Source organism: Blastopirellula marina, assembly GCF_002967765.1.
Taxonomy (GTDB): Bacteria; Planctomycetota; Planctomycetia; order Pirellulales; family Pirellulaceae; genus Bremerella; species Bremerella marina_A.
In genome coordinates this window covers 634,388-865,073 of record NZ_PUHY01000010.1, presented here as the reverse complement: position 1 = coordinate 865,073, position 230,686 = coordinate 634,388, and the positions used below count along the sequence as shown (strand labels likewise).

Here is a 230,686-nt window from a genome sequence, read left to right as displayed (position 1 = left end):
AATTCAATCGGCGCTCGAAGCCGCCATTAAAAGTATCTGCGGCGAAACCGTCCACATTATCGGCAGTGGGCGAACTGATGCTGGCGTCCATGCCTGGGGACAAGTCGCCAGCTTTCATACGCACAGCAAGCTGCCGGCCGATGTCTTTCGTAAGGCGCTCAACGCCAATCTTCCTGAGGACATTGTCGTTCGCGATGCCTGCGACGTGGCGTCTTCCTTCCGTCCCATCAACGACGCCCTCTCGAAGCGTTATCGATATGTTTTACAGCCAGGGCGAATCAACGATCCTTTTGCTTTAAAGCATGCTTGGTTTGTTAAACGGATTCTCGATGTCGAGTCGATGCAAAAGGCCGCCGAGGCATTGATTGGTGAACATGATTTCGCCGCCTTTCAAGCGACCGGCTCGCCACGTCAATCGACCGTTCGCACCATGATTGATGCGGCGGTAACGCTACACGATGCCCAGGAGCGTCGTAAGATTTTTATCGAAGTCGAAGCGACTGGTTTTCTTTACAACATGGTCCGCATCATCGCGGGTACCTTGGTCGAGGTAGGGCAGGGGAAGCGCCCTGCGGAATCGATGGCCGCCATCATCGCCTCATGCGATCGATTACAAGCTGGCATGACCGCGCCTGCTCATGGGCTGTACTTGCTGCAAGTTCATTATCCGCCTCACGAATAGACCTCAAGCGAAAGACGATTTTCCAATGCGTGTCGCTCATGTGATTACCCGAATGATTATCGGCGGCGCGCAGGAGAACACACTCTACAACTGCCTCGATCTGATTCGTGATTACGGTGACGATGTGCTTTTGATCACCGGGCCAAGTCTTGGGCCGGAAGGGAACTTACTTGATCAAGCACATGCACAAGGGCTGCCGGTGAAAGAGTTGCCGCACTTGGTACGAAACATCAATCCGATCACCGATTGGAAAGGGTATCAGGAAGTCAAAGCAGCGATTCGCGAATTCCAGCCTGACGTGGTTCACACGCACAGTGCGAAGGGTGGCATGCTGGGGAGAAGGGGGGCGACGGCTCTTAACGTGCCGGCAGTTATTCACACCGTGCATGGGGCGCCGTTTCATCCATATCAATCTGCTATGGCTCGGAAGTTCTTTATCCATTGCGAACAATACGCTGCGCGGCAGTGCCACATGTTGGTCAGTGTTGCCGACGCAATGACCGATCTGCTGGTCGAAGCGAAGGTCGCACCGCGTGAAAAGTTTGTCACCGTTTACAGTGGAATGGAAGTCGAACCATTTTTGGAAAGTGGTTCGCTTCGCGATGCGACGCGGGCAGAACTTGGCATCGGAGCAGAGGACGTCGTGATCGGCAAGATCGCGCGGCTCTTTCATCTAAAGGGGCATGAGTACGTCATCGAAGCCGCAAAGGAGGTCGTCGCCAAATGTCCGCAAGCGAAGTTCCTTTTCGTCGGCGATGGCATTCTGCGAGAGAAGTACGAGAGCGACATTCGTGCAGCTGGCCTGCAGGACCATTTCATCTTGGTGGGGCTTGTTCCACCCAAAGAGATCCCGAAATACATCTCGGCAATGGATGTTTTGGTCCATACCAGCTTGCGAGAAGGGCTCGCTCGAGCGCTTCCTCAAGCACTGCTATCAGGAAAACCGGCGGTCAGTTTTGACATCGATGGGGCTCGTGAAGTGGTTTCAACAATGGAGACGGGCTTCTTGGTTCCGCCTGGAGATGTTTCGCAATTGACGTCCGCTTTGGTACAGCTTTGCCAGGACAGGGGACTACGCGAAAAACTAGGCGAGGAGGGACGAGCCCGTTGCCGACAGGTCTTTCCGCACCAGGTAATGACCCGCATATTGCGCGAAATCTATCAAGAAGTTCTTAGATCAAACGGTCGTGATATAGCGTAAATATGGAAAGATACAGCGGTTACGTCATTCTGGGCGATGGTTCGCTCTTTTGAAACTCGAACGATTAGAGTAAGATTAAGACGTCTGCCGGTTCGGCATGACAACGGAACAACAGGGGCTCTCCTCCGCACGGATACTCTTATCGGTGGCTACTGCAGGAAGAAATTTCATCGGTCCGTACCGCTTGGTGCGAATGCTGCGCGCGAGTCAAACTTGCCAGGTCTGGGAAGCAATTCACGACTTGGACAATCGGCGAGTAGCAATTAAAGCACTGCGCGACAATTACTTGAAAGACCGATCCGAGATCGCGGCACTAAAGCACGAACACACGGTCGCTGCCAAGTTCGATCATCCGTACGTCATTCATGTGTACGAATTCGATAGCTTTCGCGGCGTCTCTTATTTGTGCCTCGAGTTTTGTATCTCGCGAAACATGAAGATGGCAATTCGCGAAGGGGTAGAGGAACTTGCTTACTGGGCGCCGAAGATCGTGGAAGATGGAGCCAAGGGACTCGGTTACATGCACGAACAAGGTTGGGTCCATTGCGATGTGAAGCCAGACAACTTTCTGTTGGATACGGAAGGGAACGTCAAGCTCATCGACTTCTCGATCGCCCAGAAAAAGAAATCTGGCCTGGCCAAGTTGTTTGGTGGCGGATCGAAGGTGAAGGGTAATGTTCAGGGCACGCGTAGCTATATGTCGCCTGAACAGATCCGTGGTAAGGCGTTAGATGGCCGCGCGGATATGTATTGCTATGGCTGTACCGTCTTTGAATTGATCAGTGGTAAAGTTCCATACACCGCCACCAGCCCGGATCACTTGTTAGACAAGCATTTGCGGGCAGCCGTTCCGACACTGCAGGCAGCTAACAATAACGTCACGCCTGAGTTTTCGGCGTTGATCGAACGAACCATGGCGAAAGACCCGAACCAACGTCCCGATACCATGGACGAGTTCGTGCGACTATTGAAGAACACGAAAATGTACCGCATTCCGCCTCGCAAACCGGCATCGCTAAGTGAACGGGAAAAGCAAGAGGCGGCGACCGGTAGCGACAATTCATCCTCGGAGTCGGGTGAGGCTTAATCGCCACCGACTTGGCATTTTATTCATTGCCTGGAGCACTGATAGCTTTCATGAGCACTTCGATTTATCTCGACTTTGAACAGCCGATCGAAACACTTGAGAACAAACTGAAAGAGTTGGAATCGTCCAAGAGCGATTCTCCCGATCGACACGACGAGATCCGTAATGTTCGTAAGCAACTGACGGATACCATTCGCGAGATCTACAGCGATCTCTCGCCATGGCAAACGGTTGAAGTCGCTCGCCATCAGAAGCGACCGCAATCAGCTGACTATTTGAACCTCGTGTTCGATGAGTTTGTTGAACTGCATGGCGATCGCAAGTTTGGTGATGATCGCGCATTGCGAACCGGTTTTGCGAAGCTCGACAAACACAAGGTGATGTTCATTGGGCACTTCAAAGGACGTGACCTGAAAGAGCGTAGCGAGTGCTACTTTGGATGTGCTCATCCGGAAGGTTACCGGAAGGCAATCGAAAAGATGCAGCTGGCCGAGAAGTACAACCTGCCGGTGATTACATTCATCGATACGCCAGGTGCGTACCCAGGTGTTGGCGCCGAAGAGCGTGGTCAGGCGATGGCGATTGCAGATGCCATGTTCGTGATGGCACGCCTGAAGACGCCCATCATCTCGGTCGTCATTGGCGAAGGGGGTTCGGGTGGTGCCTTAGGTATCGGCGTCGCCGATCGGACGGCTATGTTGCAACACGCTTACTACTCGGTGATCAGTCCAGAAGGCTGTGCTGGCATTCTGTGGAAGAGCCACGAGTTCAAAGCCAAAGCGGCCGAGGCCCTGAAGTTCACCTCGAAGTATCTGCCCAAGTTTGGGATCGTTGACGATGTGATCGAAGAGCCACTCGGAGGTGCTCATCGTGATCATCACCAAATGGCTGGTCGGCTGAAGATGTACCTGACCAAAACGGTCAATGAGTTGCTCGCCAAACCGACCGACGAGCTGGTCGATGGACGATACGACAAGTTCCGCCAAATGGGTGTATTTTTGGAACGCGAAGTGGAAGCCACCGAAGGCGAACCAGCGAGCTAGCAGAAGCCATCTCTGGCAACGAAATTCATTTTCAAATTCGGCCGCCGCGGATTATCTTCGCGGCGGCTTTTTCGTTTCGAAATTCGTGTTCGAAATCACAACTCAGAACGGCGCTGCGTGAGCTCGGATGAGGACTGCCTCACAAAACATTTCGAACGCGTGAGAGCCGATTCTGAGAGCTTGATCTTGGCTCGCTGGCAATGAAGTTCATGAGAGAGTAGGGCCCAGAGGCAGATTGCCTGGCCTAGTTAGAACCCCCACTACAACGTCCGATAATGTTTGTTATGTGCGGTTCGAGCCCTGTTTTTGCCGGGAAATACTCATTTCCCGATTCTGGCCCCTTCTTCCCTGACGTAGGGAAGATGGAGCTTGGTTTCTCAGCTGGCCTTCGTTTATCGCTGTGGTTCGTACGGTCCTGGCTGTTGTGGCTGGCCATACTGTGGATAGAAACTTCCGCTCGGCTGTTGGTTCGACGGAACGTTCATTGGCGGCGGATAATAACCCTGAGGCTGCTGTTGATATTGGCCTGTGTACTGTTGCCAATTCGACTGAACGTTTTGTGGGTTCTCGATCGTCTGGTTCACGAAATTCTGAACCTGGCCGGCCTGGTTTTGGACCTCGCTTTGGACTCGGTTCTGAATCTGGTTTTGGACGTTCGATTTGAAGTTCTGGAACTCTTGCTGGAGATTGAAATTGGCTGGGTCGATGGTCGTGTTTTCTCCCCCGCTCGACCCGCTTCCGGTATCCGCAAACCAGTCTGGATTCTGTCCGTTGACACGTTGATCGTATCGTTCAATAAACGGTCCGACGACTTCATTTACTTCTGCTGGCATCACGCCGTGAAGCGTGTGGATGGTTTTCGTGATGTAGTAGCCCGACTTTGATTTCACGATCTGCTGGCGGCTTTCGTCTTTGGTCATGGCCACCGCGAACATGGTGACAATGATGCATAGAAGCACGCCCTTCGCGAAACCAATTCCGGCGCCGACCTGGCGATCCCAATCTTTCAGTGCCCAGTTGTCGAGCGTTTTCTTAATCAGCGAAAAGATGATCCAAATGACCATCGAAGTTCCGATGTAGATTCCCAGCATCGCGGCCAGGTTTCCCCAGGGTGGTTGCAGGCCGAGTGCCGTCGCAACTTGTTCGCGGAACTGCATCGAGACGAAATAGCTAACCACGAGCGAAGCGACCGAGGCGATTTGCCAGGCCATGCCTTTGTACAAACCCCACAAGACTGCGCCTGCGAGAATTGCCAACATGATGAAATCGTAGGTAACCATAATTCGCCGTTCCGTAGCTTCTGAAAACTTCGCCCATCGAAGTCGAGAAAGTATACGCGTCTAAATCGGAAAACCGAAGGTCAGTTTCCGTCACTGCTAGCGGATGCGGGGAAAGCTGCTCTGGAAATGATCACACACATTTCGGTACAAGAGGCGAACTCTTGTCGTGCAGGTACCCGTAACACCAATGGGCTCCCGAATCGTACGCACTGGCAGGGGGGCTAACCAAGAAAATTTTAAAGGCAGAGGATCGATGGCCGACTTCAACACACACATTGCAACAAGCACCGTGGTGGGCGTTGGGGTTGGTCTGGCCGGGTACACGCTGCTCGATACGCCAGAGCCCAATCGTGTGATCACATGCATGCTGGCAACAGGACTCTGCAGTTTGGCCGGAATTCTGCCTGACCTCGATTCTGGATCGGGGCGACCACTACGCGAAACAAGTTCGATCTTGGCCGCAGTGGTTCCGATGCTGATGGTCGATCGCTTTCAGCATATGGGATTGAACGCTGAGGCCATCGCGCTAGCCGGTGCGCTTGTTTACATTACGATTCGCTTTGGCGTGGTCGAGATTTTCAGGAAATACACGGTTCATCGCGGAATGTGGCACAGTATTCCTGCCGCGATTTCGTGTACTTTGCTGGCGTTTCTGGTCGTTTCAGGTGAGAACCTTGAGACACGAATTTTCAAAAGTGCGGCCGTCTTCATCGGCTTCATGGTGCACTTGATTCTCGACGAAATCTGGAGCGTCGAGTGGAAGGGAACGCACTTCCATTTTAAGAAGTCATTTGGTACCGCGATTAAGTTCTGGTATCCCAAGAGTATATGGTCGAATGTATCGACCTATGGCAAGCTCATTGCCTTAATATTCATTGCTGTGGGTGATCCGGTGATGATGGAACGCTATCACTTTCATCGTTCTCAGCATGAAATTCAGCAACAGCTTGCTACCGAACCCGAACAGCCGTCACCGCAGATCGCCACGGAACCGTTGCCGACATTCAATCGATAACCTCAAAGTAATTTGGTGCTATCGAGGATCATCGTGACAGGTCCGTCATTGATCAACTGGACTTTCATGTCGGCACGAAAGATTCCCGTTTCGACCGTGACACCTTGCTGACGAACGAGTCGCACATAGTCTTCGTACTTCGCGTTCGCTTCTTCCGGTTTGGCAGCTGTAATAAAACTCGGCCGACGACCTTTGCGACAATCGCCGAGAAGCGTGAATTGGCTGATCGCCAAGATACTGCCGCCAATATCAATCACGCTGCGGTTCATTTTTCCTTCGTCATCTTCGAAGATCCGCAGATTGATGGTCTTCTCAACCAAGTATTTCAAATCAGTTTCGGTATCACCTTCCGCTACACCCAGCAACACAACCAAGCCTTGTGCGATTTGACCGACGACCTGGCCATCGACTTTGACATGTGCTTCCAAGACTCGTTGAACGACCCCGCGCATCAGTAACGCCCCCCTGCCCCGGGCATGATTGCCATCCGATAGTTCTCGGTTTGATCTTTGGCATCTGGAACGATTGTCTTCGGTTGCAAAAGTTCCGGGTTATTGGAAACTTTGCCGACGACGCGAAGTAGATCGACTGTGACGATCGCTTTACGCTGCATGCCGTTAAAGTTTTCCCATTGCAAACGATGCGGAAAGCCGGTCGAGGCGTCTATTAAGATCGAGATGCCGCCTGCCTCGGAATTGAGAAACGGCAGGACTTCCATTTCATGCTGAACACTCTTCTTTTTCGTTCCTTGAACCAATAGGAATTGCCTATCGCCTTGGCGAATCTGGCGGATCTGATTCAGGTCGTAAGTGTTCTGAAGTCGCCAAATCAAGTGAGCGATACCGGCTCGCGGCATGTCGGAATCGACCGAGGTAATCTCGTTCAAGCGAATCATGGAGGCCGATTGCTCGATGCTGGTTCGCCACTGGGTCCAAAGTACCGGAGCGGACGCTAGCAAGGCTTGTTGAAGCTCGATGGAAGATGCGGAATCGTGGCCACGTAGTGCAAGGCCATGGCGTTGTGAACGTCCGTGGCCGATCTGCGTATATTCACCTGTACCGCTGATGGTTTGTCCAAACAGATCGATCTGCCAGGTAATGTCCGCAGAAAGCCCGTCTTGTTGCTGCCAACGATCAATAACATTGACCATCAATTGTTGGATATCGAGTTGATGGTCGCTCGCCATTTCGCGGTCCCCCCCTGCCCTGGAGCCTGGGTTCGTATCTTCGCGAAACCGCTGAGAAGCAGCTCCCAAACCGACGCCAACCGCTAGCAGTGCTATTGCGACGATGGCTGTTAATTTAAAGCGATTATCTTTCATTGCCGGGATTTGCCGGTTTTCCCAAAGAAACCTGTCCTGCTGCGCCGAACATTATTGGCAACAGGGATAGTCTTGCGCTCCGCAGGGTTTAGCACGGACGCTGAATCAACGCGGAGGATTGTAAGGGTTTCCCTGAGGCCGGGTCCACGTCATTCGTGAGGTTCCTTGGAACTAAACGTGGCGTAGTCCTAAACCGCTCGCAACCATTCGTCACGTATGAATACCTGAGAGGATCTCCGCTCTTGCCATGGAGCACGCCGCAAGGCGCGGCAGCAAGGGTTTAGTGAGGGGGAAATCATGAAACAAACTATGTGGATGTGGACCTTGATGCTCCTGACGGCTGTCGCCGGTGTTGGCTGTCAGGCCGTCGGGGGACATAACCTGCCTCCGGCGCAGCAACTTATGCAACCGGGCCCAGGTGTGGGTGGACCAGGACCAGGCGTCCTTGCACCTCCGCCGATTCAACCGGTCTCGGCAAACATGCCGATCGCTCCGGGGATGGTGCCTCCAATGCCAGCACCGAGCTGGACCAGCCAAGTGCGGTTCGTCTCGCCCGACGGCATGCAGGTTAGCTGGGACATTGGTGGAATTGGCATGTACGATTCCGAACCGAAGATCGTGCCGTTCTCCAAGAACTTCCCACAAGGCGGTATCTATCGTCTGAAGATCACCAACATCGAAGGCCAACCAGGTGTCGAACTTTACCCGACTCTGGAAGTTGGTTTCGCGACTCCGCGAACCGAAGCCTTCCTGGCTCACAACGCCATTCCGGTTCAGTTCACCGAAGACGACTTCGCTCAAGTGCGAAGTGGTACTTACGTGACCAAGGTTATTTACCTGCCGGATCCGAACTACCAAGAGCTGGCCCTGGCCAACGTCGAAACTTTGGTCTCGACTCGCTTGGATCCAGGCGTCGACCCGATTGTCGAAGCTGACCGTCGCGGTTCGATCATGGCCATTATTCGCCTTGGTAACAAAGACCTGGAAGTGCCCGGCGAAGACTTTGAAGGCATGATGGGCGGTGGAATGCCAATGGGTATTCCAGCTGTCGGTGCCCAAGGTGGTGGTTTCTGCGGTCCGATGGGTGCTGGTTCGCCTCCTCCTCCGGGAATGTCGGCTGCCACGCCAAATCCTTATGCAGTGCCTTACGTTGCAGGGGTGACCACGCCAACCTACGGTATGCCGATCACCGGTACGCCAATTGGACTGCCTGGCCCACCGCACATTCCGCTGGGTGGACCTGCTGGACTGCAGAAGCACGTGATCAAGAATCACACGCACATGCACATCCCAGGCCCGACCGACAAGGTTGCAATCCATGTTAAGCAGCGACCTGGTCAAAGCTACCCAGTTCCGCCTAACCGAGCTTGGATCACCGAAGAGAACATTCATCCTTCGCCAAACTTGAAGCAGCCGGTCTCGGACATGCACCAGTGGGTTCCACCACAAGGTAGCTACTAAGCAAAAGCGGTCAGTGGTGCCCTGCACCGATAAAGCTGACCTGACCAATCTCCATGGCAATGGAGCAGGGTCGCGGAGAACCATCCGCGACCCTACTTCCATGGAGCGGCAACCAGGCCTGGAAGGCGTTTAAGCTGGACATTCCAAGCCAACCTTATTTCATCCCCCGATCTCACGCAGACCTTCAGGGAAGAAGATCGCCGTGAAACAAAAAATACAACGAAGCATCTGGCTACTGGCCACCCTCATGGTGCTCGCCGCAACAAACGTCGGTCGAGCTCAATCTGGAGCGGTGCCTCTCTTTACGGAACGACTCGCACCTGGTGCGATCGGCCAACTCCAAAACATCAAAGGACGCGGCATTCCCGGTTACGTTCAGCCAGTCAAGCTCGTCTTGCCGGAAGGAACCAAGATTGCCCCGGTGATTGACGGCAACTTCACCGATGATATGCCGGCCCCGCAAACGTTTGGATGTTTGATTGGTGCCGTTTATCGCTTCCGGATCACCCAGATTCCTTTTCAGCCCGGTGCCGAGTTGTTTCCATCGGTCGAAGTGATCGATCGGACTTATCCGCCCGCTGGTTTGGAACTGCAATTCCCGATTCCGATTCAGATAACCCAGGAAGAACTTCAGTATGCCCTGGAAGGAAAGTTTGTGACGCGGGTCATCTATCTCGAGAATCCGCGAACGGCGATTCCTACGAAGTATGAACCGAGTTACCAGCCTTGGTTTGAGGTCGAAGCCGGACAAGATCCGATCGTCACGGCAGATGCCCTTGGTCGACCCGTTGCCATCCTCCGACTTGGATCTCGTCGTCCGACGGCCGACGACCTGCCGGGCGAGTTCACTTACCAATCGCCACCGATTCAGATTTTCGGCGATGTGCCTGCTCCGCCGGAAGGTGGTGTCGTGGTTCCCATGGGACCGCCCCCTGCTGCAGAAGTGCCGATGCAAGCCCAACGGCCAATGATGCCGCAATATGCCGTACCTCCGCAAGCCGCTCAGCCATATCCTTACGCGGCACCCTACGGAGCGCCACCAACGAACATGCCTCCGCAAGCCATGTACCCTTCGCAGCGATAGACGACGGAAGCCACGATCGATGAAAACAAACTTTGCTCTGCAAAAGATCGTTTCCTGCACCTTGTTGCTTACATGCAGCGCGGCGTTCTCGGCCTGTTCGCTCAATCGCCAAGCGAAGCAGAAAGAACAAGGTCCTGTTCAGCCTGAGCCGGGGATGACGTTCAATCAGCCCTACCCTGCTTACGAATATGATTCGGCCCCGGTCGTGGCGACAGGCCAAGCCGTACCCGACAGTGGACTGAATGGCCAAACGAGCTTCCAGCCGCGCTATCAAGGGCAAACGTTTCAGGCTCCTCAAACGCCGGTGAACACCGCTGGAGGAAGTCCTTATTACCCACCAACCGGTATTCAGCGAACGTCGGCCGAAATGCCGGTACAAACGCAACCGGCTGCGGCTCAGATGCAGGTTCCCACACAGCGAGTCAGCTACGCGTTTCCACGTGGTCAGATGATGCCGCCGTGTGGTCCTGGTTGCCAACACCCCAATTCGATCTGCATGCATGGCGACACGTTAGGTGGTTGCCAAGCATGTCGCGCTGCTGGTGTTCCTTTCCAGGCGGGACCTTGCTGGCCGGAAGACGAGTATCTATATGACGGTGGCGACCGAAATCTACGTGCCGAAATCGATGGTGATTTCGGTGTCCATGGTGTTGATATTGAAGACACGATCGGCCACTACGATACGCTCGACGGTAAGCGCATTGTCACCCCGAGTAACCGCGTCTGTGTGTACTCTCCCCGATTCGCTGCTGTGCGTAAAGTGACCGGCTTGAATCAAGATATCTTGGGACGTCAGCTTTCCGGACTTGATGCTGACTTGAAGTTGAATAATCAACAGCACAACGGAACACCCGCAGGTGTCGTTCAGCCGCTGGCGCTGCGTGGTCAAGTTGGTGGCAAAGCGGCCAATGCCTTGGAAGAAGACATCGCTGGTGTCTACCTCTACAACAACCAACGATTGGCTCGCTTCATCGAAGAATTCAAGCCATACGAAAACTTGGGCATCATTCGCTACGGCATCTTCGAGCAAGGCGAGAAAGCTCGCTTGGCCGCCAGCTTGCAAAACGCGGTTGTGTGGACAGAGAACCAACGCGTTCAAGTCACCATCGAGGGCAGCCGTGCTTCCGAAGTTGCCGAAGGTGTGAACCCACAAGAGTTTGTCTGGTCTGAAATCCCTGGCGAACCTCGCTTGCGGGTGATCAAGGTAGCCGACAAGGGAGCTGCTGAAAGTGGCGAGATTGTCGAGTTCACGTTGCGGTTCGACAACGTGGGTACTCAGCAGATGGGCAACGTGACGATCATCGACAACCTGACACCTCGTCTGGAATATGTCGAAGGCTCGGCTCAGTGCAGCATCGATGCTCAGTTCATGACCCAAGCGAACGAAGCAGGCAGCCAAGTGCTGCGGTGGGAAATCACCAACCCGCTGGACAAGGCCGAAGGTGGCGTGATTCGCTTCCAGTGCCGTGTTCGCTAAGCTTCCGCTTACAGATCTAATCGGCTGACATACACACAAGTAATTGTCAGCATCACGGCGATGAAGATCGCATTGTGGATGACCGGCTGAAAGATGTCGTCGGTTGATTGGACTTCGCGAAGATCTCCGAGACTTTCCAATCCGGCGAATGTGGCATTGTTCGATTCCTCGGTGAGTAGGTACTTCACCAGCTTGTTAAGTTCACCCGGCTTGGGGAACACATAGTAGATCGGGGCGATGATCCAATCGTAGGCTAGTCGCCAAGAATCGGCGATCGGGGTGTACGCTTGCTCGATCTTACCCGTCTCAAGATTCTCGATCCGGACATGCGTCTTGGCATTAGCAATTAAGATGCGATCCTTGTCGAACGCAACTGCTGAAGCGTCGGAATCGGTCCACCTCCCCTGCCCTGCCCCGGTATCGTATCGCCAAAGATCACCGCTGTGGAATAAGACCGCGAGCTTCTCGCCATCGAGGCTCGTTTCCACCGCTGCTGGCGAGAGATTGCCGGTTGGCCGAATGGTATTGAGCAATTCCAAGGTTTGGCCATCGCGAATTTCGAGGTCGCCTTCTTCGGTCGCCACGATTGCGACTTTGGGAGTAAGCCCAACGATTACCGATCCTTTCGCTTCACGTTCCGTCTCTTGTTGAACGACATATTTGCCATCTTCTTTTGGTCTCAGAAGGTAAAGCTTCCCTTGATTGGCGACCAGAATCTGATTCGAGGTCGGATCAATGGCTGCTGCAAAGGGAGATAAATAAGGGATACCGTCGTCTGGACCCAAACGAGTGAACGCATTCTTCCCGCCCAGCGGAATGTCGAACCCCAGGAAGTTGGCTTTCTTTTCCTCGCCGTTTCCCGCGTACCGATGCACGCCGGCCGAACCGACGACGAGCACATTCTCTTCGCTATCCTTCATGATCCACGAGGAATTGGTTGGCGGATTGGGAACGTTGGCCGCAACCCAGTTGCCTGTCCACTTGGCGGTCTTGAACTGACCGCCACTAGACCCCATTCGCCGCATGCGTCCTCGATTTGCTGGTTGCTCGAGGTACATCAGCGATTGTGACGGAGCGTCAAAGATCGGACCGACCAGGACCGATTGCATCACGATGGAAGCAGGTCCTCGCCGTTGTTCGGAAATCAATACATCATCCCAGGTACGTTGGGTTTCGTTCCACTGGACGAACTTACCATTCTGCGTGACACCCACCAGGGCATCATCCGTTGGCACCAAGCGAATCAAGCGGGTTGGATTAATCGCGGTCTCTTCCATAAAGACCTTCGTGGTTCCGACCGTAAAGCAAGCGAGAAAGAAGAGCACTGTCACCACGATTGAAACGATCGAGTTACGCCATACCACGCCGGCAAAGGTCGACACCGCGTAGTAGATGGCGAACTGGAACATGAAGATTGGTATGCATAACAGCAGCGGCTGGCTCCAGACATCGAACCGCCAGCCGACAATCAGCCACAGGCCGAAAATAAAGTAGGAGACCGTTAACAGGATAAACACGCACCCGCCGAAATACTTAGCGAGCACCAGCAACGAACGGGATACCGGCTTGCTTAATAGCAAGTCGATCGCTCCTGGTTCAAATGTTCGTGGGATGATCGGGGCCGTCACCAGGATTGCGACGAAGATAGCCAACATGCCCACGATGATATCGATGAATCCAGCAAGCGTCAGATTCACGGCCATTTCGAATAGGCTTTTGGAAATCGGCAGTGGCTCTGGGAATTGGAACAAGGCGTACTTGAGGTACAACTCTTCTTTCGGAATCGGGCCGAGTTGAACGAAGAACGCCTGATGCATGAGCATTCGGTTGAACTCGACCAGGTCTTGTGTAGGCAGATTCTCCGGCCCTTCTTCGATGGCATCTTGACATTGCTTATTCAAAGCAATCTTCTGCCAAGCTTCCGTGTCGTAGAGGTCTGTTCTAGTTAATAGATCGTTCAGCCCTTGCACGAATTCATCGACTTGTCGACCAGAGAGTCGTGACGGACCATCGTCCTCTTTCTCATCATCATGAACCAACCTCTGGAGTGGTTCGCCGGCGATTGTCATGATGTGCTTGCCTGGCGATGGACTTTCCGCAGCTTCTTGTTTGCGTAGCTCTTCCAGAAAGCCTGGAATGTCGCGAACACTCATTCGATGAAACAGTGCCGGCTTCAACTCGTCGTAACCGAACGGAGCAACCGCAAGTAGGACAAGCGTGAGGACTAAAAGCAAGATATAGAGAACACGTGAAACGAACGCTTCGTGGAACGAATCATAGATCACGGTCAGATAGGGTCGCATAGATCGAGTCGCCTGGGATCAAGCTGAAAGGAAATGAAAAGATAGCAAGCGAGCTACTCGGGATTGTCTTCGGAGACGATATGCAAGAAGGCATCTTCCAGCGAGGTCCGAAGACGCTTCATCTCAATTACGTCAATTTGCTTTTGTCGTAAGCGATCGAGGCAGCGATTGATGGTCTTTTGATCTTCGGCCGCAACAACGACGCGTGCGACATCGCCGAACTCGACTTCCCATGGTTCGGTTTCTTCGTCGGTCAGCGCGTACTGCATTTCGTCCAGCGAACCTCTTAGCGTGAACTCGATCCGGGCGTTGGGGTGTTGGGTGATTTCTTCAATCGTCCCGTGACGTTGCACACGGCCTTTGGCCAGGATCGCGGCTTGGTCGCAGACCAGTTCAATCTCTTGTAGTTGATGACTATTCAAAAAGATGGTTTTGCCTTCCGATTGCAAGTCTTTCAAAAGGCGGCGAACATCTGCTCGGCCGACAGGATCGACCCCATCGGTCGGCTCGTCCAGAATCAGCAGGTCAGGACTATGCAGTAAAGCCTGAGCGATTCCAAGTCGCTGCTGCATTCCTTTGGAGTATTTATGAACCGGCGTATTGCCCCACTTCGCCAGTCCAACTCGCTCCAGCAAATCAGGTCGTTTAGTAAGCACCTCGCGGCGGCTCATGCCACTCAAACCACCGTAATAAATCATCGCCGAGTTGCCGGTAAGGTGACGCGGAAAGCGGTGATGTTCGGGAAGGTACCCGACACGTCGGCGACCGTCGCGATCACCCAGCGGGCGATTCAACATCGTTCCCCCGCCCGAGGAGCGACGCACCAAGCCAAGCAGCACTTTGATGAGCGTGGTCTTGCCGGCACCATTGGGACCTAGCAATCCAAAGATGGAACCGCGCGGAACGGCTAAAGAAACGCCTCGCAGCGCATTGACTTGCTTGCGACCCAAGAGCCCTTCACGATAAGTCTTGTGAAGGTCTTGGACTTCGATGATAGAGTCTGGCATAAGATGGGAAACACCGGCCGAAATGCGACCAGGAAGATGGGGAGAAAGACATTGATGGTAACCGTTTCGCGAGAGGGATACCAATTGGAATTACGTTTAGCTTCAGAACTTACGACGAAATGGCAAGATTGATCGAAAACGTTTCGAGCTAAAGTGGCACGCTACTTGCTTTCTCTCGTTGGCAACAACAACGCTTGAACATCCGCGAGTTCTGCGGCAAAGCCGAACGGTGAACGACGCGGAAACAATTAAACTTGTCAGAGGAGAGACTCAGATGACACTTTGGATCATTTTGCTGATTGTTGTGATGCTGGTTGCTTTTAGTGGTGCCAGTTACGGTTACGCCTCGCGTCCGATGGATGGCCCCTATCCGGTATACATGGCACCGCTCGGCGGTTTGGCCAGCTTGCTTCTGATCGGACTCGTTGTCCTGTTCATCCTTGGTGCGATGAACGGAATGGAAGGTTTCTCGATTGACTTACCACGGATTACGGTGGACTAACCAGGGGCCCCTCCCCTGTTCTATATATTGGATCAGAGAAGAATGCACGAAAGCCTCGATCGACGCCTGTCGACCGAGGCTTTTTCGTTGATTCATGAGTTTGAAAGTCGCTAATTCTCGTCTTCCTTCCCAGTACTCGGGAAAACCGTCTGCCAGGTAATCTCTTCTCCCGACTGAAGCTCGCCTCGAACAACCCATCGTGCTGCATCGGCGACCAGCGGTGTATTGCCCAACCTCCAGTGAAACTCCGGGTGGGCACTGAATAGCACAAATCTTCCCTTGCCGTAGGTTCCCCCCAGGATGGCCGGCGTTCCTGGCATCACCCCTCCCTGGTCTTCTTTCTTTTTGATGTCGGTTTGAAAACTGCCAAGGGCTTTGGTCACTCCGAAACCAGGTTCCTGGGTGATCTGCCAAAGAGGTCCGTTGGCGTAGAACATCGTGACGGTTGGCCGGGCTTCCAGGCCGGTTGCAATTTCGAAGTTCCCTTTGCCACGGGCCCAGCGACCATTCTTATTGTCGATGATGATCGCATTCGCGATTTCGATGTAAGCCAATGCTTCGGAATGCCCACGAGCGAACGAATAACCGCCCGCACAACTGGCGAGGACTCCCCCGCCCTGCTCTACGAACTCTTCGACCAACGCCCCTCCATTTGCCCCCAGCGATTGGTTGAACTTCGTTCCACTTCCACCACCGATGATAAAGATATCGAAGTCAGCCAACGCACCCGCGCGCACCGCTTCGGCTGAGACCGCTTTGGCGTCCATGCCGGCTTTTCGCAAGATACGGATATAAAGACCTTGGCTGGTGTTCCTGCCCGGCTCAGCGGCGGAACTTAAAACGCCTACGCGGATCGGTTGTGACATGGGTACTTGCGGGGGCTCTGCCAGCGACGAACTAGCGAGTGTCAGCAACGTGATGCAAGTCACGAGGCGAGAACAGAACATAAAGCGATCCACTTAGTAATCAATTAATCGCAGTTAGCGGCCTCTATCATATCCGCCCGAAGGTTTCTAAACCGTTCGTGTGATATTTTGCGTGAATTGCCAATCGGCCTGCGCAAAAGAAAAGCCTTGCTCAAACAACCGTCGGGCAAGGCTTTGGTGTAAGTTCACGATCGAGCTGACTACCGTTGGTAGTTTCTTTCTTCGCGACTAGGCCGGTCTGCAATCGATTGCGGCGACGTCTTACCTTCCGGTGGTCCGAGCCAGTTTTCGATGGCTTGCAGTGGTGGGATGTCCTCCGATTCGTCGATGTCTTGGCTGGATCCAGTCGACCAGGCATCCGCCTCAGCCGTCAGTTGGTTCCAGGCTTGCTCGTAGGTTTTCATCTGCTCACTGCTAAGCTTCCAAGAAAGCGGCGGATCGTTGTGACCGTGGTACGGCACCGTGACAACTTTGAATTGAATGGGATAGAGTCCCGGGCCGGAACTCCTCCGTGGACGAATCGGTCCGCTTTGTTCGGCGATGGCGTGGTCAGGAACCGTTCGACTAACGGTAGTAGTTTCGTCACTTTCGTCCGCGTTGATACCCATCTGTTGAAGACGATTCATTGCTTTGCGACGTGCTTGCGAGTTGAACTGAAAGTCTTCTGAGCCAAGCGAAGCTTCGGCTCCGCTGTCCTGTAGACCGCGGTTTGCACGTCCACTCAGATGATGCAGGACCCACATCACTTCCTGCTCGGTCATCGTTCGATCTTCTAGGAAACTGACTTCGAGTTTACCTCGTTCCGCCTGCGATGCACCTCGCACGTTACTAAGACCAAGTAGTGGGCCGATCGTGGCATAGCTTAATGCTTCCAATTGACCACCTGATTCATCGAAAATGGCGTTCGTTGCCTCGGTGCCGTAGTTATCGATGTTGATCAACAAGATACGATCGAAGGGACGTTCTTCTGGCTTTTGGCGACTGAACTTGTCAATCAACTGGCTAATACTTTCCAGTGCTGTCATGATGCCATCGTTATCGGCATAGGCACCATCTCCCATTCGCACCGATGGCATCAACGGTCGGCCATCTTCGTCATTCGAAGGGCGGCTGATAGGCGTGACATAGGGAAAAGAGGCTGACAATCGAACCGCCGTGGCAACTTTCATGTCGAGATGATGTTCGCGCAGATCGAACGCGGCACACGCCTCTTGATGTTCATGAGCAACCTCGGACGAATGATCGCCATGTTCCCAATGGGCTGTAGAGCCAAGTAATACGCGGCGCCCTGATTTCACGTCGGTTGCGTTGAAGACGACGACCGGCAGTTCTCCTTTCGCTGCTTGGTGCCCCCAGGAACTCAGTTTTGGTGAGGGGCGTCCTGTCGATCGTAATGTGAAGTCCCAGAAATGTTCTGCCGCGGTTCCACGATCCAAAGGAGTGAGCGGCAAGACATCATGGAAAGTGGTCGCGAAGAAGATGGGTTCAAGCGTCGATTGTTGCGCCCGACGACGAACCTCTTCCAGCGGGACGCCCCCTTCCGGATCGCTGATTCCGTCAACGTAATACATCGTGCCGACACTACCGCCGGAAACCGCGCTAATCATGCCTAATGACTTACGAAACGTCTCGGGCCATCGCTGATCAAGTCGCGTTAGTACTTCTGCCGACCACGCCGCCGCGTGGATTCCTCCGCCTGGTGCAGTAACGACGATCAAGGTTCGCTGACTTGGTTGACGTGGATTGCGAGAATTCACCGCTGGGATCTTCTTCGCTTCCATGGCATCGACCAAGCTAGGCGCCGTTTCGATCACCTTCTCGACACGGAACTCGTAATCGCGGACGACAAACAAAGACAGACCAAAAATGGATGCCGCCAGCAATGTCGAAAAACGGAAACGGTCGAGCCAGAATGCGATCCCTGAGGCAATTGTGGTGAGAATCGCCACCATCAACGCGAAGTGACCAATCGTGGGAATCGCCTTGGTGATATTGCTGCCTGGGAAAAGAATGTGCTCGAAGATACCCAACACGAAAGTTGTTGAGAGCAACAAACCGAGTAGCAACGCCAATTCCAGGTGCCCCGCTAGTGGCCGTTCGGTGCCTGACGGATCGGTCATCGAGTAGCCAGGTCCGCGTACCAATCCAATCTTGGCCAGTAGTACGGCAAAGCCTCGTGGAAGCTTGGCAACCTCTTCCGGGTTATCCAGCAGATGGTCGTGATGATGATGCATCGATTCGAAGGGAAAGATGCCTCGCAATGGAATCACACCTGGCAAGAAGTATTTGCGAAGGAAGCTCAAGAGGATGAGCGACAAGGTCGCTAAAATTCCGCCCAAGACGAATCCACCGTACAGGCTTTCGACCGTGATGAAGCCATTGTTTACCCGCAGGTTCAGATCGGCCACCATCGACAGGGACGGCATCGGCAACAAAACCCAAGTCAAGTAAAGCCAGGCTGGCCAACCCATGCCGCGTCGCTGTGAATCTTCCATCAAGCCGGCAAGGTCGCGCGGTTTGCGGAGTTTGACCTCACCATTGAGCTCGGTCCAGCAACTGAACCGTTCGCCGCCGTGAACCCATGCGGCGCGAATCTGCAAGATCAACAAAGCGGCCGTCACGTACCACGAAAACGACGCGAGAATGGCTTGCGAGAAGTTGTCGATCAAGAGGCCGTTTTCCAGCAGCAGCGGCAGCGCGTAGCGGGAAATGGGGACGATGGTCACCATCAAGAACAGACCGAAGATCGAAAACCGACATGTGCCGGAAACGTTGAAGAACTCGCCCAGTTGCTTCCACCAGGGAAGCGGCTTTTTCGATTTAGGATCGTAGGGAATTAATTCACCACCGGTACTCATGCGTCGTTCCGTCCATGGCCGCAGCGAAATTTGGGGACGTCATCGATTGCTAGCCATAGACACCCCTGCCCTGGCGAGACAATCACGTATCTTCCTTATCGGCAAAGTGGTGAAAGTTTGACGATCACGTTCTCCTTTCCGAAAGCAATTTCTGCGTAATTCATCGCCGATTGTTGCGGGTTGCCCGGGCTATCAGCTGCCGGCATTGCTGTCATCGGCTCGCCAGCAACGATCGATTGCCCAGCGCACGAAAAAAGCCCTAGACGAAAACAGCTCGTCCAGGGCTTCGATGATTCGTGAACCGAGTCACTTACTTCGGTAGACGATCGGTTTCAATTTCAGGGAACTCGCCGGTACAAGCCTTCATGAAATTGACCAGGTCGGTCTTGTCTTGCTGTGTCAGGTTCAGCTTCTGGACCTTGTCGCTCAAGTAGGCATTGGGATGGCCACCCTTCACGTACCACTCGACCACCTCTTCCAATGTCTCTTGGCTCCCGTCATGCATGTACGGTGGCGTCTGAGCGATGTTTCGGATCGTTGGGGTCTTGAAAGCACCCTTGTCCTTTTCATCCTTGGTCACCATATAGCGACCCAAATCAGGCTCCTTGGCATCCATACCGACGCCGAGATTGTGGTAAAGCTCGTCGGTAAAGTTCGCGCCGGCGTGGCAAGCGGTGCACTTGCCCTTCTCGCTGAAGAAGATTTCTCGTCCGCGACGAGCGCTTTCCGACATGCCTTCCGCACCCTTCAAAGCATCTGCATACTTCTTGTAGAGCTCGGGATCATCTTCTTCCAAGTACTTCAGCTCTTCTGCTGGAAATTGTTGTTGGAAGCTACGGACCACTTCGTAGTAATCGTAAGGAGCCGGACCCGTAACGATGGCACGCTCGAAGGTGGCAATCGCTTTGCCGACATTCTCGATGTTCACGCCATCGCCGAAGATCTTGTCGAACTGGACTTTGTATCCAGGAATCTTCTTCAGTGTGTCGACCGCAACATCATGCGTATTGGCCATTTCAATTGGGTTTGCGATGGGACCGATCGCTTGTTCTTCCAGCGTGGCCGCGCGACCATCCCAGAATTGCTTGCCACTGAGAATTCGGTTGTAAGAAACCGGAGAGTTACGATTGCCTTCTTGACCATCAACACCAACGCCAAATTGCGTGTCGAAGGCCCATCCCTTTTCAGGATGGTGGCAACTAGCGCAACTGACCGTACTATCGGAGGAGAGACGAGTATCAAAATAGAGCTGTCGCCCGAGTTCGATCTTAGCGCGTGTCATCGGGTTTTCATCGAGTCCGGTGATTTGCCCTGCGGCGGCATCCAGCCCGAATGGAAGGGTGACCTTCAACTCTTCGTGGTTTGCTGGATCAGCCAGCCACTTATTGATCTCTTCGATGGTCAGCGGACCTTCGCCAGGGATTCCAGCGGTTAAAGAAGGATCGCCGAGGGTGACCGCGTTCGACGGTTCTGCCGCAGAGATACTGCTGGCAAGAGTAAGCGAAGCGGCGGCAATCGCCAGTGCCAGGCACGTCGATTTCATGTGTGGTTTTCTCCTAGATTCAACAGGAAGACTGCCAAGACGTTCGTGGTGACTTGAAGTGAGGTAAACTTGGCGTACCTGAAGAACCCTGCAGCATTGCAGGGTAAAGTGGGTGGGTCGTTGCTTGATGCCGACGTGTGGGAGGATCGGCTCAAATCACACTTTTATTATGGCAGAAGTTCCCGGCATCAAGAAATCGGTTTGGCAAATTTCCCACGAATTTCGGGGCCGCGCATCAAAAAAGCCCCCAGCATAGGCTAGGAGCTTTTCATATTGATCGCTTGCGATCGCTTAGCTGGAGTATTCCGCTTCGAAGAATTCCTTCGAGGCATCGGGCGAGGCCTTGATGCTGCGAGCGCCTTCTTTCCAGTTAGCCGGGCAAACTTCTCCGTTGGCTTCGAAGAACTGCAGAGCTTGAACCATGCGGAGGGCTTCTTCCACGCTACGACCCAGCGGCAGATCGTTGACGACCTGATGACGAACAACACCGTCCTTGTCGATCAGGAACAGGCCACGCAAAGCGATACCACCAGGAAGCAGCACGTCGTAATTCTTGGCAATGTTCTTGTCCAAGTCAGCAACGAGCGGATACTTGATTTCGCCGATACCGCCCTGACTGCGAGGCGTTTGACGCCAAGCCAAGTGCGAGAAGTGGCTGTCGATCGAGCAACCCAAAACTTGAACGTTTAATTGCTTGAAGCTTTCAATCGCTTCCGAGAAGGCGATAATCTCGGTTGGGCAGACGAAAGTGAAGTCCAGCGGATAGAAGAACAGAAGAACGTACTTGCCTTTGTAATCCGACAGGCTGATCTTCTTGAAAGAACCATCTTCCATCACGGCTTCGGCGGAAAAATCCGGAGCAGGCTGGGTAACTAAAACACTCATCAAACTCTCCCTGGTGTTGGGGTACTGCTGAAACTATGGTAGCTGGGGAACCGGATTTGGTTGGGACCAACAGTTATCGTGCCACGTTCCCCTAGCACTCGCAAGGGGCGGTTGGTTGTCGGTCAATCAACATCACGGTGTGGGAGATGGAGCCAGGGACAGCCCTTACGGCTGCCGCGACTTTCGGTGACTTGTTCACCATTATTGACATTCTTGTTCTATAGGCAATAGCGATGGACAAAAAATATTCGATAGTTTTGGCAATTGCTTTTTTGGCGATGGTAGGGGGCTGTTCCGCGACCGAAGACCACCTGCAAGGGAAATGGCAAGGAACGGTGAACATTTCTGGCAAGATCTCGTTGGAAGAACTTGTCCCAACGGCAGGGGAAACGGAGAGTGGCAACGCCACGGCTCCGCGAACGGAAGTGGCCGTCATGACGCTCGAATTTCTGTCGGGAGACCAGTTACGGCTGAAGACCGAGCCAATGCCAAGCAAAAGTCCCTTCGGCCCGGACGAGTTGAAAGTTGGTTACACCGTGCTGGAATCGTCGCCAGGGTTGTACCGTCTGCGTCTTGACCGGGAAGACAATGCGGCAACCCTGCACTTACGCTTCACCAGCCCTGAGAATATGACTCTCACCGAAGAAAGTGGATCGCCCCAACTGCTGCCGATCGTGATGACACGCATGGATGCGGCGTAATCAATTGAGCAGGCCGATTACTCATCGCCAGGACCATAAGCACGATTGCGATAGAGGGCCAAACCGTGCGCGGCGTGATACAGGGCGCCACACTCTAGAGAAACCTCTTCGGTCCGCTCAAAGACTTCGCATAAGTACGATGCTGCTCGACGGACCCATTCCTCTTGTAGCTGCTGGTCATCAAGCGAAATCGAGAGGAACTCGAGCGTATGTCCCGTGGTGCCGAGGTTTTCGGCTAAGTCAGGGGAACTGCCAGCTCGCGCGAAGTAGTTCACGCTGAGAGCACCGTTGGGGTTTTGGAATTTGCGGGCGTCTTCGATGCTTTGCTGAATCAACTGCTCCGCGGCTGCCCACGGACCATCAATCGGCAGGCCGGCTTGCTTCCGCCGATTTAGCGCCATTGATAAGCCAATCAGGCGATGTGTTCCACCGCATGCTCCATTGGCGAGACCCTGCTCGACTTCAATCTGAGCCAGATCCGCGATGCTCCAGGCTTTCCCAGTTGAGTCGGTCCAACTGTGATCGGTAGGAAAGTACTTCGTCAGTCCGATGAGCGTCCAACTGAATTCGCGAAGGTGATTGCGAGAGATGTCCAACTGAACTTGCTGGACAAAGTTGGTCATGGTGAATGTATCTGGGCCGACAACAAATGTTGCTTCCGGCGGAACGTCGCACTGCGACAGAATGGCTAGCCACTGATCGAAGTGTCCCTGCCCTGCCCTGGTGCCAGGTTCGGTAACGGCTCGCATGCCGTACTTGGGCTCTTCTCCTTCGCCAGATTGCAACTTGTTGCCACGTTCGATGGTCCAGCCGTTCATCTTGCCCCCTTGGCTGAGGTAATCCACAACCGAGATTTCCTCCCCTTCGTGAGTCACCGGGAACTTGCGACCGTAGGCCAAACTACCGTGCAAGATCTGCCATGCCGCGTGATCTTGTGTATTGAGATGACGATGCTGAAGTGTGAAGTCGAGCACATTGTCGATGCGCTCTTTTAGCTTGTCTGGATCGATGTGTTCCGAGGCTGAAATTGGAAGCGCCGTCTGAGAAAGCTCGGGCGGAACAGGCCGGCAACTTGCCAGCAAAACAATAACAAAAAGAAAAGCCAGTCGTTTCGAGAGATCCAACATGGAGAGCAATGGGTCAGATTAGGACGGATAAGGCAAATAACAGGAAATGTACGCGTGAACTCTCTAATTTAACTCACAACCCTCCCCTGGCGATGGGTATTTACCTGTTTTGAAGAAGATAGTTTCGTGTTTCCTAACGGAGTTCAACACGCCACAATGGCCCCCGAATGGACACAGCTTATAATTCCACATGGCCCGAATTTTGCAGACATCTTCTCGGCCATTTTCAACCTGTCAAAACTGCAGACGTTTGGTCTGCGTACCAATAAAACAACATCCGCTTCAGGAGAAATAAACGTGCCCTTCATCTTCGACTTTCGGTATTTGCTGTTCATTGCACCGGCATTAATACTGGGGATGATTGCTCAATTGTGGCTGCGTAGTGCCTATGCCAAGGCAATGAAGCAGGTCGCTCCCCTTTCTGGTGCGGCCGCTGCGCGACATATCTTGGATTCCGCTGGGCTACATAATGTCAGCATCGAACGTGTCCCAGGACAACTGTCCGACCACTACGACCCACGTGCGAAAGTGCTGCGTTTGAGCCAGGATGTCTATTCGGAACGAACAGCTGCCGCGGTGGGAATCGCTGCCCATGAAGCAGGCCATGCGATTCAAGATGCGCGTCATTACATGCCACTGATCATCCGTAACTTGGCCGTTCCAGCGGCCAGTTTCGGCTCAAACGCCGGGATTATTCTACTCATTCTGGGGATTGTCTTCCGGTTTGATATGCTTTTATACGCCGGTATCGCCCTGTTTAGCTGCGTGGTCTTCTTCCAGCTGATTAATTTGCCGGTTGAATTTGACGCCAGTAGCCGTGCGAAGGCGATCTTAGTCGACTTGAATATTGTGCCTCGCGAGGAAATGCCGGCCGTTCGCAATGTTTTAAGTGCTGCGGCATTAACGTATGTCGCGGCTACGCTTCAGTCGATCATGACGCTCCTTTACTACTTGATGATCGCCTCTAATCGGCGTGATTAGTATTTTCATCAAAGTAGTGCCAGATGCGATTTCTCGGGGCAGCGTTCGTTGCTGCCCCCCAATTAGAGCCTTGAGCGACGCAAGGCCTTGAAGCAGACTGGTTGCATGCCAGATGCCGACTACAACTCCGGCGAGCCACCTCCCTTGTGGCTCTACCTCGCCGGGTTCGTCCTTTTCATTATTCTGTTGTTCGCCTTGCGTAGTTGTTGACAATGCAAGGCATGCAAGGATTCTGCCGATGCATGTGCGTGGTCTATTTTCGCTTTGGGCCCTTCTCCTCTGCGCGGGATGGGCTATCGCGGACTACGGCGACAAAGATCCCTACGAATTGCAGTCTGCAATCGAGGTCTTAGAGCACAGCGGCGCCGAAGTGCATCGCAACGGGCAAGTCCAAATCGATATCGTCGTCCCTGGCCTTGGTCAGGCCGATCAAGTAACCACCGCGCGGCTGCCGTCGACCTACACGCTGAACGTCATGGGGATGGAATCTTCGCCCGAGAACCTGGATGCGATGCTGGTGCTTCCCGAGGTCGACAGCTTATACCTAGGGCCCGAGTTCGAACGAACCGAAACGGCGTGGAATACGTTGAACAAGTTTGGCGAATTAAAGAATCTCTACATCGTTGACAAGCTCACTAACGCCGATCTCCCGCAGGTCGCGCAGTTTCAGGAACTGAATCTTTTGGCGATCAGGTTGGGGAATTTTTCGCCTGATAACTTGTGGTACTTAGAGGCGATGCACGGACTTGAAACGTTGTCTCTTTCGGTCGATCAGCCACTGCCGCCGAACTATCTAAATAGCATGCCGGCGATTCCGAATCTCAAGCATCTGGAACTGGCTTTCCTCGCCGATCAAAAAGTTTCACTTGCCGGGATAGAGAGGCTGAATTCGGTGACCTCCATCGAACTTGACGCTCAAGAACATCCTGTGGGGAATTTGAGCACAATTGGCCAACTGTCAAACCTAGAGCGATTGAATCTTTCGAGCGTACAATTTGACGCTTCTGACATGCAGATGTTCGGTGAGTTATCACAGTTACAGCATCTAGCGTTGTTTCATTGCGATCTGCCTGCGAGCGGGGAACAGCACTTCGCTCGGATGCGAAACCTACGTCGAATCGATCTGAATCAAGTCGCTTTGACCGATGCGATGTTGGTGCAGCTTGCCAAGCTGCCGCAGCTTACACAATTGTACGTTCGTGGTGCGCCACTTACGGATGAAGCATTGCCGGCTATTGCTGCTTCGCCCAGTCTTAAGACAATTCGACTAAGTGGGACGAAGATCACCCCCGAGGGAGCCAAATGGCTTCGCGAACAGCGGCCTGAGTTGAATTTCGTCCTAACGCAGGGGCTATGACCAACCTGCCAATTGGTGGTTCTCGGCAAAGTAGAAATGCGGGCAGGCTACCAGAATAACTCGCATATCGACCGCCAATGGCGTACGATGAAGACTGCTTGGCACCAATCGGAATCTGGTCGCTCGCAGGATCTCTACCATGATTAAATCTTGGCTGCAGAGGAATTTCTCGCTTCGTTGCTTCTCGCTGGTTGTCGCGCTTTCGCTCGCTCTCAATGTGGAAGCAGACGAACGCAAGTACGAGTCGCCTGAGATCCGTCAGGCAATTCTTCATTTGCAAGGCAACGGAGCTCGCATCCATTTCAGCATGCCGCGTGTTGGTAACTTCCGTCTCGCGAATCCTCAGCCCGAGAAGCCAACTTCAATTCCCTACACGGTCAACTTGTACGCGATGAAAGCCACCGACGACAACTTGGCGGCTTTGTTGGTTTTACCGCAGGTCGAACGGCTTTACTTGGCAAACGAGTTTGATCGCAACGAAACAACCTGGGGGACGCTTTCCCAGTTCGGCGAGCTTCAGCACTTGTACATCATGGACAATCTGAAGAACGAGGACATGGAGCACATCGCTGAGTTCTCGAATCTGCAGTCCCTTGAAATTCGGATCGGAGACATCGAGGCCTCCTATCTATGGTACTTGGAAGAGCTGACCAGTCTGCAGCGACTTTCCATTCATGTCGATGGAGATGATGAAGCCTCGTTCGAGTCCCTGCCCAAGATGCCCAAACTGACGCAATTGGTCTTACACCTCCGTGGCAACAAGGCCGTGTCGGTGGATGGCATTGAAAACCTGAAAGAGCTTTTGACTTTGAATGTCAGCTCACGGGCTATAAAAGGTAGTGAGCTGCAAGGAATTGCGAAGATTCCGAAGCTACAGAATCTGACGATCTCGAATGCTGAGTTCACGGCGGATGAGTTGGAGATGTTCCATGAATTGGAAACGCTCGAGTATCTGAACTTCACGAACTGCAAGCTAGGCACCAATAATCTTTCGGCCCTGAAGGATCTCACCAATCTCCAACGAATTCAGATTTACAACACACCGATTAGCGACGATTCACTAACGGCACTCGAAGATTTGCCTGAGGTGAATTACTTATACATCCGTGGCTCAGACATTACCGACGACGGATTAAAGCATCTGGTGAAGATGCCTAAGTTGAATCGAGTTTATCTATACAACACGAAGGTTACGCCTGAGGGGGTGAAGTGGCTTAACGAGCAGCGGCCCGAAATGAAGGTGTCCGCTCCGGTTCAAAAGAAATGATCGGCTCTTCCGATTAATTCAGCGAGAATTCTCGCACGGGCGACATGAATTGCCTACGATAAAAGCACGTTAGCCGCGGCTTGTATCTGGGAACCCTTGCGAGGACCCGCCTGTGAAACGCCAAACCTTATTGATCCTTCGTGCTGCTGTGGCAGGATGTCTCCTCGCTATCAGCTTCCTCTGCTCTCCTGGCAACGCGGATGGTAAGCGATATGAGTCGCCCGAGATCGGTAAGGCGATCGAACATCTTCGACAGAATGGCGCGACGGTCAGTTTCTATCCCATGCAGTTCGCACAACTGGGAAACCCATTTCAGTCTCGTGACGAAGTCACGTATTACGTGAACGTCCATTCGATGGCGCCAACGGAAGAAAACTTGGCCGCGCTGTTGATTATTCCGAAGGTTGATCGTCTCACGATCGGTCCGAACTTTAAGCGTGATCAGGCCGCTTGGGACACGCTTGCACAGATGAGTGAGATTACGACGCTCTCGATTTCTGGGGATCTCCAAGAACTCGATCTGCCGAACATCGCTCGCTTCGCCAACCTCAACAGCTTGACGTTGATGCGAGCCAATAATTTGCACCCGGAAGATCTATGGTACTTTGAAGAACTCACCGGACTAAAGCGGTTGTCGTTTACTTTGAATGGTGATGGGATGCCGTACTTTGAATACTTGTCGCGGTTGCCTCAACTCGATGACCTTTCGATCTCACTCCCTTCTGGCAATCCCGTTTCGTTAGAAGGCATTCAGAAACTTGATCGCTTGGTATCACTGAGCGTCGACGCCCAAGATATCCAAGGTACCGATTTGCAGGCTGTGGGACAGCTGACGCAATTAAGCTCGCTCAATATCTTGAGGGCCTTCTTGCGACCGGAAGAAATGGACATCTTTAGTGGGCTGGACAAGGTGACTTACTTGAATCTCTATCGTTGTCATTTCAAGGGCAACCCTGTCGATGCGTTCGAGGGGATGACGGCGCTGGAACGCATTCAACTCTCGAACAACGACATGACCGACGAGGTTTTGAAGCCACTAGGCAAGCTTCCGCGGATTCGTTACATGTATGTTCGCGGATCGAAGGTCACTGACGCTGGGCTCGAGCACTTGCACAATACGCGGTCGCTTCGCATGATTCAGCTCAGCTCGACCGACATTACTCAGGCGGGCGTCGATGCTCTCGCAAAGTCGCGTCCGACGCTTCAGATCATTGCCCCCATCAAGAAGTAAGAATTCTTTAGTGAACCAACACGATGATGCGAGTCCTTTGCTCGACCATGGATGGCCGGAACTTTTACAGATTCTTCTCGACTCGTTTCAAAACCGGCTTGGCCGCGAACTGGTTCCTCGCAGTGGTAGACTTCACGAAGATGCCAAACGGGTTTACAAAGCACCGTTTGTGGTGGTTTCGCATAACAACGCGGCCGATCCAGTTTTGACATTCGGTAACCTAACGGCACTCCAGCTTTGGGAAATGACCGCCGATACATTTCGGCAAACTCCATCCCGTATGACTGCCGAGCCGATGCATCGAGACGAGCGTGCTCGATTGTTGGAACGCACCACTCGCGATGGCTACGTCGATGACTACCGAGGCATTCGCATCTCGTCGACGGGACGTCGCTTTCAAATCGAAGAAGCAATCGTCTGGAATCTACACGACAAAGCCGGCGAGTATGTCGGTCAAGCAGCCACTTTCGATCACTGGACGTTTCTTGAATCGTAACGCGGCAGCTATTTTCCGTCCGTGGCGGCGCGAGGACGATTCTCCGCCGAGCCGGCCAAGACTTTGCCCATAAACCACAGGAAGATCCCACCGAAGCCAAACAGAATGGCCGTGACGAAGATACCCATTCCCAAGAACGGCACGCATGTCAGCACGACGTAGAAGATCAGGCCGAAGCCAAGCATCAGGATCATCGGTCCTCGCGACGTAATGCGATGATCTGAGAAGACGACACGACCGAGCGTGATACAGGTAATCACTGCCGCCCCGAATACGAAATAAAACGCTAAGCTTCCCAGATACGTCACCGCCGCGAACGAAGCGATAAACGAGCCGGCGACTGCCAAACCATCGAAGTCCAACCAGCCGAATCCCATGGGGATGGCGACAATCAAGGCGATGACCAATACGGACATAACTACCGACAGCGGAACCGCGACGATGCCCGCTAGGAAACTAGCGATTGGCCGCTGAATGATTTGTTCGACCACACCTCCCGTGGTTTGCGGGCAGACGACAATCATCAACACTCCCATTGCCAAGATCGTCAGAAAACGCTTGATCTGCTGCCAGGCATAGTCCATCTTCTGTTGCGGTTCTTTACCAGGCGAAGCTGGCTCGATCCATTCAATGGGACCGGTGACCTTCGCCATGGCTGAGATGTCCGCTTCGCTCGGCGAGTTGTAAATCAGTTTGCTGCCAACCGTCGCACTGTCGTGAATGGTGAGTCCTGATGGAACGCGTGGAATCTTCACCAAGGGGGTCCCTGGCCAAAACTCATCGGTCATAAGCGGATCAGGGGCATGGCTGCCGGCCGTGGTGATGCTTAGTTCCCCTCCTACCCCGCCGAACAGCTCCGCGCGATTAACAGCAGCCCAGACGTTCCTAGCAATCTCACCGCGAAGCAATGTTTGAAAGCCAGCGTAGACCAAATCACCTGAAATTACCGCGTCTTGATTGACGGTCAAAGAGTATCCGGCGGCGACCAAATCACCATCGAGCTTCGCGCCTTCACCTACTTCAGCCACTTGACTGGCCAGTCGACATGTACGCCCGCAATCCCCTTCTAATAAGATTTGCTGACATGCGGCAAAAACACCACCCTCGATGGTCCCGGTGACATGAAGCTTCTGGGCGCAGACGACGAGGTCCCCCTTCACAGTTCCTGCGATGTTAACTGACTGAGCGGAGACGTAGACATCGCCATCCCAGGTTTCGTCCGCCGCGATCGTGACTTCCTGGCCACTGAGAAACTCAGCCGCGTTGGTTATCAACGGACACAACAGCGAGAAACTAAGATAAGTGACGAGCACAAGCAGCGTGCGCACAGGTCAACTCTCCGAAGAACAAAGGGGGAAAACACGGTGTGGAGCATTTGAGAGTTCGTTACTTAGCATCGTAGATCGACCTCCCCCAGATTGCAAAGCAATCTAAAGGGTCGGGCCAACCAACCAAGGGACGAACTCTTCGTCTCCGATGTTCTGTTGCTCGCTTTTGGTTTGCTTGCCACTCGCGACGGACAAGATCTCCTCGAAGATTCGTTCGCCTGCCGAAGTGATCGACTCCCCTTCCAGTACGCTGCCGGCGTTAACGTCCATGTCAGCGATCATACGATCGTACATGGGCGTGTTCGTCGCGATCTTGATCGAAGGGGTTGGTTTGCATCCGAAGCAGCTTCCTCGGCCCGTGGTAAAGCAAACCACATTCGCTCCTCCTGCCACCATGCCGGTAACGCTGGCTGGGTCGTAGCCGGGCGTATCCATGAAAACCAGCCCTTTGGCTTCTACTGGTTCCCCGTAGCCATATACGTCGACCAACGCCGTGCTGCCCGCTTTGGCGACGGCTCCGAGCGACTTCTCGGCGATTGTTGTCAAACCGCCTGCCTTGTTACCAGGCGACGGATTGTTGTCGAGTTGCGCTCCGAACAGTGAGACATAATGCTTCCACCACTCGATCCGTTCGGCCAGTTTATCGGCAACCTCTGGGGTGACCGCACGTCGGGTGAGCAGATGTTCGGCACCGTATACTTCGGAGGTTTCACTGAGAATTGCGGTTCCCCCGCAAGCGACAATTCGGTCGCTGGCAATTCCCAGCGCCGGATTCGCGGTTACGCCAGAGTTGCCGTCGCTACCTCCGCATTCCAAGCCAACGGACAAGTGACTCGCGGAAACCGTTTGTCGCTGGATGTCATTGACCTGGGGAAGCATCTTGGTGATTTGGGCAATGCCAGCTTCGACGGTCTTGAGGGTGCCGCCCATGTCTTGCATGGATAGAACGAGCGGTCCTGGGCGATCGGCGCCCCCTACCCCTTCGATTTGGACAAGGTTCTGCTCTTGAAGCAAATAACCCATCGCTCCAGTTTCGCATCCTAAGCCAACCAGCAAAAAGCCGCCAACGTTCGGATGTCGCGCGATGCCGGCCATCAATCGGTTCAACGTGTGGTGGGCATCTCCTTGATACTGCATCGCGCAGCCCGCTTCATGCTTGAAAGCAATCACGCCATCGATGTTCGGATACTTGGCCAGTTCCTCCGGAGGAAATCGCTGAGCGATAAACTTGGCGGCGCTTGCCGAACAGTTCACTGTGCTGATCACGGCCAAGTAGTTGCGCGTGCCCACTTTGCCGTTGTCCCGCACGTACCCTTGAAACGTTCGATCCGTAATCGGCGTCGGAGGATCCGGAATTTGAGAACAAGCCGCATAATCGGCATGGACGTCGACGATGGCAAGATTGTGGCTATGAACATGCTGGCCGGGCCGAATGTCGCTGGTTGCCTGGCCAATGATCTGTCCATACTTGGTTACCGCAGCACCTTGTTTTACGGGGCGAACTGCGATTTTATGGCCGGCTGGAACCGAATCAACGGCTTTAAACTTGTCGTCGAACCAAGTAAGCGGTGTGTCTGCGGCGATATTCGTACGGGCAACCGCCACGTTGTCCGACGTGTCCAGCATGACGAGTTGGGCAGAAATTTGCTCGTCTGCCATACCGTTTACCTTATAATTGAGGTCAACGATCAGCTGTGAATCCAGTCGATCGTGATTTTCGGAAATTGTTGTGATTTCAGCGATTAACGCTGACACCCGCATGGTATCGGATTCGCTGCCGCGCGGAAATCGGCCTCCCGCCATCTCTGAAGGAACCGTTGATGACCGCTCCTCAATTCACGCTTCGCTTGCTGATCGTTGGGGTGTTGTTGCTGTTGTCGGTGGGAAGCGTCCGCCAGGCTTGGGCTGACGATCGTGATTATGAGTCGCCGGAGATCCGTCGAGCCGTCCAGTTGTTGCAGAAGAACGGGGCTCACGTCGACTTCTACGAGAACTACGAAGAGCAGACTTCGTACTATGTGAATCTCTACGGCACGCGAGCCAACGAAGAGAATTTGCAAGCCCTTCTCGCCCTTCCGCGGGTGGAACGGCTTTGGCTGGGGGCGAATTTCGAGCTCAGTCCCCGAACTTGGAACGTCATCTCTCAGCTCAGCGAACTGCAGCATTTGCACGTTTTCGGCAAGGCGACCGATAACGATCTGATGCAAATCGCGCAGTTCTCGAATCTGGTTTCTTTGCAACTCGACGGTAATCAGTTCACGCCGGTCGGCTTATGGTACCTGGAAGAGCTCACCCAGCTTGAGCAACTGTCGGTCAAGGTCGATGGGAACGCTTCGGAGTATTTCAGCTACCTGTCCCGCTTGCCGAAGCTTTCGCAGCTCTCAATCTACGATGCCAATGCAAAGAGCGTTTCCTTGGATGGTATCGAGAACTTGCATGAGATCGAAACGTTGTCGATTAGCTTTGGTAACGTCCCTGGCCGGACGCTGCAGTCGTTGTCTGGACTGACCAAGCTGAAAACGCTGACCCTATCTAATGCGACGTTTCAATCGGCCGACATGGATGTGTTTCGTAAGCTCAACAATCTAGAGCACTTAAACCTGCATCACTGTGAATTCCCAGCTGATAACTTTGATGCTTTTGAGGGTCTGCAAAAGGTTCAGCACTTGGCCATTTCCCATTCGAACCTGATTGATGCGGCCATGCTCTCGCTGAGCAAATTGAAGTCACTCAACTACCTCTATCTGCACCTGACACCCATCACTGACAAAGGGTTGGAAAACTTGCGTGATGCCCATCGCTTGGAGACCTTGCATCTACGCAATACGGAAGTCACACAAGCTGGCGTTGACCAGCTGAGTGAGAAGCTGCCGAACCTGCGCGTGATTGCCCCGCTCAGCAACTAAGCGAATGATTACCCAATGGGTAATAGTTGCGGGGGTCCGACTTAGGGAAGCTTTTGCGAACCGGTTCGTGGAAATCTGCTCGATACCTGCCATCCGATATTGAACTTTCCCCGCTTGTGACGTTCAATGAATAACTCAATCAGGGGAATGTGCATGGACGGGCAGATCGGGAAGCGTTTCGACGCCCTTTCCCGATAAGTCAGGAGGGTATCCAATGTGGCGCGGTTGTCTCAATTTAATTGCATTTACAACACTTCTGAGCACGACTGGGCTGGCCTTCGCCCAGCCTCCTGGCATTCCGCCGATCCCCCCTGGGATTGGAGGAGCAATCGATCCTGAAGTGGAACGGATCGTCGCCCAGCTAGAGCAAAGCGGCTGTTTGTTTGGATACGGCGCTTCTCTCTCAGACGACATCGTTAATTGGCCCGAGTATGGGTGCATCCGCGTTGACGGTGCCAAAATGGAAGACTCTCACTGGGAGTTACTCCTCCAGCTTCCTTCTGTGAAGCTGTTAGCCTTGCACAATACCCCCTCTGCCGGCGAGGTCCGAAATTGTCTTCGCCAACTGTCTCAGTTGTCCGAATTACAGCTCGATAAAAGTTTGGACGACAGTGGCATGTCGACCGTCGCCGAAATTCCGAGCCTGCAGGCAATTCGCATTGCCGAAACAAAGGTCTCCGATCATGGAATTTGGTATCTCGAAGAGCTTCAGAACCTGAAGCACGTCGAACTTGAGACCTTGCCGGTCACTCACCAAAGTTTTCAGTACTTGAAGCGGCTTCCACGCCTTTCGACGCTGACGGTCTCTGACGCGGACTTGGCAGGACCATGGTACTTGCAGCAGGGAGATTTCCCATGTCTTGGCACATTGTCGCTGCAAGGCGAGAAAGTAAATGATGAGGTCGCTAACCAAGTCGCCCAGCTGACCGGCTTAGTAGAGATTCGTTTCGAGGCAACCAAACTGACGATGACTGGGTTGGCTCAATTGGCTTCGATGCCCAATGTCGAATCGATTTGCGTAGCCAAGTCTGCTTTGGCGGATGCGCCTTGCTCGATGCCTAGTCCTACGACCAAGTTAATGACCCTCGATCTGAGCGATACCGCGGCTGGTGATCAGTTTTTGACCTCGGTCAGCAACTTTCCGCAGCTTGAGTTTCTCGATCTCTCCAATGCCAAGGCGACCGATCAGGGGCTCTCGCAACTGAAGTCGCTCAACGAGTTACATATTCTGAAACTTACCAACACGGCAATCACCAACGATGGGATTGCCGAGCTTGGTTGTCTGCCAGCCCTTCGCGAGTTGCACTTGGGCGACACGCAACTGGACGGCGATGTCCTCGATCACCTGGCCAAGATCAAGACGCTTGAGTGGATCGATCTGAGCAATACCAAAGTCTCTGGCGAGAAGTTGGCGAAATTGGCCACGCTCCCGAATCTCCGCGGTGTCTCTCTGTTCAATACGCCGATCAGTTCCAGCGACCTTCCTTACCTGCGAAAGCTCGCAAGAGTGGACGAAGTTTACGTCGACGGCAGTCAGCTTTCTTTGGCCGAACAGCAGCAGCTTCGCGAATTCTACGCGACCGCGAAGACGTCTCCTTTGCATCGCTAGAGCACGAAGGAGCTAGGAAGGCTCATCTGGTCTACCCAATTGGCGGTAGACTTCTGCCTGGATTGGTGCTGACGGGGGGATTATCGTTTGGAACCCACGGATGACTTCGGCCGGAATCGTACCGATTATCTCGGAAAAAACTTCCGCCAAACTGGCTAGAGTTCGCAAATTGCTGCAAAACTACTGCCTTCCAGGAATCGTCTCTTATAATAGGTAGGTTCCTACTTTTCCTCATTGTGCGCGCATGTTTCCACGTGTCGCACTTCCCCGGCAATCGCCGAGAAGAATTCATGTCGACCGACGCACCAAGCACCATGACGCCGGCTGAATCGCGACCTGTGAGCAGTGCAGGCCAAGACTTCATTCGCCGGAAGATCAACAGTACCCGGCGAAGCGTGAAACTGGCCGAACTTGCGGCTGGCTTGCTACTGTTCGGGGCTGGTTCGTTGTTGTTTCTGCTGACACTCGCTGTCGTGGATCATTGGATTATTGGCCTCGATTTCTGGGCACGCCTGATCGCGTTCCTGGTTTATGTGGGCGCTGCGGTCGCGTTTCTATGGGTGTACGTTGTTCCTTTATTGGTCCACTCCATCAACCCGTTGTACGCGGCCAGGATGATCGAGCAAGGACAGCCAACATTAAAGAACAGCCTGCTTAATTTTCTGTTTCTAAGTCAGAATCAACAAGGAACGCGGAAGGCCGTTCTCGAGGCAATTGAGTCGCAAGCGGCGACCGATGTTTCCTCTCTTAAGCTCGAGCATCTCGTCGACTACACGAAAGCGATTCGGATTGGCTACGTGCTGGCTGCCCTGACCGTGTTGTTTGGGTTGTACAAGGTGCTCTCCCCGAAGGACCCGCTTCAAACGGCTGCCCGCGTGTTGCTTCCTTGGCAGGAAATCGCTCGTCCATCGCGTGTCAAAATCGAAGACGTCGAGCCAGGTTCCACTTCGATATATCAGGGAGAAAGTCTCCAGGTATCGGCCAAGATCTATGACATTTCGATTTCAGAAGAAATGAACGTCGTCTTCTCGACCAAGGATGGCCAACTGGTCGATCAGAAAATTCCTTTGGAAGTCGGTGACGATGGTTATTCGTTTCACGCGTTGCTGAAAACCTCTGAGACCGGCATCCAGCAAGATTTGACCTATCGCATCGAAGCTGGCGACGCGGTGACGCGTGACTACGATGTGATCACGCTGGAAGCTCCTTCCATCGATATCGCTTCCCTGCGATACGACTTCCCCTCTTACACACGCGAGGCGTCACGCGAACAAGAAGGAGATGGGCACATCCGTGCCCTCGAAGGCACGATGGTCACTCTTCGTGCGATCGCCAATCGTCCGATTCAAAAGGCCTACATCGAATTCGATCCAATTGAAGGTGGCCCCGTCGTCACGCTCAATACGATTCCGATGCGCGTCGACGCCGACTCGCCGAATAAAGCCAGTGTGCGATTTCCGCTTGCGTTAAATGAAGCTGGTACTTCGGGGAAATATCGCTCGTACCAAGTCCGATTCCGCACTGAAGATGGCGTGATGAATCCACATCCGGTGCTTTACCACATCGACGTGCAACGTGATCTGCCGCCGGAAATTCAGTGGATCGAGCCAACCGCTGCGGAAGTCGAAGTGCCCGAGAACGGTTCACTGCAGGCCAAGTTGAGAGCGATCGATCCTGACTTCGGAATTCGTCAGATTCGCGTTGTTGCGACCGAGAAAGAACAGCCGCTGATCGATCAATCGCTTCTGGCTGAACCTAGGTCTGGGCAAACCATCCAGTCATGGACCTTCGTCCCATCTAAGTATGGTTTGAAGAATGGTGACGTCGTCAAATTGATCGGTATCGCGGAAGACACCCGCACCGATTACGAAGGCCAACTTCGCCCCAATGTGACCGAGTCTCGCCCACGGATTGTCCGCATTGTCCCCGCGTTTGACAATCCGCAAGGTAACAAGCAAGATCCGAATCAGCCATCCGACGGAAGCAATTCCGAGGGTGAGCAAAATCAAGATCAACAAGCCGAGAATGCCGGCAAACAAGGTAAGCAAGACGAGTCTGGTGACCAGGGAGATATGTCTGACCAGGAACCGGGCTCCGAGGGAGATGAATCTTCGAAGGGTGAAGGCGAAGAAGGTTCCGAAGGTCAGTCCGGCCAGGAAGGTGTGAAGGGGCAAAACGATAAATCTCAAGAGGGGGAGAACGAGTCGCAAAGTCAGGAAGATTCCGGCAAAGGAAGCTCAGGATCCGCGGAATCGAAGGAAGGCGAACAGCAGCCTCAAGACCAACAGCAGCAACAGCAAGGGGAAGGCTCTGACTCGCAAGAAGGTGCCGAGTCGGGCGAGCCGCAAGATTCCCAATCGCAGATGGGCGAAGGTGGTGCCTCTGGATCTGAGGATCAGGAAGGAAGCCAAGACTCACAATCCCAAGCCTCTGGCGGACAAGGGGGAAAGCCTTCGTCCAAATCCGATCAGCAAAACCGATCGCAAAATCAATCGGATCAGGCTGGAAGTCCAAGTGGCAAAGGCAACGGCAAGCCCGGCGACCCGAACAGCCAAGGAGAACTTCAAAAAGGTGACTCCTCGACGGAGCCAAACGAGAATTCGACCGTCCAACGCAAGCCTGATCCGGTCGCGTCCGATGGTTCGCAAGATGGCGACGCATTCGAGCGATTGCAAGAATACCTGAACGAGAAGCAACAACAGCAGCAACAAGGGGAGGGACAAAAACCCTCGCCTGAGAATGCCGGCTCGCAGGATCAACCCCAGCAAAATGGTCCTCAATCTCAGGGTGGCACCTCGACTGGTGAGCAAAAACCTTCCGATCCATCGGAACAAGAGAACCCTGGTGAGGGATCCGCAGGCGAAAACAAGGGGCAGCCTGATCAAAAGAATCAGGGCTCAGGCAACATGGACAGCCAAGATGGCTCGTCTGGACAGCAAGAAGGTATGAAGCCGGAAGGAAGTGGCGTCGACAACGCAGCCAAGCCCGAGAAGTCGGCTGGCGGCGAAAACGCGACCGAACAAGAGAAACAAGACGGTCAGCCTGGCACCACCGACAACAACGAAGGAGAAGCTTCCGAGCGGAACACACAAAACAACGAACAAGGTGCTGGCCAAAACAAAGGGGGCGCGACTCAGAAAGAAACCGATGCCAACTCGACCAACGAGTCGGAACGTCCCGGCGATAAGGGAATGGGGGATAACACGGACTCGGGTGCCGGCAATGAAGGCAATGAAGACGACACCGGCAGCCCTGAGTCGAGTGCTGACCGCAGCAACAAGCAGCGCGAAAACGATACGCAAGCGGAAGACGGCAATAAGGGTGAGCAAGGTGAAACGCCTAAGTCCCCTTCCAACAGCGACAAGCAATCGCAAAGCAAGGGGGATCAGCAAGGGGACGAAAGTGGCGGTGGTGGAGCCGGTGGAGGCCAATCCGCTCAGCAGGCCGGCAACGATAGTGCTGGAAGCACAAGCGCTGCTGACGAAGGCGCCGGTGCCGCCAACCAGCAAGGAATGGGAGAAACCGGCGAAGATGGCGGCGATGGTCCTCAAGCCGACAAGCAGACGGGTTCCAGCGGGAACGAACAGGGCGAAGGATCACAGACGACACAATCTTCTTCCGGCGAGAAGCCCACTGAGAACGGTGCATCGTCCGAGAATGGCCCCCAAGATTCGCAGCAACAGAAAACCGATCCCACGCAAAGTGGTAAAGGTCCCGGGAACTCGCCGATCTCGCAGGGCGGCGGTCTTGAGTCAGGTAATTCCACGCCAAATTACGATGGCCCAATCGTAGAACCGGGTGAAGATGCAGCGAATCTGGAATACGCCAAGAAGGCAACTGACATGGTGCTCGACAAGCTAGAGCATCAAAAAGGAAGCCCTGACCAGGAGATGCTGGATGAACTTGGCTGGACCAAAGACGACTTCCAGCGGTTTATGAATCGCTGGCAGAAGATGAAACAGGCCGCCGACTCTACCGATACTGGTGCCAAACGAGAATTGAACGAAGCCCTGCGAAGCTTGGGACTTTCTCGCGGGCAAGATACCACGCGCCGAGTCGAGGCCCGCAATGCTACTTCGGGTGGATCTGGCGACGTCCAGCGAACCACACCTCCGCCGGCGTTTCTCGAGCAGTATCGGGCCTACCTCAAGGGGGCTTCTCAATAAAGCCTCGGTTAAGGAAAATAGCGAATTCCCCTGAGTTTCATCTAACCGGGCATACTATGCAGGGAAACGAGTCCAGCCCCTATCGCGATGTGGGCGGCCCCTTCCCTGCCATGCACGATGCAACCGTGTAAGGCGCATGGCACCTCACGTCCCCCGATACTTGGTCCCCTTCCATCCGAAGAGTGTCTCCCACTATTTCACCGACGTGCTGATCATCGGTGGAGGCATTGCCGGATTGAGGGCAGCCCTGGAAGTTGATCCCAATCTCTCGGCGCTGATTCTTTCCAAAGAGCAGATCCAGGAGTCGAACAGCAACTACGCCCAAGGCGGTATCGCCGGCGTGCTGGACGAAGAAGATCGCTTTGAAGATCACGTCGCCGATACCATCACCGCCGGTGGTAGTCTGTGCGACAAGGAAGTGGTCGATCTGGTCGTCAAAGAAGGTCCAGAATGCATTCGCGAGTTGATCCAATGGGGGACCGAGTTCGACCGCGTTGATGGCCGCTTGGCCCTCACACGCGAAGGTGGCCACGGCCGCGATCGGATTGTCCATGCGTTAGGGGATGCCACCGGTAAAGAGGTGATTCGGTCGGTTGTTGAGATGGTCCGCTCGCGACCCAACACGCAAATCTGGCAGAACGAATTTACCCAGGACCTGATCACCCACGATGGAGTTTGCCGCGGCGCTTTAGCTTCCGACGAGAAACATGGCCGAACGCTCATTTGGGCGAAGCAAACCATTCTGGCCTCAGGCGGAGTCGGACAAATCTACCGCGAGTCAACCAACCCTGGTGTGGCTACCGGTGACGGAATCGCGATGGCCCTGCGTGCCGGAGCGGAAACGCGTGACATGGAATTCATGCAGTTTCATCCTACGGTGCTCTATATCGCGGGTAGTAGCCGCAGCTTGATCACTGAAGCGGTTCGCGGAGAAGGTGGCTACCTAGTCGATCGCAATGGCCGCCGGTTCATGACCGATTACGATCCGCGGGGGGAATTGGCTCCGCGCGATATCGTCTCGCAGGCGATCGTTTCGCAGATGGAACTAACTCGACATCCCAACGTCTATTTGACGATGGAACACCTCGATCCAGAGTTTGTCAAACGGCGCTTCCCCGGCATTGATGCCAGTTGTCGCAAATTTGGCATCGACATCACGACCGATCGCATCCCAGTTCGGCCAGGGGCGCATTACATGATCGGGGGGATCACCGTCGATACCGATGGGCGGACTTCGATTCCCAATTTGTGGGCCGCTGGCGAGGTGACCAGCAGCGGTTTGCACGGAGCAAATCGTTTGGCATCGAACAGTTTGCTGGAAGGGCTCGTATACGGTAAGAGGACTGGTCGCAACGCGTCAGAGGGCGCGCTCGCGATGCCGGACCGTTTCGAAGCCATCAATTTGACTCATCCAGTCGCCGAGGCGAGCGAACCGCTCGATCTCGAGGACATTCGCAATTCGCTGAAAAGCCTCATGTGGCGTAATGTCGGCGTTCGCCGCGAAGCCCACGGCCTGGAAGACGCGATTGAGACGATCGAAGCCTGGTGCCGGTACGTCCTGCCGCAGCAGTTCGATCATCCACGCGGTTGGGAACTGCAAAACATGCTGGTTGTGGCCCGTGTCATGGCCCAGGCAGCCTTTCTACGGCAGGAATCTCGCGGGGTTCATTTGCGGATGGATTATCCGCAAATGGACGACAAACATTGGAATCGCCATCTGCCGTTGCAACTGTCCAGCGTCGTGTAGTCGAGTCGGTTGTCGCCAATCGACTTGTTTCGGCAAGTCTTAATCAGACCGGAGTTTATGTCTTCCGGGGCTTGCGTTACACTACGTGTTTTGACTTTGCCTAATATGGTCGGACTCTTGAATGAGAGTCCCCTGCCCTATTCTTTTCAGATAGCCCAGAAGAAGAACTGATATGGTTGATCAAAACGCCGATCTCCCCATGATCGAAGCGGACCGCCTTTCCAAGTTCTACGGAATCTTCGCTGCCTCGCGCGATGTGAGCTTTAAGATACATCGTGGTGAAGTGGTTGCTTTTCTCGGTCCCAACGGTGCCGGGAAAAGCACGACCATGAAACTGCTGACTGGCTACCTCTCGCCTAGCGAGGGGGTGGCTCGGATCGCCGGCTACAACATGGCGACACAGCGTTTGCAAGGTTCGTCGCTTTTAGGTTACTTGCCTGAAAACGGTCCTCTTTATCCCGACGCAACCCCGCATAGCTTGCTGTGGTTTATTGGCGAAGCTCGAGGCATGTCGCCGGAACGTCGCAACGAACGCATCGCGGCGGTTGTCGATTTGTGTAACCTACACACGGTGCTGCACAAGCCAATCGCGAAGCTCTCCAAGGGTTATAAGCAGCGTGTTGGCATGGCTCAGGCTATTTTGCACGAACCGGAAGTGCTGATTCTGGACGAACCGACCTCAGGCCTCGATCCGAACCAAATTCGTGGTGTGCGTGATATGATTCGTCGCCTTGGCCAAGAGAAAACAATCCTGCTTTCGACCCACATCTTCCAAGAGGTCGATGCCCTTGCGACCCGCGCTATTGTGATTAACGAAGGTCGCTTAATCTACGACGGAAGTATCGACGCGATGAAAGAGCCTGGCGAGTCGCTAGACGACGCCTTCTATCGCATGACCAAAGGGGTGAACGCTTTGACGAAGCCCGAAAGTGAAGAACCCGCCCCGGCCAATTAGTCACCGCCTAATTGGTCCCCTGCCCTGCTTGGACGATCGAATCCCCGACTCCTTACGAAGCCATACGGTCAAGTTTCATGTATACCTCGATGCCCGCCGAATTCTACTTCAAGCTTCTGACGCTGGTATTGTTTGATCTGCTATTCGCTTTGGCATTCTTCGTCATGCTGATTCCGCTTTCGATGGCCAAGAAGGCATCGTATGCGGTGATGAAGCGAAACTTCAAGTCCTACTTTAGCAATCCTACCGGGTATGTCTTTCTGGCGATCTTTGTGTTGTTGACTTCGATGGCCGCGTTTTGGCCGCACGAGTTCTTCAACGCGAACCTGGCTAATTTGAATGAACTAAACGGTCAGATAACGCTCATCATGTTGATCTTCATTCCAACGATCACCATGGGATTGTGGGCGGACGAAAAGCGTCTCGGAACCGACGAATTATTGCTCACGTTGCCGGCAACCGACTTCGATATCGTGATCGGTAAGTACCTTGCCGCCGTGTCGGTGTTCAGCGTGTCGCTGATCTTCTCGCAGGTCTGCAACTTTCTGGTGCTCGATAGCCTCTCGCTGGGCTCGATGGACGTTGGCCTCTTCATCACAACTTACATCGGTTACTGGTTCATCGGGCTGACGATGATCTCACTAGGTATGGTTGCCTCGTTTATGACGAACAACCTGACGCTCGGTTTCGTGCTCGGTATTTTGGTGAATGCCCCGTTCGTGCTGCTGCAATACTCGGATGCTTTCGTAACGCAGAACGAATGGGTCGGCTTCCTCAGCGAAGCAAGTATGGGTAAGCAGTTCGCGGACTTTGGACGTGGCGTGGTCTCGATCAGTTCGCTGGTTTACTTCCTGATGATGACCTTCGTCGGGATCTACCTTTCGATGGTGCTCATCGGTCGCCGGCATTGGCTCGGCGGTAAAGATGGCGAGTCGCTCTTGTTCCATTTCATCATTCGCGCGGTCTGTTTGCTGGTCGTCGCATTTGCCGGCACCCTGGCCTTCGTCATTCATGACGTGCGATGGGACTACACCGAGAATGGCACGAGCAGTCTTTTACCGGAAACCAAAGAACTTGTTCGCAATCTTTCCACCGAGCAGCCTATCCGCATCGAAGCATTCGTCAGTGGCAATGTCCCAAAGTCGCACGCCCAAACAAAGCTGGACGTCGTCAATTACCTGAATGAATTTCGTGCTTTAAACGGTTCTAACATCAACGTCGTCATCCATGATGGCCTCGAACCATTTAGCGAAACGGCCGATATCGCTCGTGAGACGTACGGAATCGAACCACGGCAATTGCTTTCGGAAGAGCGTGGCGCGCTTGCTCAGGAGGAGGTCATTCTCGGGGCGGTCGTACAAAGCGGTTTGGAAAAGGTGGTGATTCCCTTCTTCGATGCTGGGGTCCCCGTTGAGTATGAACTGGTCCGCTCGATTGGTACCGTGGCCGAAAAGAAGCGGAAGCGACTTGGGGTGTTAGCGACCGATGCTCAGTTGTTTGGCGGCATTCAGCAGTCGCAACTCGGAGGTTTCCAAAACATCCCGCCTCAGTTGATTATCAACGAATTGGAAAAACAGTTTGATGTGACTGAGGTCGATCCGAATTCACCGATTGATCCTTCCTCGTACGATGTTCTGTTGGCGGTTCAACCATCAAGCCTCACGCCGGTGGGCATGCAGAATTTCATCGACGTCATCAAGTCTGGCGTGCCGACGGCAATCTTCGACGACCCGGCACCCACACTGATGGGAATTGCTACCCCAATTGGTCAAGAGAAGCGAAGCCAGTTCCCCGGTCGTCGTCCAGCGGAACCGAAGGGCGACATTCGTCAGTTGTGGGATCTGCTTCACATTCAAATGCCAGGCAAGCAGTTGCCTACCGATCGCTACTATCAGCCATATGTTGTCTGGCAAGATTACAACCCTGAAGTTCGTCTTAGCAAGCTAGGCGTGATTACGAAAGAATACGTGTTTGCCGATCCATTTGTACCAGGGGCACCCGATTACACGGCTCTGAATAACACCGTCGACGTGACTTCTGGCCTGCGAGAAATGCTGCTTCTGTATCCCGGGGCAATTCAAAAACAGCCTGGCTTCCCGAAGTCGATGACCTTCACGCCGTTGGTCTCGACTGGAACGAAGATTGGTACGGTTTCTTACCAGGACCTGATGACCTACGCACAAGACAAGCGGCGACTGGATGCGAAACGTCAGATCGCTGTCGGGCCGACCGGAGGGATGCCAGATCCATTTGTCCTGGCCGCGCTAATTCAAGGAACGCCCACGTCGACCGCTGCCAATGCCGCCGCATTGCAACAGCCGGAAGAGAAGAAAGAGGACGACGCGGAAGAAGACGAAACCAAGGATGCGGAAAGCAAGTCCAGCGAACCGCAGTTGAATGTTGCAATGGTCGCCGATATCGACTTACTGCATAGTGCTTTCGTCCAGATGCGAGCGGTCAGTGGTGATCCTTCCGAAATGCAACTCGACAATACGGTCTTCCTGCTCAACTTGCTCGATAAATTGGCAGGCGAAGACGAGTACATTCCGATTCGCAGTCGTAATGAGCCAATCGCCCGTTTGGGATTGATGGAAGCATTGACCGAATCGGCCCGAACTGAGGGGGATGAAGCGCTGCGTGAAGCTTCGCTTCGTGCCCAGCAGCAACAGGATGAGCTTGAGAAAGAGCTTCAGCAGCCGATTGAAGAATTGAACAAGCGAATCCGCGACCTCAACGCCCGAGCGACTCAAGGGGGCGAGATTCGTGTTGAGGAAGTGAAAGAAGTTCAAGCGTTGCAGTCTGATCTCGCTCAGCGTGAAGCTGACGTCGAGAATAAGAAGAAGGCCGCGGTCGCTCGAATCGAAGCCAACCTCCAACGCGAACAGGAACGAATTCAGCGCGAGCTGAATCGTAAGGTTCTCGCCTACCAAAACCAAGTAAAGACGCTGGCCGTTGCCCTGCCGCCGATCCCGCCGATCGTGATTGGTATCGTGGTGTTCGTCCTCCGTCGACTCAAGGAACGAGAAGGCTTATCGAAAGATCGAATCATCAAGTAAGCCGCCGTTTCTCCTCCGTCCGAGTCCTCAACATAAAATCCTTCGCACTTATTCGCCGAGCGAATTGCTATGAGTGAAAAAGCTAAAACCGCGATCTTTATTCTCATCGCTGCCATTGTTGGTGGTTGGGCCTACGCTTCGCGCCCCGTCGCGATCAACGATGCTCCGGAAGAAGAGGTCAACAAGCCACTCTTCCCCGAGTTTAGCGATCCACTTCAAGCACAATCGATGCTGATCACCCGCTTCGACCCCGAGCGGGCCACGATTCGCAAGTTTGAAGTTGCCAACACGAAGAACGGCTGGCAAATCGTCACCAAGGGTGGTTATCCGGCGAATGCGACCGAGCATATGACAAAGGCCGCCGTCAGCTTGGTTGACCTTAAGGTCCTTCGGGTTATCGAAGCAACGCCGGGTCAGCAACCCGATTACGGCGTAGTCGAGCCTAATGCCAATTCGCTGACGGCTGCGGATGAAGGGGTGGGCCAGATGATCTCCATCAAAGATTCCGCTGACAAGATCTTGGCGAATCTGATCGTAGGCTACGCCGACAAAGAGAACGCCCAACTCCGCTACGTTCGCGTCCCAGGCCGAAATCGGATTTACCTGGTGAAGCTTGATCCGACGGTATTCTCGACTGAGTTCTCCGACTGGATCGACAAAGACCTGCTTGAGGTTAATCCGTTTGATGTATTAGCGATGCGATTCCGCAATTACACCCTTCAGCTAACCGCTCAAGGCACTGTTGGTTTCTCACCGCAAATGGACGCTCAGGTCGCATTCAACGAAGCCAGCAACGGCTGGAATCTGACCGAATTTCAAGCTCCTACCGCCGGCGATCCAGCTCACTTGCAGCCAGCTCAGATTCCGGAAGGGGAAGCTCTGAATACGGAACGCTTGAACGCGATTCGTGATGCCCTCAAGGATGTCACCATCGTCGACGTTGTGCCCAAACCACTCCAACTCGCCGATGCGCTAAAGAAGGACTTCGAGATTCAAAAGTTACAACAGGATGACTGGGGCACACTGATCGCAACCGGGTTCCTGCCTTATACGCTGCCGGGCGAAGACACCGCAAAGATTTGTGGCGTCAATGGGGAAGTTGTTTTCGAAACGAAAGATGCTGTCCGTTATCGCTTGCTGTTCGGAAATCAGCGACTGGGTGGCGAGAATAAAGATCAGCGACAGCAATACTTGTTTGTTCAAGCCGAGTTTGCCCAAGAGATGGTACCGATGCCGGAACTGCAAGAGGTTCCGGAGATTAAAGAAGGCGAAGGGCAAGATGTCGAGGCACAAGATAAGCTGCGTCGAGAAATCAAAGATGCGAACGGTCGGGCATTGGACGTCTACCATCAACGTCTAGCCGCTGCCAAGCTCAAGATTCTTGACCTGAATGACAAGTTCGCCGATTGGTACTACGTCGTTTCGAGTGAAGATATTGCCAAGATCCAACTGAAACGCGATCAAATCGCCGTAAACCCGAATCAGCCGGCCGATCAACAAGGTGGCCGTGGCATGTTGCTTCCGTCCGCTGGCGGCATGGGCGGACCTCCTACGAAGCCAGAGGTGATGCAGCCCGGGGCATTTCAACAGCCAATGACTCCAGCGGCTTCTTCCCCTGAGCCAAAAGAGCCGACCGAAGAAAAGCCAGCATCCGAAGAACCGATGAATAGTGGCGACGAAGAGAAGCCGGCAGAGCCGGAGACAGAAGAGTCCGCTACGATTCCAAAAGAAGAGGAAAAAGACGAACCGACGGAAACCGAAGAATCGGCGAACAAATCGGACGAATCGTCTGATGATTCCCAGGAGGACTCGAACGACTAGCTTCGTTTGATTGCTTCTCGGAATGTCAGTGTGCGATAATTCACGCAGCACCGCCGGTTGAGTTGGTGCTGCGTTTTTTTATGATCGCTTTGAGAGGAGTAAAAGGATGGGCTTTCTCGCTTATGCCGCCACCGAAGCTGGCAAAACGCTCGAATCCTATGAATACGATCCTGGACAACTCGGTCCGGATGAAGTCGAGATCGACGTCGACTACTGTGGGCTTTGCCACAGCGACCTCAGCATGGTCGACAACGATTGGGGGATGTCGAGCTATCCGTTTGTTCCCGGTCACGAGGTAGTTGGCCGTGTCGCGGCTATGGGAGACTTGGTCAAGCACTTAAAGGTAGGCCAGAAGGTCGGTCTGGGATGGAAGGCTCGATCCTGCATGGTTTGCGATCAATGTATGTCGGGCAATCATCATCGCTGCCCTAACGGTGTCGATACAATCGTCGGTCGCAATGGTGGCTTCGCCAACAAAGTGAGGTGTCAGGGAGCCTGGGCAATCCCAATTCCCGATGCAGTTGATTTTGCCAAAGCGGGGCCTTTGTTCTGTGGTGGGCTGACTGTTTTCAATCCCTTGTTCCTTAGCCAATTGAGCCCGACTGGGCATGTCGCCGTCGTCGGAATTGGTGGCTTAGGGCATATGGCCCTGAAATTTGTAAACGCCTGGGGATGCGAAGTCACAGCGTTCTCGACGTCGCCTGACAAAGAAGCCGAAGCGAAGGAGATGGGTGCCCATCACTTCCTGAACTCGCGTGATGAAGACGCATTGGCATCGGCGGCCGGAAAGTTTGATTTGGTCTTGGTGACGGTCAATGTGATGTTGAACTGGGATGCTTACGTCAATCTGCTGAAGCCCGGCGGGCGGCTACAAATTGTCGGTGCGATTCCGAAGTTCGAGGCGACTTGGTTCCCGATGCTGGCCGGAGAGCGAACCGTCGGTGGTAGTCCCATCGGCAGCCCTTCCCTGGCAACCAAGATGCTTGACTTCAGCGGTCGGCATGCCATCGCTCCGATGGTTGAGGAGATGCCGATGTCGAAGATTAACGACGCCTTGGAACATCTCAAGAGCGGCAAGGCCCGTTACCGAATTGTGCTGAAAAACGATTTCTAGGGCGAATCTGAATAGCCAGTTCTTAGGCGAGGATAAAATTCCCATGATTTTGGCCGGTTGGGCGATCCTTCCGGCCTGAATCGTGTCGCTTCTCAAGTAGCAAGCGGTTAACTTAACGCGGATCAGAGCAAAATTCCTGGCCGCAGCTCCCCAATTCCCTTGGCGACGGCCACGCATAGGCTAGAATCAAGGGAACTTGTGTCACCGCAAGCTTTTGCGCCCATAGCTCAGTTGGATAGAGCAGCGGTCTTCTAAACCGCAGGTCGGAGGTTCGAGCCCTCCTGGGCGTGCTTTTTTGATTGGCCGACCAGCGTTTCTCTTCTATTGGTCGCAGCTTCTACGAAAGCGGTCCAGGCAACGCGTCTCGTTCGTGCTTCCCTAAAGACGGTCTTCGCGACCATTTCTGGTATCCGCAATTTCACTGAAGCGTTCCCTCATATTACGGATATGGAATTCATAGCTTCCCAGCAATACGGAGTTGGGACACCGTTTCGCGACACTTGGCAGCAGAATGGACGTGAAGAACAAACGGAATTGGAAGCGATCGCGTTGGTCGAGAACGATCGGATTTGCCTGACCTCCGATGCTGGTGGATCGATCTGGCAAACGACGTTTTTCGTCAATTCTTCTGGCAGCGAAGTTGAGCTATCGCTGGTGATGGGGATCCATCCTTACACGTGGCTTGCCATGTTAGTGATGCCGCTGTATCGCGGCTTTGTAATAGAGGAAGTCTAACGTGACCTCGACTGTATGAAGCAGGTAGTATTGTGAGCAACTCGTTCGCAAAGACGATGTTGCCATCGGCAGGCCCCAACGCTTCAATCCAAACGTCGATACTTAACTTGAAACGCAAGACGTGATGGAAACTAATGGTAGATGCAAATCGAAAGTGGCCAATTTGCCGGTGCGTTTTGGGGCGAACACGGCATCCCAGAAACGTGGCTCGACCGCTTAGTTCGGAAAGAGATGATTGAGCACGCGTTGGCTGGAATTGTGTAGCCTACGCCACGCGTCGTTGTCCGCCTCCGGGTCGCCATCTAAAATGGTGTATGCGTTGTTTATCCATTTTCCCGAGCCTATTGTCCTGACTTGGTGTTCATGAACGCCCCCTCCCCTGCCAGCCAGCAATTGTTGGATTGGTTCAACAATTTAGAGTCTTGCCTCGTCGCATTTTCTGGGGGTGTCGATAGCAGTGTCGTGGCCAAAGCAGCGTCGCTTGCCTTGCAAGACCGAGCTATTGCCGTGACCGCGAAAAGTCCGAGCGTGGCTCAGCGTGATTTGGAAATTGCTCAGCAGGTCGCCGCGGCGATTGGCATTCGTCACGAAGTCGTTGAGACCTCCGAGCTCTCCCGCCCAGGTTATGTGGCCAACGCTTCCGATCGTTGTTTCCACTGCAAGTCGGAACTGTACGATCACCTGACAGCGATCCGTTCGCGGTACGCGACCGAAGTGATCGTCAACGGAGCAAATCTCGACGATCAAGGAGATCACCGGCCTGGCATGATCGCCGCTGCCAATGCGAACGTACGGTCTCCTTTGATCGAGTGTGCGATCGACAAGTCCACCCTTCGTAAGATCGCCAAAGAGTGGTCGTTACCGGTCTGGGATCGGCCGGCGTCGCCATGCTTGGCAAGCCGCATTGCCTACGGTGTCGAGGTCACTCCAGAGCGACTCAAGATGGTCGAACTGGCCGAAGCAGTTGTGCGAGACCTGGGGCTTCGCGACATGCGAGTTCGCTACCACGAAGGAGACTTGGCGAGAATCGAAGTCCCCGTTGATTCGATTGCCGTCCTTGCTGATGCGGATATTCGTCAGCGCGTTGAAGCAGAGTTACGAGAGATCGGCTTCAAGTTTGTCACGCTCGACTTGGGTGGTTTGAAGTCTGGCAGTCTGAATCAGCTAATTCAGGTTCAGCTGTAGCGTATGAAAGAGCTGCCCAAGGAATTTTGGACAGCTCTTTTGTTTCTTTTAATATGCTTCGCTTACTTAGCTGGCGAAGATACGATCCATACGATCGGCGATTTCAGTCAATCGCTCGCGAGGTCCGCCTGAGATTTCCGCAGTTGCCCAGCCTTCGTAGTTGATTTCGCGAAGGTTGGCCATCACCTTCGGCCAATCGACGTCCCCTTCCAGCAACTTGGCGCCGAAACCTTTGCCGTTGCCGTAATCCTTGATGTCGAGCTTCTTGATGCGGGCACCCAGGATAGGAATCCATTCGTGCGGAGGCGAGTACTTCACGGTGTTGCCGACATCGAAGTAGGCACCGACCATGTCGCTATCGAGTTCGTCGATAAAGCGAGCGGTTTCTTTCGGATCGGTTAGGAAGTTGTTCCAGACATTTTCCATGAGGATTTGAATGTTTTCTTCCTTGGCGACAGGCAGCGCTTTCTTGATCTGCTCGATCGAGCGTTCCCAGCACTGATCGTAGGTAACATCGTTGTTGACCACGCCAGGAACCAGCAGCACGCTTGTGCCACCGTAGGCCTTGCTGGCCTTGATGGCGGTGATCAGACCTTCCAGCCCTTTGGCTCGGACTTCTTCGTCAGGGTCGGAAAGTCGTGTATTCCAGTGAATCGAGTCGACGACGCCATGCACAGGCAAACCAGAGACTTCGATTGCCTTCTGGACTTCCGCCGGCTCAGGTCCGCCTGGGGAGTTGAGTTCTACACCGTCGAAGCCCAGTTCTTTCAAAACGGTCATCTTCTCGGCGAGCGTACCTTTGACGCCCACCATGCCAATTTTGACAGCCTTTTTGATTTTGGTCTGCTTGGATTTGGCATCCTGTTCGGCAGCCAGAAGGGATGCTGGGCCAGCCACAGCAAGCGAGCACGCAGCAGTTCCGGCAGCAGCAGAACAGTTGGTGAGGAACTCTCGGCGGGAGCGATTCATGAATAAGACCTCAGGCAAGAAGTAAAAAGAGGTTGGTACGAAAAGTCATCGTACCAACCTTCTGTGCGGGTTAAATGCTTTATCGCGGAATTATTATGAAGGAAATCTCCGCAATTTACTACTTGATATCCCGTGATTTCTGGGGATTTAGCAACTAGGTGCTATTCGCATCGCGCGGGTCGTGTGAAATCGGGTCCATGGTCTTGGTGTTCCGTTCGACGGCTAGAGCAATCGTCCGTTGTTCCAGCCCATCCTTCGAGCGGGCAACGATTGGAAAAATCTGTCGCTTGTCAGGGAAATCCATTTTTACCAAGAAGGTGCCGTCTTCCCGAACCTTGACCGGTTCGCCCGAGAGGGTGACGTACGATCCAGGTTTGGTGGAACCATAAACCATCATTTCGACTTCAATCTTGAGATCGAAGTCTTGGTTCGACTTGCCGTTGGTAAATTGATCGCCGACCAGACCCAAACGGGCGGCCATCGGCATGCCGACTGGGCGACGGAAGCGCTGTTCCAGCATTTCTCGCAGTTCGCCGTCCGCGTGCTCTTCGTCGGCACCGCCGCTGAGGGCATAAATCTTTTCCACGTTCTCAGCGACATCGTCCCAGTTGCCGTCGATTTCCTCGCACGAGCCAGGGCGTGGTGTGGTTACCACGTTGCTGCGGGCGATCGCATGGAATCGACCGTTCGTGGCGAGATAGCCAAGGTGGCAACGATAGCTTTTCGGTGGGTCAGCGACGTCGATGTACCAATTCTTGACGCCCCCATGAATCTCGATCTGCTTCACAAGGCGTTCGGAACCGCTTGTCATGATCTCGCCGTCGACTTGGGTGACCCGAAGCACGGGGATCGAAGTGTGCCAGTCTTGAGCCAAGGCAGCTTTGGCGCGATCGATTGATTTTCGCGAGACTTCCCAGCAGGCATGTAGCCAGTACGAATCACGCACCATCAATACCAAGCGATCTGCGCCGTTCGCTTCGTTGCCGCTCGTACCGATGTCCTTCGCCGCTTGACGCTGCTCGTGCATGCTGCGAATCGATTCGACCACTTTCGGGTCGGACTTTTTCTGGGGCTTCGGCTTTGAAATTCGCTTTTTGGCGGCTACTTCCGGTGGTTTCGCTTTGGCCGTGGGAGCCTTGCGGGACTTGGCGGTCGCTGGTGCTGGAGCTTTCGCCGCCGGTGCGGCAGGCTTCGCTTTCTTGGCCTTGGAGGATGATTTGCTCTTGGAGGTAGAACTGGTTGTCTTCGCAGCCTTGATGAGGGCTTTCACCAGTTCATCCTTGCGCATCGCGTGCCAACCGGTCACACCACGGCGCTTCGCCATTTGAGCTAAGTCCTTTGCTGTGTATTCCTTCAGAGAAGCGGCGGTGATCAAGACTAGTTCCTCCTGGCTCAAAGGATGTGAACGCTTACTTCGTCTGGGGGTGACGGAATGCCCCCAAGGCAAACTATTCAGGGGAGTCGTCCATAACGGTGTCGATCGACATTCGCCCCGCTCGGTCCCTGAGCAGAAGCTTCATCTGAAACGCAGATGAAAAACGGGATATATGCGTGATTGTCGCTGATAAGGCCAACCGAGTTACCGGGGAGGTAACAGGCTTTTCCTCGATTAGGTGGGTGCCGCGACGATTGAAATGGATCAAACGTCTAATTTGCTTAGGGTAAAGTTCTTCCCCGTTAAATGCCGTTGAAGGGATTTAGTGGAGAGATCTCAGGCACTCCCATAGAACCAAGCTGTGTGGCTCTGTAGGGTGGTATCCTGGGCAAGCAAACTCCTATCGATTGTAGCTGAACGTCGCTCAAATTGCAACGTACCAACCACTCGTGGTACGTTGCTTTGCCACCTCTGGTTTTAGCTTTTTCGGAAACTTATTCGTATTAGCGTCTCATTTCTGCGACCCAAAGAACTGGATTTTTTCAAGTATTTCAAATTTATTGCATCAGCTTCTGGTGGGTGGTATTTGCTTGGCTTGATCGAATGGTGTTGCGAAGCACTCGGCTCGACATTGTGAAAAATTCCACGAATTCCCTCGGTGCGGCGGTTTGGCCTGATTGACCGTGCCCAAGTCATGAAATAGATTGGCCCGCATGAGTTCGTGGTAGCACCCTCGATCTCGTGTGAACTGTGGCCTGAAGCCCCTTCCTAAATTTCAGAGGGCTTTTCCCTTGGCACCACCTTTTCAACCGGACCTCGATCCGATTGCGAGGGCCTACGTTTGGGTAGGACGGATCTTCACGATCTGTGGCGAGATGATTGTGCCCGGGGTATTAGGTTATGGGATCGACCATTTATTGGGGATCACTTTCCCAGTTTTCGCGATGATTGGTTTTGCCGCCGGGCTCATCCTGGGCATGACTCACTTGGTGATCATGGCCAATTCGCAAGAAACACGCGGACGTGTAGAGCACGACCCGGCCGAACGCGATGAAGAGCATCGCAGCTAAGTTGGCTCTGCAAACCCCAACGCCCCGCACACGAAGCGATGACAACCCCAAACGCCAACACATCTGAAGAAAGCGATGCACGTAAAGTAGTCGCGCACGACTTTTTGCCGTGCTTGTGGATGCTGCTGGGAATCTTGGGCGTCTTTCCGCTCTTCGCGGCGTACGGCTACACCCGCTATGAACTGGTTGGAGTGTTCTCAGCTGCCACTGCCGCAACGGTTGTGTTGATCGGCATGGAAGCAGCTTTGGTGCTCACGATCATGTTTCGCGACACCGACTTCAAAATTCCTTCGGTCCTGCTCGGAACGTTTTTCCGCACGGGAATTCCACTAGTTTTCGGAATGTTGATGCATACCGCTGGTGGCCCGCTTGCTGAGGCAGGATTGTTTGGCATGATATTGGTCTACTATCTTTTGACCCTCGGGGTCGAAACCGTATTGGCAGTCCAACTCGTATCGCAGACGTCCATATTTAAGAAAGCCGCTTAGCTAATGGCCGCCAACGAGGTCCTGCTCCATATCAAAGACAGTTTCTACTTCGAGGTTCCGAAGTGGTTGTGGCCTAAAAACCACGAAACTGTGCAAGACTTCCCGGATGTCTGGGTACGTCTCGACCCACAGTTTCAAGAGTGGCAGGCCGAGCAAGTCTTTCATGAGCTCAGCAGCGAAGAAGCCGAAGGTCTCCCTAGCGAGCATGACTTCCTGCACAACTACGAACACTGGAAGCACGAAGAAGGCAACCACGGCAAGCCTATTCAGCGTTACCTGGCGGAACTAGCCGCCCCGAAAGAAGAAGGTGGCGAAGGTTTGGCTTGGGCCAAGAGTGGCCAAGATATCGCTTCTGGCATCACCGCGGATCAGTATAAGTCATCCAAGGAAGCCAACTGGTCGCCTGAGAAGATTGACGGATACAACCACGCACTGAGTGGAAAAATCCTAATTCCTCAACCGCCAGGAACCAAGCTGCGAAACCTGTACGAAAAGGAATCGGGGTTTGGGGTGACGAAGTTCATGCTGATTGAAGTCTTCGTTGCAGTAATCATCGCAGTTGTCTTCATCGCTTACTCGCGTCGAATAGCCAACGGTAAGCTTCCGAAGGGAACCCTTTGGAATTTGTTGGATGTGTTCATCACGTTCATTCGCGATCAAGTCGCCAAAGCCAATATTCATCACGGTGCTGACAAGTTTGTCGCCACCTTGTGGTCCTTGTTCTTCTTCGTTCTCGGCTGCAACCTGTTTGGACTGTTGCCGTGGATGGGGTCCCCTACCGGCTCGATTAGTGTCACGATCACTTTGGCCGTCGCCGTCCTGTTTATCGGGATGATTGCAGGTGCTAAGGAGTTCGGCCCGGTCGGTGTCTGGAAGAACCTGGTTCCATCGATGGATTTGCCGTTTATCCTCGCAATCTTCATTATTCCGATGATGTTCGTGATCGAAGTCATGGGGATGTTGATCAAGCATGCTGTGTTGGGCGTTCGTTTGCTCGCTAACATGGTCGCTGGGCATGTCGTGCTTTTAGCAGTCATGGGTTTAGCAATCGCCGTTCAAGATCAAGGATATCTGCTCGCGTTGCCAGTGATGGTAATCGTTCTGGCAGGAAGTATCCTGTTGAGCTGCTTGGAACTTTTTGTTGCCTTCCTACAGGCATACGTCTTCGCTTTGCTCGCTGCACTGTTCATCAATGCAGAAACGCACAGCCACTAAGGTTGTGCTGGCTGAGTTGACGTCGCCATTGGATATAGAAACGTAGACCTTTTTTTCCCGAAACACACGTAAACGCATTTTCGTTACGGTTGAGGAGACCTGTTCCGTGATCAATTTCGTCAAATTGAGCATCATGAGTGTTTTCGCCCTGCTCGCTATGGCTGTCCCAGCGATGGCTCAAGAAGCTACCGCAAGCCTGCCTATCGCAACCAACTACCTCGGTATCGGCCTGGTCGTTATCGGTGCTGGTTACGGCATCGGCAAGTTAGCTGCTAGTGCCCTCGAAAGCATGGCTCGTCAGCCAGAAGTCGCTGGTAACATTCAAACCGCAATGATTATTGCTGCAGCTCTTATCGAAGGTTTTACCTTCTTCGCACTGCTGCTTTGCTGGATCGCCTAGTCGTATTCAGCTTGCCTGTTGGTGCCCAGCCGAGTTCACCTTTCAAGCATTTTCCGGGATTGTAAAGACGATGCGAAACGCATTACTTCGACCTACGCCATGGAGCACGTTCGCAGGGGTTCTTCTGATTGGTTTTCTGGTTGCCCCTGCCTGGGCTCAGGACGCCGAGAAGGAAGAGCCTGCCGCAGAAGCGCAGCCAATGGCGGCGGCAGAAGACGCTCGCCAGGAGAAGCAGGAAGACCGTCACGAGCGAGCTGAGAAGTTCAAGGAAATCGTCGCCGATGTCGCTGATGGCGACCTCGAAGAGGCGATTGCCGACGCTCATGACGAGGGTCACGCTGGTCATGGCAACCCGGACGATCTCTCCCATAACGATGCTTCGGCATCATTGGAAGATCCTTTGGCTTTTCAGCTTGAACTTTCGCTGTTCACATTGTTCGTCTTCCTTGGCTTGGTGACCGTCTTAGGTTACTTCGCCTGGGGACCGATCGTCGCTGCCCTGAAAGCTCGCGAAGAGTCGATGGAAGGCAAGATGAAGAAGGCGGAAGAGATGTATGAGCAAGCCAAAGCTAAGCTCGACGAGTACACTCGTAAGCTCTCGGAAGCCCAACAGGAAATCAAACAGACGCGGGATGACATGATCAAACTGGCCGACGATAAGGCCAAGCAGATCGAAGAAGCTGCCCAGAAGTCGGCTCAAGCGACCATGGAGCGAGCAACCCGCGAAATCGAGGCCGCCAAGGGGGCCGCGATCAACGAACTGGCCCAGGCTTCCGTCAACTTGGCAGTGGAACTTGCGGGCGAGATCACCCGCAAGGAACTGACGCCAGAAGACCACGCCAACCTGATTCAGGATTCGATTTCCAAGCTGCCTAGCACTAACTAGTACCGCTTGAAGATCGCTTTCCACGTACGCCCTAACCTTCGTCAGGATAATCCTTCCGACCATGGCTGGACCATCTTCCGACAATTCGACCTTTGACCTCGGCCGGCAACGCATCGGCACCGTATACGCCAAAGCTTTGCTTGGGGCGGCGGACGAAGCTGGCCAAACCGAGGCGGTTCTGGAAGAGTTCCAATCGTTGCTTCATGATGTGATCGCTCAGCGTGAAGATCTGCGGCACGCGATCGCAGGTTCGATCCTGACGGAAGAGCAACGGATCGATGTCCTGAACAAGGCCTTTGGCGAGAAAATGAATCCTGTGCTGCTCACCTTTTTGAAGGTGGTCACCCAGCACGGAAGGCAAGATTGTCTTCGCGAGATTTACGAAGCCGCGCGGAAGATCGATAACGATCGACGCGGACTGATCGAGGTTACGGCAACGACTGCTGCCGAACTTCCGGAACAACTTGCAGCGAGCCTGACGGAGCGTCTGAAAGAGAAGCTTGGTCGGGAGGTTGCGTTGAAGACGGAAGTCGATCCTGATCTCATTGGCGGACTGGTCCTGCATGTTGGGGACACGGTCTTTGATGGCAGCCTCGCCAATCGGCTGAAACAGCTTCGGCTCAAGGCTCTCGAAAAAACGGCTCAGGAGGCAAAAGCCTCGCTCGAGCGATTCACCAATTCAACGCAGAGTTAAAGCAGTAGACGGTAAGTTCCATGAAATTCAACGCGGACGAAATCGCTTCTGTCATCCAGCAGGAGATCCAACAGTTCGACACGCAAGTCGACGTGCGAGAAGTTGGACGTGTCCTGGAAGTAGGTGACGGTATCGCTCGGGTTTACGGCCTTTCCGGCATCATGGCCGGTGAAATGGTCGAGTTCCCCAACGGCACGATCGGCCTGGCCTTCAATCTGGAAGAGAACAGCGTCGGTGTGATCATTTTGGGTGACTACCTCACCATTAAAGAAGGTGACGAAGTCAAAGCCCTGGGTACGCTGCTGTCGGTGCCGGTTGGTGACGCCGTGCTCGGCCGTGTGGTCGACCCGCTGGGTAACCCACTCGACGGCATGGGACCGATTCAATCGAGCGAAACGCGCCCGGTCGAATTCCTTGCCCCTGGCGTGTCCGAGCGTAAGCCGGTTACCGAGCCGATGCAGACCGGTATCAAAGCGATCGACGCGATGACCCCGGTTGGTCGTGGTCAACGCGAACTGGTCATTGGTGACCGCAAAACGGGTAAGACGGCCATCGCGATCGACGCGATCCTAAATCAAAAGAACACCGGCGTTAAATGTTTTTACGTCGCCGTCGGTCAGAAAGACTCGTCGGTTGCCGGTGTGGTTGAAATCCTTCGCCGTAACGGTGCGATGGAATACACCACGGTCATCGTGGCTGGGGCGAGTGTCCCTGCCCCGCTGCAGTACGTGGCACCCTATGCCGGTACCGCCATGGCCGAGTACTTCATGTTCAACGGCCAGCACGCTTTGATCGTCTACGACGACTTGTCGAAGCAAGCCGCTGCCTACCGCGAGTTGTCGCTGCTGATGCGTCGTCCGCCAGGTCGTGAAGCTTACCCAGGTGACGTGTTCTACTGTCACAGCCGTCTGCTGGAACGATCGGCCAAACTGAGCGATGAGCTGGGTGCTGGTTCATTGACCTCGCTGCCGATCATTGAGACGCTCGAAGGTGAAGTGTCCGCGTACATTCCAACCAACGTGATTTCGATTACCGACGGCCAGATCTATCTGCAGCCTGACTTGTTCTTCGCAGGTATTCGCCCTGCTATGAATGTCGGTATTTCGGTTTCTCGCGTGGGTGGTAACGCTCAAATCAAAGCGATGAAGAAGGTTGCCGGTGGTCTTCGTTTAGACTTGGCAGCATTCCGTGAATTGGAAGCGTTCGCACAGCTCGGTACCGAACTGGACGAAGCAACTCAGCGTCGTCTCGACCGCGGTTACCGCATGGTCGAGCTGCTGAAGCAGGGCCAATACAAACCGCTCGACGTCTATGATCAGGTTCTCAGCATCTACGCTGGTACCCGTGGTCACTTGGACGAAGTGCCGGTCGTTGACGTTCTTCGGTGGGAAGCTGAATACCTCGAATTCGTCAAAGCGAAGTACGCCCAGATTCGCGAGAAACTGGAAGAGACCAAGGACCTGACTGACGAAGTTCGCGATCTGATGGAGACGGCGATTGCCGAATTCCAGAAGACCTTCGTCCCGTCGGAAACTGCCGAAGTTTAATCGCCCTCGCCGCGATCCTTTTAGCCACCGAAGAACATGGCCAATCCAAGAACCCTCGACAAACGCCGCAAGTCGGTTCGCAACATCAAGAAGATTACGCGAACGATGGAGCTCATCGCCACGGCCCGCTTCAAGCAGGCCATGGACCGAGCTTCTGCCGCTACGGCGTTCACGCAGCGGATCACGCAGTTTGTAAAGGACCTAACCGCGACCGAACTCGAATTCCAGCATCCCCTTTTGGAGAAGCGGGAATCGAAGAAGAAGGCCGTGTTGTTGGTGCTGACTTCCAATCGCGGTCTGTGCGGTGGTTACAACGGTAACATCTGCCGTGCCTCGTTCCCACGTCTTAAAGAGTTGCAGGAAGAATACGGCGAAGTCGAATTGTGGATCTCCGGCAAGAAGGGGATCTCAATCTTCCGTATCCAACGAAAGCTCAGTCCGAACAAATCGTTCTTCAACTTCGAGGACAAACCTCGTTACGAAGAAGTCGAAACGATCGCGGTCGACCTGCTCGACGCATTCCAGTCGAAGGAAATCGATCGTTTGGACGTGGCTTACATGAAGTTCGTGTCAACCTCGCGTCAAGAACCTTCCGTCGAGACTTTGCTCCCCTTGAGCGGTTTAGAAGGTGCTTCCGAAGAGGGTGCGAACGCTGAGAAGCCTTCGACAGGGTCGATGTACGAATTCATTCCTTCGGCCGAAAGTATCTTAGAAGAGGTCGTTCCGACCAGCTTCAAGGTGAAACTGTTTAAATGCTTCCTCGATGCCGCCGTTTGCGAGCAAATCGCCCGACGCGTCGCGATGAAGGCAGCAACCGAGAATGCAAACGATTTGATCAAGTTCCTGTCACGCGAATACAACCGCGCCCGACAGAGCCGGATCACCAACGAAATCATGGAAATCATCGGCGGCGTCGAAGCTCTCGCGAGCTCGTAGTTATCCGTCGTCCCCATACAAACCGTGGCTGAGAGGCGCCGAGGTATCTACTACCTTCCCTTTCAACACGATTAGAAACCGATTCCTATCGAGAATAGAAACATGGCGACTGCGACCGAACAGAAAATCGGAAAGATCACCCAGGTCATCGGTTCGACCTTCGATGCTGAGTTCAGCGACGGTGGTCTTCCTGAGATCTACAACGCTGTGAAGGTGAACGGCGACTACAAGGGTGTCACGATCAACCTGACCGGAGAGGTCCAGCAGCACTTGGGTGGCAACCGTGTTCGTTGTGTCGCCCTGGGTAGCACCGACGGTCTGATCCGTGGTTTGGATTGTGTCGACACCGGCAAGCCGATTTCGGTTCCTGTCGGTAAGGCAACACTCGGCCGCGTGTTCAATGTCACCGGCGATGCGATCGACGGTCGTGGTCCAGTCGAAACTGATACCTACCTCCCTATTCACCGCCCTGCCCCGGCCGTCGACGAGCTGTCGACCAGCACGGAAGTGTTTGAAACCGGTATTAAGGTGATCGACCTGCTGACCCCGTTCGTTCGTGGTGGTAAAGCTGGTCTGTTCGGTGGTGCTGGTCTGGGTAAGACGGTTATTCTCACTGAGCTGATCGCTCGTATCGCTTCGGCACACGGTGGTTTCTCCGTGTTCGCTGGCGTGGGTGAACGAACTCGTGAAGGGACCGACCTCTGGTTGGAAATGCAGGAAACGGAAATCGGTACCACCGGTCGTTACGTTATCGAACAAACCTGCATGGTGTTCGGTCAGATGAACGAGCCGCCTGGTGCCCGTCTTCGCGTCGCGATGAGCGCGTTGACCATGGCTGAGCATTTCCGCGATGCAACTGGTACCGACACGCTGCTATTTGTTGACAACATCTTCCGCTTCTCACAAGCGGGTTCTGAAGTGTCCGCACTTCTCGGTCGTATGCCTTCGGCGGTGGGTTACCAGCCAACGCTGGCTACAGAAATGGGTCAGCTTCAAGAACGTATTGCTTCCACCAAGAAGGGTGCTATCACCTCGGTGCAAGCTGTTTACGTTCCTGCGGACGACCCGACGGACCCGGCCCCGGCTACGGCGTTCGGCCAGCTCGACGCGTTCATCTACCTGGAACGATCGATTTCGGAAAAGGGTATTTATCCAGCCGTGGATCCGCTGGCATCGTCCAGTCGTATTCTCGATCCTCAATACGTCGGCGAACGCCACTATGCGATTGCTCGTCGCGTGCAGACTACCCTGCAGCGTTACCGCGAACTTCAAGATATCATTGCGATTCTCGGTATCGACGAATTGAGCGAATCGGACAAGATCATCGTTCATCGTGCTCGCCGAATCGAACGCTTCCTGTCGCAGCCGTTCCTTGTGGCGGAAAAGTTTATCGGCAAGCCGGGTGAGATTACCCCGTTGGCCGACACGATCCGCAGCTTTGAAGAAATCTGCGATGGTAAGTGGGATCACCTGCCCGAATCGGCGTTCATGTACGTTGGTTCGATCGAACAGGCTGAAGAACAAGCTCGTAAGATGGCTTCGGAGAAGCGTTAATCGTGCCTTCCATTCAATGCATCGTGGTCACTCCCGAGAAGACCGCTCTGGAAACAACGGCTGATTTCATCGCGCTCCCCTTAGCGGATGGCGAAATGGGGATTGGTGAAAACCACGCCCCGGTCATCGGTCGACTTGGTTTCGGCGAAATGAGATTGGTTTCTGGCGGACAAGCTCAGAAGCTATACATCGACGGCGGGTTCGTCCAAATTGCCAATAACGAGGTTACCATCCTCACCGGCAAGGCGATTCCGTGCGACGAAGTTAATCTTGAGCAAGCCGAGAAGCAACTCGCCGAGGCATCAAAAGCAGTCGCGCCGACTGCAGAATTAGCCGCGATCAAGACTCGCAACATCGAGCAGGCTCGGGCGCAGATCCGGACCGCTAAGCAAGCCGCCAAATAGGTCGGCCGGCATTCTTTTGCCATCGGCTGATAGCATCGCATCCATCAATGCGATGCTATCGCAAGTATTGCGTGATCCAGGCAATTCCGCTGCTTCAGGATTGTCTATCTTACCGAAACGCCACTGGCGGAAAGCTGCGTAGGAAAACCACGCCGATCCTGTCAAATCGTGGCGAAATCTCACCGCGTGTCTGTCGATCAATTCAAGCAGTAACGAGAACTTTCCCCCACGGGTTCTCAGCTTGTATCGTTGGTCAAGGTAAGTCGACATGGGTCGAGATTCATCGCAAAACGCAGCAACGCACGGTTCGGATTCTCGAAATCGGGGACGGGGCGCTGAACTGTTGATTAGTCGGGGACAGGCAAGTTTCCGTATTCGGCATATCGAGTCCTCCGTTTTCATGTTGGGTTCCAGTGACGAATGCGATCTTGTCTTGGGAGATGACCAGTTCCCTGAACTGTATGCGTACATCCTGCGTACCGACGGTGGTTATCAGCTTCGCTGCCTGGCAGCCGAGCCGGTGCTTACTGTAAACGCTGAGGATGCGTTGTTAAGCCATCTTGAGGATGGCGATCGTATCCGTTGTGGTCCGTATGAATTCCGTTTTCATCAAACCGCTGCTTCGCCTGATCGTCCTGCGGAAGCAGCGAAAATGGTGCCAACCCCGGCAACCAAAGCCGCGTGGGTAGCTACCGACGGCCAAGGCCAAGAAGGGGTCGCGGCCGTACGTCGACTGCTTCGTGATATTCAATCACGACTCAGCGACCCAATTCGACAAACGTCCCAACATCGCCGATCCGCCTGAATCGGCAGAATCCCTACATTCCGAAGAGATTGGTTTGATGCATCCGACTGCCCCCATCCTTGGCAACGAGCCGGTGTCGCTCATTCACTTTGACGATGTCGTTTTGACATCGCTCCGTGAAACGCGTTCTGTGATCGAATCTAATAGCGAGCCGACCATCGTCATCTCGGCTCGCTGCGACCTTTTGAAGGATGAACTGCGAGACCTATACGCTCAGTTGTTAGCCGCCAACTAAGCCTCACCGCGCATGCTGGTCGGATTAGTAGCCAAGAACATCCTTGGTTATTAGCATGGGGGAATGAACGGCCAGCCTCGTCCATCTTACGAATCTCCTTCCCCGCTTCACCGCGTCCGAACTTGGCTGGCGATTTGGCTGCCGTTTGTGGTTCTCGCCACAATCTTCTTCGGTGGTAGCTTTGTTCGCCAGGAACAGTTCGTCTTCCGCGACGCAGCGCATTTCTATTATCCGCTATTCCATGAAGTAACCCGGCAATGGAAAGCAGGCGAAATTCCCCTCTGGTCACCTTGGGATGGAATCGGTGTGCCGTTAGCTGCGGATGCCACGCCCAGCGTCTTTTATCCAGGCAAACTGCTACTAGTGACGCCGCTGGGCTTCGATTTCGGCCTTCGGTTGTATGTGCTGATCCATTACGCCATCGCGTACGCAGGTATCTATGTGGCGGCTCGCATATGGGGATGTTCGCGAACCGCTTCCGTCTTGGCGGCTGTTGCCTACGCGTTTGGTGGACCACTTCTCAGTTATCACTCAAACATCATTTTTTTGGTCGGATCGTCTTGGCTGCCGTGGGCGATGGTTTGCGGATGGAGACTGGCTCGCCGCCCTGCTTTGCTTCCGGGGATGGGATTGGGTAGTTGTTTGGCAATGATGATCCTCGGCGGCGACCCGCAGTTGGCTTTTCACACAATGATGCTTCTTTCGCTGGCGGCCGTTGTCTTTGTGCTGCCTTGGAAGACAGAAGCCACCTGGAGCGTTTGGTTGCGTTGGCGAACGTTCCGGATGGGGGCTCTAGGAACTGCGGCATTCATGGCCTTCAGCTTGTCGGCCATACAAATCTTACCGAGTAGTGAATGGGCCGCACGGAGTGTTCGCGCAACGAGTCACGAACCACGCAGCGTTTATGAACTTGCAGCAACTGCCATTCAAGGAAAAGAGATCGCCTGGGATACGTTGCTGGGAGATCCGCCTGACGGAAGCCACGCCCGCCACAGTTACGACTTCAGCATCGCCCCCTGGGTATTGCCGGAGATGTTTGTCGCGAACTTCCGCGGTAAGTTGTATCCCCGTAACGAGCGTTGGACGCGCGCGATTCCGGCTGATGGACGTATCTGGTTTCAATCGGTTTTCCTCGGATCACTGGTATGTCTGTTCGCTGCTGCCGCGTTCTTTCGAGGATCTGCTCGCCGAGTCGATCGCTGGTTGATCGGCGTCGCCGCGTTCGGCTTACTGGCAAGTTTGGGGTGGTATGGTCTTGGTTGGATCATCTTGGAGGTCGGTCATCTCGTGGGGTGGAACGGAACGGGGATGCCGGTGGGCTCGCCGTTTGGTGGGCTGTATTGGCTGATGAATCTCTTAGTTCCAAAGTTTTCCGGGTTTCGTTATCCAGCAAAGTGGTGGATTTTTGTCGCGTTTGCAGTACCGATCCTCGCTGGTCGCGGACTCGATCACTTCCATGTTTCTTGCCGTGGTTTCCGCTGGTCGATGATTGCCACCGTTGTTGGTGTGCTGATTGGTGGTTGCTTTCTGGTGGCCTCGCCTTGGTTCGCGGCTTCGCTGCCCGACGTTCCCAACGACGCTTTATTCGGTCCTTTGGATGCCGCAGCGGGACTTTCCCAAATGGCGATCGGGATGTTACAAGCCACTGCGGCAATCGCGCTGGGAATATCAGCGTTTTATTTTCTGCCACGACAGGTTGCCGTCTGTTTGATTGTCGTGCTGGTGGGGGCAGAACTGGGGATCAGTAATCGCTGGATTCTGGTCACGGCGCCACAAGCTTTATGGCACCAAGGTGGTTTTGAGAAAACGAATGTGCCACTAAACGATCGCCGAAGTTACTTCAGTTCCTACTACGATCGAAATGAAAACATCTATCCCGAGTCGTTTGCGAACACAGGCTCTGATGATCGGATGATCGAGGGAATGAAGATCGATCGCCGCGAGTCGTTCCCGCGTTACCAAATGCTCGAGCCCATGAGGAATTCGCCTGCGGTGGTGAGCATTCGACCACGTGACTATGAAACACTATGGAATTCGGCAACGTCACACGAGCAACGTGAACTCGTCAGGAAGATGTTCGGCTGCTATCCGGTCGGACTTGGTACTTTTCGAGAAGCATGGTGGCTTAACCAAGTTCAATGGCACGATCCAATAGAGGACGCTTCCTCCGCGGCGATGTGGCAAGGGACACGAGAAATTTTGGATACCATCCAGGCAGCCAACATGCCTCAGGTAGGCCCAGTTATTCCGCCAGACATCCCCTCTTCCCAGCACATGGCGTGGGACAAAGATTTCGGGTATCCGGCCGTACTGGAAGCCGAACAAGCCGATCGCTTGGATGCGCCTCCTGTGCCGGCCAGCTCGCTGGTGATCACGAATTATCGACGCGAGCGAGCCGGACAGATCATCATCGAGCTTGTCGATTGCCAGCCAGGTTGGATGGTGTTTCGCGAATACTTCGATCGCGGCTGGCAGTGCGAGATTGTCGGTCGTAATGGACAAGCCCGAACGGCCGTTCCCATTTATCGAGCCAATCGGGTGATGATGGCTGTGCCTGTCGAGGCGGGCGATACTCTGGTAACGCTCACGTATTTGCCCCGATCGTTTGTGATTGGGGCCATCATTTCCGCAATCAGTTGGGCCGTCCTGCTGATTACGCTGGTGGTGATTCCGCTGAAGCGATCTTGGCCCAGTGCGAGACAACGCTAGATCTGGAAGTTGACTTCTTCTTCAATCTCACCGACCGCTTCCGAACGTAGACGTAGACGCGGTTTTTCCAGCAGCACGGTCGTGTTGGGATCGACACTGCGCGTCAACCAAACACTCGATCCGATCACGCTGTGGTTTCCCACGGTGGTCCGGCCGCCGAGTACCGTAGCATTGGCATAGATCACCACATGATCCTCGATGGTCGGATGCCGCTTCATACCACGGACAATGTTTCCTTCGTTGTCGGTATCGAACGACAACGCACCGAGCGTCACGCCTTGGTATAGCTTCACATGGTCACCGATTTGGCATGTTTGTCCAATGACCACACCGGTGCCATGGTCGATGAAGAAATAGCTACCAATCGTCGCCCCTGGGTGAATATCGATGCCGGTTTGCTTGTGGGCCCACTCGGTCATCATCCGCGGAATGAACGGCACCCCTAAGCGGTACAAAGTATTCGCCACGCGGTAAACGGTGATCGCTTCTAAGCCGGGATAGCAGAAGATGACTTCATCCAGGTTGGTGCACGCCGGGTCGCCGTCGTAGGCTGCTTGGACATCGGTCGCCAAGACTTCGCGTAGTTCCGGCACGCGATTCAGAAACTCGATCGCCATGGCCTGGCCTTTGGCTTCAAAGTCGGTTTCTTCCATCGGATTGCAAGGATCTTGCTTTCCGTTGACCCGCTCGTCATGTCGCAGGGCTCGGGCAATTTGCGTCGTTAGTTTATCGTGTAGACCATCGATGATGTCACCCACATGGTAGGTGATGTTCCCCATGTGCAGGCCTTCACGCCGCTGGTAACCGGGGTAGATGATCTCTTTCAAGTCTTCCACAATCGAGATCACCACATCATAGTTCGGCAGTGGGCAGTGCCCCAAGTGGTTGATCTTGCCTATTTTCTGATAGGTGCTGACGATGCGATCGGTCAGCGTGGGAAGGTCTTCTTTCAAGCGTGCATCGGAAGCCATGGCATGTGTCCTAAGTATTTGAACCGACGAGAGAGGTGTGTCCTGTGCGAATCATGAACGTGTCCGCTGTGGGAAGCGGGCCGCGTTGTCGTTTAGTGACAACAACAGAGGCAGGTTCGACAGTAACAGGTCGCCAGAAGATGCATGTCTCGGTTCAAGATTGCCGGTTGCATGGACTTTTCCACGGGGTTATTGAGTTTTTGGATGCCCGGCCTGACAAAAGGTCACCAATGTTTTCGTCGTTATAGGCAACGAAAATGAACCCGAAAGGAACAATCAATAAAAATGCCCTCGCTTTCGTATTTTCGCAAACTTGAAAGCGAGGGCAAGGTACGCGGAAAGGTTTGATCACGCAAAATGCAAACTATGCGACTTCCTCCTCCTCTTGCATGCCATACTGATGCTTCTCTTGCAGGTGAGCCGGAAGCGGGGCGTAATGGGCGAAATGCAGACTATAGCTCCCCTGCCCTCCTGTAAGACTGGAAAGCGAGCGAGCATACGAAGAAATCTCAGATAGCGGGGTAACGCAAACGACCGTCTGCATGTTCGAGCCAGCGTCTTCTGTGCCGGAGATCTGACCACGACGTGTCGCCATGTCGCTGTAGATGTCCCCTACACAGTCGATCGGCACCGTCACGTGCATTTCGACCATCGGTTCCAACAACTGCGGCCCTGCCTTTTTGCAGACTTCACGCAGGGCAGCCGAAGCGGCGATCCGGAAGGCCGTTTCGCTGCTATCAACCGGGTGATGCTTACCGTAGTGAACCTCGACACAAAGGTCTTGCAGTGGATAACCAGCCAGCACGCCTTTCTGAACTCGCTCGACCAGTCCTTTTTCAACCGCCGGCATGAAGCTGCCAGGAATCGAAGCTCCGACAATCGAGTCGATCCACAGGAAATTCATCGAGTCGAAGTAGTGGACATGCTTGAGGTTGGGAAAGTTCGCTTTCGTGGCGAACGAAGCGATGTCGGTCCCACGGGGTAGCGGCTGCACACGGATATGGACTTCGCCGAATTGGCCACGCCCGCCCGATTGCTTTTTATGGCGATAGAAACCATCCGCCGGATAGGTGATCGATTCGCGATACGGAATCCGAGGTTCGTAGGTTTCGATTTCCAAATGATCACGACGGGCCAGGCGTTCCTGGATGAGGGACAAATGAAGTTCGCTCATGCCTCGTAGCACCAACTCGTGCGTTTCCTCATCATGATCAACACGGATTGTCGGATCTTCTTCGACCAGTTTATGGAGTGCCACGCTGAGCTTGGCTTCGTCGTTATGACTCTTGGGACGAATCGCCACACCGACCATCGGCTGTGGAAATTCGATTTCAGGAAGTTCGACTTCCCCTTCATTCGTTCCGGTATGAAGTTGCTCCATCTTTGCCACCGCAACGATATCGCCAGGCTTCGCCTCGTCGATCGGAGCTAAGTGGTTAGCTTGCACGTCGAGAAGCTGCCCAATTCGCAGGCCTTTCTTGCCGTTGGAACTTGGCAATGTCATGTCTTTACGGAGCGTGCCATTATAAACGCGGATGTAGCTCAGCTTTTGCACGAAGGGATCGATACGAGTTTGAAACACCTGAGCGACGAGCGGTCCATCAGGATTGCCATCGATCTCAACTTCACTTCCGTCATGCATCTTTGCTTTACGATGCACCATCGAAGGTGGCAACGAGCAAAGAGCCATCGCGTCCATCAGTTCCGAGATTCCAACTCCCTTCTTAATACTGCAGCAGACAATCGGAATGAGCGTGCCGGCGGCGACTGCCTTCGGAATCAGGACTTTCAAGTCATCGTTCGTGGGGACTTCGCCTTCGAAGTATTTCTCCATCCACGCTTCATCTGCTTCGATGGTCGCTTCGACGAGCGACTCTTTGTAGATGGCTGGGTCGATGGGGGCGTTCGCAGTGTTGGCCTTTTCATCCAAAAGTTCGACGACACCAACGATCGAGCCATTGTCAATTCGGGGGAAGTTGATCGGCACACACGCCTGACCGAAAGTCTCGCGGATCGATTGCATCAGCTCGGCGAAATCGACATGCTCGGCATCGATCTTATTGACCACAATCATGCGGCCGATGCCTGCTTTCTCGGCTTCTTGGAAGACGCGCCGCGTATTGACGGCGATTCCGGCGTGAGCGTCGATGACGATCATGGCCGTGTCTGCTCCTCGCATGCCAGAGATAGTTTGCCCGATGAAGTCGGGATAGCCGGGAGCGTCGATGACGTTAAAGCGGAGCCCTTGATGCTCGAAGTGGGCGAGAGTCGCCTCGATAGAAAGATGGTGAGCCTTTTCTTCGGGCTCGAAATCACAAACACTCGTTCCTTCATCCACGCTATGCGTGCCGTCCACTGCGTGGGTAATCTCAAGTAGGCGGTCAATCAGGCTCGTCTTTCCGGTCGAGCCATGACCGCATAACACAATATCGCGGACGGTCTCTGAAACACAGGTAGCCATTGCAAACTCCTTCCGTGCAAAAACACGAGAAAAGAAATTCCCGCGTGGGAAAGCCACGGGGAACCTCTTCTCCGTGGATTGACTGCTATTGGCTGTTCAGGCTTCGATTGGGAAGTCTAAGTAGCTGTTGAGTAAGGTTGATCTCGCTATTTGAAATGAATGAATTGCCTATTAATAACTTCGGTATATGTAGTATGCCGCGCAAAATCAAAACAGGAAAGTCGCTCTTTTGTCGCGGTTAAAGCCAGCGGATATTCTGGCTTAAGGAGCCGTTTTCGTAGGGGCGTTGGTTGCGGCATCCATGGGCCGGGCACGCACGAGAATGGCGTGGTATACGTCGTTGTCAATTGGGGCGATAAACAGCAAGTCTCCGGCAGGAATTTTGCCTTCGTAAAATAATTTTCCTTCCACCATTTTCGTCTTTGGAAAATGCTCTTCCGGGGTATTCGAGAAGTCCGGATACTGATGTCCCACTTGCAATTCGAGTCGGAATTGCAGGTGGAGTCCGGCCTTTCGGAACCCCCAAAAACCTCCGAGCTGTGTGCTCTCGATGCCTTGCGGAGGAGGATCCCCCCGAGGCACCTTGACGAAGCGACTATCGGTATAGCTATCGGCCTGATAAGGCCACATATGGACTTCACGTTCTTTCGCACGGAACGGTTGCTGGATCCGATCGTCTTCAGGAGCAAACGCCGTTAGATCGAAGTCTTTTACTTCGGCCCATCGATAAGGAGAATCCTTGATCGCACGGAACGTCAGCCCCAAAGCATCGAGCTTCTTTGCCGGGATGGTTTCAATTTGGTACGAGACAACTCCTCTCGCCGATCGGAAATAGCCCAGGTAACCAAAGATGGCGGCGAGGACGGCGATGCCGACCATCATCCAGCGGAGACTGAACCGACCTTGCAGTAGCCCCCGCGAACTCCCCGCGTGCGAAGTCGTCGACGGATCACTATCGTGCATAGAAGTGCTTTGCAAAAACGATGAGGGGTGACTCTTTTGACCCCTTCGATTCTACCGTGCGAGAGTAGCTACCGACGAGACTTTGTTTGCCTTGTTTATATGTTCAAAGGGGCGATCGCTTTCACTAAATTATTTTGCGGCGGCAACCGCTTCGCGAACGGTCAGGCGGTTCTCGTAGAGAGCCCGACCGACGATTGCTCCGTCCAGACCGGCTGCGGTCAAGTTCTTCACGTCTTCCACCGAAGTGACACCCCCTGATGCGACGACCGGCAATTTGACCGCTTCCTTCATTGCTTTCATCGCCGGGACATTGGGGCCAGCCAACATGCCGTCGGTCGCGATGTCGGTGTAGATCAACGCGGCGATGGGAAGGTGTTCGTAGGTTTTCGCCAAGTCGATCGCGGACGTGGTGCTTACCTCCAACCAGCCGTCAGTCGCGACCATGCCTTCTTTGGCATCGATGCCTAGGACCAGCTTGTTGGGAAAACGCTCGCACATCTTGGCAAACCATTCGGGCTCACGCAGGGCCTTGGTACCGATCACCAAACGGCTCAGTCCGAGGGCGAGAAGTTGCTCGATGGTTGCTTCGTCGCGAATTCCACCACCGACTTCACACGGAATGCTAACCGCGCTGATGATGGCCGAAATCGCGTCTCGGTTTTTTAGGCTACCATCTTTGGCACCATCAAGATCGACCAGATGCAAACAGTCGGCTCCCTCTTCGACCCAACGCTTGGCCATTTCGGCCGGGTCGTCACCGTAGACCGTTTCGCGGTTGTAGTCCCCTTGCTGTAGGCGAACACATTTCCCGCCGAGAAGATCGATAGCCGGCCAAATTTCCATCTTATGGATCCTTTCTGCACCAGCGGTCGAAAAGAGGACTCGACTGGCAATATCTCAAATAGATTGATATGCGGCAAGAAACTTAGACCGCGACTAAGTGTACGAGAGGTGGGATAGGCTTACGCGAGTTCCGCAAAGTTCTTTAGCACAGCCAGACCAGCATCCTGGCTCTTCTCTGGGTGAAACTGCGTGGCGTAAAGGTTGTTCTTCCAGATCGCAGCACAGAACGGTCCACCGTAGTCCGCTTCGATGGCCACGACGTCCTTATCCCTGGGAATCACATAGTAGGAGTGGACAAAGTAGAAGTGCGTCCCTTCGTCGATGCCTGTGAAGATTGGCGGCTTGTGAAGGAACTTGGCCTGGTTCCAGCCCATGTGAGGAACTTTGTAACCGTGCGGTAGGTTGAACTTGACCACTTCGCCGGGCAAAATGCCCAGACCTTCGTGTTCGCCACCTTCGTAGCTGACATCGAATAGCATCTGCAGTCCGAGGCAAATGCCCAGGAACGGTGTGCCCGATTCGATTTGATCTTTGATCGGACTCACCAAATTGCGGCGTCGAAGTTCGTCGACGGCATCACCGCAGGCCCCCACGCCAGGCAGGACCACTTTGGAAGCGGCGGCGATCTCTTTGGGGTCGCTGGTGATATGAGCTTCATGCCCGGTTCGCTCGAAGGCTTTCTGAACGCTTCGCAGGTTTCCCATCTGGTAGTCGACGATCGTGATCATCGGCGGAAGAATCTTTCTATAGGGCAACGTCGGGCAGAGAATGAGTTCCCACGGGGGGACACTTACTTGCGGGCGTAAGTTCGCCTGGGCACCTATTGTAGTTGCTTTTGCCGCGCCCTGGCAGGCAGGGACGAGTCGGAAGTTTTCAGCGATCTACAGCTAAGAAAACAAGATTGAAAGCTCGACAAGCGTAGCGTAACAGCTTTGCTTGTTGGAGGTTACGCTTGGCTAATCCACTGATTCGGGGTAGATCACCAGATCAACACGGCGATTTCGCTGCTGACCGGCGGGGGTCGCGTTCGAGACGACTGGGTGGTTCGAGCCATGCCCCACAACCACAACCCGGGCCGGAGCGATGCCGTATCGTCCACTTAACTGATCGAACACCGTTTGTGCCATGCTGGCCGAAAGCTGGTGATTCGAGGTAAACGGAGGTCGGGCTGGCTGATTGTCGGTGTGTCCTTCGACACCAATCTTGTTGGCCGGGAAATCGCGACTGATAACGCCGCTGACCTGAGCGAGGATGGTTTCGGAATTGGGGGTCAGCGAATTGGTGCCAGGCTGAAATAAGGCATCCGCTGAGATCTCCAAGCGAATCACGTCGCCATCTTGGCGAGCATTTACTCCGGGGATTTGAATTTGACTGAGATCAGCCGAAAGGCTGTTATTGGGCTTAATGACAGCTCCACCCCGGTACTGGGTCGATGCCATGAGTGTTTGTACCTTCTGTTCCCGCTCTTTGGCCAACTCTTGCGATTGAGCCAACTGCTTGGTGGTGTCACCTAGCTGTCGGCGAACGAGTGTTAGTTCGTCCTGCAAAATCTTTTGCTGCTGCTGGGCCTGGGCCAGTTGCGAATGAAGATCCTGGTTCGAGGCATCCAGCCCAGAGGCTCGGCGTTCGAACTCAGCGATTTGGGACTGCGTCTGTTGCTGCATTAGCGCTTGCTGCTGCCGCCAGGCGGCATTTTGATTGCAGCCCAAGCCAGCAAGTGCTAGCGAGATCAGCATCAGCGAGCAAAAACGGAACATGGCAGGCCGTGTCGGCAAGGGGCCGGGGAAACTTGAGGCAAAACGGAAATTTCACGGCGGATATTAGCAACCGACCTTTTCATCCACAAGGCCGATTCCGACGGCTTGCTGATCGAAACTTGGTTCGAGCGTTGGGGATTCGCTTAGAGGAAGCGTTTCACTGTGGAAATGTTGCGAGCCCGACTTCATCTGCGGAAGCCAGCGGTGCTGCGGGAACTCGCCGTAATATCGTTTAATGAAATGCCGTCCGGCAAGATTCTCACAGTGAGGTTCCCACCCCACTCGCTGCATTAGCCGCGTGCTGATCTTCTCGTTTGATAGCTCGCAAACGCTGGCATGAACTCCACGAATCTCAGCGATCCAGTCGAGCACTTCGGCACTTCGTCGTAAACTTTTCCAAGAGGTTTGTGCGGTCGATTCGACGTAAGCCAACGTCAGGAAGCCAGGCGATGTGATCGGAAAGTTGTAGAACAGTCGACAATCGTCTCCACCCCGAGCATGCTTCCAGCGGCCAAGCGTCACGATCTCAAATCGTGAGATCAGTTTGGGCCAGGGACGAAACGACAAACTGTGAAACTTGCCGCCACGAACGCGGATGATGCCATAACGCCGTCGGCGAACCAGATCCGCGGCGTCGTTCAAGTTGTGAAGCGTTTCGAGCCAAAGCATTCGGTGAATTCCTCTCTGGGAGAAAGGATAGCTCACCGTTTGACGCTTGGTCGTGCCGATTTTGCCGATTACCCTTCGTCTGGGTAGATGAAGCGGAACTTGAACCACACCCATGCCATCAACATCGCGCCTAGGACCATCGGCAGGGCCAGGAACAACGCTGGCAGTATCCAGCCTAGCGACAACAGTGGACCGTAGTGCTGCCAGAGCGGGCTCCAGAAGATCATCGTGAGGAGCGTTCCGATACAAAGGTAAGGACCATAGGCGAGATAGGCGTCGCCTGTCAGCAGGTAGTTGATCAGCGCGAAGACACAAGCGATGAACGGCGCCATGAAGAAGATTACCATCACCGGCTGCCAGCCGATGTAAACGCCGATCATGCACATCAACGTTACGTCGCCAAAGCCCATCGCTTCCTGACCCATCGCCGCACTGGCAAATATGCGGACCAGCCAGATCAGCATGCCAGCGAATGCCATCCCCAAGAGCCCGGTGAAGACGGCTCGCCACACGTCCGGACCGCCCAATGACCAAGCTACACCAACGAAGACCAGCAGCAAGACGAGCATTCCCAAGTACTGCCAGTTAAGCGAATAACGAGCGAAGCTGGCGAACAGGTAGCGAACGAACTTGGTCACGCCTCCTCGCCACCACACTAGCTTTGGACATAACGCGAACCACCAGCCAGCGACCAGGAACAAGGCAAATGCGAGGGCCCCTGCCCCGTTCCAAGATTCGGGCCAATCGGAAAGGATCGCCGCGTGCAGCGGAATCGCCTCCAATTGCGGCCTATCAGGCAGACCGAAAAAGTTGGGACCATCGGGAATGGGCAGGCCAACGAATGGGAGGAGCCAACATAAGACCAGGCCAATCAGGAAGCCAGGAACAGTGACGTAATCAGGGATCGTCCGCGAGTCAAAGTCGACAAAGGTCGCAATCGTCATGAAGACAATCAGGATCATATGCTGCAAGTAAATCGCATGCGATTGAGCGGCCGCTAAGGGGACGTTCACCGTCGGAGGAACGAGATTCTCGCCAATGACCCAGTGATAGTACCAGGCAAAAAAGAACGCACACCCTAATTCAATCAGCAAAGGTTGCACCCAGTACGCGGTGCCGTGTACTTTGCTCTCACGTGCTAAACCCAACCAACCGAAGATCGGAACCTTGTCGAATAAATTTCGTTTCGGCGCGTCGGGATGAGGTGGTGTCCACGGATCGTATTGCTTGGGATGCCATGTCCAACGGTAGACGGCTCGATTGATTTGTCCGCCGACCACTGCCCCGATGAAGAACAGCAAGATTAGGCGGAACTGCATCGGAATGCCGACCCACAGGGTTACGAGGTTATCCCACCAAGCCACGTCACGGTTCTTTCTGTGCAGATTGCCAGGGAAGCTCGGCCAAGATGGCATCTGCCACGGCTTCAGGCAACTTCCCCTCGGTTTCGATCGTTACGTCGGCACACTGTTTATAAAGTGCGAGCCGGGCGTTCAAGACCTCTTCGATCTCTTCGATGACCGACTTGCCGGTTAAACTGGGACGCCGAGCTTGCGTTGTCTCGTCGTGAGCAAGTCGCTGGGCGATCGCCGCCGGAGATGCGGTGAGCCAAACGGTATGGCAGTTCTGACGCAGCAACTCGCGATTCGCTTCCCGTAAGATCACTCCCCCACCCATGGCCAGGATCTGCCGTTTGTTGGCCGTCAGCGTTCGTACCGCTTCGGTTTCCAGGTCACGAAAGCCCGGCTCGCCGGAGGCTTGGAAGATCTCGGCAATCGACTTGCCGGCGTGCGATTCTACCCAGTCGTCGGCGTCGATGGCGTGCCAACCGAGTCGAGCTGCCAACAGCCGGGCAACATGCGATTTGCCGGTGCCTCGATATCCAATCAGTGCCAGGTTGGTTTTACTTGCTGGCTTGCCACTTGCTGAGCCGCTCAATTGGTCCGCACTGCTCCGGTAATCCGCTTAAGCGTGCTTCGCATCAGCTCGCGCGAAGTCTCGACTCCGGTGAAATGTTTGAACTGCAGTGCCGCCTGACGAACAAACATTTCGACGCCAGTCACCACACGAGCCCCAGTGGCGCGGGCCTCTTTCACAAGCAACGTTTGTTCCGGGTTGTAGACGGTATCGAAGACGACCATGCTGGGCTTGATCCAGCGTTTATCGAAAGGGGTTTCGTTAACGTTGGGATGCATGCCAACCGGTGTGCCGTTAATCAAGATGTCCGGCACGACCGAGCCACGATCATCCCAGTGGATTGATCGGCACTTGAAATGAACCGCAAGTTCTTCGGCGTTCTCTTTGGTGCGGCTGGTGATGATGACGTTTGCTTCGCGCTGTTTCAATGCCCAAACGATTCCGCGAGCCACGCCACCGCTGCCAAGAATCAAAACACGTTTCCCTTCCAACGAGCCACCCCGTAGTTCCGGAGGCAAGGCCGTATCGAGGCTCTCCATGGCCGAATCGCAATCGGTGTTGTAGCCGGAAGTCCCATTTTCGTCGAAGACGACGGTATTGGTTGCACCGACACCCTTTACGGCGTCGTCCGGATTCTTCACGAATTGAGCGGCCGCTTCCTTGTGAGGAATGGTCACGCTCAGCCCTTTCACGCCAAGTTGCGGGCAAACTTCATTGAAGAAGACAGACAGGTGCTCGCGTGGAACCCGGAACGGAAGGTAACGGCGATTCATTCCTTGTTCAGCGAACGCCGCATTGTGCAAATGTGGGCTAAGGCTATGTCCCACCGGATCGGCCACCACACCGTATAGTTCCGTTTCGTCGGTGATCTCTTCGTAGCGGTAAAGATCAACCATCTGGCGAAAACCGATTTGCCCCGGAGCCAACGTTCGTTCGTTGGAACTGGTGGCATAGGTGAACGGACAACCAAATCGACCACCCAGGATACGGGAGGGCATTCCCATGTCGCCCATGCAAAGCCCGATTGTGGGGATCTTGCTGTTGCGGGCTAGTTCCAAGATCCGCACATTGTCCTGGGGCGAGTTCGCCATGGTGGCGATCTTCACGATATCGGGATCGAGCTGTTGCATCCGGCGATGCAAACCTTCCAGGTCCGCTGGCGTTTCGCGAAAGTTGTGGTAGCTGATAATCCGCTTCGTCTTGCCGTAACGCGGCACATTGGCGGCAATGTCTTCTTCGAGATCGACGTAGTCAGCACCTTCTGCGATGGCGGTCCGCAGGATCATTTGCCGGTCTTGTTCGTCCCCTGAGTAGCGTCCCCCGTCACGTTCGCGACGGTAGGTGATCACAACCGGGCCAGGACGATTCTCCAGCAGACGACGGAGTTTGATGGTGCCGTTGATATAGTCGAGCCGTAATTCGCACAACGGTGCACCCTGTTCGACAAGGTGCTTGTGCTCGGCAATCACATGTTTGTGCCGGCCTCGGCCGATACTGACGCAGATCATGAATCTATCCCGAACTCATCTGGCGATGTGGGTCGCATAGGGGGTGAATCAATGTGTGGGGCACGTCCCCCAGCCAGACTAAACCTACTATCTTACGTGCGTTGGAATCGCCGGTCGAGTTCCTCTTTGGTAAAGACCAGCGAGGTTGGGCGGCCATGCGGGCAATGGTGGGCGTCCTGACAAAGGTGGCGTAAGTCGAGCAAGGCGTCAATTTCCTCACGAGAGAGACGATCTCCCGCCTTAATGGCGGCCTTGCACGACATCATATGGAGTAATTCGTCTAAGAGATCCCTTTTCTCCAGATTCTTCCCTTCCGTCAGAAGCTGATCGACGATTTCGCGCAAGATTTCGGCCGGTTTGCGGCGACCCAGGATGGCAGGGTAGCTGCGAATGAGGATCGTATCCCCCCCGAATGCCTCGACTTCGATTCCAATTTGAGCGAGCGTTTCCGACGCCGCGTCGACGGCTGCGAATTCCTGAGCCGATAGATTGAGCGTTTCCGGAACTAACAGCCGCTGCACTTCCAGCCGCCGAGCCAGTGCCTTTTCACGCAGTTCCTCGTACAAAATCCGTTCGTGCAGGGCATGCTGGTCGATGACCACCATCCCTTCGTCCGTTTCGGTAATGAGGTAGCGGTTGTGCAGTTGAATGGCTCGGTGGAGGGTTCCCGTTGACGAGGCTTGTGGCGAGTATGGCTCTGCGGAATCTTCTTCTGACAGTGAAGGTGGCTGTTGATCCTCGGGAAGTGGCTGACCTTGGGAGGTGCCTCGCGGCAAGCCACTAGGAATCGGCGGCAGCGGCAAGCTACCGGCACCCACGGCAGAGCGATTGATCGGGTTGAGCTGCAAGGGTGATCGTTGGTCTGAGCGAAAGTCCAAATCGAAATCGGTTTGCCGATTTTGACGTGACTCAGCTTCTGCGGAACTGCCTGGCACAGCGCCTTTGGCCCACGCGACAAGCTCTTCCCGCAAGGCATCGGTCGACTGAGGATCACCACCGGAACTGTTCCCATCGCCATCTTCCGCTGGACGGTAGGTCGACGTCAGGTCGGTGGCCAAGAACTTTTGCCGCAAGGTACCCAACAGCTGGCTGTAGATTCGTCCGCTATCTTGAAAACGCACCTCAAGCTTCGTCGGATGGACGTTGACATCCACCATTTCTGGTGGCATCTGCATCCGGAGGAAGGTGATTGGATACCGCCCATGCAGCAACAATCCGCGATAAGCTTCGCCCAACGCATGCTGCAAAGCACGATCTTTGATGTAGCGTCCATTTAAGAACAGATACTGCATTCGATTGTTGCTGCGACTGAAGCGAGGATTCCCAACGTATCCGCGAAGCGTGACTTGATCGTTGCTACTTTCGACGTCGATCAGTTGATCCGCGATCTCGGCTCCAAAGAACACGCGGATGCGTTCTCGCAGGTCGGCGCTGGGGGGCAAGTCGTGAACCAACCGCGACCCATGCTTGAGGGTAAAGTGCACCTCAGGGTGAGCCAGAGCAATCCGCGTGAACGCTTCGCTGATGTGCCCAAACTCGGTTTGCGTGGTCTTGAGGAACTTTTTGCGAACCGGAGTATTAAAGAACAGATTGCGGATCTCGATGATCGTCCCCGGCGGGCAGCCACATGGTTGGGCTTCCTGGACGTTCCCGCCGTGGACTAACATTTCGTTGCCGCAATCGGCATCGTGTGGTCGGCTGCGCAACAGGAATTGGCTGACCTCGGAGATCGAGGCCAACGCTTCTCCGCGGAATCCCAGCGTACGGACGTGAAACAGTTCTTCGGCCGAGCGGATCTTGCTCGTCGCGTGCGAAGCGATCGTCAGGGGCATATCTTCCGGGGCGATCCCGCAACCGTTATCCGCAATGCGAATCAGTTCGGTGCCGCCATGTTCGACGGTAACGTCAACGCGCGTTGAACCGGCGTCGAGCGAGTTCTCCATCAGCTCTTTGACGGCGCTCGCAGGGCGTTCGATCACTTCGCCGGCGGCGATCTTGTTCACGACACTCGGAGATAGCTGTTGAATCTTCGGCATCCGCTGCCTGCTCCCTTCAGTTCGGGCTTGGCGTTTAGTCGCCGCGAAGTCCGTACTCTTTAATTTTGCGATAGAGGGTTCGTTCACCGATTCCCAGTAACTTGGCCGCCTCTTCGCGGTTTTGGCCGGTTGACTTTAGCGTCTCGGCAATCAGCCACTTCTCGACTTCGCTGATGGGTTGGCCGACCATGCTGGTCAATTCGCCGTTCGCGGAAACAGTCGGTTTCGGCTCGGCGGGTGGCGTTAAATCGTCGCCATCTTGAATCAGTTCTGGCGGAAGATCGTCCAGCCCGATCGTCCCGTCCAAATCAAGCACGACCATGCTTTCAGCGAAGTTCCGCAGTTGCCGGACGTTGCCAGGCCAATCGTACTCCAGACAGCGCTGGTAAACGGTGCGATCAATCCCGCGGATCTTCTTGTCATGCTTCTTGGCAAACATCTTCAGGAAGTGATCGAACAGCGGCAGGATGTCGTCCGGGCGTTCCCGCAATGGCGGAAGCTGTACGGTGACAATTCGCAGCCGATGGTAAAGGTCGGAACGAAACGTTCCAGCCGTGATCGCATCTTCCAAGTTACAGTTCGTGGCGGAGATCAGACGCACGTTGATTTTGATCGGCTTGTTCTCACCAACCCGGGTGATCTCGCTCGACTCGAGCACGCGAAGAAGCTTTACCTGGGTGGCCATCGGCATATCGCCGATTTCATCGAGGAACAAAGTTCCGCCGTTGGCGTATTCCAGCCGGCCAATCCGCTCGCTGGCGGCGTCCGTGTAAGCCCCTTTGGCGTGGCCGAACAGCTCGCTTTCGAGCAAGTGCTCGCTTAGTTCGGCACAGTTCAGGGGCACGAACGGTTTCTTCTTGCGAGGACTGTTCTGGTGGATTGCCTGGGCGACGACTTCCTTCCCGGTACCGGTTTCGCCCAGGATCAACACACTGGCATCGGTCGGGGCAATTCGTTGCAGTCGCTGCACGACCTGACCCATCTTGCTGCTGGAGTAGATCAGCCCTTCAAAGCCAAACTTTTCGTCGAGGCGTCGCATCAGCTCCGAGTTTTGTCGCTTGAGCTGAATCGTCTCGGCCGCCTTGAGGGCAGCGGCCCGCAGTTTGTCAGGCGTGAGCGGTTTTTCCAGGAAGTTGAGCGCCGAGTGCTGCATCGCGGTGACCGCGGTCGAAACGGTCGCATGCCCGGTCACGACGATCACTTCGCAGTTGGGGCGATTCTCTTTCGCGAGCCGTAAGATCTCCATTCCGTCGATGTCATTCATCACCAGGTCGGTGACAACGATCTCAAACGGCTGCGACATGATCTGCTCGGCCCCTTCCGGTCCGCTGGTGGCTACCGTGCAGACAAACCCAATCCGCTCAAGACTTTCCGCCATCGTCATGGCATGGGCCTTGTCGTTGTCGACTACCAGCACCCGGAACTGGTCCGGCTGGACTTCGAGAGTATCGGATTGTGGTTCGGTTTGGGCTTCTTGCGTCATGCCCCCATCGTACCGAAGATGGGCCAAATGCTCTAGAACCGTCTCGTCGATCTGCGGAAGTGGTCGAGCGGGGTGACTTCGGCGGCAATCCTGGGGCTTTCGGGGGGAGCTAGACCGTTTGCGCCATCTTGGGACCGACATTCGCCGCAATGATCTGATCTACGACTCGGCAAAGCTTGATCGCTTGAGCGTCTTCAACTTAGTCTTCGCCTTTTCAGCCAACGGCGATGATCTTAGCCAGATTCGGGCAAGAGCACCGACTTCACCTGCTTAATGACCTCAAGTGCGTTGTCTCGGTCTTGCTTCGCCGACTCATATCTTTGCTTGACCTCAGCCGGTATGGCATCGATACTGCCGGCCAACTTGCGAGCCTCCCTGTATTGCTGTTTGATTTCCTCGAAATGCGAGAGCTTTTCCAACGCCTTCTTGTAACGAGGATCCGAGAAAAGCTTCAATTGATTATGGATTGATTTAATAACCGCCTGTTTGTGTTTCTCGACGATTTCATCGCGTCGCTCCTGCTCGGCCATTTCCTTGTATTTCCAGCCAGGTTCGTAGTCCTCGCTAAATTTTGGCGACCACTGCTCAAGTTTTTTCAAAACTTCTTTCGCGATCTGGGGGTCATTCCGGACACCTTCAAGGGATGGCTTGGATATCATCGAAATCAAGACCGAAACCGGCAATGTAAGGCTGTCGCCTCCTTTGCCGATAGGCGGGTACACTTCCCTGTCGATTTCCTTGCGAGCTGCGGCCATGAGCAAGAGACTAGCAGATCCAACCTTGTCCTCGATTCGCAAGGATCGAGTGGCAAGATGAAACAGCTGAAGAGAGTTGTCCTCGCGAAATGGCAATTCCTGCGCCGAAAGTTCATGGGAAACGTTAGTCATTGTCACCCAAAGGGCGACGAGCCACAGGGTGTTTCGTGGCGGGCTGGAAATGGGCGACATCGGACTTCTCCTCCAAAAAGCGAGTATAGAATCGAGTCACGTGCCGCATTGTGGCCGCTTACGCAGCGGTAGCCAGCGGAATGAGCCACAGATGAAACGAGCATCCATGCCAAAATGGAACTCGTACGTTACCGGCACGTTTTTTGGAGAGAGGGCGCGTTGACGCAAATTCTAGGATCGCCTGGGCCGCGGAGAAGGAAGAAACGGAATAACGCCCGTCGTGACTTGCGTTTTTCAAGCCTTACTCCACTTGTATTTCCCCTTTGGCTTGCTCCTGTTTCGAGCGGCCGATTCTTGGGGGCAGTGGGAACTCAAGCGTGAATTGAGTACCGCGGTCGAGCTCGCTTTGTACATCGATCGTGGCGTGGTGCGCTTCGATGATCTTTTTTGCCAAGGGCAAGCCGAGGCCCGAGCCTCCTTCTTTGGTCGAGTAAAAGGGATCGAACATGCGGAGTGCGGTCGTATCGCTCATTCCGCAGCCGGTATCAACAAGTCGTAGTAGGACGGCGTTACGGTATTCACGCGTCTGTACCATCAGCGAACCGCCGTCAGGCATCGCTTGAATGGCATTGACAACCAGATTTAACAAAGCCGAGTACAGCAATTCCGCGTCGAGATTGATGCTGGGGAGCTCGGAATCGAGATAACGAATGATGTCGATTCCCTGCTGGTTGGCTTGTGGCTCGACAAAGTTGAGAACCCGCTCGATCTGATCGTTGAGGTTGCCTGGCAAAAGGTTTAAGTCGCGAATCCGGGCAAACCGCAAGAAGTCGTCCAAAAGCCCCTGGAGCCGTTCGCACTGCTCCTGAACGGTGGCCACTTTCTGCTGAGCCCGACGCTGCTGCGGCGTCTGCGGATCTTGCATATCCTCGGCCAGCAGTTCCATGTTCATCCGAATGACCGAGAGCGGCGTCTTGATCTCGTGGGCCAGCGAACCAGCGAGCCGGGCGATCTCGTTGTACTGATCCATCAAGTACTGATCACGCGACTTTTCGCTGGTTGTGGAATGGGGGTGTTGCGAGGATGATTGCTGATCCATAACTTGCCCAATACGAAAACGCCCGGAGTGTTCGAACACTCCGGGCGAATTTAGTGTTAATCAGTCGAGTTGCCAATAAGGCAATCGCTTAGTCTTCGCGACGTGGGCGACGTGGGCGTCCGCCTCGGTCGCCGCCACGGCCACCGCGGTCTCCGCCGCCACGACGATCACCGCCGCGACCGCCACGGTCACCTCGATCGCCGCCACGCGAGCCGGCGGTTTCGAGTTCCTCGTCACCTTCGCCAGCTGGGGCATCGCCGCCAGGTAGCGTGGCTTTGTGGCTCAGCTTGACGCGGTCGTGTTCGTCGACCAGCAAGACCTTCACGGCCAGGATGTCGCCGACCTTGACCACCGAGTTGACGTCCGAAACGTATTCGTTGGACAGCTCGCTGATGTGGCACAAGCCGTCACGGCCAGGCAGGATTTCGACGAAGGCACCGAAGTCCTTCACGCTGGTGACGCGACCTTCATAGATCTTACCGACTTCAACTTCGCCGGTGATCGCTTGGACGCGAGCCATGGCAGCTTCGGCCCATTCCAGGTTGCCGCTGGCAACAATGACCGAACCGTCGTCGTCGACGTCGATCGTGGCACCGGTTTCTTCCTGGATGGCACGAATCGTCTTACCGCCAGGACCGATCAGTAGGCCGATCTTCTCGGGGTTGATCTTGGTTCGCAGCATGCGTGGCGCCCAAACCGAGGTGTCGTCCTTCGGTTGGCTGATGGTGGTCAGCATCTTGCGAAGGATTTCGATACGGGCTTCGCGGGCCTGAACGAGGGTCTTACGAATGATCTCTTCGTTGATTCCCTTGATCTTCAGGTCCAACTGGATGCCGGTGATACCGTTTTGGGTACCAGCGACCTTGAAGTCCATGTCCCCATGGTGATCTTCTTCACCTAGGATGTCGGTCAGCAAGACGAAGTCGTCCCCTTCCTTCACCAGACCGATCGAGATACCGGCGACTGGGTTAGTGATTGGCACACCAGCGGCCATCAAGCCGAGGGTAGCACCACAAACCGAAGCCATCGAGCTGGAACCGTTCGATTCCAGAATGTCCGAGATCACGCGGATGGTGTAAGGGAAGTCTTCTGGGTTCGGCAGAATTGGGTTCACACTTCGTTCCGCCAACGCACCGTGACCGATTTCGCGACGGCCAGGGCCACGAATTGGACGACACTCACCGACCGAGAAGGACGGGAAGTTGTAGTCCAACATGAATTTCTTCGAGTATTCGTCGATCAAGCCATCCACACGTTGTTCGTCACGCGGGGTACCCAAAGTCACGGTGATCAGCGACTGGGTTTCACCACGTTGGAACACGGCCGAGCCGTGAACGCGTGGCAGCACGTCGACCTTGCACAGGATCGGACGCAGCGTCTTGGTGTCACGACCATCGGTGCGGGTACCGCTGAGGATCAGGTCACGCACGACGCGTTCTTCGAGGTCATGCCAGACAGTGCCGAACAGGTTTTCGCAGATCGCGTCTTCGGCGGCTGGATCTGGAATCAGTTCTTCTTTGACCTTGGTCTTCAGTTCGCGAACTTTGTCGGCGCGATCTTGCTTACCGGTGGTCTGCTTGGCAGCCTTCAAGTCGGCGTAGTAGCCGTCCATCAAACGCTGGTACAAGCCACCATCGTTGGGCTCTTCGAATTCCATCTTTTGTGGGCCGACCTTTTCGATCAGCTCGAGCTGGAGATCGCACAGCGACTTGACGATTTCGTGGGCCTTCATGATTGCGTCGGCCATCTCGTCTTCGGGAATTTCCCGCGAGAAACCTTCGATCATCAAGACCGAGTCCTTGCTGCCCGAGATGATCAGGTCCAGATCGCTCTGTTCCAATTGATCAAAAGTCGGGAAAGGAACCAGTTCGCCGTCGACACGGCCAATGCGGACTGCGGATAGCGGGCCTTGGAACGGCAGGTGCGAAATGCACAGTGCCGCCGAAGCACCCAGCATGGCCAGCACGTCACCATCATGCTGGCGATCACTCGCCACGACGTTGGCTTGGATTTGGACTTCGTCGTAATATCCCTTCGGGAACATTGGACGGATCGGGCGATCCATCAAACGCGACGAGAGAATTTCTTTCGTGGTTGGGCGGCCTTCCCGTTTAATGAACCCGCCAGGGAATTTACCGGCGGCGGCCGTTCGCTCGCGATAATCGCAAGTCAAGGGAAAGAAGTCAGTTCCCGGCCGAGAAGGGCCAGAGACGGTGGCGACCAGAACAACCGTTTCGCCATATTGTACGAGCACTGCCCCGTGGGCTTGTTTGGCTAGAAAGCCAGTGGTGATCGATAAGGTTTCATTGCCAATCTGCTTCTCTACGCGAATTTCTTCCACTTTTTCCGTCCTACACAGCGCACCAGAAACTTTCCGTGTGGGCTTGCGCCAAGAAGGTATGGGCCTGGAGGAGAGAGGGGCCCGGCCATTTGGAACATCCAGTGCTTGGTTCAATATAAGGTTGAGGTACGCCGCGATTAATCTGATAGAGCGGGACCCCGTGAGGTTGCTTGCCGGCCATTGTTCTTCCACCACCGGCGAAGCGTGGTAAAGACGCGTCCAGCCCCTGATTGGGCGCGCGTCTTCTGGCTCAGTCCGTTTGCCTCTTAAAAATCGAGGCTCGCAGTTGCTTCCACGTGCGAGCCCCTTTCAAATGGCCAAATTGCGGTAATTAAGACCGCGGTAGCGATAATGCTACTTTCGAATGCCGAGTCGGGCCAGCATGTCCAGGTACTTCTGCGGATCGTGCCGCTTCAAGTAGTCCAGCAGGCGACGGCGACGGCTCACCATGGCCAAAAGACCGCGACGAGTCGCGTAGTCTTTTTTGTGCTTCTTCATGTGCTCCGTCAGATTGTTGATGCGACTGGTCAAAATCGCAATCTGAACTTCCGGGGAACCCGTGTCCTCGCCACCACGTTGGAAATCCTGGATGGCATCGTTTTTCTTCTCTTTGGTAATCGACATGGGCGACTTTACTTACGTCCGCAAGTAGGGTGACTTCTTCTTAACCACAATAACGACAAGGACTTGTGAAATCAGGAGGTCTCCCGCGACTACCAAGACCGCGGCCACCAACGCATCAAACTCATCCTCAATCTTTTGATAAGACCGTTAATTTAGCAGTGAAAGCTGAATTTGCAACGCCTAATAGGCTGGATGAGCACAGAATGGCATTCACTTTGCCGATAAAACCGCCCACGTCTCCTAATCTCTCAATTTTGGCGAGCCAGGAAGCAACGATTTAACCTGCGGCAGTTGACCGTCGGCAGTAAGGCGAATTTCGATGCGGCCGCCGGTGGCTGTATTCCGCCAGATTGGGCTCCCCTCCCCGATGGTTGGATTTTCAATATTAGGCGAGCCGCTGCTCACAACAATCCATTCTGGTTGGCACCACGCATAGAACTGCTCTGGGTTGCTCCGTTTGCTTCCGTGATGGGGTGCCATAACCACATCGCAGTCGATTGGCTGTTCCAGCACGACGGCCTCGGTCCCAGGTGATTCAAGATCGCCAGGAAGCAGAATCCGTCGACCTTGATACTCGATCAGCAGGACTAGACTATTCGCATTGTCCCGCCCAAGCACGCCCTTACGAGTCGGATGAAGCACTGTCAGGTGAACGTCCGGATGTGTTTTTAAGCGATTGCCGGCGGAAAGCGTTCGCACAGGAATCTTACGGGCCTCGAAATCTTCCATCAGCGTTGTCGCTAAATGGCCGGAAGTCTTCGTCATTAATTCCGAGCAATAGACCGTGCCAACGGAAAATCGTTCTAGGATGCCTGGCAAACCGTTGAAATGGTCGGCATCGTCATGCGAGATGATGACCGCTTCAAGATGTGAAATGCCTTTCTCCCACAGGACCGAGGACAAAGACTCGGTGGCACGACTTGGGGAACCGAGACGACCGCAGTCGTACAAGAGATTCTTTCCGTCAGGAAGTTCCAATAGCGCGCAGGTGCCGTGACCAACGCTGACGAACGTGCAGATCACTTCGTCACGCGTCGCCGATTGCTGAGTGATAACAATTGCCTGACCGAATCCGATGGCCAGCCAAATCGCGAGCGTCGTCATTCCCCAACGCAGTGGAAGCCCTCGACAGGCTATCAGTACTGCCAACATTCCCAGCAGAACGTAGAAGCCAATAACCCACCACATCGACGGTCCTGCCGTCCAGAACGTGAGTCGAGCATGCTCTTGGGTGAGCGTGACGATCTGTTCGAGCCCAGCCAGTGGCCACGATAGGGTTGGCGAGACAACGCTTGCGGCAAGTGGCGTGACGATTGTCACCCCGATTAGAAAGACAATGCCCAGCAGCGAGAGGGTCATGAAAACGCCGAGGATGGGCGAAAGGAGGATGGTCCAGGGAGAAGCCGTGTGAAAATGAACCAGCACGAGAGGTAGCGTCGTTAACCACACGGCCATAGATGCCACCACCGCCATCCCGATGATATTTCTTGCCCTTTTGAGTAGCTTGATCGGCATGGGTCGCGTTTCGGCGATCAACTTTTTCAGAGGGTCAACCGTGCGAAAGTGCCGCTGCACGCTGGCTAGCCATGCCAAAGTCGCCACGGCCACAAAGGATAACTGCGTGCCCGGCTGAAAGATTTCGGTCGGGTTCCAGCAGATCACTACGATCCAGGCCAGGCCCAGCGTGTTCCAGAAGGAATGTCGTCGATACAACATGGTTCCCAGGCAAACCGTGCCAACCAGGATCGCGGCCCGAACGATGGGTGGCCGAGCATCGACCAGCAGAACATAACCCACCGTCAACACCAACAACGCCAAACCAGGAAACCACACGGGAGCTGGAATCCAACGCAGCATCTGATAGGCAATCAACGCCAAGATTCCCAAGTGAAGGCCCGAGAGAGCCAGCAAATGTACCGTACCCGTTTGACGAAAGGCATCATCGGTCGCATCGTTGAGTCGTTCGCGTCGGCCCAGGAAGACGGTTTCCGCGAGCCCTTCTAGATGCGGCGGAACCGCGGCGGATAGCTTTTCGTCGATAAATTGTTGCCAAGCTTGGATCGGATTCCAAAACGAAAGCTGGCGAGGTTGTCCGGTCGGTTGCAGGCATTCCGGAAAATTGCAACGCAGCAAGATACCGCGGCGACGCCCACGCGACCACTTGGCAAAGTCGAACTCGCCAGGGTTGAGGGCGCCCCCGGGACGCGTGGCTTGGGCGAAGACGGTAATCGATTCTCCTGGCCTGAGTGACAACTCGTCGCCTGAGACATAAATCTCCGTTTCGCCGGTGGCCGTCTCCCAAGTCGTTCCATTACGGACTGTCGTGATCTGAAATGGAACTTTCCATTGGTTCGGTAATTCGAACTCGTAGGGGGAACGATCGAGCGGGGCTGGTAGAAATCGTGGGTAATCGGTCACCCTGCCGCGTAGAGCCATCGGTTGTTTTTGCGGTGTCAGTGACAGGCTGAGCTCGGTTGCGTGATAGATGTTCCAATAGACGTGATGCCATAGCCCGCCGAAACTGGCCACTGCCAATAGGAGGGCCACGCTCCCTGCGGCGTCTCGCCGAAAGAAAAAAGCTGCCAGCCAGCTTGCCATGAGTAGCCAAAGGGTGAACAGCCAACCACCCAATGGCATGTCTAAGAATGCATCGAGCACGACCCCCACCGTCAGCGCAGGAGCCAACAGCACAAGCGGCCGAGAAACGGTTCGCTCACGATTGGAGGTTCGGGCTGAGGCGGCAGAATCCAACTTGATTTCAAGGCGTTTGTCGACAAAGCTGATAGAAAGCAAGTTTCTAGTATCGCACCTGGGAAGTGCCGGCTCAATTTTTTCGTGCTGCCATGAAGCAGATTTGCTACCCTAGCGACTCTCTTATCCTATTTACTCCCCTCCCCTACCCTTCAAATTTGTTGCCCACCATGCGAAATCGAACCATTCTTTTTATGGCCATCGTGGCTGTCCTGTTCTCGTTGCGAATTGCTGAGACGCAAGCCGCTGAACGTCCGAACTTGATCTTTCTGCTCACCGATGACCAGCGATGGGACGCCCTGGGCTGCATGGGGAATCCCGTAATCAAGACTCCCAACATTGATAAGCTGGCCGAAGAAGGTGTCACGTTTGACAATGCGTTTGCGACCACTGCCATTTGCGCGACAAGCCGGGCATCGTTTCTCACTGGGCAGTATGCTCGACGGCACGGCGTGGTTGATTTCCGCACCGTGTTGACGCCAGAAGCTTTTCAGCAAACGTTCCCCGCCCTGCTTCGCGCGGCTGGCTACCGCACAGCGTTTATTGGCAAATGGGGCGTGGGCAACAACCTACCGGCCGATCAATACGACTACTGGAAAGGCTTCGCGGGCCAAGGTCAGTACTTTGTCGATGGCCAGCCGCACATGACGCAGCGGCTTGAGAATCAAACGCTTGAGTTCCTCGATACCTGTCAGGCCGATCAGCCGTTCTGTTTACAAGTCAGCTTCAAAGCGGCTCACTGCCAAGATGGCCCTGGTTGGCAGTTTCGCCATGCCCCGAAATACACGGAATACTACGCCGAAGACAAAATCACCCCGGCCGAAACCGTGAGTGAGGAAGCGTACGCAAAGCTTCCGAAGCAACTGCAAGGAGGCGAGTCTCGGGTTCGCTGGGAACGACGTTTCGACGGAGACGAAATGCTGCAGAAGAACGTCAAGGATTACTACCGTCTACTAACAGGTGTCGACGATTTTGTCGGAGCGATGGTTGGCAAGCTGAACGAGAAGAAACTGGCTGATAATACCGTGATCATTTACACCTCAGATCATGGTTTCTTTCTAGGTGAACATGGGCTGTCCGGTAAATGGTTGATGTACGAGCCGTCGATTAGGATTCCGATGATCGTCTACGACCCACGCTTACCCAAATCACTTCGTGGTCGTCACCTGGACGAGATGGTGCTGAACATCGATGTTGCTCCGACGCTGTTGGACTTTGCCGGTGTCAAGATTCCCGCAGTGATGCAAGGACAAAGCTTGAAGCCGTTGGTGGAAGACATACAATCCGAGCCATGGCGAACCGAGTTCTTGTACGAACACCTCTTCCCGCACGCGACCATTCCACAAAGCGAAGGCGTGCGATCGGAGGATTGGAAGTACGTTGACTACGAAAAGACGGAGCCGAAGTTGGAGCAGTTGTTCGATCTAAAAAACGATCCGCATGAGACAACCAACTTGGCGGGCGATCCAAAGTATGCTGACAAGCTGAACGAGTTTCGCGAAAAGCTGGCCCGCATGCGGACGGAACTGCAGTAACGAAACTGGACATGGCTAAGAGCGTACCGCATGCCAAGCGTGGATTAGGCCGGCCTGGTAAAAACAGGTCGGCTGATGGAAGCCTGCGGCGGCAATCGTTGTCGCGACTTCTGCTGGGGGAAGAACTGCCACATCATTCTTATAAGTGTCGCGCATCTTGTGCGTTGCTTCCTCTGGAATTCTTGCGGACTGAAGCGTACGCATCCAGATCTGTAGCAGACGCTCGTAGTCGACGGCATCCGTATCCGATGCCAAGTCGGAACTGACCAAGATACCGCCGGGGCGAAGTCGTTGGGCGATCTGGCGAAAGTAGTCGGTTCGGATATCGCGATCTAATAAGAACTGAGATACCAACAGCGAAGTAGCCGCGTCGAATGGTTCGGTGTTGAGATAGCTTTCCAGATACCCGACATGGAATTCACAACGATCTAAGACTCCGGCTTCTTGTGCCTTCGATTGGCAAACCTGCAACATATGGGACGACGGCTCGACGGCGACAAAGCGAAAGTCGGGAAACTGCTGCGCCAGGTAAAGCATCTCCGCCCCGGTACCTGCTCCGACAGAAAGGATTCGGGCTTGTTTCGGCAGATCGAGAAAGATTCCGCGGATTAGCAGGTGAATCGCATCTCGGAGCGCCGCCATCTCGGCCCACTGCTTGTCATAGCCGGTAGCACAAGCATGGTTGAATACGGCTTCGGGGTCGATCTGGGGCATGAAAATTCGTGGCTGTCTGGGTAAAAATGCTCGTCGTAGGGAACGAAACATTTTAGGTACAGCGTGTCGTTAGGTTTGTGCGGTGCGGTGCAAACCAAAGCGATAAAGGGTAAGAGAGCGACCTAGTTCAAAGATGCGTAGTCTTGATTGACCGGATCGGTCTTGATGGTTCTTGCCAACAGCAAGTCAGCACGCTGCTTCGGAGGTGTTTGCATGATCGCTTGAATCATGTCGCGATCGGCTTGCGAGGGAAGCCCCCAGTCGGCCCGTTGGTCGTAGATCTCCGTCGCTGGCTGAGATGGTTTGCCTGCGTTGAGCAATTCGAAGTGATCTAGGTTCACTAAAGCAGGATGCCAGACACCGCACGAATGACTTAGGTAGGTTAGGTCCTTTCGCAGTGTCACGATGTAATTCGCGGCGCGCACCCCTTTGGAGGTTGGATCAAGCCCTCGCTGTAGCCAAGCGTTTTGCGTGGCGACGCCGGCCGGGCAATGACCCGTGTGGCAGCGTTGGGCTTGAATGCAACCGATGGAAAGCATCGCTTCACGGGCGACGCTCACCATGTCGCACCCTAACGCAAGGGCGAAGAGTGTGCTTTCGGGAAAGCCGAGTCGACCTGAACCGTTGAAGATCACGTGCTCGTGCAGACCTTGTTCATAGAACTCTTTGTAGACGCGAGTAAAGCCAATCTTGAACGGTAACGCCACATGATCGGCGAAGACCAGCGGAGCTGCACCGGTCCCCCCTTCTCCACCATCGATTGTGATGAAGTCGACACCACGATTGGTCGTGGCCATCTGCGTGGCGAGTTCTTTCCAGAAACGGGTTTCCCCCACAGCCGACTTAATACCAACCGGCAAACCGGTCGCGTCGGCAATTCGTTCCACGAAGTCGAGCATTTCGTCGACGTTGCTGAACTCGCGATGCTTGCCTGGGCTGGCACAATCCTTACCTAGTGGAATGCCACGAATCGCCGCAATCTCCGGTGTGATCTTACTTGCTGGAAGCAAACCGCCGACGCCTGGCTTAGCACCTTGGCTGAGCTTCACTTCGAGCGCCTTGATGGGATAAGCGGCGCAAACGTCTTTCAGCTTTTCGAGATCGAAGCGTCCATTCGCATCGCGGCAACCAAAGTAGGCTGTACCGATCTGCATCATCAGATTGCCACCGGCAAGGTGATGCGGGCTAACGCCCCCTTCCCCTGTATTCTGCAGGCAGCCGGCCAGGGCGGCCCCGCGATTTAGTGCTTCGACCGCCGGACCACTGAGCGAACCGAAGCTCATGCCGGAGATGTTAACCACGCTGTTAGGACGAAACGCGTGGCGGCGATTGCGATGCGCACCCATCACCTTGGCACACGGTAGGTGATAGTCTGCATCGTACAGCGGATCGGTTGGCAAAGCCGAATCGACTGGAAACGCCGAATGCTTGACGATCAGGTGATTGGCCGTCGACTCCAGGTCGTTGTCGGTGCCAAAGCCAAAGTAGTTGTTCTCTCGCTTGGAGGAAGCATACACCCACCGGCGTTGGTCTCGGCTGAATGGGCGTTCTTCATTATCGCTGGTAACGATGTACTGCCGCAGTTCCGGTCCGATCGCTTCCAACCAATAACGGAAGTGACCGATGACCGGGAAGTTACGTAAGATCGCGTGACGCTTTTGAGTCAGGTCGTAGGTGACCATGCCAATCAAGATGACTGCCAGCGTTCCCAGTCCAATCCACAGTAGCGTCATCTTGGTGTTCCCTGAATCTTGGCTTCGTCGGTGTTAATGGCAGTTAGATGTATTTTAGGTCTATGTCAGTAGGGCGGATGGTGACATTGCGCCGAATTTTGCGGGTATCCGACCGATTCGTCAATACGTGCGACGAGATCAAGTTGCCATTATGGAGCCTCTGCTTCTATTTGGCGAGTTGTTGTGATCTCGCTACGATTAGCAGGTATTCGTATCGATTCTCTCTGTATGGGGCAGAATATGACCGACGACGGCTCGAACGTGACCGATACCTTACCCCGTTATTCGCTGTGGGCGTTGGCGATCGTGATGGCCGTGTGCGGATTAGTGTTCGGCATCCTGCGACTCTTAGGCCCCTTGGCTGCATGTTGGACGGTGTTAATGCTATTGGTCATCGGCGTCCATTTGTTGGCCTCGTACGTAGGGCACCGGATGGATCGAGATCGAAAGAAGAAAAGACACGATTGGCCATCCGTAGGAGGCTCGCTTCCAATTGCGCCAGTGGAAACTCACGAAAGAAAGAATCCGAATCTGGCGGAACGGACAGGACTGTCGGTTTGGCAGGTCTACAGCACGGCGCAGGCAACCGTTATGGGAGGTGCCTTAGGCGTCGTTAGTGGGCGTTGGATTCCGCCCCAAGAGTTTAACTGGGCCGTGCTGATCGTCTGTGTGATCAGCGGGGCGGCGCTATGCGGAATCTGGTGCTTTGTGATAGGCAACCTGACCGAGCACGTCGTCCGAAGCTGGATCGCCGCCCATCGTGGTGAAGTCTCGTGAGGCCGGAACGAGAAGGTTCGGTTCCGGCTGAGTTCGATGGCAGCTCTATTAACTATTCATGCGGCTTCTCAACGCGGTGAATCACCACGATGTATTCAGCCGACTGCATAATCCCGCCACCGGTGACGAACACAACGCGATCACCTTCTTCCAGGTAACCGTTGCCGAGGCCCCATTGATCGATAAAGCGGCGAAGCTGGATGCCGTTATGGACCGGAGCATTCGAGATTGGCGTCACGCCCCAATAGAGACACATACGCCGCAACGCCGCGTCCGAGTCCGACACACTGATCGTTGGGATCGCGTCACGCAACTTGGCTTTCGTCAGAGCCGTACCGCCGGTTCGCGTTGCCGTGACCAACAGTTTGGCATCGAGATGTTCGGCGGTAATCGAAGCACCAGAAACCACCGCTTGGGTAACCGGGTGCACTTGGGCGACGCGGTTGTCGATGCGGCTCGACTTACCACGTTGCTCTAACCACATCTTTTCCGTGGCCAGCATGATGCGATTCATCATCTTCACCACGGCAACCGGATGCACGCCCACGGCCGTTTCGCCAGAAAGCATGCAAGCATCAGCACCATCTAAAATGGCGTTTGCCACGTCGGTCGCTTCCGCCCGGGTTGGACGGTTGGAGGTGGTCATGCTATCGAGCATCTGGGTCGCAACGATCACTGGGCGGCCGATACGCGAACAGGTCGAGACAATCAACTTCTGAGAAGCAGCCACCTCGGCAACGTCGATTTCGACACCCAAGTCACCACGAGCGACCATCACGCCGTTCGATTCTCGGACGATTTCGTCCAGGTTATCCAATGCTTCGCGTTTCTCGATCTTAGCGATGATAAACGCCCGCGACTCGTGCTGCATCAGCAGATCACGCAACTGGCGAATGTCGTCTGGCGAGCGAACAAAGCTGAGACTAACGTAGTCGAGGTCGTTTTCCGCGGCCCACTTCACATGTTCGATATCTTGTTCAGTCAGCGCTGGTACGCTGAGCTTCGTGCCTGGCAGGTTAATACCTTGGCGGCTACGGATTGGTCCGGCTTGCACGACTTTGCAAATCGCCGAGTCGGCAGTCTTCTCGAGCACACTCATCATGACGGTACCGTCGGCCAACATGACGTCGTTGCCAACTTCCAGTTCGTCGATCAGGGGCTTGTAGTTACAAGTCAGTTGATTCGGTTCCGAGGTTTCTTCCCCGCGGACGAACGTGAAGATTTCGTCTTCGTGGCATTGGACGATTTCTTCCTGCAGGATGCCGAGACGAATCTTAGGTCCCGAAAGGTCGGCCAGAGCAGCGATCGGTCGATCGACTTTTGCACTGATCTCGCGGATATTCTTCACTACCTCAGAGTGATCTTTCAGATCACCGTGAGCCAGGTTCACGCGAAAGACGTCGACCCCAGCGAGGATCAATTCCTCGAGCATTTCGGGGGTGCGGCAAGCAGGTCCCACGGTGGCGACGATCTTCGTACGGGCACGGTTCGGGTAGATTCGAGCGGCAGACATATTTCGCAGCCAGGGGTAAAAACAACTCGGAAAACGAAAACAACACGCATAAATCTAGCCCATCCCTCGGGTCATGACGATGGGGTTTTGAGAAACCTTAACCATTCAGAATTCTCGATCTGCGTGATTTATTCCCACTTTCCCCTTTTTTCCAGACAGGTGATAGCCCGAGTAATTCGCTATCAAAGGACAAGCAATTCACGTAGTCCCTTGTTTACGGCGAGATATCCGACTCAAGCGAATCGTTGCGTTGTTTTGAGTTGATTTTCTGTAAACCGTTCTGTTTTTTCGAGTTTGCTGGTATCGGCTTGCCACAAAGGATATTATAAAGTCCTCGTTCCCGTTAACCCTTCTCTAAGTCCAGTCTGTGTTCCCTTGAATGACCCTGGGGAATGGTGGGAATGATGTTACGAACAATCGCTTTCTGCGATTCTTGCCAGTTATTCCGCCGCCGCAACCAACTAATCTTGTAGGGAGTCTCGCCTTGAGTCATCGAAAATCGGATCGACGCCAGTTTTTGAAAAATTCTGCCGCGACAGTCGCGGCCGCCGCTTCAACTCCTTACATATTCAGCGGTCAAAACGCGTTGGCCGCGGACGAACAAAAGGCAAAAGAGTCGAACGATCGCCCCATTGTTGGCTGTATCGGTACCGGAAGCCGCTGGAATGCGGTCGGCCCGAACGCGATGCGACTGGGTGATGTCGTCGCGGTTTGCGATGTCGATGCGAATCACGCCGCGGGCGCGAAGAAGAAGGTCACTGACATTCAATCGAAGAAAGGTGTCGATCGCCAAGTCGACGTTTACGAGGACTATCAGAAGATCCTCGACCGGAAGGACATTGAGATTGTCACCATCGTGACGACCGATCATTGGCACTCTAAGATCGCGATCGAAGCAATGAAAGCCGGCAAAGACGTTTACTGCGAAAAGCCGCTCACATTGACGATCGACGAAGGGAAGAAGATCTGCCAGGTCGCCAAGGAAACGGGACGCGTCTTCCAGGTCGGTACCCAGCAGCGAAGCGAAATGGGATTGCGTTTCCTGCAAGCGGTTGCCTTGGTACGTGACGGCCGCATTGGTGAGGTCGAGAATATTGCCGTCGCCATCGGTGGTGCGCCAGCTTGCAAATCGATTCCAGTCGTTGATGTTCCCAAGGGGCTGAACTGGGAAAAGTGGCTCGGACAAGCGCCGCTGGTCGATTATCGCTGGGGTAAAAGTGGGAACACGGTGAATACCCGCTGTCACTACGAATTCCGCTGGTGGTACGAATACTCAGGCGGCAAGCTGACCGACTGGGGCGCTCACCATGTCGATATCGCGCAGTGGGCGATCGGCCAGAGTGAAGATGGAATGGGCCCGACGTCGATCGAGCCGCTTTACGCGGAACATCCAGTCGACTTCAAAGATGGGATGCCAGTCCAAGACGACCGCTACAACACGGCGACCAAGTTCCATGTCAAAGCAACCTTCGGGGATGGCGTAGTCATGGACATTAAGAATTCGCACCAAGATGAACTTGGCTTCGACAACGGCATCATGTTCATGGGAACGGAAGGCCGATTCCTGGTAAACCGTGGCAAAATTGTTGGTGCCCCGGTCGATGCATTGAAGGACAATCCCCTGCCTGAGGATGCCATCGCTAAGATATACGGAGGCAGCATGCCAGCCAACGGCAATGCCCACATGACCAACTTCTTCGAATGTGTGAAGACGCGGAAGCAGCCGATTTCGGACGTGTTCACCCATCATCGAGCCTTGACGACCTGCCATTTGTCGAACATCGCAATCCGTTTGAATCGGTCGCTCAAATGGGACCCAAAGACCGAGCAGATTCTGGGCGACGATCAGGCCAACGCCATGCAGTCGCGCAATGCTCGCAAAGGGTATGAGGTCACCGTATAATACCAACTCCCATCATGCACCCTTCCCCCCTGGTTCGCTTTTCGCGGATCAGGGGTTTTTGTTGGACAACAGGATATGCCTCGTAGAGAAGTAGAACGACAACGGTGACGTACTGGCGGGATAAAGTGGCGGTGGTGACCGGGGCTTCGCAAGGCTTTGGTCGGACACTCGCCGAACAGTTAGTTGAACGTGGTTGTCACGTTGTGATGGCGGCGCGTGACGAAACAAAGCTGCAAGCAGCAGCCCAGCAGATCGACCCAAGTGGAACGAAGTCGACCATCGTTCCCACGGACGTGACCAGCGATGACTCGGTCATCAACTTGTTCAAGCACATTCAGGACAAACATGGCAAGCTGGATGCCTTGTTTAACATTGCCGGGGCGAGTGCTCGGGGACTATTGTGCGAGACGTCAATTGATGATTTTCTCATCTCGTTCGATCTGAACGTGCTATCGTCGATTCGCTGTGTTCAGGCTGCGGTCGAGATGTTGAAGGCCTCTCAAGGTCACGTCGTGAACATGGGGTCGCTCGCATCCAAGAGTGCCTCGAAATATATCGGTCCCTACGCAACGTCTAAGTTTGCTTTGGCTGGGATGAACCATCAATTACGCCTGGAATTGGCCGAGTCGGGCGTGCACGTCCTGTTAGTTTGCCCCGGTCCGATTGCTCGAGGCGATTCCGGACAGCGTTACGAGACCCAAACCACCGGACTTCCCGAGGCTGCCCGTAGTCCTGGAGCGGGCGTCAAAGTCAAGGCGATCGACCCGAAAGACCTCGCCCGACGGGTCCTTACAGGTTGTGAAAAACATCAAACCGAGATCGTTATTCCAGGCAAGGCGCGCCTCCTTTTTTCGATTGCTCAGTTGTCGGGAGCCTGGGGAGACTGGCTTTTAAAGCGATTCACGTCTTCGTAACTGCTTACGGTCCTAACGGAAAATTTCTCAGATTTGTGTAACGCCTCGTTGGTTGAATGATGCCAGTCGAGGCCTTATGATGACCTTCACACCTGCCTTTTCGCGCTTGTCGCTCTTCCGGAGATTTCATTTCATGCCAAAACTCCGCTCCTGCCTCCCTGCCCTCACGTTTTTGCTGGTCGTTATCGGTTCGTTTGGACTTCGGCCGGCTATTGCTAAAGAGACCGCTAAGAAATCGCCGCCGAACTTCGTCGTAATCTTCTGCGATGACCTTGGATACGGAGATCTGGGTTGCTTTGGGAATCCAACGATTCGGACGAAATACCTCGACCAAATGGCCGGCGAGGGAATGAAGTTCACGCAGTTCTATGTTGGTGCCCCGGTTTGTACGCCCAGTAGGGCTGCGTTGATGACAGGTCGGTTGCCCTGTCGAAACGGAATGTGCAGTAACAAGCGACGGGTGCTGTTTCCTAATTCCAAGGGAGGAATCCCGGCGGAAGAGATCACTCTGGCAGAAGCACTGCAAGATGGAGGGTACGCCACGGCCTGTATCGGCAAGTGGCACCTTGGGCATCACAAACAGTTTCTGCCGACGAGCAACGGTTTCGACTACTACTTTGGAATTCCTTATTCCAATGATATGGATCGAGCCCCATCCGCGCTGAAGGGACGTGAGGCATTCTGGAACCCAAAGAGTGAATACTTCAACGTTCCCTTGATGCGGGACGAAGAGATAATCGAACGTCCAGCCGATCAAACGACGATCACGCGACGTTACACCGAAGAGACGGTCAAGTTCATCGATGAACATCAGGATGAACCTTTCTTCGTCTACCTCGCCCACTCGATGCCCCACGTTCCGTTGTTTCGTTCGCCGGAATTTGAAGGCGTGAGCCGACGCGGTTACTTCGGCGATGTGATCGAAGAAATCGATTGGAGCGTTGGTCAAGTGCTGCAAAAGCTGCGCGACACGGGGCTGGATGAAAACACGCTTGTTGTCTTCTGTAGCGACAATGGTCCTTGGCTTCCTTACGGCGACCATGGTGGTTCGGCCGGTCCACTTCGCGGTGGGAAGGGAAGCACCTGGGACGGTGGCATGCGAGAGCCAACAATTTTTTGGTGGCCAGAGACCATTCCAGCGTCGTCCGTTGCCGCGGATATTGGCAGCACGATGGATTTGATGGCGACCTTCCATTCCCTGGCCGGTCTGAAGATGCCAACCGATCGAACGTTTGACAGCCACGATCTCACGCCGGTTTTCAAACAATCAGGTAAGAGTAGCCGCGAAACGTTCTTCTTCTACCGGGGCTACGACCTAATGGCGGTCCGCTATGGACCTTGGAAGATGCATCTCAAGACGCAATCAGGCTATGGTCAACCGAAGCCTGAAATCCACGAGCCACCCGTGCTTTACAACCTAGATCACGATCCAGGTGAGTCGCGTGATGTCGCGAAAGATAACCCAAAAATCATCGAACAAATTCAGGCAGAGATCAAACGACACCAGAGTGAAATGGTGTTCGCCGATTCCCAATTAGAACTCTAGGCGAAGCCTAGGCACCCATCTTCAACGCAAACCCATCACACCCCTTTTGGAAAGAGCCATGACCGCGTTCCCCAATGTTGGCAAAATTGAATACGAAGGCCCTGAGTCGCGTAATCCGCTCGCGTTTCGTTGGTACAACCCAGACGAAGTCGTCGAAGGAAAGACCATGAAGGAGCACTTCCGCTTCAGCGTGGTTTATTGGCACACCTTCCGGGGAACTGGCTCCGATCCGTTTGGTCCTGGCACGGCTGTTCGTCCTTGGGACGATGGGACCGATTCGCTCGATAATGCCATTAAACGTGTGAAGGTTGCCTTCGAATTCATCGAGAAGTTGGGCGCTCCTTACTACGCATTTCATGATCGTGACGTCGCACCAGAAGGCGCGAACTTGACCGAGACCTACAAGAACTTCGACGCCGTCGCTGCGGCTCTGCAAGAAGAGCAAGAACGCACCGGCATCAAGCTATTGTGGGGCACGGCCAACATGTTCAGCCACCCACGCTTCATGCATGGTGCTGCAACTAGCTGTAATGCGGATGCATTCGCTTACGCGGCATGCAGCGTGAAGAAGGCGTTGGAAATCACCAAGCAACTTGGTGGTGAAAACTATGTGTTCTGGGGTGGTCGCGAAGGTTACCAGAACCTATTGAATACCGACATGAAACGAGAGCTGGACCACTTGGCGAAGTTCTTCCACATGGCGGTCGACTACGCTAAGGAAATCGGTTTCGACGGTCAGTTCCTCATCGAACCTAAACCGAAAGAGCCGACCAAGCATCAGTACGATTTCGACACGGCCAACTGCTTGGCATTCTTGAAGTCGTACGACTTGGATAAGCATTTCAAGATGAACTTGGAAACCAACCATGCCACGCTGGCTGGGCATACCATGCAGCACGAGCTGGAATACGCCGGTCAAAGTGGCATGCTGGGTTCGATCGATGCCAACACCGGCGACCTGCTATTGGGATGGGATACCGACCAATTCCCAACCAATTACTACCTGACCACCGAGTGCATGCTTTCGATCTTGAAGTATGGTGGTCTGGGAACTGGGGGCGTCAACTTCGACGCGAAGGTCCGTCGCGAAAGCTTCGATCCAATCGACTTGTTCTATGCTCACGTTGGCGGGATGGATGCATTTGCCAAGGGACTGAAAGTTGCCGCCGCGATTCGTGCGGACGGTAAGCTTCAGCAGTTCGTCAAAGATCGCTACAAGAGCTGGGATGAAGGCGTCGGTGCCGATATTGAATCGGGCAAGCACAACTTCAAAACGCTCGAAGCTTACATGCTCGAAAAAGGGGAAGTCAGCCCCAACGAGAGTGGTCGCCAGGAACTGTTGGAGCACATCTTCAACATGTACCTGTAAGCGGATCGCCCTGGTTTTCCCCTCGTCAGATGGGAATGAACAGCTAGAATGGGTTGCTGGATGTTTCGATTCCAGCAACCCATTTTTTGTTGGACATCTCTTCTCCTTGCGTTGGAAGGCAGCGTTATCTTGGATCCCGACCAGAGAGACTCTTGCTATCGTGGCGAAACGGCGGAGACGCTGGCCTGGCGAGTTGCCGAACTCGAACAGGAGAACGCCCAGCTGAAGAAAGAAAATGCCTTCTTTCGATCCATCCTAGAATCGGTTCCCGTATTTGTATTTGTCGTGAACCGAGATTGCCAGGTCGAGTACCTCAATCACTTCCCTAAGGAGCATTATCCAGAAAAAGAGCGGATGTACGTCCGTGAGTTCGTTTCGCCAGAGGAAGGCGAGGTCTTGGAAGCGGCCATCACGAGGACCTTCGAAGAGCAACGCCAGCAGATTGCATGCATCCGCGGCAAGAGAACGGAACGCATCCTGCAAATCTGGTATTCACCTTTTCATCCGACACCAGATGTCGATTTGGTCGTGGGGGTGTCAGTTGATGTCACCGACGATCATGCCAAGATCGCCGAAATCGCCAAGAGCAAAGATGAGCTGGTCGAGGAACTAGCCGAAAGTGATCGCAGAATCGAAATTATGGTCGAGAACACGCCGGTTCCGGTGGTGATCTCCGATTTGGAAACAGGCGAAGTCCTTTATGGTAACCACGCCTTAGCCGAGTATTTTGCGATCCCGTATGAAACCTTACGCGAGCAGAAGACAGGCGACTTCTATCTCGATCCGATGCAGCGGCAATCGCTGCTCGACCGTATCAAGAATAACCAACCAATCCGCGGTGCGACCGTTAGGCTTAAGGATGGACAAGGCAACGTTCGCCATTCGGCTGTCTACGTCGATCAAATTCGGTTTGCCCAACGCCCAGCTCTGTGGGCATGCTTTCTCGATATCAGCGCCCATAAGCGGCGCGAAGAAGGAATCTTGCGCGATCGTATGGCGCTCCGGCGTATGCTCGATACGCACGAACGTGATCGTCGTTTAATTGCGTACGAAATTCATGATGGGGTAGTGCAGGACATGACCGGTGCCTTGATGTTCTTACAAACCGGTTCCAGTATCATTCCATCCGAGATTGATGGACAGAAAGAAGTGCAGCGCGGGACCCAGTTGCTGTCCAATGCCATTGGTGAGATTCGTCGCTTGCTGAACGGTTTGCGACCACTCAGTCTCGAAGAAGGTGGCGTTGTCGCGGCGATCGACGATTTGGTAACCCGCATGATCGAAGACGACTTCACGATCGAGTTTCGTCACCATCTCGAGTTCACGCGGTTGGCCCCTTCATTAGAAATGGCCATCTATCGAACGGTGCAAGAGGCAGTGAACAACGCGCGACGACATAGCCAATCCAATTCCGCGAGCATTGCGATTCTGCAAGATGAAAAGACGATCCAAATTACCGTTAGCGATGAAGGATGTGGCTTCGATCCCAGCAAGGTCGATCCAAGACGCTGTGGTCTTTCCGGCATTTACGAGCGAGCGAATTTACTGGGCGGTGAAGCTCAGATCTTAAGCTCCCCTGGGCAAGGCACCTTGGTTAAGGTCAACTTGCCGCTAGGTGACTACGCTGAAGTCGATTAGTAATCGAGCATTGACTTAACGATTTCGGGCACGCTGACAACCAACGCCAGACGACCACCGCCCATCTGAGCCACGCCGCCGATGCGGCGGCAATTCTCCAGCACATTTTGCATGTCGTTAACCACGACCTTGCGTTTGCCAATGACGCGATCGACGAGAAGACAGGCAGCTCCCTTTTTGTTCGCGACAAGCACCGCCGGATGTCGCTTCTTCTCTTGGTAGCTGGTTCCAGTGGCGAGTTCCATTTGCTCGGCCAGCGACAGAACCGAAACTGTTTGGCCACGAATGACCGTCATCGGCATGCCATGGCACGTCTTGATTTCGTCGATGTCGACCTCCAGAACTTCGCGAATGTTCTCGAAGGGAAGGACAAACTGTTCTTTTTCGGCTCCCACTAAAAGGCCATCGATCACGAGCACTGCCTGGCGAATGGGGATCTCAACGGTAAAAGTCGTTCCTTCGTTAACGACCGAGGCGACTTGCACATCGCCATCATGATCGCGAATTGTCGTACGGACCACGTCCATACCGACACCGCGACCTGAGACGTCTGTGATCTGATCGGCGGTCGAGAAGCCGGGATGGAAGATCAAGTCGATCACTTCCGCATCCGACATCGCATGAATCTGATCGGCCGGCAGAACTTGTTTGTCGAGGGCTTTCTGGCGAATGCGTGATGGATCGATACCTCGCCCATCGTCGCGAATCGTGAGGACGACATGAGTACGAGTCGTTTCGGCTTTGATCCATAAGTTGCCAGACTCGTTTACGCCGCGAGCGAGGCGGTCTTCTGGCTTTTCAATCGCGTGGTCGGCCACATTACGAATCATGTGCGTTAATGGCGAGTCGAGGTCTTCGATCAACGATTTGTCGACTTCAACGTCGTCCCCTTCAATGTGCACATCGATCTTCTTGCTCAAGTCGTTCGCCAGCTTGCGAGCCATGGGTGGGAACTTCGACAACAGCGAACCGATTGGAACTTTACGCAGCGAGACGACACTCTTCTGAAGTTCGTTCGCTTGCGTCGAGAAGGTGACATTTATTTGGCGTAGTTCTTCGACCAAATCAGCGATCGATTCTGCATCGGACATCCGACTTTGTACATCCTTGAGTCGTTCACAGGTAATGAACAAGCCAGAGACGTCGTCAAGGAATCGATCGAGATGGTTTTCATTCACGCGAATTGAGCGAGAACGTTTGGCTTGCGGTAGAGCGGCTTCTGGAGCAGATGTTTCCTTGGCGGCCTCTGCCTTCTGAGTTGGAGCTTCTTTGGCCGTTGGTGCGGCTTCGATCACGTGGAAGCGATCGAGCACGATGGCAACTTGATCCCAGATGACCGAAATCAGACCTTTGTCGACACCGATCGGGCTTTCGTACAAAGTTTTGAAATCTTTGATCGCCGATTCGATCTTTTTGTGGTCTCCTTCGCTACCTTTCACTCGGCACATCATTGACAGATCGGACAAGCGATCCAGCACTGTGCACGAATGGCTATCTTCCCATTTGCCCGAGGAGGGCCATTGGAACGCGCTAGCCACGATGTGAACAAACTGCGAGACATCTTCACCGTCGATTGTGAATGTCTGTTTGAGGATCTCTTCAGGAGTTGAGAGACTATCAGGCGAATTGCCCGCTTCGGCTTCCTCTTCCGAGTTGCAGCGGACGAGCTGGGCAATTTTCTCAGACCATCGCAGGGACTCGGGAAAACCAGCCGCACTCATCTCTTCGGCTAGTTCCCTCAATTCTTCCAAGAGGCGATCCTCTTCGGAGAAGCCACTGGAAGATTCGGCAGCAAGCTCACCGATTCGTTCCAGAAGTTGGATCTCATCGTCAGTCAGTTCGTCCTGATGTGTGCCAGCTTCGACCTGCTGTAATAAGGAGTTGAGCTTGTCAAATGCCTCGATCAGGACGCGATTGAGTTCTTCATTCAGGGTGAGCTTTTGATTGCGGATATCATCCAGTGTGTTCTCGACGGCATGCGCAAACTTTTTAATCGCCGAAAGACCGAAGAACCCAGCGTTCCCTTTGATAGAGTGAACGGTTCGAAACACACCATTGATCGAATCCGCGTTGGCTGGATTCTGGAGGAAAGCTGTGATTTGGTCGGCCAGACCATGAATCGAGTGGATCGACTCGTCGATAAAGGCCAACAATAGCTCGTCAGTATGATCGGTGGTGCTCATGATGATTCCGTCTTTGAAGCATTCACTTCCAGAGTTTTTAGAACTGGGACAGGGCCGTTTCGGCGCCACCGAGTTCTGATTGGCGGCGGTTCTTCAACTCGTATAAGCAGTGCCACCAGCGATCGGCTTTAACAAACGTCGCGTCCAACGCTTCCAACAGCGGTGTAAAATCTGGCATCGGCTTGAAGAAGCATGCCTCGGCTCCGCCCCGTAGCGATTCAAGGACGGTCATTTGCGATACCAACCCGGTAAGCATGATGACCTGGATACCACCGTCGTAGGACTTGATCTCCTGCAAGAGCTCCAGCCCGTTCACGCGTGGCATATCAATATCAAGAATGCAAACTCGGCAATGCGAGTTGAGCAAGTACTTCAGTGCATGCTCAGGCCGAGAAATGGATTCGACGCTGTAACCTTCATTCGACAAGCGATGCTTGGAAAGCTTCAAGAAGTTCTCGTCGTCATCGACGTGCAAAACCAATCGCTGCGAATCAGATGTATTTGATGACATGGATCTGCCCCAATTAGAAATCCCATCACATAAGGAACCTGGGGAAGATTAGGTCGGAATCGAAGCACTGCAAGCGATCTACCCGTGAAAGATAGAACCATCGGGTGGCAGGTCGCGCAATAACCACCACGTCTGGCCGGAATTGCTAGAGAGAAATTCCGCGTGAAGCCAAATCAAGCCTTAGTTGAGCCGGCGATTCGAACAAGACGGCGTCATAACCGGCACAAGCCGCGCCTTCGACATTCTCTTTGCGGTCGTCCACAAAGAAGATGTTTTCCGGGGCAAACCCGCATAATTGCGCCGCTTTTTGGTAAATCTCCTGGTCCGGCTTCATGTGCCCCAGACGAAAGCTCAGGGCATGAACTGGGAATAGCTCAACCAGGAAAGGAAACGGCTTGTCTAGGCAATATTCCCAGTGACAATCACACGTGTTCGACAAGATCCCCATCTGGTGCCCCGCAGCGTGAAGTTGGTGGGCAATCTCAATCGAATCGCTAATCGGATGAAAGATGCTAGAGGCGGCGTGGACGATATCTTCGAGTTTAGCTTCCACCTCATAGCGATCACAGAGCCAGTCATGCAGATCGAGCGTCGTGATCTCGCCTCGCTCGTACTTCCATTGCTCGCCCGAATGGAAGACATCTTGCCGAATGATTTCAGGCGTCGTCCCCAAAATCGTTGCCAATTGACGGCAAGCAATATCATGATCGAAGTCGAGCAGGACTTTGCCCAAGTCGAAGTAAAAGAACTTGATATGAGAACTCATCGATACCGCGACTTATAGTTTCTTGAGGCGGATATTACGGTACCAGGCTTCGCACTTCGGACCAGAGTGAATCTGAAGACCAATGACACCCGACTGCGGGATGTTCTCGTTCTTCTCGTGATAATCGACTGTTTTCACATCCCCCACCCAAATCTGGATGTGCTTTCCTTGGGCACGAATCTTTAACGGGATAAAGTCTTTCCCTTCAAGTACTTTCTTAACCTTATCGGCGTTGCCTTCGGCTAGGAAGGTGCGACGACGTGATTCATCGTACAGAGAACCCCAGATTGGTTTCTCCCCAGCCCAGCCCATATCGCATTGATAACCGATCACCTCGTGGTGATCGGGAATCCGCTTGCTACGGAACTGGATCCCAGCGTTCTTCCCAGCGCCCACCAACTTTGCCTCGAGCGATAACTCGAAATCGGCAAACTCCTGCTCAGTGCACAGGAACTCGTTGCGAGGGATCTCTTGGTCTAATCGACCAGCCACGACCGACCCGTTTTCGATTCGAAACCAGTCCAGGTTGCCTTCCCAACCGGCGAATGAGTTTTCGTCGAACAAAAGGTCGTCGTTATCCGCCACTCCAATCGAAGGCATGGCGAAAGCAATCAAGCAAGCAGTCAACAGAAGGCAGGTTTTCATGTTGGCGGTGGGCTCCCTAGCAGGGCGCGCGGACTGATCTACGGGGTTGGTCGTTTTCCCTATTTTACCTCAAGCTTTCCTGTCAGATTAGGGCAGAATTGCCGCTAATTTGTCGGATATGACGGTTTTTCTCCAATCTTACCGATCCTGGCAGCAATTGAGATGTCTGGCTAGAATAACGGATTCTGATTTATTTTCGCCCGCCCCTAATCTGACTAGCAGGAATCGACGCGTGTCCCAGCCCCTGAACAAGTACAGTTCGCGTATCACCCAACCGAAAAGCCAAGGTGCATCCCAGGCCATGTTGTATGGAACTGGGATGTCCGACGAGGACATGCAAAAGGCTCAGGTAGGTATCTGCAGCGTCTGGTACGAGGGCAACCCATGCAACATGCACCTGAACAAACTGGGCGACGAGGTCAAAAAAGGTGTGGTTGCAGCCGACATGGTCGGGATGCGTTTCAACACCATTGGGGTTAGTGACGGGATCTCGATGGGAACCGACGGGATGAGCTTTTCGCTCCAGTCTCGCGATCTGATCGCTGACTCGATTGAAACGATCATGGGTGGGCAATGGTACGATGGCCTGGTGGCGATCCCTGGCTGCGATAAGAACATGCCAGGCTGTTTGATCGCGATGGGACGTTTGAACCGCCCTGCTTTGATGGTTTATGGTGGCACGATCAAGCCAGGCTTTCGTAACGGCGAGAAACTGGACGTCGTTTCGGCATTCCAGTGCTATGGCCAGTTCCTGGCCGGTGCGATCACCGAAGACGAACGAAAGGAAATCGTTCGTAAGTCGTGTCCTGGGGCTGGTGCTTGCGGTGGTATGTATACCGCCAACACGATGGCTTCCGCGATTGAAGCCTTGGGAATGTCCCTCCCCTTCTCCGGCAGCATCCCAGCGGAAGATCCAGGCAAGATCGAAGAGTGTCATCGAGCCGGTGCGGCAATTCGTAACCTTCTGGAAAAAGACATCAAGCCGCGCGACATCATGACGCGCGAGGCCTTCGAGAACGCGATGGTCGTCGTGATGGCACTCGGGGGTTCGACCAACGCTGTGCTGCACTTGATCGCGATGGCTCGTAGCGTTGACATCGACCTCACGTTGCAAGACTTCCAAGCCGTCAGTGATCGCGTTCCGATGCTCGCGGACTTCAAGCCGAGCGGTAAGTACGTGCAAGAAGATCTGCACAAGATCGGTGGCACGCCGGGCGTGATGAAGTACCTGCTGAAGGAAGGCCTGATGAACGGCGACTGCTTGACTGTCACAGGCAAGACCTTGGCCGAGAACTGTGCCGAAGTTGCTGATCTGACCGAAGGCCAAGACATCGTTCACTCGCTGTCGAACCCGATCAAGAAGACCGGCCACTTACAAATGCTATTCGGCACGTTGGCTCCCGAAGGTTCCGTCGCCAAGATCACCGGCAAGGAAGGTTTGCAGTTCAGTGGCCCAGCTAAGGTCTTCGATTCAGAAGAAGACATGCTACACGCTTTGGAAGACAAGAAGATTGTCAAAGGGGACGTGGTCGTCATCCGTTACGAAGGTCCCAAGGGGGGGCCGGGGATGCCAGAAATGCTGACGCCGACCTCGGCCATCATGGGTGCCGGTTTGGGGCCACACGTCGCCTTGCTGACGGACGGTCGCTTCTCGGGTGGTTCGCACGGTTTCATCGTGGGGCATGTGACCCCAGAAGCTCAAGTGGGTGGTCCGATCGCCTTGGCTCAAGATGGCGATATCATTACGATCGACGCTGACAAGCGGGTTATCAATTTGGAAGTGCCCGAGGAAGAAATGGCTCGCCGCAAAGCGGCTTGGACGGCACCGCCTTACAAGGTTACCCGCGGAACGCTCTATAAGTACATCAAGAATGTAAAGAGCGCATCGCAAGGCTGCGTCACCGACGAGTAGAATCGCGTGACGCGTTGATGTAATTAAGTGAGTGATCGGTGAAATCAACTACCGGTCACTCGTATCGACTTTCGCCCAGAATGGGTGTAAGCGGTCTCCACGGGTTCGGCCGTCTTCGAGCATGACTTCCGTCGACGGCTCGACGCCTGTGCCATAGTTGCGACTCTTATAATTGATCGAGATCCGTTCGTCGAAGTTCACCATGTCTGGCGTTAGGTAAACGTTCGCTTTGCCAGTTCCCGTATCGACCAGCACCCCGTTGGTATCGAGGATCTTGCTGCGAATCGTAACGGGGGCTTTCTTCGGTTCGGGATAGTTCGACGGAAGCACAAGGCTGCGTTCTGGGAAGTCGCTGACTTCCAACCAGAAGAAGAAGTTATCCCACGGTCGCATCGAAACGACTTCGAACTCTTTGGGAAAAAAGTTGCGTTTGTGCAGGTCCATCCAGGTGAAGATGTCCTGGACTTCGTCTTGGAAGTGTTCGTGACCGCGCCCTCGATACTCCACGATCATCGTATCGAAGCCGTTTTTGGTTAGGTAGCGATCAAAGTCACGTGCATTCATTTCTCGTTTATTGCCATCGAGTTCACCACACACGAAGTACAACGGCACATGACGGGCATTCTCCCAATACCGAGCGACGTATTTATCTGCCTTGGCGACGAGCGGGATCACACCAGCCCACAAATCGGGATGAGCCAAGCCGATATCCCAAGCGGCGTCACCACCCATCGAATGCCCGCTAAGGAATACGCGATCGGTATCAACTGAGAAGTGACGCAGGGCGTGACGCAAGCTGAACAAGACCGAAGCATGTTCGACCGCGGAGTAGTTGTATTCGTACTGATGTTCTTCCGCCCATAACGGAGCGATGACGATATACCCATGTCGCGCGGCCTGGCCCATACGGATCTTCGCCTTCTCGCTATGAGAACCCGCCCACCAGTCGATCTGCTGTTCGGCAGTCGTTCCGGCCCCGTGCAGCGTGACCACCGTGGGATACTTGCGATACGGATCGTACCCTTGTGGAAGTTGCACGTAATAAAAGAAGTCAGAGTGGCCGGGCACACCTGGGACACGCATCAAGTAGTATCCGGGGATCTCGGATGCCGTTTCCGGCTCGGCATCCCACAGAGGTGGTTTCATGTACTGCATGATCTTGGCAACGTAAGCTGGGGCACCACCTTCCATGCCCTTCAGCTTCTCTAAGATCCCACGTCGATCGACGTCGATCCGGTTCGTTATATACTCGCTAACCAAGTCGCGCGATTCGAACACGCTTAACGCAACCGCCATGTTTTCCGTCGCGTCGTTAGGTCCCAAGATCCAGCCGCTTAGCGCGAGCGCCAGCTTTTCTTCATTGGTCAGTTTGGGATCGTCCGACAGACGCATATAAGGTCCGAGGCGATCCATGTTGTTGATGTTCAACTCCTTTTCGATCTCATCAACGGCGGCATCCACTTGTGGCTTTTTCGTTGGATCGGTGAACTCCGCACGATGCTGCTTCAGCAGAGCAAACATCTTGTCGCGACGTTCGTAGGCCGTTTGATACTCGGTAAGCATCGAACTGACCTTCAGAAGCGTGCTACTGGCGACGTTGTCACTCGGAAACTTGTTCAGCATTCCGTAAGCCAGGTTATGTTGGCCAGTGTCTTTGCGAAGCTCAACTTCGTCGATCAGCGTATTGGCGCTTAACTGCCATAACTCATCGAGTTGTTTGCGGAACTGCTTGAGTTCAGGAAAGTCACCCAACAACGATTGCAGTTCGACTGCCGCGTCGCGATAACGCTTTGCTTGCAAATAGAGACGGACAATTTGCAGTCGCTGCGAGGAATCGGTCGGATCGATGCGGCGCATCAAGATGGCACTCAGCTTGTCACGTGGGATCGTGCTGGTCTTGATGCGCATGTCCCAGACGTATTTATGCTCGGCCATGAGTCCTTGCACACGGGTCCAATCTGGTGTGATCTCCGTGATTCCCTGGATCACATCGATCGGCCCTTGGGCGGTTTGCATTGAGTAAATACGACGGCCAAATTCGTCGAATGGTGTGATTCGAATGCCTTCGCCCACAGCGTGCACGTTGCGGCCAGAATCGGCAACTCGCTGATCAATCTTAATGCGTTCCACCGGCGTCGGGGCAGCTTCCTGAACGTCTTGCACCTGGGAGGTCGGCACGAAGGTACGCTTCAACTCGTTATCGATCAGCACGATCAGCTGCAGATCGACGGCCCCGGCAGTTGGCGTCTTCAGCGGGTCGTCGCTCATGCTGGCGATTTTGCCGACGGAACCTTCGAGTCGCATTCCGTTTTTCATTTCGACAATCGTGGCCGAAGCGGTGCCTGAGCAACAAAACCAGGCGACAGCTAGGACCAAGATCGAGTAAGTCAAACGCTTCATCAGATTGTGCCGTGGACGAGATTACGAGTTGGGATGAGGGGAGGAACCGAAAATCGGGTACGACCCTCAGCAATCTAGATTAGGTCATACGTCTGATGCCCCCAAGACCGGGACGGACGCATCCTCTTCCATTATCGAGGAAGCCGCCAACAGGGCAACAAAATCGTTACAGATAGACCAAATCGTAGCGGTTCGGACGACGATTTTGGGGAGATTGCCCTCGAAACCGGTGCCTGGAAGAGCATGCGTGGGCCCGATTGCCTGGCAAGAAAAGCAAAATGCCGATGCGATCTGGCGAGAGTACGGAACTTACTCTCCCCCAAAACGCATCGGCATTTGCGAAACTCAGCGATTAAAACTCCGATACCACCTCGCGACCCCGGGTGGTAGCCAAGTATCGCCAAACGTCCAAGCGGATGGTTTCCGCGATGAATCTCGACGAACCATCACATAATGTCACCTGAACACCACCTGGGTGGCGACTACGTGCCGCAAACATAGTTGGTGCAGAAGAAGTCGATACGTCACATGGCAAGTTTAGCTGCGGCAGACTATTGCAGTAGCTGGAAGAGTAGATGCGATCTGGTTCCGATGCGTTCGGTGGTAAATAGGCTGTGAAGCTTGAAGCATCCCCCCACCAAGTGAATCCACGCAGGTCACGGCTTTGACCTTGCAAGACTTCGGCAGCCAACAGGGTGTTCGATGTACCGTCGACGATGTCTTTGAAACCGTAGTACTCGTTTGAGCCACCACTAACGTACTCGAACGGAGCACCACCGAAGACCTCACCGTTTAGGTTGGCTTGTTGGGCATAGCCCGTGTTGCCATAGTTAGCAGCGTAATTGTGCGACGTGATCGCAAGCGGAGCTGTTCCAAGTGGTGCGTTGGGCGTATCACTTGGGCACGTGAATGCTTCCAGGCGTTGGCTGGTCACGTCCAGATTCTCGGTGCTGCCGTAGCGAGGAGCACTGCCATACTTGTCGTCTACATTGTAGTTTTCGTACAGGTTGTTCTGCTCGACGTAAGGCAGGATCGATACTTGCCATGTTCCCCAGCAACAGCCGTAGGTTCCAGCGGGAAAGCTGTTGTAGGTGTCATGGTAGTTGTGCATTGCCAGACCAATCTGCTTGTGATTGTTCGAGCATTGCATGCGGCGGGCCGCTTCACGAGCCTGTTGAACGGCAGGCAGCAGCAAAGCGATCAACACACCAATGATGGCGATGACCACCAATAATTCGACGAGGGTAAAACCGTGACGGACTTCCTTGGTTGATTTCAAAACGAAGCTCCTGAGTGAATTAGGGAAGATAGCGAGAGGAAGAGTACATGCATTTCAATGGACGCTAGGCGTTGCCTATGGGATGGAGAGAACGAAATGGTTCTCGCCGCCATCCTCGACCGTGATGGTTTCCTCGCTTTTGGCATTCCAACTCGGAGGAATACGGTCTGGGGCCAGCTTGCGCGAATCACCGGGCATTCCCTCGGGTAGTACTGGGGCAGCAGACTCGTCCGCACTATTAACACGAACGGTGTAAGTTCCAGGAGGAAGTCCTTGCTCTTTCGCGATGGAAAAATTACCTTCTGCGATCGTCGCGCCTGCGGGGCGACCCGTTTCCATATCAACCGGGGTAAATGAAATCGAGCCGGTGTCTAACGCAACGTTCTTCAAGAGAACTTCGCCTGTGACGGCCTGACGATTCAATGGATCGGAGGGCCCGAAACATCCGGTGAAGCTGGTTGTTACCAACCCCAGAACGAGCATTCTCCAGCCCGAACTTTGTTTGACAGATGGCATAGAGATTTCCAACCTTATGCATGAGAGAAGGGAGAACAGAAAAGTCGTTTGTGACGGCAGTATCACGTGGCATCAACCACGCTAAAACGCTTTCACAACTGGCAACGCAAGCAAGGTGCCAATTAGAAAAAAATAAAACTGAATCCGAGATTTTGTCTCGTGCTCAGTTTGGGGCACCTGCGACTAATCCGCTGCCGGATAACTACAAAGAAACGCCGCACGAATCGACTAATCTGCAACCATGGATGCCATCAATTGGGATACTTCGGTAGGCACATTCGGCGTTGCCTTGGCATTTGCGACAAGAAATGTTCCCTAGCTAATGTTGGTGATCACCTAGTGTCCAGCACCCCCTCTTCATTCCACGACAGCAAGAAGCTCAAGTGATGATAGATCGTGACATCAAATATTGCGCGAGATGGTAATGCGGCTCCATTTGAGAACGATGAAAGATTGTCGGAAATGGGATAAGCATCCCTCCGACTTCATCTGAAACAATTGCCTCAGGCTTGGGCAGTCGTGCCCAATTATGTGACGATGCATCCGTTGGAGCGAAGCGAGTGATCAAGAAATGCCCATCTCAGACAGGCAGTTGATTCTAGGGAAGCTCTGCCGAAACTTCCTGTAGCAGCGATGGCAATTGACGCATCTCGTGGAACTCGATCACCTCGGGCAAGTCGTGGGGAAATCGGTAACGCAGTACTCGCATCCCGGCACCCAAGGCTGCGGCGACACCCACGTCGCTATCCTCGACGACGATGCATCGCTCTGGGGGAACGCGCATAGCCTGGGCTGTATGAAGGTAAATTGAAGGGTCAGGCTTCCAGGCATTGATGTCGTAACAGCTGAAGACCTTGTCCCCGAAGTGATGGTCGATGTCACAGACTTCCAGGGCCAAGCGAATCTTGGCAGGTGGTGCACTCGACGCGACCGCTAAGGGTTGCGAAAGTTGCCCGAGCATTTCCACGACACCGGGCATCGGTTTGAGGTGAGTTCTCAAGCGTGCTGACGCATGGTCGCGATAAGTGTGCTCGAACCCCTCAGGGAGTTCGCGATTCAGCCGGCGTTCAACGTCGGCCAGGATATCTGCCATTTTCTGACCGCGATAGTCATCGATCAATGTTTCGATTGGAATATCTAAGTCAGGCAGCAATTCTACCAGGGCTTCGGTGCCGATCGTTTCGCTGTCGACCAATGTGCCATCCAAATCAAAGATCACGCACAGGTTCGACATAATGATTCCTAAACTCGCGAGAGAGGGCTTAGCGGACAGAAATTAGTGTCGGCGACAAGACGGGCCTTCCAAAAAGAACTCGTCCCAACGCAGCCCAGCAGTATACGGGCTACCAGACGCGACGAGGAGAGCAAGCCGAAAGACGTTTCGAAGCCAAGCGTGGATGAGCCGATGAAGTTCCAAGCTTCACGCGACCTTCCGATTGCGCGGATGCTGTTAGATCACCCAGTAGGAAGCACAACTGATCGCCCGCGGTAGTCGTAACGACATCCATCATCCCGTGCGGCGAGCGTACCAGGTGCTGCTTTTCGACATCGACACTAAAGTAGGCCAGCAAATCTTGGCGATCCGACAGGTAAGTTACCTGATACGGATCACTCGCCGAGCCGTCTCCGGTTTCTAGCAGCCCTTGGAGGAGCGATTCCGTGACGAATCGCTCGAGTTCAGCGTCGTCCGCACATCCTGTTTGTTGGGCGGCGATTGAAGCATAGAGATGGGCTGAAGGACTTGCGATCCAGCCAAACGGCATCAATTCGGTCTGCTCGAACATCTGTTCGTAACAACCACGTTGGCACAGATCAGCTAACTGGTCGACGAAGCTACCCGCCGCACAGAAGTCGACGTCTGCTTGAACTTCCTCTTGTAACTTGAGGAAGCCATCACGTGTTGGTGCTTCGAGAAATGCCTGGTAGTGATCGATCATTCAAAGCCTTCAGAACGTTTTCGCCAGGGAGCAAATTCGCGTGTTCGATTTCATTCGCAGCGATCTGCTTTTGCGATTAGCAACACACACCAGTGTGCCACTCTTCTTTAGACTAACGACGACGTTTTAAAAACGCAATAACTTACGCCTTGTTTGTCGCGTGATTTTGTGCAAGCGAAGTTCGTTGCATCAACAACCAACACGCGCACCTCATGCATAACGAACCATAGCTTCTCCGCGACAAGAGGCAACTGACTATTGCTTCGACGCAACCAAACAATTGATGAATTGGTGAATGCGAACAAGAAACAGAAACGCCGCGAGTCGGCGTTCAACTCGCGGCGAGGTTTGTTTTCAAATGATTCGTTTAGGACTAACCACTCGTGTTGATCAGATTGCCAGTGCCTGGCGATTTACTGATGCGAGCGGCCGATTCAATCAGCTGCACGGCAGCATCACCTTGTTGCTTTTGTGCGTCGAGTGTTTTCTTCGCGACGGCAATGTCGACTTGATTCTGCGTTTGCGACTGCTGAATCGCCGATCCCGCAGCAGCAATGCCTTCTACGCTTGTCATGTTCTGCTCCCAAGGGTCACTATCTGAGTCTTCACGACGCCAATCGCCTCATTCAATGTTAGCGCGCCGTATCCATTTATTCGGCAATTTACGGCGTGGAGCTTGGCGAAAAGCACCTAGGGGCAAACTTGTGCTCGTTTTTCCGTTTGAAAGGCCTAGAATTGCCGCAAATAAGTTGGTGGCAGTCCAAAATGAATACCGACTTCCTGGAAAAAATTCGCGTCGACTCCATTCGATTGTCTCATTCTGATCCACCTAATAGTAAACGTTACGGTAAACCCCATGAATGAACTGGAAGGTCAAGTTACCGTTCGGCTCAATCAGATCACCGGATTGCTGCACGTAGTTCATATCTTCCGAAGGCACACCGACTATTCCATTCGTGAAATCCGTACAGCGGCACTTCACCAAGGAACGTTGACGATGGGAACGTTGTATGGCTCAGATCACCAAGAGGTTGTGAACCGCATCGAAGAGGTCCTCGAACTGCTCGATCGAGTTCATGTGCAATACGATCTGATCATCGAAGGAAACATCGAATCGCGCAGGTATCTCAATAATATCGTCGTGCGGTGGAGTCAGATAAACGAAGAAATCGAAATGCAAACCGATCTGATGTCCAGTAAACCGGACATTTCCACACTCGAGAAGCTGAAAGAACGCGTTTCAAGTAACGTTTTTAAAGCCATGCTGAGGCAGATCATTGCGAGCGATGGCTACGACGTCGACGAGCAGACGTATGTTTGGGCAGCTCAGAGCTGGGGTGAGATCGACGGCTCGTAGTCCCCTACCCCAGCACTTCTCGCTTCCGATTCACGTAATCCCAGATCACGTAACGGTCCAAGTCGTTGCCTGCGGTGAAGAAGACCCTGCCTTTGGTCGATTCTGCCAGACGATATGCAAAGCGGATGTCTTCTTCGCTTTGCGACCAGCTGGGAACCAGGAACATGTTGATCGTGATGCCTTGCTGCTGACAAAGCTTTCCTTCTAGCATCGTGGCCGCTTCAGTCCGTGGATCAGGCGGGTAGAGCAAGAAAAGTTCGGAACCCTCGAAGTGAGCGGTGGGTAGCCCATCGGTGATCAAAATAATCTGTCGATTCGGTGTGTCCTGCGTGCTGAGGAACAAGCGCGCTTGTTGCAGAGCATGCTGGATGTTGGTGAAGTGAGGTGGAATCCGGTACTCACTGACCTCAGGTTTGCTCATATCGGCCCGCAGACGCACAATCGGATCGTGAATGGTCACTGGCTTGGGAAGCAGTCCGATCACTTCTCCTGGGGCGACAGGCTTGGCGAACGAGTACATTTCGATCATCTGCAGGAAATCGCCTGGGAACTCGCTCCGGATGAGTCCCTGCATCGCTAAGGCCATCCGTTTGACGTTCGCGTACTGCGCGTCGTAGCGCATGCTACCGCTCATGTCCATGATGACGCAGGTCGCGCATTTAGGGTTGTTCTTTGTCTTATGGATGACAATGTCGTCGCTATGCATCCGCAGAGGTCGCTCGTCACCCTGACGCAGCATGGCGTTGATCAGCGTCTGCGGAATATCCATGTTGGTCAGCGAATCGCCGAACTCGTACTCTTTGGTCGACTGCAATTCGACGGCGCCTTCCCCCACGATGGGCCCTTGATGACGACCGGTGCGGGAGGCTTGGAGGTTGCTGAAGATTCGTTCGAGCAGTTTGCCTTGAAAGATCTTGTACGCTTGCGGCGTCAGATTGATGTGCCCCGACTGGTTAGTCAGGCCTTGCTGTTCGGCTTGTTCTCGCAGGTACTGCTCGACTTGCCGCTGCAACTCCATCAGCTGTTCGATCTCGCCAGGGTCGGCATACTCCGACAGCTGCTCCATATCGATGATGCCGATCTGAGCGTTCTCTTTCGCCTGCTTGAGTTGTTCTAACAGTTCGTCAATCTTTTCCAGTTCTTCCTTCACCGCGATCGCTTCGTCCACCGTCATGGGCGTACGACCGGTAAAGTGATAGTTGGCAGCTAACTGATCGACTTCGTACTTGCGACTCAAGTGTTCGACCAACTGAACCAATTGGCGACCAAACGGCGAACGTTCGTCTTCGAGGCTGTACCAGACCCGTTCCAGGTCGTAGAGCTGTTCCTGGTCGAACCCTAGCTTGAACCTTTCCCGCTGCGGCTTCGGCGGCTGCATTGGTTCGCCATGCTCGCGATAGGCTTTCTTGGCGGCATTTTGGGCGGCGTCGGTCTCGTACGTCTCCAGGATCTTCCGCTTACGTTCCTCCAGCATCTTGATCAACGAATCGATGCTAGGACCGAGACCGGAGATTTGGCTCGGATCGATCTTTACCGCGTTGGCCAATTGTTCTGGCGTCAGTTCGTACTGGTCGCCAAACATCAGCCAGTGCTCCATCGCCGGCGAAACCATGTCAGGAGGTGGCTGGCGGGGGCTGGGAAACTTGGCAGGATCGTACTTTTGGTACGTATGGATGATCCCGCCTGGCGTCTGCTTGCGTTTTGCCATGAGGCTCTCGCTTATTCGAATTCGTAAGTGATTTTGCCGTGGTGCTGAGCGCGGCTGATACGATCGAGTGCGTATAAGCCAGCCAACACAAACTCGACGCACGAAGCACGCATGGCCGGCACTTCCGAAGCGTTCATGTCGAACGCTCGATCCCAGACTGGCGGCACGCGTTGCAGGCGATCGCTGTAGTGCTCGGAAGGAAGCAGGTCACCCACTTCGATCTTCACACCCTTCTGGAAGATCTCGCCGATCTGTTCCAAGCCGTGCTCTTGAATGTACTCTTGGAAGACTGTGCCGACCGCTTCGGCGATCAACGCGTCAAGCACCTGGCGTTCCGACATCTGATGGCTGCCCATCATGTCGAGTTCGAGTTTGCCGAGACTCGAAGCGTAGATGTGTCCCAGATCGCTCAATCGCACAACCGACGGTTTCTCGTTCAACAAGATCCCGCGATGCCGAGCCGAGGCAATCACCGTAGCGTAGTTGGCAATACTGAACCGGGCACTGACGCCCGATTGTTGATCGACAAACTTGCTCCGGCGAGCCGCTTCGGTGATTTGCTCGAGGACTTCCTTGATAAAGTACGGCATCACCACGGGGAACGGCCCCTCCATGTTGACGTCGGCCTCTTGCTCCATAATCTGAATCCCAATATCGCGCTGTCGCGGATAATGGGTATGGATCACCGAGCCAATGCGGTCCTTCAGCTGCGGAATCACTTTGCCGCTGCGGTTGAAGGTCGAGGGGTTCGCCGAGAACAACAGCACCAAGTCGATGTCGAAGTTCACAGGGTAGCCGCGAATCTGCACATCGCGTTCTTCTAGCATATTGAATAGACCGACCTGAACCAGTTCGTCCAGTTCCGGCAGTTCGTTCATCGCAAATATGCCGCGATGCATGCGAGGAATCAATCCGAAGTGTAGCGCTTCCTCCGTGCTCATACTGACGCCGCCGGCAAGCTTGGCAGGATCGATTTCGCCAATCACGTCGGCGAACTTGGTGCCAGGGGCCAAACGCTCGGCATAGCGGTCTTCTCGCTTCCACCAGGCAATGGGAATCTCTTCGTCCGAGTGTTCGGCAACAAACTTCTTGCCGACCGAGGTGATTGGGTGATAGGGGTCTTCGTGAACCGGGCAGCCCGGAATGTTGAGGTAAGGAATCGCTTCGTCCAGAAAGCGAACCATCATCCGCATCATGCGGCTCTTCCCCTGCCCTTTCTCCCCCAGAAAGAGCATGTCGTGCCCAGCGATCAACGCCAGGTGAATTTCTGGCAAGACGGTATCTTCATAACCGATCATGCCCGGGAACGTTTCCTCCCCGTCGGCCAGCATCTGCATGAAGTTCTCTTGAATTTCCTGCTTCACGTTGCGTGATTGCCAACCGCTTTCCTTCAACTGCTTGAGATTCTCGGGTCGGGATGGGGCGTCGGTTAATTCGTTCGAGCTTGTCACTATCAGATCTTTCCCGCGGATTCTCGAAATTTAGAAACTCCCGGAATTATAGCGCAGTAAGCCTTATCGCCAAGCTTTCGCTATCATCAGGGGCTGATCATCCCAGGATAGGCCGATTGGAGAAGCTTAAAAAGCCAGGGTAAGCGGTTCGCTTTCCTGAACAAGGCCGCTTCAAGCCACGTGTCCCCTCCCCTTCTCTTACCGCCGGAAACCGAATCATGAAACCGATTTTGCTGCTCTTGGTCATGGCGTCGGCTGCCTGCGGAGCCGATTTCGATGCCCACCGAAACATCTATTACACCGATTCAGACACGGCTCGGCAGTCGCTCGATATCTACGCCCCCAAAGGAGCCAAGGACTTGCCGGTCGTGGTCTGGATACATGGCGGAGGCTGGCGAAGAGGCAGTAAGCTGCTTGTGCAAAGTAAGCCACAAGCGTTCGTGGATGAAGGATATGTCTTTGTTTCTATCAATTACCGCTTTGTGCCGACGGTCGAAATGGACGGGTTGGCCAGCGATGTCGCCTCCGCCATCAAATGGGTTCATGACCACATCACCGAGTATGGCGGTTCCCCTGATTTGATCTTTCTCAGTGGACATTCGGCCGGAGCGCATTTGACAGCCCTGGTAGGCACCGACGTGTCGTATTTAGAACATCAAGGTTTGAACCTGAGTGACCTGCAAGGTTGTATCCCGGTCGATACGGCCACTTACGATGCCGCGAAGCTAATTGATAGCGTCTCCGGCGCACGCGCCGAGCTATATACCAATGCGTTCGGTAAGGAGGCAGCGAGCCAGAAGAAATACTCGCCGATCACGCATGTGAAGGAAGGACAGCCTTATCCTCCGTTCCTTCTATTGCATGTCGCCGCTCGACTTGATGCTGCCAGTCAAAGCAAAGCGTTCGCCAAGGCCCTCGTCGATGTCGGTAGTCAGGCCGAAGTCGTCCCTGCTCGTGGCAAGACACACGCGACCATCAACAAAGAACTAGGCACAAAAGGGGACGAGCCAACCAAAGCGGTCTTCGCCTTTCTGAAACAGCGGGTCGTTGAGGTCCGCGGGCAAGATTCTTCGGCACGATCGGAATGACCCCTAATGGGGCCTTCACTTTGATGTACATCGCGGGAGAGGTCGGCTAGGCTAGAGGCATCTTCAAGCCCCTCTCCATGCTTAAACGCCGCATGTCCACCAAAACATCTACGGAAACCGAACTTCAATCGATCGACGAACGGCCACAACAGTTTGGTTTGTGGGGCGTATTCCTCTTTCTGTCCCTTGCGGCAATCCTTTGTGCGATCTTTGCACCTTTAGTCAGAACGTTGCCGACGGAGAGCTATCTGTCGGTTGGAACGCTCATTCTTGCTCAAATCGGGGCGATCGCGTTTTCTTGTCGGCGAGCGATCGGACAGCGACAAGCCTTGCTGGAACATGCCGGCCGCAGATTAGGATCTGGTTATAAGCATGGTCCCTTCGGGCCAGGCTGGGTCAAGGCTTTTGCCATTTGCAGTATCGTGGGATTCTTCGCGATTCAGTTAGCATTCCTCGGATTCTTCCTCTTCATGGCCATTCCCACATTCGATTGGCTAATGATCTGGAATGTCATCATGTTGGCAAACATGGGAGGCAACGTGCTGCTCAAAATGCGTCAAGCCCCGGCCATTGGTGCTACGGAGATCTTTGAGAACGGTCTGGCTTACGCAGGCTGCTCTTTCATGTCGTGGCAACTTCTTCGCGTCCGTCTGAGTAGGAAGCGGGAGCAGGCGCTCGACATCACCTTCCACCCACCTCCGCGATATGCCAGTGACACGATGGTCACACTTTATGTCTCAGACGAGCTACGGGAATATCTTCTGAAGCATCATTCCGAGCCGGAGGCTACCGAGTCATGACACGGGAACCACCTTCCGAAATCGAGTCGACAACGCTCCAAGTTCGTCCTCAGCAATTTGAACTTCGCGAAATTGTGTGGATGGCGACAGGTATTGCGATCGCGTGTGCCATCTTTGCACCTGTTTTACGTGACCTCTCGGCGGAACAATTATGGTTTTGGATGTGTGCCGTTGCGATTCAGTTTACCTCTTTTACGATTGCCGTTGGCTGGGCCATGATCCGGCGGCGGAATATGCTCATTCGGGCAGGGCGTTGCTTAGGGCAAGGACGAACCGCCGATTACGGTACGCTGGAAGGAATGGCATCGTGGATGTCCCGGCCGGTCGCAAGCGGAATGATTATGATGACGCAGGTTGTGCTGGGTTTTCTCTTGCTCACACTCACAGGGAAATATCTAATCTGGAACGATTATTTCGCCCACGCGCTAATCGGCTGGATCGGCGCAGCAACGTTGGTGAGCTTGCGTTTCGGCCGCCATTTAGGCGGAGTCGAGTTCTTTGAAAACGGCATCTCTCATATTCCCACGGCCTTTATTCCGTGGGAGCAAATTGAAGTGCATCCTGACAATGCTCGCCAAGATGTCATCTGGCTGTCCTATTATCGCTGGCGACAAAGCGTACCTGCATCGGTCTTCAAGGTCGTTGTTTCGGAAGGATTGAAACGCCTTGTTTTGATGGATCATGCCGATCCGGAGACCGCCGAGTCATGACGCTTGAGTCTCCTGCTTCGGATCAACGCGAGGTTGCCACGCATGAATCAGGCCAGTTTGGTCTCCGCGAGTTACTGCTGGGGATGGTGGTGGTTTCCATTGCGATTGCCGTGACTGCTCCTCAAGTTCGCGAGTTGCCGATTGAAGGTCGTCGCTACGTTTTGATTGCGATCGTCATTCAATTGGCCATGTTTCCAGTGGGAATCGGCAGTGTGATTTTTGGTCGTAATCGTATGCGTAGTCGGATGGGGCAATTGCTGGGGTATGCGAACGACCGTCTCTCGAACTCGCCTAAGGTGGCGAATCGAGGATTCATCTTTGTGATAGTCATCGCCTATCAGACCTTCATCGCACAAATGGCAATCATGCTTTCTGGAAGCGAGATGAGCTGGCTGTTTTACCAGCAAGCGGCTCTTTTCGGTTATTTGGGTGGTTCTCTTCTAATGTATTACCTATGGAGTGAACCGAAGGGACCAATCGAATTCTACGAAAAAGGAATCTTGACTTCGCCGATTCAGTTCGTCCGTTGGGAGCATTTAAAGGTTTGGCCCAGCCCAAAGTATTTGAAAGCGGTTCGACTCGCGGAGTATCGATATCTGGACCGCGAACCAATCGCAATTTCCGATGTGCAAGTTTCTGATGAATTGAAGTCCACCCTGCTCGATCGATTCGGTGAGCCAGGTTGGAGTCTGCCAAATTAAATCGCTGAAGAAGCGAAACCGAAAGTTTAGCTGCATGACGTCTGAGCCCGGCCCTGAGATCGAACTGGAAACGGTTGATGAGAAGCCGCACCAGTTTCGTCTGTTCGACTTGATGGTCGGCATGACGATCGTGGCGATTGTCTGCGCAGTCCTGGCTCCGCTATTTCGGATGATGATTGCCGAAAACCGATTGCCGGTATTGATCATCTTCCTCGTCCAGGCAGTGGTAATGGCAGGGACGATTTTTCATGCCTCGAGCCGACGCCAGCGAATGCTGCTTGGGGCCGGGAAACGGATTGGCTTGGGATACAACGGAAAACTCCCTGGTAAGTTCTTGCCACAAGCAATCAGCCTCGGGATGATGGTCGTCTTTTCCGTGATGCAGTTTGTTGTGACGCTGTTTCTGACCATGGACGATTTTCCTTGGTATCTGATGCTGCAACAGATTCAGCTTGGTATCTATGGCGGCACGATGTTGTCGCAATTTCGCTGGGGAAGGACGCCTGGGACGACCGAGTTCTTTGAGCAAGGTGTCGTGCCGGCCAGTTTTCACCTGGTCCCTTGGTCAAACGTCGTGCTCCGCCCCAGTCAAATGGCCGAGGATCGCCTGGTCATGGTGATGAAAGCTCAACCAAATTCGATTATGGGGACCACTTCGACAGTGCAAGTCGACGAAAAGCTGCGGGCCTATTTGTTGGCTCACCATGGGGAAGCGGCATGAACGCTTCGCCAGGCGATCCTTTCACACTGGAAGAGGACCAGCAGCTTGGCGAGCCGCGCAAAGCGGAGTTTGATCCGACTGGTTTTTACCTGAGTGATATGATCGGGCTCGTGGGATGGTTTGCGATTCTCTTCGCGATGGTTCGACCGATTTTGCCGCACATGCCCTGGTTCTTTCAGCTGGTCATGGCCGGAGGAATTGCCATCCAGATGGCCGTCTTTCTGATTTCCGTAGCCAATCAATCGCGTGCCCGACGCAATGCCATCAACCAAGGAAAGAAGTGGCTAGGTATTTCGATGGGGGGACGCGTTTGGTGGTTCTGGCCGCGCATTATTGTTGGCTTTGTCAGCATCTCGCTCATCATCGTCATTCAGTCATTTGCTGCCCTAATGGTGATTTCTTGCGCTCCGTTTGGCTTGTTGTTCTATTTGTTGACCATGTGGATGCCTTGGAATAGTGGAAGGAACTTCGCTAGGGTACGTTTCGGGCACATGGCGAAAGCGATCGAGTTTTTCGAGAACGGGATCATCGTCAACTCAATCCAGTTCGTCCCCTGGCAGCAAGTTCGGCTAAAGTGGTGGCCAAGTGTTTCACAAAGATTAACGGTCATCACCTACACACCGAAAGGATCGCCGCTCACACGAATCTACGAAGTCGAAATCTCCGAAAGTCTTCGCAGCCTTCTCGTTGAATACGTCGATTTGATGGACGAAAATCAGCGATTCGAGCCAATACCAAAACCGGATGAGTGGGACATCGAATGAGCGAGTCGGCAGAATCTGATCCGCTGTTTACCGACGACACGCTTGAGTCGCGTGATTCGCGCTACCAGTTTCAGTTGCTTCACTTGTTATGGGTGATGACCGCGATAGCGTTCTTCTGCGCGTTGGCAGCGCCGCTGATTCGGGCGATTGAACCTGGGCGGCACCTTGTCTTTCTGGGGATGTTCGTCATGCAAGTGGCGATCACGGGAGCCACAATCGGGTATTATTCCGTTCGCCGCGTACAGATCATCAAGTATCTCGGCAAACGGATCGGTATGGGTTACCCGGGAGCTATTCCTGGAAAACACTGGCCGAAGATCGTGAGCGGAACTACGTTGCTGGCCTTTGCTCTATTGCAGTTGACCGTGGCCGTATTAGTGACGTTTTCGATCAACGGAGAAGCCGCCCCGATTGCGATAACCCCGTTTTATGCGCAACTTGCGTTCTTTAGCGGATCGACGGTTACCCAACTGTTTTGGGGACGCAGCCTCGGGGCGACCGAGTTCTTTGAGAAAGGAATCGTTCGCGGCGCATTTCAAATGATTCATTGGGACGACATTACGATTCGCAAGAGCCAGTTCTCAGAGGACCGCATCGTCATGATGATCAAACCCCATACGATCCTGTCGAAAGGAAGCCCTCAAATAGTTGGCGCCTGGACCACGTCGCTCCAAGTACCTCACGAACTGCGAGAATTCCTGCTTGACCGTTTCCCAGAAGGGCCACGGCCGCAGCTAAATCAAGTTTCCACGGCGATTGGCTATTCCCCAGGAAGCGAGCGCGATGGTAGCCAGACGAACTCGTAGCCGCCTGCTTCGTTCATCACGTGGTCGAACGTGTACGTCAGCTCGCGCCAGCCAGAAGTGCCGAACCGCCCTTCCCCGTCGAACTCTTCCCAGGTTTCTGCATCAATTGCCAGGCGAAGTTGGGGGGACTCGAGCTTGATCGCATTGCGCGGAATTAAGTGCGTCGCTTTGAGTGCCAAGCGGCGGCCATACACAGCGCTCAATTTATGAATGAACTGAAGCCGTACCCAGCACTTGTCTGGCTGGTTGGCCGTTTCGATTTGTCGCTTGATTTCCTGCAAGCTGGCAGGCGTCAAGGCAATTTCAATCGTGATGCCAAACTGGTTGACCTTCTCGGCCATGACGGTCGCTGGTTCGTCTGATCGCGGCAACTGGTGGTTGCTACCGATAACTTGCCAGGCCACTGCGTCTGAGAGAAATAAATAGCGATGTTGCCCTTTTGCGTTGATCTCGTGACGCACCGGGAAGTTGAGATCCTTCAAACAACGGGCGAGATGTTCATTGTGCCCTGCCGGACAGGTTGGTGCCGCGGCACCAAGGGTCTGTTTGGCTGCATCCGTGCCGAGCCAAGAGAGCGCCATGTAAACGATCGGCTGCCTCCCTTCTTCGACGATCTCTTGCAGTGGCGGGAGGACGGCGTCGTTCCCGACACATCCTAGCCAGGCAACGGCAAAAGGATCGGCCGCGGGGCCACTCCAGTATGGCCGCAAACTCTCGTATTGATCAATCGGCGTTAACGCGATCAAGTTTCGTAGGTACACGGTGTCGTTCATGTCCCGATCGAAGGCAACGTCCTGTTGACGTTTCTTCCACAGTGTGTCGAGGCGGTTCACGGCTGCGAGGTCCGCTTCTCGCTCGGCAGTGGTGGGCAGACGTTGGCGATCGAACGGCCGGACCAGGTGAAGGTAGTCCGTTTCCATTTCCCACCAAGCGTCGTGATCCGACAGCTTGCCGACGTGAGACAGAAAGTTATCGACCGAGCGATAGGCGACGTGTTCCAGAATTCCGTCTTCGATGAAAGAAACTCTGCTGGCCAAAGGCCCCGTCAGGTGAACGAGAGCAAAGTTTCCGTCGGCATCCTCAAAAAACGGAACGCCTCCCAGCAAGTCGCGATCTTGGGAGAATTGTTTTTCGATACGGATGACATCTGCGGCGGACATTAAACGAAACGCCTCGACCTGATTATGCTCGCCGTCGCCAGCTTCGTATCGCGCTGCGAGGGCCGATGGAAGCGTCGCCCCAAAGTGGCTTTCAAGTTTCGTGATCCAAGAAGGTTGCATGTCAGATTACCGGATGAGAAAAGCCAGGGCGATTGCGGTAGATGCGTGGCCTTCAAGTTACCAGTTCTGAATCTGGCTTACACCAATTCGTACGAAAAAAGCCTCGGCGAACCGAGGCTTCTTCTGAGTTTTCAAATGCCGGCTGAGTTTCATTTCTTCAGCATCAAGCCAGAAACAAACCAGCCATCCTTTTCCGTCCGGGCGTACGAGCCGGATGGGCCGAGGTAGCCTTCCACTTGAGCGAAAGGAGGCAACTTGCTGGCATCGATTTCCTGTTCTCGCGTGACCGTTTCGTCTTCCTGGCCAAGGCTCCACAGTTGGTTGATCACCTTGCCCAAGGCCGATTCCGACTCTGGCATCTTGCCTTGTTGCATCAACTCGTACGTGACGCGGGCAGCTTCATCGGTACGGACAAAGTGACGGAAGCTATCGACCCCACTGCCAACTTCTGACAGAGCGGCATCAATCCGCTGATAATCAGGGGCATTCGCTAACAAGGTTGCGTTTGGACCAGCCAGGCGCGTTTCGATCGCCTTGCGAATGACTTCCTTGTTGTTGGCAAAGAACAACCAGTCGTCCATCACGGCGACCGAAGCATTCGGAACTTTCGGGCCAGCCTGCTGCGAAGCGAATTGGTGATTCACCACCATCGAATCAGGGAAGCCAGGACCACTGATGACCAGCGTGGGGATTTCCTCTTCTTCTTCATGGATTTCCCAGATGTCGTACTTGTCGCCGACGGGGTGATTCTCTGCGTTGGGATCTTGTTCCATGATCTGCGTGATCGCATCTTTGACTGGCTGAGCATTTAACAAATGCACGGCGACCAAGCGTTGTTCCGATTGCGGCGTGACCGGCTGCTTCACGTCCACCATCATGCAGACCTTCGTGTCCAAATGTTTGACAATCTGATTGACGACGTCGACTTTGGGACCAGCTGGGTCCGTCTTCAAGCTATCGATCAGTTCGTCGAAAATCTCGTCATCGGCGTATTCGTTGACAATTGTTTCACTGTACTGGAACGCCGCTTGGATGTCCCAACGGAAGTCGAGGAAGGTCGCCAACTTGCCAGGCACCCAGTCGTACGGAGCGAAGGCTTTGTCGTTAGGGAATTCCAAAACGCGAGCACCCAAACGGAAACGATCTCCCGCTTCGGCGTTCGGATCTTGGGGAGCGTAGATAAACGAGCTGTGGACCAGTTCGCCTTCAAGGTTGGGCTTCTTGACGATGAACGTGACATAACCTCCTAGGCCCTTCACGGCGTCGAAACCTTGGTTTCGCAGCAAGTGCAGCATGTCGGTACCACGCTTCTTCCGACCACCCTGTTGCGAGCGAACCACTTCCGCGTAGCCAAACGGTTCAACGAACCATTCGAAGTCGTAGCTATCGACAATGCGACCGGTGGCAGCACGTTTAAGCACCGCTTGGAACGATTCTAGCGAAGCTAGGTTGTCGTTTTTGGCTGCGGCGATCGCTTCCAGGATGTAGGTCAGCGTCGGCAGCGAATCCGTAGCAACCAACAGATCTTGCTGGACAACATAATAGGCTTCTTGCGGGCCGATTTCGCCTGGTTCTTTGGGCAGGTCAAACTTGGTGACCTGAACGCCGGCGATGTTGGTTTTCGATTCCTTGGCACCGTTGGCAATCTGGTTTTGGGTGATCTTGGCCAGCAAGGCATTGACCTGAGCTTGCTTTCCGGTGACGTCCACCGTCAGCACGACGCCATCCGACTTCTCGCCGTTAGGCTGATCGTTAGCGAAGCAGATTTCGCCAGCATAAACGTCCTTAAGATCTTCCAATGTGATGCCGAGCTTCACCCCACCAGCGATCAGCTTTTGCTTGATCTGGGCTTTCAGGTCATCGGTGAACGGCTTCATAACCGGATCGGCCATCAGCTTACCGATTTGAGTTTCGTCGAAATTTGCCGATGCCTGATCGTAGTCAGGGATCGAGACGTAACTCTTGGTGGTCTGCGGAAGGACGGTGGCTGCTTTGGGGGCAGCTTCAATTTGTTGCTGAGCAAGAGTCAACATACCCGCGGCGAGTAAGACGAATCGGGCCCAGCGTAATGTTACGATCACTATGAAAACTCCTCCGCCTGAAGTAATGCGGATTTCCCCAAAGGGTTGCCTGACGTACATTCGGGAAAATCCGAGGTGCTATTTCTATCGGCTAGTGGGGCTAAAATTCCAAACTCGGAACTACCCAGGTTCCGCACATTCACCAGCGAGACAGCTATAGATTTCCGTAGAATGTAACGGTTATACCAATTAACGAATTCCCTTGATTCTGCGAAACTAGCGAATCTGGTGCAAGCTCTGCTAGCCTCATTGGCCCGTTCAACCCAAAGGAGTAAGGGTGAATCTGGACAAATTTGCCGCTGAAAGTCTCTGTTACGACCCCATCCATGGATATGTTCCCTTTGTTTCGGAAGGTGATTCGCCCGATGAAGTGACCGAGCGGGATATTATCGACCACCCTTGGCTGCAACGAATGCGCCAAATCCATCAACTGCAGACTGCCTGGTGGGTCTATCCGACGGCCGAGCACACCCGCTTTCAGCACATCATGGGGGTGATGCATCTGGCCAGCCAAATGGTGACCCAGCTGTATCCCAGTCTGAAATCGGTTTGTCCTGATGCCCCTTCCCGTGGCTATGTCGAATCGCTCCTCCGCATGGCAGGCCTCTTGCACGATGTCGGCCATGGACCGTTCGGGCACTTCTTCGACAGTCACTACCTGCAAGGCTACGGCTTAACCCATGAATCGCTGGGCGCGCATATCATTCGCACCCAACTGGGCGAAATGTTGACCAAGCTGCGGCGAAACCCGTTTTCGCAAATGGAAGAAGCCGAGCACCTCGACCCGGAGCAAATCGCCTGGATGATCCAACGACCGCAAGCAGGCGATGCGGCGAACCGACCGCAGTGGTTAGTCTTTCTGCGGAGTCTCCTGTGTGGGATCTACACGATCGACAACATGGACTTCGTGCTCCGCGATGCCTACATGACTGGCTACAGCCAGCAGTCGTACGATTTAGAGCGTCTGATTCGTTACAGCTTTTTTACGGAAAAAGGTCTGACAATTCACGAGCGTGGGATGGCCGCGCTGATCCGGTTCATGAATGTTCGCGCTGAACTGTTTCAAACCGTCTACTTCCATCGTGAAGTCATTGCTATCGACAAAACCTTGGAAGACCTATTCGCTGCCAGCAAACCGTGGCTGCTGCCAGGCAACCCCATCGAGCACCTCGAAGCCTATCAAGGATTCACCGAGTTCAGCTTGCTGGTCGATGCCCCGCGCTGGCGTCATTCGAACGATCCAGAGCAAGCCGAAATCGGCCGAAAGTGGAACGAACTGCTCAGCCGAAACATTCCGTGGCGTTTCATCTGCGAACGTTCCCTCCGGTTCGACGAAGGTGACAGCCAAGAGACGACCATCTTCCGCAGCGAAAGCTTTGCCGTCGCCGCTATCCGCGATGTGTTGCCGGCCGAGCTAAAAGATATTCCGTTGAAGATCGCGCTGAACCGAACCGTCTTCCGCCCCAATACCCGTGGGCCAAGCGATCACCAAAACTTCCTTTATGATTCGGCCCAGAAGAAGATCAAGGAACTGACCACCGACAAGATCTTCCGCTCGCTACCGGTCAGCCGCTTGATCTGCCGGATCTACGCTCAGGATCCGTCCCTCGCCCCACAACTGGCCGCGGCGCTCGATCGCCTGGTGGGGAATCACGCGGTGGATGATTTGACGAACATGTAGGTGCTTGCGGTAAATTATCTCGGTTCCAATTCGGGTCGCGCCAGCGATCACGCAGGTTGCTGGCGTTCGGTTGGAAAACGGTTCGTAAGAAATACCACGCCAGACTGAATAGCACGAAAGCCATCGAAAGCATCATTCCGGAAATGGTCATCGCGGCAATCGGGTTCTCTTGAGGAAACAAATACCGGGCGAGCCCTAGCAAGGTGCCCAGCAAAGCGACTACGCCGAGCAGGTGACGGATTGAGAAACGTTTTCTGTGCAGTTTGAGAAGATCGCTCCAAGGAATCGAAACGACCAAAATCACGACCATCAACAAACATGTGGTCAAGAGAAAGGTGGGGATTCTACCTAACATCGGATCCTCTGAGACGACAACGCGGAGTCGATTATTTCTTATTCGTCTCTACCGTCGATTTCTTGTCCCGCGATCGCTCGTCAGGCCCTGCCGAAACGGTTGATCTTACGCTAAAATCAAGCGATTGTAACGCTAATTCGAGCCCCCACAGGGAATTGCCACGTGTCGCACGAACAATACGAAAACCCGTTGATCTCTCGGTATGCCTCGCGAGATATGAGCTTTCTGTGGAGTCCCCAGAAAAAGCATTCGACCTGGCGTCGTTTGTGGTTGGCCTTGGCCGAGGCGGAACAGGAACTCGGGCTGACGATCGGTGACGACCAGCTTGAAGCGATGCGAGCTCATCTGGACGATATCGATTTCGACCTGGCCGCAAAGCACGAAAAGAGCCGCCGGCACGATGTGATGGCACACGTCGAAACATTCGCCGAGGCTGCTCCCGTTGCCAAGCCGATCATCCACCTCGGGGCGACTAGCTGCTTCGTTACCGATAACACCGACTTGATTCTGTTGCGACAATCGTTGGAACTGGTTCGTGACCGGCTGGTTCGCACCATCGTGCTGCTTTCCGACTTCGCCAAGCAGTACCGCGACCTCCCCTGCCTCGGCTTCACGCACCTGCAATCGGCTCAGCCGACCACCATCGGCAAGCGTGCCACGCTGTGGTGTTATGACTTGGTGCTCGACCTGGAAGAAGTCGAACATCGCCTCGCTCTATTGCGGTTTCGCAGCACTAAGGGAACCACCGGTACCCAGGCCAGCTTCCTCGAACTGTTTCAAGGGGATCACGCCAAGGTTAAGCAGTTGGAAAAGCGTGTCGCCGAGAAGATGGGCTTCGATCAGTTGTATGCCGTCACGGGGCAAACTTACTCGCGTAAGGTCGATAGCCAGGTGCTCGATTGCTTGAGCGGGATTGCCCAGTCGGCCCACAAGATCGCCACCGACCTCCGCATACTGGCCCACCGCCGCGAAGTGGAAGAGCCGATCGAAGAGAATCAAATTGGCTCATCTGCGATGCCTTACAAGCGAAATCCCATGCGAAGCGAACGCATCTGCGGTTTGGCTCGCTATGTGATCAGCAATCAGGCCAACGGTGCGAACACATTAGCCACACAGTGGATGGAGCGAACGTTGGACGATAGCGCCAATCGCCGCTTGAGCTTGCCCCTTTCGTTCCTGGGGATCGACGCCATCCTGATCATTTTGGCGAACGTCTGCAAAGGGATGGTCGTCTACCCGGCGCTGATTCGCCGTCATCTGGCCGAAGAGTTGCCGTTCATGGCGACCGAAAACTTGATGATGGCAGCCGTTGCCGCGGGAGGTGATCGCCAAGATCTACACGAAAAGATCCGCGTTCATTCACGTAATGCCGGGGCACGGATCAAGAATGAAGGGCTCTCGAATGACCTACTCGACCGCCTGAAGCAAGATCCAGCCTTCCCGGAGTTCGACGCCGAAGCGGTCCTGGAACCACTGCAATACGTCGGTCGCGCCCCGGAACAAGTGGACGACTTCCTGGCCGACGTCATTCAACCAATCCGCGATCGCTACCCGAATCTCTCGCTGGAAAACGAAGAGCTGAAGGTTTAGAGCGTGGCGTGAGAAACGCCCTAAGTAGCGTACGAAATGCCCTATCTCTTGTCCCCTCTCCACCGCCTGCGTGGGAGAGGGTTAGGGTGAAGCGGGCGAAGTGTTAAACAAGCTACCAATTGAATTTGGTTGAAATTGCCAATTCGCAGTTCTTGCGGAATACTGCACACGACAAACGATCAATCATCAAATCAAATCGATCCGCCGCTTCTTCCGGCGTGACTTCTTCTGGCATTCGTCGCAGACGCCGTTGATGATGAAACGGTGTCCTGTCGCACGGAACTGGTGCAGGCGGGCAACCTGATCGCGGAGTTCTTTCAGCTCGGCACTTTGAAATTCGATCAGGTTCTGACACTGAGTGCAATAAAGATGATCGTGATCTGGGTAGCCGTAGTCGTGCTCGTAAACAGCTCGGCCGCCGATCTCCATCTTCCGCAGAAGGCCAGATTCCACCAATTCGTTCAGCGTGCGATAAACCGTCGGGCGGCTAACACGGTCAGAACCCTTACTTTGGTGGGAAAGTTCGTCGATCAAGGCATCGGCATCGAAATGCTCGTGATGGCTGAAGACATGTTCGATCAGAATACGGCGCGGCTGCGTGATCCGCTTTCCTTTACTCTTCAGATATTCTTCAAACCGTTCCATCGGGGATAACGCGACGTCAACGGCTTCCAACGCAAACGAATCAGACATACGGGTCTCAATAGGAACAATAAGGGCTTCCGCTTTATTGAGACTGAGTTGCTATTGCTATCTGGTTGCGGAGTAAAGGGATACGCAATAACCGTGGCTATCAGTCTCAATATGGAATTCTAGGCCAAAGTCGCCTGGGTACAACCCCCATCCGACAATTTGCCAGATTGGTTTCCCCCACGAAAAAACGGTCAGTTTCTCCCTGAGGAAAAAACTGACCGCGGCGTGGGTTCTCTATCTGAGCGTAAGCAGTTGCTACTTAACCGATTTCGTCGAGCAGACGCTCCAAAGCCAAGTCAAGCTTGTCATCGGTCAGGTAAGTCCCATCGGCGATTTGGGCCTTAATCTGAGCAACACGATCCGCGCGAATATCCGGAATGTCCTTCACCTGGCTGGCGAAGTCGGCTTCGTGCGAGATATCGAGTTCATCCACAGTATCAAACTGCGAACGTTGGTCGATCGCCGTAGCTTGTTGGCTGCGGTGAGGACCTTGGATGGGTTGGGCCGGGTGGACTGCGGTTGGGCCATTAATATGCATGGTAAATCCTACTCCCTTTGGACGTCTTGGTGCTCAAGCTGTGGGTTAATTGGGTCGGCTTTAAGCGGGCGTCCCGTAAATTCATGACCGGAATCGGAGGTCTGGGTTTTCCCGTCTCAACTGGCCTGATTCGCTCAGACTAGCATCGGGAGGCAGTTTCCCTACCTCGCAAATATAGTTCATTGGCGTCTTCCATGTAGCCGCATTCCGTGTCAGGTATAGCCCATCCGTGTGAAGCAAGTGACTCACGGCGAAGTGATTGTCAGGAAGTACCCTTCTTATCGACTTGCTAGCACTCAAGGATCAGCTAGTTCTGACTCGGTCTCATTATGCAGTCCCTGGCAACGTCACCGACCGGGAAAACTCGTCCTGCCAGGCAACTCGTTCCGGTTGATCCGGTTATGACTGGCGTTTCGAGGGTGCTCGGCGGTGAAATACTGCCTTGCGTTTGACACAATCGATACGACTGCTCTATGCAAATGGTTTGCCAAAAAACGTTGGCATGCATCGCCAGACGAAAAATTTTGATAATCCGCCAGGCAAACGAGCCCGAGAGTACGCGAATCGCAGATCTGGCTCAATCGCAATTGCGGCCCCGAGCCAACGAAACTTGAGAAAATATGAGGCGAACTCCGAACAATTCTCCAAAATATGGCATCTTTATAGGAAACCAAACCTTCGTTTACCACGTTAAAGAAGGTAGAGCTAATCGCTAATCAAGCGCGGAACCAAGATGCGGCCCACAGCCTACTCATAAATTCCCACCCACAGCGAATTGCTTAAAAGAGGCCGCGATAGCACCGCTAGAACGCATGATTTACCGGTTCGGGTTGTAATAATTACACCGAAAGCTCCGGGTCGTGTGAGTTTATCCCACGCTATCGCCGTTTTGCGACATGTTTTTTTGCATTAGTCGTATTGCAACGCAGGCCCTTTTTCACTTAACCTAGGCAAAGACGCGAACGGAGTACTCTCCAATTGCGTCTAAACGAACAGACTAAGAGCAGTGCAACGCAGGATACGTTGCCGTCAGCTACAGGGAATGTAGTGAACTTTCCCCCCGGGAGTTCGCTAATGAACGAATCGCTTTTCGATACCATGCAGATCAAGCTGGAGGACGCACGCGATCGGGATGGGGCCCACATCATGGTAGGCCTGGCTCCTTATATGGAGCTAGATACCTGGATGGACCAACAACTGGTCAAGCTGCGTCTGGAATTCCACGACTTCGAGACCAATAAATCTCAGCGTCTGAGTGATTGGGCCAAAGTCGCTCCGAGCCCCTAACCAGGTGGGTCGGCTCGTAAATCGCTGCGACGCGCCGCACTCAATTCCATTCCTATTACGTTTTGCGTCCGACCTCAACAATTCCATTGAAAATGACCTAAACTAAAGGTGCTCCTCAGACTGGGGGGCACCTTTTTTCGTTCTTGCCGGAAGGAAGCCATGTCAGAAGAACCATCGTCGCTGGAAGACATTAAGAAGCTGCTCCGCGAAGGTCAAAAGATCCAGGCCATCAAACTCCTTCGTGAAGAGTCTGGCTGTGGTTTGAAAGAAGCCAAAGATCAGGTCGATGCTATCCAAGCCAAAATGATTGCCGACGGCGAGCAACTGCCCAAGGCCACCGGTTGCATGGGTGCTGCGGTGATCCTCGTGGTTGGCCTCGGAATGCTAAGCTGGATCTGCTCGGGGTAAACGTTCCTCGGATCGAGGCAGAATCTTTCACGCCGTGAAGCAACTTCTCATGCCGCCTGGTCGTACGCGTCTGGGGGGCGGCGTAATCGTCAAAGACGAATCGTCGTTATCCCAAAACTTCTCTTGCATCTCGTTTCTCAAGAGGTGACGATGGGGCAAGTGGCAATCCTGGCCACCTTCCAAGCCTCGGATCAATTACACCGGTCCGATCCTCATCCGTCCCGCTTCCCACCTCCCTACCCTGCCCTGATTCGATTGGAACTTGCCATGCCCAATGGTCATGTGAGCCGTCGTCAATGGATGACCCACGTTTCTGCCGCCGCGTCTTCCGCGATGGTGTTTGGTGCGGTCACTTCTTCCACCGTTGCCGAGAAGCCGCGTGATGTCAACGCGCGGCTGGGCGTCGGGGCGATTGGCTTGCGGTATCAAGGTTCGGTCATCACCGAGAAGGCCACAGCGCACGGCGATATTGTGGCCTTGGCCGATGTCGATCGCGAGATCCTGGAGAAAGCCAACGGCGATTTTGGTGGCAAGTCAGCATTGATGGAAGATTACCAAGACCTGCTGGCACGCGATGATGTCGACGTGGTCATGATCGGAACGCCTGATCATTGGCATTCGAAGATGGTGATCGACGCCTGTCGTGCCGGTAAGGATGTTTACTGCGAGAAGCCACTGACGCTAACAATCGACGAAGGTAAGACGCTGCGCAAGGTCGTGAAAGAGACAGGCCGCGTCGTTCAAGTCGGTTCATGGCAGCGCAGCGATCATCGCTTCCGTACTGCGGTCGAGATGGTTCGCCAAGGCTGGGTTGGCAACCTGCAGAAGGTCGACATCGTGCTAGGCAAAAACAAGACCGGCGGGCCGTTCGAGGTAAAGCCCGTTCCCAAAACGTTCAACTGGAACTTGTGGCAAGGACAAACGCCCGACGTGGCTTACATCCCCGAACGATCGCACTACACATTCCGCTGGTGGTACGAATACAGCGGCGGGCAAATGACCGACTGGGGAGCTCACCACATCGATATTGGCCAATGGGGAGCTGGCGGTCTTCCGGTTGAAATTGAAGGTACCGCCAAGATGCCAAACGTCACTGATGGCTACAACGTCGCGATCGATTACCATGTTCGCTATAAGCTCGACAATGGCGTTGAAATGACGGTGGCGGACGAAGGTCGCAACGGCGTGATGTTCACCGGCGATAAGGGACGCTTGTTCGTGAACCGTGGCTCGCTGGAGGGTGCCCCGACCGAGAAACCGCTCCCTCGCGCGGACTTCCAGGTCTACAACAATGACAATCTCGATCGACCGGAACGAGCCGGCAAGCTCGATGCGATCATCAATCACATGGGCAACTTCTTCGATTGTGTCGCGAGTCGCAAGTTGCCGATCTCGGACATCGAGAGCCAACATCGTAGTGTCAGCACGTGCCATTTGGGGAATATCGCGATGAAGCTTGGCCGGAAACTGACCTGGGATCCGAAGAGCGAGCAGTTCGTCGGTGACAGCGAAGCCAACACCCATTTGGCTCGCGAACAACGTGCTGGTTTCGAAGTCGCGTAGTCTCAACTTTGTGGTGGTTCCATCATGCCAAACCCTGCCATCAATCGACGTACGTTTCATGCCTTGGCTGCTGGCGCAATCGGTGCTGGGCTCTGGTCAGCGGGCCACGCGGACGGCACCAAAAAATTTCAGTTGAACTACATGCTCCCTTCCTGCATGTACGGCTACCTGCCGCTGGCTGAGATCTTGCCTGAGGCAAAAAAGATCGGGGCGAAGACGATCGATGTTTGGCCGAAAGTGCACGGCGACCAGCGCGAGCAGATCGACGAGTTGGGTGCCGATCAGTTTGCCGCGATGCTGAAGGAAAACGACGTCACGCTGGGCTGCATCACGCAGTACAAGCTCGGACCGTTTGGCTTGCAGGACGAAATGCGTTTTGCCCAACGTTTTGGCTGTCAGTTGATGGTCACCGGCGGATCGGGTCCCAAAGACTTGCAAGGCAGCGATCTGAAGAAAGCGGTCGCCGATTTTCTCGAGAAGATGAAGCCGCACCTGGAAGTCGCCGAAGAAACCGGCGTGACAATTGCCATTGAGAATCACGCCAACAATCTGATCTTCGAACCGGACTCCTTGAAGTGGCTGCTCGAACTGCGACCGTCAAAGAACCTGGCGATTGCTCTGGCACCCTATCATTTACCGCAAGATCCGCAGCAGCTCGCGCAACTAATTCGTGATTTGCAAGAAGGGCTGATCATGTTTTACGCCTGGGAACATGGCAACGGATGCCACAAGCCAATGCCGACCGAACAGCAACTTCTGCAAATGCCTGGGCGCGGATCGCTCGATTTCCAACCGATGATCGAAGCCCTGGCCGAAATCAACTATCAAGGCTGGACCGAAGTCTTTATGCACCCAGTCCCCCGCGGTATCCCCATTCTGCCAACCGCCAAAGAGACGACCGATGAAATCAACCGTGGTCGTAGTTATCTTGACCAGTGTGTGGCCAAGGTGAACCAGATTTAAGCTCCGCCAAGGGCAACGTCTCTACTCTTTCTTCATGAAGTAGTCGTACACTGACTTTCCGATGTCGGCAGAAAGCACATCGCCTTCGTTTTCGTCGGTCCAGCTTTCGTCCTTGTTGTTCATCGTCAAAATGCAGAAGAGGATCGATCCCTTTCCTTCGGGCAGGTCGATGATGCCTGCGTCCGTTCTGGCTGCATTGACGGAACCTCCCTTGTGGGCCACTTTCACGCTGGCCGGCAAGTACCGGGCTGCTTTCATGCGGTCTTCGCAGTCGTAAAGATGCTTCATGATTTGATCCGACGTTGCCTTGTCGACAAACGAACGGTCGTGAAGTGCGGTTAACATCACCAGCATGTCGTTGGCCGAAGTGCTGCCGAGACCAAATGCTTTGCTGCGTTCCATGTCGTTCGAAGTATCACGGCGGAAGACCTTCGAATTCAAGCGTGTCTCGCCACATTCAAGCTTCTTCATCAATGCATTGGTCGTGTCGAGCCCCACTTCGTCGATCACCAGGTTGGTCGCCGTATTGTCAGAATAAGCGACCATCAGCTGAATCGCATCCCTCAGACTCAGCGTTAAACCTGGCGAGAAGTGTTTGGTCAGGATGCCTGAGCCGGGGACTTTGTCGGACTCTTCCAGAGTGATCATCGAATCGAGCGACGTATCACCGGCGTGCACTTTTTCGTAGGTGGCCATCAGCAGCGGCAGCTTGATTAAGCTGGCCGTCGACATTGGCTGATCCGCTTGGTAGGAAAACATCTCGCCGCTGGGGACATGCTTGATGACGACTCCGACGTCTCCTCGATGCTTCTCGATCAAAGGCATCAGCAGATTACGGAGCTCCGGCGAACTGGTCGTTTTCGTGCTTTCGACGTTAGGTTCCGCATGCAGCATCGATCGGGACTCCGAAACGAGTGAAACGCCAATCATTCCTAACAGGCCAAGCCATAATATTCGCCAAAGGGAAAGAGCCACAGAGTCACCTCGGATGTGGTTGGACGGAAGCGATACGCGGAGTGAGAAACTTCGATGATAGACGGTGCGTAATCGCATCCCAAGTCATTCTTGCGCAGAAGAGTCTCCGTACGGCGCAAAACTGGGGGGAACATACGTTTCTGTACATTAGCTGCCAGCCACATTACGCTAGGAAGATTCCCGCCTGATTCCCCTGCCCCGCCCTGAGATCGGAGATCCTACTTATGATCGGTCATCGCTTGTCTGCTAGTCGATTCGCCGTTGCCTTGATGTTGCTATTGGTAGGCACTCATTCCGTCCAGGCCGAAGAGGGGAAATCGGCGCCGGTCGAAAAGGACGAACGGCTTCATTCCGATGGCAAAGGTTGGGGATTGGATCGAGCGAAAGTGGTCGATCAAGATCGTCCTCGTGTGTTATTGGTTGGCGATTCAATTCTCAACGGCTACCGAAAGCAGGTCATCAACGACCTGAGCGGCGAAGCGTACGTCGATTGCTGGATTAATCCGCATCATCAATCAAAGCACCTCAACAAACTGTTGGAGGAGGTGCTTGAGCATGGACCGTACGATGTGGTCCACTTCAACATGGGCCTGCATGGTTGGCAAGAAGGCCGTATCAAAGAGGGAACGTTCAAACCACTCACACGCGAGTATGTCGAAGTTATTCGAGCCAAGTTCCCGGAAGCGAAACTGATCTGGGCTAGTAGCACGCCTGTGACGGTGAAAGGAAACCCTAAAGAGCTCGAACCGAAAATCGATCCTGTCATCGTCGAACACAATCGATTGGCCGCGGAGGTGATGGATGAACTGCATGTGCCGATCAACGACTTCTATGCCTTGCTGGTCGACAAACGCGAACTGGCCCGCGGCGATAGCTTTCATTGGAACAGCCCCGCTTACAAAATCTTGGCCGATCAAGCCGTCCGCTCGATTCGCGACGCCCTGAAAGCTGATCCGAAATAGCGTCGATCACGGTCTCTTGGGCGAGCCTCTTTCCATCTCCTGCCCCTTGGCAAAGGGGCAAGCTGATCACGCGGAATTCAGGAGCAAAACGGTACGTTTTTCCGATCCCCTGCGGGTACGCGCAGCGACCCTAAACGCACCAAGTGACCTTTCCATTTGTACCGATTAAGGCGCATGCGGACCTCCGCAAGGCTTCGCTGATACTAGCCGGTCGCGGGGCTAGAACTTTGAATCGACGTAGCGTTGGAGGTCGTTTTTCGATTCAAGGATTCCTAGGGGCAGGTCTGATGCGTTGGAATTTCACCATTGGTCGGCGGTTGTGGTTCTTGGTAGGTGCGGCCGTCGTACCGACGCTGATGCTCGCCTATTGCCAAATTAGCCATTGCTGGGAAGCTTACCAGGAAGCCAAACAAGGCCCGGCGATTGTTGCGGTGGCGACCTATCTCTCCGATCTCACCCACGAGTTGCAAAAAGAGCGTGGCCTGAGTGCTGGTTACATCGCCGGCGGAGGGACCGCATTTGTCGACCAATTGAAGAAGCAGCGTCAACTGACCGATGGTGTCTTCCAGCGACTTGATTCCGGTCTCGACGAAGGAGTTACTGCTGGGCTAGTCGAGGCGGACGATCTCCAAGAAATCCGCGACTGGCAAGCCAAGATCACCGCAGCCCGAACCAAGGTTGACGCATTGCATGAGGCGGGGCCAATCTTGAAGGATTATACCAACTTCATTCAAGACAATCTGAATCGCACGATTGCTTGTGCGCGAACCACGCACGATGGTCATCTGATCAAAACGCTGCTGGCGACTGAGATGTTGGCCTTGGCAAAGGAATACGCCGGACTCGAGCGGGCTCGCGTCTCCCAAGCATTGGCCGCCAAGCAAGCCGATACAGCACTCCGCCGCAAGATCGCCGATTTGCAGCGTGCCCAGGAAGAGCATCTCCTGCATTTCGAGTCGCTCGTTTCACCACCGGTCTTGGAAACCCTTCAAGCAAATCGAAAGGCACCACATGCGGTCCGCGCCGCCGAGATTGCTGACTCGGTTACATCCGCCAAGGATGACGATCGATTCGAGATCGATCCTACGGAGTGGTGGCAAGTTCAAACGTCTCGCCTTGGTGACTATCGCAAGATTCAACTAGACCTAGGTCAAGAAATCGAGAACCAGGCCAACGAAGCCGCTCAAACTCAGCTCTTTCGTTTGACCATGGCGATGATTGTATGTGGATTCGCAATCTTGCTTGTCGGTGGTATCGGTTATCACACGGCCCGCACCATTGCCAAACGTACGGCGGCGTTGGTTCGGGCGATCCGCAAAATTGCCACCGGCGAAGCCAGCTTGCACGACCGTTTGCCGGTCATGGAAGGAGAATTGGGAGAGATCGCAGACAGCTTCAACCAGGTTCTCACACGGCTGGACAGTGCGGGAGATCTCTGTTCGTCCAGTTCCAGCAGCCTGGCCTCGGCCGGGGAAGAGCTCTCACGCAACGCGGAATCGGTGAAAGAGGACATCACGCGATCGCAGAATCAAAGTAAAGAGATCACGCGCGATGTCGCGTCGATGTTCGAAGGCATTCGCGGAGCCTCCGGTTCGATCTCGATGGTATCCGAGTCACTCCAATCCGCCTCGAAATCGATTCAACGACTGGTCGATGACATGGCAAATGCCACGATGCAGGCCAATCAAGCATCGAAGACAACCCAGTCCGCTTCCGAGATTGTCTCGAATAACTCGAAGCAAATCGGTCGGTTGGAAACGGCGGCGACGGAAATCGGTGATGTGGTTGGACTGATTCGTGATATCGCCGATCAAACCCATCTGCTGAGCCTGAATGCCACGATCGAAGCAAGCCGGGCTGGTGAAGCGGGACGTGGATTCGCCGTGGTGGCCACTGAAGTGAAGCAGTTGGCTCAGCAAACCAGCAGTGCGATTGAAGGGATCGAGAATCGGATTGAGGCAATTCAAAGTGCCACGCGTGCGACTACCAAGTCGACAACACATGTCGTGGAGCTATTCCAGCAAATTCTCAGTGCGACCGATTTGCTCGCGGAAGTCACCCAAGAGCAAGGTCGGTCCGCGATGACGCTTAGCGAGGAAGTTCGGAACGTGGTCGCAAGCTCGAACAGTGCTCGCGGCAGCATGGATACCACGGTCGAGCAAACCCAAACGATCAATCAGCGGCTGAAGGCAATTGACGAACTGTTGCAGACGGCGGTCGTAGGCATGGGGCAGGCCTACGTCGCCAGTCACGATTTGGGAGAGCTCGCTCATACGATGAAGGAGCAGATGGACACCATGCTTTGTCGTCATGATTAGAAGCAACGGCCCTACACTGCCGTTGCCCCAATTCCTCGCGGAACCGGCGGTCCTGCCTAGAAGTCCCCAACACTACTTGGCAGCGCCGGTTCCCGTTGTTTCTTGCCGGTTGCTCGTCGCCGTGAAGGCGGCTTGGGCTTGCGTGGCTGCTTCACGCACGACGCGTCGTCGGTCTTCTTTAGCCTGGCGAAGGAGCGGCGCGATTCGTTCTTGCAACATGGGGTGAGTCTGGCCGATTCGCCCTAAGGCAATCACGGAAGCAGCTCGCACTTCGTAATCACGATCTGCCAGATGAGGCGAAATCGCATCGAGCGAAGATGCCTCGACAAGCTGACCCAAGGCGGCGACAACGCGTTTACGAACGCGTGCGTCGGAGTGATTGATTTTGGTAATCAATGCATCTTTCGCGCCATGTTGGACTAAGACCCGCGCGGCTCGGTCTCCCACCACACGCCCTTCACCGCCGTTACCGTAGAAGTCGCCGTTGACGATATAGTACTCGTTGTTTTCCAACAAGTTCGTGAGCAGTGGAACGGCTTCCGCCGGAACGGGCAGATCTTTGGTTAGTACCTCGATCACCTTGTAGGCTTCATTTTCGTTGGCCAGTTTATTCAGGCTATTCATCACCTGGTCTAAATCGACTCGCGCGAATAACAGGTAGGCAGTCGCTTGAAGACGTATGTGCGTTTGGTGCTGGATGCGTTCCCATTCAACTTGATCGTCGGACGGGGGCTCAGTGAAGTTCAGATATGAAGAGAAAGCTTGTTTAAGCGATGGATGACGTCGAATCAGCCCTGGCAGTGTTTGCGTTGCTTCGCGTCTCGCGTTGGCGTCGAATAGGGAATGCGCATTAACAATGACCTCGGCCAGACGCTGCGTTGCCTCAGGATGATCGGGAAGGAGTCGGTAAACGGCGAGGGAAAATTGCGGCCTGAAATGCTGTTGGGAGTGCACTAACAGTCGTTGACGGAAGTCGGAGTCGAAGGTTTTTCCCGATGAGGCGAGTTGTTCCAGGCCGAGAGCAGCCAAAAAGGTCGACTCCTCCTCGTCAAAGACCGCTTCCTCCAAGATCGATTGGATTTCGGCATTTGCTGGATCGACAAAAGCGAGCGCGCAAGCTGCGGCAACGCGTGACTTTGGCTGTTTCAGTAGTCGCTGTAGTGGTTCTTTGGTTGCCTCGCTCGCGTCGGGATACTCGCGCAGTGCACAGATAGCTGCGTACGAAATGCTCTCCGCATTCTGAAGACCTTCGACGAGCGGCGGGATGATTTGTTCTGCCGACGGATTGAGCTTTACCAACGTCTCCCAGGCCGCTTCGCTAGTGGAATGATTCTGCCCGATGCCCGATCCAGAGGAGAACGTCGTGATGTCGAGTTCGCTTAGTAGTAATCTCGCCAACTGCGGGGATGCCCCAACCGCGGCTGGTCCTAGCTTGCCGAGTGCCTTGATGGCTTTCAGCCGTACGTATGCGTTCTCGTCACTTAATCGTTCGCTTAGTGGGCCGACCGTTTGCGGCGCCGCAATCGGGATTTCGCCCAGCGCGCTCGTGGCCCAAGCTCGGATGGTTGGGTCCTTGTCTTTCAAGGCTTCGGTTAGGGAAGCGACCGCCGGCAAGCCAATTTGGCCGAGGCTTTTCGCCGCATTCTCTCCGACGCACCATGCTTGGTGTACGAACGGCATGCTGTGGTACTCCGTTTCCTGCATCGCAGCCGACAACGCGGGAATTGCCTCTCGGGCAGGCGAGCCTATACGCCCCAAGGCCGTGGCTGCTTCCAGTCGAACGGCCAGTACGTTCGACTTCAGTAGTTTGGCCAATATTGGAACGGCTGGTATCGCGTCGGCTTCCCATTCGCCGAGAACTTGAATCGCCGAACTGGGGACATAGTTCTCAGCCCAAACGTCTCGTTCGGCTTGCGGCGAAGCGGGAACTTCTTGCTTGGCAAGTTCGATGAGTACGGCAACGGCTTGATCGAGCCGAGCATCGACTTCTGCCAAGCTTGTTGCTGCTGCCAAACGAACCTGAGGAATTGGATCTTGCAGCGAGGCTGTCAGTTGCTTCTCGGTTTCAGCTCGGTAACTTGGGCCCAAGGAACCAAGGATTGATAAAGCGTACTGGCGGATGTCGTCCCGCGGATCACTTGTGAGTTGAAGCAATCGTTCGATCTCGGAACCCGCTTCCAGTCCGATCCAACGCAGCCGAGTGGCAATCGCATCGCGGAACCACGTATCGTCCTTGGGGTTTTTCGGATCGATTGTCTTGGCTTGCAACAGGTCAACCAGGACTGCGGATGCTTGCTTGGACCGTCCTCCAATTCGCCAAACGGCTTCGGCCGTGTATAAGCGAATCTCGGGTGATGGATTAGCCAAATGAGGTTCAATCGCTGGCAACGCGTCGATGGCGTCCGGACCAATCTCGGCTAGCAACTCGATGGCGGTGCGGAAATTCGACGCTTCTGGATTGCCGACCAATGGGATCAAGGCATCTTTGAACGGTCGTAGTCGTGTCGGTCCGATGAATTGGATTTTGTCGAGCGTCTGTCGGATCACTTCAGGATCGCGGTCGGCCAAGCCCGTAAGAATCTTCTGTTGGGCTGCATCATCTCTGTTGGGTTCAGCAGCGGTGGCGATCGAGGTAATCAGCCATATTACGGGCCAGAAGCTGTTAAGCCGTAGATTCGATAACATGGAAACTTTCCTGCGATAAATCAAACAAGTGAGATTGCGAATACCTCCACCGGATTATCGCTGAACAGCTAAGGGGATGGCAAACCACGATAGATTTTTAGCCACGAGAACATTCCTCGAGCGGAGTGAAACGTTGCATTAGCGAATCGAAAACAAAGGAGGGCTTGTGCCAGAAGGCGGCAGTCAGTAGCCTTTTTTTAGCCTTAATTCTCTTCACTTGGCCGGCAGCTTTCACTGATCCTTCATGAAGATTGAACCAGAACAAATTGAAATAGTCATAGCTCATCGCTCCGAGGAAATCCGGCAATGCGTGAGCGATCTTGTTGCGGAGATGGGATTTCGATTGCGGTCCATCTGTTCGTCTACGAAGCAATTGCTTGAGACCGGGACGCCGACGCCTCCGGATCTGATTATCTCGGGTATTGAACTCGACGACGGCGAGGCGATTCATGCGTTAATCGCGATAAGCCATCTTGATCCTACACCAGCGATTGTGATCACACCGAAGGAATCGTTGTTGGACGTCGAGAAGGCCTTGAAGGACCACGTTATGGCCTACCTGGTCGAGCCAATCGATACCGATCAGATCAAACCGACCATCTACCTGGTGCTGGAACGGTTTCAGCAGTTCGAGTCGCTCAAGGAAGAGAATCGCGATCTGAAACAGGCTCTTGAGGACCGTAAGACGATCGAAAAGGCCAAAGGGATTCTCATGGGGAAGATGGAGCTCAATGAAAGCGAAGCGTTCCGTGAGCTTCAGAAACAAGCCAGTGCCAAGCGGATCAAGCTGGTCAAGCATGCCGCGGAAATGATTGCGGAAGAGAACGCCTCGTAAGGTCGATGGACAATCCGTAAGCCAACGTAGATTGACGCGAACTTACTTCTGCTGTTTACGACTCTAACCGAAGTAATCCATCAGCAGCGTCTGCAACTGCTTGACGCTTACCGGTTTGACCAGCACCTGATTACAGCCTACCGATAGGCAGCGTTCGACATCGTTGCTTAAGGCAGCTGCCGTCAGGGCGATCACGGGGGTTTCGACTTCTCGTGCCTTTAGCAAGGCGGTTGCCTCGTAACCATCCATAACCGGCATCTGCATATCCATTACGATCAAGTCGTACGGGGAACTACGAGCAAACACGCTATCGCATGCTTCCCGGCCATCCTTGGCGAATTCCGGTTCGATACCGAATCGTGCGAAGACCTTCTTCAAGAGGTAACGGTTCGCGTCGACATCCTCCGCAATCAAAATCGAAAGCTTGTCCCAGTTGTCGCTAGACGGCTTTGCTTCGGTCTGGACATGGGCCGGGACAGTCTCCTGGCTGGAAGGTGCACATTCCGGTGCATCGATCTCGAGCAGAAACGTCGAGCCGTTCTCCGAGGTCTCCTCCAATCTTAAGAAGCCGCCCATCAAGTTGGCCAACTGGCGACTGATCGCCAATCCTAAACCGATGCCAAGCAACTTTTTCTCGCGAGTGGCTGGTCCCTGATCGAACGGCGTGAAGATTCGCTCGACCACGTCAGGCAAGATGCCTGGGCCTGTGTCGGTCACACGAATCCACAGTTTCTCGCGAGCATAGTTGTACTCGGACTGACAATGGATACTGCCGTGATCGGTGAACTTGATCGCGTTCGTTAGCAGATTGATCAGAATCTGTCGCACGCGAACAGGATCGATCATCAACTGCGGAGGGCAGTTTTGCGGCGTTTCCCAGCGGAATTGCAAGCCGCTCTCCGTTGCACGATACTTCAGCAGTTCGCACGCCGAGTCGATCAACCGGCAGACATCGGTCGGGGACGATTCCACTTCCAACTTACCCGCTTCGACCTTGGCAATGTCCAAAAGGTCGTTCAGCAGTTCTAGCAAATGCTCGCCACTGTTGGCGATCATGTCGAGCATCTTCGCAGCGTCCTCGGCATGGAGGTCTTGCTGCAAGATCTCAGCGAAGCCGATGATCGCGGTAAGCGGCGTTCGCAGTTCGTGGCTGAGCGATGTCAGAAACTGCGACTTCGAGCGATTGGCCTGATCGGCCATGATCATCGCCTGTTCCGCTTTCCGTTCGCTCTCAACAACCTTCAGTAGAAGCTTATGACGCTCGATTGCATTGATCGCGATCCGCGGCAAAATCTCGGCGGTGATTTGCGACTTGCCAAAGAAGTCTTGTACGCCCTTTTCGAGGAATGACTTGTCGAAGCGATCGGTCCCAATACTGCCGGTCACGAGCACGATCGGGACTGGTGGAATGGTCGAATCCCCCAGCAACAATTCAACGAAACGTCGCGCATCCATATCGGGCAAGCGATAGTCGAGGAAGACCAAATCGATTTCCGATCCGAGGGTGGCAATCTTCTCCAGGCCATCTGCACCGGTCGCCGCTTCAGTAAAGCGGTAGCGGACATCGATGTCTCGGCGTAAAGCCGAAACAACCACATTTCGATCCTCAGGAGAATCGTCGATGATTAGAAAATGATATTTCAACTTGGGCCTGACTTAACTGAGCGACGCCAAAACGCGGCGGACCGTCATCAAATATTCTTCGGGATCGGACGACTTAGTTTGGAAGTTGGAAACTCCCAACTCCATTGCCCGCGTGCGATCCTGCGGATTGGACGACGTCGTGAACACCACAATGCGACGCAATTGATCGGGAATCGACTTAGCGATGTGCTTGAGGATGCGAAAACCATCGCAACCTGGCAGATTCAAGTCGAGGAATGTCAGTTGCGGCGAATTGTCTTCGACGATCTTCATGCCTTCGTGGCAGCATTTCGCGCGAATGATCTTAGTTAGCGGGTTTTCGAGTTGTACGGCCATTTGACCTAACTCAAAATCCAAATCGCTGTCCTCGATGAAACACACGAGCATGGGAGACATGACTAATCTACCTGTTCAAGCGTAAATAGGATGGTGGAACCAGCACCCGGTTCCGAGTCTATCCAGATCTTGCCTCCATGCCTATTGACGATCTTCTTCGAGATGGTCAGGCCAGCACCAGAGCCTCCGCCATACTGCTCAGGAAGATGCAAACGACGGAATATCTGAAATACCTCTTGATGGGTTTCAGGAGCAATTCCTATGCCATTGTCCCGGACGTAAAACACATTGACGTCCGAATCGCTTAAGTCAGGGTCCTTGGAAATACCGACGGTTAAACGCTTTACATCACTCGTATTGTATTTCAATCCGTTCGAGATCAAGTTCGTGAATAGTTCTCGAACGCAAAGGTAGTCGGCCCACAGGACCGCATCTCCCTCAATGATCACCTCGATGTCCTGGGGAGTAGGTCGGCCGACGACCATTTCCACTGCTTCTTCTACCACCTCTCGCAAATTAACATTTTCGAATTCTAAGTTAGCTTGCCCAACTCGCGAAAGGCGTAGTAAGCCTTGGACGAGCTCGTCCATCCGCGACGCCAGCTTCGAGAGGGTACCCAGGCGGCCATTGAGGGTATCGTTGGAATTCGATCCTAATTCGTGCTTCAGCAGGAAGACAGTCTGTTTGATGCCCCTTAGGGGTTCCCGTAGGTCGTGCGAGGCGGCATAGGCGAACGCATCGAGATCGGCGTTGATTTTGGCGAGCTCTTCGTTAAGTCGATGAAGTTCGGCTGCCCGCAAGCTGAGAAGTTCCATCAAACCGCTATGAAGTTCCTCGGCCATTTCTCGATCAACCAGCGTCCAGCGGCGCGATTGGCGATGGACCGTCGTCTTCCACTGCTCGAACGACTTCCGTGGCGAGAGGCGAATACCGTCTTCGGAGGGAACGGCAGACTTTTCCGGATTGCCCGCCCAAGTAACTTCGCTGATGTATTCGTCCCGAAAGAACAGCAGCCAATTAACGTCTGGGGCAAACAGCCGAACCGCCAAGCAGCCACAAGCCGTCCCCAGTTCTTCCGGGGAAAGATCACCAATGGCTTCGGTAAGCGAATGCGTTTCCCAAGTCTTGGTTCCTTCTTCGGACTGCTGCTCGAGTTGTTCGACAATCGTCTTGATCGCTCTCGAGCTAGGAGTCGCGCCAATGACGGTTGTCTTGCGCTCGGCGACCACCGCCACGCCGTTGGCCTGAACGATCTCGCGGAGGTCGGGCCAAATCTCATCGACCGATTGCCAGACGTTCGTCAGGCGGGTGAACTGATCGAGCACGCGATGGTAATGCTTGCGACGACGAACCCGTTCGCTGTTGACGTCTGATTGCACACGGGCGGAAAGGTAGTTGCCGGCGACCAGGCCCATGATCTCGCATGCGGCTCGTTCTTCCAGGCGGAGCGGCTTGGCCGAATAATGGTGACAAGCAATCAGCCCCCACAGGCGATTATCGATGACGATCGAGATCGACATCGATGCTCGCACGCCCATGTTTTGCAGGTACTCGATGTGAATCGGCGAAACCGCTCGAAAGCAACTAAGGCTTAAATCGAGTGGTGTGTCGGTGTCCGCGTTGCAGCTAGGAATGATCGGCACCGGCGTCGCGTTCACGTCTCCAATCGAGCGAACCGTGTTCAGCACGTAGAGTCTTCGTGCTTGTTCAGGGATATCAGTCGCTGGGTAATGCAGTCCGAGAAAAGCCTCCTTCCCCTCAACGACCGACTCGCCGATCACTTCACCATGATTGTCTTCCGCAAAGCGGTATAGCATCACACGATCAAATCCGCTCATATCGCGAATCTCATCCGTGATAGCTTGATACAAGTCTGGCAGGTTCAGGCATTGCTGTAGCCGTTGATTCGCCTTGGTGAGCTGAAGCGGCAAGCTGAGTTCTTCCAGCAACTCGGCTGAGCCGTTCGTCGGTTGCGTTTCCTCAAGCTCGACAACCAGCATGCCCTTGTACACGTGGGCTGCGGCTGAGATCGATTGATCGGTCTCCCCTTCCCTCGCTCGAATCTTCAACGGGCGAACCACACCGCGCAAGCCAGTTGCGATACGGGTAAGAAGCGCGACCGAGTCATCGTCGAAGAGGGTATCGAGCGGCGTACCGACCACGGGCATCACGTCAAGCCACTGCAAGATATTGGCTGAAGCATGTCGCAGCGTGAGGTTACCCAATTGGAATGCCAGAAGTGCGCCGTGCGGTTGAACCGCCCCAGCCAAGTGAATTGGTTCTCGGTCGCAATTGGTGAGATCGACCGAGGAATTCCTTTCGTTCGGATCTGCGTTCGTCATTTTTCGCTACCCAACTGTTCCCCAAAAACAACAAACATCCTTTTGGCGGCTTCCACCGCCTTTGTCTGATCGTCTGCGGCTACCAGAATACGATCGAGCCAAGCCTTGACGACTTGCCAGTGGCGACCCGTTTGATCTCCGTATCCACTGAGGTATCTCAGTGGAACATGCGTGTCCGCTGGGAAGCCTGCTCGAACGAGGTGGCATAGCTGTTTACCCCCCATCGTCGAGCCTTCCAGGACGTACAATACCCCAGCGGCCGTCGGCGCATCGTCGACCCAAACAAACTGATCCGCGTGCGATGATCGATCGACGACGGTATCTATGTCGATCGCGTTGCGGTTATCTAGCTGTTGGAATGATTGCAGATCTCGGAGATCTGCAGCGGCCCACGATGCTCGTCGGCGATCGATAAACCAAGCGTCTGACGTTCCTAGGACTTCGTCGCAGCGTTGATCAACTTCAGGCAAAAAAGAAATCATGCGAAGCAGGAATTGTCCGTATTGCGGGACGGTTCCTAGCCAATGCGACCAATCGATGGATTGTTCCACCGTGGCATGCAAATCACTGGTCTCGGTTTTAAGGAGGTTGCTTGCACTCATGGGTTTGCCGGCGTCGTTGAGACATGGCGCTAGAAAGCTCTGGGGTCACCAGATGATGGAAACGGACTCAAGTTTTCGATACGCGACATCGCGCGTTCTCGTTTTTAAACCTAAGCCGGGCTGCCATAGGCCGGCACGGCAGATCAAGAAAAACCTACCACTTGACTAACATCATAGAGTGATACGGTTCTCCGTCAACGGGACGCCTTGCGGGACCCCGTATCCGCAAACTTCGTAGATCTCTTTTTATTATTCGTCGAAAGCCGTCGGATTATTGCTTGGCTTTTCTGCTTGAAAAAGCTTCCTACGGCCACTCTGGCTCCCGTTTCTCGACGAACGCGGCAAGCCCTTCTTTGGCCGAATCGGTGGTGCGACTGGTAGCACTTGCAGCGGCCCCGAGGGCAATATGCATTTCCAGTTGTTCACCGACGGTTTCGTTGAGTTGCTTCTTGGTGAGCTGGATGGCCTGAGGAGCCGACTGAGCGATCTGCTTCGTCAAATCCACACCCCGAGCCCACAAATTGTTGTTGGGCACGATCTCGCTGACCAAGCCAATTTGTAACGCACGATCGGCGTTGATCGATTCACCCGTTAGCAGTAAACGGGCCGTGTGACTGCCACCGATGCGGAAATGAAGCAGTGGCGTGCAAAGGCCGGAGACGATGCCCCGCTTAGGCTCGGGAAAGCCGAAACGGGCCTCCGGGCTGGCGATCACAATATCGGAAGCCAACGCTAAGCCGGCTCCGAAACCCATCGCCGGGCCGTTGACCGCGGCGATGATTGGCTTGGGAAACTGCAGCATCTGTTGAAGCAGTTCGGCCAAGCTGGTCGTATCTTGGTGCCACCGATCCTGGTTGTCGTCTTCCTGGACGATCTCGTGCATTTCTTCCAGGCAAAGTCCCGAGCAAAACGCACCGCCGCCACCGGTCAGCACAATGGCTCGTACCTTCTTTTCGCCATGCAAATCGCGAAACGCCTGGATCAAATCGAAGACCATGGCGCGAGTCAACGCATTGCGTTTCTCGTCGCGATGGATGGAGACGGTTCCCACGTTTTGGTGAACTTTGACCTTAATTTGCGGCTCGGACATCTTGATCACGATGAGGCAATCGGGGTTGAAGGAGATCGAATCGACAAGGTTTCTAATCGTAGCATGATCCTCCGGAAAAAAACTACCTGGGCATGGGGTACGACAACCCGCGGCGAATTCCTTCTATTTAGGGAGTACTCAATTGGAAGCGGGTAATTATTCTGAAAGGGACAGGCGACACTTATTTCCATCCATTGTTCTCCTATATAGGGCGCTCGCTGCCGTGATCGCCCCAGTGGCGATGATGCCAGGAAACGACACGACTCGGTTCACCCTTCCCGAGGAGTGCCTCAGATAGGTGAAAAGAACCGAGTTGGGCCAGAATTCCCTGGTTTATCACTTCGGTGGAACCAATTTCTGACGCTTCCCATCCAATCTTCTTAGGCAAGCGATCTAGGTTTGGCAGCGAATCTGGGTCAGGTGGTGGGATTTCGCAACCGATTTTTGGGGCGATTTGATGTGCTTCGGCATCATCGGCCATCTGACTTAGATCGACCTAGTTTGCTGCAAGTGTCTATCTGATAAATAGTTAGGGTGTTGTTTTGGCTCGAAACGAACCTTTCGGCACAGGGGCTGCAATTCATCGTGACGTCGCCCGATCGTGGTCACCACGGTCGTCAAAAAAATCAACGATGGAGAACGCACCCATGGCTCACTCGCACGAAGCTTTCCACGAAGAAGACGATTTCGATTCGGTCTCGATCAATAATCTTTCCATTGTCAGCGATTCGTCCGACGAAGACGAAGCGGTCGAAGAAGTCAGCCAGGTCGACGACCCCGTCCGAATGTACCTGATGCAGATGGGCGAAATTCCGATGCTGACGCGTGCCGAGGAAATCGCGGCCGCTACGCAAATCGACAAATGGCGAACTCGCTTTCGTCATGCGGTGATCGCCAACGACCTGATCTTGCGTCATGCGTTCGATCAGCTGACCAAGGTTCGTGACGGCCAGCTTCGCTTGGATCGCACCGTGGAAGTCTCGGTGACCAACGCCAAGGAAAAGAAGCTGATCATGAAGCGGATCGTGCCGAACCTGATCACGCTCAAGGCAATGCTCGAAGCCAATGCGGCTGACTGGCGAATCGCCATCTCGAAATCGGCCAACGCCGAAGATCGTCACAACGCCTGGAAGCGACTCGGCCGACGCCGTAGCAAGGGGGTTCAACTGGTTGAAGAGCTCAATCTGCGAACCAACAAGGTCACTCCTCAGCTCTCCAAGCTGCGAGAAATCTCGCACCGTATGGACACCTTGTCGGAGAACATCGAACTGGCTCGCGAATATGGCGGTCATCTTAATGGTCAGACTCTGGAAGACATGCAAAAGGAACTGCATGGCTTGATGCGAGTCACGCTCGAAAGCCCAGCCACGCTTCGTCGCCGAATCCAAAAGATCGCTGAATACCAGGAAGAATACGATGCCGCCAAGCGTCGCCTTTCGGCTGGTAACCTGCGTCTGGTGGTTTCGATCGCCAAGAAGTACCGTAACCGCGGCTTGAGCTTCCTCGATCTGATTCAGGAAGGGAACACGGGCCTGATGCGTGCGGTTGACAAGTTCGAGCACGAACGTGGCTACAAGTTCTCGACCTATGCCACTTGGTGGATCCGTCAGGCCATCACCCGAGCGATTGCCGATCAAAGCCGCACCATCCGCGTTCCTGTGCACATGATCGACACCATGGGCAAGGTACGAGCCGTCACCCGAGACCTGGTTCAGGAATTGGGCCGCGAACCTTCGCCGGAAGAAGTCGCCCAGCGGATGGACATCTCGGTCGACGACGCCAAGGTCATCGTCAAGATGAACCGCAATCCTCTCTCCCTCGATCAACCCGTTGGCGATCACGACGACAGCTTCTTTGGCGAATTCCTGGAAGATCACCGCAACGATGACCCGTTGTACGAAACCCACCAGGAAGCGTTGAAGCAACGTCTGGGCGAAGTGATGCAGCACCTGAACCACCGCGAACGCGAGATCATTCGTCTGCGATACGGCCTGACCGATGGTTATGCCTATACGCTGGAAGAGGTCGGTAAGATCTTCAGCGTGACCCGTGAACGCGTTCGTCAAATCGAATCGAAGGCGGTCCGCAAGCTGCAACAACCTTACCGCTCGCGTGGTTTGGCCAGCTTCCTGGAAGGTGCCGAAGACATCATTGCTGCTTCCGACACGGCTGAAACCGCGTAATGGGGTAAGCGTTCCCGAATTGTAAGTGCTCTCCTAATTTGGGTGTGTGAAAGGACGGATGGCCAGGCGACAAACGGCCTCCGTCCTTTCTCCGTTTCTTGAACGAACAATCTCCACTAGGCTTCCATGATGACGTCAACTTCGTTGCCGCTGGGAAGCATCCAGCCGTAGCCATCGGCGCTGACAATTCCGCCGAACGTTTCCACAAGCTTAGTGGCCGCGGCGATTGCAACCGGGGTTCCCATACCCTCCGCGTCGGAAAGTTTCAGCTCGAAACCAATTGTCTCGACCACGCCGGCCAGGAACTCGCGGACAGGTTCGGTTTCTAGGTGAGAATAATCTTCCAACTCTTCCAACGCTTCCTCGATCTCTTCCTGAGCCGCTTCCCCAGTGAAACGTTCGACTGGCAGAAACCAATCGGGGTCGTCCCGGTAGTAGATCTCCCAGTCTTTATCGCCGTCAGGCTGCACGCGAAGCCGCTCTAAGACATCTTCCGGCTCTTCCTCGGCCTCAGGGCTGAACAGAAATGTCAGCAAGGGAAGTCGCTGGGCAATTCCTTGCGATAACAGTTCTGCGACCTGAGTGCCGGAAGGCTGGTGAAGGTAAGCTCGAACCCAGATACTCATCGTGTCCTCGTTCTCTCCATGGGATGGACTGAGTGATAAATGGTTGTATCGTAACCGCGTGAACGATTGATTCTAGCCGCCCATTTCAATCCGCAATCGCTCGTTTTCTTCCGCCGCCTCTTGCAGAACGTTTAGCACGGGCAAGGCTTTCCACCACAGATACGGATTGCCTGAGTCCCAACGTTTCGGCCAAACCACGCAAACCGGGTTTGTGATATCGCTGGTGGCGCAGTCCCACAATGCATTCAAGTTGCGTCCGAAGTAGCTGGGGAAGTCGAGGCTTTCTTGCAGAAACGTGTAGATCTCGTCGAGTGAAGTGAGGCTAGAGGGGACCACCACGCGGCGTTCTTCAGGCATGTTCATTACTTCGTCTTTACCTGCTGAAACGAACGGTAGTGATTACGAGTGACGTAGATCAGGCCATCGCTCGAGTAAACCAAGCGTTCGGCGCCGCGATGGCCGCCGTTGTAGTTCAAGTCGGCCTCGTAGTATTTCCGGCCTGAAGCTTCGGGCAGTTCCCCTTCCCGGTTATAGAAGCGATCACCACCGATGCTTTTACCAGGAGCGACCTTCCGTAGGTTTCCTTCCGACGCATCCCACCCGAGCTTTTCAGCTTCACGCTTGGTGACAAAGCTGTCCGGCAGCGAGCCGTGGTCGATGATGTGCTGGACGATCGCGACTTCTTCCGGCCCGTGTAGCACGCCACGATTCAGCGCAACCAAGTCACTTGACTTGCTTGGGGGCGTGATCTCGGTAGAGGGCTTCGTTTCGCTGGTTGGTTTGGCGACGGTTGTGTCGGACGTCGGCTGCTCGAGGGAGACTTCGACCGGGTCGGTTGGCGTTTGCGGACGACGATCCGGCTCGGTTTGAAACATCGAGCTGATCAGTGAAACGACGGCAACAATGGCGATCAGGATCAGCCGAAGTTGTAAACGTGACATGAGCATGTCCTTGGGGCAAACGACAGACGTGGGTACGCACCTTATCAAACCATCCCGGCTGGTGCGGCTCAAGGTGTGTCTTATCGTTTATGACCCATCCGATGGATCCCCAGCGTCGCTCACTTGGCTGCTCTTTTTCGAGCTTCGTCCGGTCATCGCCCGTTCCAGCAGCGGAATCTCGAATCCCAACTGGGCGAGTGAGGCGAAAAGAATGCCCGAAAAGAAGACCTCGTCCAAATTGCCCACCACCGGTAAGTTGTCAGGGATCTCAATAAATCCTGCCGAAAGATTGGCCAGGTACAAAACAGAGACGATCAGGCCGATCACTGGCAGGCAACCGCTGTGGTCTTGCAAAGGTTTCTCTTGGGCGTCCGTGTTTTGCGCGTCGTCGTTCATGCCAAGTTATTCGCTGAAAAGCCTGAAATCTGACCTGCGAATCCCCGAATTCGCCCCCAGGAAGATTACCGCAACCAGGCAGCAGCGGCTAGCTGCGATTTCTGCGCTTCTAGCAACGTTATTCATGGGGGCCGCCAATCTTAACTCGAGTCAGGGGGCTGAAAATCAGGACAAGGAAAGCTACGCCGCACGAATTCCGTTTCCTGACGAAGTGAGCTGCCGATCTCGACAGGGCTTTTGATCTTACCCAGTTTGATGTCGAGAGGATGAGGATCGGCAGTTTCCGGAGTTGGATAGGGACGAATCGAACTAGGAGGGGCGGAATTGGTTGTTACGGACGGGGAGGATACGGCACTTGGTTGTTTCCACGCTTCCCGGTCGCGAGCTTCTTTTTCCCGAATCAGTTGATGGGCGTTGTTACCGTAGAAGTTCTCGTCTTCGCGAACCACAGGATCGACCGGTTCCGTAGCCAAGGCCAACAATCGCAGCTGCTCGCGTTGGTTCTCATCTTCCCACGCATTGATGAGCAACGTCTGAACCAGTTTCGCCGCGCGGAGCCGCTCTGAGGGTGTGTTGCTTGCGTCGAGTGCGATTTGTTTGGGAACTTCCATCGCCGCTTGCCAGTGTTCGTGCGTAATTTCGTAGCGCTTCGTCATGGGAAATCCTGAGAGAAAGTTGTTGTGCCAAGATCGAGAAATAGGTCCGCGGAACGAGATGCTTTTTTTAATTGCTGCGCACGTAACTCAAACATTGCTACGGGCCGACTTGTCACGAATCGAGGCTTCCGTTGGTCACCCCTGTTGGATGGGCGGCGCAGTCGTCAATAAGATGCTCGCTCGGTTCATCGTGCGATGTGTCTAGGTTTACTAGGGAAGCGCTTCAAACTTAAAGCGACCTGGCACCATTTTTCCTGTCCCACCTGCCCTAACCCAAGCCTGGTTACAGGCTTCCGACGAGTAAAAAAAGATTGCTTAAGTTTACATTCGCCCGATGGAGCTTAGGCGAGTGGCATTTTTCCATCCAAGGCGAGCTTTCGTTTATGATGGAAGGATCGATTTCCCTCCTTGCCGGATTTGATCGACGCGTCTTTTCTGGCACTTCCCTCCCCTTCTCTCTGGTTCGCAGCGATGGTCGACTTTGAATACCTATATCGTGGCATCTGCGGTTTAGCTCATGCTCATCCGGCCGGAACGATGGCCGGGCATCTGGGGGCCGCGGTCGCGGCGGGTTATTTCATTGGTGAAGTCCAATCGGAATTACCCGACGAGGTCTATCGCGGGATCGAAGGGGAACTTGATCGCGTAATGAAAGGTGAGGAAGCGATCTGGTTCAACGCGAAGAAGGCCGGCATCACCCCCGAGGAAATGTTTCAGCCGTTTCCTGAGCAGCGTGCGGCCGCCCAGCAGATACCGACGATCGCGGCGGCCTTGCAGAAGAATATCGGTCAGATGCGGCAATCGGGGCACAATGTGATCTTTGCGTCGATCGCGATCCGCGCGCTACACGATCACCCGGACTACGCCACGCCGCAAATCGTTGAGGGGATCGACAAACTGATCAATGGTTTCAATAACGCTTCGCCTGGCCGTGGTTACTATGGGAAAGAGAAAGGATGGCTCACCGGCAATCAAGTCGAACTGAAGCCAGATGCTGCGTTCCCGGCTTACAGCGGCATCTCGCAGATGGTCACCGTGACGATCGATGAAATGATCGCGACGTCCTCGATCAAGAAGCAAGGGTTCGGCGGACTGTGGCACATCATCAATCATGCCGCTGCGATCACCGAGCTCGATCGATTTGGTTATCAGAAACTCGCGGCCGAGGCGCTACCTGCCCATCATCGCCACATTCAGCTGTGGCGAAGTTTGCCCGATATGGAAAGCGAACTGGGGGCGGTCGAAAAGTCCGAGCACGACCCGCGACAACCCGAGTATTGGGCTGGCATGCTGAAGCGAGACGAGGCTCGACTAACGCATCGTATCAAAACCTTGTACGGCTACTACACGCTGAGGCGATATCTCGAAAACGATGCCAAACGGAAGCAAGCGGACGAAGCATTTCTGTACCTGATGGCATGAGTACCAGCCGCTTTAAGCGATATCGCTCAACACCAAGCTGGACGTATCGATCTCTTGCTGTTTCAGCCAATCACGTGCGTGGCGGGCCGTGCGTACGAGTTTGGTGACGATTGCTGGATCTTCCGTGTTGGGATCCTTTGCCCATACTTGCCACAGGATCGAGGGTGCTCGTCCACGCGAGGGAGCAACAAGGACAATGTGCCGACGCTGTCCCGATTCTTTCGCGAGTTCACGGTCTCGCTCTCCGAGGAACCTGGCCGTTTCCATCGAACTGGGGATCTCGTCGACCTTTCGCATGTCGATCAATTCGAACTGCAACTTGGCTGGATAATCGTGGCAGTTGATCTTGTGATTGACCGTAATCAGTTCGTCGTTGGTGACGAAGCCAAACAGTTTGATAACAACGCCATGGTTATAGAACTCTAATTCAAAGGGCATAAAAACAAAGGTGTATATGAGGGAGTGAGGTGTTTTACGTAACGCTTAAAAAATCGCTTTCACCGGCAGCAAATGCTCACGGAGAGACGGACAAGACGTGACGCGCATGATGATTGCTGGAGGCAATCGAAAGCAGCGGGAGGCTGTTACGGTTGCGATCGAATGTGGCGGAATCGAGAAAACGCAGGGGATACGTTTCGCAACCGGAAGTCGCTACTAACGTGCCGCACAGGTCCAGGGGCGTCAACAAGAGCCTGCGTAGAAAACGCAATAGACGCGGCTTTCCGCTGCCTGGCCCGTGATTACCTAAGCGTCACGCGGTAGTTGGGGAAGGCGGTGAGACGAGAACAGCAAGCAGGTCGCCGTGACGACTGAGCACGGCGACGATGCGATTTGAATGAAGGGTATTGCTGAAGTATTCGAGTAATCCGAATCTGGATTTAGCTAATCGTGCTTTGGAATTGCGGCGGCTTTACCGATTGACTAAGCCAATCGAAAGCGGCTTCGTCTTGGTCCGACACAATCCAGTTGTCCAGGTGCACCGCACATTGATTGCGACCACGTTGTTTGGCCTGGTACAGCGCTGTATCCGCACGTTCCATCACGGTAAGCACATTGTCGGACGACATGTAACCAGCAACGCCACCACTGACCGTTAAACGCGGTTGTTCGTCCGTCGCCTCTTGGAAGAGCAAGTCAATCGCGCGACGAATTCGTGAAGCAAGCGAGAACGCTTCGATCAATTCCGTTGTCGCAGCGACCACGGCGAATTCCTCCCCGCCGAAGCGAGTCACTAAATCGGTGCAGCGTGTTTGCCGCTGCAACGTCTTGGCTACATTCATCAGTGCCTGATCACCGACCAGATGCCCCCACTGATCGTTGATCGATTTAAACCGATCGATATCGAACAGCAGCAGACTGAACGGGACGTTGTGGCGAACGAAGTTAGCGATGCAGCGTTCGATCTCCGCATCGAACGCGCGGCGATTCGCGATTCCGGTGAGCGGATCGGTGTGCGCTTGTGCCTCGACGACGAGTTGTCTTTGCTGACGAATGAACGCATGGCGGACAACCGTCGAGATGCGACGACCGACGCGTTCCTGTTTCGCCACGTAAGCTTGAGCGCCGTATTGAATCGCCTGACAAGCGTCTTCGTCATCGTCGTGTGCCGTCATGACGACAATTGCCGAATGAGGCGAAGCGACCCGTAATGTTTGAATCGAGGATAACCCCTTGCTATCGGGCAATCCGAGGTCGAGGATGATTACGTCGATCGATTCGTCACATAACAGTTGACAGGCATCTTGAAGGGTGCGAACACGATACATCGTATAACGGCCGCTGCTTCCTGCCAGCAAATAGTCTTCCAGAACTTTTGCCGCCACGTTGTCATCTTCGATGATCACAATCTTTTGCAACTCGTGCACTCGAAATCTCCTGACGATGCCCCTACCGCCGCTGGGTTAATCTTTACAACATCCTTAACGGTTGACCGTGCTCAACCGCCAAAAGATAGACCAAGGTCCATGGCAATTATGGATTTCATGTTCCGCGCAGAAGAATCTGAGCCTGGATTGTCCCGCTTCTCACGACTGAGCGAAACAATCGCTGCGACTGTTCCTCCCATTGCAAGAGTAACAACCGGACGTTTGACGCTCGTGCGGGGAGGCATCGAAAGGCTAAGCAGCACCACGGCGAACGGAGGAGGCATCGACATCGTTTTCGTGTAGCCACTCGCGGGCTTCTTCGATCGAATGTACGATCTTCGTCAGAATGACCGGATCGTCCGTGTTGGTATCTTGAGCCCAGACCTGCCACAAGATCGACTGCCGGCGCCCCTGAGAAGGAGCGATCACTACGATATAACGGCGATGGCCTGCCTTCTGAGCCAACTCACGATCTTTTTCGCCCAGATAACGGAGTGTGTCCATCGAGCCTTGGAAGTCGGTGACTTCGTCCAGGTCGACCAGCTGAAATTGCATGCCTTCAGGATAGACGTGCGCGTAGATATCGTGATCAGACGAAAGCAACTCGTCATCGGTCACAACGCCGTGATGCTTCATTACGACTCCGTTCGCGTAAAACTCTAGATCAACTGGCATAGGATTTCAGCTTCTCGTAAGCGGATTGATCGAGGCATCCGAGTTCGGCACGATTCGTTCGTGCACGGTGGCAACTCGAATCTGGACTATGTCAGGTCGTTGGTATCGCGACGATTAGCTACGTAAAACGCGCGATCCTCACTATCAAACTGTCGTAGTAGCCCCTCTCCGTCAAGGAAATATTGCACAGAAGCCGAGTTCGGGGGGTAATCTTTTGCTCAAACGTCGGGTGCGTGTTCCCGGTGATGGCTCCAAGAGTATTCCTCTGCCTACTTCTTCGGTCGATTGTCGGGGGGCCAATCCAGTGCTTCCATGCTGATCAACGGTTTTCTTAGATCTTCCGGCAGGTCAAGCTGGGCAAGTTCCGGTTGAATGTCCGACAGATTCCGTATTGCTTCACTGTACTCGGCATCCCACGGCAACCCCTGCTGCGCATCGAATGCGGCCGCACACTCTGGTGAGAAGACGCGGACCAGTTCGAACAGGCCCTGTGCGTGCGGATTGATTAGGGCGGAGGTCTTCTCGTTGAAGAGGTAACCGCGAAACTGCTTCAGCATCTGCTGCATGCCATCGGAGAAGTTGGCCGGATGATTATTCGCGATGCCGACCAACGCAGCTTGCAGCCCCTTCAAATACGAACCGACCGACTTACGAAATTTGTCGGTCGCTGCGCTGAGTTCGGCTGGGTTGTTCTCGATCAAGGCCACGATTGCTTCCGTGATCGGAACTAGGGCTGGATTGTCGGGCTTGTCGGTCCACACTTTCCAATGGTCGACTAACCGCTGTGTGGCCAGGCGGTCGTGACTTGCCGACGCCAACATGAGCGGCCCCCATAAGGTCTCACGCTCGTAACGCCAATTGATCTTCGCCGCAATCCACTCGGCCCGAGCCGACAAGCTCATCAGTATCGCGTATTCCAGCGGTGAGTCGCCTGTTATCCGCCGATAGGCCGCTACTTCGTTCAACGCCAACAAATCAGGAAACTTGAACCTCACCAGACGCCACTGTGCTTCTGTGCATTCGGAATACAACCCTTGCCTAAGCAGCACGTCGATGTCGAACGGATCGCTCGGCATCTGTTCCGTTTCGGCCCACTGATGAAGAAGCAATGCCTGGGGATTCATCTTCAACCAAAGGGAATCGGACTGAGCGATCTCGTCGAGAACTTTTTGCAGTGGCTTACTAATCTTCATGCGGAACCTCGTTGGGGGCGGAGAAAATTAAGATCTCCCATATTCCTGATCTAGATCAAGCAGATAGTGCCCGAAAATTAGATCAGGATCGTGCTCAATAACGATTACCAGATACCGGTTGGGCTGACCGAAGTGAAGAAGGGCGTGAGTGTGCATCTTGTCGTTACTGAGATAGACATGGTGGACTTCGAGTTTATCTACGCTAGACGACAACTCCAGTTCCTCGATACATTCAGTCACGTAGTCTCTCAGCGATACCGGTCGATACGATTCGCCCTCTTCCAAACTCCGCATTGGTGGATCGAATGTTGCAAGGAATTCAGCTCGGGTGAGTTCGCGTATGGCCACTGATAATGCTTTCGGTGTGTCGATTCTACTAAGGAAATCGAAGCGTGTTCGCTTGAATCGACATGTCGATGACTTTGATGGCGATGTTTATTACTGCTTATTGTTAGCGGAGAGAATCATCCGTTCGATCAAACTGTGCAGCCTACTGGCGTCCGGTCGCAGGTTCCGATAAATAAGCTTAGTTGTCATCGGTAGCATGTGTTTCAGAGTTATCGGCAAAAGAGGCCCGCAGTGAAGTACTTGATTTCGTTCCCGAGTGCCGCGATGGTTGCGCCGGAAGATGAGATGGAGGCGGTCGGGCGGGACTCGCATGCGGTGATCCGCGAGGCGAAGGAAGCTGGCGTCTATGTGTTTGGCGGTGGCATAGATGAAGCGGTGCCGCCTGTTCTTGTTTCTGCCGATGGCTCGATCGCTGAGGGAGGCTACCCCTGGGCCCCGCCCCTCAATGGTGGATTCGCCGTGCTGGAGATTCCTACCCGAGAAGAAGCGGTCGCCTGGGCTGCCCGGCTGGCCAAAGCGTGTCGCTGCGATCAAGAGCTACGCGTGTTTGGTTTTGATCCGGAGTCTTAACGCTTAGCGCGTTAGAGTGCGTCTCCACGCAGTGCTTCATCAGAAGGTAGATACCTTTAAGTCATCAAAGGCATTGAGATCGTCGAACGATCCGATGCCAATTCGCCCAGCGCCGAATGTCTTGTCGGTGACGCTCATGTGCGGTGTGGTCATGTCGTCGAAGAAGACCTCGATCAGTCCGGTATCGATATTGCGACGTACCATGACGTTATGCCACTGATCGTCCCAAGGAGTCAGCTTCTCGTTCTTCGTAAGGGCTAACCGTGGTGCCTCTTTGACGATCATGATTTGGCCGCTGTGCGGGTCTGGCTTCGCGCCCAGGTGGCAGTAATAGAAATGCGATGCGTCTTGATAGCCGAAGAAAATACAGCAGTCGCGGTGGTTGCCGGTGTCTTTCGTGCTGCGAACACGGAAGCGAATCTCGCAGTTACCAACTTCCAAGTCCTTGACCAACGCAACGTGACCCGGGCTGCGCGTGGGAGGCGTGTACTCGCTACCACGCTCGGTGATTTCGATGACACCGCCAGCGTCTTCCGTTTTCTTCCAAGTCCACGTTTTCGGATCGAGGAATTCCCATCGCTGCAGGTCTTCGATCGACTGAACCGGTTTCGCATCGGAGCCATCAAAGTCGTCCGCAAACACGACTTTTCCTTGAGGGGCATCGTCGCTTCTGGCATCAGCGGTCGCCAGTAAGAAAACGGATGCCGCCAGGGCAGACTTCAGACAAACGCGCGCGAGAAACTTGGTACTAGTCACTGGACTCGAATCTCCTCAGTCAAAACGGCTTCCGCGAAAAAGATCGGCTGATCCAGCTCGCCTTGTTTCCTAAGTACTGTCATTGTGTCTGCTGGAAGCCGGGACTGCAATCGTTTGGCTGGCAGCGATCTACTAGCCATCGGCCCGTTTGGCGTGAGACGCGACTTTACCACGGAGATAGCAACGTATCCGATCTTAATCTGCGTCTGAACTGGTATCTTGCGACAAGAGTCTCTTGGCTTCCGACAGCACGAAATCGGGGTCCATAAACGGCTCGTAGCTGATGTCCTGCCAACGAATCTTCCCATCGCCATCAATGACGAAGGTTCCATGCAGAGGCTGGTTTTCAAAGTCGTCGTAAACCCGAAACTCTTTGAATACGTTCAGCGGTTCGTCCGAAACCAGGGGAATGGGGAGTGCGGCTTCACCATAATTGTCGATTGATTCTTTTAGTTTCTTCGGATCGTCGGTGCTGATCGCGATCATCTCAAGACCGGCTTCCTGGAAATCCGCCATGCGCGGGGCAAATGCTTGCAATTGCTCGGCGCAGTGCAGACATCCCGAACCAAGATAGAAAATGACGACGTGAGGCTTGCCCTTGAATTCGGCGGATGAATGGGGAATGCCTGCCGCATCAGTTAGCTGCCACTCGGGGGCGTCGGAAGGATGCCAGCGGAATGGGCCAAGCGAGTCAAGCGGCGGACGATCTCCGACGTCGTCTGCAGCAACGTATTGCACTCGCCAATCCTCCTCATAGCCGAGTTCCTTCGCAATGGGAGTCAGCCGAGCAAAGAGGGGAACATCGAGATCGCTCTGGGCGGAGATCTGACGCAGGTCTTCCAGCACCGTCTTGCATTCATCCTTTTTATCTGACAACCACAAGATTTCGGCGAGCACGGCAAGCGGCTGGACTTCGTTCTTATGCGAATTGATATTCTTCCGCAACGCTTTGATCGCCTCGTCCTGATGTCCGGCTTGCCATTGAACCTTGGCGAGGTAAATCGGATCGACGTCGCCGTCCCCCTTAATAAGTTCATACCCCTCCTCGAACGCTTGATTCGCGATCGCTTTGTGCCCTTTCAGAACGTTGATCGTCTTTTCCAGCTTTTCGATTTTTGATTGACGTTCCTTATGGGCTTTCGTTGCCGATTTCTTTGCTTCTTCGGATTCCGCTTCTTCGCTTGAACTTTCCGTTTCGGCTTCGGTCTTGAGCGTTTCTAAGCGACGCTCGAGTTCGGCGATTTGAGCGTTACCTGCTTCCTGGTTTCCTTTTTGAAAGTACGCCAAGCCGAGGTAACGCAGACGTTTGATCTGCTCGTTCTCGTCGTCCGTCGGTTCCAGGTAGGAGGAATCTGCCAGGTCAATCAAGTCCTCCCACAGTTCGTAGGTGCGCAGAACCTGGAACAAGCGACGTCGTCCGTGCGAAGTGCTTCCGTTCTTGGCAAGCGTGTTGTAGCGGGGATGGCGCGGAAGTTCGATCATGTTCTTGGCCAAATCGACCGCATCATGAACCCGGCCAACGTGAATCAGGTTGCGAATGAGCCACTCGTTGTTATGGGCAAAGTTATGAATCTCATCCGGCATCACTTGGTCGTGGATCATGTGGGCATGGTCGACCCGCGCCGAAGCTTCTTGCTGCCAAACGGCATCTTGATAGCGATGCAATCGGGAATAGATATGACCAGGCATGTGCCACATGTGCGCGATGCTAGGCGACGACTGACCGCAACGAGCCGCGGAGCCGAGGGCCATTTCCGGTTCTCGTCTGTCCCAGAGGTGGATGCGGAAGTGATGCGCGGAGTGCATCGGCTCGACTTCAAATATGTCCTGTAGCAAAGCGTTAGCGGCAATATAACTCGTGCTCGACGACTTCGATTCCCAGAGGTGCAATGCCAACAAGGCCTTCGCTTCCAGGTCGTCGGGATACTTCAACAGAATGTTTTCCAGCGATTTGGTAAACGCGTCGTTTCGCTTTTCCTTTTCTTTGCTATCGAATTTGACATAGGCGTCCAGGGCGTCGATGTACATCTTCTCTCGCTGGTCGGCGTTGTCGCGGCGCTCGACTGCTTCTTGGATGAAGCCTTTCGCACGATCGGTGTTTTGGCGGTTGGCCATCGCGGCTCCCCAGTAAGTCATGGCGCAGTCAGGATCGAGCGATGCCGCATGGCGAAAGGAGCGTTCCGCTTCGAGATACCAGAACCCATACAACTGGCCCAGGCCTTGGTCGAAGAACTTCTGCACGACAGGGTCTTTGGAACTAATCGGAAACCGGACCTGACCCGTTCCACCCATGAGATACGCCTTCTGGCGAGGTCCCTCGTTGAACACTTCCCCATGGGCCGAGTGCCCCTCCAGGATCTTATCGATTTCGCTCGCTGGCTCGTCTCCATCCCTGCCCGGATCCTCCGCTTGCTCCGCAGCCACAAGAGAAGCACAAAGAAGCAGCAAAGGCCAAACAAAAGCCTGATAGAAGCGAGAACGTAGCATAGATTCCACAGTCGCTGAGAACGGAAACAGACCTTCACCCGGCGGTGGAAGCCCGATCCGATTGAGGGAGGGATTGAAACGAGGCACAAGGACCTGATTTTAGCAAACGCGAAAGCGTAGTTTCAAGCTATGAAACTCGCCGCCAGCAGGACTTGTAGGGGCCGCCCGAATACGCTGTTAGCTCGGGGCGGTTGACTTCGGCTTGTCGTTGCGAACAAAAGCCACGCATCACTAGGATCAATCTGGGGGCTGACGGCTTGATCCAGAATGTTTAGCCTTTTACTCCTTGATCTCTTCCTCCCACCAGTCCCAGACTTCGCGATTAGATCGCTTTTGCTGGCGGATCTGGTAGATGATGATGACCAATGTCTCGACAAGCAGGAACACCATGATCGCCGGGAAGAGGAAGCCGAACTCCTGATAGCCCCAGTACGCGATGAAAGCCGTAACAGCGATGGCCAGGCCGACAAACAGAGCGATCAGAAGTCGGCCAGGCAGACTCTTGATGATTCGATCGGACCGTCTGCGCGATGTCATGGCATATTCATAAAGATCCGGTTTGCTCAAGATCTTCGCCATGTAATAGCGTTGGAACCATGTCACGATTAACCACAATGCGCTGACTCCCAGAAGGACGGCATTCAGGATGCTCCACCCATCGAAAAAGATGAGTGAGCAGGCCAAAAGTCCCAGAATGACTGGCAATCCGTAGGTTTCCTTCACAGGTCGAAAAACCGTCCGATCGAATGATTGGCGTACTGTACGCTCAAAATTCTCGATCATCGCTTCGTGGTCGATGGGCCTGACTTTCACATCGGCTACGTTCGTAAGCAGGTGTTTCATCTCCCGACACTCTTGGAGATAGGCCTGGCCATCTGTTGCTTTAGCGTAGTCGTCCACAACGGCCCGCTCAGCATCCGTCAGTGCTGCTCCATAAACGTACTTGAGGCACAGTTTCTTGATATCGTTGGTATCCATAATCAATCCTCAATTGTGTGGAATGCTTTTTTCAGTTCTTGCTTGGCCTTGTGCAACCGCGACCAGACCGTTCCTTCGGGCACATCAAAGATCTTGGCGATCTCCTGATGTTTCATCCCCTCGATACAGAACAGCGTTAGGATCAAGCGATGAGGCGGCGCCACTTGCTCTAAGGCCTGCCTGACTTTCTCTTGCATTTGAATTTCACGCGGGTCAGTCTCGGGGTGGGCTAACTCGATTTGATGTTCGAGTCGTTCGCCTTGAAAACGTTTGCGAGTTGTGAGATTCCTACGGCAGACATTGACGGCGATCCGAAATAGCCACGTTCGGACGCTTGCACGTCCCTCGAACGAGTCCCACGCGGTATAAGCTTTGAAGAACGTCTGCTGGGCGACTTCCTCAGCTTCGGTCTCGTCCGCAAACATCAGAATGCCGAGGCGAACAATGTCCGCCCAATGGGCACTTATCGCGTTTTCGAACTCATCATGCCTGTTCATACTTATTAGATCCGCGAGAAAACGAATCCTTCACGACCGGTCAGAAAATTTCCTAGAAATTGGCGTGGACGTATCGTAAGTCATTACTAGGAAAATGGTTAGAGAGGGGTGTTGTCCATGCAGGCGTAAAGAATCTCGGAAACCTGTGGCTTCTATCGCTCTGTGTTGGATTTGCCGTGCTGAAGATTTCTACCCGAGACGAAGCCGCCGATGACGCACTAACAAGCAATGACAATCGAGCAGTCAATGGCTAAACTTCTACGCGTGAGAGCCAGTTGCCTATGAAATTGGCCGCACATTTGCCGTTGATAGGAAAAACATCCGATCAACAAGTTTGGTCACTAGGGCCGTCCATGGAAATTCGCAACACCAAGCTACGTGAAGAGGTTCAAGAGGTCTATCAGTGGTCCTTGGCGCAGACTGCTCTTGGTCAACTCGAGCAAATCCCCAACTGGGATACCGCATCGACTTGGCACAATGCTTGGTTCCGTGATGCGGTCAGTCGAAAGCAATGGGTTGTCTACTTACCAGATCAGGCTTGGCCAGGAGAGGTCAGGCTCGTCACAACGTGATCGGCTCAACAAACCAGGTAACGCAGATCAGTTTGCTGAACATCTCGGATAATACGAACATCGCGAGAGCGCCGGATAACGATCGCATTCACCAGAGCGGCCGTGGCCCTCTGACCGCTCAATGAACTTCTACAAAACAAATGACTCAGAACGGAAGTGAAACATACCGCTGGATTCTCGACAACACGGAATACATGCTTGAAACGCCAGACGAAGCCTTCGACTGGGTTTTCATGCTTACAGACAATGATTGGCAACTGTTGGTTGCGCACTGGGACGAACGTGCGGTGCATGCCAAAGAAGCACTGGCCTACATTGTCTGCGAAGGCCCATCACGACAGTCCCGGGATATGCTTCTGCGGGCACTGCGTGACCAAGACCGCCATGTTGTGGCACAGGCTGCGGAATCCTTGAAGAGCCAACGAGAATTGGACGGCGAGGATTTTCTGCCATTGGACGTTCAATCAGACGAACTCATTCGCGCGTATCTGAAAGACGGAGAGTGGTCGTGATGACCGGATTTTGAAGTCTATCCCCCAAAGGCGGTCAGGGCCCGTTCTACCTTTTCTTCCACTACCGAAGTACGGTATAAAGGCGGCCATGAGCTTCTTCAATATCGCCGGCATCCTCGTGGCCCTCGCAGCGGCCTTCGCATTCATTAACCACAAACTGCTCAAGTTGCCGACGACGGTAGGCTTGATGCTGTTGGCGATGCTGCACGCGGTTGCCCTGCTGCTGATTGATTGGATCGTCCCTGAAGCGGGGGCACTCACCGCGGTCGAGACGCTCGTCGGCTCGATCGACTTCGACCAGACGTTGATGGAAGGCATGCTCGGCTACCTGCTCTTTGCTGGGGCGCTGCACGTCGACCTCAATGACCTCAAGAAACAATCTGCGGCCATCGCTCTGCTCGCGACCATCGGCGTCCTCACGACGACGTTCATCGTCGGCGGGCTCACCTACGTCATTACTGGCTGGCTTGGCATCGAGGTTCGCTTTATCTACTGCCTGATCTTCGGGGCGATCGTCGCGCCAACCGACCCGATCGCCGTCTTGGGGATCGTGAAGAGCCTCGGCGCACCGAAGCCGCTCGAGACCAAGATCGCGGGCGAGTCGCTGTTTAATGATGGTGTGGGCGTGGTTGTTTTTATCGCCCTCCTAGGGATCGCCGGATTAGGCGGGCATGGGGAAACGCATGAAGACCTAGAGAAGAAGGACGACTCGAATCACGTCGCTCAGTTGAGCGACGAAGATTTGGGCAACCCGTCCAACGTCGATGGCGATGCACCAGCCGATGTGCTTGATGCAGCCGAGGTACCGGCACCGCTCGAAAACGAGCCTTCGCACGATGTGGAAAAACACGGCGAGAAGGCAGAGACGACCGCAATGGATGTCGCCAAGCTCTTCGCCCTCGAAGCGGGCGGCGGGCTTGCACTGGGGTTCGTACTGGGGCTGATCGCATTCTATCTGTTGCGATCCATTGATCACTACGCAACCGAGATTTTGCTTTCGCTGGCCGTCGTGACAGGCGGGTATGCCCTGGCGATGACACTGCACTTGTCGGGGCCATTGGCGATGGTGGTCGCGGGGTTGATTTTGGGTAACCATGGCCGATCGTTGGCGATGTCTGACAAAACGCGCGAGCATTTGGACACGTTCTGGGAATTGGTGGACGAACTGCTGAACGCGGTGCTGTTTGTACTGATCGGTCTGGAGGTCTTGGTGCTTTCGTTCAAGGTGCCGTATCTGCTGGCCGGAGCCCTGGCGATCCCGGCGGCGCTGCTGGCGAGGTTCCTGTCGGTTGGCACCGTAGTGACCGCCTTAAAGAAGTTGACCAACCGAGAATTCACGCCACACGCGATCAAGGTGTTGACCTGGGGCGGCCTGCGCGGCGGGATCAGTGTGGCACTCGCGCTATCGCTTCAGGAAGAGATCCACGCCCAGCAATCGCAATACGACAACGTCGGCGAACTCATCCTAACAATGACCTACGTCGTCGTCGCCTTCTCGATCCTCGTCGGCGGACTCACCATGGGACCGATGCTGCGCCAGCTCGGACTCGCGGGACAAGGCAAAGCCGACGCCCATTAACTACGGCGGCAAGCTAGTCAAAGCTGAAGCCGGGGATCACGCCGCGGCAAACGGATCAGGCCAATAGCAACCGTTTCGCGACATTGCGCGGATCGGTTCCGGCTTCAATTGATAGACTCAAACAACGTAAGTGTTGCCCAATAGAAACGCCACTCATTCGATGTTAACTCGTTTCGCTTGGAAACGGCCTGCGTGCCATTGGGAGTTTGATTTTCGGGGCATTAGCATGTGACCCGACTTTACAGCTACATCACGGTTGGTTGCAGCATGTTAGTCCTCAGTAAGCCCATGCGTTGAGAGCAATTTGATCAACTTCATGTATTCCGTTTCGTTGATCCCCTCAAAGGTGAAGTCCAACGTGTGATACCACGGGTTGGGATGATCAGTAGAAAACGAGAAGCTGTATTTGGCATCTGCCTTGGATACTTGGCGGAGGCAACAGACCATGTCGTCACCAGCGTTATCATGGTTGTCCTTGCCGTAGCGTTGCTCGATGCGACGTAGTGGAATGCGTATGAACTGTTGACTTGAATCGTGTTGAAAAGGCATTGCTGGGCTATCCGATGTTTCGGATTCTGGCGGAGTTTGAAAGGGGCAAGCGGGACCGGATTCTGCCAATGGCACCTGAATTTGCGACACTACTTAGAAGAACGCCTGAGAATCGGCGATCTGGCAAGATCTTCCACTCGGCGAGGACTGATTCTCAGGGCCCACAATGACGTTCGTACTACGATGATTTATACTCATGTATTGAACCAGGGTGGCCGTAGCGTCCTCAGCCCGGCTGATTTCGACAAACTGGATTCCGAATAAACACTAGTTCTGTCACACAAGTCGGGTCATCAAATATTCGGGAACAACTGACGCGACTCGAAGCAGTCGCAGACACGATGAACCATCGATTGCAACCCAACGCAGGAATGGACCGGCCCCGCGCCAAGCGTTTTGGTAGATTGGAAGTCCGTCGGCGTGGTGCCGGCTATTTAACTCAGTCCGTTCGCTGACAGAGGGCGGTGTGCTAAACACGATCCGGTTTGAGTTGTGGCCAACTGTTGCTTACCCTCCTGATCAAGGCGTTGCGATTTGGATCGACGGTGAGAACTTGATGGGCACTATTTGTTGTCTCGAGGCTCAATGGTGGAACGTCATCGACTCGCCTCAGCCAGATGGACAATACGTCTGGGTTCCGGCTCGCACAGCATTACTCCCGAGCAGGCATCTGCTTGGCGAGCCGGCCGATGGTTGGTGTGGCGATTTCAGTCCGGTTCTAGTGTGCAACTGCGGGGAGTATGCGTGTCGGGCCTATGCACCACGCATTCAAGTGTCGGGAAAACAGGTGAGTTGGTCCTCATGGGCCGAGTTTCCTCAGGAAGAGTCTCGGTTGGGTAATTTGCTGCCATCTTTCGTGTTCGATCTCGCCGACTATCAGCATGAGTTGCAGCGGGTTTCGGAGGAGTATCAGCAGCGAACCAACGGATAAGGCTGCCAGGCTGGTTTCGCGCGGCATGAAGGTATTGCAGGTGGCCCCGGCAGCCTGTCCTGATCATTGTCTTGCCAAGTACTTGGCTGATCGTTGGGAGAACCGCCTTTCAAACTACGCAACGAGGGCGTGTCCTTTTTCTGAATGTAGATTCACCGTTTATGGGTGACATCTCAGGTGACAGCAAGTGCGAGGTGGTCGGCACGAAATGACGTAAGTCTAGCAAGAACAGCTAGTTAAAGAAAAGTACCAGAGGGGGGAATCGAACCCCCACTCCCTTGCGGGAACTGGATTTTGAATCCAGCGCGTCTGCCAATTCCGCCACTCTGGCACATTGGGGATGTCCGCTTAACGATCGCCAGTTGGGCGTTCTGCGGGGCATCCGGCGGCATGTTAAGGTTTGCCGCTGCTGTGGAAAGGTCGGATTTTAAACTGAATCGCCCTAGGGGGCAATGACCGGGGGGAAGATTCGCGAGCGAGCTTTTCCTGGCCCCTATCTTACGACACGCAAAAGCCGCGAAGGTTATCGCCTGGCCGCTGAGAAATGCTGGCTTTGCTGGCAATTTGCCATTCGGCGTTGACGAGGGAATCGTTCGCTTTCTATAAGCTGGCACCGTTATCTCGCGTCGATTCTCGCGGGAAAGAAGCTAACGGAATGGAAATGCGCGCAGCGAAAGAAACGACAGGCTCCATGGATAGGCACCTCTGGTCGAATAGTCGGCCAGTTCGGACGCAACTCGAAGTCCCAGGCACGGCGGTGACTACGGCCCACTGGCGGCGAACGGCTGCGCTGGGGCTGGTTCTTCTGTGGGTTAGCTTTGCGGCAGCTCAATCTCCTGACGCTGCCTATCCGCCCTCATATCGCTTCGATGGACCCCAGGTTGATCCTCCCTCGCGACTTCCGCCGTGGGGGCTGCAAGAAGAGATGATTCTGGAAGACGAGCTCGACGCGACCGCTTGGCAGTTGCCTCCGGTGAGCGAGCCCCCTGCTCTGCCCGAGCCGGCGGAGAAGCGACGCTCGCGTGGCAGCGGCATGGGAGGTGGTCCGTTTGGTGGTTCGGGCGGGCCAGGCTATGGAGCGATGTGGTTTCCGCCCCAGCCGGTCCGCGGCCAGGACGTCAACTTTCAACTGGTCCAGCAGAACGCCGCCGCGATGGGGCCAGTTTGGAAAGGGGATCATGGCATCGCGCTCTTGTCGCTGAAAGTAAGAAACTCGCACTACTTCACCGATGCCATTCTGCCGGACACGCAGCGTGCCTTTCCAAGCAACCTGTGGGATGTGGGGCTTGGACTGACCTACTTTCACAAGTTCGACGGCGGCTCGACCCTGGGGATCATCAGCGGCTTTGGCTCGGAAAGTGATCGACCGTTTCATTCGATCGACGAGATGAACGTATCGCTGGTGACGTTTCTCCGCAAGCCAACTCAGAACGGACGCGATGCGTGGATGTTCGGGGCGATGTACTCATCTTCCGGCACACTGAACTTTCCGATCCCGATCATCGCGTACGAATGGAATCCGAATGAGCGTTTCAAAATGAACATTGGCTTGCCGTTCTCGCTGGAATGGAAGCCGCGTGACGATTGGACGCTGAACGTTACCTACTTGCCGCTAACCAACGGCAACGTGCTGATCACCAAAGACCTGACCGAGCGATTGCATTTGTACGGCGGGTATCGCTCGGTTTCGGATGCTTACTTTCTGAGTGATCGGGTGAAGAAGGAGGAACGCTTCTTCTCGGTTGACCAGCGAGTTTTGCTGGGCCTCCGCTGGGATTTAGGAGAGCACTTTGTCGTCGATTTCAGCAGCGGCTACGTCTTCGATCGTCGCTATGGCGAAGGAGAGAATCAGGGAGCGACCTGGCATGACGAAGTATCAGTCGAGCCGGGTGCGTTTATCGGGCTCGACTGCCGTTTGCAGTTCTAGTCGCTGCTAGCTCCGCATCTTCTAGCGGGGGAAACGTTGACACGCTGCGGCGTAATCTCTATACGTTTGCCTTCAATTTGTTCGTTCATCTCGAAGGCGGGATGAAACCTCGGTTGGGTGACCTCGGTAGAAGCAGCAACGGATGGGAGGCCGTTTTGTTTGCGCGATACGAGGTGGCGGCAGGTGGGTCGTGCCATGATGCAAATACGAAATTGGTTGCCAGCATTTCTGTTGGTGGGAGTGCTGCTCTGCCCTGCCCCGGTGGCGGCCCAATTGGCATACGATTCGGAACCTGTGCGACTCCCTTCGATCGAGGTCGAGCACGATATCTGGACGTTCGCCCCACAGACGGCGACACCCGAGCCAACGGTATTGATGGACCCAGACGTGGTGTTGAACGAGCCGAAGTCTCCGCCGATTGATTTGGGGGGCCTGGGCGAAAGGGCCATGTTCGGCGGCCAGAACATTCCCGGTTATGGTGCGACTTGGTATCCCGGCAAGTTAGTCAAAGGACAGGACGTTGACTTCCAACTGGTTCGCGAGACCGCTTCGGCAGCGCTACCAATCTGGGGAAGCGATGATGCACTCTTGCTCTTCAGCGTGAACGTCCGCGATTCGCAGTTCTTTACCGACGCAGTACTGCCTGACACGCAGCGTCCCTTTCCCGAAGAGTTGTGGCGCGTCAATTTAGGACTGAACTACGTGCAGCAACTGGAGGATGGATCGAGCCTGGTGATGCTGGGTGGAATTGGCTCGGCCAGCGACAAGCCGTTTCATGATTGGAAAGAGATGAACGTCACGCTGGGAACATTTTGGCGGCGACCAGCACGGAATGACCGGGATGCGTGGATCTTAGGCGTGATGTATTCGCCAGCCGGCACGCTGAACTTTCCCATTCCACTTGTTGCTTACCAATGGAATCCTTCCGAGTCGTTTCAGATGAGCTTAGGGGTACCGCTCTCGGTTCGGTGGCATCCGTTTGGTTGGGAGAACTGGGTGGTTAACTTTTCCTACTTACCACTAACCAATGGCAGCTTGATGACGACACATGACTTCACGCCGACCATTCACTTGTATAGTGGCTATCAATCGATCTCGAACGCGTACTTCTTAAGCGATCGGCAGATAGCAGCCGACCGCTTTTATACGAGCGAACTACGCCTGGTCAAAGGTTTGCGGTGGGACATTGGCCCTAGCTCCGTACTGGATGTTTGCGTCGGATACGCATTCGATCGCAAGTATGGTGAAGGGGCCAATTTCGGAGCCTCGCTGCACGATGAGGTGGACGTGCAGCCGGGAGAGTTTTTAGAAGCTCGCTGGCAAGTTCGCTTCTAACGCGAGTTGACCGGATCGCCGTTACGCTTGCCGTCGAGGTGATCTTTCAACTGGGCCAAGATCTGCCCGGTCGCCTCGGCTTGATTCAAAACGTAGAAGTGGAAGCCAGGGACGGTGTTGTCGACCAGGTCGATCACTTGCTGGGCGGCATATTCGGTGCCGACTTGCGCTTGCCACTTGCTGTCGTCCGGTTTCTCGTTCAGCTTGTCGGATAATTCGGCCGGAACCAAGGCTCCGCACAAGTTAGCGATCTTCGAGATCTGCGCCAGGCTTTGCACGGGGAAGATCCCAGGAACGATCGGCACATTGATGCCTGCCTTGTCGCACCGTTCACGCCAGGCGTAAAAATCGGAGTTGCGGAAGAACAGCTGCGAGACAATCACCTGAGCACCGGCATCGACCTTGCGTTTCAGATTGTCGAGGTCGGACTGCGGGCTGATCGCTTCGCGATGGGTTTCCGGATAGCCGGCGACCAGCACGCCGAAGTTGTTGAATTCGGAATTGATCAGGTCGACCAACTCGTTCGCGTAACGAAGTCCATCGGGATTCGGTGTGAACGAGGTCTCGCCGTGAGGCGGGTCGCCGCGCAGGGCCACGATGTAATCGACACCACGCTCTTTAGCTTCGGTCAGAAACGAACGAAGGTCGTCCACGCTCGAACCGACCACCGTCAGGTGGGCGGCAACGGGGACCGCGAAGCTCGATTTGACCGACTCAACGATATCGAGCGTTCGGCCGCGGGTCGAACCACCGGCTCCGTACGTGCAGGTAATGTAGGCCGGATTGAACTTGATGAGCTGCTCGACTTGCAGCATCAGCGATTGCATTCCCTTGTCGGTCTTAGGGGGATACAGTTCAAACGAGACCGGCAGTTGACCAGGTTGGTAAAAGTCGGAAAGCATAAGGCAGTTCTAAAATACGAGGGGCTCACCCGTCAGTTGACGTTCTTCCTGGGTGAGAAGATACATATTGTGAATCAGTTGAATGTCGCATTCGGTCTGAGGAACATTTCGGCGAGCGAACATCCGCTGCTGAGTCGAAATCATCACGTCCGGCGGCAGCTCGGTAACCTGGCCGAATAGTCGGGCATAGTTTACGAAACTGGGGACATTGGTGGTGACGAAACCGTACAGCATGCTACAGACACCGATCGTCTTCCCCGTAAATATACCGGTATTGATCGCTGTCTTTGAGTAGTCCCCGAAAATCGAGCCGACGAATTGCATCTTCGTGGCGACGCGACCGGTGGGATACTCCATATTCACCGTGCCGTACGTGTTTTTCAAATCGCTGTTCGAGGTCCCCGCGCCCAGGTTAATCCAGCTTCCCAAGTAGCTGTGCCCGAGAAATCCGTGGTGCTGCTTATTGGAGTAAGGCTCGATGACGGTCGCTTCGACTTCGCCACCAATTTTCGTGGTGTGGCCCAGCGAAACGGCATCTTTAATCGCGGAATGCTCGATCACCTTCACATTTGGCCCCAGATAGGCAGGCCCACGAAGGAAGCAAAAGGGGCCAACCGAGGTACCCTCTTCGATCAAGATGGGCCCGCTGGTGGCATCGACGACCAGGTTTTCGCCCAGGCGTACTTCGCCACGGACGAACAGTCCGTCACGAACTTCCTGGTAGTTACCGGACTTGAGTCGGGCCTCGAGGTTCTGGTTGATGATTGCTTCGTTGTAATGGACCACATCGTGCGAATAGGTGAACAGGTCAAGCTTCAGCGCGTGCGCCGACAATTCATCCGACTGCAGAAGATTGTAGGCGAAGCTTACGAACTCGTCGTAGGTCGCCTTTTGCGAAGGGATGCGAGCCTCAGGGCTTAGCAGCGCGGCGACGAGGCGGTCTTCGTGAACAATCTTCCCCGGTTGTTTCTCTGCTGCCCAAGCGACGACTTGCTGAAGATTGGAAACGCTGGGAACCAGGCTGGCATTCAGGATCAACGTGGGCTGATCGGCGGCGAGCTGCGTTTCGTGGAGTTCTGGGAAGTATTGTCGCTGCAAGGCGGTAAGGTGGTGACGAACGATCCCCCGGCAGGCACCAAAATGGCGGACCGCCAACTCGGCGAGTCGATAACTACCGCACATGATCCCGTATGCCGGTCGTCCCAGGACGATCGGATAGAGTTGCGATACGGCTCGATCCTCGAAAATGATGCAGTTCATGCGATAAAATTGGGTTGGAACGTCGTCTGGGCGTGAATCGGTTGTCGCAATTAGGCTGGATATCGTGAATAACTAGGGGGAAGCTACGGGAATCCCGATGTGGTTTCACGAAGGCAAAAGGTGCTACCCTTCGGATTGGAACCGATATTTTTGTAATCCTTGCTTACAATTCACGCATCCATGGTTGTACCCGAAGAATTCAAGGAAGGATTCCCCCTTAACCACTGTTGCCCCCTCGCTTTGTTCAACCTGTAACCTAGGGTTTGTCAATGAAATTGCTCAAAACGGGCAATTCCTTAGGGGGCAAACGACCCAGCCGGCAAGGGCTGAGTCCATGAAACGCAACTTGACGAATTGAACAAAAACGATGGCTGAGCTTTTGACCTTCGTCCTCGGGGACGTCTTCGGAATCCTTACACTAATGGTTGGGATTGTGGTCGGCTTTTTTATAGGCCGAGCTTGGGCCTCGTTCACCTCACGCCGACAAGAATCCCAACTGGAATTAGAAGTTAAAGAAAACGAAGACGGTAAATCGACCGTTTATCGCGAACAGTTGGCTGGCATGATTCAGTTCACCAACCATTTCTCCGGCGACTTAACCAAGCATATCGAATTACTAGAAAGCTTGGGGCAGCAATTAAACCACCCGGCAGACGATTCGACTAAGGATGTCGAGGAGCAATCGACCAAAGCGGTGGAATTGGTCGCCGAGATTGCTGCGGCCAATCATCGTCTCAAGCGACGTTTAGAATCAGCGGAAGCAAACCTGAAAACACAAGCTCAAGAATTAGAAGAGTCCCTCTCTGAGGCACGCACCGATGTCTTGACCCGCTTGCTGAATCGTCGTGCGTTCGATGAAGAACAGAACCGCCGCTGGGCTCACTGGCAGCGCAAAGAGCAGCCATATAGCGTGATGATTCTCGATATCGATCACTTCAAGCAAGTCAACGATAAGTACGGTCATGACGCTGGCGACAAAGTGCTCAAGGAAACGGCGAGTCGTCTGATGAGCGTGATGCGCGAGACGGATTACCTGGCACGTATTGGTGGCGAGGAAATGGCAATTCTGCTTCCCGAAGGAGATTGGGATTCGATTGCCCCAGTGGCTTGCAAGGTGCTGGACGTTGTTCGCTGTTTGCCGATCATTTATGGTGAATGCGAAATCTATGTCACGGTGAGCTGTGGCCTGATGTCGGTCGAACATGCCAATTCGATTGCCTCGCTGATGAAAGGGGCTGACGAAGCCTTGTACGCCGCGAAGTCGAACGGACGAAACTGTGGTTACATCAACGATGGGGCCACGTTAATACCGATCAATGATCTTGCCGCACGGCGATCAGAAAAGCTCGAAGAAGTTCCGCGGGAGCAATCGAAGAAGCCCGCTTCTGATTCGCCAGAAACGAACACCAATCTACCGGCCAGTGGGATCGATCTGGTCGCCAACGAACTAAGAAATCGCCTGTTTCAGGTATCGCAAAAAACCTAAGCGTTTCGAGCTGACTGAAGGGATACAACCAGGATGGATGCCGGTCCCCATTCCAACTCACGTCCGAGTCGACGGAGCCGCACGTTTACGATCGCCGGGCAGTCGATCTCGCCAGGCAATCGCCTCCGTTTCGAGATCCCCGTCGCCAGACTTCCGACTGGTACCCACATCGCTCTGCCGATCGAAGTACTGCATGGACCGTTCGAAGGTCCGACCGTTTGGATTTCCGCCGCCGTCCATGGTGACGAGCTGAACGGGGTAGAGATCGCTCGACTGGTGCTCGACAAGCTGAAGCCAAATCGCTTATTTGGAACACTGATTGTCGTGCCAATGGTCAACGGGTTCGGCGTGATCAATCAAAGTCGCTATTTGCCGGACCGGCGAGATTTGAATCGGTGCTTTCCCGGATCGAAGTCGGGCTCATTGGCTTCTCGCTTAGCCAACTTGGTAATGAAGGAAGTCGTCTTACGCTGCCAGTATGGAATTGATCTTCATACGGGAGCCAACCACCGAACCAATCTGCCGCAGATTCGCGGAGACATGGACGATAGCGAAACATACGAGTGTGCGTTGGCGTTCAATAGCCCGGTTGTTGTTCATTCGGACGTGCGCGATGGTTCGTTGCGAGCAGCGGCCAATGCAAAAGGGATCAAAGTTCTGCTCTACGAAGCTGGCGAGCCAATGCGGTTCAACCCTGATGCCATCAAACTTGGCGTCTCCGGCGTGATGCGGGTGCTGACTTACTTGAACATGCTGAAAACCCCCTTCAAGATTCCCAACAAGAAGCCCGTACTCATTCGCGAGTCAACCTGGGTTCGCGCGAAGCGAAGCGGCATCGTACGCTTGCTGGTCGAGCTTGGCGATCGCGTCAACGCCGGGCAAAAAATTGGCCTAATCGCCGACGTGTTCGGCGACGATCCGTATACATTGAAAGCCCCGTATGAGGGGATTGTGATTGGGCACTCCAACAATCCCATCGCGCACCAAGGCGACGGAATTATCCACGTTGGGGCTTCCGTTTGAAGTTGGAATCGTGAAGACTTCAAACTAACCAAAAAAACGGCGGCTTCCTTTTGGGAAACCGCCGTCGTGGTTTGTTGTTTTCAATCGAAGCCGCGTTACACGGTTCCGAATTCGGGTTTACGACGTCCGAGCTGTGTTTGCAGACGTTGGACGATGCTGCTGTGCATCTGGCTGACTCGGCTTTCGCTCAGGTCGAGCGTAGCGCCGATTTCTTTCATGGTCAGCTCTTCATAATAGTAAAGAATAATGATCAGACGCTCGTTGCGATTGAGCCCCTTGGTCACCAGACGCATCAAGTCATTCTTTTGAATGCGACGCGTGGGGTCTTCCCCCTTCTTGTCTTCCAGAATATCGATCTCGCGGACGTCTTTGTAGCTGTCCGTTTCATACCACTTCTTGTTCAAGCTGATCAGGCCGACGGCGTTCGCGTCGGAGACCATCTTTTCAAGTTCTTTGAGTGGCATGTCCATGTGTACGGCCAGCTCGGCGTGCGATGGCTGGCGGCCGAACTTGGCTTCCAATTGCTTGGTCGCTTCGTTCAACTTGCTGGCCTTTGAGCGAACCAGGCGAGGCACCCAGTCCATAGTTCGCAGTTCGTCCAGCATTGCACCACGAATACGTGGGACACAATACGTTTCGAACTTCACTCCTCGGCTCATGTCGAACGCATCAATTGCGTCCATCAAACCGAAGACGCCAGCGGAGATCAGGTCGTCGAGTTCGACCCCTTCCGGCAGGCGAGCCCAGATCCGTTCACCGTTGTATTTCACCAACGGCAAATAGCGTTCTACGAGTCGGTTTCTTAATTCTTTCCGCGACGGGTCTTCCTTGTAGCTCGTCCACAATTCAGACACGTCATCCCTGGTCGCGGTCGTCGTTGCCATGCGTTCCTCCGTGAATCGCCTGTCTTAGGCTAACACGTCTTTTCTTATGAAATCGACGGACCTGAATCCTTCAGGTCACTTCCCCGTTGTTGGCAATGTGCCATCTTCGGAAAGGGAATCGATCAGGTTATCCAATTCGCGTAAGGGACTCGGAAACTCCCGGGGAGGAATTACGTTGTCGGCCTATGCCGCGTTTTTCGCGTTCTTGTTCATGAAGGAGGCAGTGGCGTCCCCACTTTGCTCCATCTTTTCCAATTCCGCGTTGATGCGCTGCCGCACCGATTCGTCCACAATTCGAGCAGCAGCATTTCCCAACAGCCAACCCAGGCCCGCGAACAGAAACAAAGCTCCGATCGCTACGAAGAGGATCGATTCCAGACCGCCAGACATGATCAGTCCCCGTGCAATCACGGTGATCATCGCTGTCGTTCCGAGAATACCCGCGTAGTCGCGTCCCATCGTTCCCAGGCTGATTGATTTTTATCGATCCGCAAACCTTTTCCGTCACGTGCGCACGTGACGTTATCTCGTTAAATCGACGCTCTAAAAACGAGAATTGAAGTAATTTTGCGGATGTCATTTGTTTTGCTTGAAAAACTTGTTGCCAGTTATGAAGTGATTGCAACGATAGCATCTTGATTTACGCCGCCCGTTTCGGTTGGGTTAACTGAGAAAGGGATGACGCTTCACGAACCAGGCGATCGGCAATCCGCTGAATCGACTTGCTGGCCACGTGATCGGGATAACGTTGCACAAAGGGCTCGGCAGCACGCGAGGCGGCTCCGATCTCCGAAGCGACTTCAACATGCCCAGACGCTTTGATCTCCAAGTGGAGAAACTTCTGAGCGGTGGAGTCCATTCCGGCAACTAGGTCGGCGTGCCCCGACGAACTCGAGGCACGATTCATCAAAACATGTGATTGGTATCTAGGGGCGTAGGCTTGCAGGGTACGGATCCGCTCGTAGCCTGACGTTATGACGTCGGCTGTCGGATGCAGCACTATGAGGAACAGGTGAGCCATCCGCCATAGTGCAGACGTGATAGGCGTGATCTCGCTGCCAGCATCAATCAGCACGATGTCGGCATGCCGGCCAAGCCCCATAAGTTGTTCGATAAGTCGATCCGCCGCAGCGGTTGGCCACTCCCCTACCCTCTCGCTGGCTTCGGTTGGCAGTAGTAGCGATGCTGCCAGACCAGGCACCAGGTATTCGTGCAGATCAAGCTTGCCAGAAAGCAGTTCTTCGATGCTGACTTGAGGTGTTCTTCCGGTTAAGTGAGCTAAGCCGAGGTTGAACGCATTCAAATCGACCGCAGCGACACGTTGTCCTGAAAGGGCCATCGCACAAGCCAGGTTATGGCAAAGCGTGGTCGTGCCGACCTGCTTGCTTCCACCAAACAGCACGAAGGTCTTGGCCTTCGCAAAGGCTGGTGTTCCGCCGATCATCGCGCGCTTGGCCAGCATTCGCAGCAGCGTAGCTTGATCGCGGGGAAAAGAAGGTTCAAACGACATAATTGGTACGAAACGCGGGGCTCGGTGAGTTGGGCAGGATTATAGGATACGGCTTACCAAGTCTTCCGCGTCGGCCGCGGCAATCGCTTGAGGCACATCTTGTCCGTTGGTTACGTAGGCCAGCGGTAGCTGGGGATCTTGTAGAAAGCTCAACGTATTGCCCAACGATCCAACCTCGTCAATCTTGGTAAGTACCCAACTCGTGGGCGCGACACCGGCGAACTTTTCCACCGCCTCGGCCAAGCTCCGCGAGCTGCTGGGGGCGGAAAGTACCAAATAGGTCTCATCAGGGGAAGCGGCTTTTATGAGAGATCGCAATTGTTGTACTTGCACTTCATCACGCGGGCTGCGGCCGGCCGTATCGACGAAAATCTGCTGGCAGTCCGAGAGCTCGTTGATAGCATTGCGAACTTCCATCGGCGTAGCGACGATCTTCATCGGCAGATCCATAATCTCGGCATAGGTCTGCAACTGATCAACTGCCGCGATGCGATAGGTATCGACCGTCACCAAGCCAACGCGACGCTTGTAATCGAACTTCGCCCGAGCCGCCAACTTGGCGATCGTGGTCGTTTTACCGACGCCGGTGGGACCAATCGCGGCAACCACACGGGGGTAAAGAAGCGTATCGTCGATATCACGACCAATCGGAATCGACTTCATGATCTCTTGGCGAATCGCCGCAACGAGCATGTCTTCTTGCTGCTGCGACTCTTCGGGATGCGCGTTCAGAACGCGTTCGCATAAACCGTCCGCGAGTATTCCCGGCACCTCGGCATCGATCAGTCGTTCGCGAATCCGCAGCAGTGCCGGCGGGTAAGCGGGGCCGTTGCCGAAGAAGGTTTGGTTGAACGACATCGCTTCCAGATCGATCCCTAGGTCGATTGGCCGCGGAGCTTCGTCTGACTCGGATGGTTGTTCGTGCTGTTCAACGACTGCTTCATCGGTCGGTTCCGGTTCTTCCTCCTCGGGCGGGACTTCGATATCGAAACGGCTCTTGAGGTTGGCATCTTTCGATGCGGCCAGCTCAATCTCTTTGCCGCCGAGCAAGCCTTTGAGGCCACGTTGCGGGACTTCTCGAGAATGTAATAACGCGGCGTCGGGGCCTAGCTCCTTACGAACTAGCTCCAAGGCTTCGTGCATCGATTTAGCGCGAAAAGATTTGATGTTCATACGGCTTCACTTACTGAGGCTGCGGGCCTTTGCCGGGAGGTGGATTGCCGGGCATTGCATCGCTGATGAGGCCCATCGATTCGATCATCGTGTCGCGGGTAATTTCGTTATGACTGAGTACGATCAGGTCGGGAATGAAGTTGCCGGTTAGCTGTTTCACGGCGGGGCGAATCTGCGGATTGACCAATACGATCGGCGGCTTACCAATTTCCCGAAGCTTCTCGACTCCAGTTGCAATCGACTTACAAGTCATTTCAATGGCCTGTGGGCTCATGCGAGCGAAGGCACCTCGTTCCATGTCGATGCCAGAGGCAATGCGATCTTGCATCGCGGGATCCATGGGAACGACATGAATGCGGTTTTCCCCGTCGCGGTATTTGGTACAGATCGAACGTGCCAGCTTGTGTCGAACGAATTCGGTCAGCCAAACAGGATCTTTGGTGCGGCTGATATTGTCGCCTAGTGTTTCCAATATGCGGGCCAGCTGACGGATCGAGACTTCTTCTCGTAGCAACAACTGCAGCACACCTTGGACGTCGCCAACCTTCATCGCGCCAGGGACTAGCTCGTCGACCACGGCGGGTGAGGTTTCTTTCAGTTCGTCCAACAGGTGCTTGGTTGCGTCGCGGGTAAGCAGTTCGTCCGCGTGCTTCTTCGCCACACGTTGCAAGTGAGTTGCCAGCACCGAGGTCGGTTCAACGATGGTGTAACCCATCATTTCTGCTTGTGGTCGCAGGCCCGGTTCGATCCAAACAGCAGGTTGGTTGAATGCTGGATCGCGTGTTTTCTGGCCTGGTAAATCTCCTTTGGCACCTGCCATGGCAATTGCCAGAAGGCCATCGGGGTAGACGACGTTTTCTGCGACCACGTTATTGCTGATCTTGATGCGATACTGGTTTTCGTTGAGCCGCATGTTGTCGCGGATACGGACCTTCGGCAGGATCACGCCGATTTCGCTGGCGACGTTTTGCCGGACACCGGTGATGCGTGGTAGCAGATCGCCACCCCGAGCCGGAGCAGCCAGGCGAACCAAGCCAACACCCAGTTCCATCTCCATCGGGTCGACGGTGAGGTAGTCCTCGATGCGGTCGTCCTTCTTTGCGGCTTCCTGCTCTTCCTTGGCCTTCTTTTCGGTTTCAGCGGCTTCGGATTTGTCCTGCTTTTCTTTTTGCCCTCGCTTCGTCATCACGGCGATGCTGACGCAGCCAGCACCGATCAGCACCAGAGGAAGCGTTGGCAATCCAGAGAAGACCAACAATCCGAGGAAGCAGCCCGCAACGCCCAGTGCTTCCGGACGGGAAAACAACTGGCGAATGAATTCGACCGGTAGATTCGTTTCTTCCGTGCTTCTTGTGACCAGCAAACCGGCGGCGAGCGAAATCAAAAACGCTGGAACTTGGCTTACCAGGCCGTCACCGATGGTTAGCTTGGTATAAACCTGAGCCGCTTCCAGCACGTCCATGCCGGAGGTGACACCAATGATCAGGCCACCCACGATATTGATCAACGTGATCACGATACCAGCGATCGCATCGCCACGTACGAACTTACTTGCACCGTCCATGGCCCCGAAGAAGTCGGCTTGCTGGGTAATTTCGGCACGACGCTGTTGCGCTTCGACTTCGTCGATGATTCCCGCGTTAAGGTCGGCATCGATTGCCATCTGGCGACCGGGCATCCCATCTAACGCGAAACGGGCAGCCACTTCACTGATACGCGTGGCACCCTTGGTGATCACCAAGAACTGAATGAGCACGATGATGATAAAGATGATGATCCCGACTTCGACGCGGTCGCCAGCGACGAATTCGCCAAAGCTTTGGATCACGCCACCAGCCGCGTCCATACCGTCTTCGGCTGCCCCGGTCAGAATCAATCGCGTTGTTGCGACATTCAAAACCAAGCGGGCAAGCGTCGTGGCCAGAAGCAGTGAGGGGAAAATATTGAACTCGAGAGGAGTTTTCACGTAGATGGTCGTGAGCAAAATGATCACGCCGGCCGTGATATTTGCTGTGAGAAGTAAGTTCATCAGCGGAGTCGGCAACGGCATCAGAATCACCAGAACGCTGGTGATGATACCAATCGGAAGGACCAGGTCCTTGATTCTGCTAACGCTGAAATTCACGATTTTCTACGATCTTTTTGGCTTTTGGCTCAAGTTTTTATCGGCTCGATCCGACACGAGCGTGGCGAAGAGTACAGAAAACCGATGTTTGCTGTCCAGATCGATCGATTTACTGGAAGTCGTTACGGTCAGACGGGTTATCGTAGGCCCGTTTTCTGGCCTCTTGACCATCGGAGAAGCGGCTAAGTAGCGTGAAGTGCTAGCGAGGTGCGGTTAAGCGATGTCGCTGGTGAAAAGGGGCGTTTTCGCATAAACTCCGTCTCTCAGTTGCCCCCCCATATTCTCTCCGTACCAGGAAATCGGTTTCGTTGAACGCATCATCCCCCGCTGCTGACAATTCCACCAAGCCGGCTGATAGCAAGCCTGCCAAGAAGCCGAAGGCTAACAGCTATCCGTGGTACACCCCCCGGGTATGGCACGGGATGCGAATGGGGACCTGGAGTAGTCTGTTAGCGAAGAATGGTTTCAAGGTTCACCCCACGAAGCTAGGTCTGGCGTTCACGGTCTCGGCCTTTTCGATCAATAACAGTATCTGTCACCAGCTGCAGCGATTGGCTTTTGGTAAGCAGATCGATAATGCCAAGATCGAGACACCGATCTTCATTTTGGGGCATTGGCGAAGCGGCACCACGCTGCTGCATGAGCTGATGTCGTCCGACGATCGCTACGCCACCCCGAATACCATTCAGTGCTTCGCGCCCAATATGTTTCTGATATACGGGCGATTGATCGAGAAGTACTTCAATATGTTCATGCCCCGCAATCGTCCGATGGACAACATGACGATGGGGTGGTCGAAGCCACAGGAGGATGAGTTCGGTGTACTGAGCTTGGGGGAGATGTCGCCTTATGTACGAATGGCTTTTCCTAACAATGCCAAGCCAGAGCCCGATTATCTCGACTTAGCTGCCGTTTCTGATGAAGATCGGGAGGCTTGGCTCGACACGCTGGATTTGTTTATGCGAATGGTGACTGTTCAGGAAAAGAAGCCGCTCATTCTCAAGTCGCCAACCCATACCGGCCGCATCGGTGAACTGGCCAAACGGTACCCTGATGCCCGCTTTATCCATATTGCCCGTGATCCGTACGATGTTTTCGCCTCAACCGTGCGGTTATGGCACACGATGGACGAAGTGCAATCATTTCAGGTTTCGAAGGATGATTACCGTGAGTATGTCTTCGATTGCTTTGAACGGATGTATGCGGCCTACGAACGAGGCCTAGCGGAAGTTCCAGCAGAACGAGTCAGCCATACTCGCTACGAAGATCTGGTTCAGGACCCGGTCGCAGAGCTGCGCCGCGTTTATGACTCGATCGGCCTGGATGGCTTCGATCGGATTGAGCCAGGCGTAAAAGAATATTCTGAACGAACGAAGGACTTTCGCCGCAATCGCCACACTATGGACGACGCCACGCGACAAGAGATTCAGCGTCGCTGGCGAGGTTACTTCGAGCGGCATGGCTATCCACTGGATGAAGCGTAGCTGGCAACGCTATCAAATCTGACTTGGGGAAAACGGCTGTTTTTCGCTAGAATGCCGTCGGTTCTTTAAATGACACCCCTCAAGGAAAGGTTCCGGGAGGCGATCTGGCTTTCCACGGGAAGGATGCCCGAATGCATTTGTTGTTTGATATTCTGTACGCCGCGCATGCGAATGGGACGCACCATAAGCTGGCGATGGATGCATTGAACCATTTGCACGGCGACGATGCTCCACGACGTCGCAATCTCTTTCTGAAGTATTACGAGCCTTATCTGCGTGGTTCGAAAGACCCGGATAAGAAGTTTAAAGACTTTCGCAATCATGTGCTGCACGTCTCGCAGGATTACTGGGGTGGCGCCGAGAAGGCCACGCGGAAATGGTACGACGCCCTCGTGGAATCTCTGAGGGATCAAAAATGGTCGGATGCCGCCTATCACGCGGGCGTGCTAAGTCATTATTACAGCGACCCGATCATGCCGTTTCATACGGCCCAGTCCGAGGCCGAGAACAATATCCATCGGGCAGTCGAGTGGAGTATCAGTTGCAGTTACGACCGTTTACGCGCCACCGCTGTGTTGCGGGGCCAGCTCGGCGTGCGCGTACCAACCGGCGAGGACTGGCTCGAGCAGATGGTCCGCGAAGGGGCCGAGAAATCGCATCAGCAATACCACGTGCTCATCGATCATTACAATTTCAAGCAAGGGAGACGGAACCCGCCTCGTGGGCTCGATGTTGTTTGCCGTGATACGGTTTCGGCTTTATTGGGGCATGCGATCGGCGGGTTTGCGAGGATTCTAGAGCACGCGTTCGATGAAGCTGCGGTCACCCCGCCTCGCGTGCTGCTGGTCGCTGAAACGGTTCTCGCAACGCTGGAGATGCCGATTCAGTGGGTGACCCACCGTATGGAAAACAAGCAGCAGGCGGAGCTTATTCGACAGATGTTCCGCGAATACCAGAAAACGGGCAAGGTTGAACGCAATTTGCCTGAAGATGTTCGTGCCGTTCGCGACGAACTGCTCGGCGGCCCAGTCGAAGATGGTGAGAAGCCCGCGGCGACCCCGCTGCACGCTGGTTACGATCTGCCGGAAGTTAACCTGGCCAGCCTGACACGGAGTCGTTTGGGACATGATTCCACCGTGAAGTCACCCAAGCCGAAACCTCCTAAGCCCATCGCCCAACCGCCCGCGGAGGTACCCCAGCCAGAGCCGGTTAAGTCGCTGCCCGTGAAAGCCGAACCGGCTCGTGTCGAAGCCAAGAAGGAAGAATCACCGAACGAGGACCCTGCCCTGCACCGTGAGCCAGACCTGTCCCGCGAAAGAGGGCTGCGATCTGTGCCGGAACCTGAACCGACGAAGCATGACGATCGCTTGGAATCCATCGAGGAGGCCACGTCGGAGTTCCAGCCATTGAAGGGCGTCAAGATTCGACCGAAGCTTCCGCCGAAGAAGAAGCTGGCGAGTAAAACGGATCAGCGCGACGTCGATCCGCCAATCGTGAAGTCTCCCAAGCCAGCAGATTTGAAAATCGCTCAGCCGGAGTCCATTGAGCAAGAATCGCCAGTGGCAAAATCAGGCGTGGAACAGGTCGAGACTAAGGCGGAAGAGAAACCAGCGATTAAAGAGAGGGCGATCGAAGAGAAGAAGCCCGTCGAAGGGAAGCCGCTAAAGTTCTACCTGGAAGCTAGTGATCCGGTAGTTGATGCTCCGTCTATTGGAAACAAGACGGCAAAGCGTCTCAACGGCGTCGGAATCCGGACGGTTGCTCAGTTGATTGCTGCCGATCCAGATGCTGTCGCTCCCAAGATCAAAGTTCACCATATCACGGCCGATGTTCTCGCCGAGTGGCAGGCTCAAGCAACGCTTGTATGCCGAATTCCGATGCTTCGTGGGCATGATGCTCAGCTGCTAACTGGTTGTGGCTACGAGAATCCTGAAGCGATCGCCAGAGCCGATGCCGACATGCTGCTGATCGAAGTGGAAGAATATGCCGAAACGGCGGCGGGAGATCGCATCTTGCGTGGTAGCTCACCACCCGACTTGGCGGAAGTGACCAATTGGATTGCATGGGCTCGGCAAGCTCGCAGGTTGCAAGCCGCGTAAATCAGGGCGTTTTTCGCCGTCACTTGCCGCTGAAACACTTCTGGGTAATACTGGCGGATCGGTTTTCGATCGCTCCCCCTTGCATAAACGTAGCTTCCCATGACCCATCCCTGGATCGCAGAACGAACGGCTTCCTTCGATAGCAGCGGCATTCGTAAGGTCTTTGACCTGGCCGCTAATATGACCGACCCGATCAATCTTTCAATCGGTCAGCCAGACTTTGATGTGCCGGATGAGGTTAAACAAGCCGCGATCGATGCGATTGAGGGTGGTCGCAATGGGTATGCCCTGACGCAAGGAATGCCCATTCTTCGTGATAAGCTGCAAACGCAAATCGACGACGAATATGGCCATAGCGACCGCAAAGTGTTCGTGTCGTCCGGAACAAGTGGTGGGCTTGTCTTGACGATGTTGGCGATGGTGAACCCCGGAGACGAGGTGATCATCTTCGATCCCTACTTCGTGATGTACGCCTCGCTGGTGAAGTTGGTCGGTGGAAAGCCGGTCATCTTGGGAACCTATCCGGATTTTAAGATCGACGTCGACAAAGTTGCCGATGCGATCACTGATAAGACCAAGCTGATCTTGTTGAACAGTCCCGCGAATCCGACGGGAATTGTTGCCAAAAAGGAAGAAGTCGCCGCCTTGGCCAAGTTGGCCGCGGAAAAGAATATTGCGATCGTCTCGGACGAGATTTATCGTCTGTTTACCTATGACGACAGCTTCGCGTCTCCGGCTTCGTACAACGAGAACACGATCGTGATCGATGGCTTCTCGAAGAGCTACGGCATGACAGGCTGGCGGCTCGGATTCGTCCATGGCCCAGCAGCTGTGATCGACACGATGATCAAGCTACAGCAGTACACATTTGTGTGTGCCCCCCAGCCGGTTCAATGGGCGGGTGCGGCGGCGATGGAAGTCGACATGACTGACCACGTGAACGCGTATCGTGTGAAGCGAGACAAGCTGATCGATGGTTTGTCCGACTTGTACGAGATTGCCAAGCCGGAAGGGGCATTCTATGTCTTTCCGAAGGCGCCTTGGGGAACGGGAAGCGAATTTGTCGCTAAGGCGATCGAGAACAACTTGCTGATCATCCCGGGCAACATCTTCAGTGGCCAGGATACCCATTTCCGGATTTCGTATGCCGCGTCCGATGCGACGATTGATCGCGGAATTGAAGTGCTTCGCAAGCTTGCCAAGCAAGGGGCCTAGTATATTGCCCGCTATTGATGCAAAGTGAACGGCATCGACGGTTTCTCCGACTCGATGCCGTTTAGCCGGGCGAGGATGTCTTGCAGGATGCGTTGCTCCAGCAGTACATCACGGCAAAGGGGAATCCAACCGTCGGTTTCTGGGCCGAGTTCTTTTTCTTCCAGGCCGCTACGTAGCGTGCCGTCGAAGCGAGCACCGTCGAGGGCCATGTCAACGTCCGTTGGTCCGGTGACGTCTTCCATCTCTTTGTATACTTCCACGCCGATGAAGAAGCCTTCTGGCTCGGGGGTAACACGGACAATGCAGCGGCGGCGGATGGTTTGCAGCGTACTTTCCAGCTTCTCGTACCCGCGTGTCGAATCGGTGTGCCATGGTTCGAGCATGGTGCTTCCGATGCGCGGGTAAGTTTCCAAGCGTCCGTCGGTCAGTTGGCCGGCGACAACCCGAACGCGCTGCTCGCGTCGAATCTTGAAGTGATCGTCGACAGCATCGACGATCTGCTCCCACATCAAATCATAATTGCGGATAGGGACGAAGTGTGGGTTCTCGACCGGCTCGCGCGGCGCACTGCCTGCGTGGTGTAACAACGGCACGAAGCTGCTGCAGCCAAGGCAGCAAACCATGAGCATTAAACCGAATTGAGGTAACCACCTCGCCAAAACATCAACTCCCGCTTACCAGAATTTTGGGTGGCGGAGTGTGACGTATCTAAGCATCGCCGACAAGGGCAATTCAGTTGGTGCTAGCAAACAAGTAGGCCGCTCCGGTGATGGAAGCGGCCTGAAATTGTTTTCTGGTGGATTAGCACACGACGGAGTTAGCCGTAGTTTTCGTCCATACCCAGTCGCATCCGAAGTTCATCGAGCTGCTGTTGGTATCGCTGGTGTGACGAGTGGACATGCTCCGCTTCCGTGATGAAACGCATCTCGGGCATCGGATAAATGTCGCGATCGATCATGACGTTCTCGAACGGCTTCAGGTCGTTGCCGTAGACGATGAGCAACTTATGCTCGTCGAACTGAACTTCCATCGGCAGATGGGGGTTCAGCACGGCAATGCCGGTGCAGCCGTCGTTCAACAGCATGTCTTCGTAGTCGTAAAGAATGCTCTTGAGAACTGGCAAGTCGATGTGTTCGCGATACATGTCGCTGTGCGAGGCGGACTGTTGGTAGTGACTCGATTCGAGCACCACGTCCACTTCGTTCCCCAGGGGATCCAGCAGTTCGATAAACGTATCGAACAAGTTGGACCGCGTCGCACTACCCATCAGGACAGGAACGCTGCTCCCGGTTTGCTCGTCACGATAGACTTCACGGCGGAAGCCTTGCGTGGGAATAACCTTCAAGTCGAAGGAAGGACGAACGGCCTCGGTCAATTCGAACCCGTTGTAACTACCAACGTCCAGGTGTGCTTCCAACTGCTCTTCCGAGAGGTGCTCGAAACTGTTGCCCATGCGGGCCAGTTCGTTCTCGTGGAAGACGCTTTTGAAAAATCTTTTAAGGAAGCCCATGAGTGACCTCTGCTTCTGTTTTCTTGACCTTGAACAGGAGAACTAGTGTCCCCTTCAAGTGGTTCTCTTTTTTCTCTTTCAATCCTAGGTTGGATAATTCGTCGTGCCGGTGTGTTTACCGCATTCCGAAGAGGAATGATCGGGTGCTGACTAGGCTTTAGCTGGGCGGCTAGAGCACGAGCCCTGATTCACGCGAATCTAACCAGAGCATAGCTCTCTAAAACGTGCCCGCTTTTGGTCTTACGGAACATTTTTTTCAAAACAAGTGATCCAAATTTCTTGACGCTTGGCGGTGTGTTTTCGCAACAAAAAGCGAGTCGCATCAGCTTGCCTAACCGGCGCGACCGGTAAATTTCTCTAGGTGTGTGGCGTTTATGAATCACCCTTTTGGTGAGGATGAATCGAGGAAGAAACGTCCGTCTCGTTTGGTATACTTTGGGGCATGGTATCGTTCCTCGAATCCAACCACTTGCCCCCAGGTGACCATGCCTTCTCTCCGCCGCCACTTCGCATGGGTTTTGCTGCTTGGAATTGTCGCGACCGGTCTTGCCGGTTGTGACGGCCCAAGACCTGCGACTCCGGCAAATTCGCAGAAAAAAGATTCTCAGCCCCCTTTCGCGATCAGCGAAGAGATCGAATTCGCAGATGAGGTGGCCAAGATCGATTCACCCAACGCAGAATGGGGAGCGATCGTCTACCAAGGGGAGAAAATCGGGTTCGTTCTATCCAACTATGAAAACATCCAAGGAGACGACGGCCCAGCGGTTCGGACCACGATGGTTGAACGAATGGCTCTACGGAGGGCCGGCCAGGTTCTCAACATCCGGATTGAAAACGTCTTTCTGGAAACTCCGAACGGCCATCTCAAGGAATTCAGCACGAAGATTGAGGAAGGTACCGCCGTTAAGCGGTTTACCGGCAAGGTCAGCGAAGATGGGAAGACGCTTAACATATTGAGCGAAAGTACCGCTGGAATTGCCCGCTCGACAGATAAGGTCCAGTGGCAGCCAGAATTTGGTGGGCTGTACGCGACGTACGGTCTAACGCGTAATCCCCCTCTCAAAGCGGGCGAGAAACGCGAGACGACCGCTTTGGTTCCTTCCTTGAACCAACCTGGGATGATGCGTGCCGAGGCGATGGAAGAAGAACTTGTCAAAATGCTGGATGGTTCGAGTGTTCGCTTACTGAAAGGACGCTCGATCACCCAGATTAGGGGCCAGCCGGTGCTGGAATCGACGATTTGGCTGGATGACGACGGGGATATTGTGAAGTCGACTTCACCTATTCAACAAATCGAAATCTACCGCTGCACCAAGGAGTTTGCGCTTAGCAAGAACAAACCCGTCTCGTTCGACCTGGTCACCGATACGATGGTTCCTGTGAAGGGCATGCCACGGGTCAATGTATCGCAGTTGCCAGAGTTAACGTATCGCTTGCAGTTGAAGGGAAGCAACCCAGCGGATGTTTTCCCTTCGCGAACGAACCAGACTTTGACTTCGGTCGATGATCACACGGCCGATTTGCAGGTTTGGCAGGTTCGCCCAGGGACGACACTGCCCGAATCGTTGCAGAATGGCGATAATCCGACGCCCGAAGATCTGGCCTCAAGTCCGCTGATTGAAGTCAACTCTCCGGCTGTTCAGGAGTTGGTGAAACAAGTTACGTTGCCTCCGGAAGGAGATTGGCAAAAGGCTTTGGCACTCGAGAAGTTTGTCCATCAGACCATTCAGCAGAAAGACTTCTCGCAAGGATTTCTTTCCGCGGCGGCTGTTGCCAAGCAAAAGGTTGGGGACTGTACGGAACACTCGGTACTGCTGATCGCCCTGCTGCGAGCCAACAAGATACCAGCTCGAGGTGCCGTTGGCTTGGTTTACGTCGACTTAGGAACCAAGCAAGGTTTTGCCTACCACATGTGGACTGAAGCCTGGATCAAGGATCGCTGGGTGCCTTTGGACGCCACGCGTGGGACAGGCGGAATCGGCGTTGATTATATAAAGGTTACCCAATCAAGCTTGAATGGATCGAGCGCATTTGCCTCGTTCCTTCCCGTGACTCAAGTCATCGGCCAGTTGAACGTTGATGTGCTCGAAGCGAATTAAGCGTCGCTTATACTTCGCTTACGTGGCCTGTCGCGTTAGTCGGCTGAACTTGCGGCCACGTGTTGTGCGACGGCAGCCAATAGCGGATTGATGGTTTGCTCTTGAATGTCGTGCGGCGGCTTCCAGGGGAACCACTTGGCATCGCCATGCTCCGTGAGATTCAGCTTGACGTCTCGTTCGAGTCGAGCGAGGAAGTAAACGACCGTCTTTAAGGCATCGCTACCGCCGAACTTCCTCTTGTAGTGCACTTCATACTGTAGTTGGTAGCGGAAAGCTGGATCGACCGTAATGTCATCGGCCGTGATGCCGGTTTCTTCTTCCAGTTCCCGGAGCGCACACTCCATGTCAGTTTCCCCGTCATCGACATGCCCCTTGGGAAGATCCCATCGCTTAGGGTGCTTCATCAACAAGAAAGACTCGATCGGGTTTCCTTTCACGATCAGAAAACCGCAGGCTCTGGTCTGCGGTAGCGAGGTATCGGACATGATGCGAACTATTTTCCTTCCGTGGCTTCATCTTCGGGAAAGGTGAAATCGGCGATGAAGAGTTGACTGCTATGGTCGTCGGTGCGGGTGCTGGTCCACATCAGCTTCTTCCCGTCGGGCGAGAATACTGGCAATACGTCAGCTGCTGGGCTGTCGGTGATACGCCACACTTGGCCTGGCTTGATTGTGTCGTCAGTTTCTTCGTACTTCATCAACCACAAATCGTAGTTAGGCCGACCTGGTTTCGAGTGGTCCGCCCCAGCCCAAATGATATAGGGCTTGGTCGGATGCCAATAGGGAGCCCAATTCACGCCAACGTTGTCGGTCAAGGCAATCTCTTTATCGCCATCGATTGAGACCACATAAATTTGGAGAAAACCTTCTTCCTTCCGGTCACTACGGAAGACAACCCATTTGCCGTTGGGAGAAATGAAAGGCCCTCCATCATACCCTTTGGCATTCGTCAGTTGCTTGACGTTCGATCCATCGGCATCCATCACGTAAAGATCTGGATCGCCGTCGCGGTCACTGCAAAACGCGATCTTCGTGCCGTCGTACGAGAAGGCTCCTTCGGCGTCGTAACCTTTTTCGGTCGTTAGCTGAGTCAGTTTGCCGGTCGACATGTCCTTCAAGAAAATATCGGTGTAGGGATCGAAATCCCACGAATAGCGACGACGTTGACCACTCTTGCGTTCCTCTTCCTGGCGAGCGATTTCGTCCTGCTCGGTCTTGGTCATCTGAGGATCGAGGTGACTACTGGCGAATAAGATGTCTTGTCCGTCGACCGTGAAGTAGGCACACGTCGTACGGCCGCGGCCGGTACTCACCAATTCCGGCTTACCCCCTTCCAGTGACTGGGTGTAGATCTGGTAGAAGGGATACTGAGGAGGAACCGCCTGGTAAACGATCTGTTTCCCATCGGGCGAGAAATAGCCTTCGCCAGCTTTCACCATGCCGGACGTCACTTGCCGAACGTTGCCCAAGTATTTTGATTCGATTGACTTCTCTGACGCGGCTTCTTGTCCCCAAGCGATCGGAGTGATACTGGAAAGCAAAACAAGGCAAGCAAGTCGATAAGCCAACGGCGAAGCAGAACGAACCAAGTGCGGCATGGCGTGAGCTCCCATGAATGGTTGTGGCAGGACGTCTAAGGGGCGTTTCGTTTCATTATAGGCAGGATTGGCCCTTTCGTCCGAGGACAACGATCGGGAAGGAAGCGAAAAAAGTTACTAGAACTGGAGTTATCCACTTTACGTGGAGCCTGCCTCCCCCTATTTTTTGTACTGACTTGTTGTCATTTCCGCATCAGGCAAAACGTTGAACCTGCTCTCCAGGCTCGGCGGCGGAACCAAGTCACACCCCAATGCGCGATGATTCAGGCAAATCATCAGGCGGCGCGCGACCTACCAAAATCGTTTGTTTTCTTTGTTTCGAGGTGGAGATTCATGCGCACGTTTTTTCTCCGCAGGCTGTTTGTCTGCGCGGTGATTGGCTTTATGGCCGGTCTGTTAGCGACCGCTTCCATGGCCCAAGACCCCGGTGAGGAACCTTCTGAAAACGCTCCGGTCGGAGACGTTCAGCCTGCCGAAAATGGCCTGCCGAACCTGTCGCAAGGGGAAACCCAGATCGAGGCGGAAGAGCCAGCGCAGCTTGATACGGGAGATAACGCTTGGATGATGGTTTCCAGTGCCCTGGTCTTGTTTATGACTGCTCCAGGATTGGCCATGTTCTATAGTGGCTTGGTTCGTAAGAAGAACGTGCTCGGCGTTATGATGCAGTGTTTGTTCTTAATGGGCCTGATGACGGTTGTCTGGGCGCTGTGGGGATATTCACTTTCCTTTGGTGGCGACAATCCCTACTTCGGCGACGGTGAGTTCCTGTTCATGAATAACGTTCAGGCGACTTTCAATGCCGAGACGCAGTCGGTCGAAATCCCAATGGCCGATACGATTCCGATGTACACCCACATGCTGTTTCAGGGCATGTTCTTCATTATCACCCCAGCGCTGATCTGTGGTGCATTTGCCGAACGGATGAAGTTCTCTGCGATGGCCGTTTTTTCGGTTCTGTGGGGGACACTCGTGTATTGTCCACTTTGCCACTGGGTTTGGGACGGTGGAATTTTGGCTCACGGAGGCGATGCGTCGCTGGCTGGCGGGGCACTTGATTTCGCTGGCGGGACCGTGGTGCACATCAGTTCCGGTATTTCGGCCTTGGTCTGCGCTATTTTTGTTGGTCGTCGTTTGGGTTACGGACACGACGACATGCGGCCTCACAACCTGACCTATACTACCCTTGGTGCTGCGATGCTTTGGGTCGGTTGGTTCGGTTTTAATGCCGGAAGTGCCTTGAAAGCAGACGGAATCGCCGCCAACGCTTTCGCGGTGACCCACTTCTCAGCGGCGGCCGGAGCGGTTGCTTGGGCTTTGATGGAGTGGATCCTCCGTGGCAAGCCGAGCGTGCTGGGATGTGCCTCGGGTGCGGTTGCTGGTTTGGTGTGTATTACGCCTGCGGCTGGCTTCGTGCTGCCGATGCCTGCCCTGGCAATGGGTGCTGCCGCTGGCATCGTGTGTTACTACACGTGTGCGGTGATGAAACAAAAGATGGGCTACGACGATTCGCTGGATGCATTCGGCGTGCATGGGGTCGGCGGAACGCTGGGTGCCGTGCTGACAGGGGTTTTCGCGACGCAAAACATCATGGGTGGCGAACCGATTGGTCTGTACGAAGGGGGCGGAGCGACGTTGTTAATCGGACAGGTTGTGGCCGTGTTGGTCACGATCGGTTTTTCGGTTGTCGCAACGTTGATCTTGTTGAAATTGATCGACATAGTGATTGGCCTGCGTGTCACCCAAGAGAGCGAAATCCGCGGTCTCGACATCTCTGAGCATGGGGAAGAAGGTTACATTTTTACCTAATTCCAGCTGGGAATTGACGATACCCATTGAATCCAACCGCCGAGCCTCGAAGCGAGAGAGGCTCGGCTTTTAATAGCAGAACCAACGCGTACAAGGAGATATTCAATGAAAAAAGTCGAGGCGATCATCCGCCACTTCAAACTGGATGACGTGAAGAACGCGCTGAGCGAACAAGGAGTGTTCGGGATGACCGTGATCGAGGTTTCCGGTTACGGTCGTCAGAAGGGACACACCGAAACGTATCGTGGAACGGAATACGCAGTCGATTTTGTTCCCAAGAAGAAGATCGAAGTCGTCTGCAGCGATGAGAATCTGCAAAAAGTGATCGATACCATCCTGCGAACGGCGCAGACGGGTCAGATTGGCGATGGCAAGATCTTCGTGACTAATCTGGAAGACAGCATTCGTATTCGCACCGGTGAGACGGGCGAAGACGCGATTTGACTGACTTGAAGTCAGTCACGAAATCAACCAAACCTCAAACGGCGCGTTCCTTGTAAGTCGGCGCCGTTTTTTTGAAAAGCGACGGTAGCAGCACTCATGGCAGCATTGCGACTCCGCGAATCAGTCCTCGAAGCAAAGCAGAAACTGGCCGCTGGGCGAGAAAAACTCCGGCGACAGCACGAGGCCGGTGTACCTGGCGTGCAGCTGTGCGCTCAGAATACGGATTGCTTCGACGGGATCGTGCTCGATCTGGTAACGGCTGCTGCGAATGATGTGCCTGGGTTTACTCCAGAACAGGTCCTGTCCAAGTTGGCCATTGTTCCGCATGGGGGCTACGGCCGACGCGATACAGCTCCCTACTCCGACGTCGACTTGATGATCCTGCACGAGGGAACTTTTCGCGAATCCGCGATTCACTTCACTAAGCGGCTGCAGCAGGATGTATTCGATGTTGGGCTGATACTGGGGCACAGTTTACGTACTCCCGGTCAGGCTGTCTCCGCCGCGATGGGAGATGCCACCATCTTCACTTCGTTAGCCGAAAACCGCTATTTGGCTGGCAGCGTCAGCTTGTTCCGTCAATTCGCCGATCCCTTTCGTCATCGCGCGAAACGCAATTTTCGCGGCCTTTACCATGCAATCATGAAATCGCGTGATGAAGAGCGAGCTCAGTACGGCGAAGTAGTGCACATGCTTGAGCCCAACATCAAACGCTCGAGTGGAACGTTGCGTGGCATCCAAATGGTGCGTTGGCTAGGCTTCGCGAAGTATGGTGAAGTGGAGCTCGACGCGCTGACGCGAATGGGCGTGATCACCGATAAGGATCGTAAGATTCTACGTGATGCACGCGATTACTTGCTTCGTTTGCGAAACGATCTGCAATTCCACGCCGGTAAGTCGGCCGATTTATTAGATCGAGCCGAGCAGATTCGCCTTGCCGAGAAGTATGGCTACGAAGGTACTGAGGGCCTCCTGCCGGTCGAGCAGTTCATGCAGACCTACTTCGAGCATACCAGTGGCGTGCGGGACGTTGCCCGCCACTTCATCGCTTCCATTCGACCGAAGTCGCTGTTCGTTTCCCTCTTCGGGCCGTTGATGACACGTCGTGTCGATCGTGATTTTCACGTTGGCCCTTATCAGATCAGCACTTCAAAGCGTTGGAAACAGCAACGTGCCGGACAATTAGACGAAGTGCTGGAGTTGATGATCGCGGCAAATCGATTTGAACGTCACATCGATCACCCAACCTGGGAAGTGATTCGTACTAAGTTCCAAGGCGTTGGTGAAATCGAATTGACGGAATCGACCCGGCGTTTATTCCTGGCACTACTTTCGGAACCAGGCCGTCTGGGCGAACTTTTGCGACGATTGCACGAACTGCGTTTGCTGGAAAAGATTGTGCCAGGGATGGCGCATGCCCGCTGTTTGTTGCAGTTCAATCAGTATCACAAGTACACGGTCGATGCCCACTGCATCAAAACGATCGAATGTGCCACCGAGTTTCTAAATCGTGATGACACTCTGGGAGCCGTTTATCGCTCGATCAAGAAGAAGTGGCTCCTTCACCTAGCCCTGTTGATTCATGACTTGGGGAAAGGATTCTCGGAAGATCACAGCATTGTCGGTGCTCGGATTGCGAACGATGTGGCCGATCAATTCTGGCTCTCTCCACAAGATAAAGAAACGCTGCATCACTTGGTGCTCTACCACCTAACGATGTCGCATCTGGCATTTCGACGCGATACATCAGACGAGCAGTTGGTGCTGCGATTTGCGATGGAGAACGGTCCGGCAGAGCGTCTGAAGATGCTATACGTGCTGACGTGTGCCGACTTTGCCGGCGTGGGGCCGAACACGCTGAACGACTGGAAGGTTCGCGTGCTGACCGATCTTTATCGTCGGTCGATGCACCTCTTGGGTGGAGACGATACCGTTGATACCATGGCACTGCGTCGTAAGAAGCTCGATGCATTGGCAATCAGTGTCCAAGGCCGCGATAAAGAAGCGTGGTTCCGTAGGGTAATCGATTCCTTGCCTGATGGATTCCTGCAAGAAACGCCGGTGGATCGCATTCTTAGCGATTTGGAACAATTAGCCGAGATGAAGGAAGATTCGCCGATGGTTGCATGCCAGTATCGCCCCGATCGTGGTGTGCTGGAGATCACGATCGGAACCAAGGAAGAGCTCATGCAGGGTGTCTTCCATCGTTTGACCGGAGCGGTGACGAGTCAACGCATGACGATTCTGGCCGCCGAGATCAATACATTGGCCGACGGGCTAGTCCTCGATCGCTACTTTGTGCAAGATCAAGACCATGACGGCGAGCCACCGGAAGAGCGGGTCGAAGATATTTGCCAACGGATTCACAAGTATCTAACCGATCCGAAGGATAAGGCACCGACGTTCACGTCCACTTGGACGTCACGTAACCAGCGAATGGCGGAAGAAGCGATCCCGATTCCAACCGAAATCAAGATCGATAACGAAACGGCCGAAAACTACACGATCGTTGAAGTCTTCACCCAAGATCGCCAGGGCTTGCTCTACCAGATTTCAAGGATGCTGTACGACATGGGACTGAGCGTGCACGTGGCGCGAATCACGACCCACTTGGATCAAGTCGTCGACGTGTTCTACGTAACCGACGAGCAGAACGAGAAAATCTGCGATACCGAGCGTCTGGAGCGAATCAAGCAGCAACTCGGCGAATCTCTCATCGAAAGCAAGTGATAAACGGGACTTGCCGGAAATGCTTACGGTCGTAACTGAAGCATGAAATCTACCCAGCTAGATTGCAGGCGAGAAACGGGCTCGCCAAAGGTCTCTTCGATGGAAGCTTCGGGAGTGCCGCGGCGATGAACGTAGCGTTCGAGCCGCTCGGACGTGAAGAGGTCTTTCTGAAATACCAAGTACCAAGCCAATCCCCACGCGACATCGTAGTCGAGCTGGCTGCGATGAAGATTCTCGAACAGTAGAAAGCTGCCCGCCTCGGTCTGAAGCATTCGCTGCAGGCATAATCCGTGGTCTCGTTCGATCCGTGCTTTGAGCTCATCCAATAGCTGCTTCGGAGGTTGATCGATTCGAAAGCTACCATTCTCGAATTGAGCATGCTCGAACAATTGGGCCAGGCCTTCATTTAGCCAGACCGGCACCTCGAACTGATCTTGAGGAAAGAGGAAGTTTTCGACGTATGCGTGAAACGACTCGTGACAAAGGTGCTGTGTCGTTTGCTCGACAAGTGCTTGGAGCATCGATTGATTGCGGCGATTGGTCGTTTGGATTTGGGCCTGTTTCTTTCGATAGTCACGTTGCCACGCCTCGCGTCGCGCCTGGACCTCTATCGTTATATCGTTGGATGACCAACCCATTTCCTTGAGCTGTTTGGCCAAGTGGTTGAGTGTCTTGGGAAGTTCCTTTTCTGCTGTTTGCCACTGCTGAAGGATCTTATCGTGCTGTTGGTCAATCAGCAGCAACCGTTTTTGAAACGCTCCGAGATCGGTGCCAATTAGGACCTGATTTGTATGCGGGACGTAGACCGCCGGGTTATTAATTTGAAGGCCGATGCGGCGGAGGTAAGCGGAGTAGTGATCGATCGAACCAAACAGAATGATTTGAATCGGACCTTCGGGTGTGCGTTCCGGCGGCATCCAATGCTCGAATGCTTGGAAGATTTGATCGATGCGGACTGCCAGCGTTCGTGTGAGATCCTCTTGAAGAGGGCTGGTAAGGACGAAGTGGTCACTGGTGTATTGCCAAACGTCATTCGATTCAAGAATGCCCGACTTCACTTGAACCAGTTTTACCGAATCCTTCTCGGCGGCACGAATTTGGGTGCGATTGCGAAGATGGTCGACTAGTACGCTCAATTGCTCGCGATCGGTACCGCTAATCTGCTCGACATTGGCGACGCGATCGGGCGAGACCGTGTGGATCACGGCAAACATCGGCTTGCCTGGCGGGCGATTGATTTCCAGGAACTCGACCTTTCGCTGCGATTGTTCCAGCAGCATGCCACTCCACTGCGATCCATCTTTCAGGTGCAGATGATCTGTCGCCAGGTCTTGTAATGGACCAGGCGGTTGAGCCCAAAGCGGCAAGGCCAAGCATAGCATTGCCGCCCAGGTGATGATTGAAAAGACCGAGACTTTCGTCACCGTCATAAACCTATCTGTTACGCGGTGTTCGTCGGAACGTCCGGCGAATCGGCAACATTGACCCAGCAGTGAACATGGGGATTGCCGCGGAAGTACCAAACAAAGCTGGGGCCTTCGAGACGCCAGTTATCGTACACTTTGTCCTTGCCGAGGTCGCCATCTTCGTAGAAGGCCAAGTGACAGGCATCGAGGCCGCCGTTTTTGTTCAGGCAAGCGACGACTTCGTCCTGATCGCTTTGACGATACGGTTCGATCAGAACTTTCAGCGTATCTTGCACGGCCGACTTCTGATCGCTCGATAGATCGCCCACTTTGATGCCAGAGAACTTTCCTTCAGGCCCCTGGAAGGCAACCTTTTGCTCTATCGGACTCTTCTTGACCAGAGCGATTTCTTGCTGTTTACCATCCAGGATCTCGTAGACCTTGTTGGCTGCTTTCGCTTGATGCCAGAAAACATTGCCTGGGTGGTTGGGCTTCTCGTTAAAGCTTTGTGCCGCGTGACCGTAGAAGATCGGTCCACCGAACGCGACATGTTCGGCTGAGTTGCCATCGCATCGCATCGTCATGTGACGTCCAGTAATTACCAGCTCAAACTTGCCTTCGCCCGGCTTGCCGAAGATAGCAATGTTCTGTTGCTTACCAAAGCCGCCAGCGTCGTCTTTTAATTGCTGATCGAACTTCTCGACCCAATCTGGATTGACGATTCCGACAAAGATCTGGCGAACCAGCTCCTTCTGATCGCTGGTGAAGTAGTTGCTATCGATTGTCTGATCGGTGATGTGCCAGTTGTTCTCAACATGGTTCCGAAGCTTACCCAACAGAGGGTCTTCGTAATCCCAATCGAAAGCGAGGTCTTTTTTCTGCTTGTCCGAAAGCGATTCATACAGCACTTTGACCAGGGATTCTGGCTGCGAAGTCTTGGCCACTTCATCGGCAGCGAACAGCGAGGAACCACCCAAGGCAAGTCCGGCCGTTGTGGCCGCGGCGGTGGTTAGGAATTCACGACGGGTAGGTGGGACGAAAGGAATACGATTCGTCATCGAGGGGCCTCCGGAAAGGGGCAATAGGTGAGAAGTGCACTGCCCTTTATTTAACCGAACGCCGACCGGGAAAACAATCGAAATGTTACTTTGCGCGCTACTTGCTCTTCTGGCAGCGAGGACAATGGAAAGTTGCTCGCTGAGCTTGCACCGTGCGAACAATTGTCGCCTTGCCGCATGACCTGCAAACTTCCCCTTCTTTAGCGTACACGCGATGATGATTCTGGTAGCTGCCAGATTGGTTCAGGGCGTTGCGATAGGTCCCGTCATTTAGCGTCGAGCCTTCGTACTGAATGGCCTCTAATAGAATCTCACGCATGCAAGCATGAATTCGATTCCAAGCTTGGGGCGAAAGTTCATTGCAGGGGCGGGCCGGATTGATTTTGGCGACATGTAAGATCTCGGAAGCGTATAGATTGCCGATTCCCGCCACTTTCTTTTGGTCGAGAAGAGCTACCTTGATCGGCTGTCGAGTGGCGGCGAACTTGGCTCGAAAGTCGGTCGCGGCGATATCTAATGCGTCCGGCCCAAGGCGGCCGAGATGGAACTCCTGCTCGAACTCCTTTTCCGAGAACCACCGAACCGATCCCAGCCCGCGACGGTCCCAGTAAAGAAGCTCGGTATGAGGAGCCCCACTAATGGTGAGGCGAACTCGCAGATGTTCGACACTCGGAGGGTCTGAAATCAGGACCAGGCCGGTCATTCGTGGCTCGAACATTAAGCGAGATTGATCGTCCAGGACCAGCAAAACCCGCTTACCTAGGCGATCGATCCGCTCGATCGTGCGGCCTGCTAGGGTGGTGCGAAGCTTACGGACACTTGGCGTGATGCCAATTGGACGGCGCTCGCAGGGCAGTTTTTCGAAAGTTTCGATCCGACCGCCGACCAGGCCCAACACGCCGCGGCGCATCGTTTCGACTTCAGGAAGTTCCGGCAATGAGGTGTCTCCATGGATGTTAACGCGGATCGCGTGACGCTCGCGTCCACTTGACCCCCTTAAGAGTTGCCCGGATACTCAAAGGTTTATCACGCAGGCACCTGCGTCGCATTAGGGGGACGATTCCTCTGGCGGCGCGACGTTTGAAAAATCGTGACACATGGAACCGCCGATGGAAAGTCTAGGTACCGCCAGTCATAACGTTCCCGATGCTGCTGGCCGTTTTGGTCCGTTCGGGGGGCGTTACGTTCCCGAGACGTTGACCCAAGCCCTCGATCAACTGACCGAAGAGTATGAAAAGGCGGTCAAAGATCCCAGCTTCTTCGCTGAGCTCAAGGATCTGCTGCGGGACTTTGTGGGCCGCCCTTCCCCGTTCTATCACGCTCGTCGTTTGACCGAGCAGTGTGGTGGTGCTCAGATCTGGCTGAAGCGGGAAGATACCAATCATACCGGCGCTCATAAAATCAACAACACGCTCGGTCAGGCTCTGCTGACGCTGCGGATGGGTAAGAAGCGTGTGATCGCCGAGACCGGCGCCGGACAGCATGGCGTGGCGACCGCGACCGCGTGTGCCCATTTCGGGATCCCCTGTGTCGTTTACATGGGTGAAGAAGATATCCGCCGCCAAGCACCTAACGTCTTTAGCATGAAACTGCTCGGAGCCGAAGTTCGCCCGGTGACCACCGGTTCGCGAACGTTGCGAGATGCGATCAACGAAGCAATGCGAGACTGGATGGCATCGGTCGAGGATACGCATTACATCTTGGGAAGTGTGGTTGGTCCTCATCCGTTCCCGCGCATCGTGCGTGATTTCCAAGCGGTAATTGGTGAGGAAGCTCGTGCCCAAAGTTTGGAACGCCTCGGCAAGCTGCCTAACAAGGTCGTTGCTTGTGTCGGTGGCGGAAGCAACGCGGCCGGAATGTTCTATCCATTTGTGGAAGACACAGACGTTGAACTCGTCGGTGTGGAAGCTGGTGGACGCGGTCCCAAGGCAGGCGATCACGCTTCGCCACTGACCTACGGCGAACCTGGCGTGCTGCACGGTAGCTATAGCTTTGTGATGCAAGACGAAGATGGACAGACTTGCGACGTCCATTCGATGTCGGCTGGTCTCGATTATCCAGGCGTCGGTCCAGAGCATAGCTACTGGAAGGCAACCGGTCGGGTTGAGTACACGTGCTGTGAAGATGCCGACGCGATGACGGGGTTCGATGCCCTGGCCGCGACCGAAGGTATTTTGCCGGCATTGGAATCATCTCACGCCGTTTCCAAGGCGATGGAACTGGCCGCAAAGATGCCGAAGGATCAAGTTGTGCTCGTTTGTCTTTCCGGACGTGGAGACAAAGACGCCGCGGAAATCGCTCGTCTTAAAGGCGTGAAGTATTAGTGGAATCGCCGAAGTATCGGCATCCTCCTTTCTGGTCCACTTTCTTCTGAGTGAGAGAGGTTTCGAAGTGGCACCCCAACAATCCAACCTGGAAGGCTAGTCGTCGATGTCCGCAGTTGATCGTGCGTTTGAAGCTTTGCGTCAGCAAAACAAGAAGGCTCTGGTACCATTTGTGACCGCCGGTGATCCTTCGCTCGAGATTACCGCTGCCGCACTTCAGGAATTGGGCAAACGTGGGGCGACGGTATGCGAAGTTGGGATACCCTACAGCGATCCAATCGCCGATGGCCCGGTGATTCAAGCTTCGTACACGCGGGCACTCGACAAGAAGATCAAGCTGAAAACGATCCTCGACACGATCGGCCAGGTCACGCCCAGCTTGCCCTGCCCAGTGGTCACGATGATCAGCTACGCGATCATTCATCGCCATGGACCTGAGAAGTACCTGGACATCGCCCAGGCCGCCGGCGTCAGCGGTGCGATCGTGCCTGACCTTCTGGTGGAAGAATCGGAGAAGTTCGCGGAGCTTTGCAAAGAGCGGGACTTCAGCCTGATTCAATTGATCACGCCGACCACGTCGAAAGAACGTGCCAAACGAATTCTCGAAACGTCGACTGGCTTCGTCTATTATGTATCAGTCGCCGGTATCACCGGAGAGCGAACCGAGTTGCCTCCGACGATCGTCGAGAATGTGAACTGGCTGAAGAGTCAGACCGACTTGCCAATCTGCATCGGCTTCGGGATCAACAAGCCAGAGCACATCCACATGCTTAAAGATGCCTGCGACGGTGTGATCGTTGGTTCGGCGATCGTTCGCCGCTTGTGCGAAGCAGAAAGTAAGCCGGTCGCCGAAGTCATTCAAGGTGTGGGCGATTATGCCGACACACTTCTGGATGCTTTGAACGGCTAACGCCTCACGTCGATGTATCGACCTCTGAATAAATCTCGTGCCAGCCGTTGAGCCAATTGATTGCCTTGTGGCGTTCCATGGCGATGCTGCTGCATAGCTGAACTTCTTCCGGAGGTGCTTTGGCAATCGGTTGCCCGTTGATCGCCAAGTCGTCTTCCTCAAAGGGAACCCCGCTTAGGTCGATGGGGCCAAACCAGGCAGTCTCCAGGAACTCGCGGAAGTTCATCGCTTCGGGGCGGATCGAAAAGTCACGCAACCGCCAGTGCAAAGAAAGTTGGACGGCGCAAAACTTCTCGAGTTCTTCTGACGGACGAAGTTGAAGTTGGTCAGCCTTCGCCAACGCATCGTCCGCCAAGAAGAAGATCGAATCGGTGGCTTCTTTCGGATGGGACATCTGATCGTGAGGAGGCAATTCGAATGCCCCTAATGCCCAGGCCAAGACAGCCAGTCCTTCGCTGCGCCAGGTGCCGTTAATGATGGCTTGCTCGGTGATGGTTCCGATGTCGCTTTCGATCAACCCCCATTCGTCTGGCTCGAACTCGTCTTGCAAATCGATGACATCGACCCAGTTCAAAATCCTCGACTGGCCAGTTGCAGCTTCGGAAAGGTCGTCGTACTTCTCCAGAAACGAGCGATAGATCACGCAACTAAGTGCCCAAGCCCGACGTCGCACTCGCTCAGCCGTTGGTGGGTCGTATTCGATATCTTCGTCTTCCAGGTCATCGTATTCATTCATGCGAAATGCCTTACAAGTCGGAGAGAAGAATGATTCGCGGACGTCATTTTAGGGAACGCGTGTCAGGCGATTCAACAAGTAAACAACGTGAGCCGCGAGCTCTTTCTTCGAGAGGCTGTAGCCTTGGTAGTGGGACGCGCGATTTAGGTGCGATGTGCGTGTATTCGCTGGCCAACGAAAAATCTTGGAGAGATTTCCACCTTTCAGGTGGCTAAAACGTATAATTGAGTAAGTAAACGTGCTGATCTTGACTCGAACTATTAGCCGTAATTAATGTAGCCATAGAGCGATTCCCGGGTTGGCCGTTTCCGACGTCGAGCTTGGTGAATTTGCCCCATCATGCGTGTGGACTCAACTTGACCAGCGGGCAACGATGATCTCTTGATCCTCGCGTCGTGTGGCAGGAGTGATCCTTTTGCCGGCTGGGTTTTGCTGACCGACTTCAAAGTACGGGAGGGGAACCTTCTTTATGCACGCCGACAATGATTCAACACCGATGCACCGCTTCTTCGCGGGCATTACCGAGCAGACGTTCCATAGCCAACTGGGTGTTCCAGATACTGATCTGATCGACTACCTGACCGGCCTACTGACCCGCTTTATTCGCAGTGATATGGTCTTCAAAGTGCGAAGCCTAACCGGCAAACCACTGACCGAAGTGGCCGATATGCTGATCGAGGCGGAAGCCAGAATCGGTGCCGCGAAGCGATCTGTCCACCAGCATGTAGGCGACTTTTTGCTGTTCTGGAGTGGCGTTTATCCAGAGAGCTTGGCCCGCATGCAGCGAAGTGATCGTAAGGATCACCTGCTCAATTACTGGGCCGAAGGCAAGCGAGCCTACTCGAAGGCCAGCGAACTTTCTGCCGAAGAGGAATCTGGCAGCGAAGCAGAACTGCTAAGCAAGCTGAGTCACGAGTTCGAGCTATGTGCTTATGGCCTGGGTGAAGTTCGCCGTGAGTGGGAACGACGTGACCAACAAGGTGACTCACGGCCGATTATTTTGATGTAGCCACGTCGTGAGGCGGCTAATCCTTGGAACCAGAATCTTCGTTTCGCCACGCCGTAAGAAGCTGGCGAATGATTCCTAAGAGAAACATTGACCAGAAAATCACCGACACAATAGCCACGACGGCAAGTGAAAACCATCCTAGCCAGTCGTCACGTCGTGCGAACGGTATGGCCAGACCTACGGCGATTCCTCCACCGAGAATTATCAGCATTGGTCCCATTGGGCGAGTCATCGGAGGTGTCATTAAGATCTCCTGGTTGTCGCATATCGATCGGCAATTAACCTAATCGCTTCTTTGGTCTTCCAGGATCTGGTCGATCACGATGCAGGCACAAAGGATCGTGACGTCGTCTTCTCCGTCGATCGTTTCGATCCCGTAGCTGTCGGTCCACGACCAGTACGCTTTCGAGACATTCGCAACAGTGCTGCCTTTACGAAGAAAATCGTAGTCGTGTTGCCAAAAGCTTCCGTCGATCGTGTAGTCGTTTGGGCCAGGCACATCGAGCGTGAATTTTTGATTGAACCAGGTAAACTCCTTGCGCATCTCGGCGAAGAGCTTGCCATGACGATAGATTTCGTAGCACGGCATCCACGAGAGTAGCCGCTGCTTTATATGCGCGAGCTCATTTCCCTCTAAGTCGCGGAATGAGAGTTGGTCGCCCCAGGAAAAGACTTTTCCAACGATTTCAAAAACGGGATCATGGTATTCGTTGTAAACGTAATACTGATCTCCCCAAGACCAAAAGCGTTCCTTGATGACGTAGCGCAAGAGACTTTCTGTGGTGCGTAGAGTTGTTTGAATTGAGAATGGCTTACGTTACCAAACCCTTGGTGACCATCATGAAAACGTCCTCCAAGGTTGGGTCTTTTTCCGCGAAGGTTCGCACATTCACTTGATTGTCGACCAACTTCTTCAACAAGGCTGCAATGCCTTGGTCGTCGGTTTGAAGTTCGCAGGTAACCTGACCACGGTCGACATCGACATCCACACACTCGGGCATGCTACGAATAATCGAGAGGCCAGCGTCCATACCGTCGACGAACTTGATGTTGATGATGCGGTTCTTGCGAATACGACGATAGACGTCTTCGATGCTACCACTCATTAGCAGTTCGCCTCGCTCGACGATTCCGATTGACGTACAGCAGTCCGCTAGTTCAGTCAGAATGTGGCTAGAAATCAGGATCGTTTTGCCCATCTTGCGAAGCTCTTTCAGCAAAGCTTTCACTTCCAAGCGGGCACGTGGATCAAGGCCACTCGCCGGTTCGTCCAAGATAAGGACCGGCGGATCATGCACCAGCGTCTTGGCCAAACAAAGCCGCTGCTTCATTCCGCGAGACAAGCCGTTCACAAAGTCGTTTCGTTTGTGCGTCAGGTCCAGCAGTTCCAGCACATCGGTGATCACCGCTTTGCGGCGATGACGCGGAATCTTGTAGGCAACGGCGAAGAAGTCGAGGAACTCCCACACCTTCATGCCGTCGTACACGCCGAAGTTGTCCGGCATGTATCCCACACTATGCCGGACATCCATCGGCTGCTGGGCAACGTTGAAGCCGTTGACGAACCCTTCACCACGCGAAGCTTTAAGTAATGTGGCCAGGAAGCGAATGCTGGTACTCTTACCGGCACCATTGGGGCCGATAAAGCCAAACATTTCGCCGGCTTCGATTTTCAAGTTCAAGCATTTGACCGCAGTGAAATCGCCGTAGTCTTTGCCGAAATCAATTAGTTCAATCATCGCGTGCACATCCTGAGGGCGGCGGAAATCGTGGTCGGTATACTCTAGTTAGTGGCTTCTTCTAACAGATCCAATTCATAGGCCTGCATCTGGGCTGGTTCCTGACCGCCGACACGCCGTGTGTTCAAGTCGGCCTGAGGTGTCGGGAATTCCGCATACGAAAGGTGACCGAGCACCATCGTACGAATCGTCCGCTGACTGGAAGCGGGCGAAATGGTCAACCCCGGCATGTCCTCATCGGTCCAACCAATCAGTCGCGTCTCACCGGGGCCAAGGTGTCGGGCGTCTTTGACTGTGTTGAGAAGGTGACGCAGGTTCACCTCACCGGTAGTGCGGTCCAAGCTGAGCACTGGGGAATCCAGCCACTCTTGGAACAGTTGCCACTCGTCGAATGGTTTGGTGAATTGGACGACTTGCTGAGAATCTGGTTCTAGATCGCCGAGCCATGCGACTTCGATCTTGGAAGTTTCAGCGTTGCGCCGAATGATCCCGACATCGTGCAAAGTTTGTGTCGAGCCGTACGTGAGCTGGTCTTTGCCTTCCTCGTTCAATTTCCACTGGAAAACCGGTTGGGAGGAAGAAGACATGAAGTACTCGCTGTGAACCATCGTCGATGAGTTTGAAGCTACCTGGAGGCCCGACAGTTGGATGTCGCCCCCTTCTTGATGGTAGTGCACTTCGCTGAACCCGCTGTTGAAACGGCGTGATTGATTGCTTTGGGCGTCCTGCGAACGACCAAACGGCAAGGCAACCGCCGTCGACTCGGTAAACGTCATGTCGTACGACGTACTCAGCGAGGTGTAGAGCGACGTATAGCGGGTCAAGTGTGCCCGATGGTAGTTCGGCTGAACTTCCATGAACGCAATTTCGGTTCGGCTGCGAGCGAATCCAATATCGAGCTCCGCGAGCTTGATCACAAACAACGCTCCGAAGATCGCGATGATCGGCGCCGCGATCCAGGCCCATTCCACGCGGCCGATCAGCCAGAACACAAACCAGTTAAGCGGAACCAAGACAAGTAAATAGCCAGCGGTGACTCGCAGCACGAAGTTACCATTGGGAATCGAAATACCGGCCGCATCTCGCAAACATTCACGAGCTGCCGCCGAGATTCCACTCTTATCGTTCCAGCCAGCCATGCCAGACTGGTCGTCGTAGCTGAAGCCAGAGTAGCGGTTATTTGAATCACTGACCTGCATCGCGTTTCGCAAGTCTCGTTCTTCTTGCAATTCATATTCGCGTTGTCGCCTCGTATCCTCGATGTCGTCCTCTTCAAGATCGACGACCGTTGGATTGAGAGTCGCCAAGAGCTTGGCGTCGCGCTGTTGATAGATCGATAGATTGTTGCCTAAGTCGCGGCTCATGAAGCGGAGCGACGTAACTCGGCGAGGGTCGTTAAACGCCTCGCGATCGGCCCACATCGTGACGATTTCCGCCGTGCCGTTGCTGTCCTTGAAGTCACGAGCTGGTCGACGAAGCAACACGGCATTGAAGAACGTGTCGAAGTTTTTCCAGTTGCGAGAGACATCGGGAGCACGCAGTTGAAAGGCCGTCACAGCAATCCGACCACGGCCCACATGACGCTCGGCCACTAAATCACCAGTCTTGGGGACATATTGCGCATCGGGATGCAATTTGAGATCAACGCCACGCAATGCACCACCTGGGAGTTCGATTTCGTATCGGTAGTTATTCAAGACGCCCTGTTCCCAGATTCTTTCTTCCTTCACAAACGCTTCGTTGATCTCCTTGAAGCGATCCGCTTCCAGTTCGATGCTGCCGGTATCCTCGGCGGGTAAGTAATCGGCCAGGAAGCTCAGCTTCAATTGGTTCAAGGAATCGGGCCCACTGATGATCAGTTGACCGCCATAGTGCAACCAGTCGACCATCGCTTGCTGCTGCTCCAAGGAGAGCAAGCTCGGATCGATGTCGTCCCAAATGACATAGGCGATAGAGGTCCAAGCCATCGAGTTTTCTGGCACCGAAACTCGATCGATCACCTTCGGTAAGATCAATCGATAATGCGGTGCCATCTCTTCGGCCGAGTTCAAATCGTGCAGCGGACGTATCACGTCGGTCGCTTCCAGAAACTGGTACGAATCGGCCGATGACGAAAGGGCGACCATGAAGTACTCTTGCTTGTGCATGCGAGTCGTCGCCAAACGTTCAACCAATACGGGACGGCCCCCGCCGGAAGGTCGCAGGTCGCAAGCAAACATCCGTGTTGCCGTTGTGTTTTGATTGAACAGCGGCGGATAGAAGAGCACGTCCGACCAGCGATCTTGCCCTTTAGGCAATGCAATTGGGCGTGTCGACGAGAAGTAGTAATCGGTATCGCGAATCGGTACCGGCACGTTTTGCGAAACGGTGTAGGCGTACAACTCGCCGCGGAAGTCAAAGTTGTTGGCCTTCATCTGGGTGCTGACGTTCGTCCAGTGACCTGGCTTTACGCGGTTAAGCCGCGTCTTGCGATCGTCGGAAGGAAGAACATTCAGCTTGGGGGGCTCGAAGTCTTCTTTGGTTTCTTCCTTCTCGAGTCGCTTCTGGCGTTCTTCAACGGTTTCCGCCCCTTCAAAACAACCCGAGCAGCCAGTTGTGGCCAACATGCCGAACAGGAGAAAGAAGGTGAGCCACTTGCTGCGCATAGGGGAAGCGAGCAACGGTGTGAATTCGTTTCGCGCCGAGTCGGTTTTCAGTGCCATGCTTGAGAGGTCTTCAGCCGCCGATATGAGGAGTCTGTTACGTCGAGCCAAATTCCGCTCGCGTCAGGCGTTATTTCATCCTCGTAGCGTAGGAAAGTTAAGGGTGCGAAGCAAGCAGAACGCCAAGTTCCTTTACGTTACCGTTCGTAACGCTCACGTAAATCCTGAAGTTCCTGTGGTGTATTGGCATCTTTGCCGAGCTCACTGACCGGAACTTCCTGAAGCAAATTTTGCCTAAAAAGGGACTTAATTCCTTCGTCGGAAGCGAGACGAAACACCCCCTCAGAAAGTTTCCAGGGAAAAAGAGCCGGGTGCCCCCGCTGGTCGCCACACACCGGCACCAAGATATTCTTGGGAAACTTTGCCTGCTGGGCCAAGATTGCGTCGATGGTCGTTGGTGATAGCGTCGGCATGTCAGCGGGGGCAACCAGCCAGAAGTCTTCCTGATTGGGCTGAAAGGTTTCAGCGATCTTGGCCAAGCCAAGCTGAACAGTGCCTTTCATGTCGGGGGGAACGCTTTCGGCCGGGACGATCTCGATTGACTTTTCAGCAAGAAGGTGTCGCAGGTCGGCTCGCTGAGCCGGAATAACTACTAAGATGTGATCGACCTGGGAGGCCAGCCAAGCTTCGATCACGGTTTCGAGAATGGTCGAGTTCTGCCATGGGAGCGTCAGCTTGTCGGTCCCCATTCGCCGGCTTTGGCCGCATGCTGGGACGATCGCAAAGCTGCGGCCTGCCCCATTCATGTCGTCGCTCGGCTGCGATGAGCAATCAATTGGGCGACAATGCTGATTGCGATTTCTTCGACCGTACGGGAACCAATATCAAGGCCGACCGGAGCGTGCACCTGATCGAGCTTCTCTTGCGGAATCCCTTTCTCCAGCAAGTCGTCATAAATCATCCGCACTTTTCGTTTGCTACCGATCATGCCGAGGTAGGCGAATTTTCGCTGAACCAAATGATAAAGGGCCATTTCGTCATGTTGATGCCCGCGTGTGACGACCAATCCGTATGCTTGCTCGCTGAGTTCAATCTGCGGAAGCACATTTAACATTGGGCCGGCAATGCGGCCGACGGCGTCAGGAAACCTTTCAAGGCTGACCGCTTCCTCTCGATCGTCGACCACGGTGACGTCGAAATCAACCTTCGCGGCGAGCCGCGCGACCGCTTTACCGACGTGACCGCCACCAATGATGAGAAGCTCGCAGCGCGGTAATATCGGTAGGAACAGGACGTTGTTCACTCGATAGCTAAGTGGGCGTTCCGCCAGAGAGCGTAGATGCTCGGCAGCCACTTCTGCGGCGGCCGCTCGAAGGCTCGCTTCGCCGCACTGGGCTAAAGACTTTCCGGCTGATGAGATCCAATGCATGCCGAAGCTTGGCCCCGACTCAGACTCTCTCGGCAGAGTGGCAATCACGAAGGTGCCACCCACATTGTTAGTGATGGCATCAAGAATCGCCTGGAAGAATCTCACATCACCACCAGCCGCCAGAGGTTGGATTAATACCTCCATTCGGCCACCACAGATTAGACCGTCGTCCCAGCCGTAATCGTGGTCAAGGACAAAACTGCTGACGGTCCCCTGCCCTGTTTCCAGGTGGGCAATCGCCAGGCGTTTGACTTCTGCTTCCACGCAGCCGCCACCCAGCGTCCCCACTTGCTGACCGCCAGCGTAAACCAACATCGCGGCGCCCGCCTTTTGGGGCGTGGAACCGCGGGTGTCGATCAATTGACAATAGGCGACCGATTTCCCGGTCGGTACGTCCGCAACCAGAGCTGTTAGGACGTCGCGCATGTCGCGTTAGGCTGGGCTGAGAACTTGGATCTTGGTATCCGTGACGATGTCCTTCACCTTTTCGCGATAGTCGTCCATGTGCGGTGCGGCCAAGTGAGCGTGTAATGCTTCGACCGATTCCCAAGCTTCGACCACTGTCACGACGTTATCACGAGGACCAATTTGGACGTCGAGTTTGGCGTCGACATCGATGGCTGGGCCGTAACTGATGCAGCCATCTTCTTCCAAAACCAAGGGAACCAGATTGTGGAAGTGTTCCAGGAATTTGTCGCGAGTACCTTCGGCGACTTCAATAGTGGCGATAACGTGAATCATGGTGCGCAATGGACTAAGCCCCGTTCATGGTAAAGGATCGTGGAACCTGTGTTCCGGTATCCATTCATTTTGGCACGTTGCCGCCAAGTGGAAAACCCGCCACCCGTCTTGCTACTTGCCCTTGGCAGCTGCAGCCGAACGCTTCTCGGTGATCTCGATCGCTTTGAGAATCCCTCGAGCCTTGTTGAGCGTTTCCTGGTATTCCATCTGCGGATCGCTATCGGCCACGATGCCGGCGCCCGCTTGCACGTAAGCCGTTCCGTCTTGAATGACGATCGTCCGTAACGCGATGCAGGTATCCATGTTGCCGCCGTAATCGATGTAGCCAACCGCCCCTGCGTAAGGACCGCGGCGATGTGGTTCGATCTCGTCGATGATTTCCATCGCCCGAACCTTGGGAGCCCCTGAAACCGTTCCTGCCGGTAAGCAGGCGGCGAGGGCGTCAAACGCATCTTTGTTCTCCGGAAGTTCTCCGGTGACATTCGAGGTGATATGCATCACGTGGCTGTAGCGTTCGATTGCCATCACATCGGAAAGCTGCACGCTGCGATACTTCGCGACGCGGCCCACATCGTTGCGGCCTAAATCAACGAGCATCACATGTTCAGCCCGTTCTTTGGGATCGGCCAGCAGTTCTTCGGCCAGCTTCAGGTCCTCGGCCTCGGTCAAGCCTCGCGGTCGCGTTCCGGCGAGTGGCCGTACCGTCACCACGCCGTCCATCACGCGGACCATGATCTCGGGCGAACTGCCAACCAGCGTCGTTTCAGGCGTGCGCAGGAAGAACATGAACGGACTTGGATTCACGATTCGCAGCGTTCGGTAAATCTCGAATGGATCACTTTCGATGTCAACCGCCAGACGCTGGCTGAACACCACTTGGAAGATGTCGCCTGCTTCAATGTACTCAACACACTTGCGGACGGCCGCCTCGAAGTCCTCTTGGGTGAAGTTCGAGCGATACCCAATCGTCGGCACGCCAGCCAGGTCGATATCGGTAGGCGTAAGGGTTGGATCGTGCTTGGTTAGCTGAGCCACGATCGCGTCGGCCTGACGACATGCGGCTTCGTAAATCGCCTTGTGATCGTTGTCTTGCCCTTCAGGACACTTGGCCATCACGATGACGTAAGCAATCTTGCTGACGTTATCAAAGACGATCAGATTGTTGTAGAAACCAAATGAAAGATCGGGGAGTTCCCGATCGTCCTCTGGGGCGTTGGGCAGATTCTCAACGTAGCGAACCACATCGTAGCCGGCATAGCCGATCGCCCCACCATTGAATGGAGGAAGTCCCTCAATGTGGGCCACTTTGCCAGTATCAAGCCGCTTTCGCAGTTCTTCCAGCGGGTTAGCACAAGTGAACGTTTCACTTCCCTCTGGACGGGAAACCGTGACCTGGTCGCGGGTCGCACTGAGATGATATTCGGGATGGATACCAATAAAGGAGTATCGACCGACCTTTTCCCCCCCGACGACACTTTCAAACAGGCAAGCCGGCTGGCCGTCGTCCAGTTTGTGAAAGGCGGAAACAGGAGTCATCGAATCGCTGATCAAGCGTCGATAAACGGGAATAATTTCAAACTTGCCTGCGAGCTTCTCGAACTCGGTGAATTCAGGGAGGTACGGCATAAATCAGGTGTCTGCCAGGGGAACCACGAAGCCAACATGTCGGAGGAGACGCGTGAGCACTCGTAAATGTTCACGACCACGAAATTTCAGTCTCAGGTAACATTGAACGGGATGACGTCTTATCTTGACACCCCCCTTAGCGTCGATAGAATCCAGAATAATCCTCGCGCAGTATCTCTAATTGCAATTTGGATTTACGTTGATCGGTTCCCACCTATTGGGTCGTGACTTGGTTCTGGGTGGTGAATTTGTGCTATTTGTCAGTTTGATGGAAGGAGGCGATTTTTCGTTATGAAGTGTCAACAGTGCGAAAAGCCAGCAACCTTTCACATTACGGAACTGACCGGGGAGAAGCCGCATGAGCTGCACCTGTGCGAGCAGTGCGCGCAGACCTACCTGACTCAGAATCCGTCGGGGGGGATGCCGATCCAACCGTCGTTGGCCGGCATGTTGCATCAGCAACTGAAAGTCGCCGACACGGCGAAAGAATTGGCCAAGCTTGACGAACAGGTCTGTCCGATTTGTGGGATCACTTTCTACGAATTCCGGAATCAAGGTCGCTTGGGCTGTCCACACGACTACACCTGCTTCGGCAGCGAGCTCGATCCGCTGATCGTCAATATTCATGGCGACAACCAGCATGCTGGAAAGCATCCCAAGCATCATCAGCAGTCGTCCCAGCAGCAAACGCAGCTCATCCAGCTTCACAACGACATGAAGGTGGCGATCGAGAAGGAAGATTACGAGCGTGCTTCCCAGATCCGGGACGAAATTCGTAAGATTGAAGAAGGTCAACAGTAACGTGGTAGTGCACAAGGAAGAGCCTTGTGCGGGAAATCGCCAAGTTTGGTGAGTGAAGGTTAGGAAATACGTGGAATTACGCGAATTGGCATGTCGATCGGGCGAATGGATGCGCGGCAGCGGACCCGAGTCTGACATCGTGATCAGTAGCCGAATCCGTCTGGCACGTAACTTGGCCGAATTCCCGTTTATTCGCCGCTGCTCGCCCCAAGATCGAAAATCGATCGAGAAGATGGTACATGACCGTCTGCAAGCGATTCCCGGCTTTAATACGCTTTATTATCTGCGTGTGGACGAACTAGCCCACGTCGATCGCCAGTTTCTCACCGAGCGTCAACTGATCAGCCGCGAACATGCCGAGGCCGAAGGTGCCCGCAGTGTAGCCATCGACAACGACGAACGCCTGAGCGTGATGATCAACGAAGAAGATCACTTGCGCATCCAGGTGATGAAAAGTGGTCTCGATTTGACCAGTGCTTGGAATCAGATCAACGAAGTTGACGACCAATTGGAAAGCAAGCTCAGCTACGCGTTTCACGAACGACTTGGCTATCTGACTGCTTGTCCCACCAATGTCGGTACCGGAATGCGTGTCAGCGTGATGTTGCATTTGCCGGCTCTGGTCATTACCAACCAGATCGAGAAGGTCTTCCGTAGCTTGCAGAAGATTAATCTGGCCGTCCGCGGTTTGTATGGCGAAGGTTCCCAGGCAATGGGTGACTTTTACCAGATCAGTAATCAAATTACGCTGGGCAAATCGGAAGAAGAATTGATCGGTCAGGTCAGCGGCGTGGTGCCGATGATCATCGAGTACGAACGTAAAGCTCGCGACTTCCTGATCACGCAAAACCGTGAGGATCTGCACGACAAGATCAGTCGGGCTTACGGTATTTTGTGCACAGCACAGACGATCAGTAGCGAAGAGACCATGCACCTGCTTTCAAGTGTTCGCATGGGCGTGAATCTGGGGCTGATCGACGATCTGGCGATTTCCGATATTAACAAGCTGTTCGTTGAGACCCAGCCGGCCCATTTACAAAAGCTGCGTGGCAACGAACTCGATACCGCCGGACGGAACATCGAGCGGGCCCTCTACTTGCGTCGCTATCTGCAAGATCGCGGAAAAGAGCATCGCGACGAGCGAAATTAAGCTCGCTCAGTCGATTTTTCCGCAAGGTTTTCTTAGACTCAACGAATAAGTATTCGAAAACACCATTCGCTGCGCTCTCGCGTGGCGACTTTTCGGCTCGTTCCTTTCTTTGCCGTCGTCCACGTGGATGATTGATGTTATGCCTTGGTTTGTGGCGGAAAATACGATTCTCACCGCCGCGAGCGGACTTGAGGGTTTGGGTTTCGTGATCCTCACCGGGATCTTTCTAGCCGGTCTCGCCTCCGAGCACCTTCAGGGCGGTCTCCGCAGCCTGACCACCATCAAGCTCGGCAGTATCAAGTCTCGCATCAGCCAGATGGAAAAGGCGCTGGAAGCGATTGAAGAGGCGGATCCTGATTTCGATCTGGAAGACTTCTGCGCGGCGGCGGCCAGTGCGTTTATCACCGTCGAGAAAGCGATCGACGAGGGAGAACTCGATCAAATCCGGGCCTTTGTTTCCGACGGAATCTATCAGCGATTTGCCTTCCGCTTGGATGAAGAAGCCAGCTTGGGGCGTTCACGAAAGACCGAGAAGCTCACACTTACGAAGATCGCCCCTGTCGAGATTACCTCAGCAAAGAACACTCACAACGCGTTCGAGGTGATCTCGGTACGCATCACCGGCCACGCGATGCGTGAGTATCGCATGACGGAAGGAACGGCGCAGATTACGGTCGAAGAGCCAGAGGAAATTGGTGAGGTTTGGACTTTCCTGCGTCGTCGTGGTGCCAAAACGAAGTCAAAGGACTTTGGTTCGGTGAATGGACAATGCCCGAATTGCGGAACCGATATTTCGGTGAATCAATGGGAAAAGTGCCCTGCTTGTGATAGTACCGTTCGCTCTGGTGAGCATGGCTGGGTGCTTTCCGAGATTTCCGATCTGTCGTCTTGGAAGGTGACCAAGCCGTTCAAGATGAGCAGCGCAACACGCTACTGGATCAAGCAAGATCAGGGATTCAGCTCGCACTATTTGGAAGACCGAGCCAGTGTGATCTTCTTTCGCAAGTTTCTGGCTGATCGACTCGGAGTGATCGACGCAATCGGTAAGGTTGCGACCGACCGGTTCTGCGAAGCGTACGAAAAGAAACTTGAGCCTGATCGATTTGGAAATCGCACAATCTATCTTGAGCCTCGTATTCTCGCCGCGGACGTTTCCGGGGTAATCTCCGAAGAACCGTACGATAAGGCGTTGATGCACATCCGTTGGACAGCTCGGCGAGGAATCGATCGCAGTGGACAGATCGTGTTGGAGAAGGAACCGGTACAGACGAGCACCATGATGGTCTTGGTTCGTAAGCACGGTACGAAGACCCGCATTGAGCGAACGATCACGAGTTCGCATTGTCCGAAGTGTGGCGCCCCCGAGTCGAACAACGCTTCGCACGCGTGTGAGTTCTGCCAGACGGTTCTCAACGATGGGGCACTCGAATGGACAATGGCCGATATGCTGCCGTTTACTTCGACCGAGGCATTGGCCCTGCGAAAGAAGGCGTACGAAGGCATCGAAACAAAAGTAGCCGTCGTACAGACTTACGACGCGGAAGATGTCCCATTAAAGCGAGTGGTGGCGATGGAGCAGACGATGCCCGAGTTCACCAAGAGCGAAATTGAGGGGGTGCAAATCGATGGGCACGCACCGAACGTGATGATTCGTGAAGACGACGTGACTTTGTGCCGCTTGTTGATTGAAGTCGCCCGCCAGATTCAAATTCCCAAGGCCAACTCCAACGAATTCATCCGTCAGGTTGCGAAGGCATTGAAGGTGCCCAACGCAGCGCTCCTAGCCGCGGCCAAAGATCGCAAGCCGTTGAATCGTGCCCCGCTGCGAAAGCTCAATTCGCAGGTTTTGAATTTCTGGTTGAAAACATTGGTGAACGTCGCGCTGATCGATGCCCAGATCGAGGCCTGGCAAAAGGTAATTGTGTTCGCGACCGCCAAAGAACTAGGGCTAAGCCGTTACGATGTCGACGCGGCAATTCGTGCCCGAATGCTGGAACTGGAAGAGTGGTCGGAAGGGATGCGCTCGGTCGATATGTTCACCTGGGTTGTCGTGATGGCGGCCGCTGATGGACGGTTCGATCCCAAGGAAGTTGAACTCCTCAAGCAAATGGCCGAGCATTACGGAATCAGTCGTCCGCAGCTGAAAGATATGTGTCAGGCCGCACTGAATAAACAGCTCGACGTGCAGATGCCAAGCGATCCAGATATTGGCCAGTTGTGGCTGGTGAAGATGATCGATATGGCGTTCGCCGATGGGACCGTCTGCCGAGCCGAACAGAAAGTGCTTTCCAAAATGGCCGATCGGATTGGGTTTACGCCGTACGATTTGAAACAACTCATGCGTCGTCGCCGGGCCGTTCTCTACAAACAAGCACGTGATGCCCTGCGTGGAAACCCAATCGCCGAAGAGGATGAACTCGTTCTAAAAGCAGATTGGAAGGACTAACGCGACTCGCTTTCCATTTAGTCCAACGAAGATTCAGCTAAGTCAGCTTTATCCTCTGGCGGAATTGCTGCAAAAAGCGATTCCAACCACTTGCGATCTCCCTCGGACAAAACCGCGGTACGCTGTTCTGTGTAGGAATTACTTTCCCATAACATTCCCGTGTAGTTGAAGCGTCTTAGTTCGTTATGACCATCGAGTAAAACAATCGTTCGTTCGCCAAGATGTCCTGGTAACGTATCTCGGTACGGTTTCCACGTGGCTTGTCTATAGATGCCTTCCAGCCGAGCGACGAGATTGGGATCGGCAATTATTTGCTGTCCTTGATTGGATGTAATCGCGATGCGGTTTGCGTTCTGGAAATCGGCTAACCACTGTGGATCTGGGGCGGAGGAAGCCAAGCGACAGCCAGCCGTGAGGGTTGCTGTAAAAAACAATGTCAGGGTTACCCAGTGCACGGCTAGGTCCATCGAAGTTACTTGCTTGTGGCGAACTTGGCCCGCAAATCAGGGATAATCGAGGCCGGGATGAACTTCTGCAGTTGTTCATCATTGGCAAGAGGCGTGATCTGTTTCAGCAGCGAACTGGAAACGTGGCCATACTCTTCGTCGGCCATCAGAAAGATGGTTTCGATCCCGGAATCGAGCTTGCGGTTGGCCATCATCATCGTGAATTCGCCGGCGATATCCGTCAGCGGACGAATACCGCGGATCATTACCCGTGCACCCACGTTTCGAACGAACTCGACGGCCAGGCCGTCGAAGGTTTGCGTCTCGACGTTCGGCATATCGGCTGTCACCTTTTGAACCAGGTCGATCCGCTCTTCCGGGCTGAACAGACCGGTTTTCTCGGCGTTCACGCCGATACCGACAATCAAGCGATCGACGAGCTTGCTGCTCCGCTCGATCAGATTGAGATGTCCCAAGGTGATTGGATCGAACGATCCAACGTATACGGCGATTCGGTTGTTGTCCGCCATCAACACTTCCAGAAAGCAAATCGTGAAAGGGAAAGGATTTCATGGCCGCCTCGATAGAAGCCGCCATGGGATTGACGATTGTCGGTGCCTGCTGAAAGCTTACTCGACGGCTGCCAGGGTTTCTACCAATCGATCGATATCGGCTTGGTTGTTGTAGGCATGCGGGCTGAGGCGTGCGAAGTCGCCCCGGACGCTGAAATTGACGCCCATCTTCTGACCTGCTGCTCGCAAGGCTTGCGGAACCTTACCAGGAACTTGAAACGATACGATCCCGGATCGCTCGTCCCCTTCTCGACTGGTGATCAGCTTGGCTCCTGCCTTAGTCAGTGATTCGCATGCCCAGTCGGTGACCTGAAGAACACGCTCGCCGATCGCAGATGTTTTCGGACCGGCTCCGTACTGCAGCAGCAAGTCCAAACTAGCGCCCAGCCCGATCAAGCCAGGCATGTTCTGTGATCCACCTTCGTACCGAGCCGCACTCGTTCGGAAGGTGAGATCGGTCTTATCAAAATTCTTGCGGTCGGCCACGCTGTTCCAGCCAACACCGATCGGGTAAAGCTCGTCGAGAAGTTCCCTCTTGCAATAGAACAACCCGGCCCCTTCCGGTCCCAGCATCCACTTATGCCCGTCCGCTGCCAGGAAGTCGATATCCGCTTCGTGCACATCTAACGGAAAAACACCCATCCCTTGGATCGCGTCGAGAAAGAACAGCGCACCGGCATCGTGGGCGATTTTGGCAAGTTTGGCGGGATCGATCCGCCAGCCTGTCTTGTAACTGACCCAGCTGATCGTCAGAATCCTCGTGTTCGCATCACAGGCCTCGGCAATCCGGTTCAGATCAGGTTCAACCCCTTCGACCGGAATAACCCGCACTTCGACCCCTTTGGTTTGCTGGTGAAGCCACGGATACAGATTCGACGGGAACTCGTTCCCCAAAACTACTAGATTGTCCCCCGGCTTCCACGAGATCCCTTCCGCAACGATGTTGATCCCTTGGGTCGTGTTGCTGACCAGCGCGATTTCGTCCGTATCAGCTCCAATGAGCTTGGCTCCGGATTGTCGTGTTTTTTCGATTAATTGTTCCCAGTCCAGCCAAACTGTGTCACCTTCGTGAGCTGCCTGTTGGCACCAGTTTGTGATCGCTTGGGCCGTAGATTGGGGTAAAGGGGCAACCGCTGCGTGGTCGAAATAGGCCCATTTTTGAGTCACGGGCATCGCTTCGCGGAAAGATTGCCACCGCGATTCGTCGGAAAACGTCATGAAAAGCTTCTTTTATGATCGACTGAAAGACTTGTTGGAAATATAGTTACGACTTAAATTAGGACGTTTTTGACCAGGGCTGGTACTGTATCACTGTAGAGACTTTTCCTTTTCCCCAACACCAGCCTGGTGCATCGTAACGACCATATCGCCTCCCTTTCGAGGCGACTTCCAACCGTCCAGGTGACATTGCCTTAGAACGAGGTATACTGGATGGACTGGATAAATTGGTCAAAATTTTCCTCTTCACTACCGTAGCGTATCGCTGATTTGCTCCAGGAGTTGCCAATGCCGAAAGCGCTAACGATTGTGGGAATGGTAATCGCCGTTCTCCTGCTCTTGATTTTCGCGCTCGACCTTGTGGCTGGAGTTCCATTCGGCGGGGTCAGCATGATTATGGACATTGCGTTCATCGTTTGTGCTGGCGTGCTCGGGTTTCTTGCGTACACCACGTTCGCCGAGCAGAAGTAGTCCTCCCCATCTCACTTGCCTTCAAACGGCCAGTGTTTGGGTGAAAATTCGATCGACTTCCCGCTTCTGCAGTCTGAATAAGCCAAAGTTTGCTAGACGGCGCGTGCGCCACCTGGAAAAATAAGGGAAAGCCATAGCGAACCACGGGAGGTAGCAAGTGCAGAGTTTGAATCGTCGACGGATGTTGGGAATGTTGGGCGGGCTTTCCGCGGCTGCGGTCGCTCCAGAGCTATTGGCCGCCCCACCTTCTGATTCTCAACGCCGCACCTGGGGAGCCTGTATTGAAAAAGGCTTAGGCTGGGTAGCTCGCACTCAATCGCGTTTGGGTCACTGGACCGCTGCTAATTATCCCACCGCGATGACCGCGCTCGCTGGGACGGCGCTGTGTGCCTCTGGGTCGACGACAATGCAAGGACCGTACGCGGAAAATCTTCGCCGAGCGGTTGAGTTTCTTGTATCGAAGGCCCGACCAAACGGATTGATCGGCGACCCGCTGACCGACAATCGGTATACGTACGGTCACGGTTTCTCAATGCTGTTTCTCTCGCAGGTCCTCGGAGAGGAAGAGGACGAGTTTCGGCGCCAAGATTTGATTAAGATCCTCAACAAGGCGGTCGAGTTCAGCGTGTCGGCTCAGACCAAGTCAGGCGGTTGGGGCTACGTTAGCGCGAAAGATGGGAACGACTTCGACGAAGGATCGACCACGATCACGCAGGTTCAAGGACTGCGAGGCTGTCGCAACGCTGGCATCCCAGTGCCGTCTGAGGTCGTCGATAACGCAAAGAAGTACATCTACGACTGCCAGAATCCTGACGGTGGTATCTCTTATAGCTCGAAGAATCGCGGTACTTCGCGACCGGCAATCACGGCCGCTTCGATTTGCTGTTTGCAAAACGCTGGCGAATCAAAGACGAACGTCGTGAAAGAGATGCTCGATTACTGCAAAAAGAATCTCTACCAGATTCAAACCCAGGCCCAGTCCTTCAGCCATTGGCACTACTCTTACCTGTACTATTCGCAGGTTGTCTATCGTGAAGGAACGGACGACAAGAGTCTGTGGGAAGTCTTCCGCAATCGTTTGTACGATCGGATCACGGCCGAGCAGAATGGCGAAGGTTATTGGGATGATTCGAGCGTGGGGCCGATCTACGTCACAGCATGCAACTTGATCATGATGCAGCTGGACCTGGGCTACCTGCCGATCTACCAGCGATAAGCATTCCGGCTAATTCGCGAGCTTTGTGACATAGTCCAAGATCGCTTCGACGATTCCGTCCATCGTGTAAACTTTCGCTTCCACGGTCGGCTCGTAGCCAAGTTCACGCAATGTGTCCGAGGTAATGGGGCTGATGCTTACGAGCTTGCTGCGTTTCATTGCCTCAGGTAGCAGGCTGGCCGTGGCGCGAGCGATGGCGCTGCTGGTCACGATAATCCAGTCAACGTCGCGAGCGCTTAAGCGACGCTCGACCTCTGCTGAAGGTTGGGTCACATCTTCACTTTCGTAGGCAACTACTTCGGTGACCTGTGCCCCCGCCTCGCTTAATCCGTTCGGCAGAACATCACGTCCGCGCGATGCCCGTATGAGTAAGACTTGATCTCCTCGGACACTGGCGGTGAGTGCATCGACGAGCGATTCCGCTCGATACTCTTCGGGCAGGATGTCAGTGTGGAACCCAAACGAACGAAGGTGATCGGCTGTGCCAGGTCCGATGGAGCCAAACTTCACGTGGCCAAGTTTCCGATAATCGAAGCCGAGTTGTTTTAGGCGTTGAATGAAAAACGTCACGCCATTTGCGCTCGAAAAAACGACCCATTGGTAGTTTTCAAGATGACGGATCGCTTCGTCGAGTGGCTGTGAGTCGTGGGGCGGACCGATATCGATCGCTGGCTGCAGAACCACTTCGGCGCCAAGCTCTGACAGTTCATGCTGGAGATCGATCGCTTGATGCTCGGGACGCGTTACCAGAAACGAATGCCCGAAGAGTGGTCGTTCTTCAAACCAGTTTGGAATACTCCGGTCGGCGGCGACCTCGCCAACTACGGTGATCACTGGCGGACGAATTTTCGAGCCAGAGTGAAGCAGGCTGGGCAATTCACCGAGCGTACAACGAAACGTTTCCTGGTCCGGCCAGCTGCATCGTCGTACGATCGCACACGGCGTATCGGCTGGCTTGCCGTGCTCGATCAGTTGTGCGCTCCACTGCGGAGCGGTGGTGACGCCCATGTAAAACACCAAGGTTCCGGGAAAACTGGCGAGTGCACCAAAATCGATGGACGAATCTTGTTTGCCCGGCTTCTCGTGGCCGGTCACAAACGCGACGGCCGAGGCATGTGCCGAGTGGGTCAGCGGGATGCCGGCATAGGCACTCGCGGCCAACGCCGCCGTGATACCGGGAACGATTTGAAACGGAATATCGTACTTGCGGAGAGCTTCAAACTCTTCGGCCGCCCTGGCGAACACGGTTGGATCGCCACACTTTAAACGAACGACCGTTTTGCCTTGCTGGGCATGGGCGACCATTTCGGCATTGATCTTCTCTTGTGTCCACAGCTTTCGCTCGGCATGGCTGCCCAGGCAGTGTCGCTGGGCGGTGGACGAGACGTAACTGAGAAGCTCGGGATTGCTCAGGTAATCGTAAAGGACGACATCCGCTTTCTTCAGACAACAAATGCCACGCCAGGTCAAAAGGCCGGGGTCACCCGGGCCACTGCCCACCAGGTAAACGGTTCCTGGTGGCGTCTGGCTTTGCTGCGGGGAAATAGATGTCACGGAAATCCCTCGTTTGGCGGATCGTGTGGGAAAATGTCGTCCTACATGAATTTAAGACGAATCGTCCTTGAAACGGAAGCGGTTGATACAATAGGAGTAACGGATTATGGTGCTTGGCAGGCACCTCCTTTTCTTACCCGTTTTCGATTCGATTTGGCCAAAGCTTATGTCCGACGGTGCAAGTTCCCCAACCTCTGAAGAATCTGACTACGAAGTTTCGCCGGCATTACGAAAGCGTCTGCAGCAATTATTCGAACATGCTTCGCAGATGATGAGCAAGCCGAAGTATGACTACGACTACGCGCACAGTTTGCTCGGCGAATGTTGTCGACGTGATCCTGCGAATTTGGTCTACGTCGAGAAGATGTTCGAGAACTTGGATCTCAAGTTTAAGGGAAAGAAGAAGGGTTCGGTTTTCTCCGCATTTGGCGGCAAAGGAAATGTGAAGAAAGCCCTGGCCGCCAAAAAGTGGCTGGAAGTGATCTCCGAGGGAATCGACCTGCTGAAAAATAATCCTTACGACAGCGTCACGCTGCGGGCGATGGTCGATGCGTGTGCCGCCCTGCGATTCAATGAAGTCGGCTTGCGTTACATGAAAAACGCCATGGACGGTTCGCCGGGCGATATGGAGGTTATGCGGCACTGTGCCCGATACCTCGGTAAAGTCGGCCAGTTTGACCAAGCGATCTCGCTGTGGCATTTCATCGAAGAAAAGAAACGTGGTGACGACGAAGCCAACAAGATGATCTCGCAATTGACGATCGATCGCGAGCGCCGTGCTCAGGGGCTGTCGACCGTTACCAACCGTCTCGATCCGGAAGAAGCCGCCAAGCTACGTCGTAAGCAACTGGCTGCTCAGGAGGAAAGTGGCGAAGCTCCCCCAGCTGCCCAAGGGCCGTTGACGGAGAAGCAAAAGCTAAAAAATCGGATCGAGAACAATCCCGACATCTCGTCCAACTACATGATGTTGATCGATCTTTGCTGCGAAGAAGGCAAATTCTTCGAGGCAGACGAGGTCTGGAACCAGGCCCAAGCTCATTTTGGCGACACGCTTGAGCTGATCGAGAAACGGGAGGAGTTGATGATGGTCAAGGCTCGTCATCGATTCCGTCTGGCCGAGAAACAAGCCGCCGCCACCCCAACTCCGGAACTGCTCGAGCTGGTCGAAACGGCTCGCAACGACCTGAATCGCATCGAATTGGAAGTCTTCTCGAAGCGAAATCAGCGAAAGCCGGGCGATATTGTCCTAAAATATGAACTCGCGGTGAGGCTCAAGCGGATGGGAAACTTTGAACAAGCCGAACAATTGTTCGATGAGGTCGCCGCAGCGGACGATAAACATTACGCAATTTGCCATCTCAACAAGGGCGAATGCCTCCAGTCCCGCAAACAGTACAAAGCGGCCCTGGCAGCGTATGAAGAAGGCCTAACTCGTGCAGAGAACATGAGTTCTGACGGATTGAAGCTGCTCCTTTATCGAGCTGGCGTGCTCGCGCAAGGGCTGAAGGACTGGGTTTCGGCCAGTAAAAACCTCAAGCGGCTCCACAAAATCGACGCTTCCTACAAAGATGTGAAGCTACGGCTAGACAAACTGCTGTAAATGCGGCATGATGAGTAGCTTAAATTAAGAGTCTGACAAAGGACTGTTCGTTTCCGATTACCCGGTTCAATCATGCCTAATACCAAGAGCGCCAAAAAACGTCTTCGCCAGAATGTGGTTCGCCGCGCACACAACCGTGCGGTTAAGTCGTCCCTCCGATCTTCGATCCGTAGCGTGCGTGAAGCCGTTGCCGCATCCGATTTCGAGAAGGCCGAAGAGCAATTTCGCGCCACGGTGAAGAAACTCGACAAAGCTGGCGCCAAGCGGGTTCTGCACCCAAAGACGACCTCGCGCCTGAAGTCGCGTTTGTCGCACCACATTAAGACCGCCAAGCAGAAGGCTTCCGCCTAGTTCTCGGGCGGTTCTTTCGCAGCACGCTCATGGGCTCATCGGCGAATCATAAGCTCGCCGATTGTGATCCCGCGTGATTGCTAGGCTTGTAAGTCCATTAAAACGCCTGTTGTGCATCAGCAGGCGTTTTGTCGTTGAGGATGGCTCTGCTTTAAGCTTGATCCCAAGCAATTTCACATGCGTCGAAGATTGGCCCTTCGACACATGTTCTTTTATAGTCCCAGCTTCCGTCCTCTTGGCGAACCGGTGCGACGCAGGTGAAGCAGATTCCGATGCCGCATGCCATGGGCGTTTCGAGCGAAACTTGGCACGGCACCGTGCGCTTTCCGGTAAGCTCGCTGACGGCTTCCATCATTTTCTCAGGGCCACAGCACAAAACGTGACACTGGCCGATTCCTTCGTCGATTGCCTGGTCCAATAAGGCGGTGACTAGTCCGTGGTAGCCTGCGCTGCCGTCCTCTGTGCAGATCTTCAGATCGAGACCAGTCGCTCGGAAATCATCTAGTCCGGCGAAATCGGTTGCGGTGCGAGCTCCGTAGCAAAGTGTCACCTTCTTGGGCTTCGAGGTCTCGGACTCCCCTGCCCCGTACTGCTGCAGTCCAAAGACTTGCTTGGCGACGGCCAGGAAGGGAGTTTGCCCGATGCCGCCGGCCACCAAGATCAGGTGATCGGTCTCAGGCAATGTAAAGCCGTTCCCCAGCGGCCCCCAGACTTCCAACTTCTGGCCGGGCTCCATATCCTTCAGCCGCGAAGTAAGCTTGCCGTGAACTTGGTAAACCACGTCGACGAACGTGGGTTTTCCGTTCTCGTTCGCGATGACGTCATACAAGGCAAATGCTCGGCCGAGTAGCGGATCGAAGCACTCGCTAATCCGAACCATGACGAACTGGCCCGGTTTGATCTTGGCCGCGATCTCAGGGGCCTCGAAGCGAACCCGATAGATGCGGGTTGCCAATTGGACGTTCTCGACAATCGAAGTGGCTTGGAACTGAAATTGCGACATCGGTTGCTAATCTTTCTAGTGGCTTACTTCTGGCGAGTCTGCTTCTTGCGAGATGCCTTTTTCTGCTTTACGATCCGTCCCTGGCCACGTCTAGCCTCGGAAACGAGTGGCGTTTTCTGGCCGCCAGTATTTCGTTTCTTCTTCTTTTTCCGGCCAGGACCGAATGGCTTCTTCTTGGCCGTTTTCTTGCCAGGAACAAAGTTGCTGGTGCCAGCGGTGCGGCGACCGGCGGATTTGCGTTTGGGGGCTCCCTTGGCCCTCTCTGCGTCAGAATAAGCTCGTAAGGCTTTGACTTCCGACGGGGTTAGCTCGCGGAAAGCGCCAGCTGGGACTTCGCCCAATTTCAGCGGGCCGATCGAGACCCGTTTCAGCTTCAGTACCTTATGGCCGACTTTGGCCAACATGCGGCGAATTTCGCGGTTTTTCCCTTCGCGAAGCACGATCTCGAGGATTGCACTCTTCTTTAGCTTTCGTTTCAGCTTGCAGCTTTCGGCCTGCACGAAGCCCTCGGCGAAGTAAACGCCGCTTTGGATCATCTTTAGTTCATCGGGCGATGGCATGCCGGCCACTTCGACGTGGTAGGTCTTCGCCACGCCGTAACGCGGATGGGCCAACTGGTTGGCGAGTTCGCCGTCGTTGGTGACGATGATTAACCCTTCGCTCTGACGATCAAGCCGACCGATCGTGAACAGGCGTTCGTCTTGTGGGACCAGGTCGACCACGCGGGTGCGGCCTTCCTGGTCGAAGTTGGTGCTGACGACGCCTACGGGCTTGTTGAGAATGAAGTATTGCTTTCGACGGGCCCGAATACGTTGGCCGTCGACAGTGATTTTCTGCTTTTCGGGATCGACGACGGTGCCCAGTTCGGTGACGAACTCGCCGTCGACTTCAACGCGGCCTTCCTGGATGATTTCCTCGCACTTGCGGCGGGATCCAATCCCGGCCTCGGCCAACACTTTGTGCAGACGTGCAGAGGAAGACGATGACGATGAACCAGGCATTGCAGGCCGATAGATGGGAAAGAGGAATTCAAACGAATTGCTCTATGATACGCCTGATACGGCCTGACGTCATGGGGTTCACCAGCCAACGCGACGTGGTGGAGCGGCGTAGAAATTAGGCCGCAACTTCACTGCCTCCGGAAGAGATTGCTGGAAATCACGCGGTCGAACGCCGAGCATTTCGGGCCCGGCATCGGTATCGGGGTATGGATCGTCAACGATCGCGCGCAGCTGTTGCTGTCGCATGGTGCCGGGGTTGGTCCAATTCGGTCCGACCATGCCAGCGCAGCCAATACTCGATAAAAGCAGCCCCATCAGACCTAGCCTGAAGGCTGTTGAGCATTGATTGTTTCGAATAGGGCCGGTCACCGGTTGGCTCCCTGGGGGTGGGGAAAGTGGGACAACGGCTCGAACGATACTGGGTTCCCCAATCTAGGGCAATGGAGATAAGGCCAAATTGGGAGTGGTTACAGTTGTCGTATTCTGGGAGTATGGTTCAACTGTAACCTGTTCTTGATCTCGTCAAACGGAAGGACAAATTACGGCAAATACATGTCCAGCAGAACCGTTGGCTGCACCGCGTTGATCTGTAGCGGGCCGCATTTAGCTGGGATGAGAAAGGTTGAACCCTTGCCGAGGGCCTGATCAAGCTGGGCGTGCGAGGTGCGGATCTTCCCTTCTAAAATGGCCACGATATGGAATCGGTCGGTCCCCCCGATCGATTTGCGACCTTCCAAGGTCCACCGATCCAGCACGAACTTTTCACAAGTCACGAGGCGACTCGCGTCTGGATCGGAGGTTGGTTGCGGAACCCGAGGCTCGACGGGGCCGCGTTCAAAGTCGATGGTCTCCAGTGACTGATCAATGTGCAGCGGACGCGGTTGGCCGTCGGCTCCGACTCGGTTCCAATCGAACAAGCGAAACGTAGTATTACTCGCTTGTTGGATCTCGGCCACGAGCAAACCTTTACCAAGGGCATGGACTGTTTTCGCCGGGATAAACAGGCAATCCCCCGCTTTGGGCTCGATCACGTGCATGCATTCGATTACGCGGTTGGCAGCAACTGCTGCGGCAAGATCGTCACGGGTGACTTCCTCTTTCAGTCCGACATAGACCTTGGCCCCGGGCTCGGCATCCAAGATGTACCACGCTTCGGTCTTGCCGAGATCAGGCGGATCGAGTGTTGCTCCCATCGTGTCGTCGGGGTGAACTTGGATCGAAAGATCGCGGTTCGCGTCGAGGAACTTGAACAGCAGCGGAAAGGTGGGCGTTGCTTTCTTGGTGCCGAACAGGTCCTGTGGGAATTCCTTGACCAACTGGCCCAGCGTTCTCCCTTTCATCGGGCCGTTTGCGACAACGCTTTGATCGTCGCCATGGTCGACCACTTCCCAGCTCTCGGCGAAGTCACCTTCCGCTGGAAGGGGTTTGTTCAATACGGTGGCCAAGCGGCGACCACCCCAAATGTAGTCACGAAACGTCGGTTCGAAGATCAAAGGATAGTTCAGCGGCACGGTGTTTCCCTTCGGTTGCGATCGTATCGATTATGCGGGATGGCAGTCATGGCAAGTGACGCTCGGATGGGGCATGTCGGTTATTGTAACATTTGCGACTCGTTGTTAGGATAAAACAGATGTCAGGTGGCAGGACCGGCCTAATATCTATGCCCCACTGCTGTCGCGCGTAGTGCTCTTTCGGGGTGCCGGCAAGTAACCACCGACATGGTAAGACAACCTGTTTGCTTCGATGGCGTGTAGCGATTGTCGGTCGATTCGGTGATCGTCGAACAGCCAGATCCACTCAGGAACAAGCTTACCGCTGCCCATTCTTCCCCACTGTGAAATAGAAATACGCGCTTCCTGTAGCGAGGCTCCAAGGAATGAACAGCAAGATCAACGATGATTTCTTTGAAGGCTCTTCGATGTCGTTCGGCGACCACCTCGAAGAGCTCCGCTCGTGTCTCTTTAAGGCGCTCATCTGGCTCGGCGTCGGTGTGGCAATCGGACTGTACTTCGGTTCCGATGTCGTCAAATTCATCGAGCAGCCGATTCAACAAGCCTTGGTGCGATACTACCAGAAGAAGTCGATTGCTCGTCTGGAAGAAAACCTTGGTATCGAACTTACGGATGCGCAAGAAACCAAGGTGCTTGAAGAGCTGCAAGATAAGGACTGGGCGCCGGTCGATATCTGGGTCGAGCCAGACGAGATCAAGCGTCTTGCGAATTACGAACCGCCGAAAGAAGGCGAACCAAGCGACGACGCGACGAAACTGCCCGAGGTCGACGACGAGCCAAAGAAGGAAGACGAATCTCCTTCCGGCGAAAAGGAAACCGATAAAGATCTCGACGTTCGTAAGGCGTTACAAGATGCGAAGGTCCTGCCAGAGACCGAACCAATTCGGATGCGAACTTGGCAGCGGATCGAACCTTCCACAGAAGCACTTCGCGTGGAAGAAGTGTTCATGATTTGGATGAAAGCTGGCATTGTGTTCGGGGCGATCTTGGCCAGCCCAGGCATTTTCTGGCACTTGTGGCAATTTGTCGCGGCTGGGCTTTATCCGCACGAGAAGAAGTACGTGTGGATCTTTATGCCGTTCAGCTTGACGCTGTTCTTCGGCGGTGCCTGTATCGCGTACTTCCTGGCGTTCACACCGGTGCTCGACTTTTTGTTCAGCTTCAACTTGATGACTGGGATCGATCCTCGTCCGCGAATTAGCGAGTGGATGGGTTTCGTGATCATGTTGCCACTCGGCTTCGGGATTAGTTTCCAGTTGCCGCTGGTGATGTTGTTGCTGAACCGGATCGGTTTGTTCAGCATCGAAGCCTACACGGCAAACTGGCGCGTGTCGGTGTTGGTGATCTTCTTCCTGTCGATGATTTTGACACCGTCTGATCCGATCAGCATGATGTTACTAGCGGTTCCGCTCAGCTTGCTTTACTTCATGGGCATCGGCTTGTGTAAGTGGATGCCATCGACCCGGACACCGTTCCCTGAGGCCAAATAAAACGCGACACGAAGGAACGTCCATTGGGTTACCTCGTCCTCGAAAACGGTACCGTTCACGATCCGACTAACGGCGTAGATGGCGAGGTTCAAACCCTCTGGCTGAAAGATAGCAAGGTGGTTGCTCCGCCGACGGAGAATCAGCCACCGATCGATCGGCGGATTGATTGTCGCGGCTACGTGGTGATGCCTGGCGGGGTAGATATGCACTGCCACATCGCCGGTCCGAAGGTAAATATCGGTCGCCAGATGACGCCCGAGTATCGCCGCGACGAAGGAATCCCACGTAGCGAAGGTCGCCGCAGTGCAAGTGGTGGCTTGCTTCCTAGCACGGTCGGTACCGGCTATATGTTTGCTGGTCTGGGTTACACGACGGCAATGGATGCGGCCATTCCTGGCTTACATGCTCGGCACGCGCATGAGGACCTGCTCGATACGCCGCTGCTGGACAAAGGTTTTTACCTTCTGTTTGGTAACAACCATTTCGTGATGGATCGGATTCGGGAAGAGCGGACCGATTGCCTAGATGCCTATTTGGCTTGGGCCCTTAGTTCGACAAGTGCCTATGCGGTGAAGGTTGTGAATCCTGGCGGTGTCGAAAACTGGAAGCACATCAGCCGCAAGACGGTTCAGCAGCTAGACGAGCCCGTGCCTGGCTTCGGTGTCTCGCCGCGACAGATTGTGCGAAACCTGGCCGCTTCGGTCGATCGATT

Annotated in this window: 196 protein-coding genes and 2 tRNA genes (2 of these 198 cut by a window edge); 95 read left to right on the top strand and 103 right to left on the bottom strand. The window is 54.2% G+C overall.

All coding sequences use genetic code 11. The features are described from left to right. From truA to C5Y83_RS14640, 4 genes are all read left to right on the top strand, one after another. Positions 1 to 682, top strand: the 3' portion of a protein-coding gene (gene truA / locus C5Y83_RS14655; protein ID WP_105330469.1) for a tRNA pseudouridine(38-40) synthase TruA. 113 nt of this gene lie to the left of the window's left edge; the window shows 682 of its 795 coding nt (coding positions 114–795); the start codon falls outside the window, past its left edge; the stop codon is at positions 680 to 682. Positions 683 to 707: 25 nt separating this feature from the next. Further along, positions 708 to 1,883 carry a glycosyltransferase family 4 protein gene (locus tag C5Y83_RS14650; protein WP_105330468.1) on the top strand — a complete coding sequence of 392 codons (1,176 nt, stop codon included), beginning with the start codon at positions 708 to 710 and terminating at the stop codon, positions 1,881 to 1,883. A gap of 145 nt (positions 1,884 to 2,028) precedes the next feature. Then, on the top strand, positions 2,029 to 2,970 hold the full coding sequence (locus C5Y83_RS14645) for a serine/threonine protein kinase (protein ID WP_158262367.1): 942 nt from the start codon (positions 2,029 to 2,031) through the stop codon (positions 2,968 to 2,970). Between the two features lie 50 nt (positions 2,971 to 3,020). Then, positions 3,021 to 4,013 carry an acetyl-CoA carboxylase carboxyltransferase subunit alpha gene (locus C5Y83_RS14640; RefSeq protein ID WP_105330466.1) on the top strand — a complete coding sequence of 331 codons (993 nt, stop codon included), beginning with the start codon at positions 3,021 to 3,023 and terminating at the stop codon, positions 4,011 to 4,013. 392 nt (positions 4,014 to 4,405) lie between these two features. Here the strand turns inward: C5Y83_RS14640 and C5Y83_RS14635 are convergent, their stop codons facing one another. Beyond that, positions 4,406 to 5,293: a CvpA family protein gene (locus C5Y83_RS14635; RefSeq protein ID WP_105330465.1), complete on the bottom strand. Its 888-nt coding sequence runs from the start codon at positions 5,291 to 5,293 to the stop codon at positions 4,406 to 4,408. 253 nt (positions 5,294 to 5,546) lie between these two features. On the opposite strand from C5Y83_RS14635, the gene C5Y83_RS14630 reads away from it, so the two are divergent. Next, a complete protein-coding gene (locus C5Y83_RS14630; RefSeq protein ID WP_105330464.1) occupies positions 5,547 to 6,308 on the top strand; it encodes a metal-dependent hydrolase in 762 nt (253 codons plus the stop codon). Positions 6,309 to 6,310: 2 nt separating this feature from the next. Here C5Y83_RS14630 and dtd read toward each other — a convergent pair whose 3' ends face one another. Both dtd and C5Y83_RS14620 read right to left on the bottom strand, forming a co-directional pair. Beyond that, the gene (gene dtd, locus C5Y83_RS14625) at positions 6,311 to 6,760 is read right to left on the bottom strand and encodes a D-aminoacyl-tRNA deacylase (protein ID WP_105330463.1); all 450 of its coding nucleotides are present in this window, start codon (positions 6,758 to 6,760) and stop codon (positions 6,311 to 6,313) included. Further along, positions 6,760 to 7,629 (bottom strand): hypothetical protein, encoded by an 870-nt coding sequence (locus C5Y83_RS14620; RefSeq protein WP_105330462.1) that lies wholly within the window; start codon positions 7,627 to 7,629, stop codon positions 6,760 to 6,762. Before C5Y83_RS14620 ends, dtd begins: the two co-directional genes overlap by 1 nt. Positions 7,630 to 7,926: 297 nt before the next feature. Between C5Y83_RS14620 and C5Y83_RS14615 the strand changes: the two genes are divergently transcribed. The 3 genes from C5Y83_RS14615 (at position 7,927) to C5Y83_RS14605 (ending at position 11,651) form a co-directional block, all read left to right on the top strand. Then, entirely contained in the window at positions 7,927 to 9,090 is a 1,164-nt protein-coding gene (locus C5Y83_RS14615) for a hypothetical protein (RefSeq protein ID WP_409994589.1), read from the top strand. Between the two features lie 202 nt (positions 9,091 to 9,292). Next, the gene (locus C5Y83_RS14610; protein WP_105330461.1) at positions 9,293 to 10,174 is read left to right on the top strand and encodes a hypothetical protein; all 882 of its coding nucleotides are present in this window, start codon (positions 9,293 to 9,295) and stop codon (positions 10,172 to 10,174) included. Between the two features lie 19 nt (positions 10,175 to 10,193). Beyond that, positions 10,194 to 11,651, top strand: a complete 1,458-nt coding sequence (locus C5Y83_RS14605; RefSeq protein WP_158262366.1) for a DUF11 domain-containing protein — start codon at positions 10,194 to 10,196, stop codon at positions 11,649 to 11,651. Between the two features lie 8 nt (positions 11,652 to 11,659). Here the strand turns inward: C5Y83_RS14605 and C5Y83_RS14600 are convergent, their stop codons facing one another. Together C5Y83_RS14600 and C5Y83_RS14595 are read right to left on the bottom strand one after the other, a co-directional pair. Further along, positions 11,660 to 13,954 (bottom strand): ABC transporter permease, encoded by a 2,295-nt coding sequence (locus C5Y83_RS14600; protein ID WP_105330459.1) that lies wholly within the window; start codon positions 13,952 to 13,954, stop codon positions 11,660 to 11,662. 53 nt (positions 13,955 to 14,007) lie between these two features. Next, positions 14,008 to 14,961 (bottom strand): ABC transporter ATP-binding protein, encoded by a 954-nt coding sequence (locus C5Y83_RS14595; RefSeq protein ID WP_105330458.1) that lies wholly within the window; start codon positions 14,959 to 14,961, stop codon positions 14,008 to 14,010. A 274-nt stretch (positions 14,962 to 15,235) separates the two neighbouring features. On the opposite strand from C5Y83_RS14595, the gene C5Y83_RS14590 reads away from it, so the two are divergent. Then, complete coding sequence (locus C5Y83_RS14590) at positions 15,236 to 15,463, top strand: hypothetical protein (RefSeq protein ID WP_105330457.1); 228 nt, start codon at positions 15,236 to 15,238, stop codon at positions 15,461 to 15,463. 110 nt (positions 15,464 to 15,573) lie between these two features. On the opposite strand, the gene C5Y83_RS14585 is transcribed toward C5Y83_RS14590, so the two are convergent. The 4 genes from C5Y83_RS14585 to C5Y83_RS14570 form a co-directional block, all read right to left on the bottom strand. Next, a complete protein-coding gene (locus C5Y83_RS14585; protein ID WP_146117781.1) occupies positions 15,574 to 16,410 on the bottom strand; it encodes a hypothetical protein in 837 nt (278 codons plus the stop codon). Positions 16,411 to 16,589: 179 nt separating this feature from the next. Next, the gene (locus C5Y83_RS14580; protein WP_105330455.1) at positions 16,590 to 19,247 is read right to left on the bottom strand and encodes a patatin-like phospholipase family protein; all 2,658 of its coding nucleotides are present in this window, start codon (positions 19,245 to 19,247) and stop codon (positions 16,590 to 16,592) included. Between the two features lie 310 nt (positions 19,248 to 19,557). Then, the gene (locus C5Y83_RS14575) at positions 19,558 to 20,790 is read right to left on the bottom strand and encodes a cytochrome-c peroxidase (protein ID WP_105330454.1); all 1,233 of its coding nucleotides are present in this window, start codon (positions 20,788 to 20,790) and stop codon (positions 19,558 to 19,560) included. 291 nt (positions 20,791 to 21,081) lie between these two features. Next, entirely contained in the window at positions 21,082 to 21,675 is a 594-nt protein-coding gene (locus C5Y83_RS14570) for a peroxiredoxin (RefSeq protein ID WP_105330453.1), read from the bottom strand. 233 nt (positions 21,676 to 21,908) lie between these two features. On the opposite strand from C5Y83_RS14570, the gene C5Y83_RS14565 reads away from it, so the two are divergent. Beyond that, positions 21,909 to 22,376: a hypothetical protein gene (locus C5Y83_RS14565; protein ID WP_105330452.1), complete on the top strand. Its 468-nt coding sequence runs from the start codon at positions 21,909 to 21,911 to the stop codon at positions 22,374 to 22,376. A 17-nt stretch (positions 22,377 to 22,393) separates the two neighbouring features. Here C5Y83_RS14565 and C5Y83_RS14560 read toward each other — a convergent pair whose 3' ends face one another. Beyond that, the gene (locus C5Y83_RS14560) at positions 22,394 to 23,503 is read right to left on the bottom strand and encodes an ADP-ribosylation factor-directed GTPase activating protein isoform b (RefSeq protein ID WP_105330451.1); all 1,110 of its coding nucleotides are present in this window, start codon (positions 23,501 to 23,503) and stop codon (positions 22,394 to 22,396) included. 297 nt (positions 23,504 to 23,800) lie between these two features. Between C5Y83_RS14560 and C5Y83_RS14555 the strand changes: the two genes are divergently transcribed. The 5 genes from C5Y83_RS14555 (at position 23,801) to C5Y83_RS14535 (ending at position 28,835) form a co-directional block, all read left to right on the top strand. Beyond that, positions 23,801 to 24,484: a zinc metallopeptidase gene (locus C5Y83_RS14555; protein WP_233207232.1), complete on the top strand. Its 684-nt coding sequence runs from the start codon at positions 23,801 to 23,803 to the stop codon at positions 24,482 to 24,484. A 238-nt stretch (positions 24,485 to 24,722) separates the two neighbouring features. Next, positions 24,723 to 25,841 (top strand): leucine-rich repeat domain-containing protein, encoded by a 1,119-nt coding sequence (locus tag C5Y83_RS14550; protein WP_105330449.1) that lies wholly within the window; start codon positions 24,723 to 24,725, stop codon positions 25,839 to 25,841. A 139-nt stretch (positions 25,842 to 25,980) separates the two neighbouring features. Beyond that, positions 25,981 to 27,108: a leucine-rich repeat domain-containing protein gene (locus C5Y83_RS14545; protein ID WP_105330448.1), complete on the top strand. Its 1,128-nt coding sequence runs from the start codon at positions 25,981 to 25,983 to the stop codon at positions 27,106 to 27,108. Between the two features lie 112 nt (positions 27,109 to 27,220). Continuing rightward, positions 27,221 to 28,339: a leucine-rich repeat domain-containing protein gene (locus tag C5Y83_RS14540; protein ID WP_105330447.1), complete on the top strand. Its 1,119-nt coding sequence runs from the start codon at positions 27,221 to 27,223 to the stop codon at positions 28,337 to 28,339. Positions 28,340 to 28,349: 10 nt separating this feature from the next. Next, positions 28,350 to 28,835 carry an MEKHLA domain-containing protein gene (locus C5Y83_RS14535; RefSeq protein WP_233207231.1) on the top strand — a complete coding sequence of 162 codons (486 nt, stop codon included), beginning with the start codon at positions 28,350 to 28,352 and terminating at the stop codon, positions 28,833 to 28,835. A gap of 8 nt (positions 28,836 to 28,843) precedes the next feature. On the opposite strand, the gene C5Y83_RS14530 is transcribed toward C5Y83_RS14535, so the two are convergent. Together C5Y83_RS14530 and C5Y83_RS14525 are read right to left on the bottom strand one after the other, a co-directional pair. Then, positions 28,844 to 30,163: a polymer-forming cytoskeletal protein gene (locus C5Y83_RS14530; protein WP_105330445.1), complete on the bottom strand. Its 1,320-nt coding sequence runs from the start codon at positions 30,161 to 30,163 to the stop codon at positions 28,844 to 28,846. A 102-nt stretch (positions 30,164 to 30,265) separates the two neighbouring features. Further along, positions 30,266 to 31,822, bottom strand: coding sequence for a UxaA family hydrolase (locus C5Y83_RS14525; RefSeq protein ID WP_105330799.1), 1,557 nt, complete (start codon positions 31,820 to 31,822; stop codon positions 30,266 to 30,268). Positions 31,823 to 31,983: 161 nt separating this feature from the next. Between C5Y83_RS14525 and C5Y83_RS14520 the strand changes: the two genes are divergently transcribed. The 12 genes from C5Y83_RS14520 (at position 31,984) to larE (ending at position 49,457) form a co-directional block, all read left to right on the top strand. After that, positions 31,984 to 33,069 carry a leucine-rich repeat domain-containing protein gene (locus C5Y83_RS14520; RefSeq protein ID WP_105330444.1) on the top strand — a complete coding sequence of 362 codons (1,086 nt, stop codon included), beginning with the start codon at positions 31,984 to 31,986 and terminating at the stop codon, positions 33,067 to 33,069. Between the two features lie 214 nt (positions 33,070 to 33,283). Next, on the top strand, positions 33,284 to 34,678 hold the full coding sequence (locus tag C5Y83_RS14515; RefSeq protein ID WP_105330443.1) for a hypothetical protein: 1,395 nt from the start codon (positions 33,284 to 33,286) through the stop codon (positions 34,676 to 34,678). Positions 34,679 to 34,968: 290 nt separating this feature from the next. Next, positions 34,969 to 38,844, top strand: coding sequence for a hypothetical protein (locus tag C5Y83_RS14510; RefSeq protein WP_105330442.1), 3,876 nt, complete (start codon positions 34,969 to 34,971; stop codon positions 38,842 to 38,844). Between the two features lie 136 nt (positions 38,845 to 38,980). Next, positions 38,981 to 40,591 (top strand): L-aspartate oxidase, encoded by a 1,611-nt coding sequence (nadB, locus tag C5Y83_RS14505; protein WP_105330441.1) that lies wholly within the window; start codon positions 38,981 to 38,983, stop codon positions 40,589 to 40,591. A gap of 172 nt (positions 40,592 to 40,763) precedes the next feature. Next, entirely contained in the window at positions 40,764 to 41,546 is a 783-nt protein-coding gene (locus C5Y83_RS14500) for an ABC transporter ATP-binding protein (protein WP_105330440.1), read from the top strand. Positions 41,547 to 41,623: 77 nt separating this feature from the next. Continuing rightward, entirely contained in the window at positions 41,624 to 44,602 is a 2,979-nt protein-coding gene (locus C5Y83_RS14495) for a Gldg family protein (RefSeq protein WP_105330439.1), read from the top strand. A gap of 69 nt (positions 44,603 to 44,671) precedes the next feature. Then, complete coding sequence (locus tag C5Y83_RS14490) at positions 44,672 to 46,423, top strand: DUF4340 domain-containing protein (protein ID WP_105330438.1); 1,752 nt, start codon at positions 44,672 to 44,674, stop codon at positions 46,421 to 46,423. 106 nt (positions 46,424 to 46,529) lie between these two features. After that, on the top strand, positions 46,530 to 47,537 hold the full coding sequence (locus tag C5Y83_RS14485; protein ID WP_105330437.1) for an NAD(P)-dependent alcohol dehydrogenase: 1,008 nt from the start codon (positions 46,530 to 46,532) through the stop codon (positions 47,535 to 47,537). Between the two features lie 216 nt (positions 47,538 to 47,753). Further along, positions 47,754 to 47,827 (top strand) — tRNA-Arg (locus tag C5Y83_RS14480). A 34-nt stretch (positions 47,828 to 47,861) separates the two neighbouring features. Continuing rightward, on the top strand, positions 47,862 to 48,272 hold the full coding sequence (locus C5Y83_RS14475) for a hypothetical protein (protein WP_105330436.1): 411 nt from the start codon (positions 47,862 to 47,864) through the stop codon (positions 48,270 to 48,272). A 141-nt stretch (positions 48,273 to 48,413) separates the two neighbouring features. Next, a complete protein-coding gene (locus C5Y83_RS29985; RefSeq protein WP_261341464.1) occupies positions 48,414 to 48,536 on the top strand; it encodes a hypothetical protein in 123 nt (40 codons plus the stop codon). A 99-nt stretch (positions 48,537 to 48,635) separates the two neighbouring features. After that, positions 48,636 to 49,457: an ATP-dependent sacrificial sulfur transferase LarE gene (gene larE / locus C5Y83_RS14470; RefSeq protein ID WP_105330435.1), complete on the top strand. Its 822-nt coding sequence runs from the start codon at positions 48,636 to 48,638 to the stop codon at positions 49,455 to 49,457. A 66-nt stretch (positions 49,458 to 49,523) separates the two neighbouring features. Here larE and C5Y83_RS14465 read toward each other — a convergent pair whose 3' ends face one another. Together C5Y83_RS14465 and C5Y83_RS14460 are read right to left on the bottom strand one after the other, a co-directional pair. Beyond that, entirely contained in the window at positions 49,524 to 50,426 is a 903-nt protein-coding gene (locus tag C5Y83_RS14465; RefSeq protein WP_105330434.1) for a sugar phosphate isomerase/epimerase family protein, read from the bottom strand. Positions 50,427 to 50,580: 154 nt separating this feature from the next. Continuing rightward, on the bottom strand, positions 50,581 to 51,801 hold the full coding sequence (locus tag C5Y83_RS14460) for a DUF4912 domain-containing protein (RefSeq protein WP_199195041.1): 1,221 nt from the start codon (positions 51,799 to 51,801) through the stop codon (positions 50,581 to 50,583). A gap of 791 nt (positions 51,802 to 52,592) precedes the next feature. Between C5Y83_RS14460 and C5Y83_RS14455 the strand changes: the two genes are divergently transcribed. The 13 genes from C5Y83_RS14455 to C5Y83_RS14395 all read left to right on the top strand — a co-directional run bounded on the left by C5Y83_RS14455 (position 52,593) and on the right by C5Y83_RS14395 (position 64,744). After that, a complete protein-coding gene (locus C5Y83_RS14455) occupies positions 52,593 to 52,871 on the top strand; it encodes an AtpZ/AtpI family protein (RefSeq protein WP_105330433.1) in 279 nt (92 codons plus the stop codon). Positions 52,872 to 52,909: 38 nt separating this feature from the next. After that, entirely contained in the window at positions 52,910 to 53,359 is a 450-nt protein-coding gene (locus C5Y83_RS14450) for a hypothetical protein (RefSeq protein ID WP_105330432.1), read from the top strand. A 3-nt stretch (positions 53,360 to 53,362) separates the two neighbouring features. After that, positions 53,363 to 54,574, top strand: a complete 1,212-nt coding sequence (gene atpB / locus C5Y83_RS14445; RefSeq protein ID WP_105330431.1) for a F0F1 ATP synthase subunit A — start codon at positions 53,363 to 53,365, stop codon at positions 54,572 to 54,574. Between the two features lie 172 nt (positions 54,575 to 54,746). Beyond that, positions 54,747 to 54,974 (top strand): ATP synthase F0 subunit C, encoded by a 228-nt coding sequence (atpE, locus tag C5Y83_RS14440; RefSeq protein WP_105330797.1) that lies wholly within the window; start codon positions 54,747 to 54,749, stop codon positions 54,972 to 54,974. A 70-nt stretch (positions 54,975 to 55,044) separates the two neighbouring features. After that, the gene (locus C5Y83_RS14435; protein WP_105330430.1) at positions 55,045 to 55,860 is read left to right on the top strand and encodes an ATP synthase F0 subunit B; all 816 of its coding nucleotides are present in this window, start codon (positions 55,045 to 55,047) and stop codon (positions 55,858 to 55,860) included. A 61-nt stretch (positions 55,861 to 55,921) separates the two neighbouring features. After that, a complete protein-coding gene (atpH, locus tag C5Y83_RS14430; RefSeq protein ID WP_105330429.1) occupies positions 55,922 to 56,554 on the top strand; it encodes an ATP synthase F1 subunit delta in 633 nt (210 codons plus the stop codon). 20 nt (positions 56,555 to 56,574) lie between these two features. Next, on the top strand, positions 56,575 to 58,101 hold the full coding sequence (gene atpA, locus C5Y83_RS14425; RefSeq protein ID WP_105330428.1) for a F0F1 ATP synthase subunit alpha: 1,527 nt from the start codon (positions 56,575 to 56,577) through the stop codon (positions 58,099 to 58,101). Positions 58,102 to 58,137: 36 nt separating this feature from the next. Then, positions 58,138 to 59,037, top strand: a complete 900-nt coding sequence (gene atpG, locus C5Y83_RS14420) for an ATP synthase F1 subunit gamma (RefSeq protein WP_105330427.1) — start codon at positions 58,138 to 58,140, stop codon at positions 59,035 to 59,037. A 102-nt stretch (positions 59,038 to 59,139) separates the two neighbouring features. Then, positions 59,140 to 60,591 (top strand): F0F1 ATP synthase subunit beta, encoded by a 1,452-nt coding sequence (gene atpD, locus C5Y83_RS14415; protein WP_105330426.1) that lies wholly within the window; start codon positions 59,140 to 59,142, stop codon positions 60,589 to 60,591. A gap of 2 nt (positions 60,592 to 60,593) precedes the next feature. After that, positions 60,594 to 60,995, top strand: a complete 402-nt coding sequence (gene atpC / locus C5Y83_RS14410) for an ATP synthase F1 subunit epsilon (RefSeq protein ID WP_105330425.1) — start codon at positions 60,594 to 60,596, stop codon at positions 60,993 to 60,995. 268 nt (positions 60,996 to 61,263) lie between these two features. Beyond that, entirely contained in the window at positions 61,264 to 61,800 is a 537-nt protein-coding gene (locus tag C5Y83_RS14405) for an FHA domain-containing protein (RefSeq protein WP_105330424.1), read from the top strand. A gap of 37 nt (positions 61,801 to 61,837) precedes the next feature. Continuing rightward, the gene (locus C5Y83_RS14400; protein ID WP_105330423.1) at positions 61,838 to 62,035 is read left to right on the top strand and encodes a hypothetical protein; all 198 of its coding nucleotides are present in this window, start codon (positions 61,838 to 61,840) and stop codon (positions 62,033 to 62,035) included. Between the two features lie 63 nt (positions 62,036 to 62,098). Further along, on the top strand, positions 62,099 to 64,744 hold the full coding sequence (locus C5Y83_RS14395; RefSeq protein ID WP_105330422.1) for a hypothetical protein: 2,646 nt from the start codon (positions 62,099 to 62,101) through the stop codon (positions 64,742 to 64,744). On the opposite strand, the gene epsC is transcribed toward C5Y83_RS14395, so the two are convergent. The 17 genes from epsC to C5Y83_RS14310 form a co-directional block, all read right to left on the bottom strand. After that, positions 64,741 to 65,715 (bottom strand): serine O-acetyltransferase EpsC, encoded by a 975-nt coding sequence (epsC, locus tag C5Y83_RS14390; protein ID WP_105330421.1) that lies wholly within the window; start codon positions 65,713 to 65,715, stop codon positions 64,741 to 64,743. The two genes, C5Y83_RS14395 and epsC, sit on opposite strands and share 4 nt — an antisense overlap. Before the next feature lie 364 nt (positions 65,716 to 66,079). Continuing rightward, positions 66,080 to 68,176, bottom strand: coding sequence for an elongation factor G (locus C5Y83_RS14385; protein ID WP_105330420.1), 2,097 nt, complete (start codon positions 68,174 to 68,176; stop codon positions 66,080 to 66,082). A 261-nt stretch (positions 68,177 to 68,437) separates the two neighbouring features. Next, on the bottom strand, positions 68,438 to 69,139 hold the full coding sequence (locus C5Y83_RS14380) for a hypothetical protein (RefSeq protein WP_105330419.1): 702 nt from the start codon (positions 69,137 to 69,139) through the stop codon (positions 68,438 to 68,440). Between the two features lie 129 nt (positions 69,140 to 69,268). Further along, positions 69,269 to 69,982: a 1-(5-phosphoribosyl)-5-[(5-phosphoribosylamino)methylideneamino]imidazole-4-carboxamide isomerase gene (hisA, locus tag C5Y83_RS14375; RefSeq protein WP_105330418.1), complete on the bottom strand. Its 714-nt coding sequence runs from the start codon at positions 69,980 to 69,982 to the stop codon at positions 69,269 to 69,271. 119 nt (positions 69,983 to 70,101) lie between these two features. Continuing rightward, the gene (gene hisH, locus C5Y83_RS14370; RefSeq protein WP_105330417.1) at positions 70,102 to 70,710 is read right to left on the bottom strand and encodes an imidazole glycerol phosphate synthase subunit HisH; all 609 of its coding nucleotides are present in this window, start codon (positions 70,708 to 70,710) and stop codon (positions 70,102 to 70,104) included. A gap of 228 nt (positions 70,711 to 70,938) precedes the next feature. Further along, the gene (locus C5Y83_RS14365; RefSeq protein ID WP_105330416.1) at positions 70,939 to 71,739 is read right to left on the bottom strand and encodes a flagellar motor protein MotB; all 801 of its coding nucleotides are present in this window, start codon (positions 71,737 to 71,739) and stop codon (positions 70,939 to 70,941) included. A gap of 63 nt (positions 71,740 to 71,802) precedes the next feature. Further along, positions 71,803 to 72,408: a hypothetical protein gene (locus tag C5Y83_RS14360; protein WP_105330415.1), complete on the bottom strand. Its 606-nt coding sequence runs from the start codon at positions 72,406 to 72,408 to the stop codon at positions 71,803 to 71,805. Between the two features lie 68 nt (positions 72,409 to 72,476). Further along, the gene (locus tag C5Y83_RS14355) at positions 72,477 to 73,772 is read right to left on the bottom strand and encodes a prepilin peptidase (RefSeq protein WP_158262365.1); all 1,296 of its coding nucleotides are present in this window, start codon (positions 73,770 to 73,772) and stop codon (positions 72,477 to 72,479) included. A 1-nt stretch (position 73,773) separates the two neighbouring features. Next, positions 73,774 to 74,346, bottom strand: coding sequence for a shikimate kinase (locus C5Y83_RS14350; protein WP_199195040.1), 573 nt, complete (start codon positions 74,344 to 74,346; stop codon positions 73,774 to 73,776). Further along, positions 74,343 to 75,833 carry a shikimate dehydrogenase gene (gene aroE, locus C5Y83_RS14345; RefSeq protein WP_105330413.1) on the bottom strand — a complete coding sequence of 497 codons (1,491 nt, stop codon included), beginning with the start codon at positions 75,831 to 75,833 and terminating at the stop codon, positions 74,343 to 74,345. The genes C5Y83_RS14350 and aroE overlap by 4 nt, the downstream gene beginning before the upstream one ends. 92 nt (positions 75,834 to 75,925) lie before the next feature. Continuing rightward, positions 75,926 to 77,869 carry a DNA mismatch repair endonuclease MutL gene (mutL, locus tag C5Y83_RS14340; RefSeq protein ID WP_105330412.1) on the bottom strand — a complete coding sequence of 648 codons (1,944 nt, stop codon included), beginning with the start codon at positions 77,867 to 77,869 and terminating at the stop codon, positions 75,926 to 75,928. Between the two features lie 34 nt (positions 77,870 to 77,903). Beyond that, entirely contained in the window at positions 77,904 to 79,352 is a 1,449-nt protein-coding gene (locus tag C5Y83_RS14335; RefSeq protein ID WP_105330411.1) for a sigma-54-dependent transcriptional regulator, read from the bottom strand. Positions 79,353 to 79,585: 233 nt separating this feature from the next. Beyond that, positions 79,586 to 80,299: a hypothetical protein gene (locus C5Y83_RS14330; RefSeq protein ID WP_105330410.1), complete on the bottom strand. Its 714-nt coding sequence runs from the start codon at positions 80,297 to 80,299 to the stop codon at positions 79,586 to 79,588. Between the two features lie 241 nt (positions 80,300 to 80,540). Further along, positions 80,541 to 81,338: a two-component system sensor histidine kinase NtrB gene (locus C5Y83_RS14325; RefSeq protein ID WP_105330409.1), complete on the bottom strand. Its 798-nt coding sequence runs from the start codon at positions 81,336 to 81,338 to the stop codon at positions 80,541 to 80,543. Positions 81,339 to 81,426: 88 nt separating this feature from the next. Further along, the gene (locus tag C5Y83_RS14320) at positions 81,427 to 83,679 is read right to left on the bottom strand and encodes a polyribonucleotide nucleotidyltransferase (protein WP_105330408.1); all 2,253 of its coding nucleotides are present in this window, start codon (positions 83,677 to 83,679) and stop codon (positions 81,427 to 81,429) included. 354 nt (positions 83,680 to 84,033) lie between these two features. Continuing rightward, positions 84,034 to 84,303 carry a 30S ribosomal protein S15 gene (gene rpsO, locus C5Y83_RS14315; RefSeq protein WP_105330407.1) on the bottom strand — a complete coding sequence of 90 codons (270 nt, stop codon included), beginning with the start codon at positions 84,301 to 84,303 and terminating at the stop codon, positions 84,034 to 84,036. 240 nt (positions 84,304 to 84,543) lie between these two features. Next, the gene (locus C5Y83_RS14310) at positions 84,544 to 87,096 is read right to left on the bottom strand and encodes a ComEC/Rec2 family competence protein (protein ID WP_105330406.1); all 2,553 of its coding nucleotides are present in this window, start codon (positions 87,094 to 87,096) and stop codon (positions 84,544 to 84,546) included. Between the two features lie 152 nt (positions 87,097 to 87,248). Between C5Y83_RS14310 and C5Y83_RS14305 the strand changes: the two genes are divergently transcribed. After that, complete coding sequence (locus C5Y83_RS14305) at positions 87,249 to 88,589, top strand: sulfatase (RefSeq protein ID WP_158262364.1); 1,341 nt, start codon at positions 87,249 to 87,251, stop codon at positions 88,587 to 88,589. A 15-nt stretch (positions 88,590 to 88,604) separates the two neighbouring features. On the opposite strand, the gene C5Y83_RS14300 is transcribed toward C5Y83_RS14305, so the two are convergent. Then, a complete protein-coding gene (locus C5Y83_RS14300; RefSeq protein ID WP_105330404.1) occupies positions 88,605 to 89,303 on the bottom strand; it encodes a class I SAM-dependent methyltransferase in 699 nt (232 codons plus the stop codon). Positions 89,304 to 89,425: 122 nt separating this feature from the next. Beyond that, positions 89,426 to 91,036 (bottom strand): FMN-binding glutamate synthase family protein, encoded by a 1,611-nt coding sequence (locus C5Y83_RS14295; RefSeq protein WP_105330403.1) that lies wholly within the window; start codon positions 91,034 to 91,036, stop codon positions 89,426 to 89,428. 183 nt (positions 91,037 to 91,219) lie between these two features. Between C5Y83_RS14295 and C5Y83_RS14290 the strand changes: the two genes are divergently transcribed. After that, positions 91,220 to 91,813 (top strand): hypothetical protein, encoded by a 594-nt coding sequence (locus C5Y83_RS14290; protein ID WP_146117780.1) that lies wholly within the window; start codon positions 91,220 to 91,222, stop codon positions 91,811 to 91,813. 52 nt (positions 91,814 to 91,865) lie between these two features. Here the strand turns inward: C5Y83_RS14290 and pyk are convergent, their stop codons facing one another. After that, positions 91,866 to 93,326 (bottom strand): pyruvate kinase, encoded by a 1,461-nt coding sequence (gene pyk, locus C5Y83_RS14285; protein ID WP_105330401.1) that lies wholly within the window; start codon positions 93,324 to 93,326, stop codon positions 91,866 to 91,868. 484 nt (positions 93,327 to 93,810) lie between these two features. On the opposite strand from pyk, the gene C5Y83_RS14280 reads away from it, so the two are divergent. The 5 genes from C5Y83_RS14280 (at position 93,811) to C5Y83_RS14260 (ending at position 100,696) form a co-directional block, all read left to right on the top strand. Then, a complete protein-coding gene (locus tag C5Y83_RS14280) occupies positions 93,811 to 95,229 on the top strand; it encodes a Gfo/Idh/MocA family protein (protein ID WP_233207228.1) in 1,419 nt (472 codons plus the stop codon). A gap of 104 nt (positions 95,230 to 95,333) precedes the next feature. Next, entirely contained in the window at positions 95,334 to 96,143 is an 810-nt protein-coding gene (locus C5Y83_RS14275) for an SDR family NAD(P)-dependent oxidoreductase (protein WP_105330399.1), read from the top strand. 133 nt (positions 96,144 to 96,276) lie between these two features. Further along, positions 96,277 to 97,689 carry a sulfatase gene (locus tag C5Y83_RS14270; protein ID WP_105330398.1) on the top strand — a complete coding sequence of 471 codons (1,413 nt, stop codon included), beginning with the start codon at positions 96,277 to 96,279 and terminating at the stop codon, positions 97,687 to 97,689. A 58-nt stretch (positions 97,690 to 97,747) separates the two neighbouring features. After that, positions 97,748 to 99,058 carry a xylose isomerase gene (xylA, locus tag C5Y83_RS14265; protein ID WP_105330397.1) on the top strand — a complete coding sequence of 437 codons (1,311 nt, stop codon included), beginning with the start codon at positions 97,748 to 97,750 and terminating at the stop codon, positions 99,056 to 99,058. Between the two features lie 129 nt (positions 99,059 to 99,187). Beyond that, the gene (locus tag C5Y83_RS14260) at positions 99,188 to 100,696 is read left to right on the top strand and encodes an ATP-binding protein (RefSeq protein WP_158262363.1); all 1,509 of its coding nucleotides are present in this window, start codon (positions 99,188 to 99,190) and stop codon (positions 100,694 to 100,696) included. Here the strand turns inward: C5Y83_RS14260 and C5Y83_RS14255 are convergent. The 4 genes from C5Y83_RS14255 to C5Y83_RS14240 form a co-directional block, all read right to left on the bottom strand. After that, positions 100,693 to 102,879 (bottom strand): chemotaxis protein CheA, encoded by a 2,187-nt coding sequence (locus tag C5Y83_RS14255; RefSeq protein ID WP_105330395.1) that lies wholly within the window; start codon positions 102,877 to 102,879, stop codon positions 100,693 to 100,695. The genes C5Y83_RS14260 and C5Y83_RS14255 overlap by 4 nt on opposite strands. A 37-nt stretch (positions 102,880 to 102,916) precedes the next feature. Continuing rightward, the gene (locus C5Y83_RS14250) at positions 102,917 to 103,390 is read right to left on the bottom strand and encodes a response regulator (RefSeq protein WP_105330394.1); all 474 of its coding nucleotides are present in this window, start codon (positions 103,388 to 103,390) and stop codon (positions 102,917 to 102,919) included. 145 nt (positions 103,391 to 103,535) lie between these two features. Then, positions 103,536 to 104,156 (bottom strand): HAD family hydrolase, encoded by a 621-nt coding sequence (locus C5Y83_RS14245; protein WP_105330393.1) that lies wholly within the window; start codon positions 104,154 to 104,156, stop codon positions 103,536 to 103,538. 12 nt (positions 104,157 to 104,168) lie between these two features. After that, positions 104,169 to 104,801 carry a DUF1080 domain-containing protein gene (locus C5Y83_RS14240; protein WP_233207227.1) on the bottom strand — a complete coding sequence of 211 codons (633 nt, stop codon included), beginning with the start codon at positions 104,799 to 104,801 and terminating at the stop codon, positions 104,169 to 104,171. 232 nt (positions 104,802 to 105,033) lie between these two features. Here C5Y83_RS14240 and ilvD point away from each other — a divergent pair, with 232 nt between their 5' ends. Next, the gene (gene ilvD / locus C5Y83_RS14235) at positions 105,034 to 106,713 is read left to right on the top strand and encodes a dihydroxy-acid dehydratase (protein ID WP_233207226.1); all 1,680 of its coding nucleotides are present in this window, start codon (positions 105,034 to 105,036) and stop codon (positions 106,711 to 106,713) included. 48 nt (positions 106,714 to 106,761) lie between these two features. Here the strand turns inward: ilvD and C5Y83_RS14230 are convergent, their stop codons facing one another. The 6 genes from C5Y83_RS14230 to C5Y83_RS14205 all read right to left on the bottom strand — a co-directional run bounded on the left by C5Y83_RS14230 (position 106,762) and on the right by C5Y83_RS14205 (position 113,419). Further along, on the bottom strand, positions 106,762 to 109,113 hold the full coding sequence (locus C5Y83_RS14230) for an alpha/beta hydrolase-fold protein (RefSeq protein ID WP_114304680.1): 2,352 nt from the start codon (positions 109,111 to 109,113) through the stop codon (positions 106,762 to 106,764). A 352-nt stretch (positions 109,114 to 109,465) separates the two neighbouring features. Further along, entirely contained in the window at positions 109,466 to 110,392 is a 927-nt protein-coding gene (locus C5Y83_RS14225) for a DUF1559 domain-containing protein (RefSeq protein WP_105330391.1), read from the bottom strand. Positions 110,393 to 110,467: 75 nt separating this feature from the next. Then, positions 110,468 to 110,908 (bottom strand): hypothetical protein, encoded by a 441-nt coding sequence (locus C5Y83_RS14220; RefSeq protein ID WP_105330390.1) that lies wholly within the window; start codon positions 110,906 to 110,908, stop codon positions 110,468 to 110,470. 598 nt (positions 110,909 to 111,506) lie between these two features. Further along, on the bottom strand, positions 111,507 to 112,142 hold the full coding sequence (locus tag C5Y83_RS14215; RefSeq protein ID WP_105330389.1) for an HAD family hydrolase: 636 nt from the start codon (positions 112,140 to 112,142) through the stop codon (positions 111,507 to 111,509). Between the two features lie 109 nt (positions 112,143 to 112,251). Further along, complete coding sequence (locus C5Y83_RS14210; protein WP_105330388.1) at positions 112,252 to 112,845, bottom strand: hypothetical protein; 594 nt, start codon at positions 112,843 to 112,845, stop codon at positions 112,252 to 112,254. A 373-nt stretch (positions 112,846 to 113,218) separates the two neighbouring features. Then, positions 113,219 to 113,419, bottom strand: coding sequence for a YjfB family protein (locus tag C5Y83_RS14205; protein ID WP_105330387.1), 201 nt, complete (start codon positions 113,417 to 113,419; stop codon positions 113,219 to 113,221). Positions 113,420 to 113,701: 282 nt separating this feature from the next. Between C5Y83_RS14205 and C5Y83_RS14200 the strand changes: the two genes are divergently transcribed. Continuing rightward, a complete protein-coding gene (locus tag C5Y83_RS14200; protein WP_105330386.1) occupies positions 113,702 to 114,202 on the top strand; it encodes a hypothetical protein in 501 nt (166 codons plus the stop codon). A gap of 4 nt (positions 114,203 to 114,206) precedes the next feature. On the opposite strand, the gene C5Y83_RS14195 is transcribed toward C5Y83_RS14200, so the two are convergent. After that, complete coding sequence (locus tag C5Y83_RS14195; RefSeq protein WP_105330385.1) at positions 114,207 to 115,910, bottom strand: VWA domain-containing protein; 1,704 nt, start codon at positions 115,908 to 115,910, stop codon at positions 114,207 to 114,209. Positions 115,911 to 115,921: 11 nt separating this feature from the next. After that, entirely contained in the window at positions 115,922 to 117,361 is a 1,440-nt protein-coding gene (locus tag C5Y83_RS14190; protein ID WP_105330384.1) for a magnesium chelatase, read from the bottom strand. Between the two features lie 218 nt (positions 117,362 to 117,579). Between C5Y83_RS14190 and C5Y83_RS14185 the strand changes: the two genes are divergently transcribed. The 7 genes from C5Y83_RS14185 to C5Y83_RS14155 all read left to right on the top strand — a co-directional run bounded on the left by C5Y83_RS14185 (position 117,580) and on the right by C5Y83_RS14155 (position 122,951). Then, positions 117,580 to 118,449 (top strand): alpha/beta hydrolase, encoded by an 870-nt coding sequence (locus tag C5Y83_RS14185; protein WP_105330383.1) that lies wholly within the window; start codon positions 117,580 to 117,582, stop codon positions 118,447 to 118,449. 92 nt (positions 118,450 to 118,541) lie between these two features. Beyond that, a complete protein-coding gene (locus C5Y83_RS14180; RefSeq protein WP_105330382.1) occupies positions 118,542 to 119,249 on the top strand; it encodes a hypothetical protein in 708 nt (235 codons plus the stop codon). Next, complete coding sequence (locus C5Y83_RS14175) at positions 119,246 to 119,959, top strand: hypothetical protein (RefSeq protein ID WP_105330381.1); 714 nt, start codon at positions 119,246 to 119,248, stop codon at positions 119,957 to 119,959. The genes C5Y83_RS14180 and C5Y83_RS14175 overlap by 4 nt, the downstream gene beginning before the upstream one ends. Continuing rightward, on the top strand, positions 119,956 to 120,660 hold the full coding sequence (locus C5Y83_RS14170; RefSeq protein ID WP_105330380.1) for a hypothetical protein: 705 nt from the start codon (positions 119,956 to 119,958) through the stop codon (positions 120,658 to 120,660). Before C5Y83_RS14175 ends, C5Y83_RS14170 begins: the two co-directional genes overlap by 4 nt. A 34-nt stretch (positions 120,661 to 120,694) precedes the next feature. Beyond that, the gene (locus C5Y83_RS14165) at positions 120,695 to 121,381 is read left to right on the top strand and encodes a hypothetical protein (RefSeq protein WP_105330379.1); all 687 of its coding nucleotides are present in this window, start codon (positions 120,695 to 120,697) and stop codon (positions 121,379 to 121,381) included. Then, positions 121,378 to 122,145, top strand: coding sequence for a hypothetical protein (locus C5Y83_RS14160; RefSeq protein WP_105330378.1), 768 nt, complete (start codon positions 121,378 to 121,380; stop codon positions 122,143 to 122,145). Before C5Y83_RS14165 ends, C5Y83_RS14160 begins: the two co-directional genes overlap by 4 nt. Then, the gene (locus tag C5Y83_RS14155) at positions 122,142 to 122,951 is read left to right on the top strand and encodes a hypothetical protein (protein WP_105330377.1); all 810 of its coding nucleotides are present in this window, start codon (positions 122,142 to 122,144) and stop codon (positions 122,949 to 122,951) included. Before C5Y83_RS14160 ends, C5Y83_RS14155 begins: the two co-directional genes overlap by 4 nt. On the opposite strand, the gene C5Y83_RS14150 is transcribed toward C5Y83_RS14155, so the two are convergent. Together C5Y83_RS14150 and C5Y83_RS14145 are read right to left on the bottom strand one after the other, a co-directional pair. Next, complete coding sequence (locus C5Y83_RS14150; protein WP_105330376.1) at positions 122,906 to 124,231, bottom strand: hypothetical protein; 1,326 nt, start codon at positions 124,229 to 124,231, stop codon at positions 122,906 to 122,908. The two genes, C5Y83_RS14155 and C5Y83_RS14150, sit on opposite strands and share 46 nt — an antisense overlap. 149 nt (positions 124,232 to 124,380) lie before the next feature. Next, entirely contained in the window at positions 124,381 to 126,312 is a 1,932-nt protein-coding gene (locus tag C5Y83_RS14145; protein WP_105330375.1) for a hypothetical protein, read from the bottom strand. 277 nt (positions 126,313 to 126,589) lie between these two features. On the opposite strand from C5Y83_RS14145, the gene C5Y83_RS14140 reads away from it, so the two are divergent. Both C5Y83_RS14140 and purB read left to right on the top strand, forming a co-directional pair. Continuing rightward, positions 126,590 to 127,993, top strand: coding sequence for an HD domain-containing protein (locus tag C5Y83_RS14140; protein ID WP_233207225.1), 1,404 nt, complete (start codon positions 126,590 to 126,592; stop codon positions 127,991 to 127,993). 517 nt (positions 127,994 to 128,510) lie between these two features. After that, on the top strand, positions 128,511 to 129,938 hold the full coding sequence (purB, locus tag C5Y83_RS14135) for an adenylosuccinate lyase (protein WP_105330374.1): 1,428 nt from the start codon (positions 128,511 to 128,513) through the stop codon (positions 129,936 to 129,938). A 186-nt stretch (positions 129,939 to 130,124) separates the two neighbouring features. On the opposite strand, the gene C5Y83_RS14130 is transcribed toward purB, so the two are convergent. Beyond that, on the bottom strand, positions 130,125 to 130,631 hold the full coding sequence (locus tag C5Y83_RS14130; RefSeq protein ID WP_105330373.1) for a Fur family transcriptional regulator: 507 nt from the start codon (positions 130,629 to 130,631) through the stop codon (positions 130,125 to 130,127). A 259-nt stretch (positions 130,632 to 130,890) separates the two neighbouring features. Next, positions 130,891 to 131,169: a flagellar biosynthesis anti-sigma factor FlgM gene (locus C5Y83_RS14125; protein WP_105330372.1), complete on the bottom strand. Its 279-nt coding sequence runs from the start codon at positions 131,167 to 131,169 to the stop codon at positions 130,891 to 130,893. Between the two features lie 1,074 nt (positions 131,170 to 132,243). On the opposite strand from C5Y83_RS14125, the gene C5Y83_RS14120 reads away from it, so the two are divergent. From C5Y83_RS14120 to C5Y83_RS14105, 4 genes are all read left to right on the top strand, one after another. Then, complete coding sequence (locus tag C5Y83_RS14120; RefSeq protein WP_105330371.1) at positions 132,244 to 132,456, top strand: hypothetical protein; 213 nt, start codon at positions 132,244 to 132,246, stop codon at positions 132,454 to 132,456. 159 nt (positions 132,457 to 132,615) lie between these two features. Then, positions 132,616 to 132,864: a ribosomal protein L7/L12 gene (locus C5Y83_RS14115; RefSeq protein ID WP_105330370.1), complete on the top strand. Its 249-nt coding sequence runs from the start codon at positions 132,616 to 132,618 to the stop codon at positions 132,862 to 132,864. Positions 132,865 to 133,014: 150 nt separating this feature from the next. After that, the gene (locus tag C5Y83_RS14110; RefSeq protein WP_233207224.1) at positions 133,015 to 134,427 is read left to right on the top strand and encodes a Gfo/Idh/MocA family protein; all 1,413 of its coding nucleotides are present in this window, start codon (positions 133,015 to 133,017) and stop codon (positions 134,425 to 134,427) included. Positions 134,428 to 134,451: 24 nt separating this feature from the next. Then, a complete protein-coding gene (locus C5Y83_RS14105; protein ID WP_105330369.1) occupies positions 134,452 to 135,390 on the top strand; it encodes a sugar phosphate isomerase/epimerase family protein in 939 nt (312 codons plus the stop codon). 21 nt (positions 135,391 to 135,411) lie between these two features. Here C5Y83_RS14105 and C5Y83_RS14100 read toward each other — a convergent pair whose 3' ends face one another. Next, the gene (locus C5Y83_RS14100; RefSeq protein ID WP_105330368.1) at positions 135,412 to 136,443 is read right to left on the bottom strand and encodes a serine hydrolase; all 1,032 of its coding nucleotides are present in this window, start codon (positions 136,441 to 136,443) and stop codon (positions 135,412 to 135,414) included. A 146-nt stretch (positions 136,444 to 136,589) separates the two neighbouring features. Here C5Y83_RS14100 and C5Y83_RS14095 point away from each other — a divergent pair, with 146 nt between their 5' ends. Both C5Y83_RS14095 and C5Y83_RS14090 read left to right on the top strand, forming a co-directional pair. Beyond that, a complete protein-coding gene (locus C5Y83_RS14095) occupies positions 136,590 to 137,327 on the top strand; it encodes an SGNH/GDSL hydrolase family protein (protein WP_105330367.1) in 738 nt (245 codons plus the stop codon). Positions 137,328 to 137,614: 287 nt separating this feature from the next. Continuing rightward, complete coding sequence (locus tag C5Y83_RS14090; RefSeq protein ID WP_105330366.1) at positions 137,615 to 139,645, top strand: methyl-accepting chemotaxis protein; 2,031 nt, start codon at positions 137,615 to 137,617, stop codon at positions 139,643 to 139,645. A gap of 72 nt (positions 139,646 to 139,717) precedes the next feature. Here the strand turns inward: C5Y83_RS14090 and C5Y83_RS14085 are convergent, their stop codons facing one another. Beyond that, positions 139,718 to 142,330, bottom strand: a complete 2,613-nt coding sequence (locus C5Y83_RS14085) for a HEAT repeat domain-containing protein (protein ID WP_105330365.1) — start codon at positions 142,328 to 142,330, stop codon at positions 139,718 to 139,720. A 244-nt stretch (positions 142,331 to 142,574) separates the two neighbouring features. Here C5Y83_RS14085 and C5Y83_RS14080 point away from each other — a divergent pair, with 244 nt between their 5' ends. Next, positions 142,575 to 143,165, top strand: coding sequence for an ANTAR domain-containing response regulator (locus tag C5Y83_RS14080; RefSeq protein WP_105330364.1), 591 nt, complete (start codon positions 142,575 to 142,577; stop codon positions 143,163 to 143,165). Positions 143,166 to 143,228: 63 nt separating this feature from the next. Here C5Y83_RS14080 and C5Y83_RS14075 read toward each other — a convergent pair whose 3' ends face one another. The 5 genes from C5Y83_RS14075 to C5Y83_RS14055 form a co-directional block, all read right to left on the bottom strand. Then, positions 143,229 to 144,809 (bottom strand): hybrid sensor histidine kinase/response regulator, encoded by a 1,581-nt coding sequence (locus tag C5Y83_RS14075; RefSeq protein ID WP_105330363.1) that lies wholly within the window; start codon positions 144,807 to 144,809, stop codon positions 143,229 to 143,231. A gap of 12 nt (positions 144,810 to 144,821) precedes the next feature. Continuing rightward, the gene (locus C5Y83_RS14070) at positions 144,822 to 145,205 is read right to left on the bottom strand and encodes a response regulator (RefSeq protein ID WP_105330362.1); all 384 of its coding nucleotides are present in this window, start codon (positions 145,203 to 145,205) and stop codon (positions 144,822 to 144,824) included. A 2-nt stretch (positions 145,206 to 145,207) separates the two neighbouring features. Further along, a complete protein-coding gene (locus C5Y83_RS14065) occupies positions 145,208 to 147,487 on the bottom strand; it encodes an ATP-binding protein (protein ID WP_105330361.1) in 2,280 nt (759 codons plus the stop codon). After that, positions 147,484 to 148,089 (bottom strand): biliverdin-producing heme oxygenase, encoded by a 606-nt coding sequence (locus tag C5Y83_RS14060; RefSeq protein ID WP_105330360.1) that lies wholly within the window; start codon positions 148,087 to 148,089, stop codon positions 147,484 to 147,486. The genes C5Y83_RS14065 and C5Y83_RS14060 overlap by 4 nt, the downstream gene beginning before the upstream one ends. Before the next feature lie 304 nt (positions 148,090 to 148,393). Continuing rightward, positions 148,394 to 149,179, bottom strand: a complete 786-nt coding sequence (locus C5Y83_RS14055) for an enoyl-CoA hydratase/isomerase family protein (RefSeq protein ID WP_233207223.1) — start codon at positions 149,177 to 149,179, stop codon at positions 148,394 to 148,396. Positions 149,180 to 149,826: 647 nt separating this feature from the next. On the opposite strand from C5Y83_RS14055, the gene C5Y83_RS14045 reads away from it, so the two are divergent. Next, positions 149,827 to 151,362: an RNA polymerase sigma factor RpoD/SigA gene (locus C5Y83_RS14045; protein WP_233207222.1), complete on the top strand. Its 1,536-nt coding sequence runs from the start codon at positions 149,827 to 149,829 to the stop codon at positions 151,360 to 151,362. Between the two features lie 116 nt (positions 151,363 to 151,478). Here C5Y83_RS14045 and C5Y83_RS14040 read toward each other — a convergent pair whose 3' ends face one another. The 5 genes from C5Y83_RS14040 to C5Y83_RS14020 form a co-directional block, all read right to left on the bottom strand. Continuing rightward, complete coding sequence (locus C5Y83_RS14040) at positions 151,479 to 151,988, bottom strand: hypothetical protein (RefSeq protein WP_105330356.1); 510 nt, start codon at positions 151,986 to 151,988, stop codon at positions 151,479 to 151,481. A 72-nt stretch (positions 151,989 to 152,060) separates the two neighbouring features. Then, the gene (locus C5Y83_RS14035) at positions 152,061 to 152,345 is read right to left on the bottom strand and encodes a barstar family protein (RefSeq protein WP_158262360.1); all 285 of its coding nucleotides are present in this window, start codon (positions 152,343 to 152,345) and stop codon (positions 152,061 to 152,063) included. A 5-nt stretch (positions 152,346 to 152,350) separates the two neighbouring features. Then, positions 152,351 to 152,929, bottom strand: coding sequence for a ribonuclease domain-containing protein (locus tag C5Y83_RS14030; protein WP_199195039.1), 579 nt, complete (start codon positions 152,927 to 152,929; stop codon positions 152,351 to 152,353). A gap of 87 nt (positions 152,930 to 153,016) precedes the next feature. After that, positions 153,017 to 153,325 carry a hypothetical protein gene (locus C5Y83_RS14025; protein WP_105330354.1) on the bottom strand — a complete coding sequence of 103 codons (309 nt, stop codon included), beginning with the start codon at positions 153,323 to 153,325 and terminating at the stop codon, positions 153,017 to 153,019. A 140-nt stretch (positions 153,326 to 153,465) separates the two neighbouring features. Then, entirely contained in the window at positions 153,466 to 153,981 is a 516-nt protein-coding gene (locus C5Y83_RS14020) for a hypothetical protein (protein WP_105330353.1), read from the bottom strand. A gap of 408 nt (positions 153,982 to 154,389) precedes the next feature. On the opposite strand from C5Y83_RS14020, the gene C5Y83_RS14015 reads away from it, so the two are divergent. Further along, complete coding sequence (locus C5Y83_RS14015; protein ID WP_105330352.1) at positions 154,390 to 155,403, top strand: hypothetical protein; 1,014 nt, start codon at positions 154,390 to 154,392, stop codon at positions 155,401 to 155,403. 12 nt (positions 155,404 to 155,415) lie between these two features. Here the strand turns inward: C5Y83_RS14015 and C5Y83_RS14010 are convergent, their stop codons facing one another. The 4 genes from C5Y83_RS14010 to C5Y83_RS13995 all read right to left on the bottom strand — a co-directional run bounded on the left by C5Y83_RS14010 (position 155,416) and on the right by C5Y83_RS13995 (position 159,136). Then, positions 155,416 to 155,841, bottom strand: coding sequence for a hypothetical protein (locus C5Y83_RS14010; RefSeq protein WP_105330351.1), 426 nt, complete (start codon positions 155,839 to 155,841; stop codon positions 155,416 to 155,418). Between the two features lie 440 nt (positions 155,842 to 156,281). Next, entirely contained in the window at positions 156,282 to 157,268 is a 987-nt protein-coding gene (locus C5Y83_RS14005) for a GGDEF domain-containing response regulator (protein ID WP_105330350.1), read from the bottom strand. Positions 157,269 to 157,520: 252 nt separating this feature from the next. Beyond that, the gene (locus C5Y83_RS14000; RefSeq protein WP_105330349.1) at positions 157,521 to 157,943 is read right to left on the bottom strand and encodes a hypothetical protein; all 423 of its coding nucleotides are present in this window, start codon (positions 157,941 to 157,943) and stop codon (positions 157,521 to 157,523) included. Positions 157,944 to 158,212: 269 nt separating this feature from the next. After that, positions 158,213 to 159,136, bottom strand: a complete 924-nt coding sequence (locus C5Y83_RS13995) for a hypothetical protein (protein ID WP_105330348.1) — start codon at positions 159,134 to 159,136, stop codon at positions 158,213 to 158,215. Positions 159,137 to 159,715: 579 nt separating this feature from the next. Between C5Y83_RS13995 and C5Y83_RS13985 the strand changes: the two genes are divergently transcribed. After that, a complete protein-coding gene (locus tag C5Y83_RS13985; protein ID WP_233207221.1) occupies positions 159,716 to 160,054 on the top strand; it encodes a YciI family protein in 339 nt (112 codons plus the stop codon). A 39-nt stretch (positions 160,055 to 160,093) separates the two neighbouring features. Here the strand turns inward: C5Y83_RS13985 and C5Y83_RS13980 are convergent, their stop codons facing one another. The 4 genes from C5Y83_RS13980 to C5Y83_RS13965 form a co-directional block, all read right to left on the bottom strand. Next, complete coding sequence (locus tag C5Y83_RS13980; RefSeq protein ID WP_409994593.1) at positions 160,094 to 160,765, bottom strand: hypothetical protein; 672 nt, start codon at positions 160,763 to 160,765, stop codon at positions 160,094 to 160,096. Positions 160,766 to 161,005: 240 nt separating this feature from the next. Beyond that, complete coding sequence (locus C5Y83_RS13975; RefSeq protein ID WP_105330346.1) at positions 161,006 to 163,297, bottom strand: peroxiredoxin family protein; 2,292 nt, start codon at positions 163,295 to 163,297, stop codon at positions 161,006 to 161,008. A 279-nt stretch (positions 163,298 to 163,576) separates the two neighbouring features. Beyond that, positions 163,577 to 164,275: a hypothetical protein gene (locus tag C5Y83_RS13970; RefSeq protein WP_105330345.1), complete on the bottom strand. Its 699-nt coding sequence runs from the start codon at positions 164,273 to 164,275 to the stop codon at positions 163,577 to 163,579. Between the two features lie 2 nt (positions 164,276 to 164,277). Beyond that, the gene (locus C5Y83_RS13965) at positions 164,278 to 164,772 is read right to left on the bottom strand and encodes an RNA polymerase sigma factor (RefSeq protein WP_105330344.1); all 495 of its coding nucleotides are present in this window, start codon (positions 164,770 to 164,772) and stop codon (positions 164,278 to 164,280) included. 353 nt (positions 164,773 to 165,125) lie between these two features. Between C5Y83_RS13965 and C5Y83_RS13960 the strand changes: the two genes are divergently transcribed. The 3 genes from C5Y83_RS13960 (at position 165,126) to C5Y83_RS13950 (ending at position 167,435) form a co-directional block, all read left to right on the top strand. Beyond that, positions 165,126 to 165,344 (top strand): hypothetical protein, encoded by a 219-nt coding sequence (locus tag C5Y83_RS13960; RefSeq protein WP_158262359.1) that lies wholly within the window; start codon positions 165,126 to 165,128, stop codon positions 165,342 to 165,344. A gap of 140 nt (positions 165,345 to 165,484) precedes the next feature. After that, positions 165,485 to 165,856: a hypothetical protein gene (locus tag C5Y83_RS13955; protein ID WP_105330342.1), complete on the top strand. Its 372-nt coding sequence runs from the start codon at positions 165,485 to 165,487 to the stop codon at positions 165,854 to 165,856. A gap of 88 nt (positions 165,857 to 165,944) precedes the next feature. Further along, entirely contained in the window at positions 165,945 to 167,435 is a 1,491-nt protein-coding gene (locus tag C5Y83_RS13950; RefSeq protein WP_105330341.1) for a cation:proton antiporter, read from the top strand. A gap of 270 nt (positions 167,436 to 167,705) precedes the next feature. On the opposite strand, the gene C5Y83_RS13945 is transcribed toward C5Y83_RS13950, so the two are convergent. Further along, positions 167,706 to 167,984 (bottom strand): hypothetical protein, encoded by a 279-nt coding sequence (locus C5Y83_RS13945; RefSeq protein ID WP_105330340.1) that lies wholly within the window; start codon positions 167,982 to 167,984, stop codon positions 167,706 to 167,708. A gap of 466 nt (positions 167,985 to 168,450) precedes the next feature. Here C5Y83_RS13945 and C5Y83_RS13935 point away from each other — a divergent pair, with 466 nt between their 5' ends. Continuing rightward, entirely contained in the window at positions 168,451 to 168,915 is a 465-nt protein-coding gene (locus C5Y83_RS13935) for a hypothetical protein (RefSeq protein WP_105330338.1), read from the top strand. 247 nt (positions 168,916 to 169,162) lie between these two features. On the opposite strand, the gene C5Y83_RS13930 is transcribed toward C5Y83_RS13935, so the two are convergent. Further along, a tRNA-Leu gene (locus C5Y83_RS13930) sits at positions 169,163 to 169,246 on the bottom strand. A 360-nt stretch (positions 169,247 to 169,606) separates the two neighbouring features. Between C5Y83_RS13930 and C5Y83_RS13925 the strand changes: the two genes are divergently transcribed. Both C5Y83_RS13925 and C5Y83_RS13920 read left to right on the top strand, forming a co-directional pair. After that, positions 169,607 to 170,842 (top strand): DUF6268 family outer membrane beta-barrel protein, encoded by a 1,236-nt coding sequence (locus C5Y83_RS13925; RefSeq protein WP_146117778.1) that lies wholly within the window; start codon positions 169,607 to 169,609, stop codon positions 170,840 to 170,842. Positions 170,843 to 171,037: 195 nt separating this feature from the next. Beyond that, positions 171,038 to 172,177, top strand: coding sequence for a hypothetical protein (locus C5Y83_RS13920; RefSeq protein ID WP_146117777.1), 1,140 nt, complete (start codon positions 171,038 to 171,040; stop codon positions 172,175 to 172,177). Here C5Y83_RS13920 and metF read toward each other — a convergent pair. After that, positions 172,174 to 173,079 (bottom strand): methylenetetrahydrofolate reductase [NAD(P)H], encoded by a 906-nt coding sequence (gene metF, locus C5Y83_RS13915; RefSeq protein ID WP_105330335.1) that lies wholly within the window; start codon positions 173,077 to 173,079, stop codon positions 172,174 to 172,176. The two genes, C5Y83_RS13920 and metF, sit on opposite strands and share 4 nt — an antisense overlap. Positions 173,080 to 173,088: 9 nt before the next feature. Continuing rightward, on the bottom strand, positions 173,089 to 174,339 hold the full coding sequence (locus C5Y83_RS13910) for a putative sugar nucleotidyl transferase (protein ID WP_105330334.1): 1,251 nt from the start codon (positions 174,337 to 174,339) through the stop codon (positions 173,089 to 173,091). Between the two features lie 367 nt (positions 174,340 to 174,706). Between C5Y83_RS13910 and C5Y83_RS13905 the strand changes: the two genes are divergently transcribed. After that, positions 174,707 to 175,825, top strand: a complete 1,119-nt coding sequence (locus C5Y83_RS13905) for a diguanylate cyclase domain-containing protein (RefSeq protein ID WP_105330333.1) — start codon at positions 174,707 to 174,709, stop codon at positions 175,823 to 175,825. Between the two features lie 33 nt (positions 175,826 to 175,858). Continuing rightward, complete coding sequence (locus C5Y83_RS13900; RefSeq protein WP_105330332.1) at positions 175,859 to 176,848, top strand: succinylglutamate desuccinylase/aspartoacylase family protein; 990 nt, start codon at positions 175,859 to 175,861, stop codon at positions 176,846 to 176,848. Between the two features lie 95 nt (positions 176,849 to 176,943). Here the strand turns inward: C5Y83_RS13900 and C5Y83_RS13895 are convergent, their stop codons facing one another. From C5Y83_RS13895 to flhA, 5 genes are all read right to left on the bottom strand, one after another. Next, a complete protein-coding gene (locus tag C5Y83_RS13895) occupies positions 176,944 to 177,732 on the bottom strand; it encodes a FliA/WhiG family RNA polymerase sigma factor (protein ID WP_105330331.1) in 789 nt (262 codons plus the stop codon). A gap of 183 nt (positions 177,733 to 177,915) precedes the next feature. Beyond that, complete coding sequence (locus C5Y83_RS13890) at positions 177,916 to 178,191, bottom strand: hypothetical protein (protein WP_105330330.1); 276 nt, start codon at positions 178,189 to 178,191, stop codon at positions 177,916 to 177,918. A gap of 181 nt (positions 178,192 to 178,372) precedes the next feature. Next, a complete protein-coding gene (locus C5Y83_RS13885) occupies positions 178,373 to 179,242 on the bottom strand; it encodes a MinD/ParA family protein (protein WP_105330329.1) in 870 nt (289 codons plus the stop codon). Positions 179,243 to 179,281: 39 nt separating this feature from the next. Next, positions 179,282 to 180,415, bottom strand: coding sequence for a flagellar biosynthesis protein FlhF (gene flhF / locus C5Y83_RS13880; RefSeq protein WP_105330328.1), 1,134 nt, complete (start codon positions 180,413 to 180,415; stop codon positions 179,282 to 179,284). 10 nt (positions 180,416 to 180,425) lie between these two features. Next, positions 180,426 to 182,465 carry a flagellar biosynthesis protein FlhA gene (gene flhA, locus C5Y83_RS13875; RefSeq protein WP_409994592.1) on the bottom strand — a complete coding sequence of 680 codons (2,040 nt, stop codon included), beginning with the start codon at positions 182,463 to 182,465 and terminating at the stop codon, positions 180,426 to 180,428. Between the two features lie 383 nt (positions 182,466 to 182,848). On the opposite strand from flhA, the gene C5Y83_RS13865 reads away from it, so the two are divergent. The 3 genes from C5Y83_RS13865 (at position 182,849) to C5Y83_RS13855 (ending at position 187,338) form a co-directional block, all read left to right on the top strand. Then, the gene (locus C5Y83_RS13865; protein WP_105330325.1) at positions 182,849 to 184,024 is read left to right on the top strand and encodes a sulfotransferase family protein; all 1,176 of its coding nucleotides are present in this window, start codon (positions 182,849 to 182,851) and stop codon (positions 184,022 to 184,024) included. A gap of 131 nt (positions 184,025 to 184,155) precedes the next feature. Continuing rightward, positions 184,156 to 186,123: a DUF4332 domain-containing protein gene (locus tag C5Y83_RS13860; protein WP_105330324.1), complete on the top strand. Its 1,968-nt coding sequence runs from the start codon at positions 184,156 to 184,158 to the stop codon at positions 186,121 to 186,123. A 99-nt stretch (positions 186,124 to 186,222) separates the two neighbouring features. Then, entirely contained in the window at positions 186,223 to 187,338 is a 1,116-nt protein-coding gene (locus C5Y83_RS13855) for a pyridoxal phosphate-dependent aminotransferase (RefSeq protein ID WP_105330323.1), read from the top strand. Positions 187,339 to 187,349: 11 nt separating this feature from the next. Here C5Y83_RS13855 and C5Y83_RS13850 read toward each other — a convergent pair whose 3' ends face one another. Next, positions 187,350 to 187,931: a hypothetical protein gene (locus C5Y83_RS13850; protein ID WP_146117775.1), complete on the bottom strand. Its 582-nt coding sequence runs from the start codon at positions 187,929 to 187,931 to the stop codon at positions 187,350 to 187,352. Positions 187,932 to 188,155: 224 nt separating this feature from the next. Further along, positions 188,156 to 188,791 (bottom strand): hypothetical protein, encoded by a 636-nt coding sequence (locus C5Y83_RS13845; RefSeq protein ID WP_233207220.1) that lies wholly within the window; start codon positions 188,789 to 188,791, stop codon positions 188,156 to 188,158. Between the two features lie 542 nt (positions 188,792 to 189,333). Here C5Y83_RS13845 and C5Y83_RS13840 point away from each other — a divergent pair. Then, complete coding sequence (locus C5Y83_RS13840) at positions 189,334 to 190,947, top strand: transglutaminase-like domain-containing protein (RefSeq protein WP_158262358.1); 1,614 nt, start codon at positions 189,334 to 189,336, stop codon at positions 190,945 to 190,947. Positions 190,948 to 190,982: 35 nt separating this feature from the next. On the opposite strand, the gene C5Y83_RS13835 is transcribed toward C5Y83_RS13840, so the two are convergent. Both C5Y83_RS13835 and C5Y83_RS13830 read right to left on the bottom strand, forming a co-directional pair. Further along, on the bottom strand, positions 190,983 to 191,432 hold the full coding sequence (locus tag C5Y83_RS13835) for a bis(5'-nucleosyl)-tetraphosphatase (RefSeq protein ID WP_105330319.1): 450 nt from the start codon (positions 191,430 to 191,432) through the stop codon (positions 190,983 to 190,985). Positions 191,433 to 191,440: 8 nt separating this feature from the next. After that, the gene (locus C5Y83_RS13830) at positions 191,441 to 192,544 is read right to left on the bottom strand and encodes a TolB family protein (RefSeq protein ID WP_105330788.1); all 1,104 of its coding nucleotides are present in this window, start codon (positions 192,542 to 192,544) and stop codon (positions 191,441 to 191,443) included. A gap of 384 nt (positions 192,545 to 192,928) precedes the next feature. Between C5Y83_RS13830 and C5Y83_RS13825 the strand changes: the two genes are divergently transcribed. The 3 genes from C5Y83_RS13825 (at position 192,929) to glnD (ending at position 197,524) form a co-directional block, all read left to right on the top strand. After that, positions 192,929 to 194,350 carry an ammonium transporter gene (locus C5Y83_RS13825; RefSeq protein WP_409994591.1) on the top strand — a complete coding sequence of 474 codons (1,422 nt, stop codon included), beginning with the start codon at positions 192,929 to 192,931 and terminating at the stop codon, positions 194,348 to 194,350. A gap of 105 nt (positions 194,351 to 194,455) precedes the next feature. Beyond that, complete coding sequence (locus C5Y83_RS13820; RefSeq protein ID WP_105330317.1) at positions 194,456 to 194,794, top strand: P-II family nitrogen regulator; 339 nt, start codon at positions 194,456 to 194,458, stop codon at positions 194,792 to 194,794. 96 nt (positions 194,795 to 194,890) lie between these two features. Further along, positions 194,891 to 197,524 (top strand): [protein-PII] uridylyltransferase, encoded by a 2,634-nt coding sequence (gene glnD, locus C5Y83_RS13815; protein ID WP_105330316.1) that lies wholly within the window; start codon positions 194,891 to 194,893, stop codon positions 197,522 to 197,524. Between the two features lie 23 nt (positions 197,525 to 197,547). Here glnD and C5Y83_RS13810 read toward each other — a convergent pair whose 3' ends face one another. The 3 genes from C5Y83_RS13810 to mutM form a co-directional block, all read right to left on the bottom strand. Beyond that, positions 197,548 to 198,954, bottom strand: coding sequence for a DUF1570 domain-containing protein (locus tag C5Y83_RS13810; protein ID WP_105330315.1), 1,407 nt, complete (start codon positions 198,952 to 198,954; stop codon positions 197,548 to 197,550). 11 nt (positions 198,955 to 198,965) lie between these two features. Beyond that, a complete protein-coding gene (locus tag C5Y83_RS13805; RefSeq protein ID WP_105330314.1) occupies positions 198,966 to 199,988 on the bottom strand; it encodes a DUF3500 domain-containing protein in 1,023 nt (340 codons plus the stop codon). Between the two features lie 97 nt (positions 199,989 to 200,085). Beyond that, positions 200,086 to 200,925, bottom strand: coding sequence for a bifunctional DNA-formamidopyrimidine glycosylase/DNA-(apurinic or apyrimidinic site) lyase (gene mutM, locus C5Y83_RS13800; RefSeq protein ID WP_105330313.1), 840 nt, complete (start codon positions 200,923 to 200,925; stop codon positions 200,086 to 200,088). A 172-nt stretch (positions 200,926 to 201,097) separates the two neighbouring features. Here mutM and trpB point away from each other — a divergent pair, with 172 nt between their 5' ends. Next, on the top strand, positions 201,098 to 202,312 hold the full coding sequence (trpB, locus tag C5Y83_RS13795; RefSeq protein WP_233207219.1) for a tryptophan synthase subunit beta: 1,215 nt from the start codon (positions 201,098 to 201,100) through the stop codon (positions 202,310 to 202,312). Positions 202,313 to 202,418: 106 nt separating this feature from the next. After that, positions 202,419 to 203,222, top strand: a complete 804-nt coding sequence (gene trpA / locus C5Y83_RS13790) for a tryptophan synthase subunit alpha (RefSeq protein ID WP_105330311.1) — start codon at positions 202,419 to 202,421, stop codon at positions 203,220 to 203,222. A 4-nt stretch (positions 203,223 to 203,226) separates the two neighbouring features. Here trpA and C5Y83_RS13785 read toward each other — a convergent pair whose 3' ends face one another. Continuing rightward, positions 203,227 to 203,958 carry a DUF4272 domain-containing protein gene (locus tag C5Y83_RS13785; protein ID WP_105330310.1) on the bottom strand — a complete coding sequence of 244 codons (732 nt, stop codon included), beginning with the start codon at positions 203,956 to 203,958 and terminating at the stop codon, positions 203,227 to 203,229. Positions 203,959 to 204,427: 469 nt separating this feature from the next. Between C5Y83_RS13785 and C5Y83_RS13780 the strand changes: the two genes are divergently transcribed. Then, the gene (locus tag C5Y83_RS13780; protein WP_105330309.1) at positions 204,428 to 204,967 is read left to right on the top strand and encodes a hypothetical protein; all 540 of its coding nucleotides are present in this window, start codon (positions 204,428 to 204,430) and stop codon (positions 204,965 to 204,967) included. Positions 204,968 to 204,983: 16 nt separating this feature from the next. Here C5Y83_RS13780 and C5Y83_RS13775 read toward each other — a convergent pair whose 3' ends face one another. The 8 genes from C5Y83_RS13775 to trpE form a co-directional block, all read right to left on the bottom strand. Further along, a complete protein-coding gene (locus C5Y83_RS13775; protein WP_105330308.1) occupies positions 204,984 to 205,211 on the bottom strand; it encodes a hypothetical protein in 228 nt (75 codons plus the stop codon). Positions 205,212 to 205,250: 39 nt separating this feature from the next. After that, entirely contained in the window at positions 205,251 to 205,736 is a 486-nt protein-coding gene (locus C5Y83_RS13770) for an LURP-one-related/scramblase family protein (RefSeq protein WP_105330307.1), read from the bottom strand. 43 nt (positions 205,737 to 205,779) lie between these two features. Continuing rightward, entirely contained in the window at positions 205,780 to 206,706 is a 927-nt protein-coding gene (locus C5Y83_RS13765; RefSeq protein ID WP_105330306.1) for an ABC transporter ATP-binding protein, read from the bottom strand. A 44-nt stretch (positions 206,707 to 206,750) separates the two neighbouring features. Next, a complete protein-coding gene (locus tag C5Y83_RS13760) occupies positions 206,751 to 209,408 on the bottom strand; it encodes a hypothetical protein (RefSeq protein WP_105330305.1) in 2,658 nt (885 codons plus the stop codon). A 137-nt stretch (positions 209,409 to 209,545) separates the two neighbouring features. Beyond that, entirely contained in the window at positions 209,546 to 210,154 is a 609-nt protein-coding gene (locus C5Y83_RS13755; RefSeq protein WP_105330304.1) for an NTP transferase domain-containing protein, read from the bottom strand. Further along, positions 210,151 to 211,203 (bottom strand): XdhC family protein, encoded by a 1,053-nt coding sequence (locus tag C5Y83_RS13750; RefSeq protein WP_105330303.1) that lies wholly within the window; start codon positions 211,201 to 211,203, stop codon positions 210,151 to 210,153. The genes C5Y83_RS13755 and C5Y83_RS13750 overlap by 4 nt, the downstream gene beginning before the upstream one ends. A gap of 6 nt (positions 211,204 to 211,209) precedes the next feature. Next, the gene (locus C5Y83_RS13745) at positions 211,210 to 211,518 is read right to left on the bottom strand and encodes a putative quinol monooxygenase (protein WP_105330302.1); all 309 of its coding nucleotides are present in this window, start codon (positions 211,516 to 211,518) and stop codon (positions 211,210 to 211,212) included. Between the two features lie 111 nt (positions 211,519 to 211,629). Further along, a complete protein-coding gene (trpE, locus tag C5Y83_RS13740; protein WP_105330301.1) occupies positions 211,630 to 213,144 on the bottom strand; it encodes an anthranilate synthase component I in 1,515 nt (504 codons plus the stop codon). Positions 213,145 to 213,435: 291 nt separating this feature from the next. On the opposite strand from trpE, the gene C5Y83_RS13735 reads away from it, so the two are divergent. From C5Y83_RS13735 to C5Y83_RS13725, 3 genes are all read left to right on the top strand, one after another. Beyond that, positions 213,436 to 213,945: a UvrB/UvrC motif-containing protein gene (locus C5Y83_RS13735; RefSeq protein ID WP_105330300.1), complete on the top strand. Its 510-nt coding sequence runs from the start codon at positions 213,436 to 213,438 to the stop codon at positions 213,943 to 213,945. 109 nt (positions 213,946 to 214,054) lie between these two features. Next, complete coding sequence (locus tag C5Y83_RS13730) at positions 214,055 to 215,095, top strand: protein arginine kinase (RefSeq protein ID WP_105330787.1); 1,041 nt, start codon at positions 214,055 to 214,057, stop codon at positions 215,093 to 215,095. A gap of 139 nt (positions 215,096 to 215,234) precedes the next feature. Beyond that, the gene (locus C5Y83_RS13725) at positions 215,235 to 217,541 is read left to right on the top strand and encodes a TIM44-like domain-containing protein (protein WP_158262357.1); all 2,307 of its coding nucleotides are present in this window, start codon (positions 215,235 to 215,237) and stop codon (positions 217,539 to 217,541) included. A gap of 17 nt (positions 217,542 to 217,558) precedes the next feature. Here the strand turns inward: C5Y83_RS13725 and C5Y83_RS13720 are convergent, their stop codons facing one another. From C5Y83_RS13720 to C5Y83_RS13710, 3 genes are all read right to left on the bottom strand, one after another. Next, positions 217,559 to 217,996: a hypothetical protein gene (locus C5Y83_RS13720; RefSeq protein ID WP_233207218.1), complete on the bottom strand. Its 438-nt coding sequence runs from the start codon at positions 217,994 to 217,996 to the stop codon at positions 217,559 to 217,561. 17 nt (positions 217,997 to 218,013) lie between these two features. Beyond that, on the bottom strand, positions 218,014 to 218,517 hold the full coding sequence (gene coaD / locus C5Y83_RS13715; protein WP_105330297.1) for a pantetheine-phosphate adenylyltransferase: 504 nt from the start codon (positions 218,515 to 218,517) through the stop codon (positions 218,014 to 218,016). Positions 218,518 to 218,616: 99 nt separating this feature from the next. Further along, complete coding sequence (locus C5Y83_RS13710; protein ID WP_105330296.1) at positions 218,617 to 219,777, bottom strand: aminotransferase class V-fold PLP-dependent enzyme; 1,161 nt, start codon at positions 219,775 to 219,777, stop codon at positions 218,617 to 218,619. Positions 219,778 to 220,065: 288 nt separating this feature from the next. Between C5Y83_RS13710 and C5Y83_RS13705 the strand changes: the two genes are divergently transcribed. Both C5Y83_RS13705 and C5Y83_RS13700 read left to right on the top strand, forming a co-directional pair. Beyond that, positions 220,066 to 220,248, top strand: coding sequence for a hypothetical protein (locus tag C5Y83_RS13705; protein ID WP_105330295.1), 183 nt, complete (start codon positions 220,066 to 220,068; stop codon positions 220,246 to 220,248). 181 nt (positions 220,249 to 220,429) lie between these two features. Beyond that, entirely contained in the window at positions 220,430 to 221,464 is a 1,035-nt protein-coding gene (locus C5Y83_RS13700; RefSeq protein ID WP_114304679.1) for a prenyltransferase/squalene oxidase repeat-containing protein, read from the top strand. 9 nt (positions 221,465 to 221,473) lie between these two features. Here C5Y83_RS13700 and cobA read toward each other — a convergent pair whose 3' ends face one another. After that, a complete protein-coding gene (cobA, locus tag C5Y83_RS13695; RefSeq protein WP_233207216.1) occupies positions 221,474 to 223,018 on the bottom strand; it encodes a uroporphyrinogen-III C-methyltransferase in 1,545 nt (514 codons plus the stop codon). A 166-nt stretch (positions 223,019 to 223,184) separates the two neighbouring features. On the opposite strand from cobA, the gene C5Y83_RS13690 reads away from it, so the two are divergent. Together C5Y83_RS13690 and rpsT are read left to right on the top strand one after the other, a co-directional pair. After that, positions 223,185 to 224,618, top strand: coding sequence for a tetratricopeptide repeat protein (locus C5Y83_RS13690; RefSeq protein ID WP_158262356.1), 1,434 nt, complete (start codon positions 223,185 to 223,187; stop codon positions 224,616 to 224,618). A gap of 72 nt (positions 224,619 to 224,690) precedes the next feature. Beyond that, entirely contained in the window at positions 224,691 to 224,969 is a 279-nt protein-coding gene (gene rpsT, locus C5Y83_RS13685) for a 30S ribosomal protein S20 (RefSeq protein ID WP_105330292.1), read from the top strand. Positions 224,970 to 225,120: 151 nt separating this feature from the next. Here the strand turns inward: rpsT and C5Y83_RS13680 are convergent, their stop codons facing one another. The 4 genes from C5Y83_RS13680 to C5Y83_RS13665 all read right to left on the bottom strand — a co-directional run bounded on the left by C5Y83_RS13680 (position 225,121) and on the right by C5Y83_RS13665 (position 228,484). Further along, the gene (locus C5Y83_RS13680) at positions 225,121 to 225,972 is read right to left on the bottom strand and encodes a dihydroorotate dehydrogenase electron transfer subunit (protein ID WP_105330291.1); all 852 of its coding nucleotides are present in this window, start codon (positions 225,970 to 225,972) and stop codon (positions 225,121 to 225,123) included. A 23-nt stretch (positions 225,973 to 225,995) separates the two neighbouring features. Continuing rightward, positions 225,996 to 226,973, bottom strand: coding sequence for a pseudouridine synthase (locus C5Y83_RS13675; protein WP_105330290.1), 978 nt, complete (start codon positions 226,971 to 226,973; stop codon positions 225,996 to 225,998). Positions 226,974 to 227,051: 78 nt separating this feature from the next. Then, positions 227,052 to 227,288: a membrane or secreted protein gene (locus C5Y83_RS13670; RefSeq protein ID WP_233207215.1), complete on the bottom strand. Its 237-nt coding sequence runs from the start codon at positions 227,286 to 227,288 to the stop codon at positions 227,052 to 227,054. Positions 227,289 to 227,512: 224 nt separating this feature from the next. After that, positions 227,513 to 228,484, bottom strand: a complete 972-nt coding sequence (locus tag C5Y83_RS13665; RefSeq protein ID WP_233207214.1) for a type I phosphomannose isomerase catalytic subunit — start codon at positions 228,482 to 228,484, stop codon at positions 227,513 to 227,515. Between the two features lie 365 nt (positions 228,485 to 228,849). Between C5Y83_RS13665 and C5Y83_RS13660 the strand changes: the two genes are divergently transcribed. Together C5Y83_RS13660 and C5Y83_RS13655 are read left to right on the top strand one after the other, a co-directional pair. Continuing rightward, on the top strand, positions 228,850 to 229,974 hold the full coding sequence (locus C5Y83_RS13660; RefSeq protein ID WP_105330289.1) for a twin-arginine translocase subunit TatC: 1,125 nt from the start codon (positions 228,850 to 228,852) through the stop codon (positions 229,972 to 229,974). 23 nt (positions 229,975 to 229,997) lie between these two features. Continuing rightward, positions 229,998 to 230,686, top strand: the start of a protein-coding gene (locus C5Y83_RS13655) for a formylmethanofuran dehydrogenase subunit A (protein WP_105330288.1). It continues 967 nt past the right edge of the window; only the first 689 of its 1,656 coding nucleotides appear in the window; it begins with the start codon at positions 229,998 to 230,000; its stop codon lies beyond the right edge, outside the window.

Excerpts from the sequence above, each read along its gene's own strand:
- atpH (WP_105330429.1), top strand. The coding sequence starts at position 55,922 with ATGGCTGGACCATCTTCCGACAATTCGACCTTTGACCTCGGCCGGCAA.
- C5Y83_RS14565 (WP_105330452.1), top strand. The coding sequence starts at position 21,909 with ATGGACAAAAAATATTCGATAGTTTTGGCAATTGCTTTTTTGGCGATG.
- C5Y83_RS13765 (WP_105330306.1), bottom strand. The coding sequence starts at position 206,706 with ATGATTGAACTAATTGATTTCGGCAAAGACTACGGCGATTTCACTGCG.
- flhA (WP_409994592.1), bottom strand. The coding sequence starts at position 182,465 with ATGCCGTTGCCGACTCCGCTGATGAACTTACTTCTCACAGCAAATATC.
- C5Y83_RS14250 (WP_105330394.1), bottom strand. The coding sequence starts at position 103,390 with ATGTCATCAAATACATCTGATTCGCAGCGATTGGTTTTGCACGTCGAT.
- C5Y83_RS14195 (WP_105330385.1), bottom strand. The coding sequence starts at position 115,910 with ATGGCAAAACGCAAGCAGACGCCAGGCGGGATCATCCATACGTACCAA.
- C5Y83_RS13810 (WP_105330315.1), bottom strand. The coding sequence starts at position 198,954 with ATGACGGTGACGAAAGTCTCGGTCTTTTCAATCATCACCTGGGCGGCA.
- C5Y83_RS14520 (WP_105330444.1), top strand. The coding sequence starts at position 31,984 with ATGACCGCTCCTCAATTCACGCTTCGCTTGCTGATCGTTGGGGTGTTG.
- C5Y83_RS14105 (WP_105330369.1), top strand. The coding sequence starts at position 134,452 with ATGCCAAACCCTGCCATCAATCGACGTACGTTTCATGCCTTGGCTGCT.
- xylA (WP_105330397.1), top strand. The coding sequence starts at position 97,748 with ATGACCGCGTTCCCCAATGTTGGCAAAATTGAATACGAAGGCCCTGAG.
- C5Y83_RS14560 (WP_105330451.1), bottom strand. The coding sequence starts at position 23,503 with ATGTTGGATCTCTCGAAACGACTGGCTTTTCTTTTTGTTATTGTTTTG.
- C5Y83_RS13840 (WP_158262358.1), top strand. The coding sequence starts at position 189,334 with ATGCCTTCTCTCCGCCGCCACTTCGCATGGGTTTTGCTGCTTGGAATT.
- C5Y83_RS14025 (WP_105330354.1), bottom strand. The coding sequence starts at position 153,325 with ATGAACGACGACGCGCAAAACACGGACGCCCAAGAGAAACCTTTGCAA.
- atpB (WP_105330431.1), top strand. The coding sequence starts at position 53,363 with ATGGCCGCCAACGAGGTCCTGCTCCATATCAAAGACAGTTTCTACTTC.
- C5Y83_RS29985 (WP_261341464.1), top strand. The coding sequence starts at position 48,414 with ATGCAAATCGAAAGTGGCCAATTTGCCGGTGCGTTTTGGGGCGAACAC.
- C5Y83_RS14180 (WP_105330382.1), top strand. The coding sequence starts at position 118,542 with ATGTCCACCAAAACATCTACGGAAACCGAACTTCAATCGATCGACGAA.
- C5Y83_RS13885 (WP_105330329.1), bottom strand. The coding sequence starts at position 179,242 with ATGTCGTTTGAACCTTCTTTTCCCCGCGATCAAGCTACGCTGCTGCGA.
- C5Y83_RS14110 (WP_233207224.1), top strand. The coding sequence starts at position 133,015 with ATGGGGCAAGTGGCAATCCTGGCCACCTTCCAAGCCTCGGATCAATTA.
- C5Y83_RS13955 (WP_105330342.1), top strand. The coding sequence starts at position 165,485 with ATGACTCAGAACGGAAGTGAAACATACCGCTGGATTCTCGACAACACG.
- C5Y83_RS14130 (WP_105330373.1), bottom strand. The coding sequence starts at position 130,631 with ATGTCTGATTCGTTTGCGTTGGAAGCCGTTGACGTCGCGTTATCCCCG.
- C5Y83_RS14230 (WP_114304680.1), bottom strand. The coding sequence starts at position 109,113 with ATGAAGCGTTTGACTTACTCGATCTTGGTCCTAGCTGTCGCCTGGTTT.
- C5Y83_RS13945 (WP_105330340.1), bottom strand. The coding sequence starts at position 167,984 with ATGCCTTTTCAACACGATTCAAGTCAACAGTTCATACGCATTCCACTA.
- C5Y83_RS14490 (WP_105330438.1), top strand. The coding sequence starts at position 44,672 with ATGAGTGAAAAAGCTAAAACCGCGATCTTTATTCTCATCGCTGCCATT.
- C5Y83_RS13700 (WP_114304679.1), top strand. The coding sequence starts at position 220,430 with ATGTTGGGAATGTTGGGCGGGCTTTCCGCGGCTGCGGTCGCTCCAGAG.
- C5Y83_RS14040 (WP_105330356.1), bottom strand. The coding sequence starts at position 151,988 with ATGAGTATCTGGGTTCGAGCTTACCTTCACCAGCCTTCCGGCACTCAG.
- C5Y83_RS14295 (WP_105330403.1), bottom strand. The coding sequence starts at position 91,036 with ATGACGCTACTGTGGATTGGACTGGGAACGCTGGCAGTCATCTTGATT.
- C5Y83_RS14085 (WP_105330365.1), bottom strand. The coding sequence starts at position 142,330 with ATGTTATCGAATCTACGGCTTAACAGCTTCTGGCCCGTAATATGGCTG.
- C5Y83_RS13660 (WP_105330289.1), top strand. The coding sequence starts at position 228,850 with ATGAACAGCAAGATCAACGATGATTTCTTTGAAGGCTCTTCGATGTCG.
- C5Y83_RS14405 (WP_105330424.1), top strand. The coding sequence starts at position 61,264 with ATGGGTCGAGATTCATCGCAAAACGCAGCAACGCACGGTTCGGATTCT.
- C5Y83_RS14100 (WP_105330368.1), bottom strand. The coding sequence starts at position 136,443 with ATGCGATTACGCACCGTCTATCATCGAAGTTTCTCACTCCGCGTATCG.
- C5Y83_RS14605 (WP_158262366.1), top strand. The coding sequence starts at position 10,194 with ATGAAAACAAACTTTGCTCTGCAAAAGATCGTTTCCTGCACCTTGTTG.
- mutL (WP_105330412.1), bottom strand. The coding sequence starts at position 77,869 with ATGCCGAAGATTCAACAGCTATCTCCGAGTGTCGTGAACAAGATCGCC.
- C5Y83_RS13830 (WP_105330788.1), bottom strand. The coding sequence starts at position 192,544 with ATGCCGCACTTGGTTCGTTCTGCTTCGCCGTTGGCTTATCGACTTGCT.
- C5Y83_RS13710 (WP_105330296.1), bottom strand. The coding sequence starts at position 219,777 with ATGACGTTTTCCGACGAATCGCGGTGGCAATCTTTCCGCGAAGCGATG.
- C5Y83_RS13785 (WP_105330310.1), bottom strand. The coding sequence starts at position 203,958 with ATGAATGAATACGATGACCTGGAAGACGAAGATATCGAATACGACCCA.
- C5Y83_RS13835 (WP_105330319.1), bottom strand. The coding sequence starts at position 191,432 with ATGTCCGATACCTCGCTACCGCAGACCAGAGCCTGCGGTTTTCTGATC.
- C5Y83_RS14305 (WP_158262364.1), top strand. The coding sequence starts at position 87,249 with ATGGCCATCGTGGCTGTCCTGTTCTCGTTGCGAATTGCTGAGACGCAA.
- hisA (WP_105330418.1), bottom strand. The coding sequence starts at position 69,982 with ATGGAAATTTGGCCGGCTATCGATCTTCTCGGCGGGAAATGTGTTCGC.
- C5Y83_RS14450 (WP_105330432.1), top strand. The coding sequence starts at position 52,910 with ATGACAACCCCAAACGCCAACACATCTGAAGAAAGCGATGCACGTAAA.
- hisH (WP_105330417.1), bottom strand. The coding sequence starts at position 70,710 with ATGATCACGATCGTCGACTACCAGATGGGAAACCTGCGAAGCGTTCAG.
- C5Y83_RS14545 (WP_105330448.1), top strand. The coding sequence starts at position 25,981 with ATGATTAAATCTTGGCTGCAGAGGAATTTCTCGCTTCGTTGCTTCTCG.
- C5Y83_RS14045 (WP_233207222.1), top strand. The coding sequence starts at position 149,827 with ATGGCTCACTCGCACGAAGCTTTCCACGAAGAAGACGATTTCGATTCG.
- epsC (WP_105330421.1), bottom strand. The coding sequence starts at position 65,715 with ATGGCTTCCGATGCACGCTTGAAAGAAGACCTTCCCACGCTGACCGAT.
- C5Y83_RS14395 (WP_105330422.1), top strand. The coding sequence starts at position 62,099 with ATGAACGGCCAGCCTCGTCCATCTTACGAATCTCCTTCCCCGCTTCAC.
- C5Y83_RS14240 (WP_233207227.1), bottom strand. The coding sequence starts at position 104,801 with ATGAAAACCTGCCTTCTGTTGACTGCTTGCTTGATTGCTTTCGCCATG.
- C5Y83_RS13900 (WP_105330332.1), top strand. The coding sequence starts at position 175,859 with ATGGATGCCGGTCCCCATTCCAACTCACGTCCGAGTCGACGGAGCCGC.
- C5Y83_RS13860 (WP_105330324.1), top strand. The coding sequence starts at position 184,156 with ATGCATTTGTTGTTTGATATTCTGTACGCCGCGCATGCGAATGGGACG.
- C5Y83_RS14635 (WP_105330465.1), bottom strand. The coding sequence starts at position 5,293 with ATGGTTACCTACGATTTCATCATGTTGGCAATTCTCGCAGGCGCAGTC.
- C5Y83_RS13965 (WP_105330344.1), bottom strand. The coding sequence starts at position 164,772 with ATGAACAGGCATGATGAGTTCGAAAACGCGATAAGTGCCCATTGGGCG.
- C5Y83_RS14255 (WP_105330395.1), bottom strand. The coding sequence starts at position 102,879 with ATGAGCACCACCGATCATACTGACGAGCTATTGTTGGCCTTTATCGAC.
- C5Y83_RS13675 (WP_105330290.1), bottom strand. The coding sequence starts at position 226,973 with ATGCCTGGTTCATCGTCATCGTCTTCCTCTGCACGTCTGCACAAAGTG.
- C5Y83_RS14035 (WP_158262360.1), bottom strand. The coding sequence starts at position 152,345 with ATGCCTGAAGAACGCCGCGTGGTGGTCCCCTCTAGCCTCACTTCACTC.
- pyk (WP_105330401.1), bottom strand. The coding sequence starts at position 93,326 with ATGTCTGCCGCTCGAATCTACCCGAACCGTGCCCGTACGAAGATCGTC.
- C5Y83_RS13890 (WP_105330330.1), bottom strand. The coding sequence starts at position 178,191 with ATGGGACGCGACTACGCGGGTATTCTCGGAACGACAGCGATGATCACC.
- C5Y83_RS14650 (WP_105330468.1), top strand. The coding sequence starts at position 708 with ATGCGTGTCGCTCATGTGATTACCCGAATGATTATCGGCGGCGCGCAG.
- C5Y83_RS14055 (WP_233207223.1), bottom strand. The coding sequence starts at position 149,179 with ATGTCCGAGCCGCAAATTAAGGTCAAAGTTCACCAAAACGTGGGAACC.
- C5Y83_RS14300 (WP_105330404.1), bottom strand. The coding sequence starts at position 89,303 with ATGCCCCAGATCGACCCCGAAGCCGTATTCAACCATGCTTGTGCTACC.
- atpD (WP_105330426.1), top strand. The coding sequence starts at position 59,140 with ATGGCGACTGCGACCGAACAGAAAATCGGAAAGATCACCCAGGTCATC.
- C5Y83_RS14510 (WP_105330442.1), top strand. The coding sequence starts at position 34,969 with ATGTCGACCGACGCACCAAGCACCATGACGCCGGCTGAATCGCGACCT.
- C5Y83_RS13780 (WP_105330309.1), top strand. The coding sequence starts at position 204,428 with ATGCACGCCGACAATGATTCAACACCGATGCACCGCTTCTTCGCGGGC.
- C5Y83_RS14630 (WP_105330464.1), top strand. The coding sequence starts at position 5,547 with ATGGCCGACTTCAACACACACATTGCAACAAGCACCGTGGTGGGCGTT.
- C5Y83_RS13920 (WP_146117777.1), top strand. The coding sequence starts at position 171,038 with ATGATGCAAATACGAAATTGGTTGCCAGCATTTCTGTTGGTGGGAGTG.
- trpE (WP_105330301.1), bottom strand. The coding sequence starts at position 213,144 with ATGCCGTACCTCCCTGAATTCACCGAGTTCGAGAAGCTCGCAGGCAAG.
- C5Y83_RS14220 (WP_105330390.1), bottom strand. The coding sequence starts at position 110,908 with ATGCCATCTGTCAAACAAAGTTCGGGCTGGAGAATGCTCGTTCTGGGG.
- C5Y83_RS14365 (WP_105330416.1), bottom strand. The coding sequence starts at position 71,739 with ATGTTCCGTTTTTGCTCGCTGATGCTGATCTCGCTAGCACTTGCTGGC.
- rpsO (WP_105330407.1), bottom strand. The coding sequence starts at position 84,303 with ATGTCGATTACCAAAGAGAAGAAAAACGATGCCATCCAGGATTTCCAA.
- C5Y83_RS13925 (WP_146117778.1), top strand. The coding sequence starts at position 169,607 with ATGGATAGGCACCTCTGGTCGAATAGTCGGCCAGTTCGGACGCAACTC.
- C5Y83_RS14570 (WP_105330453.1), bottom strand. The coding sequence starts at position 21,675 with ATGAGTGTTTTAGTTACCCAGCCTGCTCCGGATTTTTCCGCCGAAGCC.
- C5Y83_RS14010 (WP_105330351.1), bottom strand. The coding sequence starts at position 155,841 with ATGCCCTTTGAATTAGAGTTCTATAACCATGGCGTTGTTATCAAACTG.
- C5Y83_RS14115 (WP_105330370.1), top strand. The coding sequence starts at position 132,616 with ATGTCAGAAGAACCATCGTCGCTGGAAGACATTAAGAAGCTGCTCCGC.
- C5Y83_RS14165 (WP_105330379.1), top strand. The coding sequence starts at position 120,695 with ATGACGTCTGAGCCCGGCCCTGAGATCGAACTGGAAACGGTTGATGAG.
- C5Y83_RS14495 (WP_105330439.1), top strand. The coding sequence starts at position 41,624 with ATGTATACCTCGATGCCCGCCGAATTCTACTTCAAGCTTCTGACGCTG.
- C5Y83_RS14435 (WP_105330430.1), top strand. The coding sequence starts at position 55,045 with ATGCGAAACGCATTACTTCGACCTACGCCATGGAGCACGTTCGCAGGG.
- nadB (WP_105330441.1), top strand. The coding sequence starts at position 38,981 with ATGGCACCTCACGTCCCCCGATACTTGGTCCCCTTCCATCCGAAGAGT.
- atpA (WP_105330428.1), top strand. The coding sequence starts at position 56,575 with ATGAAATTCAACGCGGACGAAATCGCTTCTGTCATCCAGCAGGAGATC.
- C5Y83_RS13950 (WP_105330341.1), top strand. The coding sequence starts at position 165,945 with ATGAGCTTCTTCAATATCGCCGGCATCCTCGTGGCCCTCGCAGCGGCC.
- C5Y83_RS13725 (WP_158262357.1), top strand. The coding sequence starts at position 215,235 with ATGCCTTGGTTTGTGGCGGAAAATACGATTCTCACCGCCGCGAGCGGA.
- C5Y83_RS13905 (WP_105330333.1), top strand. The coding sequence starts at position 174,707 with ATGGCTGAGCTTTTGACCTTCGTCCTCGGGGACGTCTTCGGAATCCTT.
- C5Y83_RS14090 (WP_105330366.1), top strand. The coding sequence starts at position 137,615 with ATGCGTTGGAATTTCACCATTGGTCGGCGGTTGTGGTTCTTGGTAGGT.
- C5Y83_RS13735 (WP_105330300.1), top strand. The coding sequence starts at position 213,436 with ATGAAGTGTCAACAGTGCGAAAAGCCAGCAACCTTTCACATTACGGAA.
- C5Y83_RS13845 (WP_233207220.1), bottom strand. The coding sequence starts at position 188,791 with ATGGGCAACAGTTTCGAGCACCTCTCGGAAGAGCAGTTGGAAGCACAC.
- C5Y83_RS14215 (WP_105330389.1), bottom strand. The coding sequence starts at position 112,142 with ATGTCGAACCTGTGCGTGATCTTTGATTTGGATGGCACATTGGTCGAC.
- C5Y83_RS14160 (WP_105330378.1), top strand. The coding sequence starts at position 121,378 with ATGAACGCTTCGCCAGGCGATCCTTTCACACTGGAAGAGGACCAGCAG.
- C5Y83_RS14600 (WP_105330459.1), bottom strand. The coding sequence starts at position 13,954 with ATGCGACCCTATCTGACCGTGATCTATGATTCGTTCCACGAAGCGTTC.
- C5Y83_RS14525 (WP_105330799.1), bottom strand. The coding sequence starts at position 31,822 with ATGGCAGACGAGCAAATTTCTGCCCAACTCGTCATGCTGGACACGTCG.
- C5Y83_RS14000 (WP_105330349.1), bottom strand. The coding sequence starts at position 157,943 with ATGCCAGTTGATCTAGAGTTTTACGCGAACGGAGTCGTAATGAAGCAT.
- C5Y83_RS14175 (WP_105330381.1), top strand. The coding sequence starts at position 119,246 with ATGACACGGGAACCACCTTCCGAAATCGAGTCGACAACGCTCCAAGTT.
- C5Y83_RS14120 (WP_105330371.1), top strand. The coding sequence starts at position 132,244 with ATGAACGAATCGCTTTTCGATACCATGCAGATCAAGCTGGAGGACGCA.
- C5Y83_RS14060 (WP_105330360.1), bottom strand. The coding sequence starts at position 148,089 with ATGAGTGCAAGCAACCTCCTTAAAACCGAGACCAGTGATTTGCATGCC.
- C5Y83_RS13895 (WP_105330331.1), bottom strand. The coding sequence starts at position 177,732 with ATGGCAACGACGACCGCGACCAGGGATGACGTGTCTGAATTGTGGACG.
- C5Y83_RS14575 (WP_105330454.1), bottom strand. The coding sequence starts at position 20,790 with ATGAAATCGACGTGCCTGGCACTGGCGATTGCCGCCGCTTCGCTTACT.
- C5Y83_RS14485 (WP_105330437.1), top strand. The coding sequence starts at position 46,530 with ATGGGCTTTCTCGCTTATGCCGCCACCGAAGCTGGCAAAACGCTCGAA.
- C5Y83_RS13750 (WP_105330303.1), bottom strand. The coding sequence starts at position 211,203 with ATGCGCGACGTCCTAACAGCTCTGGTTGCGGACGTACCGACCGGGAAA.
- C5Y83_RS13855 (WP_105330323.1), top strand. The coding sequence starts at position 186,223 with ATGACCCATCCCTGGATCGCAGAACGAACGGCTTCCTTCGATAGCAGC.
- C5Y83_RS14550 (WP_105330449.1), top strand. The coding sequence starts at position 24,723 with ATGCATGTGCGTGGTCTATTTTCGCTTTGGGCCCTTCTCCTCTGCGCG.
- C5Y83_RS13975 (WP_105330346.1), bottom strand. The coding sequence starts at position 163,297 with ATGCTACGTTCTCGCTTCTATCAGGCTTTTGTTTGGCCTTTGCTGCTT.
- C5Y83_RS13775 (WP_105330308.1), bottom strand. The coding sequence starts at position 205,211 with ATGACACCTCCGATGACTCGCCCAATGGGACCAATGCTGATAATTCTC.
- C5Y83_RS14500 (WP_105330440.1), top strand. The coding sequence starts at position 40,764 with ATGGTTGATCAAAACGCCGATCTCCCCATGATCGAAGCGGACCGCCTT.
- C5Y83_RS14640 (WP_105330466.1), top strand. The coding sequence starts at position 3,021 with ATGAGCACTTCGATTTATCTCGACTTTGAACAGCCGATCGAAACACTT.
- metF (WP_105330335.1), bottom strand. The coding sequence starts at position 173,079 with ATGCTTTCCGACTTTTACCAACCTGGTCAACTGCCGGTCTCGTTTGAA.
- C5Y83_RS13670 (WP_233207215.1), bottom strand. The coding sequence starts at position 227,288 with ATGGGGCTGCTTTTATCGAGTATTGGCTGCGCTGGCATGGTCGGACCG.
- C5Y83_RS14210 (WP_105330388.1), bottom strand. The coding sequence starts at position 112,845 with ATGATCGATCACTACCAGGCATTTCTCGAAGCACCAACACGTGATGGC.
- C5Y83_RS14360 (WP_105330415.1), bottom strand. The coding sequence starts at position 72,408 with ATGCTTTGGCTCGAAACGCTTCACAACTTGAACGACGCCGCGGATCTG.
- C5Y83_RS13825 (WP_409994591.1), top strand. The coding sequence starts at position 192,929 with ATGGCCGGTCTGTTAGCGACCGCTTCCATGGCCCAAGACCCCGGTGAG.
- C5Y83_RS13680 (WP_105330291.1), bottom strand. The coding sequence starts at position 225,972 with ATGTCGCAATTTCAGTTCCAAGCCACTTCGATTGTCGAGAACGTCCAA.
- C5Y83_RS13970 (WP_105330345.1), bottom strand. The coding sequence starts at position 164,275 with ATGGATACCAACGATATCAAGAAACTGTGCCTCAAGTACGTTTATGGA.
- larE (WP_105330435.1), top strand. The coding sequence starts at position 48,636 with ATGAACGCCCCCTCCCCTGCCAGCCAGCAATTGTTGGATTGGTTCAAC.
- C5Y83_RS13705 (WP_105330295.1), top strand. The coding sequence starts at position 220,066 with ATGCCGAAAGCGCTAACGATTGTGGGAATGGTAATCGCCGTTCTCCTG.
- C5Y83_RS13755 (WP_105330304.1), bottom strand. The coding sequence starts at position 210,154 with ATGAATGGGGCAGGCCGCAGCTTTGCGATCGTCCCAGCATGCGGCCAA.
- C5Y83_RS14020 (WP_105330353.1), bottom strand. The coding sequence starts at position 153,981 with ATGACGAAGCGCTACGAAATTACGCACGAACACTGGCAAGCGGCGATG.
- C5Y83_RS13820 (WP_105330317.1), top strand. The coding sequence starts at position 194,456 with ATGAAAAAAGTCGAGGCGATCATCCGCCACTTCAAACTGGATGACGTG.
- C5Y83_RS13690 (WP_158262356.1), top strand. The coding sequence starts at position 223,185 with ATGTCCGACGGTGCAAGTTCCCCAACCTCTGAAGAATCTGACTACGAA.
- rpsT (WP_105330292.1), top strand. The coding sequence starts at position 224,691 with ATGCCTAATACCAAGAGCGCCAAAAAACGTCTTCGCCAGAATGTGGTT.
- C5Y83_RS14070 (WP_105330362.1), bottom strand. The coding sequence starts at position 145,205 with ATGTCTCCCATGCTCGTGTGTTTCATCGAGGACAGCGATTTGGATTTT.
- C5Y83_RS14170 (WP_105330380.1), top strand. The coding sequence starts at position 119,956 with ATGACGCTTGAGTCTCCTGCTTCGGATCAACGCGAGGTTGCCACGCAT.
- C5Y83_RS14465 (WP_105330434.1), bottom strand. The coding sequence starts at position 50,426 with ATGAATCGCTCCCGCCGAGAGTTCCTCACCAACTGTTCTGCTGCTGCC.
- C5Y83_RS13995 (WP_105330348.1), bottom strand. The coding sequence starts at position 159,136 with ATGAAGATTAGTAAGCCACTGCAAAAAGTTCTCGACGAGATCGCTCAG.
- C5Y83_RS14270 (WP_105330398.1), top strand. The coding sequence starts at position 96,277 with ATGCCAAAACTCCGCTCCTGCCTCCCTGCCCTCACGTTTTTGCTGGTC.
- C5Y83_RS14595 (WP_105330458.1), bottom strand. The coding sequence starts at position 14,961 with ATGCCAGACTCTATCATCGAAGTCCAAGACCTTCACAAGACTTATCGT.
- atpE (WP_105330797.1), top strand. The coding sequence starts at position 54,747 with ATGGCTCAAGAAGCTACCGCAAGCCTGCCTATCGCAACCAACTACCTC.
- C5Y83_RS14200 (WP_105330386.1), top strand. The coding sequence starts at position 113,702 with ATGAATGAACTGGAAGGTCAAGTTACCGTTCGGCTCAATCAGATCACC.
- C5Y83_RS14335 (WP_105330411.1), bottom strand. The coding sequence starts at position 79,352 with ATGACGCAAGAAGCCCAAACCGAACCACAATCCGATACTCTCGAAGTC.
- C5Y83_RS13745 (WP_105330302.1), bottom strand. The coding sequence starts at position 211,518 with ATGATTCACGTTATCGCCACTATTGAAGTCGCCGAAGGTACTCGCGAC.
- atpG (WP_105330427.1), top strand. The coding sequence starts at position 58,138 with ATGGCCAATCCAAGAACCCTCGACAAACGCCGCAAGTCGGTTCGCAAC.
- C5Y83_RS14615 (WP_409994589.1), top strand. The coding sequence starts at position 7,927 with ATGAAACAAACTATGTGGATGTGGACCTTGATGCTCCTGACGGCTGTC.
- C5Y83_RS14585 (WP_146117781.1), bottom strand. The coding sequence starts at position 16,410 with ATGTTCTGTTCTCGCCTCGTGACTTGCATCACGTTGCTGACACTCGCT.
- C5Y83_RS13760 (WP_105330305.1), bottom strand. The coding sequence starts at position 209,408 with ATGGCACTGAAAACCGACTCGGCGCGAAACGAATTCACACCGTTGCTC.
- C5Y83_RS14080 (WP_105330364.1), top strand. The coding sequence starts at position 142,575 with ATGAAGATTGAACCAGAACAAATTGAAATAGTCATAGCTCATCGCTCC.
- C5Y83_RS14095 (WP_105330367.1), top strand. The coding sequence starts at position 136,590 with ATGATCGGTCATCGCTTGTCTGCTAGTCGATTCGCCGTTGCCTTGATG.
- C5Y83_RS13910 (WP_105330334.1), bottom strand. The coding sequence starts at position 174,339 with ATGAACTGCATCATTTTCGAGGATCGAGCCGTATCGCAACTCTATCCG.
- trpB (WP_233207219.1), top strand. The coding sequence starts at position 201,098 with ATGGAAAGTCTAGGTACCGCCAGTCATAACGTTCCCGATGCTGCTGGC.
- aroE (WP_105330413.1), bottom strand. The coding sequence starts at position 75,833 with ATGATCTGCGTCAGTATCGGCCGAGGCCGGCACAAACATGTGATTGCC.
- C5Y83_RS14580 (WP_105330455.1), bottom strand. The coding sequence starts at position 19,247 with ATGAGTACCGGTGGTGAATTAATTCCCTACGATCCTAAATCGAAAAAG.
- C5Y83_RS14325 (WP_105330409.1), bottom strand. The coding sequence starts at position 81,338 with ATGGATCAGCAATCATCCTCGCAACACCCCCATTCCACAACCAGCGAA.
- C5Y83_RS14125 (WP_105330372.1), bottom strand. The coding sequence starts at position 131,169 with ATGCATATTAATGGCCCAACCGCAGTCCACCCGGCCCAACCCATCCAA.
- glnD (WP_105330316.1), top strand. The coding sequence starts at position 194,891 with ATGGCAGCATTGCGACTCCGCGAATCAGTCCTCGAAGCAAAGCAGAAA.
- flhF (WP_105330328.1), bottom strand. The coding sequence starts at position 180,415 with ATGAACATCAAATCTTTTCGCGCTAAATCGATGCACGAAGCCTTGGAG.
- C5Y83_RS14185 (WP_105330383.1), top strand. The coding sequence starts at position 117,580 with ATGAAACCGATTTTGCTGCTCTTGGTCATGGCGTCGGCTGCCTGCGGA.
- C5Y83_RS14155 (WP_105330377.1), top strand. The coding sequence starts at position 122,142 with ATGAGCGAGTCGGCAGAATCTGATCCGCTGTTTACCGACGACACGCTT.
- C5Y83_RS14515 (WP_105330443.1), top strand. The coding sequence starts at position 33,284 with ATGTGGCGCGGTTGTCTCAATTTAATTGCATTTACAACACTTCTGAGC.
- trpA (WP_105330311.1), top strand. The coding sequence starts at position 202,419 with ATGTCCGCAGTTGATCGTGCGTTTGAAGCTTTGCGTCAGCAAAACAAG.
- C5Y83_RS14400 (WP_105330423.1), top strand. The coding sequence starts at position 61,838 with ATGCATCCGACTGCCCCCATCCTTGGCAACGAGCCGGTGTCGCTCATT.
- C5Y83_RS13730 (WP_105330787.1), top strand. The coding sequence starts at position 214,055 with ATGCGCGGCAGCGGACCCGAGTCTGACATCGTGATCAGTAGCCGAATC.
- coaD (WP_105330297.1), bottom strand. The coding sequence starts at position 218,517 with ATGGCGGACAACAACCGAATCGCCGTATACGTTGGATCGTTCGATCCA.
- C5Y83_RS14030 (WP_199195039.1), bottom strand. The coding sequence starts at position 152,929 with ATGTCACGTTTACAACTTCGGCTGATCCTGATCGCCATTGTTGCCGTC.
- C5Y83_RS14065 (WP_105330361.1), bottom strand. The coding sequence starts at position 147,487 with ATGACGAACGCAGATCCGAACGAAAGGAATTCCTCGGTCGATCTCACC.
- C5Y83_RS14620 (WP_105330462.1), bottom strand. The coding sequence starts at position 7,629 with ATGAAAGATAATCGCTTTAAATTAACAGCCATCGTCGCAATAGCACTG.
- C5Y83_RS14380 (WP_105330419.1), bottom strand. The coding sequence starts at position 69,139 with ATGCACGATAGTGATCCGTCGACGACTTCGCACGCGGGGAGTTCGCGG.
- C5Y83_RS13960 (WP_158262359.1), top strand. The coding sequence starts at position 165,126 with ATGGAAATTCGCAACACCAAGCTACGTGAAGAGGTTCAAGAGGTCTAT.
- C5Y83_RS13805 (WP_105330314.1), bottom strand. The coding sequence starts at position 199,988 with ATGACGAATCGTATTCCTTTCGTCCCACCTACCCGTCGTGAATTCCTA.
- dtd (WP_105330463.1), bottom strand. The coding sequence starts at position 6,760 with ATGCGCGGGGTCGTTCAACGAGTCTTGGAAGCACATGTCAAAGTCGAT.
- C5Y83_RS14205 (WP_105330387.1), bottom strand. The coding sequence starts at position 113,419 with ATGACAAGCGTAGAAGGCATTGCTGCTGCGGGATCGGCGATTCAGCAG.
- C5Y83_RS14385 (WP_105330420.1), bottom strand. The coding sequence starts at position 68,176 with ATGGCTACCTGTGTTTCAGAGACCGTCCGCGATATTGTGTTATGCGGT.
- C5Y83_RS14245 (WP_105330393.1), bottom strand. The coding sequence starts at position 104,156 with ATGAGTTCTCATATCAAGTTCTTTTACTTCGACTTGGGCAAAGTCCTG.
- C5Y83_RS14150 (WP_105330376.1), bottom strand. The coding sequence starts at position 124,231 with ATGCAACCTTCTTGGATCACGAAACTTGAAAGCCACTTTGGGGCGACG.
- C5Y83_RS14330 (WP_105330410.1), bottom strand. The coding sequence starts at position 80,299 with ATGTCGCCCATTTCCAGCCCGCCACGAAACACCCTGTGGCTCGTCGCC.
- C5Y83_RS14590 (WP_105330457.1), top strand. The coding sequence starts at position 15,236 with ATGACACTTTGGATCATTTTGCTGATTGTTGTGATGCTGGTTGCTTTT.